The sequence below is a fragment of the Nocardia sp. CY41 genome, assembly GCF_009829325.1.
In the GTDB taxonomy this organism is placed as follows: domain Bacteria; phylum Actinomycetota; class Actinomycetes; order Mycobacteriales; family Mycobacteriaceae; genus Nocardia.
This window is the reverse complement of the sequence record NZ_VUOS01000015.1, coordinates 1-222,355: the sequence shown is the minus strand read 5'-3', so window position 1 is coordinate 222,355 and position 222,355 is coordinate 1. Positions and strand designations below refer to the sequence as shown.

204 protein-coding genes, 3 tRNA genes and 2 pseudogenes are annotated in these 222,355 nt (G+C 69.6%); 102 read left to right on the top strand and 107 right to left on the bottom strand.

Features of this window, described 5'->3' with window-relative positions; translation table 11 throughout:
* Positions 1-279: pseudogene (locus GVY64_RS37885) on the top strand (hypothetical protein); the annotation flags it as partial.
* Here the strand turns inward: GVY64_RS37885 and GVY64_RS18765 are convergent.
* The gene (locus GVY64_RS18765) at positions 276-2,330 is read right to left on the bottom strand and encodes a thioredoxin domain-containing protein (RefSeq protein ID WP_201298063.1); all 2,055 of its coding nucleotides are present in this window, start codon (positions 2,328-2,330) and stop codon (positions 276-278) included. The pseudogene GVY64_RS37885 and the gene GVY64_RS18765 overlap by 4 nt on opposite strands.
* Positions 2,331-2,431: 101 nt before the next feature.
* Positions 2,432-2,917 carry a MarR family transcriptional regulator gene (locus GVY64_RS18760; RefSeq protein ID WP_159843116.1) on the bottom strand — a complete coding sequence of 162 codons (486 nt, stop codon included), beginning with the start codon at positions 2,915-2,917 and terminating at the stop codon, positions 2,432-2,434.
* Between the two features lie 96 nt (positions 2,918-3,013).
* Here GVY64_RS18760 and GVY64_RS18755 point away from each other — a divergent pair.
* A pseudogene (locus GVY64_RS18755) lies at positions 3,014-3,856 on the top strand (NAD(P)H-binding protein).
* 439 nt (positions 3,857-4,295) lie between these two features.
* Here the strand turns inward: GVY64_RS18755 and GVY64_RS18750 are convergent.
* The gene (locus GVY64_RS18750) at positions 4,296-4,874 is read right to left on the bottom strand and encodes a TIGR03086 family metal-binding protein (protein WP_159843114.1); all 579 of its coding nucleotides are present in this window, start codon (positions 4,872-4,874) and stop codon (positions 4,296-4,298) included.
* A gap of 900 nt (positions 4,875-5,774) precedes the next feature.
* Between GVY64_RS18750 and GVY64_RS18745 the strand changes: the two genes are divergently transcribed.
* A complete protein-coding gene (locus GVY64_RS18745) occupies positions 5,775-7,379 on the top strand; it encodes a TROVE domain-containing protein (RefSeq protein WP_159843112.1) in 1,605 nt (534 codons plus the stop codon).
* A gap of 143 nt (positions 7,380-7,522) precedes the next feature.
* Here GVY64_RS18745 and GVY64_RS18740 read toward each other — a convergent pair whose 3' ends face one another.
* The 3 genes from GVY64_RS18740 to mca form a co-directional block, all read right to left on the bottom strand.
* Positions 7,523-8,833: an FAD-binding oxidoreductase gene (locus tag GVY64_RS18740; RefSeq protein WP_159843110.1), complete on the bottom strand. Its 1,311-nt coding sequence runs from the start codon at positions 8,831-8,833 to the stop codon at positions 7,523-7,525.
* 159 nt (positions 8,834-8,992) lie between these two features.
* The gene (locus tag GVY64_RS18735) at positions 8,993-9,271 is read right to left on the bottom strand and encodes a hypothetical protein (protein ID WP_159843108.1); all 279 of its coding nucleotides are present in this window, start codon (positions 9,269-9,271) and stop codon (positions 8,993-8,995) included.
* Complete coding sequence (gene mca / locus GVY64_RS18730; protein WP_236566950.1) at positions 9,268-10,152, bottom strand: mycothiol conjugate amidase Mca; 885 nt, start codon at positions 10,150-10,152, stop codon at positions 9,268-9,270. Before mca ends, GVY64_RS18735 begins: the two co-directional genes overlap by 4 nt.
* 102 nt (positions 10,153-10,254) lie before the next feature.
* On the opposite strand from mca, the gene GVY64_RS18725 reads away from it, so the two are divergent.
* Together GVY64_RS18725 and greA are read left to right on the top strand one after the other, a co-directional pair.
* Complete coding sequence (locus GVY64_RS18725) at positions 10,255-10,725, top strand: DUF4307 domain-containing protein (protein WP_159843106.1); 471 nt, start codon at positions 10,255-10,257, stop codon at positions 10,723-10,725.
* A 297-nt stretch (positions 10,726-11,022) separates the two neighbouring features.
* Positions 11,023-11,517 (top strand): transcription elongation factor GreA, encoded by a 495-nt coding sequence (gene greA / locus GVY64_RS18720; protein WP_043731660.1) that lies wholly within the window; start codon positions 11,023-11,025, stop codon positions 11,515-11,517.
* A gap of 97 nt (positions 11,518-11,614) precedes the next feature.
* Here greA and GVY64_RS18715 read toward each other — a convergent pair whose 3' ends face one another.
* Positions 11,615-12,757 (bottom strand): cystathionine gamma-synthase, encoded by a 1,143-nt coding sequence (locus GVY64_RS18715; protein ID WP_159843104.1) that lies wholly within the window; start codon positions 12,755-12,757, stop codon positions 11,615-11,617.
* Between the two features lie 228 nt (positions 12,758-12,985).
* Between GVY64_RS18715 and GVY64_RS18710 the strand changes: the two genes are divergently transcribed.
* From GVY64_RS18710 to GVY64_RS18700, 3 genes are all read left to right on the top strand, one after another.
* Complete coding sequence (locus GVY64_RS18710) at positions 12,986-14,161, top strand: acyl-CoA dehydrogenase family protein (RefSeq protein ID WP_159843102.1); 1,176 nt, start codon at positions 12,986-12,988, stop codon at positions 14,159-14,161.
* A 508-nt stretch (positions 14,162-14,669) separates the two neighbouring features.
* Entirely contained in the window at positions 14,670-16,292 is a 1,623-nt protein-coding gene (locus tag GVY64_RS18705; protein ID WP_159843099.1) for an HD domain-containing phosphohydrolase, read from the top strand.
* Positions 16,293-16,594: 302 nt separating this feature from the next.
* The gene (locus GVY64_RS18700) at positions 16,595-17,074 is read left to right on the top strand and encodes a DUF4254 domain-containing protein (protein ID WP_159843097.1); all 480 of its coding nucleotides are present in this window, start codon (positions 16,595-16,597) and stop codon (positions 17,072-17,074) included.
* Positions 17,075-17,135: 61 nt separating this feature from the next.
* On the opposite strand, the gene GVY64_RS18695 is transcribed toward GVY64_RS18700, so the two are convergent.
* Positions 17,136-18,524, bottom strand: coding sequence for a cystathionine beta-synthase (locus tag GVY64_RS18695; RefSeq protein ID WP_063021560.1), 1,389 nt, complete (start codon positions 18,522-18,524; stop codon positions 17,136-17,138).
* A gap of 103 nt (positions 18,525-18,627) precedes the next feature.
* Here GVY64_RS18695 and GVY64_RS18690 point away from each other — a divergent pair, with 103 nt between their 5' ends.
* The 3 genes from GVY64_RS18690 (at position 18,628) to GVY64_RS18680 (ending at position 21,654) form a co-directional block, all read left to right on the top strand.
* A complete protein-coding gene (locus GVY64_RS18690) occupies positions 18,628-19,089 on the top strand; it encodes a hypothetical protein (RefSeq protein WP_159843095.1) in 462 nt (153 codons plus the stop codon).
* A gap of 469 nt (positions 19,090-19,558) precedes the next feature.
* Complete coding sequence (locus GVY64_RS18685) at positions 19,559-20,392, top strand: SGNH/GDSL hydrolase family protein (protein ID WP_159843167.1); 834 nt, start codon at positions 19,559-19,561, stop codon at positions 20,390-20,392.
* Between the two features lie 41 nt (positions 20,393-20,433).
* Complete coding sequence (locus tag GVY64_RS18680; protein WP_159843093.1) at positions 20,434-21,654, top strand: acetyl-CoA C-acetyltransferase; 1,221 nt, start codon at positions 20,434-20,436, stop codon at positions 21,652-21,654.
* Positions 21,655-21,712: 58 nt separating this feature from the next.
* Here the strand turns inward: GVY64_RS18680 and GVY64_RS18675 are convergent, their stop codons facing one another.
* Positions 21,713-22,576 (bottom strand): Bax inhibitor-1/YccA family protein, encoded by an 864-nt coding sequence (locus GVY64_RS18675; protein WP_159843091.1) that lies wholly within the window; start codon positions 22,574-22,576, stop codon positions 21,713-21,715.
* A gap of 133 nt (positions 22,577-22,709) precedes the next feature.
* Entirely contained in the window at positions 22,710-23,861 is a 1,152-nt protein-coding gene (locus GVY64_RS18670; protein ID WP_159843089.1) for a class I SAM-dependent methyltransferase, read from the bottom strand.
* A gap of 295 nt (positions 23,862-24,156) precedes the next feature.
* Between GVY64_RS18670 and GVY64_RS18665 the strand changes: the two genes are divergently transcribed.
* The 5 genes from GVY64_RS18665 to GVY64_RS18645 all read left to right on the top strand — a co-directional run bounded on the left by GVY64_RS18665 (position 24,157) and on the right by GVY64_RS18645 (position 33,543).
* Entirely contained in the window at positions 24,157-24,732 is a 576-nt protein-coding gene (locus GVY64_RS18665) for an AMIN-like domain-containing (lipo)protein (protein ID WP_236566949.1), read from the top strand.
* A 55-nt stretch (positions 24,733-24,787) separates the two neighbouring features.
* Positions 24,788-25,528, top strand: a complete 741-nt coding sequence (locus GVY64_RS18660; RefSeq protein WP_159843087.1) for a hypothetical protein — start codon at positions 24,788-24,790, stop codon at positions 25,526-25,528.
* An 87-nt stretch (positions 25,529-25,615) separates the two neighbouring features.
* Complete coding sequence (locus GVY64_RS18655) at positions 25,616-26,236, top strand: DUF305 domain-containing protein (RefSeq protein ID WP_159843085.1); 621 nt, start codon at positions 25,616-25,618, stop codon at positions 26,234-26,236.
* Between the two features lie 138 nt (positions 26,237-26,374).
* A complete protein-coding gene (locus GVY64_RS18650) occupies positions 26,375-26,926 on the top strand; it encodes a hypothetical protein (RefSeq protein WP_159843083.1) in 552 nt (183 codons plus the stop codon).
* A gap of 449 nt (positions 26,927-27,375) precedes the next feature.
* Positions 27,376-33,543, top strand: a complete 6,168-nt coding sequence (locus GVY64_RS18645) for a non-ribosomal peptide synthetase (RefSeq protein ID WP_159843081.1) — start codon at positions 27,376-27,378, stop codon at positions 33,541-33,543.
* 15 nt (positions 33,544-33,558) lie between these two features.
* On the opposite strand, the gene GVY64_RS18640 is transcribed toward GVY64_RS18645, so the two are convergent.
* Complete coding sequence (locus GVY64_RS18640; protein ID WP_159843079.1) at positions 33,559-33,885, bottom strand: hypothetical protein; 327 nt, start codon at positions 33,883-33,885, stop codon at positions 33,559-33,561.
* A gap of 116 nt (positions 33,886-34,001) precedes the next feature.
* Positions 34,002-35,405: a three-helix bundle dimerization domain-containing protein gene (locus GVY64_RS18635; protein WP_236566947.1), complete on the bottom strand. Its 1,404-nt coding sequence runs from the start codon at positions 35,403-35,405 to the stop codon at positions 34,002-34,004.
* A 435-nt stretch (positions 35,406-35,840) separates the two neighbouring features.
* Here GVY64_RS18635 and GVY64_RS18630 point away from each other — a divergent pair, with 435 nt between their 5' ends.
* Positions 35,841-36,644: an SDR family oxidoreductase gene (locus GVY64_RS18630; RefSeq protein ID WP_159843075.1), complete on the top strand. Its 804-nt coding sequence runs from the start codon at positions 35,841-35,843 to the stop codon at positions 36,642-36,644.
* Positions 36,645-36,799: 155 nt separating this feature from the next.
* On the opposite strand, the gene GVY64_RS18625 is transcribed toward GVY64_RS18630, so the two are convergent.
* The 4 genes from GVY64_RS18625 to GVY64_RS18610 all read right to left on the bottom strand — a co-directional run bounded on the left by GVY64_RS18625 (position 36,800) and on the right by GVY64_RS18610 (position 40,238).
* Positions 36,800-37,297 (bottom strand): hypothetical protein, encoded by a 498-nt coding sequence (locus GVY64_RS18625; RefSeq protein ID WP_159843073.1) that lies wholly within the window; start codon positions 37,295-37,297, stop codon positions 36,800-36,802.
* A gap of 163 nt (positions 37,298-37,460) precedes the next feature.
* A tRNA-Leu gene (locus GVY64_RS18620) sits at positions 37,461-37,534 on the bottom strand.
* Positions 37,535-37,765: 231 nt separating this feature from the next.
* Positions 37,766-38,683 carry a ribonuclease Z gene (locus GVY64_RS18615; RefSeq protein ID WP_159843071.1) on the bottom strand — a complete coding sequence of 306 codons (918 nt, stop codon included), beginning with the start codon at positions 38,681-38,683 and terminating at the stop codon, positions 37,766-37,768.
* Between the two features lie 46 nt (positions 38,684-38,729).
* Positions 38,730-40,238 carry an amino acid permease gene (locus GVY64_RS18610; RefSeq protein WP_159843069.1) on the bottom strand — a complete coding sequence of 503 codons (1,509 nt, stop codon included), beginning with the start codon at positions 40,236-40,238 and terminating at the stop codon, positions 38,730-38,732.
* A gap of 422 nt (positions 40,239-40,660) precedes the next feature.
* Here GVY64_RS18610 and GVY64_RS18605 point away from each other — a divergent pair, with 422 nt between their 5' ends.
* Positions 40,661-41,185, top strand: coding sequence for an SRPBCC family protein (locus GVY64_RS18605; RefSeq protein ID WP_159843066.1), 525 nt, complete (start codon positions 40,661-40,663; stop codon positions 41,183-41,185).
* A 24-nt stretch (positions 41,186-41,209) separates the two neighbouring features.
* Here GVY64_RS18605 and GVY64_RS18600 read toward each other — a convergent pair whose 3' ends face one another.
* The 9 genes from GVY64_RS18600 to GVY64_RS18560 form a co-directional block, all read right to left on the bottom strand.
* On the bottom strand, positions 41,210-42,157 hold the full coding sequence (locus tag GVY64_RS18600; RefSeq protein WP_159843064.1) for a Ppx/GppA phosphatase family protein: 948 nt from the start codon (positions 42,155-42,157) through the stop codon (positions 41,210-41,212).
* On the bottom strand, positions 42,150-42,686 hold the full coding sequence (locus tag GVY64_RS18595) for a DUF501 domain-containing protein (RefSeq protein ID WP_159843062.1): 537 nt from the start codon (positions 42,684-42,686) through the stop codon (positions 42,150-42,152). Before GVY64_RS18595 ends, GVY64_RS18600 begins: the two co-directional genes overlap by 8 nt.
* Complete coding sequence (locus GVY64_RS18590; RefSeq protein WP_159843060.1) at positions 42,683-43,288, bottom strand: FtsB family cell division protein; 606 nt, start codon at positions 43,286-43,288, stop codon at positions 42,683-42,685. The genes GVY64_RS18595 and GVY64_RS18590 overlap by 4 nt, the downstream gene beginning before the upstream one ends.
* Positions 43,289-43,378: 90 nt before the next feature.
* Positions 43,379-44,665 (bottom strand): phosphopyruvate hydratase, encoded by a 1,287-nt coding sequence (gene eno / locus GVY64_RS18585; RefSeq protein ID WP_159843058.1) that lies wholly within the window; start codon positions 44,663-44,665, stop codon positions 43,379-43,381.
* A 114-nt stretch (positions 44,666-44,779) separates the two neighbouring features.
* Complete coding sequence (locus GVY64_RS18580) at positions 44,780-45,508, bottom strand: lytic transglycosylase domain-containing protein (protein ID WP_159843163.1); 729 nt, start codon at positions 45,506-45,508, stop codon at positions 44,780-44,782.
* A gap of 85 nt (positions 45,509-45,593) precedes the next feature.
* Complete coding sequence (locus GVY64_RS18575) at positions 45,594-47,270, bottom strand: ABC transporter ATP-binding protein (RefSeq protein ID WP_159843056.1); 1,677 nt, start codon at positions 47,268-47,270, stop codon at positions 45,594-45,596.
* Positions 47,267-48,088 carry an ABC transporter permease gene (locus tag GVY64_RS18570; RefSeq protein ID WP_159843054.1) on the bottom strand — a complete coding sequence of 274 codons (822 nt, stop codon included), beginning with the start codon at positions 48,086-48,088 and terminating at the stop codon, positions 47,267-47,269. Before GVY64_RS18570 ends, GVY64_RS18575 begins: the two co-directional genes overlap by 4 nt.
* Positions 48,085-49,014: an ABC transporter permease gene (locus GVY64_RS18565; RefSeq protein WP_236566946.1), complete on the bottom strand. Its 930-nt coding sequence runs from the start codon at positions 49,012-49,014 to the stop codon at positions 48,085-48,087. Before GVY64_RS18565 ends, GVY64_RS18570 begins: the two co-directional genes overlap by 4 nt.
* On the bottom strand, positions 49,011-50,528 hold the full coding sequence (locus tag GVY64_RS18560; protein ID WP_159843052.1) for an ABC transporter substrate-binding protein: 1,518 nt from the start codon (positions 50,526-50,528) through the stop codon (positions 49,011-49,013). The genes GVY64_RS18565 and GVY64_RS18560 overlap by 4 nt, the downstream gene beginning before the upstream one ends.
* Before the next feature lie 320 nt (positions 50,529-50,848).
* Here GVY64_RS18560 and GVY64_RS18555 point away from each other — a divergent pair, with 320 nt between their 5' ends.
* The 7 genes from GVY64_RS18555 (at position 50,849) to GVY64_RS18525 (ending at position 59,613) form a co-directional block, all read left to right on the top strand.
* Positions 50,849-52,006, top strand: coding sequence for a TauD/TfdA family dioxygenase (locus GVY64_RS18555; protein ID WP_159843050.1), 1,158 nt, complete (start codon positions 50,849-50,851; stop codon positions 52,004-52,006).
* Positions 51,978-52,988, top strand: coding sequence for an ornithine cyclodeaminase family protein (locus GVY64_RS18550; protein ID WP_195086108.1), 1,011 nt, complete (start codon positions 51,978-51,980; stop codon positions 52,986-52,988). Before GVY64_RS18555 ends, GVY64_RS18550 begins: the two co-directional genes overlap by 29 nt.
* A 16-nt stretch (positions 52,989-53,004) precedes the next feature.
* Entirely contained in the window at positions 53,005-54,381 is a 1,377-nt protein-coding gene (locus GVY64_RS18545) for an alanine racemase (protein WP_328820965.1), read from the top strand.
* Between the two features lie 33 nt (positions 54,382-54,414).
* Positions 54,415-55,446, top strand: a complete 1,032-nt coding sequence (locus GVY64_RS18540) for a PLP-dependent cysteine synthase family protein (protein ID WP_159843048.1) — start codon at positions 54,415-54,417, stop codon at positions 55,444-55,446.
* A gap of 52 nt (positions 55,447-55,498) precedes the next feature.
* Entirely contained in the window at positions 55,499-56,902 is a 1,404-nt protein-coding gene (locus GVY64_RS18535) for an MATE family efflux transporter (protein ID WP_159843046.1), read from the top strand.
* A gap of 506 nt (positions 56,903-57,408) precedes the next feature.
* The gene (locus GVY64_RS18530) at positions 57,409-58,497 is read left to right on the top strand and encodes a glycerol dehydrogenase (protein ID WP_159843044.1); all 1,089 of its coding nucleotides are present in this window, start codon (positions 57,409-57,411) and stop codon (positions 58,495-58,497) included.
* A 129-nt stretch (positions 58,498-58,626) separates the two neighbouring features.
* Positions 58,627-59,613 (top strand): phosphodiesterase, encoded by a 987-nt coding sequence (locus GVY64_RS18525; RefSeq protein ID WP_159843042.1) that lies wholly within the window; start codon positions 58,627-58,629, stop codon positions 59,611-59,613.
* On the opposite strand, the gene GVY64_RS18520 is transcribed toward GVY64_RS18525, so the two are convergent.
* The gene (locus GVY64_RS18520) at positions 59,561-61,024 is read right to left on the bottom strand and encodes a stealth family protein (protein ID WP_159843040.1); all 1,464 of its coding nucleotides are present in this window, start codon (positions 61,022-61,024) and stop codon (positions 59,561-59,563) included. The genes GVY64_RS18525 and GVY64_RS18520 overlap by 53 nt on opposite strands.
* 503 nt (positions 61,025-61,527) lie before the next feature.
* Between GVY64_RS18520 and GVY64_RS18515 the strand changes: the two genes are divergently transcribed.
* From GVY64_RS18515 to GVY64_RS18505, 3 genes are all read left to right on the top strand, one after another.
* Entirely contained in the window at positions 61,528-61,983 is a 456-nt protein-coding gene (locus GVY64_RS18515; RefSeq protein WP_159843038.1) for a flavodoxin domain-containing protein, read from the top strand.
* Positions 61,984-62,124: 141 nt separating this feature from the next.
* Positions 62,125-62,610, top strand: a complete 486-nt coding sequence (locus tag GVY64_RS18510; RefSeq protein ID WP_159843155.1) for a hypothetical protein — start codon at positions 62,125-62,127, stop codon at positions 62,608-62,610.
* 66 nt (positions 62,611-62,676) lie between these two features.
* The gene (locus tag GVY64_RS18505) at positions 62,677-63,252 is read left to right on the top strand and encodes a TerD family protein (RefSeq protein ID WP_159843036.1); all 576 of its coding nucleotides are present in this window, start codon (positions 62,677-62,679) and stop codon (positions 63,250-63,252) included.
* An 85-nt stretch (positions 63,253-63,337) separates the two neighbouring features.
* On the opposite strand, the gene GVY64_RS18500 is transcribed toward GVY64_RS18505, so the two are convergent.
* From GVY64_RS18500 to GVY64_RS18480, 5 genes are all read right to left on the bottom strand, one after another.
* Entirely contained in the window at positions 63,338-63,661 is a 324-nt protein-coding gene (locus tag GVY64_RS18500) for a hypothetical protein (RefSeq protein WP_159843033.1), read from the bottom strand.
* A 45-nt stretch (positions 63,662-63,706) separates the two neighbouring features.
* Positions 63,707-64,345: a MazG family protein gene (locus GVY64_RS18495; RefSeq protein WP_236566968.1), complete on the bottom strand. Its 639-nt coding sequence runs from the start codon at positions 64,343-64,345 to the stop codon at positions 63,707-63,709.
* A gap of 155 nt (positions 64,346-64,500) precedes the next feature.
* On the bottom strand, positions 64,501-68,112 hold the full coding sequence (gene mfd / locus GVY64_RS18490) for a transcription-repair coupling factor (RefSeq protein WP_159843029.1): 3,612 nt from the start codon (positions 68,110-68,112) through the stop codon (positions 64,501-64,503).
* A gap of 865 nt (positions 68,113-68,977) precedes the next feature.
* Complete coding sequence (locus tag GVY64_RS18485) at positions 68,978-69,625, bottom strand: TetR/AcrR family transcriptional regulator (RefSeq protein WP_159843027.1); 648 nt, start codon at positions 69,623-69,625, stop codon at positions 68,978-68,980.
* Positions 69,626-69,807: 182 nt separating this feature from the next.
* Positions 69,808-70,422, bottom strand: coding sequence for a TetR/AcrR family transcriptional regulator (locus GVY64_RS18480; RefSeq protein ID WP_159843152.1), 615 nt, complete (start codon positions 70,420-70,422; stop codon positions 69,808-69,810).
* 542 nt (positions 70,423-70,964) lie between these two features.
* On the opposite strand from GVY64_RS18480, the gene GVY64_RS18475 reads away from it, so the two are divergent.
* From GVY64_RS18475 to GVY64_RS18450, 6 genes are all read left to right on the top strand, one after another.
* Positions 70,965-71,035, top strand: a tRNA-Gln gene (locus tag GVY64_RS18475).
* 91 nt (positions 71,036-71,126) lie between these two features.
* The gene (gene glmU, locus GVY64_RS18470; protein ID WP_159843025.1) at positions 71,127-72,617 is read left to right on the top strand and encodes a bifunctional UDP-N-acetylglucosamine diphosphorylase/glucosamine-1-phosphate N-acetyltransferase GlmU; all 1,491 of its coding nucleotides are present in this window, start codon (positions 71,127-71,129) and stop codon (positions 72,615-72,617) included.
* Complete coding sequence (locus tag GVY64_RS18465; protein WP_159843023.1) at positions 72,614-73,594, top strand: ribose-phosphate diphosphokinase; 981 nt, start codon at positions 72,614-72,616, stop codon at positions 73,592-73,594. Before glmU ends, GVY64_RS18465 begins: the two co-directional genes overlap by 4 nt.
* Before the next feature lie 94 nt (positions 73,595-73,688).
* A complete protein-coding gene (locus GVY64_RS18460) occupies positions 73,689-73,949 on the top strand; it encodes a hypothetical protein (RefSeq protein WP_159843021.1) in 261 nt (86 codons plus the stop codon).
* 95 nt (positions 73,950-74,044) lie between these two features.
* Positions 74,045-74,890: a DUF4190 domain-containing protein gene (locus tag GVY64_RS18455; protein ID WP_159843019.1), complete on the top strand. Its 846-nt coding sequence runs from the start codon at positions 74,045-74,047 to the stop codon at positions 74,888-74,890.
* 50 nt (positions 74,891-74,940) lie between these two features.
* Positions 74,941-75,588, top strand: coding sequence for a DUF2461 domain-containing protein (locus GVY64_RS18450; RefSeq protein WP_159843017.1), 648 nt, complete (start codon positions 74,941-74,943; stop codon positions 75,586-75,588).
* Positions 75,589-75,606: 18 nt separating this feature from the next.
* On the opposite strand, the gene egtD is transcribed toward GVY64_RS18450, so the two are convergent.
* The 5 genes from egtD to egtA are packed head-to-tail and all read right to left on the bottom strand — an operon-like array spanning position 75,607 to position 80,270.
* The gene (egtD, locus tag GVY64_RS18445; protein WP_159843015.1) at positions 75,607-76,578 is read right to left on the bottom strand and encodes an L-histidine N(alpha)-methyltransferase; all 972 of its coding nucleotides are present in this window, start codon (positions 76,576-76,578) and stop codon (positions 75,607-75,609) included.
* Between the two features lie 16 nt (positions 76,579-76,594).
* Positions 76,595-77,404: an ergothioneine biosynthesis protein EgtC gene (egtC, locus tag GVY64_RS18440; RefSeq protein WP_159843013.1), complete on the bottom strand. Its 810-nt coding sequence runs from the start codon at positions 77,402-77,404 to the stop codon at positions 76,595-76,597.
* A gap of 60 nt (positions 77,405-77,464) precedes the next feature.
* Entirely contained in the window at positions 77,465-78,811 is a 1,347-nt protein-coding gene (gene egtB, locus GVY64_RS18435) for an ergothioneine biosynthesis protein EgtB (protein WP_159843011.1), read from the bottom strand.
* The gene (locus GVY64_RS38730; protein ID WP_268895643.1) at positions 78,808-78,933 is read right to left on the bottom strand and encodes a hypothetical protein; all 126 of its coding nucleotides are present in this window, start codon (positions 78,931-78,933) and stop codon (positions 78,808-78,810) included. The genes egtB and GVY64_RS38730 overlap by 4 nt, the downstream gene beginning before the upstream one ends.
* Positions 78,930-80,270: an ergothioneine biosynthesis glutamate--cysteine ligase EgtA gene (gene egtA / locus GVY64_RS18430; RefSeq protein ID WP_159843009.1), complete on the bottom strand. Its 1,341-nt coding sequence runs from the start codon at positions 80,268-80,270 to the stop codon at positions 78,930-78,932. The genes GVY64_RS38730 and egtA overlap by 4 nt, the downstream gene beginning before the upstream one ends.
* 176 nt (positions 80,271-80,446) lie before the next feature.
* Here egtA and GVY64_RS18425 point away from each other — a divergent pair, with 176 nt between their 5' ends.
* On the top strand, positions 80,447-81,637 hold the full coding sequence (locus tag GVY64_RS18425) for an aminotransferase class V-fold PLP-dependent enzyme (protein WP_159843007.1): 1,191 nt from the start codon (positions 80,447-80,449) through the stop codon (positions 81,635-81,637).
* A 26-nt stretch (positions 81,638-81,663) separates the two neighbouring features.
* Here the strand turns inward: GVY64_RS18425 and GVY64_RS18420 are convergent, their stop codons facing one another.
* Entirely contained in the window at positions 81,664-82,224 is a 561-nt protein-coding gene (locus GVY64_RS18420; protein ID WP_159843004.1) for a TetR/AcrR family transcriptional regulator, read from the bottom strand.
* A 106-nt stretch (positions 82,225-82,330) separates the two neighbouring features.
* Between GVY64_RS18420 and GVY64_RS18415 the strand changes: the two genes are divergently transcribed.
* Both GVY64_RS18415 and GVY64_RS18410 read left to right on the top strand, forming a co-directional pair.
* Entirely contained in the window at positions 82,331-83,002 is a 672-nt protein-coding gene (locus tag GVY64_RS18415; protein ID WP_159843002.1) for a lysophospholipid acyltransferase family protein, read from the top strand.
* A 98-nt stretch (positions 83,003-83,100) separates the two neighbouring features.
* Positions 83,101-84,753 (top strand): fatty acyl-AMP ligase, encoded by a 1,653-nt coding sequence (locus GVY64_RS18410; protein WP_159843000.1) that lies wholly within the window; start codon positions 83,101-83,103, stop codon positions 84,751-84,753.
* 30 nt (positions 84,754-84,783) lie between these two features.
* Here the strand turns inward: GVY64_RS18410 and pth are convergent, their stop codons facing one another.
* Positions 84,784-85,395, bottom strand: a complete 612-nt coding sequence (gene pth, locus GVY64_RS18405; protein ID WP_236566966.1) for an aminoacyl-tRNA hydrolase — start codon at positions 85,393-85,395, stop codon at positions 84,784-84,786.
* Positions 85,364-85,966, bottom strand: coding sequence for a 50S ribosomal protein L25/general stress protein Ctc (locus tag GVY64_RS18400; protein ID WP_159842998.1), 603 nt, complete (start codon positions 85,964-85,966; stop codon positions 85,364-85,366). The genes pth and GVY64_RS18400 overlap by 32 nt, the downstream gene beginning before the upstream one ends.
* 303 nt (positions 85,967-86,269) lie before the next feature.
* On the opposite strand from GVY64_RS18400, the gene GVY64_RS18395 reads away from it, so the two are divergent.
* Complete coding sequence (locus GVY64_RS18395; RefSeq protein WP_201298062.1) at positions 86,270-87,913, top strand: peptide chain release factor 3; 1,644 nt, start codon at positions 86,270-86,272, stop codon at positions 87,911-87,913.
* Position 87,914: 1 nt separating this feature from the next.
* Here GVY64_RS18395 and GVY64_RS18390 read toward each other — a convergent pair whose 3' ends face one another.
* Both GVY64_RS18390 and GVY64_RS37880 read right to left on the bottom strand, forming a co-directional pair.
* The gene (locus GVY64_RS18390; RefSeq protein ID WP_159843150.1) at positions 87,915-88,487 is read right to left on the bottom strand and encodes a nuclear transport factor 2 family protein; all 573 of its coding nucleotides are present in this window, start codon (positions 88,485-88,487) and stop codon (positions 87,915-87,917) included.
* 410 nt (positions 88,488-88,897) lie between these two features.
* Entirely contained in the window at positions 88,898-89,779 is an 882-nt protein-coding gene (locus tag GVY64_RS37880; protein WP_159842994.1) for an Abi-alpha family protein, read from the bottom strand.
* A gap of 240 nt (positions 89,780-90,019) precedes the next feature.
* Between GVY64_RS37880 and GVY64_RS18380 the strand changes: the two genes are divergently transcribed.
* Positions 90,020-91,294 (top strand): hypothetical protein, encoded by a 1,275-nt coding sequence (locus GVY64_RS18380; protein WP_236566945.1) that lies wholly within the window; start codon positions 90,020-90,022, stop codon positions 91,292-91,294.
* A complete protein-coding gene (locus GVY64_RS18375; protein ID WP_159842990.1) occupies positions 91,285-92,178 on the top strand; it encodes an Abi-alpha family protein in 894 nt (297 codons plus the stop codon). Before GVY64_RS18380 ends, GVY64_RS18375 begins: the two co-directional genes overlap by 10 nt.
* Here GVY64_RS18375 and GVY64_RS18370 read toward each other — a convergent pair.
* Positions 92,175-92,768 carry a TetR/AcrR family transcriptional regulator gene (locus GVY64_RS18370; protein WP_159842988.1) on the bottom strand — a complete coding sequence of 198 codons (594 nt, stop codon included), beginning with the start codon at positions 92,766-92,768 and terminating at the stop codon, positions 92,175-92,177. The two genes, GVY64_RS18375 and GVY64_RS18370, sit on opposite strands and share 4 nt — an antisense overlap.
* A 79-nt stretch (positions 92,769-92,847) precedes the next feature.
* Between GVY64_RS18370 and GVY64_RS18365 the strand changes: the two genes are divergently transcribed.
* Positions 92,848-93,600, top strand: a complete 753-nt coding sequence (locus tag GVY64_RS18365) for an SDR family oxidoreductase (RefSeq protein WP_159842986.1) — start codon at positions 92,848-92,850, stop codon at positions 93,598-93,600.
* A gap of 88 nt (positions 93,601-93,688) precedes the next feature.
* Positions 93,689-94,624, top strand: coding sequence for a 4-(cytidine 5'-diphospho)-2-C-methyl-D-erythritol kinase (locus GVY64_RS18360; protein WP_159843148.1), 936 nt, complete (start codon positions 93,689-93,691; stop codon positions 94,622-94,624).
* Positions 94,625-95,440: 816 nt separating this feature from the next.
* On the opposite strand, the gene GVY64_RS18355 is transcribed toward GVY64_RS18360, so the two are convergent.
* Positions 95,441-96,289: an LLM class flavin-dependent oxidoreductase gene (locus tag GVY64_RS18355; protein ID WP_159842984.1), complete on the bottom strand. Its 849-nt coding sequence runs from the start codon at positions 96,287-96,289 to the stop codon at positions 95,441-95,443.
* 268 nt (positions 96,290-96,557) lie between these two features.
* On the opposite strand from GVY64_RS18355, the gene GVY64_RS18350 reads away from it, so the two are divergent.
* Entirely contained in the window at positions 96,558-98,360 is a 1,803-nt protein-coding gene (locus GVY64_RS18350) for an ABC-F family ATP-binding cassette domain-containing protein (protein ID WP_159842982.1), read from the top strand.
* 222 nt (positions 98,361-98,582) lie between these two features.
* Positions 98,583-98,789 (top strand): heavy-metal-associated domain-containing protein, encoded by a 207-nt coding sequence (locus GVY64_RS18345; protein WP_063052594.1) that lies wholly within the window; start codon positions 98,583-98,585, stop codon positions 98,787-98,789.
* 68 nt (positions 98,790-98,857) lie between these two features.
* On the opposite strand, the gene rsmA is transcribed toward GVY64_RS18345, so the two are convergent.
* The 3 genes from rsmA to GVY64_RS18330 form a co-directional block, all read right to left on the bottom strand.
* The gene (gene rsmA / locus GVY64_RS18340; protein ID WP_159842980.1) at positions 98,858-99,739 is read right to left on the bottom strand and encodes a 16S rRNA (adenine(1518)-N(6)/adenine(1519)-N(6))-dimethyltransferase RsmA; all 882 of its coding nucleotides are present in this window, start codon (positions 99,737-99,739) and stop codon (positions 98,858-98,860) included.
* 49 nt (positions 99,740-99,788) lie between these two features.
* A complete protein-coding gene (locus GVY64_RS18335; protein WP_159842978.1) occupies positions 99,789-100,916 on the bottom strand; it encodes a resuscitation-promoting factor in 1,128 nt (375 codons plus the stop codon).
* A gap of 197 nt (positions 100,917-101,113) precedes the next feature.
* Positions 101,114-101,941 carry a TatD family hydrolase gene (locus GVY64_RS18330; RefSeq protein WP_159842976.1) on the bottom strand — a complete coding sequence of 276 codons (828 nt, stop codon included), beginning with the start codon at positions 101,939-101,941 and terminating at the stop codon, positions 101,114-101,116.
* Between the two features lie 59 nt (positions 101,942-102,000).
* Here GVY64_RS18330 and metG point away from each other — a divergent pair, with 59 nt between their 5' ends.
* Positions 102,001-103,587 carry a methionine--tRNA ligase gene (metG, locus tag GVY64_RS18325; RefSeq protein WP_268895642.1) on the top strand — a complete coding sequence of 529 codons (1,587 nt, stop codon included), beginning with the start codon at positions 102,001-102,003 and terminating at the stop codon, positions 103,585-103,587.
* A gap of 225 nt (positions 103,588-103,812) precedes the next feature.
* Positions 103,813-104,481, top strand: a complete 669-nt coding sequence (locus GVY64_RS18320) for a TetR/AcrR family transcriptional regulator (RefSeq protein WP_159842972.1) — start codon at positions 103,813-103,815, stop codon at positions 104,479-104,481.
* 99 nt (positions 104,482-104,580) lie between these two features.
* On the opposite strand, the gene GVY64_RS18315 is transcribed toward GVY64_RS18320, so the two are convergent.
* Complete coding sequence (locus tag GVY64_RS18315; RefSeq protein ID WP_159842970.1) at positions 104,581-105,333, bottom strand: isocitrate lyase/PEP mutase family protein; 753 nt, start codon at positions 105,331-105,333, stop codon at positions 104,581-104,583.
* A gap of 68 nt (positions 105,334-105,401) precedes the next feature.
* Entirely contained in the window at positions 105,402-106,250 is an 849-nt protein-coding gene (rsmI, locus tag GVY64_RS18310; protein ID WP_268895641.1) for a 16S rRNA (cytidine(1402)-2'-O)-methyltransferase, read from the bottom strand.
* Between the two features lie 300 nt (positions 106,251-106,550).
* On the opposite strand from rsmI, the gene GVY64_RS18305 reads away from it, so the two are divergent.
* Complete coding sequence (locus tag GVY64_RS18305; RefSeq protein ID WP_159842967.1) at positions 106,551-108,176, top strand: phospholipid carrier-dependent glycosyltransferase; 1,626 nt, start codon at positions 106,551-106,553, stop codon at positions 108,174-108,176.
* Position 108,177: 1 nt separating this feature from the next.
* Here GVY64_RS18305 and GVY64_RS18300 read toward each other — a convergent pair whose 3' ends face one another.
* On the bottom strand, positions 108,178-108,537 hold the full coding sequence (locus GVY64_RS18300; RefSeq protein WP_159842965.1) for a GntR family transcriptional regulator: 360 nt from the start codon (positions 108,535-108,537) through the stop codon (positions 108,178-108,180).
* 8 nt (positions 108,538-108,545) lie between these two features.
* A complete protein-coding gene (arcA, locus tag GVY64_RS18295) occupies positions 108,546-109,802 on the bottom strand; it encodes an arginine deiminase (protein WP_159842963.1) in 1,257 nt (418 codons plus the stop codon).
* 135 nt (positions 109,803-109,937) lie between these two features.
* On the opposite strand from arcA, the gene soxR reads away from it, so the two are divergent.
* Positions 109,938-110,426: a redox-sensitive transcriptional activator SoxR gene (gene soxR, locus GVY64_RS18290; protein ID WP_063021496.1), complete on the top strand. Its 489-nt coding sequence runs from the start codon at positions 109,938-109,940 to the stop codon at positions 110,424-110,426.
* On the opposite strand, the gene GVY64_RS18285 is transcribed toward soxR, so the two are convergent.
* From GVY64_RS18285 to GVY64_RS18255, 7 genes are all read right to left on the bottom strand, one after another.
* Positions 110,395-111,234: an SDR family oxidoreductase gene (locus tag GVY64_RS18285; RefSeq protein WP_159842960.1), complete on the bottom strand. Its 840-nt coding sequence runs from the start codon at positions 111,232-111,234 to the stop codon at positions 110,395-110,397. The genes soxR and GVY64_RS18285 overlap by 32 nt on opposite strands.
* A 106-nt stretch (positions 111,235-111,340) precedes the next feature.
* Entirely contained in the window at positions 111,341-112,468 is a 1,128-nt protein-coding gene (locus tag GVY64_RS18280; RefSeq protein ID WP_159842958.1) for a glycosyltransferase, read from the bottom strand.
* A gap of 93 nt (positions 112,469-112,561) precedes the next feature.
* The gene (locus GVY64_RS18275; RefSeq protein ID WP_328820970.1) at positions 112,562-114,403 is read right to left on the bottom strand and encodes a putative bifunctional diguanylate cyclase/phosphodiesterase; all 1,842 of its coding nucleotides are present in this window, start codon (positions 114,401-114,403) and stop codon (positions 112,562-112,564) included.
* Positions 114,404-114,446: 43 nt separating this feature from the next.
* Positions 114,447-116,585, bottom strand: a complete 2,139-nt coding sequence (locus GVY64_RS18270) for an Rv1355c family protein (RefSeq protein WP_159842956.1) — start codon at positions 116,583-116,585, stop codon at positions 114,447-114,449.
* Positions 116,575-117,348, bottom strand: a complete 774-nt coding sequence (locus GVY64_RS18265) for a hypothetical protein (RefSeq protein WP_201298061.1) — start codon at positions 117,346-117,348, stop codon at positions 116,575-116,577. The genes GVY64_RS18270 and GVY64_RS18265 overlap by 11 nt, the downstream gene beginning before the upstream one ends.
* 248 nt (positions 117,349-117,596) lie before the next feature.
* Positions 117,597-118,031, bottom strand: a complete 435-nt coding sequence (locus GVY64_RS18260; protein ID WP_063021492.1) for an effector binding domain-containing protein — start codon at positions 118,029-118,031, stop codon at positions 117,597-117,599.
* Complete coding sequence (locus GVY64_RS18255; protein ID WP_159842954.1) at positions 118,028-118,471, bottom strand: GyrI-like domain-containing protein; 444 nt, start codon at positions 118,469-118,471, stop codon at positions 118,028-118,030. Before GVY64_RS18255 ends, GVY64_RS18260 begins: the two co-directional genes overlap by 4 nt.
* A 140-nt stretch (positions 118,472-118,611) precedes the next feature.
* Here GVY64_RS18255 and GVY64_RS18250 point away from each other — a divergent pair, with 140 nt between their 5' ends.
* Both GVY64_RS18250 and GVY64_RS18245 read left to right on the top strand, forming a co-directional pair.
* Positions 118,612-118,815: a hypothetical protein gene (locus GVY64_RS18250; RefSeq protein WP_159842952.1), complete on the top strand. Its 204-nt coding sequence runs from the start codon at positions 118,612-118,614 to the stop codon at positions 118,813-118,815.
* A complete protein-coding gene (locus tag GVY64_RS18245) occupies positions 118,781-119,554 on the top strand; it encodes a uracil-DNA glycosylase (RefSeq protein ID WP_159842950.1) in 774 nt (257 codons plus the stop codon). The genes GVY64_RS18250 and GVY64_RS18245 overlap by 35 nt, the downstream gene beginning before the upstream one ends.
* 30 nt (positions 119,555-119,584) lie before the next feature.
* Here the strand turns inward: GVY64_RS18245 and GVY64_RS18240 are convergent, their stop codons facing one another.
* From GVY64_RS18240 to GVY64_RS18230, 3 genes are all read right to left on the bottom strand, one after another.
* Positions 119,585-119,818: a hypothetical protein gene (locus GVY64_RS18240; protein WP_159842948.1), complete on the bottom strand. Its 234-nt coding sequence runs from the start codon at positions 119,816-119,818 to the stop codon at positions 119,585-119,587.
* A gap of 91 nt (positions 119,819-119,909) precedes the next feature.
* Positions 119,910-120,095 (bottom strand): ferredoxin, encoded by a 186-nt coding sequence (locus tag GVY64_RS18235; RefSeq protein ID WP_159842946.1) that lies wholly within the window; start codon positions 120,093-120,095, stop codon positions 119,910-119,912.
* Positions 120,092-121,561 (bottom strand): cytochrome P450, encoded by a 1,470-nt coding sequence (locus GVY64_RS18230; RefSeq protein ID WP_159842944.1) that lies wholly within the window; start codon positions 121,559-121,561, stop codon positions 120,092-120,094. The genes GVY64_RS18235 and GVY64_RS18230 overlap by 4 nt, the downstream gene beginning before the upstream one ends.
* A gap of 101 nt (positions 121,562-121,662) precedes the next feature.
* On the opposite strand from GVY64_RS18230, the gene GVY64_RS18225 reads away from it, so the two are divergent.
* Complete coding sequence (locus GVY64_RS18225) at positions 121,663-122,328, top strand: TetR/AcrR family transcriptional regulator (protein WP_159842942.1); 666 nt, start codon at positions 121,663-121,665, stop codon at positions 122,326-122,328.
* Here the strand turns inward: GVY64_RS18225 and GVY64_RS18220 are convergent.
* Entirely contained in the window at positions 122,312-122,938 is a 627-nt protein-coding gene (locus GVY64_RS18220; protein WP_159842940.1) for a TetR/AcrR family transcriptional regulator, read from the bottom strand. The genes GVY64_RS18225 and GVY64_RS18220 overlap by 17 nt on opposite strands.
* Before the next feature lie 136 nt (positions 122,939-123,074).
* Here GVY64_RS18220 and GVY64_RS18215 point away from each other — a divergent pair, with 136 nt between their 5' ends.
* The 3 genes from GVY64_RS18215 to GVY64_RS18205 all read left to right on the top strand — a co-directional run bounded on the left by GVY64_RS18215 (position 123,075) and on the right by GVY64_RS18205 (position 125,958).
* Complete coding sequence (locus GVY64_RS18215) at positions 123,075-123,524, top strand: hypothetical protein (RefSeq protein WP_159842938.1); 450 nt, start codon at positions 123,075-123,077, stop codon at positions 123,522-123,524.
* 274 nt (positions 123,525-123,798) lie between these two features.
* The gene (locus GVY64_RS18210) at positions 123,799-124,335 is read left to right on the top strand and encodes a hypothetical protein (protein ID WP_159842936.1); all 537 of its coding nucleotides are present in this window, start codon (positions 123,799-123,801) and stop codon (positions 124,333-124,335) included.
* 978 nt (positions 124,336-125,313) lie between these two features.
* On the top strand, positions 125,314-125,958 hold the full coding sequence (locus GVY64_RS18205) for an HAD family hydrolase (protein ID WP_236566943.1): 645 nt from the start codon (positions 125,314-125,316) through the stop codon (positions 125,956-125,958).
* A gap of 235 nt (positions 125,959-126,193) precedes the next feature.
* Here the strand turns inward: GVY64_RS18205 and GVY64_RS18200 are convergent.
* The 5 genes from GVY64_RS18200 to GVY64_RS18180 form a co-directional block, all read right to left on the bottom strand.
* Positions 126,194-126,266 (bottom strand) — tRNA-Ala (locus GVY64_RS18200).
* Between the two features lie 91 nt (positions 126,267-126,357).
* Complete coding sequence (sepX, locus tag GVY64_RS18195; RefSeq protein WP_159842934.1) at positions 126,358-127,479, bottom strand: divisome protein SepX/GlpR; 1,122 nt, start codon at positions 127,477-127,479, stop codon at positions 126,358-126,360.
* Positions 127,480-127,741: 262 nt separating this feature from the next.
* Entirely contained in the window at positions 127,742-128,392 is a 651-nt protein-coding gene (locus GVY64_RS18190) for a GNAT family N-acetyltransferase (RefSeq protein WP_159842932.1), read from the bottom strand.
* A 12-nt stretch (positions 128,393-128,404) separates the two neighbouring features.
* Positions 128,405-129,661, bottom strand: coding sequence for a molybdotransferase-like divisome protein Glp (glp, locus tag GVY64_RS18185; RefSeq protein ID WP_159842930.1), 1,257 nt, complete (start codon positions 129,659-129,661; stop codon positions 128,405-128,407).
* Positions 129,662-129,813: 152 nt separating this feature from the next.
* Positions 129,814-130,770: a UTP--glucose-1-phosphate uridylyltransferase gene (locus tag GVY64_RS18180; protein ID WP_159842928.1), complete on the bottom strand. Its 957-nt coding sequence runs from the start codon at positions 130,768-130,770 to the stop codon at positions 129,814-129,816.
* A 68-nt stretch (positions 130,771-130,838) separates the two neighbouring features.
* Here GVY64_RS18180 and GVY64_RS18175 point away from each other — a divergent pair, with 68 nt between their 5' ends.
* The 3 genes from GVY64_RS18175 to GVY64_RS18165 all read left to right on the top strand — a co-directional run bounded on the left by GVY64_RS18175 (position 130,839) and on the right by GVY64_RS18165 (position 132,575).
* Entirely contained in the window at positions 130,839-131,447 is a 609-nt protein-coding gene (locus GVY64_RS18175) for a 5-formyltetrahydrofolate cyclo-ligase (RefSeq protein ID WP_159842926.1), read from the top strand.
* A 69-nt stretch (positions 131,448-131,516) separates the two neighbouring features.
* Positions 131,517-131,822, top strand: coding sequence for an FmdB family zinc ribbon protein (locus GVY64_RS18170; RefSeq protein ID WP_159842924.1), 306 nt, complete (start codon positions 131,517-131,519; stop codon positions 131,820-131,822).
* Between the two features lie 87 nt (positions 131,823-131,909).
* Positions 131,910-132,575 (top strand): SAF domain-containing protein, encoded by a 666-nt coding sequence (locus tag GVY64_RS18165; RefSeq protein ID WP_159842922.1) that lies wholly within the window; start codon positions 131,910-131,912, stop codon positions 132,573-132,575.
* A 414-nt stretch (positions 132,576-132,989) separates the two neighbouring features.
* On the opposite strand, the gene GVY64_RS18160 is transcribed toward GVY64_RS18165, so the two are convergent.
* The 9 genes from GVY64_RS18160 to GVY64_RS18120 form a co-directional block, all read right to left on the bottom strand.
* Positions 132,990-133,661, bottom strand: coding sequence for an MspA family porin (locus GVY64_RS18160; protein ID WP_159842920.1), 672 nt, complete (start codon positions 133,659-133,661; stop codon positions 132,990-132,992).
* Between the two features lie 66 nt (positions 133,662-133,727).
* Entirely contained in the window at positions 133,728-134,402 is a 675-nt protein-coding gene (locus GVY64_RS18155; protein WP_159842918.1) for an MspA family porin, read from the bottom strand.
* A gap of 323 nt (positions 134,403-134,725) precedes the next feature.
* Positions 134,726-135,397, bottom strand: coding sequence for an MspA family porin (locus GVY64_RS18150; RefSeq protein WP_159842916.1), 672 nt, complete (start codon positions 135,395-135,397; stop codon positions 134,726-134,728).
* Positions 135,398-135,462: 65 nt separating this feature from the next.
* Positions 135,463-136,137, bottom strand: coding sequence for an MspA family porin (locus GVY64_RS18145; RefSeq protein WP_159842914.1), 675 nt, complete (start codon positions 136,135-136,137; stop codon positions 135,463-135,465).
* A gap of 508 nt (positions 136,138-136,645) precedes the next feature.
* Positions 136,646-136,774 (bottom strand): hypothetical protein, encoded by a 129-nt coding sequence (locus GVY64_RS18140; RefSeq protein ID WP_442939603.1) that lies wholly within the window; start codon positions 136,772-136,774, stop codon positions 136,646-136,648.
* A 65-nt stretch (positions 136,775-136,839) separates the two neighbouring features.
* Positions 136,840-137,334: a MogA/MoaB family molybdenum cofactor biosynthesis protein gene (locus tag GVY64_RS18135; RefSeq protein ID WP_195044576.1), complete on the bottom strand. Its 495-nt coding sequence runs from the start codon at positions 137,332-137,334 to the stop codon at positions 136,840-136,842.
* A 101-nt stretch (positions 137,335-137,435) separates the two neighbouring features.
* Positions 137,436-138,809 (bottom strand): S1C family serine protease, encoded by a 1,374-nt coding sequence (locus tag GVY64_RS18130; protein WP_201298060.1) that lies wholly within the window; start codon positions 138,807-138,809, stop codon positions 137,436-137,438.
* 244 nt (positions 138,810-139,053) lie between these two features.
* Positions 139,054-140,508, bottom strand: a complete 1,455-nt coding sequence (locus GVY64_RS18125; RefSeq protein WP_159842910.1) for an ATP-binding protein — start codon at positions 140,506-140,508, stop codon at positions 139,054-139,056.
* 10 nt (positions 140,509-140,518) lie between these two features.
* Positions 140,519-141,205 (bottom strand): response regulator transcription factor, encoded by a 687-nt coding sequence (locus tag GVY64_RS18120; RefSeq protein WP_159842907.1) that lies wholly within the window; start codon positions 141,203-141,205, stop codon positions 140,519-140,521.
* Between the two features lie 356 nt (positions 141,206-141,561).
* On the opposite strand from GVY64_RS18120, the gene GVY64_RS18115 reads away from it, so the two are divergent.
* The 6 genes from GVY64_RS18115 to GVY64_RS18090 all read left to right on the top strand — a co-directional run bounded on the left by GVY64_RS18115 (position 141,562) and on the right by GVY64_RS18090 (position 147,767).
* Positions 141,562-144,327: a sensor histidine kinase gene (locus GVY64_RS18115; protein ID WP_159842905.1), complete on the top strand. Its 2,766-nt coding sequence runs from the start codon at positions 141,562-141,564 to the stop codon at positions 144,325-144,327.
* The gene (locus tag GVY64_RS18110) at positions 144,324-144,734 is read left to right on the top strand and encodes a roadblock/LC7 domain-containing protein (RefSeq protein ID WP_159842902.1); all 411 of its coding nucleotides are present in this window, start codon (positions 144,324-144,326) and stop codon (positions 144,732-144,734) included. Before GVY64_RS18115 ends, GVY64_RS18110 begins: the two co-directional genes overlap by 4 nt.
* A gap of 7 nt (positions 144,735-144,741) precedes the next feature.
* A complete protein-coding gene (locus GVY64_RS18105) occupies positions 144,742-145,113 on the top strand; it encodes a DUF742 domain-containing protein (protein ID WP_040782732.1) in 372 nt (123 codons plus the stop codon).
* A gap of 100 nt (positions 145,114-145,213) precedes the next feature.
* Entirely contained in the window at positions 145,214-145,771 is a 558-nt protein-coding gene (locus tag GVY64_RS18100; protein ID WP_039801302.1) for a GTP-binding protein, read from the top strand.
* The gene (locus GVY64_RS18095; RefSeq protein ID WP_159842900.1) at positions 145,764-146,564 is read left to right on the top strand and encodes an MHYT domain-containing protein; all 801 of its coding nucleotides are present in this window, start codon (positions 145,764-145,766) and stop codon (positions 146,562-146,564) included. Before GVY64_RS18100 ends, GVY64_RS18095 begins: the two co-directional genes overlap by 8 nt.
* Positions 146,565-146,717: 153 nt before the next feature.
* The gene (locus GVY64_RS18090; protein WP_159842897.1) at positions 146,718-147,767 is read left to right on the top strand and encodes a DUF1906 domain-containing protein; all 1,050 of its coding nucleotides are present in this window, start codon (positions 146,718-146,720) and stop codon (positions 147,765-147,767) included.
* A gap of 454 nt (positions 147,768-148,221) precedes the next feature.
* Here the strand turns inward: GVY64_RS18090 and rpmF are convergent, their stop codons facing one another.
* The 3 genes from rpmF to mrf are packed head-to-tail and all read right to left on the bottom strand — an operon-like array spanning position 148,222 to position 150,006.
* The gene (gene rpmF / locus GVY64_RS18085; protein WP_159842895.1) at positions 148,222-148,395 is read right to left on the bottom strand and encodes a 50S ribosomal protein L32; all 174 of its coding nucleotides are present in this window, start codon (positions 148,393-148,395) and stop codon (positions 148,222-148,224) included.
* A 1-nt stretch (position 148,396) separates the two neighbouring features.
* The gene (locus GVY64_RS18080; RefSeq protein ID WP_159842893.1) at positions 148,397-148,657 is read right to left on the bottom strand and encodes a type B 50S ribosomal protein L31; all 261 of its coding nucleotides are present in this window, start codon (positions 148,655-148,657) and stop codon (positions 148,397-148,399) included.
* Positions 148,654-150,006, bottom strand: coding sequence for a ribosome hibernation factor-recruiting GTPase MRF (gene mrf, locus GVY64_RS18075; protein ID WP_236566941.1), 1,353 nt, complete (start codon positions 150,004-150,006; stop codon positions 148,654-148,656). The genes GVY64_RS18080 and mrf overlap by 4 nt, the downstream gene beginning before the upstream one ends.
* A gap of 102 nt (positions 150,007-150,108) precedes the next feature.
* On the opposite strand from mrf, the gene rpmB reads away from it, so the two are divergent.
* From rpmB to rpsR, 4 genes are read left to right on the top strand one after another with little or no spacing between them, the layout of a single operon-like run.
* The gene (gene rpmB, locus GVY64_RS18070) at positions 150,109-150,345 is read left to right on the top strand and encodes a 50S ribosomal protein L28 (protein ID WP_043697994.1); all 237 of its coding nucleotides are present in this window, start codon (positions 150,109-150,111) and stop codon (positions 150,343-150,345) included.
* Between the two features lie 10 nt (positions 150,346-150,355).
* On the top strand, positions 150,356-150,526 hold the full coding sequence (gene rpmG, locus GVY64_RS18065; protein ID WP_019049259.1) for a 50S ribosomal protein L33: 171 nt from the start codon (positions 150,356-150,358) through the stop codon (positions 150,524-150,526).
* 1 nt (position 150,527) lies between these two features.
* Positions 150,528-150,833: a 30S ribosomal protein S14 gene (gene rpsN / locus GVY64_RS18060; RefSeq protein ID WP_159842890.1), complete on the top strand. Its 306-nt coding sequence runs from the start codon at positions 150,528-150,530 to the stop codon at positions 150,831-150,833.
* A gap of 34 nt (positions 150,834-150,867) precedes the next feature.
* The gene (gene rpsR, locus GVY64_RS18055) at positions 150,868-151,122 is read left to right on the top strand and encodes a 30S ribosomal protein S18 (protein ID WP_011211513.1); all 255 of its coding nucleotides are present in this window, start codon (positions 150,868-150,870) and stop codon (positions 151,120-151,122) included.
* Between the two features lie 82 nt (positions 151,123-151,204).
* On the opposite strand, the gene GVY64_RS18050 is transcribed toward rpsR, so the two are convergent.
* Positions 151,205-151,789: a LysM peptidoglycan-binding domain-containing protein gene (locus tag GVY64_RS18050; protein WP_159842888.1), complete on the bottom strand. Its 585-nt coding sequence runs from the start codon at positions 151,787-151,789 to the stop codon at positions 151,205-151,207.
* Between the two features lie 211 nt (positions 151,790-152,000).
* On the opposite strand from GVY64_RS18050, the gene GVY64_RS18045 reads away from it, so the two are divergent.
* Positions 152,001-152,462 (top strand): hypothetical protein, encoded by a 462-nt coding sequence (locus GVY64_RS18045; RefSeq protein WP_201298059.1) that lies wholly within the window; start codon positions 152,001-152,003, stop codon positions 152,460-152,462.
* Between the two features lie 227 nt (positions 152,463-152,689).
* On the opposite strand, the gene purH is transcribed toward GVY64_RS18045, so the two are convergent.
* From purH to sucC, 6 genes are all read right to left on the bottom strand, one after another.
* On the bottom strand, positions 152,690-154,261 hold the full coding sequence (gene purH / locus GVY64_RS18040) for a bifunctional phosphoribosylaminoimidazolecarboxamide formyltransferase/IMP cyclohydrolase (RefSeq protein WP_159842886.1): 1,572 nt from the start codon (positions 154,259-154,261) through the stop codon (positions 152,690-152,692).
* Complete coding sequence (gene purN, locus GVY64_RS18035) at positions 154,258-154,950, bottom strand: phosphoribosylglycinamide formyltransferase (protein ID WP_442939604.1); 693 nt, start codon at positions 154,948-154,950, stop codon at positions 154,258-154,260. Before purN ends, purH begins: the two co-directional genes overlap by 4 nt.
* 21 nt (positions 154,951-154,971) lie before the next feature.
* On the bottom strand, positions 154,972-156,504 hold the full coding sequence (locus GVY64_RS18030; protein WP_159842884.1) for a cell division protein PerM: 1,533 nt from the start codon (positions 156,502-156,504) through the stop codon (positions 154,972-154,974).
* 91 nt (positions 156,505-156,595) lie between these two features.
* Positions 156,596-157,660 carry a DUF5336 domain-containing protein gene (locus GVY64_RS18025; protein WP_159842882.1) on the bottom strand — a complete coding sequence of 355 codons (1,065 nt, stop codon included), beginning with the start codon at positions 157,658-157,660 and terminating at the stop codon, positions 156,596-156,598.
* 441 nt (positions 157,661-158,101) lie between these two features.
* A complete protein-coding gene (sucD, locus tag GVY64_RS18020) occupies positions 158,102-159,016 on the bottom strand; it encodes a succinate--CoA ligase subunit alpha (protein ID WP_159842880.1) in 915 nt (304 codons plus the stop codon).
* Between the two features lie 25 nt (positions 159,017-159,041).
* Complete coding sequence (gene sucC, locus GVY64_RS18015) at positions 159,042-160,208, bottom strand: ADP-forming succinate--CoA ligase subunit beta (RefSeq protein ID WP_159842878.1); 1,167 nt, start codon at positions 160,206-160,208, stop codon at positions 159,042-159,044.
* Positions 160,209-160,746: 538 nt separating this feature from the next.
* On the opposite strand from sucC, the gene GVY64_RS18010 reads away from it, so the two are divergent.
* From GVY64_RS18010 to GVY64_RS18000, 3 genes are all read left to right on the top strand, one after another.
* On the top strand, positions 160,747-162,003 hold the full coding sequence (locus tag GVY64_RS18010; RefSeq protein WP_159842876.1) for a M23 family metallopeptidase: 1,257 nt from the start codon (positions 160,747-160,749) through the stop codon (positions 162,001-162,003).
* A gap of 18 nt (positions 162,004-162,021) precedes the next feature.
* Positions 162,022-162,246, top strand: a complete 225-nt coding sequence (locus GVY64_RS37875; protein ID WP_236566940.1) for a DUF1731 domain-containing protein — start codon at positions 162,022-162,024, stop codon at positions 162,244-162,246.
* Between the two features lie 304 nt (positions 162,247-162,550).
* On the top strand, positions 162,551-162,745 hold the full coding sequence (locus GVY64_RS18000; RefSeq protein ID WP_159842873.1) for a hypothetical protein: 195 nt from the start codon (positions 162,551-162,553) through the stop codon (positions 162,743-162,745).
* A 182-nt stretch (positions 162,746-162,927) separates the two neighbouring features.
* On the opposite strand, the gene GVY64_RS17995 is transcribed toward GVY64_RS18000, so the two are convergent.
* Positions 162,928-164,172 (bottom strand): helix-turn-helix domain-containing protein, encoded by a 1,245-nt coding sequence (locus tag GVY64_RS17995; protein WP_159842871.1) that lies wholly within the window; start codon positions 164,170-164,172, stop codon positions 162,928-162,930.
* A gap of 216 nt (positions 164,173-164,388) precedes the next feature.
* Here GVY64_RS17995 and GVY64_RS17990 point away from each other — a divergent pair, with 216 nt between their 5' ends.
* Positions 164,389-164,703, top strand: coding sequence for a hypothetical protein (locus GVY64_RS17990; protein WP_159842869.1), 315 nt, complete (start codon positions 164,389-164,391; stop codon positions 164,701-164,703).
* A gap of 46 nt (positions 164,704-164,749) precedes the next feature.
* Here the strand turns inward: GVY64_RS17990 and GVY64_RS17985 are convergent, their stop codons facing one another.
* Genes GVY64_RS17985 through pcrA form a run of 3 tightly spaced genes read right to left on the bottom strand, consistent with a single transcriptional unit; the run spans position 164,750 to position 168,014 of the window.
* Entirely contained in the window at positions 164,750-164,917 is a 168-nt protein-coding gene (locus GVY64_RS17985) for a hypothetical protein (RefSeq protein WP_159842867.1), read from the bottom strand.
* Positions 164,918-164,945: 28 nt separating this feature from the next.
* Positions 164,946-165,371, bottom strand: coding sequence for a hypothetical protein (locus GVY64_RS17980; RefSeq protein ID WP_201298058.1), 426 nt, complete (start codon positions 165,369-165,371; stop codon positions 164,946-164,948).
* A 57-nt stretch (positions 165,372-165,428) separates the two neighbouring features.
* The gene (gene pcrA / locus GVY64_RS17975) at positions 165,429-168,014 is read right to left on the bottom strand and encodes a DNA helicase PcrA (RefSeq protein WP_159842865.1); all 2,586 of its coding nucleotides are present in this window, start codon (positions 168,012-168,014) and stop codon (positions 165,429-165,431) included.
* A 383-nt stretch (positions 168,015-168,397) separates the two neighbouring features.
* On the opposite strand from pcrA, the gene GVY64_RS17970 reads away from it, so the two are divergent.
* Complete coding sequence (locus GVY64_RS17970; RefSeq protein ID WP_159843126.1) at positions 168,398-168,691, top strand: chorismate mutase; 294 nt, start codon at positions 168,398-168,400, stop codon at positions 168,689-168,691.
* 161 nt (positions 168,692-168,852) lie between these two features.
* On the opposite strand, the gene GVY64_RS17965 is transcribed toward GVY64_RS17970, so the two are convergent.
* Together GVY64_RS17965 and GVY64_RS17960 are read right to left on the bottom strand one after the other, a co-directional pair.
* Complete coding sequence (locus GVY64_RS17965; RefSeq protein WP_159842863.1) at positions 168,853-170,049, bottom strand: hypothetical protein; 1,197 nt, start codon at positions 170,047-170,049, stop codon at positions 168,853-168,855.
* 312 nt (positions 170,050-170,361) lie between these two features.
* The gene (locus tag GVY64_RS17960) at positions 170,362-171,819 is read right to left on the bottom strand and encodes an NAD-dependent succinate-semialdehyde dehydrogenase (protein ID WP_159842861.1); all 1,458 of its coding nucleotides are present in this window, start codon (positions 171,817-171,819) and stop codon (positions 170,362-170,364) included.
* Between the two features lie 207 nt (positions 171,820-172,026).
* On the opposite strand from GVY64_RS17960, the gene pgi reads away from it, so the two are divergent.
* Positions 172,027-173,664, top strand: coding sequence for a glucose-6-phosphate isomerase (gene pgi / locus GVY64_RS17955; RefSeq protein ID WP_159842859.1), 1,638 nt, complete (start codon positions 172,027-172,029; stop codon positions 173,662-173,664).
* A gap of 21 nt (positions 173,665-173,685) precedes the next feature.
* On the opposite strand, the gene GVY64_RS17950 is transcribed toward pgi, so the two are convergent.
* Positions 173,686-174,234, bottom strand: coding sequence for a potassium channel family protein (locus GVY64_RS17950; protein ID WP_159842857.1), 549 nt, complete (start codon positions 174,232-174,234; stop codon positions 173,686-173,688).
* A 172-nt stretch (positions 174,235-174,406) separates the two neighbouring features.
* Between GVY64_RS17950 and GVY64_RS17945 the strand changes: the two genes are divergently transcribed.
* Both GVY64_RS17945 and GVY64_RS17940 read left to right on the top strand, forming a co-directional pair.
* Complete coding sequence (locus GVY64_RS17945; protein ID WP_159842855.1) at positions 174,407-175,594, top strand: NAD(P)/FAD-dependent oxidoreductase; 1,188 nt, start codon at positions 174,407-174,409, stop codon at positions 175,592-175,594.
* 165 nt (positions 175,595-175,759) lie between these two features.
* Positions 175,760-176,656 carry an RNA polymerase sigma-70 factor gene (locus GVY64_RS17940; RefSeq protein WP_159842853.1) on the top strand — a complete coding sequence of 299 codons (897 nt, stop codon included), beginning with the start codon at positions 175,760-175,762 and terminating at the stop codon, positions 176,654-176,656.
* On the opposite strand, the gene GVY64_RS17935 is transcribed toward GVY64_RS17940, so the two are convergent.
* Positions 176,643-177,344: a nucleoside/nucleotide kinase family protein gene (locus GVY64_RS17935; RefSeq protein ID WP_201298057.1), complete on the bottom strand. Its 702-nt coding sequence runs from the start codon at positions 177,342-177,344 to the stop codon at positions 176,643-176,645. The genes GVY64_RS17940 and GVY64_RS17935 overlap by 14 nt on opposite strands.
* A 276-nt stretch (positions 177,345-177,620) precedes the next feature.
* A complete protein-coding gene (locus GVY64_RS17930; protein WP_159842850.1) occupies positions 177,621-178,547 on the bottom strand; it encodes a LysR family transcriptional regulator in 927 nt (308 codons plus the stop codon).
* Between the two features lie 71 nt (positions 178,548-178,618).
* Here GVY64_RS17930 and GVY64_RS17925 point away from each other — a divergent pair, with 71 nt between their 5' ends.
* A complete protein-coding gene (locus GVY64_RS17925) occupies positions 178,619-179,020 on the top strand; it encodes a nuclear transport factor 2 family protein (protein WP_159842848.1) in 402 nt (133 codons plus the stop codon).
* 90 nt (positions 179,021-179,110) lie between these two features.
* On the opposite strand, the gene GVY64_RS17920 is transcribed toward GVY64_RS17925, so the two are convergent.
* Together GVY64_RS17920 and GVY64_RS17915 are read right to left on the bottom strand one after the other, a co-directional pair.
* Positions 179,111-180,730 (bottom strand): acyl-CoA dehydrogenase family protein, encoded by a 1,620-nt coding sequence (locus GVY64_RS17920; RefSeq protein WP_159842846.1) that lies wholly within the window; start codon positions 180,728-180,730, stop codon positions 179,111-179,113.
* A complete protein-coding gene (locus GVY64_RS17915) occupies positions 180,717-181,367 on the bottom strand; it encodes a TetR/AcrR family transcriptional regulator (RefSeq protein ID WP_159842843.1) in 651 nt (216 codons plus the stop codon). The genes GVY64_RS17920 and GVY64_RS17915 overlap by 14 nt, the downstream gene beginning before the upstream one ends.
* Positions 181,368-181,420: 53 nt before the next feature.
* Between GVY64_RS17915 and GVY64_RS17910 the strand changes: the two genes are divergently transcribed.
* From GVY64_RS17910 to GVY64_RS17900, 3 genes are all read left to right on the top strand, one after another.
* Positions 181,421-182,194 carry a crotonase/enoyl-CoA hydratase family protein gene (locus tag GVY64_RS17910; RefSeq protein ID WP_159842841.1) on the top strand — a complete coding sequence of 258 codons (774 nt, stop codon included), beginning with the start codon at positions 181,421-181,423 and terminating at the stop codon, positions 182,192-182,194.
* A gap of 5 nt (positions 182,195-182,199) precedes the next feature.
* Complete coding sequence (locus tag GVY64_RS17905) at positions 182,200-183,441, top strand: hypothetical protein (protein WP_159842839.1); 1,242 nt, start codon at positions 182,200-182,202, stop codon at positions 183,439-183,441.
* A 291-nt stretch (positions 183,442-183,732) separates the two neighbouring features.
* Positions 183,733-184,503, top strand: coding sequence for an MspA family porin (locus tag GVY64_RS17900; RefSeq protein WP_159842837.1), 771 nt, complete (start codon positions 183,733-183,735; stop codon positions 184,501-184,503).
* Positions 184,504-184,635: 132 nt separating this feature from the next.
* On the opposite strand, the gene GVY64_RS17895 is transcribed toward GVY64_RS17900, so the two are convergent.
* Positions 184,636-185,310, bottom strand: a complete 675-nt coding sequence (locus tag GVY64_RS17895; RefSeq protein WP_159842835.1) for a pyridoxamine 5'-phosphate oxidase family protein — start codon at positions 185,308-185,310, stop codon at positions 184,636-184,638.
* A gap of 81 nt (positions 185,311-185,391) precedes the next feature.
* Between GVY64_RS17895 and pdxR the strand changes: the two genes are divergently transcribed.
* The 4 genes from pdxR (at position 185,392) to GVY64_RS17875 (ending at position 190,065) form a co-directional block, all read left to right on the top strand.
* Positions 185,392-186,762 (top strand): MocR-like pyridoxine biosynthesis transcription factor PdxR, encoded by a 1,371-nt coding sequence (gene pdxR, locus GVY64_RS17890; RefSeq protein WP_159842833.1) that lies wholly within the window; start codon positions 185,392-185,394, stop codon positions 186,760-186,762.
* A 90-nt stretch (positions 186,763-186,852) separates the two neighbouring features.
* Positions 186,853-187,098 carry a DUF2630 family protein gene (locus tag GVY64_RS17885; protein ID WP_159842831.1) on the top strand — a complete coding sequence of 82 codons (246 nt, stop codon included), beginning with the start codon at positions 186,853-186,855 and terminating at the stop codon, positions 187,096-187,098.
* Positions 187,099-187,106: 8 nt separating this feature from the next.
* Positions 187,107-188,543 (top strand): dihydrolipoyl dehydrogenase family protein, encoded by a 1,437-nt coding sequence (locus GVY64_RS17880; RefSeq protein ID WP_159842829.1) that lies wholly within the window; start codon positions 187,107-187,109, stop codon positions 188,541-188,543.
* A gap of 13 nt (positions 188,544-188,556) precedes the next feature.
* Positions 188,557-190,065, top strand: coding sequence for a carboxylesterase/lipase family protein (locus GVY64_RS17875; protein WP_159842827.1), 1,509 nt, complete (start codon positions 188,557-188,559; stop codon positions 190,063-190,065).
* 4 nt (positions 190,066-190,069) lie between these two features.
* Here the strand turns inward: GVY64_RS17875 and GVY64_RS17870 are convergent, their stop codons facing one another.
* Both GVY64_RS17870 and cobF read right to left on the bottom strand, forming a co-directional pair.
* A complete protein-coding gene (locus GVY64_RS17870; protein WP_159842825.1) occupies positions 190,070-190,939 on the bottom strand; it encodes an Fpg/Nei family DNA glycosylase in 870 nt (289 codons plus the stop codon).
* 57 nt (positions 190,940-190,996) lie between these two features.
* Positions 190,997-191,740, bottom strand: coding sequence for a precorrin-6A synthase (deacetylating) (gene cobF / locus GVY64_RS17865; protein ID WP_159842823.1), 744 nt, complete (start codon positions 191,738-191,740; stop codon positions 190,997-190,999).
* A gap of 108 nt (positions 191,741-191,848) precedes the next feature.
* On the opposite strand from cobF, the gene GVY64_RS17860 reads away from it, so the two are divergent.
* From GVY64_RS17860 to GVY64_RS37870, 7 genes are all read left to right on the top strand, one after another.
* On the top strand, positions 191,849-192,676 hold the full coding sequence (locus GVY64_RS17860) for a thymidylate synthase (RefSeq protein WP_159842821.1): 828 nt from the start codon (positions 191,849-191,851) through the stop codon (positions 192,674-192,676).
* The gene (locus tag GVY64_RS17855) at positions 192,673-193,179 is read left to right on the top strand and encodes a dihydrofolate reductase (RefSeq protein WP_159842819.1); all 507 of its coding nucleotides are present in this window, start codon (positions 192,673-192,675) and stop codon (positions 193,177-193,179) included. The genes GVY64_RS17860 and GVY64_RS17855 overlap by 4 nt, the downstream gene beginning before the upstream one ends.
* A gap of 187 nt (positions 193,180-193,366) precedes the next feature.
* Positions 193,367-193,693, top strand: coding sequence for a cupin domain-containing protein (locus GVY64_RS17850; protein WP_159842817.1), 327 nt, complete (start codon positions 193,367-193,369; stop codon positions 193,691-193,693).
* Between the two features lie 57 nt (positions 193,694-193,750).
* Positions 193,751-194,809 (top strand): Dyp-type peroxidase, encoded by a 1,059-nt coding sequence (locus tag GVY64_RS17845; protein ID WP_159842815.1) that lies wholly within the window; start codon positions 193,751-193,753, stop codon positions 194,807-194,809.
* On the top strand, positions 194,806-195,606 hold the full coding sequence (locus GVY64_RS17840) for a family 1 encapsulin nanocompartment shell protein (protein WP_159842813.1): 801 nt from the start codon (positions 194,806-194,808) through the stop codon (positions 195,604-195,606). Before GVY64_RS17845 ends, GVY64_RS17840 begins: the two co-directional genes overlap by 4 nt.
* 93 nt (positions 195,607-195,699) lie before the next feature.
* Positions 195,700-196,230, top strand: a complete 531-nt coding sequence (locus tag GVY64_RS17835) for a hypothetical protein (RefSeq protein WP_159842811.1) — start codon at positions 195,700-195,702, stop codon at positions 196,228-196,230.
* A 73-nt stretch (positions 196,231-196,303) separates the two neighbouring features.
* A complete protein-coding gene (locus tag GVY64_RS37870; RefSeq protein ID WP_236566952.1) occupies positions 196,304-197,992 on the top strand; it encodes a TerD family protein in 1,689 nt (562 codons plus the stop codon).
* Between the two features lie 3 nt (positions 197,993-197,995).
* Here the strand turns inward: GVY64_RS37870 and GVY64_RS17825 are convergent, their stop codons facing one another.
* Positions 197,996-198,670, bottom strand: a complete 675-nt coding sequence (locus GVY64_RS17825) for a TetR/AcrR family transcriptional regulator (RefSeq protein ID WP_159842809.1) — start codon at positions 198,668-198,670, stop codon at positions 197,996-197,998.
* A gap of 220 nt (positions 198,671-198,890) precedes the next feature.
* Between GVY64_RS17825 and GVY64_RS17820 the strand changes: the two genes are divergently transcribed.
* From GVY64_RS17820 to GVY64_RS17805, 4 genes are all read left to right on the top strand, one after another.
* On the top strand, positions 198,891-200,426 hold the full coding sequence (locus tag GVY64_RS17820; protein ID WP_159842807.1) for an amino acid permease: 1,536 nt from the start codon (positions 198,891-198,893) through the stop codon (positions 200,424-200,426).
* Positions 200,427-200,496: 70 nt separating this feature from the next.
* Positions 200,497-201,249: a DUF1989 domain-containing protein gene (locus tag GVY64_RS17815; protein WP_236566937.1), complete on the top strand. Its 753-nt coding sequence runs from the start codon at positions 200,497-200,499 to the stop codon at positions 201,247-201,249.
* Complete coding sequence (locus GVY64_RS17810) at positions 201,246-201,860, top strand: urea amidolyase associated protein UAAP2 (protein ID WP_159842803.1); 615 nt, start codon at positions 201,246-201,248, stop codon at positions 201,858-201,860. The genes GVY64_RS17815 and GVY64_RS17810 overlap by 4 nt, the downstream gene beginning before the upstream one ends.
* Positions 201,857-203,914, top strand: coding sequence for a 5-oxoprolinase/urea amidolyase family protein (locus tag GVY64_RS17805; protein ID WP_159842801.1), 2,058 nt, complete (start codon positions 201,857-201,859; stop codon positions 203,912-203,914). Before GVY64_RS17810 ends, GVY64_RS17805 begins: the two co-directional genes overlap by 4 nt.
* Before the next feature lie 33 nt (positions 203,915-203,947).
* Here the strand turns inward: GVY64_RS17805 and GVY64_RS17800 are convergent, their stop codons facing one another.
* A complete protein-coding gene (locus GVY64_RS17800) occupies positions 203,948-204,346 on the bottom strand; it encodes a RidA family protein (RefSeq protein WP_159842799.1) in 399 nt (132 codons plus the stop codon).
* A gap of 30 nt (positions 204,347-204,376) precedes the next feature.
* Between GVY64_RS17800 and GVY64_RS17795 the strand changes: the two genes are divergently transcribed.
* A complete protein-coding gene (locus GVY64_RS17795) occupies positions 204,377-204,940 on the top strand; it encodes a CGNR zinc finger domain-containing protein (RefSeq protein ID WP_159842797.1) in 564 nt (187 codons plus the stop codon).
* A gap of 96 nt (positions 204,941-205,036) precedes the next feature.
* Positions 205,037-205,813 carry an SDR family oxidoreductase gene (locus GVY64_RS17790; protein ID WP_159842795.1) on the top strand — a complete coding sequence of 259 codons (777 nt, stop codon included), beginning with the start codon at positions 205,037-205,039 and terminating at the stop codon, positions 205,811-205,813.
* On the opposite strand, the gene GVY64_RS17785 is transcribed toward GVY64_RS17790, so the two are convergent.
* Positions 205,774-206,832, bottom strand: coding sequence for an NAD(P)-dependent alcohol dehydrogenase (locus tag GVY64_RS17785; protein WP_236566936.1), 1,059 nt, complete (start codon positions 206,830-206,832; stop codon positions 205,774-205,776). The genes GVY64_RS17790 and GVY64_RS17785 overlap by 40 nt on opposite strands.
* 90 nt (positions 206,833-206,922) lie before the next feature.
* Here GVY64_RS17785 and GVY64_RS17780 point away from each other — a divergent pair, with 90 nt between their 5' ends.
* Entirely contained in the window at positions 206,923-207,576 is a 654-nt protein-coding gene (locus GVY64_RS17780; RefSeq protein ID WP_159842793.1) for a TetR/AcrR family transcriptional regulator C-terminal domain-containing protein, read from the top strand.
* A gap of 3 nt (positions 207,577-207,579) precedes the next feature.
* On the opposite strand, the gene GVY64_RS17775 is transcribed toward GVY64_RS17780, so the two are convergent.
* On the bottom strand, positions 207,580-208,053 hold the full coding sequence (locus GVY64_RS17775) for a MarR family winged helix-turn-helix transcriptional regulator (protein WP_159842791.1): 474 nt from the start codon (positions 208,051-208,053) through the stop codon (positions 207,580-207,582).
* A 108-nt stretch (positions 208,054-208,161) separates the two neighbouring features.
* On the opposite strand from GVY64_RS17775, the gene GVY64_RS17770 reads away from it, so the two are divergent.
* Positions 208,162-209,334, top strand: a complete 1,173-nt coding sequence (locus GVY64_RS17770) for a GDSL-type esterase/lipase family protein (RefSeq protein WP_236566935.1) — start codon at positions 208,162-208,164, stop codon at positions 209,332-209,334.
* Here the strand turns inward: GVY64_RS17770 and GVY64_RS17765 are convergent.
* On the bottom strand, positions 209,309-209,920 hold the full coding sequence (locus GVY64_RS17765; protein ID WP_159842789.1) for a TetR/AcrR family transcriptional regulator C-terminal domain-containing protein: 612 nt from the start codon (positions 209,918-209,920) through the stop codon (positions 209,309-209,311). The genes GVY64_RS17770 and GVY64_RS17765 overlap by 26 nt on opposite strands.
* 72 nt (positions 209,921-209,992) lie before the next feature.
* Here GVY64_RS17765 and GVY64_RS17760 point away from each other — a divergent pair, with 72 nt between their 5' ends.
* Genes GVY64_RS17760 through GVY64_RS17750 form a run of 3 tightly spaced genes read left to right on the top strand, consistent with a single transcriptional unit; the run spans position 209,993 to position 211,640 of the window.
* Positions 209,993-210,550 (top strand): peroxiredoxin-like family protein, encoded by a 558-nt coding sequence (locus GVY64_RS17760; protein ID WP_159842787.1) that lies wholly within the window; start codon positions 209,993-209,995, stop codon positions 210,548-210,550.
* Positions 210,547-211,029 (top strand): DUF1772 domain-containing protein, encoded by a 483-nt coding sequence (locus tag GVY64_RS17755; protein ID WP_159842785.1) that lies wholly within the window; start codon positions 210,547-210,549, stop codon positions 211,027-211,029. Before GVY64_RS17760 ends, GVY64_RS17755 begins: the two co-directional genes overlap by 4 nt.
* Complete coding sequence (locus tag GVY64_RS17750; RefSeq protein WP_159842783.1) at positions 211,026-211,640, top strand: YHS domain-containing protein; 615 nt, start codon at positions 211,026-211,028, stop codon at positions 211,638-211,640. The genes GVY64_RS17755 and GVY64_RS17750 overlap by 4 nt, the downstream gene beginning before the upstream one ends.
* A 102-nt stretch (positions 211,641-211,742) precedes the next feature.
* On the opposite strand, the gene GVY64_RS17745 is transcribed toward GVY64_RS17750, so the two are convergent.
* The 3 genes from GVY64_RS17745 to GVY64_RS17735 all read right to left on the bottom strand — a co-directional run.
* Positions 211,743-213,359 carry an MFS transporter gene (locus GVY64_RS17745; RefSeq protein WP_159842781.1) on the bottom strand — a complete coding sequence of 539 codons (1,617 nt, stop codon included), beginning with the start codon at positions 213,357-213,359 and terminating at the stop codon, positions 211,743-211,745.
* A 259-nt stretch (positions 213,360-213,618) separates the two neighbouring features.
* Positions 213,619-214,218, bottom strand: a complete 600-nt coding sequence (locus GVY64_RS17740) for a Uma2 family endonuclease (RefSeq protein WP_159842779.1) — start codon at positions 214,216-214,218, stop codon at positions 213,619-213,621.
* Positions 214,219-214,355: 137 nt separating this feature from the next.
* On the bottom strand, positions 214,356-222,355 hold an 8,000-nt coding region (locus tag GVY64_RS17735; RefSeq protein ID WP_159842777.1), incomplete at its 5' end, for a non-ribosomal peptide synthetase.

Sequence of the window (222,355 nt, the reverse complement as noted above, 5' to 3'; positions counted from 1 at the left end):
CACGGCGGCACGGCGGCACGGCGGCACGGCGGCACGGCGGCACGGCGGCACGGCGGCACGGCGGCACGGCGGCACGGCGGCACGGCGGCACGGCGGCACGGCGGCACGGCGGCACGGCGGCACGGCGGCACGGCGGCACGGCGGCACGGACGGATGGTGGGGTGGGGCCTACCGCGGAGTTCGGCCGGGCCGCAGCACCATGCCCACCGCACCGACGACATTCCACGGGCCAATGGTGGGTGGGGAGCCCGTGGCGGCGGATCGCCCGGTGTCGGCTAGTTCTGTTGCAGTGCCGCCCGGAGCTGGTCCGGGGTGGAGACCGGAAGGTCGCAGACGGAGCCGCGGCAGACGTAGGCGGCGGCTGCGTCGCGAACAAGCGGCCGGTCGGCCAGCAGGGGGACGGCGTTCGGGGCGGCGGCGAGGACGACCGAACCACCCGGGGCGGCCGCCCGAGCCGCGGCGAGCAATTCGGTCGAGTGTGCGGCCGGCTCGGTGGTGGCGATGGCGACCTGCAGCGGACCGCGGAGTGCCGCCTCGGCGACGGTGAGCCACTGCCCCGCCGAACGAGGCGCACGGGCCAGCACGATCGCGCCGCGCTCGAGGGTGCGATCGGCGAGTTCGCGGTAGCGGACGGCCCGGGTGGGTTCGCTCGCGGCCGCGGCGGTGAGCAGCGCTTCGGCCAGGGCGGAGGCGCCCGCGGGTGTGGCGCCGTCGATCGGATCGCGGGGACGGGCGACGAGGGTTTCGGCGTCGTCGGCGGTGTCGAACCAGCCGCCCGGCTGGTCCGGGTCGGCGAAGTGCTCGATCGCGATGTCCAGCAAGCGTTGCGCGTCTTCCAGCCAGCCCAGTTCGCCGGTGGCCTGGTGCAGCGCGAGCAGCCCGGTGACCAGCCAGGCGTGGTCCTCCAGGATGCCGGGCGCGGCACCGGCGACGCCGCCGAGCGAGGCGCGTCGCAACCGCCCGTCCACAACGTGCTCGGTCAGCAGGAAGCGCGCGCACCGGACGGCGGCGGCGGTCCACTCCGGCGCGTCCAGCGCCGCCGCGGCCTCGGCGAGCGCGGTGATCGCCATGCCGTTCCAGGCGGTCACCACTTTGTCGTCCCGGTCCGGCTGTGGGCGGCGGTCGCGCGCGGCGATCAACCCCGCGCGGACACGGTCCAAACGCGCGGCGTCCTCCGCCGTGGCGGGCTCGGTGTACCTGGTCAGCACCGAGGTGCCCTGTTCGAAGTTCCCCGCCGTGGAGACGCCGAAGAATTCGGCCGCCCATGCCCCCTCGATCGGACCGAGCGCACCGGCCAGTTCGGCGGGCGTCCACACGTACGTCGCGCCTTCGACGCCGGGCTTGCCGGGCTCCAAGTGCGTGTCGGCGTCCAGCGCGGAGGCGAAGCCGCCCTCCACGGTGCCCAGGTCGTCGAGCAGGAACCGCACGACCTCCCGGGTGACCCGGTGCGACAACGACTCGGGAAGCACCGATGTGCTGCGCCGGGCCAAGTGGGCATAAGCGCGCAGCAGCTGTGCGTTGTCGTAGAGCATCTTCTCGAAATGCGGCACCAGCCACGCGGCGTCGACCGAATACCGCGCGAATCCGCCGCGCAGCTGGTCGTAGATGCCGCCGCGCGCCATCGCCTCCGCGGTGCGGGCCACCACCTCGAACACCGCCGGTTCACCGGTCCGCTCCCAGTGCCGCAGCAAGCCCTCCAGCAGCGCCGACGGCGGGAACTTCGGGGCGCCGCCGAAGCCGCCGTGCTCGGCGTCCTCGTCACGCAGCACGGCGGCGACGGCGTGGGCGAGCAACTCCGGGTTGATCGTCAGGTCCGCGTCGGGCAGTCCGCCGGCCTGGTCCCGCAGCGCCGCCGCCACCTGCGCGGATGCCTGGTTCACCTCGTCGCGCCGGGTGCGCCAGGTCTCGGTGATCGCGGTGAGCAGCTGGGTGAACGACGGCATGCCGCCGCGCGGCAGCTTCGGGTAGTAGGTGCCGCAGTAGAACGGTTCACCGTCTGGTGTCAAAAAGCAGGTCATCGGCCACCCGCCCTGCCCCGTCATGGCGACCGTGGCGTTCATGTAGACGGCGTCCAGGTCCGGTCGCTCCTCCCGATCGACCTTCACGCAGACGAAGTTGTCGTTCATCTGCTGGGCCGTCGCCGGGTCCTCGAACGACTCGTGCGCCATCACATGACACCAGTGACAGGACGCGTACCCGACCGAGAGCAGAATCGGCACGTCCCGGGCGGCCGCCTCCGCGAGCGCGTCGGCATCCCACTGCCGCCAATCGACCGGATTGTCGGCGTGCTGACGCAGATAAGGCGATGTCGCACCGACCAACTGGTTCATACCGCCAGCCTTCCACATCCGGCGAGCACACGACACGGCCCATGCGCTGCCCGGGTCGAGTCACACGACAACACGAACACCACATCAACGCCTCGACGAGTTCACCCCGCTACGAGGTCGTCGGTGGCCGCGCGGCCGGCAGTGGTGACCCGAGCGAGGAAATCGGCCAACAGTTCCAGTTGGTCGGGGGTGTAGTCGGCGCACAGGTCATCGACGGCCGCATTCATTCCGGACAGCAGGTCGTAAACCTCGCCGAGCCGCTCCGGGAGGGACCGGACGAGCACCGCGCGGCGGTCGCCGGTGGCGCGTTCGCGCACGATCCAGCCCGCACCTTCGAGTCGGTCCAGGATGCCGGTGAGCGTCGCGGGATGAAGACCGGCCTGTTTCGCCAAGGCGCTCGGGCTGATCGGGCCATGGCTGTTGATCAGGTCCAGGCAGTCGAAGTCGACGTCCCTGAGTTCGAGGCGGGTGCCGACCTGACGATTGAGCAGCGCCAATTGGCTGCGCACATCGCGCAGCGAACCCTTGATGCGGGTGGTCAGACGTCGCCGGTGGCGCACGTCACTCCCATTTTCTACGGAATCCATATCATCTCCGACTCAAACTAAATAATATGACTTACATATCTTACGGTGTTCAGCAGATCCGGATGGGCGCTCACCAGGGAAGAAGGAAGGTCGACTATGTACGTCATCATCGGAGCCACCGGTACGGTCGGCCGGGAAGTGATCGCGCAACTCCGTGCGACCGGCACGGCCGTCACCGCCGTGACCCGGGACGCCGGACGGGCGCAGATGCCGCCGGGAACCGTTGTGCTGCAGGCAGATCCCGCGATACCGAGGATTCCCGCCTAGATCTGGGACGGCGTCGAGGGGGTGCTGCTGAGTTCCCGTGCCGTCACCGCCTCGGCATCGGACATACTCTCCGCGGCATCCGATCACGGAGTGCGGCGCGTGGTGGTGATCTCGGCGTCGACGGTCGAATACCCCGCCGGGGAGCCACGGTTCATGGCCGGTTTCCTGGCGCTGGAGTCCGCCGCCGAAGCATCGGGCCTGGCGTGGACGTCGCTGCGCTGCGCAGACTTCGACGCCAACACGTTGGCCTGGGTACCGCAATTGCGGACCGGGGACGTGGTACGCGGCGCGTACGGCAAGGCCGCCACCTCGCCGATTCACGAGAGCGATATCGCCGCCGTCGCGGTCCGCGCACTGACCGAGGACGGCCACGAGGGCCGCCGCTACCTGCTCACCGGCCCGGAGTCGCTGACCCAATACGACAAGGTCCGCATTCTGGGCGAGGCCACCGGCCGCGACCTGTCGTTCCTCGAGCTCACTCCGGAACAGGTGCGCGCCGGGATGACGGCACAGGGCCTGCCCGAAGAGGTCCCGGACCGACTGCTCGGTTCACTGTCCGATTATGCCCGCGTCCCGGGTCCCACCACCGACACCGTCGGCGAACTACTCGGCCGCCCCGCCCTCGATTTCACCGCCTGGGCCGCCGAACACGCCGCCGCATTCACGCGCTGACAGTCCGGTCATATCCCTCCCGAGCATCCACGCCCGCTGGGCCGACGCGGAAGGAGGGTTTGCCACCGAGGGTCCAAAAGAATTGGCGGCCTTTCGATCAACGAGCTACAGTCCTATCCGCGTCCGGTGCGCAGGCAACGGTTACTTCTGTTTCAGTGGATGGGTTGCGGGTTCGAACCCCGTCCGGGTTGCGAGCGATCCGGTAGCTCAATTGGCAGAGCTATCCAAAGGCAGGGCCTTCGGGCCCGTTGGGCTCGATTCGTCGAGCCGGTATTCCGTCGCCGTCCTGATCTCGGACGCCCATCGTGCCGGGTGGGAGCGGCGACGCCTGTTCGGCCGCTCCCCCGCGCGTTCTCCGAATGCGGCGTTCGGCGGAATTCCCGGCAGCAGGGCGGATTACGCCGTCTCACCCCGCGCCGTTTTCGGCTGGTTCCGCCGACTATGCCGTCCGGGCCAGCACTTCGCGTCCGACATAGGCCAACAACCGGCGGTGTGCCGGTTCGTCGTCGGCGACGGCGATCTCGGGCCCGAAAATGCCGGGCGCGCGGAAAGAATCGATGCCGCCCATGGCGTGCATGGTGGCGAGCAGTTCGCCACACAGTTGGTCGTCGGCCAGATCCGGCCGATCGATGGCCACCGCGATGTCGACACCGTGCACGAGAACCTCGGTGAGATGGACCAGCGCCGCCGCGGGGCCGGGCAGGTCCCCGAGCGAGATACCCACCGTGCCGTCGAGCGCGTCGGGCCGATGCCAGGCGGCGCGGTCGACCTCCGCCGCCGCGGCGTAGGCGCCCTGCGGATCACCGCCGAGCCAGTCGGACTCGTGTTCGGCGCCCGCGTCCGTGCCGCTCAGGGCCGCCGCGAAGATGTGCATCCCACCCACGGTGTGGTTGAGCACGGTGCGGACATCCCAATCCCGGCACGGCGTGGGCGCTGCCAGACCCGCTCCTCCCACGGCGGCGACGATCGCTCCGGTCGCATCGAGTGCGCGGTCGATCTGTCCGATCACGTTGTCCATGAGCATCCTCCGGTCGAGCGGTTTGGCTGAATTGGTAACACAGGACACCGACAAGCGCGCGGCAATGCGAACTCCACCTTGCGCCGAAATAGTTGCCGGCGGTGTGCTTCTGGTGACCGCGGCGGAAAAAGGAGATGCGCGGGACCGGACGGCCTCGCTATCCTCGGTGCAGCACCCGGTGCGCAGGCAACGGATACTTCCACTTCTAATGGACAGGTTGCGGGTTCGAGTCCCGCCCGGACCCCCACGGTCCGGTAGCTCAACGGCAGAGCGGTACGTTCCGTGGCCGAATTCGATCTCGGGTGCACTACAACGCGACTCACGCACGCGAACCGGCCCAGTGCGCGAACCACGGTTACTTCGGACCCGAAAGATCCGGTTCGATTCCGGACCGCCCCCGTGGCGGTAGTGTAACGGCGAGCACGGAGGGCATTGTCCGTGGTCCATCCACGATCTCGGGCCGGTTCACACGCACGATGTCGCGGCGCGTCCGGTGCGCAGGCAACGGTTACTTCGGGTTCGATTCCTGCCGAATCCATTTCGGTCGCTCGATACGGCGAGCAGGCCGTCGCCGCATTTTCTCGGACGCCCGCGAAAATAAGGTGCGGCAGGCGGATTCTTCTCGCTACAGTTTCGGAGCACCCGGATGAAACCGGGTGCGCCACAATTCCATCGCACCTCCCGGTGCGAAGTCGACGGCTACTTCTCCACCACAAACCCCGGGGAATCGCCGTCGACGAACAACCATCTCGGGGGGCATCGCGCGCACCGGCCCGGTGCGCCTCCGCGGCGGCTTCCACACCCAGGCAGACCGTGCCTGCGTTGATCGGTGCGCGGCGCAGGATTTCGCTCGGGCCGCGCGGCGTCCGCGCTTGTCCCCGTGCACAACTGGGGGAATCCATGAGCAAGTTCAACCTGGCGCGCCCCGGCGCGACTTCACCGGTCACCAGCGAGACCCGTCCGACCGGCCGCACCTTCGAAGGCGGCGCCGGATACGCGCGCACGCCGCAGAGCGAGCTGTTCCTGCTGGCCGTCACGAACATGGTCGGCGAGCACACCTTCTACGAGTCCGCCGGTCAGCGCGACGATCGCTACGCCGCGCTGGTGCGCCGGACGACGCTTGCCGACCCGGAGTGGACCGCCCGCTTCCTGCGCTGGCTGCGCACCGAGGCGAACATGCGCAGTGCCGCGCTCGTCGGCGCGGCCGAGTTCGCCAAGGCGCGGCTGGAGGCGGACGCGCCGGGAATGTCGCGGCAGGTGATCGACTCGGTGCTGCAGCGCGCCGACGAGCCGGGGGAACTGCTCGCGTACTGGACCTCGGTGCACGGGCGCGCGGTGCCCAAGCCGGTCAAGCGCGGCATCGCCGACGCTGTACGCCGTCTGTACGACGAGCGCGCTGTGCTCAAGTGGGACAGCACGGCGCGCGCGTTCCGCTTCGCCGACGTGCTGCAGCTCACCCATCCCGCCCCCGCGGCCGACAAGCCCTGGCAGGGAGCGTTGTTCGCACACGCGCTGGATCGGCGATACGGACGCGAGACCGACCTGACCGCCACCTTGGCGGTGCTGCGTGCCCGTGCGGAGCTGATGGCACGTCCACTCGAGCACCGCCGCGCGCTGTTCGACGACCCCGAGCGAGCCCGTGCCACGCTGCGCGCGGCGGGCATGACCTGGGAGGCGGTCGCAGGCTGGCTGCAGGGTCCGATGGACGCGCCGGTCTGGGAGGCATTGATCCCGACCATGGGCTACATGGCCAAGCTGCGTAACCTGCGCAACTTCGACCAGGCCGGGGTGAGCGACGCCGTCGCCGCGGAGGTGGCCGCCGAGCTCGCCGACCCGCACCAGGTGGCGCGCTCGCGGCAGCTGCCGATGCGGTTCCTTTCGGCGTACCGGGCCGCGCCGTCGCTGCGCTGGGGTCACGCGCTCGAGCAGGCGCTCGGTCATTCGCTCGCGGCCGTGCCCGCGCTGCCCGGGCGCACGCTGGTGCTGGTGGACACCTCGGGCTCGATGCAGGCCGGGTTCGCCAAGGACGGCTCGCTGGCGCGCTGGGACGCCGCGGCACTGTTCGGCCTCGCGCTCGCCCGGCGCTGCGCGCAGGCGGACGTCGTGTCGTACTCCAGCCCCGGCGGCAGCTGGAAGGGCCAGGCTCGGCCCGCCAGCCTGGTCTTTCCGCAGCGGCGCGCCGAGCCGGTGCTCGCGGCGGTGCGGCGGTGGCGCGAGGAGGGTTACTTCCTCGGCTGGGGCACCGACACGGCGGGCGCGGTGCGTGAGCACTACGCGGGTCACGACCGGGTCGTCATCCTGACCGACGAGCAGGCGCACGACGGCGACGTCGGCCGCGCGCTGCCCGGCCGGGTACCGCTCTACACCTGGAACCTGGCGGGATACCGCTACGGGCACGCCCCCGGCGGCGCACCGTACCGGCACACCTTCGGCGGCCTGACCGACGCCGCGTTCCGGATGATCCCGCTGCTGGAGGCGGGCCGCGACGCCGACTGGCCGTTCTGAACGGCGGCGGAGCCGAGACCGTGCTCCGGTCTCGGCTCCATGGGTCTACCGGAGCACGGCGCCCGTCGGCGGCCTGACCGACGCGGCCCTCGTGAGCACGGCGCTGCGGGAAACGAGCCGCGTCGGCCGTTCCGTCTCATGGCCTACCCGAGTATCGGGTAGTTCGCCCGGATGACGCCGCGCGGGTCCCGGGCGCGCTTGATCTCACGCAGCCGGGCCAGCGTCGCGGAATCGAACGCGGCGGCGGCCGTCTCACCGGGCGTGAGGAAGGTGTACGGCTTTCCGCCGCTGATCTGCGCGCTCAACGCGTCGACGATGGCGGTGCGCCGCGCGTGGACCGCGTCGGCGAGGTGCGCCAACCCGAGCCCAAGGCAGTAGAGCAGGTACGGCTGCGTGATCGGGCCACGGGCGCCCCCGTCCGGCCTGGTCTCGGCCAGCGCGCCGCCCAGGTGGCGGATCTGCACGTTCGCCAGCGGCGCGACCGGTTCGTCGATCAGCGTCTTGACCACGGCATCGCCGAGTTCGGTCAGCTGTTCGGCGCGTGAGAGCGACGGGCTCGGCGTCGTGGGTTCGCCGGTGACGGCGCCGATATCGGCGGGCCCGAAAACGCCGCGCTTGTCGAGGATCGGCGCACCGATGGCATCCAGCCGCGCGAGCAGCGCGCGTCCTGAATCCGGGTCGCCGAGGTAGACGGCGTCGATGCCGACCATCGGCGGCGCGTCCGGGATCTGCAGGCGCTGGAACCATACGCTCAGCTCGTCGGGCGCATCGGCGGTGATCTCCTGGAAGACGTCGAACACCGCACGGATCCGGGTTTCGGGCCACAGCATGCGGCCGCCGAACAATTCCGGCGCGGGAAACAGATCGAACTCCAGCGCCGTCACCACGGCGAAATCGCCACCGCCGCCGCGCAGCGCCCAGAACAGATCCGGATCGTCCCCGGCCGTGACCCGGCGGCGGGCGCCCGCGGCGTCGACGACCTCGAACGCGCGCACCGCGTCGCCGGCCCAGCCGTGCTTGCGGCCGAACCAGCTCATGCCGCCGCCGAGGGTGTATCCGGCCACGCCGACGACCGGGTTGCTGCCCGCCAGGCCCGTCAACCCGTGCCGGGCAGCGGCGGCCTGCACCCGGCCCCACGCCACCCCGGCGCCGACGCGCGCCACTCGGCGCTCGGGATCGATCTCGATGCCGTCCAATCGGCCGGTGCGGAGCAGAATCGCGTCCGGCACCCCGCCGGAGGCGCCGTGCCCGGTCGGCTGGGTGACCACCGGTACGCCTGCGCCACCCGCGTACCGCACCACGATCGCGATGTCAGCCGCATCGCCGGCGTGCACCACGGCGGCCACCGGCTGCGCGACTGTCGTCGTCCACGGCCGGGCCGCATCGTCGAATCCCTCGTCACCGGCCACCAGCACACGGCCGGGCAGCGCAGCGCGCAGTTCGTCGAATGTCATCGCTCTTTCCTGACTGTCAGCGGTCGATAGGAGACGCGAGCAACGAGTCCGGGGCGGCTGTCCGGAAGGACGAGCCGTGGTCGTGCCGCGACTACCGCTTTGACGAAAGAGCGGGCGAAAAGGTAACAAAAAGCACGTCAGAAGGGCTTTCTCGCCCCGTCAGCCGGATTCGGCGCGCCCTTCGGGGTCGGCGCCTTTCGGCTCCTCGGCCCGGCGCGTGATGCCGTGCTCGGTCCCTTCGTCGGCCTCCTGGTCCGGCTCTGGATGTTCGGGCTCGAAGGTCGCGGGCAGCGCCTTGATGTGCCGGTTCATCGATCGAATCAGCAGGAACGTGCCCGCCAGCAGGAGCAGGACGATGACCAGACCGAGCGGCGACGCCTTGCCGAACTCGGGCCCGGTCGGCGTGCCGGGCGTCTGGGCGAGCAGGACCAGCGTCACGACCGCTCGTCCTCGATGCCCGCGAACAGGTCGGTCTCCGGCAGCTCCGTGCGCACCCGGGTCTTGGCCAGCTCGAACTCCTCGGTCGGCCACAACCGCTGCTGCATCTCCATCGGAATGGCGAAGAACGCGCCGTTCGGGTCGATCTGCGTCGCGTGGGCGCGCAAGGCGTCGTCGCGCTGCGGGAAGTACTTGGCGCAGTCGATCTGGGTGGTGATCCGGGCGAACATGTCACCGCGCTCGGCGGCGTACTTGCGCATCCGGTCCAGCCATTCCTGCAGCGGGAACGGTTCACCGAGACGCTCGTACTCCGCGGCGAAGATCTCCATCCGCTTCATGCTGAAGCCGTGGTCGTAATACAGCTTGAGCGGCGTCCACGGCTCGCCCGCGTCCGGGAAGCGCTCGGGGTCCCCCGCCGCCTCGAACGCCGCCATCGACACCTCGTGGCAGCGGATGTGGTCGGGGTGTGGGTAGCCGCCGGTCTCGTCGTAAGTGGTCATCACGTGCGGCTTGAACTCGCGCACCACGCGAACCAGGGCCTCGGTGGCCTCCTCCAGCGGCACCAGCGCGAAGCTGCCCTCCGGCAGCGGCGGCAGCGGGTCGCCCTCCGGCAGTCCCGAGTCGACGAAACCGAGCCAGTGCTGGCGCACGCCGAGCGCACGGGCCGCCGCGGCCATCTCCTCGCGGCGGATCTCGTGGATGCGCTCCAGGACGCCGGGGGTGTCCATGGCCGGGTTCAGGATGCTTCCGCGCTCTCCGCCGGTCAGCGTCACGACGAGGACGTCGTGTCCTTCGTCGGCGTAACGGGCGGTCGTCGCGGCACCCTTGCTGGATTCGTCGTCTGGGTGGGCGTGCACCGCCATGAGGCGAAGGCCACTCACGTCTCGTTCTCCGTCGCTCTCGGTCGCGGGTGTCGGGGCTTCGTTACCTATAGTTCCATTCGACCCACATTTGTTCCGACGTACCCCCCGGGAGCGACCACCATGAGCCAGCCCGCGCCGGAGAGCGGCGGCGACGCCGAAGCCGCGGCGGCGCCCTCGAGCGGTCCCCTGGCCGACCGGTACGGCACGCGGCCACGTAAGCCGCGCCGCTGGGTCGTGCCGGTGCTCGGTGTGTTGGTGGTGCTCGCCGGGCTCGGCGTGGCCTACCTCGGGTATCAGAAGTACGGCCCGGAGGACATCGAGGCAGAGCAGCTCGGCTACGTCGTCGTCGACGACTCGACCATGACGATCCGGCTCAAGGTGACCAGGGCCGATCCGGAGCGGCCCGTGGTGTGTTTCGTCCGCGCGATGGCGCGCGACGGCTCCGAACTCGGTCGTCGTGAGGTGCTCATCGAACCGTCGAGCAGCGGGACGGTCGAACTGACCACCGTCGTGCGCTCGTCAGCGCGGCCCGCGTCGGGCAGTGTGTACGCGTGCAGCGATCGGGTACCCGCCTACCTACGGGTTGGCTGATTTCCGCGCATCCACCGGCGACCTGCCCAGGAAATCAACTCCGACCAGCACATTTGTGAATCATGCTAAAATGGCGTGATACACGGTTCCGGGGCTCGGAGCCGTGTTTGCTGCATTGGCGGCCAGCGCTGACGGTTCGGGCTTGCGAGCTTGCCCGCGACCAGGGCCTGTCGGGGTTCGATGAACTTCCCAGGATCGCTCTAGCCGTCGACTGGTGCGTGCCCACCTCCGGGTGGGCGCACGCCGGTGCTCAGGGAATCCCGGCCTGCCGGGAACAACTACTAGGGAGTGATCGAGATGACTGAGACGCAAGTGACCTGGCTGACCCCGGAGTCGCACGACAGGCTCAAGAGCGAACTCGACGCGCTCATCGCCAATCGTCCGGTCATCGCCGCCGAGATCAACGAACGCCGGGAAGAGGGCGACCTCAAGGAGAACGGCGGATACCACGCCGCTCGCGAGGAGCAGGGTCAGCAGGAGGCGCGCATTCGCCAGCTGCAGGAGCTGCTGAACAACGCCAAGGTCGGCGTCGCACCGACCAAGTCCGGCGTCGCGCTTCCCGGGTCGGTCGTCAAGGTCTACTACGACGGCGACGAGACGGACACCGAGACCTTCCTGATCGCCACGCGCGAGGAGGGCCTCAACGATTCCAAGCTGGAGACCTACTCGCCGAACTCCCCGCTCGGTGGCGCGCTCATCGATGCCAAAGTGGGCGAGACCAGGGAGTACACACTGCCGAACGGCAATACGATGAAGGTCACGCTGATCAGCGCCGAGCCCTACCACAGCTGATGCTCCGGGCCGCGCCGCCAGGGCCGGCCGACACCCCCGCGGACACGAGCGGCCGCGCCCGATCATCGGGTGCGGCCGCTTCCTCATGTCCGTGAACCTAGCTCAACGCCTGCTCGATGTCCGCGAGCAGGTCGCTGACATCCTCGATCCCGACCGACAGCCGCACCAGATCCGCCGGCACCTCCAGCTCGGATCCCTCGGTGGAGGCGTGCGTCATCGCGGCCGGATGCTCGATCAGCGACTCGATACCGCCCAGGGATTCGGCGAGGGTGAACACCTCGGTCCGCGCGCAGAACTTGCGCGCCGCCTCCACGTCGCCGCCCAGGCGCACCGAGATCATCCCGCCGAAACGCCGCATCTGCTCGGCCGCGACCGCATGGCCCGGGTGCTCCGGCAGGCCGGGGTAGATCACCTGGGAGATCGAGGGGTGCCCGGACAGGAACTCCGCGACGGTCTCGGCGTTGTCGCAGTGCCGGTCCATCCGCAGGGCCAGGGTCTTTATGCCACGCAGCGTGAGGAACGCGTCGAACGGACCCGGCACCGCGCCCGCACCGTTCTGCAGGAACGCGAACGCCGCATCGAGTTCCGGATCGTTGGTGATCAGCGCGCCGCCGATGACGTCGGAGTGGCCGCCGAGGTACTTGGTGGTCGAGTGCACCACGATGTCCGCGCCGAGCCGCAGAGGCTGCTGCAGGTAGGGGGTCGCGAAGGTGTTGTCCACGACGAGCTTCGCGCCCGCCGCGTGCGCGACGTCGGCCAGCGCCGGGATGTCGCCGATGCTCAGCAACGGGTTGGTCGGGGTCTCGATCCAGACCAGCTTGGTGTTCGGCCGGATCGCGGCGCGCATCTCGTCCACGTTGAACACGTGCGCGGGCGAATGCTCGATACCCCACTGACTGAAGACCTTGTCGATCAGCCGGAAGGTGCCGCCGTAGGCGTCGTCGGGGATCACGATGTGGTCGCCCGGTCGCAGCGTGGCGCGCAGCGCACAGTCGGTCGCGGCCATGCCGGACGCGAACGCCCGGCCGTAGCGGCCCGATTCCAGCGCGGCGAGGTTCGCCTCCAGGACCGACCGCGTCGGGTTGCCGGTGCGCGCGTACTCGAAACCGCCGCGCAACCCGCCCACGCCGTCCTGGGCGAACGTCGAACTCGCGTAGATGGGCACATTCACCGCGCCGGTCTGCGGATCGGGTTCATACCCGGCGTGCACGGCCCGTGTGGAGAATCCCAGCTCGCTCATGAGGGCCAGCCTAATCGGGGCGATTCCAGGGCAACTTCCCGGTGCGGGCATATCGCGGCGGTGCGCGCAGGGGAATCGGGCAAATCTCCACAGCCGAGTCGGCACGGCGGGATCCCGGCTCCCGATTCGATCGATTTACGCGCATTTCGCGCCTCCCCCGGAAATTATGCGATCGCACCTCGTGCGTGAGTTCGCTCTCAGCCGAACCGGCCCCTCTAGGCTGAGCCCATGGTCACCGTGGAAGAACTGTTCGCCACCGATGCGTTGCTGTCCGAGGACGAGCGCGAGATCCGGGACACCGTCGCGGCCTTCGCGGCTCGGCGGTTGCGCCCGCACGTCGCCGAGTGGTTCGAGGCGGGCACCTTCCCGGCCCGCGAACTCGCCCCCGAACTCGGCGAGCTCGGGCTGCTCGGCATGCATCTGGAGGGCTACGGCTGCGCGGGCATGTCGGCGACCGCGTACGGCCTGGCCTGCCAGGAACTGGAGGCGGTGGACTCCGGCATCCGCAGCATGATCTCGGTCCAGGGTTCGCTCGCGATGACCGCGATCCACAAATTCGGCTCGGAGGACCAGAAGCAGCGCTGGCTGCCGGAACTCGCCGCTGGGCGCGCGATCGGCTGCTTCGGGTTGACCGAACCGGACTTCGGCTCGAACCCGGGCGGCATGCGCACCCGGGCGAAGCGCGACGGCGCCGATTGGGTGCTCAACGGCTCGAAGATGTGGATCACCAACGGGTCGGTGAGCGACGTGGCGGTGGTCTGGGCGCAGACCGAGGACGAGGGCAGGCAGGTGATCCGCGGGTTCCTGGTGCCCGCCGGGACCCCCGGGTTCACCGCGCGGGAGATGCACCGCAAGCTGTCGCTGCGCGCCTCGGTGACCGCGGAGCTGGGCTTCGACGACGTTCGCCTGCCCGCCGACGCGGTGCTGCCGGGTTCGCGGGGACTGGCCGCGCCACTGGCGTGCCTGAGCGAGGCGCGTTTCGGCATCGTCTTCGGCGCGCTGGGCGCGGCGCGCGAATGCCTGGCGGCCACCATCGAGTACGCCAGAACGCGCGAGGTGTTCGACAAGCCGCTGGCCGCCTACCAGCTCACCCAGGCCAAGCTGGCCGACATGGCGCTGGAATTCGGCAAAGGTCAACTGCTCGCGCTGCACATCGGACGGCTGAAGGACCGCGGCGTGGTCACACCGGAGCAGGTGAGCGCGGGGAAGCTGAACAGCACGCGAGAAGCCATCGCCATCGCCCGCGAGTGCCGAACGATTCTCGGCGCCAACGGCATCACGCTCGACTACCCGGTGCTGCGCCACGCGAACAATCTGGAGTCGGTGCTCACCTACGAAGGCACGGCGGAGGTGCACCAGCTGGTGCTCGGGCGGGCTTTGACCGACGCGAACGCTTTCCGCTGACCTAACCTTTCACCCCCAGGCCGGTCAGCCGTCGGGAGCACCGGAGGTTCGCTGCCCTTCTCGACGGGCAGGCGGTATTGATAAGCCCGTCGTAGCGACCTGCCGTGCGATGCCGTTCGTGGTCGGCGTCGCACCACCGGCATCGGCACCGCGCCCCTGCCTCAGCTCGGCTGATCGGCCTCGAGCCGGTCGGCTCGATCGCCTTGCGGCGGGCCGGGCGGCCCGTACCGGCAACCAGGCGCGGGCGGGACGATCGCCGACCGCCCTGGGACACGATCGTGGCGGCGATCCGACCGTCGACGGATGACGAGGAACCGGCTAGGGGCACAAACGGTGCTGAGGAATTGCCGAATCCCGGCCCCCGGCCGCATCCCGCCGAATATGCCCTGCCGGAGCCGGACGACTGCCCGGCAGCCGATCGGACGCTCGTCTGATCAGGGCGCGGATCCTGGTCGCGCAGAACCGATTCGGGCCTGCGCGAGCAACGGACGGACACTACTGTCGGTGCATGTCGTCGATCCGCGCCGCCGAAGTTTTCGCGGCACTGTCGCTGACCACCGATCTCGCCACGGGGATGCCGTTCGAGAAGGGGCTGGCCACCTGTCTGGTCGCCACCGGCCTCGCCGAGCGGATCGGGCTGCCGGACGCCGAGCGCCGCGCGGTCTTCCACGCCGCACTGCTCGCCGACCTCGGGTGTACCGCCCGTGCCTCGGAGAACGCGCAGTGGTACGCCGACGACATCGCTTTCCAGCGCGCGTGCCATGTGCTGGACCCGGGTGATCCCGCCGTCTTCACCGCCCAACTGCGCCGATTCGGCAGTTGGGCGCCTGCCGCCCAATCGGCGCTGCGCAATCGGTTCGTCGCGCAGTCGCAGACCGCGCCGCCGCAGGCGCTGCGGTCCTCGGGCGAGATCGTCCGGGCGCTCGGGCCGCGGCTGGGCCTGCCGCATGCCGCCGTTCGCGCGCTGACCGAAGTGGAGGAACGCTGGGACGGGCTCGGCGCGCCCAACCGACTGCGCGGGGAGGCCATCTCGCTCCCGGGCCGAATCCTGCACGTCGCCGAACAGGTGGTACTCGCGCTCGATACGGCCGGTATGGAACCCGCGACCGTCCCAGCGCAGAGCGCCCCGCGCGACAGCGAATCGATGGGCAAGGCCGCCGAGCACGGCCGGGCACGTCCCGCCGTTGGCCTCATGGCGAGGCGGCCGGACGTCGTCGAGGAGTTGCGGCGACGAGCCGGCGGGCACCTCGACCCCGACCTGGTGGCCGCCTGCGATGCCGACGCCATCCGGGCGATGCTCGACGTCCCCGACCTGCTCGCCGCCGTCCTCGCCGCGGAACCAGGAACGCCGTCGACACTTCCGGCCGCCGAACTCGAGCGCCCCGGCCTGGCGCTGGCGATGGTCGTCGACTTGAAAGGCCGCTACCTGCTGGGCCACTCGGCGCACATGGCCGGATTGGCCGACGCCGCGGCGGCCGGAATGGGCCTGCCCGCCGACGATCGGGCGGCACTGCGCGCCGCCGCCCTGCTGCACGACCTGGGCCGCGCCGCGGTGTCCAGCGCGGTCTGGGACCGCGGCGGCCCGCTCGGTCCGCAGGACTGGAAACGTGTTCGGTTGCGCAGCTACTGGACCGAGCGCATTCTGCGCCGCTGCCCCGGCCTGGCGAATCTGGCCGATCTCGCCGCAGCGAACCACGAACGCCTCGACGGCAGCGGCTATCCCCGAGGCATGCGGGATACCCCGCCCGGGGCGCGATTACTCGCGGCGGCGGACGTTTTCGCGGCCTGTACCGAAGCGCGGCCCTATCGTCCGGCCGCACGCCTCGCGGAAGCCGCCGCCCACCTCGGGGCCGAAGTCGCCGCGGGCCGACTCGACGGTGCGGCCTGCGCCGCCGTCATCGCGGCCGCCGAGGACCGCACCGGCCCCGTAGGCCACGACCTCTCGGAAATCGAGATCGCCGTGCTGCGCCGGTCGGCTCGTGGCCACTGCGGCCGGGAGATCGCCGCCGAACTGCTCCTGCCGGAACGCACTGTCGCACACCACCTCTCCGAACTGCGTGCCAAGACCGGCCAGCACACCCGGGCGGGCGCCGCAGTCTTCGCCATGTCGCACCGCCTGCTTCCCGGCTGAGCCGGTTCTCTCCCGAATCCGCCTGTTGTCCAGCGGGATTCGCGGGAGCCATGCGCGCGGGGTCGATCGACGGAAACCTCCTCACACGACTCGGCGCGGGGGCGGGTAGAGGATTGTTACCTCTTGTCATTCACATGCCATATGAGTGTCACCGCCAGGCCAAGGGGCACGCGGATGATATTGGGGGAACCGGGCATTGGGGCGATGCCTCCACCGTCACACCACTGGAGGTGCAAAGATGCACACGCCGACGATAGACCCTCGCGCGCTGCGTACGGTTCCGGATGCGCTGGGAGCCGGCCATGTTCGTGCGTGACAATCTGCCCCGCCGCTCGCACGGCGGCGCCCGGCCGCTGCCGGACCAGCGCGAACTGGTGGCCGCCTTCGGTGGTCATCGGGGCGAGCCGGAAGATGACCACCCGCTGCTCGGGTGGGCCGGGACCCTGGCGGCGCTGCACCGAAGGCGTCATCTGGACCCGCTGGCCGCAGCCGGAATAGATTGCCGCCGAGCCGAACTCGTGGCCGCTATCGACGCGTGGGTGATCGACCAGCTGCCCAGGAAACGGGCGACGGAGCACCTGCGCGCCGAATCCGTCGGCGCCACGGTCGACCGCATGGCCGCCGCCCACGTCCACGCCAGCCACCTGCTGCACACCGCCGACAAGGTGTCCGACGCCCGGGTGCACGCCGCCTGGTACCGGCTGGCCCTGCTGGCCGACGAATGGACCGACCTGGTCACCGGCGGCGTGCGCGAGACGGTGCGCGGCAGGCGCCCGGCATAGGCCACGCCGCACTCGCCGCTCGACACGGTGCGGCGAGCCGGCTCCGGAAATCGATGTCCGGCTACTTCCCGATGCTGCCCGTGCTGAGGAAGCCGAGCAGGTCGTGGCGGGTGATCACGCCGACGGGTTTGCCGTCCTCGACGACCATCAGCGCGTCGGTGTCCGACAGCGCCTTCGTCGCGGCGGAGATGGGCTCGCCCGAACCGATCAGCGGGAACGACGGGCTCATGTGCTGGGCCACCGAGTCGGTCAGGTGCGCCCGGCCCTCGAAGACCGCCGACAGCAGATCGCGTTCGGACACGCTGCCCGCGACCTCGCCCGCCATGACCGGCGGCTCGGCGCCGACCACGGGCATCTGCGACACGCCGTATTCGCGCAGGATCTCGATCGCGTCGCGCAGCGTCTCCGACGGGTGCGTGTGCACCAGGTCAGGCAGCTCGCCGGACTTGCCCCGCAGCACGTCGCCCACGAGCGGTTCGGCTGTGCCGTCCAGCCGCTCGCGCAAGAAGCCGTAGGAGCTCATCCACTCGTCGTTGAAGATCTTCGACAGGTAGCCGCGGCCGCCGTCGGGCAGCAGCACCACGACCACCGCGTCGGGATCGCGCCGCGCCACCTCGACGGCGGCGACGACGGCCATGCCGCAGGAACCGCCGACCAGCAGGCCCTCCTCGCGGGCCAGCCTGCGGGTCATATCGAAGGAATCCGCGTCGGAGACCGCGATGATCTCGTCCGGAACGGCGGGGTCGTAGGCGGACGGCCAGAAATCCTCGCCGACGCCCTCGACCAGGTAGGGCCGCCCGGTGCCGCCGGAGTACACCGATCCCTCCGGGTCGGCGCCGATGATCTGGACCTTCCCGCCGGAGACCTCCTTGAGGTATCGGCCGGTGCCGGTGATGGTGCCGCCGGTGCCGACGCCCGCCACGAAGTGGGTGACCTTGCCGTCGGTGTCGCGCCAGATCTCCGGGCCGGTGGTCTCGTAGTGGCTGGCCGGACCGCCGGGGTTGGAGTACTGGTCGGGCTTCCACGCGCCGTCGATCTCCCGCACCAGGCGGTCGGAAACGCTGTAGTAGCTGTCCGGGTGATCCGGCGGCACCGCGGTCGGGCAGACCACGACCTCGGCGCCGTAGGCGCGCAGCACGTTGCGCTTGTCCTCGCTGACCTTGTCGGGGCAGACGAACACGCAGTTGTAGCCGCGCTGCTGCGCGACCAGGGCGAGGCCGACGCCGGTGTTGCCCGAGGTGGGCTCGACGATGGTGCCGCCGGGGCGCAGCTTCCCGGACTGCTCGGCGGCATCGATCATCTTCACCGCGATCCGGTCCTTCGAGCTGCCGCCCGGGTTCAGGTATTCGACCTTGGCCGCGACCAGTCCCGCGTTCGGTCCGACGACCGAGTTCAACCGGACCAGCGGCGTGTTGCCGATGAGATCCACGACATGATCCGCGATGCGCATGGACCCCATAGTTGCAGACGCACTAACTGTGAGTTCGCGCACGCCACGTGCAGCGGGCGCGGACTACCGGCGAACCGCCGCCCGCGGCCTTAGGATCGCTGCCATGAGGCAGCCGAACATCGCCCGCGCCGCAACGATTCTGGCCGGATCCGCGGTGGCCCTGGTGGTCGGATCCGGCGCGCACGCGGAGGCGGCGACCGTCGAATTCCCGCAAGTGCCCACGCTCGCGCGCGGTGGTCTGTGCTGGACCAGCATCCGCACCTGGGCCGACACCGGTCCCGAATGGCCGGGGCGCGCCATCCTGAACGTCCGGGCGCTACCCGTCAGCGGCATCGGGCCCGGCATCTATCCCTTGGCGCCCCTGTGCGAGGTCCGCACCACCGTGGCGTGGCGCAACGTCAGCACCGGCGCGACGGGTAGCTACGACAACGTCGTGGTCACCGGCATCTACGGCAGCATCCAGTACGCGCTGTTCCAGGACACCGGCCCGGGGCTGGTGGAGGTCACCGTCTCCACCGACGCGGCGAGCATCCCCGCTCGCGGCAGCTTCGTGGTCCCTGGCTGAGGTCAGTCGGTCCACGGACTCGGCACCCACCGTGACAGCTGCACCGAGCGGGCACCCCGTGGTCCTGTGCTGACGTCGGCCCGGAGCCGGAGACTCGGTCACGCACGGGTGATAACTCCACGCCGCGCCGACGGCGGAGCCGGATCGGGACGACCCCTCCGGCGTCGGCGGCCGTGCTCCACCGCTAGGCGAACGGCTGCCAACTCACGCACCGACGCTCGGATACGGCCCGTTTCGCGCCTCGCGCCGTTCACAGTCCGATACCGGCCGACGCGCCGCTTCGCCCCACGCGGGCCACGACCGCTGACCTGTCCGGGGAACCCGAACCGCCCCACCGGCGAGCAGGGCCGCCGGGACGACGAGCGCCGATTCGTCGGCACTCGTCGTCCCGGCGGGATTTCGTAAAATCGCTGCCGTGAGCGCACCTCGATCTCGCCGGCGCGCCGCGGCGATCACCGGTGCGGCGGCCATGCTCGCCGGTTCCGGGGCGGGCACCGCGTGGTGGGCGACCTACCGCCTGCTCATGGCGCAGGCGGGCGTCGCGCGCGGAATGATCGGCCGGGACACCTCGAAGCCGCCGGAGGCCGACGGCATCTACACCGCGGGTTGCACGGAGCCCGAGCCCTGGCGCACCGGCAAGCACGCCGACCTGCACCTGATGATCTTCGGCGACTCCACCGCGGCCGGCCTCGGCTGCACGGTGGCCGACGAGGTGCCGGGCGTGCGCCTGGCGCGGGGCCTCGCCGAGGCGACCGGACAGCGGATCCGCCTGAGCACCAAAGCGATCTCCGGCGCCACGTCCAAGGGCCTGGCCGGCCAGGTCGACGCGATGTTCGTCGCGGGCCCGCCGCCGGATGCCGCGGTCATCCTCGTCGGCGCGAACGACGTCACCAAGAAGCACTCGATCCGCGCCTCGGCGCGCAGGCTGGCCGCCGCGGTAGCCCGGCTGCGCCGCGCCGACGCGGTGGTGGTGGTCGGCACCTGCCCGAATCTCGGCACGGTGGCGGCCATTCCCCAGCCGCTGCGGACCGTCGTGCAGAACTGGAGCGTGCGGTTGGCGAAGGCGCAGCACGTCGCGACGACGGTCGCGGGCGGGCACCCGGTGCGCATGGGCTACCTGCTCGCGCCCGAGTTCCGCGCCGCACCAGAGCTTCTGTTCTCCGCGGACGGATTCCACCCCTCGGCCGCCGGCTACGAACTGGCCGCCGCGCAGTTGCTCCCGGTGTTGCTGGGGGCACTGGGCGGGACAGGCGCTTCCGGTACTCGGCGGCGCGACGTAGATTCGGTACGAACCGGCGAGTAACAACTCCGGTTCGCCAGAACCGTCCGACCCAAGGAGTCCTCATGCCTGAGGCCGTCATCGTTTCGACCGCACGCTCTCCGATCGGCCGGGCCCGTAAGGGTTCGCTGGTCGATATGCGGCCCGACGATCTGACCACGCAGATTGTGCGGGCAGCGCTCGACAAGGTGCCTGCCCTGGACCCCGCCCAGATCGACGACCTGATCCTGGGCTGCGGCTCGCCGGGCGGTGAGCAGGGCTTCAACATCGCCCGCGTCGTCGCCGTCCAGCTGGGCTACGACTTCGTGCCCGGCACCACCGTGCATCGCTACTGCGCTTCGTCGCTGCAGTCCACCCGGATGGCCTTCCACGCGATCAAGGCCGGCGAGGGCGAGGTGTTCATCTCCGCGGGTGTGGAGACCGTGTCGCGGTATGTGAACGGCTCGGCCGACAGCTGGCCGAACACGCAGAACCCGCTGTTCGCCGAGGCGCAGGCGCGCACCGCGAAGACCGCCGAGGGCGGCGCGGGCATCTGGCACGACCCGCGCGAGGACGGCCTGATCCCGGATGTCTATATCGCGATGGGGCAGACCGCCGAGAACGTGGCGACCTCCACCGGCATCACCCGCGAGGACCAGGACCGCTGGGGCGTGCGCTCGCAGAACCGCGCCGAGGAGGCGATCTCCAGCGGCTTCTTCGAGCGGGAGATCACCCCGGTGACGCTGCCGGACGGCACCGTGGTCAGCAAGGACGACGGCCCCCGCGCCGGGGTCACCTACGAGGCGGTCTCGGCGCTGAAGCCGGTGTTCCGCCCGGACGGCACCGTCACCGCGGGCAACTGCTGCCCGCTCAACGACGGCGCGGCCGCGCTGGTGATCATGAGCGACACCAAGGCAAAAGAACTCGGGCTGACGCCGCTGGCGCGGATCGTGTCCACCGGTGTGTCCGGTCTGTCGCCGGAGATCATGGGCCTGGGCCCGATCGAGGCGTGTAAGCGCGCGCTGGCGCTGGCGGGCAAGACCATCGACGACATCGATCTGGTCGAGATCAACGAGGCGTTCGCGGTGCAGGTGCTCGGTTCGGCGCGGGAGCTGAAGATCGACGAGGACAAGCTGAACGTCTCCGGCGGCGCGATCGCGCTGGGCCACCCGTTCGGCATGACCGGCGCCCGGATCACCACCACTCTGATCAACAACCTGCAGACCCACGACAAGCAGTTCGGTCTGGAGACGATGTGCGTCGGCGGCGGCCAGGGCATGGCGATGGTCATCGAACGCCTGAGCTGATCCGTAGACGGAGACGGGCGGGCGCCGGATCATCCGGCGACCGCCCGTCTCGCTATGACTAGTCGTTCTGGAAGTAGCTCAGCAACCGCAGGATCTCGACGTACAGCCAGACCAGGGTGACGGTGAGACCGAGGGCGACGCCCCAGGCCGCCCGCTCCGGGGCCTGCGCCCGGATCAGCTGATCGGCGGCGTCGAAGTCGAGCAGGAAGCTGAACGCGGCGATGGCGATGACCACCAGACTGAACACGATCGCCAGCGGGCCGCCGTCGCGCAGGCCGAGGCCGCCGTCGATGAAGAAGCTCGCGACCAGGTTGCCCAGCATCAGCACCAGGATGCCGATCATGGCGCCGACGATGATCCTGGTGAAGCGCGGCGTCACCCGGATGGCGCCGGTCTTGTAGACCACCAGCATGCCCGCGAAGACACCGAAGGTGCCGAGCACCGCCTGGCCGATCAGCGCGCTACCGCCGACCCCGCCGAACTCGACGTTGGTGAACATGAACGACAGCGCACCGAGGAACAAGCCCTCTGCGACGGCGTAGGACAACACGAGCACCGGGTTGTCCATCTTGTTCGCGAAGGTCGCGATCAGCACCAGCACCAGGCCGACCAGGCCGCCGACGATCACGAACAGCGGCGCGAGCGAGGTGTTCGCGTTGGTGAGGCCGTAGGAGACGATCGCGGACAGAGCCAGCACCGCCAGGGTGATGCCCGTCTTGGTCACCACGTCGTCGATGGTCATCGACCGCGTGGTGGGAGGAGCCTGCTGGTAGGGCTGTGGGTACTGGCCGTGCTGCTGCGGGTACTGGCCGTACTGGTTGCCGAACTGTCCCGCGGAGGTCACGCCGGAACCGAAGTTGGCGTATCCACCGCCCTCCTGCCTGGGCAGGTTCCTGAAAACCGGATTGCTCGTGGTACGCATGAACGGCGTCCCTTTCTGGAGTCGTTGCCGCTGTTCATCGAGTTCGTTCCCTCGATATCCAACTGCCCTGTCCAACGTTTGTCATCCGTCCCGAGTTCCCGGGGGAGTCTCGCGGAGCCGGACAATTCGGACTCTACCGCTGCCGCGGGTCGTGCAAGCCACGCACCGAACGAGTCACGGTGAATTTCCGGTTGCGGCCCATGACCTCGGTCCGGCCCACCATCCGCTCGACCACGGCCCGATAGTTCAGATGTGAGTTGTACACCGTCCACAGCTCACCACCCGGGCGCAGCACCCGCCCGGTCTCGGCGAACATCTTGATCGCCGATCCCGTGTGCACGGCCGCGCCGACGTGGAAGGGCGGATTGCACAGCACGAGGTCGGCGCTGTTGTCCGCGGCCGACGACATGGCGTCGTCGCGTACTACGCACACCCGATCGGCGACCCCGTTCGCCTCGGTGGTGGCTCGCGCCGACGCGACCGCCGCGGCGGATTGATCGGTGGCGATCACCTTGATGCCCGGCCGCACCGTCGCCAACGCGACGGCCAGGATGCCGGTGCCGCAGCCGAGATCGATGGCATCGCGCGCGTCCGGCTTCATCAGTCGCAGGTGCTCGAGCAGGAACCTGGTGCCGATGTCCAGGCGCGCGCCGGAGAAGGCCGCCCCGTGCGCGACCACCTCGAAACCGAGCTCGTCCAGCCGCTCGCGGACCGGAAACGCCTGTTCGGCCACGGGTTTCGGACCGGTGACCAGCAGCGTCCGCGACTTCTGCCTGCCACGGCTGGCGCGCACCTCGGAGAACGACTGCGCGAGAACCTCGTTCATCGACTTGGTCAGATATTTGTCGCGCCCGCCCGCGTACACCTCGACCGCCGGATCCGCGTAGCGGGCGATGGCGTCGGCGACCTCGGCCAGCCCGGCGAGTACCCGGGGCAGGCGGAGCAGGACCACCCGGGCATCACGCAGCAACTCCGGACCGAGGGGATGCGCCGTGTAGCGATCCGACAGTCCCGCCGCACGAGCGTTGTTGGCGAGGGCGAGTTCGCCCGTGAGCAGGTCTTGATGCACCCTGACGTCGCGCAGATCATGCCCCGCGATGGCGCCGAGGGTCAGCGCACCATAGGCGTCGCCGATAACGGCTACTTTCCCGCTATCGGCGGTCGACAGGGCGTCGGCCGCGACGTCGAGGATCAGCCGATCGGCGGCGTCCACCGCGTAGAGGTTCAGCGCCTCCACGTCCGGATACCGCCGCAGCCGGCTCAGTACGTCCTCGACATCTCCCACACCTCAAGTGTGCTAGATCGTTGCCGCAAGACCGCGCCCACCCCGGCCAATTGATGCCGCCATGGTCCCGGCATCGCGGCTTGCGCGCTGAACCGCCGCGCGACAGGCCTTTTCGCCGGTGCTTCGAGCAACAGTCGCACGGGGACGAGTCGACCGCTTGCCGACCGCGTCCGAAAGGGCAAGCGCGTGCGCGGCGTACGTGCGCCCTCACGTCTCGGATGAAAGCGACGGGCGAATCAGCCGCAACGCGCTCCGGTTACGCCATCCCACGCGTTGCGCTGAGTAGCATCTGCCCATGCGCAACAGGATGGTGTTCCTGGCCGCGGCCGCGACGGCACTGCTCACGGGCTGCGGTGACGGCGGGGCGGGGCCGGGCCTCCCGGTCGCCTCGACGACCCGGACGTCGGCCGCGGCGGCGCAGGCCCCGGTCCCCGGCGATGCCGCGCCGAAGCAGGGCAAGCCCTCCGGTGACGCGGCGCTCACGGTGACCGACGTCCGCCTGGGGCGTCAGGCCGGTTTCGATCGCGTGGTCTACGAACTCGGCGGCGTCGGCACACCCGGCTGGGTCGTCCGGTACACCGACCGCGCCGTGCAGGACGCCAGCGGCAATCCCGTGGACGTGGCGGGCCGGTCGATCCTGGAAGTGCGGATCCTCGGCTCCGCCTATCCGTTCGACAGTGGCGTGACACCGTACGCGGGCCCCGACCCGGCGGTGAATCCGGAGGTCCCCGGCATCGCCGGTGTCTATCGGACCACGGTGTACGAGGGTGTCACGCAGTCGTTCATCGGCGTGCAGGCCGACCGGCCCGCCTTCACCGTCACGGCGCTGGCCGACCCGACCCGGCTGGTCGTGGACATCGCGAGCCCGTAGATACCGGTACCGCCAACGGGTATGACCCCGGTAATACCGGCTAGACTCGGTACCCGTGGTCGATCACCGCAGACTCCGCGCCGCCGGGCCGCCCCGGCTGGTCGGGCTGCTGACGCTCCTGCTCGGAGTCGTCGCCATGCATTCGGTGGTCTTCGGAGCCTCGGAACACGCCCACATCGCCGGTGCGCACGTCGCCGCGAAGCTCGCCTTCGCGGCAGCGCCCGACAGCCCTGGACGGACTGCCGCTCCTCGTCACGTCACCGGTCAGGAAGCGACCAGCTCGCACCATTCGACATCGCCACGCCCGGACAGCGCTGCGAGCGGCCACGATCGACTTCGGTCGCAGGACCCCGCCCGCGTCGCGGACGGTGATCTCCTCCGCTCGGCGCATACGCCGGTGACCGCGCCCGACGATTTCTTCGCCGGGCGAGCCATCGTAGACAAGGCAGCACACGCCGAAGTCGGGCGAGCGCTCGCCGCCACCGCATCGCGGACCGGAACCCCGCGAGCACTCGCAGCCCCCGCAGCACACAGCGGAACCGCACCAGCCCTCGTCACGACGAAGCTCGCCCATTGCGCAGGCGGCGGGTGCGACGGGGGCCACGGCACGCTGCACGGCTGTGTCTTCATCCTGGTCGCCTTGCTCGCGCTGGCCGCGTTGGTACTGCTGTACCGGATGGCGGTCGATCGCCCCGGCGCCGGTGCGGCACGGCCGCGGCACTGGCGGGCACGGCGGGAACGACCACCGCCCTGGACCGTGCTCACCTTGGCCGAACTGGCGATTCTGCGGATCTGACAGGTCCGCCGCGGCCGTGTGTCCGAACCACGGTCGCGGCCTCGTCGACTCCGTCCTTCCGAACTTCGCCCTTGACAAGGAGCACCCATGTTCATCACCCGTACCCGCTCGGTCCTCGTCCTCGCCGCGGTCGCCGCGGTGAGTCTCGCCGGATGCGGCGACGCCGAGACCGGGCACACCACCGAGCACGGCACCTCGACAACCACCTCGGCCGGCCCGAGCACGTCAGCGCGCACCGACTACAACGACGCCGACGTGACATTCCTGCAAATGATGTATCCGCATCACGCCCAGGCCGTCGAGATGGCGCAACTGGTGCCGAGCCACACCGACAACCAGCAGTTGCGGGCACTCGCGACGCAGGTCGAGCAAGCACAGGCCCCGGAGATGCAGCAGATCACCGCCCTGTTGCAGAGCTTCGGCAAACCCGCGCCCACCACGAGCGAGGGACACGGCGGCCACGGCATGCCCAGCATGCCGGGCATGATGTCCGCCGAACAGATGGCGGCGCTGCGGGCGGCATCCGGTCCGGATTTCGACCGTCAGTGGCTGACCATGATGATCGATCACCACCAGGGCGCGATCGCCATGGCCGAAACGGAGCTGGCCGACGGCCGGAACGCCGAGGCCAAGGGGCTCGCCCAGGCGATCATCGCCGCCCAGCGGGTCGAGATCGAGCAGATGCGGATCATGCTCGGCCAGAGCTGAGCCGGTCACCGCGCCGATATCGGTTGACCATCGATATCGGCGCGGGCGCGCGTGTCCCGTCCGCACAACGTACGGTCGGATCGTCCGGCTCCGTCCATCCGTCCCGGCCGGACGTCCGAGGGGAGTGAGGGACCGATCATGCGACGACTCGAACGCGCGGGCCTGCAGGCGACCGCGATGGCCATCACGGCGGGCGTGCTGCTCATCGGCGCCTGCGCACAGCAAGTCTCCGGTACGGCGGAGGTGAATCGGACCGACCTCGCGGCGTACGCCTCCGAGGTGACCTCCTCCTCGGCCGCCGCCTCGTCGTCCCGGGCCGCCGCCGTCGAACGCGCGACCGGCTCGGCCTGCGACGCCTTCCTGGCCGCGAACGGCAGCTCGGTACGGGCATTCAACGACTACATCGATGCCAGCAACACCAAAGGGCGCGCAGATCCGGAGACCAACGGCAAAGCGGACACCGCTGTCTCGACGCTGCGCAATAATGCGCGCTCGGTCGACCAGAACGTGACCAGAGACGTGCCGTCCGCGATCGCCACCCCGCTGCGCGCCTACCGCGACGACACCAACGCCCTGGCCGACACGCTGGCCCGCCGCGCCGACACCGACACGCTCAACGCGGCGATCGACCGGTTCAACGCCACCAAGAACAGCGCGCTGACGGCCTGCCAAGGTCACGGCACGCGCTGACCGGCACCCTGTTCCCGCCGGTAACCGGCACAAGACCGCACGCTGACGCTGCGGGCGCTCACCCGCGACATCACACTCGTCGCCGCGGTGGTGGGCACCTGCAGGCTTACGTCTCCGGTGCGGTAGTCCAGCAGTTGGCCGACGACCGGGCGCAGCGCCGGACCGGTCTCACCGAGGACGAATGGCGGCCATCGCCCTTACATCCGCGAGGTCATCGCGAATGGCGCGTACGCCCGATTCGCCCGGCAGGTGCGCGCCGCGGTGGACCAGGACGCGGACGACCGTTCCGCCTTCGGACTCACCTGCGTGCCGAACGGCATCGCCGCGCACGCCGGCGGGTCACCGAGCGCCGACGAAGCGGGCGGGCGGCTCCTTCTCATCGGTGAGGAATCCCCCTGTGCGGCTATAGCATCTGGCGCGTTTACTGCCACGCGGAACGGGACGAAGATATGACCAGCGGTATCCGGAATCCCCGCCCCTCCGCCCGGAACGGCCGGCGCCGCAGGTCGGCCGACTCGGCAGCACCGACGTTCGCCGCGCTGCTGGCCGCAGCGGCGGAGCACAATCCCGACGGCATCGCGGTGCGGTCCGACGACACCGAGATCACCTACCGTGACCTCGACGCCCAGTCCTCCCGCCTGGCCCGCACGCTGCTGGCGGCGGGTGCTGGGCCGGAACGGGCGGTAGCGGTGACACTGCCGCGTTCGCTCGATTCGGTGCTCGCGGTGTGGGCCATCGCGAAGACCGGCGCGGCCTTCGTCCCCATCGATCCGGCACTTCCGTTGTCTCGCATCCGATTTCAAGTTTCGGATAGCGGCGTCGTGCTGGGCTTGACGCGCACCGAGCATGCGACCGCGCTGCCCGCCGAGGTGCGCTGGCTCGCGTTGGACGATGCCGAGGTGGCCGCGCAGGTGGCGGCGAACCCCGCGAGCCCGATCGCGTATTTCGAACGCCCGGTTCGGCTTCGGCCCGCCCACGCGGCCTACGTGATCTACACGTCCGGATCGACCGGACGCCCGAAAGGCGTCACCGTCACCCACGCCGGGCTCGCCCCGCTGTGCGCCGAATTGGCCACCCGGCACGCGCTGGACAAAGACGCGCGCGTGCTGCACTTCGCGTCACCCAGTTTCGACGCCTCGATCCTGGAGTTGCTGCTCGCGATCTCCTCCGCCGCCACACTCGTGATCGCCCCGTCGACCCTGTACGGCGGCGCCGCCCTGGTGGAACTGCTCGCGCGGCAGGCCGTCACCCATGCTTTCCTCACCCCGTCCGCACTGGCCACCATCGAACCGGCCGGACTGCCCGCCCTGCGCTCGGTCATGGTCGGCGGCGAACCCTGCGCCCCGATGCTGCCACGGCACTGGGCGACCGGAGGGCGCCTGTTCCACAACGCCTACGGCCCGACCGAGTCCACCATCGTGGCGACGCTCAGCCCGGCGCTGTCACCGGACACACCGGTCACCATCGGGTCGGCCGTGCCCGGCATGCGCTGCCAGGTGCTCGATCACCGGCTGCGGCCGGTCGGCACCGGCGTCGTCGGCGAGCTGTACGTGTCGGGCCCAGGAGTGGCGAGGGGATACCACGGGCGACCCGATCTGACCGCGCAACAGTTCCTCGCCGACCCGTTCGGACCGCCCGGCTCCCGGATGTACCGCACCGGCGACCTCGTCCGCCGCACCACCGCCGGCGCTCTCGACTATTTCGGCCGGGCCGACGACCAAGTCAAGATTCGGGGCTTCCGGATCGAACTCGGCGAGATCGACGCGATCCTCTCGACCCAGCCGGGCGTGCGGCTGGCGGTGACCGTCGACCGCAAGACCGGCTCGGGCGAGACCACGCTGGCCGCGTTCGTCCAACCGGAACCGGGACACGCCCCCGACACCGCGGCCCTGGCCGACGCGCTGACCGCACTGCTGCCGAAATATATGGTGCCGAACACGATCACGGTCGTGGACCGGATCCCGCGCACCCCGACCGGTAAGGCCGACCGGCCCGCGCTGCGCGTGCGTGCCCTCGACGAGCCGGACCATCGGCCCGCCACCGACCTCGGCGAGGAAACGGTCGCCGAGGTGTTCGCACGCGTGCTGGGCCGCGAGCGGTTCAGCGCCGACGCCGACTTCTTCGCGGCGGGCGGCAATTCACTGCTGGCGACCCAGGTGGCCGCGCGCCTGAGCGAAACCTGGCGGCTGCGCATTCCGCCGCGGCTGGTGTTCGACCATCCGACGGTGCCCACCTTGGCGAAGGCCATTCGCTCGCAGCAGTTCGACACGGCCCGCCCGGTGCTGCGCGCGCAAGCGAGGCCGCAGCGCATCCCGCTGTCGCCCGCCCAGTTGCGGTTCTGGTTGCGCAACCAGTTCGACACGACGTCCTCGGTGGACAACATCGGCTTCGCGCTGCGGCTGTCGGAACTGGACGTCCCCGCCTTGCGCGCGGCGTTCGCCGATACCGTCGAACGGCACGAGGCGTTGCGCACGAAGTACCCGGCCGACGAGACCGGGCCGCGCCAGCTGATCCTCGACACCGACTGCGTGGTGGACGATTTCGTGGTGGAGGAACTGCCCGACGAGGCGGTGCCCGACCGGGTACGGGCGATCCTGCGGCACGGGTTCGACGTGTCTGCCGAAGTGCCGCTGCGCGTCCGGCTGCTGCACACCCCCACCGAATACGTCCTGGTCTGCGCCCTGCACCATATCTGTGCGGACGAGTCGTCGCTCGCGCCGCTGGCCCGCGACGTGGCGATGGCCTACGCCGCGCGCAGCGCGGGCGCCGCTGCGGCCTGGCAGCCGCCGGATGTCCAGTACGCCGACTACGCGCTGTGGCAGAAGGACTTACTCGGTTCCCGCGACGACCCGGAGTCTCTGCTGTCGCGACAACTGGCGTACTGGACCGGAGAGCTGGCCGGCCTGCCCGACGAACTCGATCTGCCCGCCGACCGGCCCCGCCCGCCGGTGGCCACACTGCGCGGCTCGGCCACTCAGCGGTCGGTGCCCGCGACCCTGCACCGTGACCTGCTCACGCTCGCCCGCGCCCACCGGGCGACGCTGTTCATGGTGATGCGCTCGGCGCTCGCCGTGCTGCTGGCCCGCCTGTCCGGCAGCGCCGACATCGCGATCGGCGTGCCGATGACCAATCGAGCCGAGCCCGCGCTCGCCGATGTCGTCGGCATGTTCGTCAATACGACCGTCTCCCGGACCAGGATCGAGCCCGCGGAGCGTTTCACCGCTCTGCTGCGCCGCACCAGGGAGCGGGACCTGCTCAACTTCGCGCACTCCGAGGTGCCCTTCGAGCACGTGGTCGACGCGGTCGATCCGACCCGCTCGCCCGGACGTCACCCGCTCTACCAGGTCGGCTTCGCGTTCCAGAACTTCACGCAGGCCACCCTCGAGCTGTCCGGGCCGAGCGTGTCGTTCCTCGACGTGGACGCCGACACGGCGAAGACCGATCTGCACATCGGAGTGGTGGACACCCGTGACGACGACGGCGAGCCCGGCGAGATCATCATCCGATTCGGTTACAGCACCGACTTGTTCGACGAGCACACCGTGCAGCGCTTCCTGGACGGCTACATCCGCATCTTGCGGCAGGTCGCGGCCGAGCCCGGCGCAGTCGTCGGGGATATCGACATCATGGACCCGGTCGAGCACAAGCGCATCCGGTCGTGGGGCGCCGGAGCCTGGCACGCCGTTCCGGCCGAGCCGCTCGCCGCGGCGACGGCGCGGCATGCCGCTGCGACGCCGGATGCGATCGCCGTGGTGTGCGGGCCCGAGACGCTCACCTACGCGCAACTGTGCGAGCGCTCCGCGCGCCTGGCCCGCTGGTTGATCGAGCGGGGCGTGGGGCCGGAGAGCGTGGTGGCGGTGGCGATGCGGCGGTCGATCCAGCAGGTCGTCACGCTGCAGGCGATCGTGGCGGCGGGCGCGGCCTGGGTGCCGATCGATCCCGGCCACCCGGCCGAACGCATCCGGTACGTGCTCGAGTCGGCGTCGCCACGGTGCGTGCTGACCACCGCCGCGGACGGCTTCACGGTCACCGAGGCGTACGACGTCGATGCCCTGGATCTCGATCGCTTCGGCTCCGCACCCGTGCTCGACGCCGAGCGCCGGGCGTCCTGGCACGCCGACCATCCCGCCTATCTCATCTACACCTCCGGCTCGACCGGTCGCCCCAAGGGAGTGGCGGTCAGCCATCGGGCGATCGTGCACCAGCTCGCCTGGATGCAGGCCGAATACGGCGTCGACGCCACCGACGTCTATCTGCACAAGACCCCCGCGACCTTCGACGTGTCCCTGTGGGGCTATTTCCTGCCCTTGCGCGCGGGGGCGCGGCTGGTACTGGCCGGCCCGGAGGAGCATCGCGACCCGGCGGCACTGGGCCGACTGATCGCCGAGCACCGGGTGACGCTCACCGATTTCGTTCCCGCGATGCTCACCGTCTTCGCCCAGCACGCGACGGATGCCGAATTGTCCTCGCTGCGCGCCGTTTTCGTCATCGGCGAGGCATTACCTCCGGAGACCGCGCGGGCCTTCGCAAGCGTGTGCGCGGCCGGATTGCACAACCTGTACGGACCCACCGAGGCCGCGGTGAGCATCACCCGGCACGCCGTCTCGGCCGCCGACCACACCTCTGCCACGGTCTCCATCGGCGTGCCGGAGTGGAATTCGCGATGCCAGGTCCTGGACGAACGGCTGCGGCCGGTTCCGGTGGGTGTGGCGGGCGAACTGTACCTGGGAGGCGTTCAGCTGGCCCGCGGTTATCACGGCGCATCCGGCCTGACCGCGGCCCGGTTCGTCGCCGATCCGTCGCATCCCGGCGAGCGGATGTACCGGACCGGCGACCTCGTGCGATGGAACCGCGGCGGCAACCTCGACTATCTGGGTCGCACCGACTTCCAGGTCAAGGTGCGCGGCCATCGCATCGAACTCGGCGAGATCGAAGCCGCCCTGCTGGCCGATCCGGCGGTGGGCCGCGCCGCGGTGGCGGTCAAGGGCTCCGATGCCGGAGACCGGCTGGTCGGCTACGTGGTCGCCGCGCCAGGAGCCACGGTCGATCCGGACGCGGTGCGGCACTCGGCCGCTCGGGTGCTGCCCGGCTACATGGTGCCGTCGGCGGTGCTGGCGCTGGACGCCTTCCCGGTGAACACCAGCGGGAAGCTCGACCGAGCCGCGCTACCTCAGCCGGTGTTCGCCGCACGCACCGAGGTACGCCCCGGCACCCCACTGGAGCGCGCCATCGCGGAAGTCTTCGCCGAGGTGCTCGCGGTGTCGCCGATCGGCGTCGGCGACGACTTCTTCGAACTCGGCGGTTCGTCGCTGCTCGCGTTCACGCTGCACCAGCGGCTGTCGGACCGGCTGCGGCGCGACGTGCCGATGTCGGCGATCCTCGCTGCCCCGACGGTGGGCGGCCTCGCGGCGCGGTTGGCCGGTGCGTGCGCCCCCACCGCTCCCACGCCGGAAGGCGACGCCGTGTTGGAGCCGGAGATCGGCATCGGTGGATGCCGGCCCGCGCACACCGGGCCGCCGCAGGAGGTGCTGCTGACCGGCGCGACCGGCTTCCTCGGCGCCCACCTGCTGCAAGAACTGCTGGACCGCACCGACGCGCGGGTGTGGTGCGTGGTGCGCGCCGACGACGCCGAGGAAGGCATCGACCGGATCCTGGCCGCCCTGAGCCACTACCGGCTCGCCGGGACGACCGCCGCGGAGCGGATCGTCGTCGTCGCGGGAGACCTCACCGCGCCGCGCCTCGGCCTGGGCCCCGCCGACTACGAGTGCTTGGCCGACAGCATCGACGCGATCTACCACAACGGCGCGCGCGTCAATCACGTCGACCCCTACGCCCGGCTCCGACAGGCCAACGTGGAAGGCACGCGAGAACTGCTGCGGTTGGCGACGACGCGGCGAGTCAAGCCGTTCCACTTGGTCTCCACCATGGGTGCGGCCGTCGCCGCGGCGCCGGCTTCGCCGGTGGTCAGCGAAGACGTGCGGCTGGGCGCCGATCAGGTGTCCGGCAACGGCTATCTCGCGTCCAAATGGGTCGCCGAGGAACTGGTCCGCCAGGCCGGCGAGCGCGGCGTGCCCATCGCCATCTACCGCCCGGGCACCATCTGCGGGTGCCCCGAGGTCGGCGTGAACAGCCCGCAGGATTCGCTGTGGAACATGGTGCGAGCCGCCGCGATGCTCGGCATGGCGCCCGACGTCGGCGACGCGACCGTCTCCTTGGTTCCGGTGAGCTACGTGGCGGGCGCGATTGTGGAGATCTCCGTCCGGCCGCGCTCGCGAACCGTCTATCACCTGGTCAACCGAGCCCCGGTGGCGGTCGGCGAGATCCTCGCGAGTCTGCGAGCGCACGGGCTCCCGCTGGCGACGATGCCGGAGGACACCGTGCGTGCGGGCCTGGAAAGGGAAGCGCGGCGGCGCGACGCTCTCGGCGACGATTCGCTGGTGCGTGCGGCACTACTGAGCCATGACTTCGCCCGGCTCGCCGGTCATCTCGACTGGGACGACGAACACGCCCGCGCCGCGCTGGCGGGCACCGGGGTGGATTGCCCTGAGGTGGACCGCACGGTGGTGGACACCTTTGTGCGGGAGTTCATCGACTCCGGTTTCCTGCCTGTGGATTGAGGGGATTGAGGATTCTCAGTACCCCGGCGGCGCGGCGGCGGGTTCTTCGGTGCGCCGGCGGGCCTGGGTTCGTGCGCGCACCTGCTCCAGCACGATCATGCCCACACCGGCCACCAGGAAGACGGCCGCGATGATCGCGGCGACGACGGACGAACGGGCCGCCCCCGAGGCCGCCAGCACCGCGGCGGCTATCGCACCCGCCGCCGCGAACAGCAGTAACCCGTACCCCGCCCAGTTCCTGGTGTCGGCCAGCGTCGATCCGGGCGGCGGCGCGGGGTCGCGCGCGATGTCCGGAGCGTCATCGATGGGAGGTATCTCCCATGGCCCGTCGTCCGCTGTCACTGGTATTTCCTCCCGCCGCGATACCGGCCGCTGTCGCGGTATCTGATGCGGGGAGGATGCCCGGATCGTCTCCACCGAAACGCGAGCGCGGACACACCCCGGGCGGGGACGTGGCTTCAGTTGTAGGTCTTGGTGACTCCGTCGAGCAGATGTTCCAGCGTGTCATAGGTCGGGGTGGCGACGACGTCCAGCAGTTCCGCGGGCACCGGGGCTTTGCGTTCGGCGGCGACCTTCGCGAACTGCGCGCCGTCGTTGGTGCGGAAGCCGTGCTCGGCGGCCAGCCGCTGCAACTCGGGATCCGTGGACAGCAGGCGGCCCAGCCGGTCGCCCGTCGCGCCGAACGGCACCAGCGTGTGCCGGGACAACACCGTCGGAGACGGGTACAGCAGCGTCATCTCGGGCTTCACCTGGCCGCGCACGATCGCCTCGACGTACTGCGCCTCGTAGATCCAAGCCATCGGCGTCGGGCCCATGCCCGTGGCGAGGTAGTTGTTGAACGGGCCCTCGGTGGTGTTCTCGGTGTACCCCTGGCCCACGAACAGCCGCGACACCGCGGGCAGGACGGCCTGTTCGGCGGCGGCTCCCTGCACGATCGTGTTGTTGTTCGCGACATAGCTCGCCGCGGCCAGATACATGGCGGCCGAATTCGAGCTGCGTGGATCGGTGGTGGAGATCAGGATGTTCTTGCGCACCGGATACGCGGCGTTGTCGGGCAGTTCGTCCCAGCGGGTACCGTTGCGGACGATTTCGAGGTAGCGGCGCAGGTCCAGCGTCGGCACCGGGCCGGGGCGCAGCGCGCCCGCCTTGGCGAGCAGTTCGGTGATCGGCGTGAACGTCGCGATGGCCATCGGCGAGGAGAACGGCGTGTATTTCGCGGTCACGTTGCGCTGCCGCTGAATTCGCTCGGCCGCCTGTTCACTGGACGGAAAGGCGAAATCGAATTCGGCGAGATCTATGGATGTGGCGATCTGGCGCGACCCGGCGGGCTCGACCTCCACCCGGACGCCGTTGCGCGCCAGTGCGTCGATCACCTTCTGGTCCTGGAAGAAACCCATCTTCTCGGACCCCACGACACCATGGACAACGGTGAGCGGCGCGGCCGGAGCCGGCGCGGCAGCGGGCGCTTCGGGAGTGGGTTGCCGCACCGCGAGGACGACGGCGATCACCGTCAGGATGACGACGGCGCCCACCGCATACGGTGCGAAACGCTTGCTCGACGACCACACCGCGCGCAACTGCGCGAGTTTTCCCGAAGAAGTCACCGAGGGCTCCTGCGCCTTGTCCATCGGGACCGTAGCGGGCTGGACTTCGGCTTCGGGGGACGTCTCCAATTCCCGGCGCACCACCCGCTCGACCAGAATGGGGACGAATTGCCGCACCGGGTGGCCCTCGAACTTCTTTCGCGCCGCGCCCACGGCGGTCTCGATATGCTCCGGAGAATAGGTCTCGGTGTAGTTTTCGACCAGCCGCTCCGTCATCTGACGGATCGCCTGTTCCTCTCGGACGGTATCGACAACCACCACAGTCTCCTCGGCGTCGGGGGGTAACGCGGCAGCGTCTCCGGCCTGCACCGCGCCGGCCAACACTAGCCCCATCGCGTTGCCGCCGACATTCGGGCAGACTTCCCGCCGGTGAACGATTTCGCCTGCGCCGGTGCGTATCTCACGCCGTCTCGCACCTCCGTCGGCCCAGCTCACAGGCCCGCGAACCGCGCAGGCGCCACGCACGCGACAGCCCGCCTACGCCAGGCCGGGGCCCGAACTCGCCATGCAGAATTCAATGGGCAATCGCCGACCCGCCACCACGTGTTGTATTCCCGTTTCCCACCGGCGCGGGGCTGCACGTGGCAGCCGTCGCGCTTTCACACCCGACACGGGCGGCCGGAAGTTACTTTCCGGTAGCGCAGACCTGGAGTTGACGATATCGTCAGCGTACTTGCTGTCGAAAGGAGCGTCATGTCTCGCGTCGCCGTGGTCACCGGTGCGTCGTCCGGAATCGGAAAGGCTACGGCCGCCGCACTGGCCGGACGGGGATACCGGGTGATCGGTACCAGCCGGAATCCCGGCGCCATCGGTTCGGACGCCGTGCTGCCGGGCGTCGAATACCGGGCGCTCGACCTCACCGATACAGCCTCGATCGATGCCTTCGCGGCCGACCTGGACCAGGTCGACGTATTGGTGAACAACGCGGGCGAAAGCCAGGCGGGCCCGCTCGCCGAACTGCCCACCGACGCCGTCGAGCGACTGTTCCAGCTCAACGTGCTCGGTCCGATCGCGTTGACCAAAGCGCTGCTGCCCGGCATGCGGGAACGCCGATACGGGCGCGTCGTCATGGTCGGCTCGATGCTCGCCAGCTTCCCGATGCCTTACCGCTCCTCCTACGTCGCCACCAAGGCGGCGTTGCGCGGCTTCGCGGTCGCCGCCCGCTTCGAGGAGTCCCCCTTCGGCGTCTGGATCACCGCGGTCGAGCCCGGCCAGATCGACACCGGCCTCCGCGAACGACGCACCAAATACCTCACCGATGGCTCCCCCCACACCGCCGACTTCACCACTTTCATGGCGAAGCTCGACGAGAACCAAGCCAAAGGCATCCCCCCCGAAAAGGTCGCCACCACGATTGTCAAAGCAATCGAAGCCGACCGCCCGCACCCCCTCTACGCCGTAGGCAGCAACGCCCCCGCCCTCTTCACCCTCCGCCGCCTCCTCCCCCGCACCGCCATGGAACGCATCATCGCCCGCGCCCACGGCCTTTCGCGTTGACGAAAGGGCTGGACGCGACGGCCTCACATACCGTCTCCCTCGAGCCCCTCAGCAGAGTGAGCTACCGCAGTCGAGCACGAACGCGGGCCCCGACCCAACCTCGTGAAACCCGAAGGTCGACAGCGACTGCCCCACCTCGTACGCGATCTTCCGACTCAGGATGGTGCCCTGTCGAGACCACCCGACTGCCCCCGCATGGATTCGCGCAGTTGCTTCAGCGCGGCCAAGAATGGCTCGTGAACCGCCCGCCACTCTGGTGAACCTGCACCGGCACGCTCGATCGTCACACTCTGAGTGATCAGCGTTTCTCGGATATCTTTCAGCCTGCCGTATGCCAGCCACGCGTTGTCGCAGACGGATTTCGGCGCGAATAATTCGAGTTCGTAGATCGCCGCGACCAGGTGATTCGACCGGAACGCCGCGGTGGCCTCGGCGCGGTCCAGCGGAGACGACCGTCCGATCGCGAGGGCTTGCATGGCGTTGTCGGTCTGGGTCAGGGCCGTCAGATATTTCACGTATGCCTGGCGTCGCGTGTCTTCCAGACGTACCGATCGTTCTCGCCGCGCCCGTATCGTCTCGACGAGCATCGTGGAACCCGCCCCGAGGACCGCGCCGCCCAAAGTCCCCACGACAGCTACCCATTCCAGAGCCACACCCTCACTCTATTACGCCACAACGACTTCGATGCCGCGCGTAGCCGGAGCGGACTATCCACGCGCCGCTCTCACGCTCCCGAGGTTCCGGCCGGGCTGGTGATGTCCGGTGCCGCTTCTTGCGCTGAGCCGCTGGCGGCGGAACCCGGACAGTCCACCTGAGTGCCCCCAGTCGGACTCGAACCGACACTTGGCGGATTTTAAGTCCGCTGCCTCTGCCAATTGGGCTATAGGGGCGTCCGGGACAGCGTACCGAGTCGTACGGCTGTACCGGAATTCCGGCAATTCGCCGGGGTGGCGGGGCGTCGGCCGTGGCCGGGTGCCGGACGGCGCGGTCGGATGACCGGCGCCGGTGACGGCGGTTTCCAGCCCGGGGCTGGCAGGCGTCCCAGAGAACTAGATCGGTGACGGCGGGCTGGTGTTAGCGTCCACCGATCATCTCGGCGTGTCGGATGTCCGGAGCGCGGGTCAGCGGCGCGGCGGCAGCGGGATTCGGGCCAGATCGGTGGCGATGTGGATCTCGCCCGTGAAGTACTTCGCCGCTTCCGCCAGGTGCTCGTCGAGGTCGCGGTAGCGCTGGGAGAAATGGGTGAGCACCAGGGTGCGAACGCCCGCGTCCGCGGCCACCCGCGCGGCTTGGCCCGCGGTGAGATGGCCGTACTCGACCGCCAGATGTTCGTCGGCGTCCAGGAATGTGGCTTCGATGACGAGCATGTCGACATCGGCGGCGAGTTCCCGGACGCCAGGGCACAGCCGGGTGTCCATCACGAAGGCGAAGCTCTGGCCGGATCGCGGTTCGCTGATCTCCGCCAAAGTGACTGTGCGGCCCTCCGACTCGACGCTGCCGCGCTCTTGCAGTTCGGAGATGATCGGGCCGCGCAATCCCAAGGCGCGCAACCGGTCCGGCAGGATGCGGCGACCGGGCGGCTCGCTGAGCCGATAGCCGAAGGTGTCCACCGGATGCGACAGCGGCACCGCCGTCACCGTGAACGGCGCCTCGGGCAGGTCGACGGGCCCTGGTCCGGCCACCGGACGCGGCCGCAGTTCGGCGCGGTGATAGTAGGACGTCGCGTTGACCAGCCGGTCGTAGTACACCGCGCCGGACGCGGGAAACCAGACGTCGACCGGATGCGGCACCCGATCGAGGTTGATCCGCTGCACCACCCCGGCCAGCCCGAGGCTGTGGTCGCCGTGGAAATGGGTGATGGCGATCCGGGTGAGCCCGGTGGCGGTCACACCGGCATAGGTCATCTGCCGCTGCGTTCCCTCACCGGGGTCGAACAGGATCGCCTCGTCGTCCCACCGGAGCAGGTACCCGTTGTGGTTCCGCTGTTTCGTCGGCACCTGACTCGCGGTTCCGAGCACAACCAACTCACGCTGCGACACGGCGTCAGGCTAGCCGCCCACCTCCGAGACGCCGAACACGGCCGCGTCACTCCAGGGCAGGAGCCTTCCGGAGCACGGAGTTGCGCCGGGAGTAGGCGAAGTAGACGACGAATCCGATCAGCATCCACACCAGGAACCGCAGCCAGGTCTCCACCGACAGGTTCAGCATCAGCCACAGGCACGCCAGCACCGCGAGGACGGGGACGACCGGCACGAGCGGAACCCGGAATCCGCGCGGCAGATCCGGGCGCGTGCGCCGCAGGATGAGCACGCCCACCGACACCAGCACGAACGCGAACAGCGTCCCGATGTTGACCATCTCCTCCAGCGTGCCGAAGTCCACGAACCCGGCCAGCAGTGCGCACGCCACGCCGACGATGACGGTGACGCGCACCGGTGTGCCGTTCGCGCCGGTGTGCGCGAGCTTGCGCGGCATCAGTCCGTCGCGCGACATCGCGAACAGCACCCGCGTCTGCCCGAGGTACATCACCATCACCACCGTGGTGAGCCCGGCGAGCGCGCCGATGGAGATGATGTTCTTCGCCCAGGTGACGCCGTGGATGCCGAACGCCGTCGCCAGGGTCGCGTCGTCACCGGCCAGCTCGGTGTAGGGCACCATGCCGGTGAGCACGAGTGACACCGCGACGTACAGGATCGTGACGATGAGCAGCGAGCCGAGGATGCCGCGCGGCACCGCCTTCTGCGGGTTGCGGGTCTCCTCGGCGGTCGTGGCGACCACGTCGAAGCCGATGAACGCGAAGAACACCAGGCTGGCCGCGGCGAGCAGGCCGTACCAGCCGAAGTTGCTGTCTCCGGCGCCGGTCAGATAGGAGAACAGCGACTGCCGCAGGCCCTCGCCGCGCTCACCAGCCTGTGACGGCGGAATATAGGGCGAGAGGTTCGAGGACTTGAAGTAGGTGGCGCCGACGACCAGCACCAGCGCGATCACGCCCAGCTTGATGGCGACCGCCACCGCCGACACCCGCGAGGACACCTTGGTGCCGGTCGCGAGCAGCACGCCGAGCACGGTGATCAGCAGCACCGCGCCCCAGTCGAAGGTCACCGGGCCCAGGTGCACGATCGGGGAGGTGGTGCCGAGTACCTCGCCGAGGTACTGCGACCAGCCCTTGGCCACCACCGCCGCGGCGAGAGCGAATTCCAGGATCAGGTCCCAGCCGATGATCCAGGCGACGAGCTCGCCGAAGGTGGCGTAGGAGTAGGTGTAGGCGCTGCCCGCCACCGGCACGGTGGAGGCGAACTCGGCGTAGCAGAGGGCGGTAAGCCCGCAGGCGATCGCGGCGAACACGAAGGCGAGCGAGACCGACGGGCCCGCGACATTGCCCGCGGTGCGCGCGGTGAGGGTGAAGATGCCCGCCCCGACCACGACGGCCACGCCGAAGACGGTGAGGTCCCAGGCGGTGAGGTCCTTGCGGAGTTTCGAGTCGGGTTCGTCGGTGTCGCGGATCGACTGTTCGATGGACTTGGTGCGGAACAGGCCGCCCCACCGAGACGAGACATCACCCGCCGGATCGGCTTGTGGCCCGGGGTTAGTCACGCGTTCTCCTTAATTCGTGCTGCTGTGCTTGGTGTTCTGTACCCATACGGCGAGTCGATGCACGTCGGCCATAAGTTTGCTGGTCATTAGCGCGTCGGCGGTGACGATCAGCCCCGCACGCACCACGACCTCCCGGTGATACCGGGGTACACGAACCCGTGACCTGGGTCATAGAACCGAGCCAAACTACCCGACACCGATGTCCCGGGACCAACCGGGAAGAAGATACCGGTGCCGAACTTGCCGCTTCGACCATCTCCCGAAGATGGCATCCGGGCGCGATGCCGCGGGGGATTCGTTTGTTCTGTTCACCCCGGCGGAGCAACTCGGACCAGGACACGTGGTTTGCCTGCCGGACGACCGGGCACCCCGCAAGCGACAGGCAAACCAGCCCCCGCCCACACCCAGGAAGCGTTGAGCTGATGGTCCACGTGGAAATCACCGTGCCGACGACACCGGAAGACGTCTTCGCCGTCCTGGCCGACGGATGGCTGTTCTGCGCGTGGGTGGTCGGCGCCACCCACATCCGCGACGTCGACGACGAGTGGCCCGGCGTCGGCGCCCAGCTGCACTACAGCGCAGGCGTATGGCCGTTCACAGTGAACGACACCACCAAGGTCGTGTCGGTGGATCCGCCGCACATGCTCGAACTGGAGGCCAAGCTCTCGCCGCTCGGCGCCGCGTGGATCCGTCTGGAACTCGTCGAGACCGTTCCCGGTGAAACCCAGATCCGGATGTACGAGCACGCCGAACGCGGGTTGGGCAGAATGGTGCCCAATGTGCTGCAAGAGCTCCTGTTGGTGCCGCGGAACATGGAGTCGCTCTCCCGCCTCGCCGACATCGCGGTCGGCAAATCTCGCCGCAGTCGCACCGAACTGGGAGTTCGGGCCGGAACAACCGAGACGCACGCCGAGGTGAAACTCGACGGACACCCGCTGCAGACCTGACCGGACGCGCGGGCCCGAGCGGAATCAGGCGATCGACAAGGCGATGCCGTCGAGGATGTCGTGCTCGCTGACGACCAGTTCGGCGATGCCCGCGCGCCGGGACAGTTCCTCGGCGAGCACCTCGGTGATGACCGCGCCGCCGCCGATCACGTCGACCCGGCCGGGATGCATGGGCCCGAGCGCGGCGCGCTGATCGTGATCCATGGCGATCAGGCGGTCGCAGACCTGGTGGACCTGATCCAGGGTCAAGCGGGTGAGGTGCACCCTTTCGGAGTCGTATTCCGGGAGGTCGAGCGCGACCGCGGCCAGAGTGGTCATCGTGCCCGCCACGCCGACCCAGGTGTGCGCGCCCTCAACGGGCACGTGCGTGAACGCTTCGGTCAACCGCTCGGCGGCGAAGGCGCGGGCGGCGGCGATCTCTTGCGCGGTGGGCGGGTTGCCGCCCAGGCACCGTTCGGTGATGCGGACGCAACCGATGTCGGCGGAGAACGCGGCTCGCACTCCCGCGCTGTCGCCGAACACCAGCTCGGTGGAGCCGCCGCCGAGGTCAACCACGACGAAAGGTCCTGACGCGCTGGACAGCTCGCCGATCGCGCCGGCGAACGACAGGCGCGCCTCCTCGTCACCGGTGATCACCTCGGCTTCCGCGCCCGCGACCACGGCGCCGAGTTCGGCCCGCGCCATGGCGAAGAAGTCCTCCCGATTGGCGGCGTCCCGGGTGGCGGACGTGGCCACCATCCGCACCCGGCCGACCCCCGCCTCGCGCATCAGCGCGGCGTAGTCGGCCAGGGCGACGCGGGTGCGTTCGATCGCCTCGGGCGCCAGCGAGCCGGCGGCGTCGACCCCTTGGCCCAGGCGGACGATGCGCATCTCGCGGTGCACGTCGGCCAGGCGTCCGTCGCCGAGCACGTCGGCGATCAACAGTCGGATGGAATTCGTGCCGCAATCCACGGCGGCTACCCGGTCACTCATCGCTGTGCTCCAGATTCTCGCGGGCGGTCGGATGCGCGGGCCAGTCGGCCGGAATCGCGGTGCCGCGCAAGCCGTGCTCGGCGGCCAGCGCCACGGCCTCGTCGCCGAGCGGATTCACGCCCGGCCCCTTGGCCAGAGCGTGGGCGATCAGTACGTGCAGGCACTTGACCCGTTCGGGCATACCGCCGCCGGTGAAATCGGTGCCCAGCGATTCGATTTCGTCGCGTTCGGCCAGATAGCTCTCGTGCGCGGCGCGATAAGCGGCGGCCAGCTCCTGGTCGGCGGCGAGCCGTTCGGTCATCTCCCGCATCACACCGGCGGATTCCTGCCTGCTCGCCTCGGCGGTGAGCCGGGGATCGGTGAGGTAGTAGAGCGTCGGGAAAGGGGTGCCGTCCGGCAGCCGGGGCGCGGTCTTCACAACGGCCGGGATCCCGTCGGGGGTGCGGTAGGCGATGGCGAGCACGCCGCGCGGTGCGCGGCCCAGCTGCTCGGCGATGATCGCGAGATCCTGGTCGGTGGGTGCGGTCACCTATGTCCTTCCGGTGCTTGCGGTAGTGGCGCGGCGGCCGCGGGCGTCGGCTGCGGCTCGGCGATGCTGCGCCACACTTCGGTGTACCAGGGTTCGGGTTCTCTGGCTCTGGTCGGCGCGGGCGGCGGCGCGGGCGCCTCGATGCCGGGCACCTGCACGATGTACGGCGTCTCGCCGGGCATCACCAGGCGCAGACGATCGCGCGCCTCGGTACGGATGTAGGCCGGATCCTGTTGCTGCGCACGGCGGTCGCGTAATCGGGCCAGATCCGCCTCGAGTTCCTCGCGTTGCTGCGCCAGTTGCGCGGCCTCCGCGCGCTGGGTGAAGTACGTGCGCATCGGCACGGCGAGGGTGAGCGCGAGCCCGCACACCACCATCGCGAGGATCACCGCCTTGCCGGTGGAGAGACCGAGGAAGGTGTGGTCGTGCTTGTCGCCTGCCGAACGGGACGCGGTCTTGCGCGGCTTCGGCTTCTCCGCGGTCTCCGATCGCCTGCGGCCGCGTTTGGCCGCGGCATCGGCCGGGCGTGATCCGGCGGCACGCGACGTGCGGCGGTCCCCGCGCCCGGCCGGACTGGTCCCACGCGCACGTCGCTCCGTCATCTCACGCCTCGGTCTCTACTTCGCGGTGCTCCCGGCGGCCCGCGGGGTCACGCTCGCCGCCCCCGCCGGGCCCGTCGCTCGCACCGCAGGTCAGCTTTCGAACGCGAACCGGGGGAACGCCACGTCGCCGGCGTAGCGCGCCGAATCGCCGAGCGCGTCCTCGATGCGCAGCAGCTGGTTGTACTTGGCGACGCGCTCGCTGCGGGCGGGGGCGCCGGTCTTGATCTGGCCGCTGCCCACCGCGACGGCGAGGTCGGCGATGGTGGTGTCCTCGGTCTCGCCGGACCGGTGCGACATCATCGTCTTGTAGCCGTTGCGGTGCGCCAGCTCCACCGCGTCCAGGGTCTCGGTGAGCGTGCCGATCTGGTTCACCTTCACCAGCAGCGCGTTGGCGGCGCCCTTGGCGATGCCCTCCTCCAGACGCTCCGGGTTGGTGACGAACAGGTCGTCGCCGACGAGCTGGATCTTCTCGCCGATCTGGTCGGTCAGGGTCACCCAGCCGTCCCAGTCGTCCTCCGAGAGCGGGTCCTCGATGGACACCAGCGGGTACGCGCCGATCAGGTCGGCGTAGAACTGCGCCATCTCCTCGGCGGAGCGCACGACGCCCTCGAACTTGTAGCCGCTGCCGGAGGTGTAGAACTCCGTGGCCGCGACGTCCAGCGCGAGCGCCACGTCGCTGCCCAGCGTCAGGCCGGTCTTGCCGATGGCCTCGCTGATCAGGTCGAGGGCGGCCTTGGTGCCCGCCACGTCGGGGGCGAAACCGCCTTCGTCGCCGAGACCGGTGGACAGGCCCTTGGCCTTCAGCACCGCCTTGAGGGCGTGGTAGACCTCCGCACCCCAGCGCAGCGACTCCTTGAACGTCGGCGCGCCGATCGGGGCGACCATGAATTCCTGCACGTCGACGCCGGTGTCGGCGTGCGCACCGCCGTTGAGGATGTTCATCATCGGGACGGGCAGCACGTGCGCGTTCGGACCGCCGAGGTAGCGGAACAGCTCGAGCCCCGAGGACTCGGCGGCGGCGCGGGCCACGGCCAGCGAGACGCCGAGCAGGGCGTTGGCGCCGAGCCGGGACTTGTCCTGAGTGCCGTCCAGGTCGAGCAGGACCTGATCGATCGTGCGCTGCTCCACGGCGTCGAGGCCGATGACGGCGGGCGCGATCTCGTCGAGCACACCCTCGACCGCCTTGCGCACGCCCTTGCCGCCGTAGCGCTCGCCACCGTCGCGCAGTTCCACGGCCTCGTGCTCGCCGGTGGACGCGCCGGAGGGCACGGCGGCCCGGGTCAGGGTGCCGTCGTCGAGAGCGATCTCGACCTCGACGGTGGGGTTACCGCGGGAATCCAGGATCTCGCGAGCTCCGACCTGTTCGATGATGGCCACGAAAACGACACTCCTTCGGCTGCTGACACGGTTGGTCTCACGGGATGGGCCGTGCGCTGCGAGCCTATCGTCCCGTCGGCGACGCGGGTAACCGGCACTCCGGGGATCGGAGGATCACACCCGGCGGCCGATGCTGTAGCTTGCGGCCCGATCGCGCACCGTCAGCAGGTAGGCGCGCGACTGGTTGTAGGTGAGCAGCGCCCGCTGCCAGCCGTGCTCGGAGGTGAGGTCGCCGCCGCTGGCGCACAGGTACCTGGCGGCGGTGAGCGCGGCGTCATCGATGTTCTGCGGATCGGCGACGCCGTCGCCGTTGGCGTCGACGCCCCAGCGCTTCCACGTCTCCGGGATGAACTGCAGCGGGCCGACGGCGCGATCGTGCACCGGATCGCCGTCGAGCGCGCCGCCGTCGGTGTCGTGCACCAGCGCGACGCCGGGCGAGCCGTCCAGCGGGACCCCGATGATCGGCGGGCGGACCGATCCGTCCGCATCCATCTTCGCCCCTCGATGGGTCCCGTGCCTGCTCTCCACGCTCGCGATGCCCGCGAGCGTCGTCCACGCGACGCCGCAGTCGGGACGCGCCCTGGTCATCACGGCCGCCGCGTAGCCGTACGCCTCCAGCGCGATCGACGGGATGCCCAGCCCGTCGGACTGATCGCCGGCCCATCCGCGCAGTTGGACGGCCGTGCGGCCAGGAGCGTCCAAGTCGATCACGGGCAGGGGTGTCCCTGGCCCGGGCGGAATGCCCTCCGGGATCGGGGTGCGGTCGACGCCGCAACCGGCGAGCCCGAGGAGCACCACGACGGCGGCCGACACGCCGGTCTTTCGCAACACCCTTTCCATCATCCAGATGACGGCGCGCACCCGCGGCGAGCCGGTGACGAAGCCCACTGCGTGTCGGGTGCGCACCCGGCTGCGCGCCGTTCGCGGTTCAGACGAGCAGTTCGCTGGTCGCGTTGTGCATCGGCGCGGCGAGAACCGTTTCGGTGTCACCTGTTTCGACGATGCGACCCTGATCGAGAACGAGCAGCGCAGGGCAGTATTCGGCTACCAAGGCCATGTCGTGGGTGATGATCAGCAGGGCGGTTCCGCGTTCGGTGCGAATCCGGTCCAGCAGCGCCATGATCGCCGCCGCGGTGTTGTGGTCCAGTGCCGAGGTGATCTCGTCGCACAGCAGCACGGCGGGTTCGGCGGCGAGGGCGCGGGCCAAGGCCACGCGCTGGCGCTGGCCGCCGGACAGCTCGTGCGGGTAGCGGGCGGCCAGGTCGGCGGACAGCTCGACAGCGGCGAGGAGTTCGGTGATCCGCGGCGCGAGATCCCGGCGCGCGACGCGCCCGATCCGCCGCAGCGGGCGGCCGACTGCCTGCGCCACTGTGCGGCGGGGGTTGAGCGCGGACCTCGGATTCTGGGTGACCAGTTGTATCCCGCCCGCGCCGTATCGGATTCGCCGGTCCGCACCCACGGTGATCGCGGTCCCGCCCAGTTCGAGTGCACCGGTCGCCGAACCGTGCAATCCCGCGATGACGCGCGCCAAGGTGGTCTTGCCCGCGCCAGACGCGCCGACCACCGCGAGCGCAGAGCCCGCTTCGAGCGCGAGGTCGATATCGGCGAGCACCCGGTGTCCGTCGATCGAGGCGCTGATTCCTCTGGCCCGCAGCACCACATCACCGCGCGGCCGGTCGTCTGCGGCCGGAACTCTGCCTGCCGAGCCGTTTCGCGCCCGGTCGGAGTCAGGGCGCGCCTGCCGGGCACCGCTCGCTGCCACCACAGGCTCGGCCGGTTCACCGGCTGCCGGGACATCGGCCGAGTCGGCGGTCGTCCCGCTCGCGGATGGGCCTGCAGAGGCCTTCCCCGACAGACCATTCACCGGAACCGGATGGACGGACGCCGGAAGGATCGCGCCGAGTTCGACGATGTCGTCGGCGATCGAGTGCACGAGGGCGGTGTCGTGCCCGGACAGCAGGATCGCCGCCGACCGCTCGCGGGCCAGCGCCGCGAGCTGCCCGGCGATATCGGTGCGCAGCGCGCCGTGCAGCCCGGCGAGCGGCTCGTCGAGCACCAGCACGCCGGTCCGGCGGATCAGCGCCCTGGCGAGGGCGACGCGGCGCTGCTGACCGCCGGACAGTTCACCGGGGCGGCGGCGCAGATAGTCCGGCGACAGACCGACCGACGCGAGCGTGTCGATCAGGGTGGACTCGGGCGCCCGCGGCGCGACCTCGCGCAGCAGTGCGCGCACGCGCAGCAGCGGGTTCAGCGCCGAACCCGGGTCCTGCCCGACGTAGGCGATGTGCCGACGCCGGAAGCGATGCAGCGCCGCACGATCGAGCGCGAAGACTTCGTGTCCGGCGACCGACACCGAACCCGTCGCGCGCGCCGCGGCCGACGGCAGCTGCCCGAGCAGGGCGCGCATGACCGTGGATTTGCCCGACCCGGACGGACCGGTGAGTGCCGTGACCGTGCCCGCCGGAATCCGGAATGTCACCGGTCCGGCCAATTCCCGTCCGTCCGGACTCAGTACGGTCAGACCCTCGACCGCGACGAGGTCGTGCCCGGCGCACGCAGCCGCCTCCCCCGTCCGGCTTTCCCATTTGACGACGTGCGCGTTCATTCTCGCTCCCCTCGCCCGAACGCCGACACCGCCAGGTTCACGCTCACCGCGACGATCGTGATCGCGAGGCTCGGAGCCAGCACCGCCCAGGGATTGAGCAGCATGCCGGAGGCGTTCTCGCGCACCATGACCGCCCAGTTGCTCGCGCCCAGTGTCGTCGGTAGTTGCAGGAACGACGCCGTGCTCACGAGGTACACCCCGGCCACGAAACGCAACCCGAGCTGAGTCGTCGTCACCGCGCGCAGATTCGGAATCACCTCACGGAACACGAGATGCCCGAGCGACTCACCCGCGGCTCGGGCGCTCTCGACATATCCGGAGGCCGCGACACCGGCGGCGGCGGCCGTGAAGATGCGCGCGCAATAGGGGACGCCGAACAGCAACGCCAGCACGATCAGCCCCGCGATGCCCGCGTCCGGCCAGGAGGTCAGCACGAGCAGGATCCCCAGCACCGCGGGCAGCAGGATGAACAGGTCGGTACCCAGTTCGATCCACGCGCCGATCCGCGGGCGCAGCGCCGCGACCGTGCCGAGGACACACGACAATCCGGTCACCAGCACGGCGATGATCGCGGCGACGAGCAGCAAACCCCACCCGCCGTAGAGCAGGTGGCTGAGCACGTCACGGCCGAGCCGGTCGGTGCCCAGCGGCGCGCCCGCGCCGGGAGCGCCGAACGGGATGCCGATCGCCTCCTCGGCCGGATGCGGGGCCAGCGTCGGCCCTGCCGCCGCCAGCAGTGTGACCAGCAGCGCGGGCGCGACCGTCAGCCGGCCGAGCCGTCGCCGCGCCCGCCTCGCGACCTGCGTGGCGGCGTTCATCGCCGCCCCCGCAGCGACCAGGTGCGGATACCGTCAGCGACCGCGAGCACGACCATGATGACCACCCCGGACAGCGCGACGACCGCGGCGACCACCGAAGTGTCGCGATCGGCCACCGAACCGGCCAGAACCGCACCGAGACCCGGGTAGTTGAAGACCGTCTCCACCACCAGCGCCCCGCCGAGCAGCATCCCCACCGTGGTGGCGAAGCTGGCGACGATCGTCGGCAACGCGAACGGCAGCACATGCCGCACCAGCACCGCGCCGCTCGAAAGACCGTCCAGCACGGCGCTTTCCACATGGGGAGCGAGCGCGGCGTCGGCCAGGGCCGCGCGCACCACCCTGGTGTTCCACCCGATCTGGGGCAACGCGAGCGCGAACACCGGCAGCACCAGCATTTCCGGTCCGGCGGGCATCCCCGAGCGGCCGGTGATGGTCACCGCGGGCAACCAGCCCAGCGCCAATGCGAACACCAGGATCAGCACGGTGGCGATCACGAATTCGGGAACGGCCACCGCGGTGGTCGTCGTCGGCTGCAACACGCGCGCGGCCACGCTGCCCGGTCGCGTAGCCCACCACGCGCCGAGCGCGAGCGAGGCCAGCACCGTCACCGCGAGCGCGAGCCCACCGAGCAGCAGCGTCGGCGGGAATTTGTCTACCAGCAGGTCGTTGACCGGCCGTCCGCGCGCGGTGCGCCCGAAATCGCCGGTGGCGACACCCGATATCCACTGCCAGAACCGAACCGCCAGCGGCCGGTCCAGGCCGAGTTCGTGTTCTTTGGCCGCGATCTGCTCCGGCGCGGCCTCCCGGCCGAGGACCGCGCGGGCGGTGCTGCCCGGCAGCAGGTCCACGGCGACGAAGACACAGGCCAGCAGCGTCACCAGCAGGATGACGCGCCGCAGCAGGAGTCGCGCGAACGAGATCACCCGGCCAGCCAGGCCTTCTCCAGCTGGACCCGGGCGAATCCGCCGAGCGTGGGCAGGTCGCGCACCCGGGCGGCGGCGATGTCGATGCCGTCGGCCATGCCCCAGACCAGGTAACCGCCGCGCTCGTACTGGATGCGCTGCAATTCCTGCGCGGCCTGCCGGTATTCCTCGTCGCTGTGCGCGGCGAGCGCCTTGGCCGTGGCCGCGTCGAACGCCGCGTCCTTGAAGCCGGTCTCGTTGCGGTTCGAACCGCTGGACAGCAGTTTGCTCGCGAAGAACAGCGTGGAATCGTTGGTGCCCCACGAGATCGTGTACAGCGGCGCCTTCAGCCAGGTCTGGTCGTAGAAGGCGTTCGGCTCCTGGGTGAGGACTTCCAGCCGGACGCCGATCTCGGCGAGCTGGGTGGCGATCACCTTGGCCGATTCGACCTCGCCGGGCGCCTCGGCCTTGGTGACGAGCGGGTAGCCGCGTCCGGTGTCGAAATTCGCCTCGCGCAGCAGCGCCTTCGCGCGGTCCACGTCGCGGGTGCGCTGAGCGAGGGAGGTGTCGTAGAGCGGATCGCCGGTGCCGAGGATGTCGTTGGCGATCGTTCCGTATCCGGAATGCACCTGGTTGACAAGGGCTTTGCGGTCGACACCGAGCCGAAGGGCAGTGCGCACCCGCGCGTCGGCGAACGGCCCGTCGGAGGTACGCATGGCGACGCCGACGACCGTGTCGTTCGGGCGGCGCACGACCGTCAGGTCGCCGCGCCCGTCGGCCGTGCGGCCCGCGATCGCGCCGACGTTCGAGGCCAGGTCGATCTGCCCGCCGAGCACCGCGTTGCCCAGCGCGGTCACGCTTTCGAACATGGTGACCTCGATGGCGTCCAGCGGCGGCGGCCCGCCGTGCCACCGCTCGTTGCGCACCAGCCGGGCGTTGCCGCCCTGATAGGACTCCAACCGGAACGGTCCGCTGCCGACCGCGCCGGTGAAGTCGGTGGTGTCCTTCTTGGCGGTGAAGGTCATCAACCGGACCAGCAGCGGCAGTTGGGTATTCGGCTCGGGCACGGCCAGGACCACCCGGTTCGGCCCATCGGCGGTGATGTCCTCCACTGCCACCGGCATCTTCGAGGCGCCGCCGACCGTGCGCAGCCTGCGCAGCGACCACACGACGTCCTCGGAGGTCACCGGTGACCCGTCGTGGAAGGTCGCGTTCTCGGCCAGGGTGAAGCTCCAGCGCCGTCGATCGGCATCGGGCTCCCAGCGAGTCGCCAGGCGCGGCAAGACATTCGGGTTTCCACCTGGCACCGTGAGCGCGTCGTAGACCAAGGACGTGATCAGGAAATCGCTGTCGTTGCTGAGGTTGGCGTGCGGGTCCCGTTCGATGCGTGCCGTGGTGCCCAGCGCGCCGACCCGCAGCGTGCCGCCACGCCGCGCCGGTCCGGACGTGTCGCCGCCGTCGGAACACGCGGCGGCCAGCAGCACCGCTCCCGCCCCGAGACTCGACCGCAGCAGTTGCCGTCGATTCATAACCATTGCGCTGCCCCTCTTCCTGAACCGAATCCATCGCGGTACCGCGCGCACAGTGCGATCAGGACAGGCTAGCCTAATCCGTCGCGCGACTCGCCGATACCAGCACCGAAACGGCAGCGTAAGGGCGCATTTCCCGCAAACTTGCCGACCGGCCTCGAGCTCGCCCGCGGACCGCCGCATTCACCCGATCCGAAGTTATGCGATTCTGCTATATTTTCTTCGACTCGCTTAGGTAAGGCTTGCTTCACTATGCCCGAAGGGTTACCTTCGCATGATAACTCGTGACCCCTGCTTTTCGAACCGATGCGAAGAAGGGATACCCGGTGAAAAGCGTTCTCTCCGAACGTAAGACGCTTCACCCCCAAGATCTCGAACGACGGGAGTTGTCCCCCGGAGCCGGCCGCGCCGTGCGCGCGCTCGCCAGGGAGATCTCCGCCACACTCGATCTCGCGCTCGCCGATCCCGCCGCCGCCGCGCGCACCCTCGCCGACCCGGCGCTCATCGAACGGATCGATGCCGGCGCCGCGGCGCTGCCCGCCGAGGTGCGCCACGCCATGCGTCCGCCCGCCACCCCGGCCGGCGCGACCGTCGTAGGCCGTCTTCCCCTGACCGACAACGAGTTCGGTCCCACGCCGCCGAGCTGGCGGGAAGCGGCGCGCTGGAGCGGCGATCCGGCGCGGCGCGCGCGCTCGTACGAACTCGACCTGGTCATGCTGCTGCTCGCGCGCAGTGCCGGTGAGCCGTTCGGCTGGCAGGGTCAACAGGACGGACGTCTGGTCAACAACATCGTCCCGGCAGCCGGTCACGAGCACGAACAGTCCGGCGCCAGCAGCGCGGTGCTGCTGAGCCCGCACACCGAGGACGCCTTTCATCCGCGGCGCGCCAACCTGCTGATGCTCGGGTGTCTGCGCAATCCGGATCTGGTCGGCACCACCGTGTCGTCGGTGCGGCGCATCGAGCTGTCCGGCGCGGAGCGTGAGCTGCTCAGCACACCGACACTTCCGATCCTGCCGGACGTCTCCTACGGCACCGGACACGAAAACTACACCGCCCCACCGATTCCGACGTTGTGGAGCGCCGACGGAACCGAGGGGCAGACCCTGCGCTACGACCCGGCGTACACCCCGCTCTCCGACGCCGATCCGGAATTCCGCGCGGCCTACGCGCATCTCGCCGCCGAACTCGAACGCGTAAGCGTGACCGCCGCGCTCTTCCCCGGCGAGCTGTTGCTGGTGGACAACGACGTCGCCGTGCACGGCCGGGTGCCGTTCACCGCGCGGTACGACGGCACCGACCGGTGGCTCAAGCGAGTGAACATCCGGCTTCCGGAACGTCGGCGGCGAGCCGAGGAAGCCGACGAGAATGGCTACGGGCAACGAACCGTGGCCCCGTTCCGAACGGCGGACACCCCGCCGGTCGAGAGCGGCACTCAGGAGCGGGATGCAGTACGACATGATCGAGGACCCCTTGAGCACGCGTGACCGAAGCACACCCCTGCGGGTGTTGAGCCGCAGCGACCTCGCCGACGTGCCGATCACACCGGCCGCGGTGGTGCGCGCGGTGGAAGAGGCATATCTGGCACTGGCGGCGGGTGATTCGGACAACCCGCGCAAGCTCAGCGTCGCGAATCCGGACGGCTGGTCGGTCGCCTACGCCATGCTCGGCCGGGACGGCCGCAGGCGCGTGGTGGCGATGAAGACCTCCTACAAGTTCGACCCAGGCCACGACCGCAGCACCAAGCGGTATTACACGACCATCACGCTCTACGACGACAGCACCGGTGCGCCGATCGCGATGATGGACTGCGCACGGGTCGGCGCGCTGCGCACGCCCGCCGTGTCGGCCCTGCTGGTGCGCGAGACGATCCGCCGCGGCGCGGAGAGCGTGCTGCTGATCGGTACCGGAACTCAGGGACGCAACGCCCTACCGCATCTGCTCGCCGCGAACCCGCAGCTGCGCAAACTGATGGTGTACGGCACTCATCCCGAGGGCCTGGAAGCCGTGCACCGCGGGCTGGCCGAGCACCACCCGCACGCGCTGCTCGAGACGGTCACCGATCCGCGCGCCGCGGCGGCGACGGCCGACGTCGTGCTGGCGACGGCGGGCCCGGCGACCGAGGTCGCGCTCGAATCCGACGACCTCGCGCCGGGTTCGGTGGCGGTGCTGGTCGGTTACGGGCTCGCGCCCTCCACGCTGCACGACGCCGACCGCGTGATCGCGACCAGCGCCGAGCAGATGGCGCTGACCGGCACCGACATGGCGGGCCCCGACGGCACGCTGCGCCCGGTGGACGCCGAACTGCCGCAGATCCTGAATCGCCGTGCGGTCGCGCGCCGCTCGGACGAGGAGCGCGTCTTCGTCTACAACAGTGGACTGGTGCTGACCGACATCGCGGTCGCTCACGCGCTGGCCGAGCGGGCGATCGCCGAAGGCCGCGGCACGGAGGTGCCGCTGTGGGATTAGCGCACGGAGGTACCCGGTGGGTCTAGAACAGGCGAGTGTCGTCGTGGAGCCGGGGGCCGAGGCGAACGAGTCGATCGGCGCGGCGCCGATGCCCGCGCATCTCGACCCGTGGGAGCGCCGCCTGCTCGCGGATCCGGACCTTCTCGCAGACCTGGCTTTCGCGATGGGCGGCCCGTTCCACGTCATGTATCCGGCGCGGGTCGGTCACAACATCCGAGCCTTCCGCGCCGCGTTCACGCAGGCCGGGGTGCAGGGCACGATCTACTACGGCAAGAAGGCGAACAAAGCCGGGTGCGTCGCGCGCGCGTGCGCGGAAAACGGTGCGGGTGTCGACGTCGCCAGCGTCGGCGAGCTGACCGCGGCGCTGGCGCAGGGCGTGCGCGGCGCCGAAGTCATGGTGACCGGCCCCGCCAAGGCGGACGAACTGCTGTGGCTGGCCGCGCGGCACGGAGCGCTGATCGCGGTGGACGACCGCGGGGAGATCGACCGGCTCGCCGCGCTGACCCCCGCGAGTGAGCCCGCGCGCGTGCTGATCCGCGTGCTGCCCACGGCCTCGGCCAGCCGGTTCGGCATGACGCCTGGCGAAATCGAGGACGCACTCGCGATCCTGGGCGGGCACGATTCGATCCGGCTGGAAGGCTTCAGTTTTCACCTCTCCGGCTACGACGCGGTGGCACGGGCGGAACTGGCGGGCGAGCTGATCGCCCGCTGCCTGCACGCGCGCACGCTGGGACATCCGGCCACCACGGTCTCGATCGGCGGGGGCTTCGGGGTCGACTACGTCGCGGCGGACGCCGCGCTGGAGTTCACCGCGGGTGTGAACAGACAGTGGTTCCACTCCGGGAAGTCCTTCGATTCGTACTATCCGTACCACTTTCCCGTGCCCGGAGCGGCCATGCTCGCCCAGATTCTCGACCACGACGATCTGGCCGGACGGCTGCGGGACAACGCCGTGCGCCTGGCGATCGAACCGGGCCGCGCGCTGCTCGCGCACGCGGGATGCACCGTCTTCCGCGTGCAGGGCAGCAAGACCAGGCATGCGCACGGCCGGCCCTACCGGTTGCTCACCGTCGACGGCACCAGCCTCAGCCTCTCGGAGCAGTGGTTCGACAGCGAGTACCTGCCCGATCCGGTGCTGTGGCCGGAGCGGCCCGGCGACCCGACACCGACCAGCGTCGGCGCGGCCACCTGTCTGGATTCCGACATGCTGAGCTGGCGGCGCGTACCGCTGCCCCGCGCCGCCGCGGTCGGCGACCTGCTGATCTACCCGAATACCGCTGGCTACCAGATGGATTCGAACGAGTCCGCCTTCCATGAACTGCCCATCCCACCGAAAGTCGTGCTGCACGACGCGCCCGGCGACCGCTTCCGCTGGACCCGCGACGGCAACTGACCCGACTTCCCCGACCCGAAACAGGAGACATCAATGCCGCTCGTCACGCGCGTGACGGATCTGATCGGCCGCACGCCGCTGTTCGAGCTCGCGGCCACCACGACCGGCACCCGCCTGCTGCTCAAACTGGAGCAGTTCAACCCGACCGGCGCGGCCAAGATCAGGATGGCGCGCGAAATGGTGCTCGACGCCGAGCGGCGCGGTTTGCTGCGCAGTGGCGGACATATCATCGAATCCACGTCCGGCAACACCGGGCTCGGCCTCGCGGTAGTTGCCGCCGAACGTGGGTATCGCTTCACCGCAGTGGTCGACCATCACGCATGTAAGGACAAACTGCGCGCGATGCGGGCAATGGGTGCGGAACTGGTGTACGTCGCCGACGAGGGCGACGACAACCTCGCCACCTCGGCACGGGAGGACCTGGCCGAGGCGATGGCGGCCGAGCGGGACGACGCGTTCTTCACCGAGCAGCACAACAACGACGCCAACGCGGTGGGCTACTACCCGGTGGCGGAAGAGTTGCTGGAAGACGTCGAGCGGGTCGACATCCTGCTGTCCGCCGTCGGCACCGGAGGTTCGCTGTTCGGCACCGCGACCCGGCTGCGGCAGCTGGGTTGCACTCCCTACGTGATCGGTGTGGAGCCGGTCGGCTCGATCGCCTTCGGCGGCCCGGGCGGCCCGTACTGGCAGTCGGGCACCGGCACCCCGCCGGGCGCCACCATCGGCACCGCCGTCGACTACTCCTTGCTGGACGAGGGCGTGAAGGTCACCGATGTGGCGGCCTTCGCGACCGCCCGCGCGGTGGCCGCCGAACTGGGCCTGATGATCGGCGGGTCGGCGGGCGGGTCGGTGTACGCCGCGCTCACCCGGCTCGAGGAGTTTCCGCCGGGCTCCACCGTGGTCACCATCGTGTGCGACGGCGGAGAGAAGTACCTGGACACGGTGTTCGACGACGACTGGATGACCGAGCGCGACCTGCTCGACCCCGGCACCGAACGCGAGGTCGCCGTGCTGCTGCGGCGCTACGCGCCCGCCGCCCGCAACGCACTGGTGCAGGCGCGGTGAGGTCCGGTCGCCCGCGTAAGACGACGCTCTCGCCCTCTGCGAAGGAGAACCGGTGATCGTGACGAGTTTCCGCGGCGACGGCGGGCGGCTCACCGCGCTCGCGACGCCGATCGCGTTGACCCAGCTGGCCCAGATAGCGGTCTCGACCACCAACATCGCGCTGATGGGCACGCTCGGCGTGCGCCAGGTGGCCGCGGGCGGGCTGGCGATCGTGCTGTTCAACCAGATCCGCACCATGTGCGTCGGACTGATCACCGCCAGCGGCAACCAGATCGCCACCGCGGTGAGCGCGGCGGGCAAGCGCGGTGACTCGCCGGATCCGGAGATCCGTGACCTGCTGCGCTCGAGCTTCGCGATCGCCACGGTCGCCGGTCTGCTCGGCGGCGCGATGCTGATCGGGCTCGGCTGGATGCTGCCCTGGCTCGGGCAGGACCCGGGCGTGCTCGCCGACGCCCGTCCGCTGATGGTGGCGCTCGCGCCCGGTCTGCTGCCCTGCCTGTGGTTCCAGGTCCTGCGCCAGTACACGGTCGGCATGCAGCGCCCGCAGGCGCTGTTGCTGGTCACGCTCGGCTCGGTGGTGCTCAACCTGGTCCTGGCGTTCGGCCTCATCCACGGCAAGGGCGGGCTGCCCGCGCTCGGGCTGACCGGCATCGGGGTCGCGACCTCGCTGGTCTTCCTGATCACCTTCGGCGTGTTCTGGGCGATGGTGTGGCACGACGACGAACTCGGCCGCATCCTGCCCAAGACCCCCCTGCCGGTACGGCTCACCACCGTGCGCGCCGAGTTGCGGCTCGGCACGCCGATCGCGCTCACCTACGGCTCCGAAGCCGGCATGTTCTCGGTGCTCGCGCTGGTCATGGGCAGCATCGGCCCGGCGGCGCTGGCGGCGCACAACGTCGTCTACCAGATCATCTACATCGTCTTCCAAGTGGCGATCGGTCTCTCGCACGGTGCGTCGATCCTGGTCAGCCACGCGGTCGCGCGGGACGAGCACGCGCACGCCCGCGCGCTGGCCTGGCTGGCGCTGCGGCACGCCGCGGTGATCGCGGCGGTGACGGGCACGATCTACGTGCTCGCGCCCGATCTGGTGCTGCGGCCTTTCCTGGATTCCTCGGATGCCGACACCATCCGCCTCGCGCACACTCTGCTGCTGATCGGCATCGTGTTGCAGTTCTTCGACGCCGCGCAGAACATCGGCACCGGCCTGTTGCGCGGGCTGAAGGCGACCAACGCCGGCTTCCGGCTCTCGCTGATCGGCTATTGGGGCGTCGGCCTGCCCGTCGCCCTGCTGCTGGCCTACCCGGCCGGGCTCGGCGCGGCCGGCGTCTGGTGGGGCCTGACCGCGGGCTTGGCCACCACCGCGATCCTCATGCTGCGCCGCTACTTCGCGTTGCTCGGCGAGCGGGATCGCGACCGGCCCCGCCTGCTCCCGGAGACCCTTACCACCCAGAGCTGATCGGGTCCCGATCGCGCGGTGCGGTGCTCGGGCCGGGGCACTCCCAATCGCCCCGGCCCCGGGCAACCGGCGGTAGGTCGAATCCCCTTCGGTGCGCGACGGGCGCTTTCCCGTCTCGAGACTGCCCCGGGCAACCGGCTGTAGGTCGAATCCCCTCCGTACGCGACGGGCGCTTTCCCGTCTCGAGACTGCCCTGGACACCGCCGCGAGAGGTCGGACGGCCGAGAGCGCATCGCACCATCCGATGGGAGGCTCGAAACCCTGGTAAGTCCGTGGCGGCGACGTTGCGCGGGAGTTCGCGATCGCACGTTCCGGCACCGGCGGTCCCGGACGCCGGAACTCAGTCGGAGTCCGCTCCAGCACTGCCGAACGACGCGACGCGCACGCAGCGGGGATGCGCGGCGAGTTCGTAGATCACCGCCGTGGAAAACGGGGCATCACGTAGCGTTGAAGGGTCGTCGGTCGGGCTGAGAGCGTGCGCGCGGCCCGGGATCGGGAGGTGCCGGATGCTCAGCGTGTTCTCCTCGCCAGGGCATTACGTGCAGGGCCGGGACGCCACAGCCGCGCTCGGCGCGGAGATGACGCGGCTCGGCATCGGGGGTCCGGTGCTCATCGTGGCCGGGTCCAGCGCCTTCCGGCTGCTCGCCGACACCTGGGAGCGCTCGCTGACCGACGCGAAGATCGCCTATTCGATCCATCTGTCCGGCGGCGAATGCAGCCGGGCGGAGATCGCGCGGATCGCCCACGCCGTCGAGGAGACCGGCAGCACGGTCGTGCTCGGCGCCGGCGGCGGCAAAGTGCTCGACGCGGCGCGCGCGGTCGCCGACGATCTCGACCTGCCGATGATCAGCTGCCCGAGCACCGCCTCCAGCGACGCGCCGTGCAGCGCGCTGTCGGTGATCTACACCGATGCGGGCGAGTTCGAGGCGTATCAGCTGGTCCGGCGGAATCCGGCGCTGGTGCTGGTGGACACCTCGGTGGTCGCGCGGGCGCCCGCCCGGCTGCTCGCCGCGGGGATGGGCGACGCGCTCGCCACCTGGTTCGAGGCGCGCACATGCAGCGCCGCGCAGGTGCGCAACATGCGCGGCGGGGCCTCCACGCGCAGCGCCACCGCGCTGGCCGAACTCTGTTACCGCACGCTGCTGGCCGACGGCGCGCAGGCGCTGAGCGCCGTCCGCACGCACAGCGTCACACCGGCGCTGGAGCGCGTCGTGGAGGCCAACACCCTGTTGTCCGGGCTCGGCTTCGAATCGTCGGGGCTGGCCGCGGCGCACGCCGTGCACAACGGTCTCACCGCCGCCGCGCGGACGCGCCCCTTCCTGCACGGCGAGAAGGTCGCCTTCGGCACCGTCACCCAACTGGTGCTCGAGGGCGCGCCCACGTCGGAGATCGCTACGGTGCTCGATTTCTGCGCCGCGGTGGGCTTGCCGACCACGCTCGCCGCGCTCGGGCTGCCCGATGCCGACGAGGAGACGCTGAGGGCCATCGCGACCCGGGCGACCGCCCCGGGCGAGACCATCCACAACGAACCCTTCGCGGTGGACGCCGTGATGGTCGTGGACGCCCTGCGCGCCGCCGATGCGCTCGGCCGGTGACGAATCCCACACCCGCTGCCGTTTCCCCAGCGTCCGACACCGAAACCTCACCTTCCCGCAAGCGTGTCTTCACCAACCGTCGGGAAACCTGTCCGTAACCGACGCTATCGTGGCGACGGAGTCAAGCCAATGGCGGCAACCCGCCAGGAGGGATTCGGTCCGGTGTCCATCACCAGAGTCGCGGAGTATCCGCGTCCGGATCACGTGTTGTTCCACTTCAGCGACACACATCTCATCGCGGGCGACGACCCCCTGTACGGCGATGTCGACGCCGACCTGCGGTTACGACAACTGCTCGAACAGGCTGCGGCGAGCCGGATCCAGCCGACCGCGATAGTGTTCACCGGCGACCTCACCGATCGCGGTGAGCCCGCCGCCTACGCCAAGCTGAAGTCGATCGTCGAACCATTCGCCAGAAGTTTGCGGGCCCCGATCGTGTGGGTCACCGGCAATCATGACGACCGCGCCGCTCTGCGCGCCCGCCTGCTCGGCGAGTACCCCACCGCTTCCCCGCTGGATCGGGTGCATCTGATCGACGGGCTGCGCATCGTCGCCCTGGACACCTCCGTCCCCGGCCACCACTACGGCGAGATCTCCGACGACCAGTTGGAGTGGCTGCGCTCGGTGCTGGCCGAACCCGCCCCGTTCGGCACCATCCTGGCCATGCACCACCCGCCGGTGCCGTGCGTGGTCGACCTCGCCGTCACCGTGGAGCTGCGCGATCAGCGCCGACTGGCCGACGTGCTGGACGGCAGCGACGTGCGCGCGATCCTCGCCGGGCATCTGCACTTCTCCACCAGCGCGACGTTCGCGGGCATCCCGGTCTCGGTGGCCTCGGCCACCTGCTACAGCCAGGATCTCGGCGTGGCGCAGGGCGGCCTGCGCGGTCGCGACGGCGCGCAGGCCTTCAATTACGTGCACATCTACCCGGACACCGTGGTGCACTCGGTGGTGCCCATCGAGCGTGGCAGCACGGTCGGCGCGCCCGCCACGCCGGAGGAGGCGCAGCGGCGGCTGACTCAGGAGGGCATCGTGATCCCGCCCGCCGCGCGCATCCCGCACGTCATGCGGCGCCCTGCGTCGACTCAGGAAGCGGACGGCGAGGCGGTGTGCTGAGCCGTTCCCACGGCGCCGCCTCGGGGTAGTACCCGGCGAGGAAATCCGATACGATCCGCACCCGTTCCGATTCGGCGACCTCCGGAAAACTGCCGTCGTTGAGGCAGAAGAAGTCGACGTCGCGATGGCGCGCCAGACCGTCCAGCAGGGACAGGCCGCTGTAGCTGGTGGTGTCCACGTACCGCACCTTCGCCGACTCCTGCGGCACGGCGCGCCCGGTCAGCATGGCGTAGTAGTGATACAGCGAGTTGGTGACCGAGATGTCGGTGGCCGCCCGGAACCGGCTCGCGCTCGTGCGCGCGAAGTCGGCGGCGAACTCCTCCTCCATCTCCAGCAGCACGCTGCGCCGCAGCGGCACGGGCGTGTGCTCCAGGTGCCGGGTGATGACGTAACCGAAACGATCGGCCAGCAACGCCCGATTGACCCGCGCCGCGTTCTCGAAACCGCTGCGCCGCTCGTTGTTGCCGCCCGGACCGATCCTGGTGTCCGCTTCGATGAACCGGCTCACGCCGCCCGAGGTGAAGAACATCGACGGACGCACCGGCCGCGCGAAGAACATGTCGTCGTTGGAGTACAGGAAGTGCTCGCTGAGCCCGTCGATGTGCTGTAACTGGCATTCCACCGCGTGCGAATTGAACACCGGCAGACCGCTGACGTCCCGGAAATGGTCCACCGCCCGCACCACGGTCACCTTCGGATGCGCGGTCAGCCAGTCCGGCGGCGTCGAGTCGGTCGCGATGAAGATCCTGCGGATCCACGGCGCGTTCTTGTGCACCGACCGCAGCGCGTACTTCAACTCGTCGATCTGCCGGATCCGGGCCTCCGCGTCGTCGCCCTCACCGACCACGACCTGGGCGAGCATCCCGGCGCGGCGGGCGCGGAATTCCGGGTCGGAGCCGTCCACCCAGGAGAACACCAGGTCGATGTCGAAGCCGACGTCGCCGGGCTGCGGCGCGAACATGTCGGCGAGGGTGGGCCAGGTCCGGTCGAACAGCCGCACTTGTGTCTGCTGGACGTCGGCGAGGTCGAAGACCGTCCGGGTCAGCGCGTTCGGGCGCGGACAGGTCACCGTGTCGCCGTGGTACTCCCACAGCTCCAGTTCGACATGATGCGCCGGATCGTGGTCGCGTCCGAGCCGGAAGACGTTGTGCCGCAATTCCGCACAGGAGAATCCGGCCGACATCGCCGCGGCGGTCACCCGGCGCACCATCGGCCGATGCGCCGCGTCGGCCGCCAGCACGAGCCGGTGCCCGCTGTCGCGCACGAGCAGGAACGGCACCTCCGCGGCCGCCAGCTCCGCGCGCAAGTAGCCGAGATCCTCGATCATCGCCGCGGACACGGCGAAGTTGCTCGCCATGGCCCGCGTCACCATTTCCACCGCCCCCGAATTCACTGCTCCCCTGTCCGTCATGACTGCCTCCACATCCGTCTGTTCACCGGTTTCCGACTGGTCCGGGGCACCGCGCCGAGCCGCGAGTCCGCCGATGCGAGACATCGGCGAGAGACGACCGCGCCCAGCGCGGTGACATTCAGACGTGGGGAAGGGAGCCGAAGCGGGCGTACGAATTGACCACCTGGCATGCAGACGACTGGTAGACCATTTCGTTTTCACCTCACTCACGGCCGGACGCGCGAAGCGTCATGGATGGAAGCGCTGCACTCGTGGCGAGAACTCGACGGCACGGGCGGCAGCCGCGGAGCCGGACAGTCATCGGCCGGCGGGAAGGTCGGCCCGGAAAACACCGGGCACCTCTAGGAATGATGCAACGCGCCGGAGATTCCGTCAATCGGCGCAGTTGAAACGGCTGCGCTCCGCTCTCTCCGCGGCGACCGAACATCCGACGACGCCACAGCACACCTGCCGCTATAGTTAGGGTAGGCTCACCATAATCGCGCGGAGAAAGGGTCGTATCGGTGCGTGTCGTCATTCTGTTCGGAACCGAGATGGGCACCGCGGAGTCCGCGGCGCACAGCATCGCCGAGGAGCTGCGCGGCGCCTACGACGTCTCGGTGCACGACATGACGGACTTCGACGTCGCGGAACTGGACGTCCGCGACTTCCACGTCGTCGTGTGCTCGACCTACGGCGACGGCGACCTGCCGACCGGCGCGGAGCCCTTCGCCGACGCGCTCGACCGCGACGCGCCGGACCTGAGTGGTCTGCGGTTCGCCGTCTTCGGACTCGGCGACACGGTGTACGGCGACACGTTCAACCGCGGCGGCGAGATCATCGCCGAGAAGCTCGCCGACCGCGGCGCCGTCCAGGTCGGCGAGCACGCGCGACATGACGCGTCGACCGAGGTCCGTGTCAAGGACATGGCGCGACAGTGGGCCGCCGGGCTCGACATCCCCGCGCTGGTCTCGGCCTGACCGGCAGCGGCCGCGGGCCGATGGTCCGCGGAGTGCGGTCCGGACAAAGCGCACAGCGCCAGCGCGCAAGGCGCACAGCACCTTAGACTGCTATCAAGCGCGGACAGCCCGCCGCGCTCGACGATCCATGAGGTGACGAAGATGGCAGCCGGAGCGAGCCCCGCCCAACGTCAGCACAACTCGACAGATCATCCCGAGCTGGACGTGCTCCCGGAGTGGCCGCTGGAGACGATCGGCGTGCTGGTGACGACCGATCCTGCGCCGCACGCGATCCCGGTGTCCTGGCCGGTGCGGGCCGGTGACCGGCGCATCCTGATCAGCCTGAAGTACGACCGCGGTTCGCTGGCCCGGCTGCGCGACCATCCCGAGGTGGCGCTGCTGATCCTGGGCGCTGGCAATGTGGCGATGTGCGCCCGGGGAACCGCGCATGTGGTCGCCGAGCAGATGCCCGGCGCCGACGACTACGTCGCCGTCCGCATCGACGTCGACGTGATCGATGATCATCGCCAGTCGGCCTTCGCGGTGGTGCAAGGCATCCAGCGCACGGTGCTCGACGACGAGAGCGAACTGCGCGCGCTGAAGGGCCGGGTCAGCACCCTGCAATCCTGGGCCGACCACCAGAACTGAAACCCGCCCGACGTTTTCCGGGCGCACGAAAGAGGCGGCACCGGTGGTGCCGCGCGGAAGGGGATCATGAGCGTCACTCTGGCCAAAGGCGGCAACGTCTCGCTGTCCAAGCAGGCGGCGAATCTCACCAAGGTGTCGGTGGGGCTCGGCTGGGACGTGCGCACCACCACCGGCGCCGACTACGACCTCGACGCCAGCGCGCTCGCCTGCGGACCGAACCTGAAAGTGCTGTCCGACCAGCACTTCATCTTCTACAACAACCTGCGCTCGCCCGAGGGCTCCATCGAGCACACCGGCGACAACCTCACCGGCGCGGGTGAAGGCGACGACGAGGTGATCAACGTCGACCTCACCGCCACGCCGCCGACCATCACCAACATCTTCTTCCCGGTGTCCATCCACGACGCCGACGCCCGCGGCCAGTCGTTCGGCCAGATCCGCAACGCCTTCATCCGCGTCGTCGACGCCGCCACCGGCGTCGAGCTGGCGCGCTACGACCTCACCGAGGACGCGTCCACCGAAACGGCCATGATCTTCGGCGAGTTGTACCGCCACAACAACGAGTGGAAGTTCCGCGCCATCGGCCAGGGCTACGCCTCCGGTCTGGCGGGCATCGCCCGGGATTACGGGGTCAACGTCTGAGGTTCTCCGGACCATCGCCGCGCGGGTCTTCCAAACGCAGAGATATCCCGGAAGACCCGCACGCAGGCTGTGCGTTTGCCCGACGTCAACCGCAGCAAACCGGGTCGTCGCACGGGTCGCCGACTTCACTGCCGTAGGCCATGAAGTGCCGCACCGGAGCCAGGACCTGCTCGACGCTGCCGGCATCCAGGGGCGGGGCGGAGCGGGGGCTCGGTCGATCCCAGCCGGGCGGCGTGTCATCGATGTCGAAACGTGGTGCGCCGTCGATGAACAAGGTCCACAGCGGGTGGTCGGGGAAACCGTTCATCCGTAGGACCCACCACTGGCCGTCGACGTGGGCGGCGACGGGGAATTTGCCGTTCCCGGTCGATTGCCAGCGCGGTCGTGCGTGCAACTCGGGATGCGGCATTCTCTCAGTGTGCCTGATCCGGGCTGCTTGTTCGGGGCACGGCCCCTACTCGTCGTCTGGCCAGAAGGCGCGCCAATCCGCCGCGGTGAGCGGAAGACGTTCGCCACGTTCCTTTTCCGCCGCGTCCTCGGCCGCGCGGATGGCGGCGGCGAAGGTGAGCGTCGCCTTGCGAAGACGTTCTTCGGCGCTGTCCGGGCCGCCCAGGTGCACCAGCAGGAGCGCCTCGGGGACGAGATCGGACGGGAGACCCGCTTTCGTGCTGCGGGAGACGATCTTCTCGGCGAGGGCCAGGGCGGGCTGGGCCATCGCGATGCCGTCCAGGCAGGAACGGCGGGACTTCTCGGCGGATTTACGCTCTTCCCAGGCGCGCTCCTGGGCGGCGATCTTCTCGGCCACCGAGGCGTGGGGATCGATCGCGGAGTCCACGAGGTGCGGGCTGCGGTTGACCAGCTTGGCGACCAGCGCTGCGGCCACGTCGTCGACGGTGAATTCGCCTGCCGCTTCGGCGATCCGGGAATGGAACAGCACTTGCAGTAGCAGATCGCCGAGTTCTTCCTTGATCGTCTCGACATCATCGTGCTGGATGGCGTCGAGCAGTTCGTAGGTTTCCTCGAGCAGATAGGGCCGCAGCGAGTCGTGGGTCTGGGTGACCTCCCACCCGCCGAAATGCCAGAGGCGATCCATGACCTCGACGGCTCCGGCCAGTCCCGCCGCGATTACCGCCGTGTCGGTGCGCGCGACCGCGGCACCGTCCGGCGCGGAACGATCCGCGCCGTCGGACGCGCGCTCGGCGGCGCGGTGCCGGGCGGCCCGCAGAACGGACTCGTCGCGAGTCGAACTCATCGCGGCGCCATCTCGGCGGCCACGGTGAGGTCGACCGCGCCCTGCGCCTTCCCGTCCAACGCCAGCAGCAGGTCGGCGACGAACTGCAGCAGCACCACGTCCCGGACGCGGTCGGACCCGACACTGTCTTCGACACGTGGCAACGGAAGTTGCACCACCCCGGACGCGGCCCGGTATCCGGCGCTCGGGTAGAGCCGCTTGAGGCGCAACTGCTTGGAATCGGGCAGGTGCAGCGGCGAGATCTTCAAGGTGGTCCCGGTGACGGCGATCTCGGTCACCTCGTACTCGCGGGCGAGCAACCGCAACTTGGCCACCGAGACCAGGCGCCCGACCTCGACGGGCAGCGGGCCGTAGCGGTCGACGAGTTCCTCCACGACCTGTGCCAGTGCCGAATCATCTTGCGCGGCGGCGAGTTTGCGGTACGCCTCCAACCGCAGCCGGTCGCTGGCGATGTAGTCGGGCGGGATGTGCGCGTCGACGGGCAGGTCGATGCGCACCTCCTTGACCTCCTCGGTGGTGATCGGCTTGCCGTCCGCGGCGGCGCGATACGCCTCGACGGCCTCGCCGACCAGCCGCACGTAGAGATCGAAGCCGACACCGGCGACGTGGCCGGACTGCTCGGCGCCGAGCACGTTGCCCGCGCCGCGAATCTCCAGGTCCTTCATCGCGACCGCCATGCCCGCGCCGAGGTCGGAGTTCTGCGAGATGGTGGCCAGCCGGTCATAGGCCGTCTCGGTGAGCGGTTTCTCCGGCGGATACAGGAAATAGGCGTACCCGCGTTCCCGGCTGCGCCCGACCCGCCCGCGCAACTGGTGCAACTGCGAGAGGCCCAGCGCGTCAGCGCGTTCCACGATCAACGTGTTGGCGTTGGAGATGTCCAGACCGGTCTCGATGATCGTGGTACACACCAGCACGTCGTATTCGCGCTGCCAGAAACCCTGCACGGTGGACTCGAGCGCGTCCTCGTTCATCTGGCCGTGCGTGACCACCACCCGCGCCTCGGGCACCAGATCGCGAATCCGCTTGGCCGCCTTGTCGATCGACGACACCCGGTTGTGCACGTAGAAGACCTGGCCGTCGCGCAGCAGTTCGCGCCGGATGGCGGCGGTGACCTGCTTGTCGTTGTAGGCGCCCACGTAGGTGAGCACCGGGTGGCGTTCCTCCGGCGGGGTCAGGATGGTCGACATCTCGCGGATCCCGGCCAGGCTCATCTCCAGGGTGCGCGGGATCGGGGTGGCCGACATCGTGAGCACGTCGACGTGCGTGCGCAGCGCCTTGATGTGCTCCTTGTGCTCCACGCCGAACCGCTGTTCCTCGTCGACCACGACCAGACCGAGGTCCTTCCAGCGCACGCCGGTCTGCAGGAGCCGATGGGTGCCGACCACGATGTCGACGCTGCCGTCGGCCATTCCCTCCAGCACGGCCCGGGCCTCGGCCGGATCGGTGAAGCGGGACAGGCCCTTCACGGTGATCGGGAAGCCCGCGACGCGCTCGGTGAACGTCTGCAGATGCTGTTGCGCCAGCAGCGTGGTCGGCACCAGTACGACGACCTGCTTGCCGTCCTGCACCGCCTTGAACGCCGCGCGCACCGCGATCTCGGTCTTGCCGTAGCCGACATCGCCGCAGACCACGCGGTCCATCGGGACCGGCTTCTCCATGTCCGACTTCACCTCGGCGATGGCGGTCATCTGGTCGACGGTCTCGGTGAACGCGAACGCGTCCTCCATCTCCTTCTGCCACGGCGTGTCCGGTCCGAAGGCGTGGCCGGGCGCCGCCTGACGGGCCGCGTACAACTGCACGAGCTCGCCCGCGATCTCGCGCACGGCCTTGCGCGCCTTGCGCTTGGTGTTGGCCCAATCCGAACCGCCGAGCTTGGACAGGCCGGGCATCTCGCCGCCGACGTAACGGGAGAGCTGGTCGAGCGACTCCATCGGGACGAACAGCCGGTCGCCGGGCTGGCCGCGCTTGCTCGGCGCGTACTCGATCACCAGGTACTCGCGGCGGGCGCCGCCGACGGTGCGCTCGATCATCTCCACGAACTTGCCGATGCCGTGCTGGTCGTGCACCACCATGTCGCCCGCGCTCAACGCGAGCGGGTCGACCTGGTTGCGGCGCTTGGCCGGCATCCGCTTGCCTTCGGCCGGCGCGGTGACCCGGTTGCCGGTGAGGTCGGATTCGGCGACGACCACCAGGCCGGCGTCCTCGAACACCAGACCGTCGTGCAGCGAGCCGCACAGCACGCCCACCACGCCCTCGTTCGGCTCGGCGCCCGTCGGCAGCACGGCGGCAGGCACGTCGGCATCCGCCAGCCGCTCCAGGATGCGCTGCGCCGTGCCGTGACCGGCGACCACCACCACGGCTCTGCCGCCGGTGGTGACGTGGGCGCGCAACGAGGCGAACAGGGTCGCCACCAGTTCGTCGGATCCGCGCGCGGCGGGGCCGGGCAGCACCCGCAGCACCACCTCGGACGAATTCCCGGAGGCCAGCGGGCTCAGCGTCCACCAGGGCAGGCCCTGCCGGTCGGCGCTGGCATGGATCTCCGACAGCGGGCGGTAGGCCGAGGCGGCCAGGTCGAGGCCGTGCCCGCCGAGCGGCGCGGCGCCGCCGAACGAGGCCGCCGTCCAGGAGGCCTCGAGGAATTCTTCGCCGGTGCGCACCAGGTCGGCGGCGCGGGTGCGAATCTTCTCCGGATCGCACAGCAGCACATGCGTTCCGTCCGGCAGCACCTCGGTGAGCAGGCACAATCGTCCCGGTTGCAGCACCGGCAACAGCGCTTCCATGCCCTCGACCGGGATGCCCTGCGACAGTTTCTCCAGCATCTCCACCAGCGCCGCGTCGGCCGCGTTGGCGACGGCGACCTCGGCGGCGCGCTCGCGCACCTCGGGGGTGAGCAGCAGTTCCCGGCACGGCGGCGCGACCACCACGTCCACCGCGACGTCCGGCAGCGAGCGCTGGTCGGCGACGGCGAACGGCCGTAGTTCGGTGACCTCGTCACCCCAGAACTCCACGCGTACCGGGTGGTCGGCCGTGGGCGGGAAGACGTCCAGGATGCCGCCGCGCACCGCGAACTCGCCGCGCTTGCCCACCATGTCGACCCGGGTGTAGGCGAACTCGACCAGCCGCACGAGCAGTTCGTCGAAGTCCAGCTCGGCGCCGACGCGCAGCACGATCGGCTCGATGTCGCCGAGCCCGCCCGCCATCGGCTGCATCAGCGACCGCACCGTGGTCACCACGACGCGCAGCGGCGCGGGGAAGTGCGGGTCGTCGGGATGGGCGATCCGGCGCAGCACCTCCAGCCTGCGCCCCACCGTGTCAGCACCGGGTGAGAGCCGTTCGTGCGGCAGCGTCTCCCAGGACGGGAACTGCGCGACCGCCGGGCCGAGTATCTCCGTCAGCTCGACGGTCAGATCGTCGGCCTCCCGCCCGGTGGCCGTGACCACCACCAGCGGCCGCTCGCCCGCCAACCGAGCCGCGACGAACGGCCGCACCGCCGACGGCGCGACCAACTCGACCGACGAGGTGCCGATCAGCTCCGTGACGGTCCGTAGGGAGGTATCGGCACCAGCCGCGGCGGCCAGTCCCGCCAGCGGCGGACGGTGGGTGGACATCGACAACTCCTGAGCGCAGGCGACACGTTTCGAGCGGCCCACCGAGTCTAGTGAAGCGAGCATCTCGTTTTCGCAGCGCCCGCACCGCGACGCGGCGGCGGTCCAGCGCCCGAGCGCCCGTCCGCACACCCCCGCCGTCGCACTTCGCGGGTGTCACCCCGCCGCGCGTTCCGGCTGACAGCGGCGGAACCAGGATCGAGCCGCACCGAGAAGCACCCGACCGGGGAAGCCTCGGCGATCCACGCCCACGCCGACCCGCACCGGGTTCCGAGGAACCGAGACAGCGCCAGCACCGTTTCGTGGCCCGACTACCGCTCATGCCCGTCAGGGAGCCGCAGTCGCCGCACGAGGAACCAGCACTTGGCGAGCACCCGGGGTAACCCACGCACGCGGCGAGCCCGAGCCCGCTCAGCCGTGCCACCGCGCGCGTCGTAGCGCGAGTTCGAACGCCAACGCGCCCGCGGCACCGCAACCACGCCGTCGGAGCGAAGCTGTTCAAGGGCGCTGCGCTCCGCCATGGGTGGGAAAGTTCTCTTTTCGTGTCAGCGGGACCGAGCACCCACCGGCCGCAGCCCGGCTCCCGTTCGACCGGCCACCACATACCCGCCGAAGAAGCAACCGGCCGCAGACCCCGACCGACAGCGAGCCACCACAACCCGCGCACCCCCTGTCAGCGAGCCACGGCACCGACGCGCCCGCCGCACCGCAACCACGACTACCGAGCGAAGCGAGACCGAGCATGCGCGTTCGCGGCCCGGCTCGCGTTCGAGCGGCCGACGCGTACGCGACGAAGGAGCAAGCGGCGGTCGCTCGAACGCGAGCCACCAGGGGCCGCGAACACGTCGCGACGTAGTCGCGACCGAAATTACGGCACGTAGCGCCGTAGCCGCCTGGCCGCGAACTCCCTGAAGTACGAGAGCTTTTCGGCCGGCACGATGGCCGGGAGCAGGAAGTACCAGGCGCGCTCCATCCGGACCGCCATCTGGTCGATGGACTCGGTGCCGACAGCGATGATGTGCACGCCCGCGGCCATCTCCTGCCACAGCAGCCCGATGACCTCCGCGTCCAGGTCGGCGATGAGGTCGCCCTGGGCGATGGCGCGCTCGGCGAGCAGCCGGTAGGTGTCGCCCCAGTTCTTGGCGATGTTGTCGCCCTGGGCGCCGCGGTAGTCGCCGATCTGGTGGGTCAGCTTCAGCATGGCGCCGACCATCGGATCGTTCATCGATAGATCGGCGACCACGTAGGTGATGCCGATGCACGCTTCCAACGCGGGCACCCTGGGATCGAAGAAGCCCTGACACGAGCTGGTCAGTCGCTCGTTGCCCTGGTCGACCACGGCGCGCGCCAGCTCTTCCTTCGAGCCGAAGTGAAAATACAAGGCGCCCTTGGTGACATTGGACTGCGCGATGATCTCGCTCAGGCTCGCATTCGCATATCCCAAGCGCAGAAAGACATCGGCAGCGCCTGCCAGGACGGAGTCGCGGGTGATCTCCGCGCGCGCTTGCCTAGCCATCAGATCCGCCTGTCATCCTAAAAACCAGCCATCCTGAAGTAGACCGACATCCCGAAGTTGACCGACTTACCGCCCGAACAGCACCCAAAGGATGGGTGAACCGTACCACCAGGCGCGCGCCCAGCAGCCAATTCGAGCATTCGACAAGACCAGTCGCGCAATTTGCTGGTTAACAATCCGGGTCACTCACCGGCGCCCGCGCGCCACTCCGAACTCAATTGCGGATCGGCCTCCAGATGGCTGAGCCCGTTCCAGCACAGGTTCACCAAGTGGGCCGCCACAACCTCTTTCGACGGTTTGCGCTCGTCCAGCCACCAGGTGGCGGCGGTGGCGACCTGGCCGACGAGCGCCTGCGCGTAGAGGGTGCTCAGGCTGGTGTCGAACCCGCGGCGTGCGAAATCTCCGGCCAGAATGTGCGCCACCTGATTGGTCGCCTCGTTGAGCAAACTGGAGTACCGGCCCTCGGCGGCGGCGGCGGGCTGATCGCGCACCAGAATTCGAAACCCGTCGGTTCGTTCTTCGATGTAGGTCAGCAGCGCCAGCGCGACCTGTTCGAGGCGGATCCGCGACCGGTTGCGGGTGAGCGAGGAGGTGATCATGTCCAGCAGCATCGACATCTCCCGGTCGACGACCACCGCGTACAGCCCCTCCTTGCCGCCGAAGTGTTCGTACACCACGGGTTTGGAGACCTGGGCGCGTTGCGCGATCTCCTCGATGGACGTCGCGTCGTAGCCGCGTTCGGCGAACAGCGCGCGCCCGATCTCGATCAGTTGCTGACGCCGCTGGGTGCCGGTCATTCGTGGCCGGGACACTCGATGCGACTCACCCGAAGACACCCCTGCTCCTCCGCCCTCTCCGCGTTGTGGCCGGTCGTGCGCGTGCCCCGACGGTTCCCTCCGAGCCGACGATCGCATGCCGTCGGCGCGTCGCGGGCGAGCCCGGCGAGTTGCCCGCGTGCGTGCCGAGCCGGCCGTCGCACCGAAGCTCCGGCGCGCGACACCGACATTCGGATACCACTGTCCCAGACCGGTCGGTGGTCCGCCCGACCGCCCCGGCGTTCCCCCACCGGAGGAATCATCACGGTCCTGGACCGGGCTCGAACACACGGTCGCATCGCCGTCGACGCGCCGGCCGACCTCCCGTCCACCTCGGAGCGGGACGCCCCGCCGGCACGGGGCGGCCCGCGCACATGTACGCGCATCACACGCTCCTCCGCTGGTCCGGCACGAATACCAGAAACGACCGACAGAACAATTCGCGGGGAGGCGGGCGAGTATGCGAGGATTCATCCCGTGCCGTGGCACAGCGGCGGGGGTTTCGCCAACCGCCGGTGTGGCAATCCGCCGTGGTGTAATGGCAGCACATCTGATTTTGGTTCAGAGAGTTCAGGTTCGAGTCCTGGCGGCGGAGCTCGAGAGCACGTTGACTTATCGTTGGCCCGCACATCGCTGACCAAGCACGACGACAGCCCCGCACGAGGACAGGCAGCCGAGGGAGATCCATGCCACAGCAGACCGCCGTCGTCGTTCTCGCAGCCGGTGCCGGGACACGAATGCGGTCGAAGACCCCCAAGGTACTGCATTCGCTGGCCGGTCGGAGCATGCTCGCGCACGCGCTGCATGCGGCGAACGAGATCGACCCCGCGTACCTCATCACCGTGGTGGGGCACGATCGTGAACAGGTCGGCGCGGCGGTGGCCGCGGTCGCCGACGATCTCGGCCGGGAGATCACCCCGGCGATCCAGGAACAGCAACTCGGCACCGGGCACGCGGTCCAGTGCGCGCTGGCCGCCCTGCCGGTCGGATTCACCGGCGACGTGCTGGTCACCTCCGCCGACGTGCCGCTGCTGGACGGGCACACCCTGTCCGCGCTGCTCGACGAGCACCGCAGCTACGCCGAACGCCCCGCGGTCACCGTGCTGACCTTCGTCCCGGAGGACCCCAACGGCTACGGCCGCATCGTGCGCGACGCGGACGGCCAGCTGGCCGAGATCGTCGAGCACGCCGACGCCACGCCGGAACAGGCCGCGATCACCGAGGTGAACTCCGGTGTGTACGCGTTCGACGCCGCGATCCTGCGCACCATGATCAGCCGCCTGTCCACCGCCAACGCCCAGCACGAGCTCTACCTGACCGATGTGCTGCGCTTGGCCCGCGAAGCCGGTCACCCGGTGCACGGCGCGCGGCTGGTCGACGCGGCCAAGGTCACCGGCGTCAACGACCGGGTGCAGCTGGCCTCGGCGGCGCAAACGCTCAACCGCTACATCCTGGAACGCCACATGCGGGCCGGCGTCACGATCTTGGATCCCGCGTCCACCTGGGTGGACGCCAGCGTGCGTATCGGAAGGGACGCGCTGCTGCGCCCCGGTGTGCAGTTGCTCGGCAACACGGTTGTCGGCGAGGACGCCGAGGTCGGCCCGGACAGCACGCTCACCGACGTGGTCGTCGGCGACGGTGCGAAGGTGATCCGCACGCACGGCGAGGGCGCCACCATCGGCCCGAAGGCCACCATCGGCCCGTTCGCCTACCTGCGTCCCGGCACCATCGTCGGTGACGCGGGCAAGCTCGGCGCGTTCGTCGAGACCAAGAACGCCTCGATCGGCGCGCATTCGAAGGTCCCGCACCTCACCTACGTCGGCGACGCCACCATCGGCGAGCACAGCAACATCGGTGCGTCCAGCGTGTTCGTCAACTACGACGGCGTGACCAAGCACCACACCGTCGTCGGGTCGCACGTGCGCACCGGCAGCGACACCATGTTCGTCGCGCCGGTGACGGTGGGTGACGGAGCCTATACGGCGGCGGGTACTGTACTGCGCAGAAACGTTCCGCCCGGAGCTCTCGCGGTGTCCGGTGGACCGCAGAAGAACATCGAGGGCTGGGTGCAGCGACACCGTCCAGGGACGGACGCGGCGCGCGCGGCGGCGGAAGCCATCGCGGCCAAGGAGATGTCGGGTCAGGCAATAGAGCAAAAGGATGGCAATCAGCAGTGACCGCGTCATGGATCGACAACCAGAAGAACCTGATGCTCTTCTCGGGACGCGCCCATCCTGAGCTGGCCGAGCAGGTCGCCAAGGAACTCGACGTCCACGTCACCCCGCAGGTCGCGCGGGACTTCGCCAACGGCGAGATCTTCGTCCGCTTCGAGGAGTCGGTCCGCGGCTCCGACGCTTTCGTCCTGCAGAGCTTCCCCGCACCGCTGAACCAGTGGCTGATGGAGCAGCTCATCATGATCGACGCGCTCAAGCGCGGCTCGGCCAAGCGGATCACCGCGGTGCTGCCCTTCTACCCGTACGCCCGCCAGGACAAGAAGCACCGCGGCCGCGAGCCGATCTCGGCTCGCCTGGTCGCCGACCTGCTGAAGACCGCGGGCGCCAACCGGATCATCACCGTCGACCTGCACACCGACCAGATCCAGGGCTTCTTCGACGGCCCGGTCGACCACATGCACGCGCAGGTGCAGCTGGCCGAGTACATCCGCACCAACTACAGCCTCGAGCACATCACCGTCGTCTCCCCCGACTCCGGCCGGGTGCGCGTCGCCGAGAAGTGGGCCGACTCGCTGGGCGGCTCGCCACTGGCCTTCATCCACAAGACCCGCGATCCGCTGGTGCCCAACCAGGTCAAGTCCAACCGTGTGGTCGGCGAGGTCGAGGGCCGCACCTGCATCCTGATCGACGACATGATCGACACCGGCGGCACCATCGCGGGCGCGGTCAAGGTGCTGAAGGACGCCGGAGCGGGTGACGTGGTCATCGCCGCGACCCACGGCGTGCTGAGCTCCCCCGCGGCGGAGCGCCTCGCGAACTGCGGAGCCAAGGAGGTCGTGGTGACCAACACCCTGCCGCTGACCGAGGACAAGAAGTTCCCGCAGCTCACAGTGCTGTCCATCGCGCCGCTGCTGGCGCGCACCATCCGCGAGGTCTTCGAAAACGGCTCGGTGACCGGCCTTTTCAACGGCAACGCTTAGCCCCCACACTGCTGGAACGGCGGTTCGGACTCCGGTCCGGGCCGCCGTTTTCGCGTTCGCGTTAGTCGCGGCGATCGGTGGGGATACTGGGAGTATGGACCGTGACCCGTTGGAAACCGAGATGGGGGACGACGACCAGGAGGACGAGATCCGCGAGTACCAGCGCAACATCGAGGATCCGCCCGAGGACCTGCGCATCCGCTACCACGAGGACGAGGACGACGGCAGGCTCGGCATCGGTGACGAGCTGGATCAGGAGTGGACTGCGAGCGACCGCCGCGTCGAGGACGAGGAGGACGACAACCGGTCCGCCGAAGTGGCCGCCATCGAGATCGTCGACGACGAGGACCTCTGAGACCCCGACGCGCCATGTGGTAGCAATCGGCTATCACGAGACGTCCGTCGTGGTAGGCATGGTGGCGTGACCCGGGACGATACGAGGAGGGTGCGATGAGCACGCCGAAGGAGCCGGACCACGACGAGCAGCCACCGGCGGAGTCGCCGTCGAAGCAGATCGGGGAGACCTCCGGTGACGAGCCCGCACCGCCGCTGACCGGCGCCGCTCCGGCCCAGACACCCGGCGGGCAACCCACCGAGCACGATCCCGCCGCCGCGCGGCCGCCGGAGGGCGAGCCGGGGCCCGCGGACCAATGGTGGCAGTCGAGCGGCACGCCGCCCGCGGAGCCGCTGGGCGGCCAATGGGGCGCCGAGCCCAGCGGCCAGCCCGCCGAACCCCGCCCTTGGGGCGCCAACGGCGGAGGCGACCAGCAGTCCTGGGGCGCCGAACCCGCCGCGCCGGGGATACCGTTTTCGGGCTCCGCGCCCCAGCCTCCCACCGACGAATCGACGCAGCGGTTCACACCCGACGAGCACGCGCAATACGGGGCAGGCGGGCAGCCGCCCTACCCGCAGGGGCAACCCGACGACGCTCAGCAGCCGTATCCGCCGAGCGGGCAACCGCAGTACCCGGCGGGCGGGATGTACGACTATCCGGCATCCGGACAGCAGCAGCCACAGTACGGCTACCCGTCCTATCCGCAGCAAGGGTACGAGCCGTACGCCACCCCGCCGCGGCAGCCGGGCAGTCAGGTGTACTCGATCATCGGGTTCGTCTGCGCGGTCACCGCCGTGCTGTTCTGCCCGATCCTCTTCGGCCCGGCCGGAATAATCCTCGGCATAATCGGACACAACAAGGGCGAATCGCTCGGCAAATGGGCAGCGATCGCAGCGGCCACCGGGATGGTGATCGGCTTCATCGTGGGATTCGCCGTGTTCGGCGGAGACTTCACCACGTAGATTTTCGGTATGCGTCTTTTCGGTGGCACCAGCGTGGCGGGTGCGCGAGCATGACCGGATTCGCGGGCTTCCCGCTGGCCGGGCTGGACTTCTACGAAGACCTGGAGGCCGACAACTCCAAGGCGTTCTGGACCGCGCACAAGAAGATCTACGACGAGTCGGTGCTCGCACCGATGAAGTCGCTCGTGGCCGAGTTGGAGCCCGACTTCGGGACGGCCAAGATCTTCCGGCCCTACCGGGACGTGCGGTTCGCCAAGGACAAGTCGCCGTACAAGACCGCGCAGGGCGCGGTGGTGCGCGCCGGGGCGGGTGTCGGCTGGTATGTGCAGATCAACGCCGCGGGCCTGTACGTCGGCGGTGGCTTCTATCAGGGCTCGCCCGACCAGCTCGCACAGCTGCGCGCCACCATCGATGACGAGGTCCGCGGCCCCGAACTCGCGGCGATCCTCGCCGAACTCGCCGACACGGGTTTCACCATCGGCGGTGAGAAGCTGAAGACCAAACCCAAGGGCTACGACGCCGACCACCCGCGCATCGACCTGCTGCGACACAAATCCATCACCTGCGGCCGCGAATTCGGCGCGCCCGCCTGGCTGGACACGCCCCGGACGGCGAAGGAAGTCCGCGCCGCGTGGGAGACGATGCGGCCGCTGGTCGAGTGGCTCGCGGCGGTGGTCGGCGGCGCACCGTCGTGGTGACCACCGACCGCCGCGTGGTCAACGTCGTCCGGCGAGGACCAGCGCGAAGCGGTCGTCCGGATCGGTCCACACGTGTCCGGTGGCGAAGCCCGCGGCCGCGAGTTCGGCGTCCAGCCCCGCGACCCGGAACTTCGCGGAGATCTCGGTGCGCATCTGTTCGCCGCGGCCGAAGCGCACGGTGAGGCCGAGGTCGCCGACCGTGACGGTCATGTCCTCGCGGGCCTCCAGCCGCATCTCGATCCACTCCCGCTCCGCGTCCCAGACCGCAATGTGCCGGAACTTGTCCGGCGCGAAGTCGGCGCGCAGGCGGGCGTTCAGCACGTGCAGAACGTTGCGGTTGAACTCGGCGGTGACGCCCGCCGCGTCGTCGTAGGCGGGGACGAGGACCGCCGGGTCGGTGACCAGTCCCGCCCCGAGCAGCAGTTGCTCACCGGGCTCGAGCACGTCGTGGATCCGGGTGAGGAATTCGGCGCGTTCCTCGGGAACGAGGTTGCCGATGGTGCCGCCGAGGAAAGCGATCATCCGGCGGCCGCCGCGCGGGAGGTTGTCCAGGGTGTCGGTGAAATCGCTGACCACGCCGTGCACGGCGAGACCAGGGAACTCGGCCGCGACCTCGTCGGCCGCCGCCCGCAGCGCTGAGGACGAAACATCCTGCGGCACATACTTCTTCAGTGGTCCGCGCGCGCCGAGCGCGGTGAGCAGCAGGCGGGTCTTGGCTGCCGACCCCGCGCCCAGTTCGACCAGCACCTCCGTCTGGGCGGCGTCGGCGATCTCGCCGACCACCTGCTCGAGCAGCGCGCGCTCGGTGCGCGTCGGGTAGTACTCGGGCAGCTCGGTGATCCGCTCGAACAGCTCGCTGCCCCTGGCGTCGTAGAACCATTTGGGCGGCAACCACTTCGGGTCCGCCGTGAGGCCGAGGCGGGCGTCCGAGCGGAGCGCCGCGTCGAGGTCGTCGTCGGTGAGGTGGATGTCCAGCGTGGCTGCGGTCATGACACGGCCTTTCGGGTCACAGGAGGGCGTCGACGGACAGCGCGCCGGGCCTGGCGCTCACCAGGCTGCGGTCCGGGATCGGCCGCCAGCGGGGGTCGTCGTCGAAGGGTTCGGAGGACACGAGCGCGAAATCGTCGGTGACCAGCACCGACAACGAGTGGTGGCAGGTGGTCGCCCACAGCTGCGCGCCATCGGAGAGCAGGAGATTCAGGCGTGCTTCCGGGGCCCGGTCGAGGATCGCGGAGACGAGCAGCCGCAGCGCCGCCGGAGCCGCCGACCATTCGCCGTCCGGTGAGCTGGTCGCCAGCAGATCGCACAGCAGCACCCACAGCGTGGCCGCGTCGGTGGCCGACTCGGCCTCCAGCAGTCGCGCCGGGGTGAACAGGTCTTCGGCGCCGAGTTCGGCCGCGCTCGAGGCGAACTCGGCGGCGACGCCGGTCAGGGTGCGCCGCCAGTCGGGCACCACGCCGTTGTGACTGAACGCCCAGCGGTCGCGGGTGAACGGCGCGCACGCGGACCGCTCGACGGGCATGCCGACCGTCGCCGACCGCACCGCCCCGAGCACCGCGACCGACTCGAGCTGCGGGAGGACTTCCTCCACGGCCGGGTCGGTCCAGATCGGCGCCGCGTTGCGGTAACGGCTGACGGTGACCATGTCGTCCACACCGACGTGCCACCAGGCGACGCCGAAACCGTCGGCGTTGATGGTGCCGCCGTGGCGCATATCGCGTGGCGCCCACGCCTGGGTGCGCAGCGAATGAGAGCCGAGGGTCAACATGTCGCCTACCCGCACCGGAGGGCCGACGTAACCCAAATGTCTACACATCCGCACCCGCCGGCTCCGCCTGACCGCGAGCACACCGCCGTCCGGACGGACGGGCGTGGCTCACTCCCCTTCTCCCGGGCGCAGATCCCGCGCCAGGCGGAACCCGGCGAAGATCTGGCGGCGGATGGGGTGGTCCCAGTTGCGGAAGGTGCCGCGGCAGGCCACCGGATCGGTGCCGAAGGAACCGCCGCGCAGCACGCGGTAGTCGCCGCCGAAGAACACCTCGGAATACTCCCGATAAGGAAACGCGCGGAATCCCGGATACGGGTCGAAACCCGAAGCGGTCCATTCCCATACGTCACCGATCAGTTGGTGCACGCCCGCGGGTGACGCGCCGGCCGGATACGCCCCTACCTCGGCGGGTTCCAGATAGCGCTGCCCGAGGTTCGCGGTCGAGGCGTCGGGATCGGCGTCGCCCCAGGGGAAACGGCGCGAGACGCCGGTGGCCGGATCGAACCTCGCCGCCTTCTCCCATTCCGCTTCGGTGGGCAGGCGCTTACCCGCCCAGTTGGCGTAGGCCTCGGCCTCGAACCAGCACACGTGCACGACCGGCTGGTGCGGGCGCAGCGGCGTCATCACCCCGAACACCCGTCGCCACCAGCGCCCGGACGGGTCGCGCTCCCAGAACTGCGGCGCGATCAGACCCGCCTCGACGCGACGCGCCCAGCCGCGTTCGGACCAGAGTTCGGACCGCTCGTAGCCGCCGTCGTCCACGAAGGCCAGGTACTGCTCGTTGGTCACCGGCGCCGCGTCGATCGCGAAACCCGGCACCCTGACCCGGTGGGCAGGACGCTCGTTGTCCAGCGCCCACGCGTCGCTGGAGGTGCCCATGGTGAACTCGCCCGCGGGGATGACGACTTCCCCGGTGACCGTCGCCGTCGCGGCCGGTGCGGCCGCCGCGGAGAGCACGGCCGCGCCGGCGCGCAACTGGTGGGTGGCCAGCATCGTCTCGTCGTGCTGCTGCTCGTGCTGAGCGATCATGCCGAAGGCGAACCCGTCGTCGACCAAGGGACGACCTCGTAGCTCGCTGCGCTCCAGCACATCCCAGACCTTGTCGCGCACGGTGCCGACGTAAGCGCGGGCTTGGCCGGGATCGAGCAGCGGCAGGCCGGGCCGGTTGGCGCGGGCGTGTTTGAAGGCGTCGTAGATCTCGTCGATGTCGGAGCGCACCGGGTCGCGTCCGCCGACGTCGCGTACGAGCCATAGTTCCTCCTGGTTGCCGATGTGCGCGAGGTCCCAGACCAGCGGACTCATCAGTCGCGAATGCTGGGCGACCAGTTCTGCCTCGTCGACGCAGTCGGTGAGGGTGTGGGTGCGCTGCCGGGCGCGCGTGAGTACCTCGGCGATCCGGTCGCGGAGCTGCTCGGCGCCGGAGTGATCGGTGAAGGCGGGATGGGAAGTGGTCACGAGAAACGTCTCCGAGATTCGGGCTGATCGGCGTCGGCGCGGCCGCGACTGTCGGCGATTCGGCGCACGCCGGTCCGGTCGACCTGGGCGCCGTCGGGAAAGTGCGGCTGGTTGCTGGTCACGGGGCGGCCTCCGGAGGCTCCGGGTCGAGGCCGTGCTCGGCGTCGTCCTCGGTCGGGGTGCGGCCGTGGCGACATCGTTCGGCGGCGGATTCCACGGCACGTGCCGCGTCATCGGTCGCGGTGTGCTCGGCCGCCAGGCGTAGCAGGGCGACCGCGCCGGCTCGGATGTCCGGATCGGCCAGTCCGTAGCGGGCGGCATCGACCCAGCGGGCGGCCAGGGGCGCGGCGATCGAAGTCGCCTCCGCGACCACCGACGGGCTGGACACGAGTGCGTCGATCACGTGCACCGGGACGGTCCACCCGTCACCCGGCTGGGCGTCGATGTAGCGCACCTCCAGGTGGCCCGAGGCGCGCACCGGCGGGAACAGCGTGGTCAGGTGATAGTCGAGGTCGCCGATCCCGGGGCGGCGGCCGACCTCATCGTCCAACGCGCCGGACAGCCAATCGGCGAAGGTCGCGCCTGGCGGCGCGGACCATCCCGCGCCGTCGCCACGTTCGGCGGACCCGTCCGGTCGACGCACGCACAGCAGCGGCACGTCCAGCGCCCATCTGCCGTACGCCGCGATCGGGTCGGCCCAGTCCAGCACCGGCGGGCGGGTGCGCGCGTTGTCCAGCCGCAGCCAGGCCCGCATACGCTGGGACGCCCACCCGCCGGGCGGCGCGCCGCGCAGGACGGGTGAACAGGCGAAGGCGGCCAGCAGCGCCGGGCCGACGGCGTACAGCGCGGTCCAACGGGCGGTGACCTCCGCGCGGTCGGCGCCCGCGTCGACGCTGACCTGGGTGGCCGCGGTATTGCACATCATCAGCTTGCCGAACGGACCGATGCCGCCGAAGGAGCGTTCCATCGCGCGATAGCGCGGGAGCTGGAGCAAGCGTTTGGGACGACGGTCCGCGTCCGCGGCGACGGAAACGGTGCGGATGGACCGGGATTCGAGAAGTTCCCGCAACAGGCGGGCATCGTCGCGCAGGTGATCACACAATTGCGCGGCAGCGCCGTAGGGAGCGCTGGAGAGTTCGATCTGACCACCGGGTTCGAGAGTGACCCGGCTGCCCCCCGGCAGTGCGAGTGCCGGCGAATCAGGGGCGATGGACCGTGGTGCGTACGGTCCGAGAGCGTCCGCGAAGGCGGACAGCTGGGGGCGCGGAGCCGCGGAAGGACCGGCCGCCGAACACTCACCCTGCACCGTGAGCCATTCGAGTTCGGCGCCGATCAGCGTGGGTGGTCCGAGTTTGAAGCACACCCCGCCGATGTATGCCTCCGCCGCCGCGCGGGAGGAAAGTTCTCCCTGCTCGGTGGCACAACCGGCCGACTCAGGACTCTCGAGCGTGACCGCCATGCCAACCTCCAGTGGGCTCCGGGACGTAGTCCGCTGCTCTTCGGTTATCGCCATTCTGCGCGGTGGTATTCCACTCCCCCGCCGGAATTCGCGTGCGGCGATCCATCCAGCGTAGCCACGCGGACCGACAAGAAATCGACACGCAGCCGAACAATCCACCCGATAAGGTCGGCTCCATGGTGGACGACGAGCGCGTACGAGCCGACACTCCCGGATGCGTGGACGGGCCCGGCCCCGGCCCCGTCTTCCTCGACAGCGCGGGGTCGTCGCTGCCGCCACGGGTCGTCACCGAGACCGTGATCGGGCATCTGCGGCGGGAGGCGGAGGTCGGTGGCTATCGCGCCGCGAACGAGCGGCTCGACGATCTCGCCGACGTCAAGACCGCGATCGGCGCGCTGATCAACGCCGAACCCGAGAGCATCGCGCTCAGCGACAGCGCCACGCGTTCCTGGGCGGACTTCTTCTATTCGGTCCCGCTCGCCGCGGGCGACCGCATCCTGGTCTCCGAGGCGGACTACGCCAGCAATGCCATCGCCGCCCTGCAGCGGGCCCGCGCCACCGGCGCCACGGTGGAGAAGATTCCCAGCGACGGCAGCGGGCAGATCGACCTCGACGCACTGGCGGCACTGGTGGACGAACGGGTCAAGCTGGTCTCGGTGCTGCACGCGCCGACCAACGGCGGGCTGGTGAACCCAGCCGCCGAGGCGACCCGGATCGCGCACTCGGTCGGCGCACTGGTGCTGCTCGACGCCTGCCAGTCCGCCGGACAGTTGCCCTTGGACGTCGCAGAACTCGGCGTCGACGCTTTGTCGGCCACCGGCCGTAAATGGCTGCGTGGCCCGCGCGGCACCGGTTTTCTCTACCTTCGGCCGGAGTTGGCACGCTCGATGGAACCCGGACGGCTCGATCTGCACAGCGCGGAATGGACCGGACCGCAGGACTACCGGCTCGCGCCAGGTGCGAGCCGCTTCGAGTTCTGGGAGTGCGACGTCGCGGCCCGGCTCGGCCTGGGCGCGGCCGTGCGATATCTGCTGGAACTCGGGCCGGAGGACGTCTACGCCGCGATCGCGGCCCGCGCGGAGCACCTGCGCAAGGCGCTGCCGGAGATCCCCGGCGTGACCGTGCGCGACCTCGGCATCCGGCACAGCGGCATCGTGTCGTTCACCGTCGACGGCGTCGACTCCGGCACGGTGCGCGACCGGCTGCTGGCGCAGGACATCACGGTCACGGTCAGCCACGCCGGTTCGACCCTGCTGGACATGACCGGCCGCGGCCTCGCTTCGGTCGTGCGCGCCTCGCCGCACTGCTTCGTCGGTTTCGACGAACTCGATCGTTTCGTCGCAGCGGTGGCAGCCCTGCGAGCCTGAACCGCCCGGGGAGCGCCTCGGAACAGTCAGGCCAAGTGCACGGTGAGCGCCCTGGCCACCAGAGCCGCCGCGTCGGTGCCGGGCCCGACCAGGCGCAGGCTGCGATTGGCCTGCGCCGTGGCGATACCGTGCAGGTTGGTCCACAGGGCGACAGCCCGGTCGCGCGGGTCGATCGCGTCCGAGGCCGCCGCCGCGCCGACCAACTCGGCGAACCGCGCGAACAGCGGCAGGCTGACCGACCGCAGATTCTCGCCGGAACCTTCCAGAAGGTCGTGCCGGAACATCAGGGTGAACATCTCCGGACGCCGCACGGCGAATTCGAGATATTCGGCGCTCATCCGCGCGAGACGGTCGCGTGCCGACTCGGCCTCCACCGCCGCGAACCGGTCTTCCAGGTCGGCGAACCCGCGCGCCGCGATGGCGGCGAGCAGTGCGCGGTGCGTCGGGAAGTATCGCCGCGGCGCGCCGTGGGAGACGCCCGCCGCCCGGGTGATCGCGCGCAGACCCAGATGGGCGGCCCTCACCTCTTCGAGCAGGTCGACGCCCACGTCGACCAGTCGATCCCGCAACGACTCGCTCCCGGCCATGCGGACATTGTCTACGCCTGCCCGCGACCGCGGGCGCACCCGGCCGTAGACAGTGTCTACAAGATCGGGTAGACAGTGTCTACGCACTCGGCTCCCGGAGGTCTTCATGTGGTACGCACTGTTCAAATATGTCTTGCTCGGCCCACTGCTGCGGCTGCTCGGCAGGCCCGACGTCACAGGGCTGGAGCACATTCCGCGGACCGGGCCGGTGATCATCGCGGCCAATCACCTCGCCATGATCGATTCGCTGTACCTCGCGCTGGTCGTGCCCCGGCGCGTCACGTTCCTCGCGAAACAGGAGTACTTCACCGGCAAAGGCGTGCGCGGACGGTTCAACCGCTGGTTCTACTCGGTGTCCGGACAGGTCCCCGTCGATCGGACCGGCGGGGAGGCGGCCGCCGCGGCGTTGGCCGCGGCCACCCGCATCCTCGAGGACGGCGGAGTCTGGGCGATCCATCCCGAAGGCACCCGTTCACCGGACGGGCGGATCTATCGCGGACGCACCGGCGCGGTGCGGGTCGCCATGGCCACGGGCGCGCCGGTGGTTCCGGTGACGCTCTCCGGCACCGACCGGGTGAATCCGCGCGGCAGCCGCCTGCTGCGGTTCGCCGAAGTGCGCATCGAGTTCGCCGCGCCGCGCCGCTACCCACCCGCCGAGCAACGACAGACGGTGCGCGCCGCGACCGACGAGCTCATGCGCGAACTCGCCGCACGATCGGGCAGGTGCTACGTCGATCGCTACGCCGCGACCTTTTCGGGCGTGATTTCACGCCGCTGACCTGCGCCCCTGGAAATGGGGTTAACGCTGAGTCACTATGGCGTGATAGTTGGGGGAGGCCGGATCCCGGCAACGGTTGGTGAAGAGGAGTTGGGACTTTGAGCAGGTTCACCGACGAGATGTACGCAACCGCACAGACCTCCGTACGCGGACTGGTGACCGGCGAGCCGGGCGCACCGCTGCGCCGCACCTGGGCCGAAATCCACCGGATCGCCCGGCGCATGGCGGGCGGGCTGGCCGAAGCGGGCATCGGGCACGGCGACGCGGTGGGCGTGCTCGCGGGCATGCCCGCCGACATCGCCCCGGCCTGCCAAGCCGTCTGGATGCGCGGCGGGTCGATCACCATGCTGCACCAGCCGACTCCGCGCACCGATCTGGTGGTGTGGGCGCGGGACACCGAGACCGTGCTGACCATGATCGAAGCGCGCGCGGTCGTGCTGGGCGCGCCGTTCGAGGCGGCCGAACCGCTGCTGCGCGAACGCGGCATCACCGTGGTGCGCATCGACCAGCTGCCCGACGGTCCCGACGTCGATCCGGTACCCACCGTCGAGAGCGATATCGCCCTGCAGCAGTTGACCTCCGGTTCGACCGGCTCGCCCAAGGCGGTACGGATCACGCACGAGAACTTCTACGTCAACGCCTACGCCATGTTCAACCGGGTGAAATTCCAGCTCGACGACGACGTGATGGTCAGCTGGCTGCCCCTGTTCCACGACATGGGCATGGTCGGGTTCCTCAGCGTCCCCATGCAATTCGGCGCGGAAGTGGTGTGCGTGACACCGCTGGACTTCCTCACCAGGCCGCTGCTGTGGGCCGAGCTGATCAGCAAGTACCGCGGGACCGTCACCGCCGCACCGAATTTCGCCTATTCCCTGCTGGCCCGGCGGCTGCGGCAGGCCGACGACGGCGCGTTCGACCTCAGCAGCGTCCGCTACATGTGGAACGGCGCCGAACCGGTGGATCCGGACACCATGGACGCCTTGGCCGAGGCGGGCAAACGGTTCGGGCTCAACCCGATGGCCCTCACTCCGGTCTACGGCATGGCCGAGACCACGCTGGCCGTGTCGATTCCCGATCCCGGGCACGGACAGGTGGTCGACGTGATCGATGCCGACCTGCTCGAGGCGATCGGCAAAGCGGTACCCGTGCCGGTAGAGCACGGCCAGCCCGCCCACATCCGCAGGTTGCCCACACTCGGCTATCTGGTCGACCAACTGGAGGGCCGGATCGTCGACAACGAGCGTCAACCGCTGCCCGCCCGCTCCGTGGGCGTGATCGAATTGCGCGGTCCCGCGGTCACTTCCGGCTATGTGACGGTGCACGGATTCCAATCGGCCCAGGACGCCGAGGGCTGGCTGGACACCGGCGACATCGGCTACTTCACCGACGAGGGGCTGATCGTGGTGTGCGGCCGGATCAAAGACGTGATCATCATGGGCGGCCGCAACATCTACCCCACCGACATCGAGCGCGCGGCGACGAGGGTGCGCGGCGTCCGGCCCGGCAACGCGGTGGCGGTGCGCCTGGACGCGGGTCATCAGCGGGAGAGTTTCGCCGTCGTGGTGGAGAGCGGCAGCCACCAGGACCCCGACGAGGTCAAACGGATCGAGCGCGAGATCGTGCACTCGGTATTCGCGGAGGTCGGCGCCCGGCCGCGCACCGTCACCGTGCTCGGCCCCGGCGCACTGCCGAAGACCTCCTCCGGCAAGCTGCGCAGGGCCGCGACAGCGATGCATCTGCCCCGCGGCTGACCGCCCGGCGCCTCGTGGCGACGAAGGCGCTCAGTGCAATTGGTTCTGCGCGGTCTCCAGACCCACGCGCAGCAGCAATTCCACCGCGTCGGCGGCCTGCTCGACGATCACCGGGACCTCTTTGCGCTCCGGCGCCGAGAACGGCTTCAGCACGTAGTCGGCCGGATCCTGGCGGCCCGGCGGGCGGCCGATGCCGATCCGGGTGCGCAGGTAGTCCTTGGTGGTCAGGGCGGAGGACACGGAGCGAAGACCGTTGTGCCCGCCCTCGCCGCCGCCGCGCTTGAGCCGGATCGCGCCGAACGGCAGGTCGAGTTCGTCGTGCACGACGATCACCTCGGTCGGCGGCACGGAGAAGAATTTCGCCAGCGCGGCCACCGGCCGCCCGGACAGGTTCATGAACGACCGCGGCTTGGCGATCAGCACCTGACGCCCGTCCAGCCGCGCCTGCAGCAGGTCGGCGCCGGATTTCTTGTGCACACCGAAACGGCCGCCGACGCGCTCGGCGAGCACGTCGGCGACCAGGAAACCGACATTGTGCCGGGTGCGCTCGTACTCGGGACCGGGATTGCCCAGTCCGACGACCAGCGCGGGCCCGGCGGACGATTCGGTACTACTCAGCGCTCTCGCCCTCGGCCTCGGCAGCGCCCTCACCCTCGACGGGCTCGGCGGCCGGGGCGGCGATCACGTTGACGATCAGGGTCTCCGCGTCGGCGGCCAGGTCGACGCCCTCGGGCAGCTGCAGCGCGCCCGCGGTGATCTGGGTGCCCGCCTCGACGCCATCGACGGAGACCTCGATGGCCTCGGGCAGCTTCAGCGCGTCGGCCTCGACGGAGACGGTGGTGGCCTCCTGGGTGACCAGGGTGCCGGGAGCGGCGTCGCCGGTGATGGTGACGTTCACGTCGGCGGTGACCTTCTCGCCGCGCTTGATGATCAGCAGGTCGGCGTGCTCGATGTAGCGGCGGATCGGGTGCACCACGACGGACTTGGTCAGCGCGAGCTGCTTCTTGCCGTCGATGACCAGGTTCAGCACCGCGTTGGTGCCGTGCTCGCGCAGGATGGCGGCGAAGGCCTGGGCGTTCACCGAGAGATGCTGCGGGTCGGCCTGGTGGCCGTACAGCACGGCCGGGACGTTGCCCGCACGCCGGGTGCGGCGGGCAGCGCCCTTGCCGAACTCGGTGCGTACGGATGCTTCGAGAAGGTTGACGTCGGACATGACTGGATCTACTCCTACGGCTCTTCCGGGCTGTCAGTTACACGTCAGGGGTTCCGCACACCTGACGGGAGGGTCTATTCGTCGGGGCGAAGACCGAACAGGGACGGCCGGAAGCCGCGCCGCGTCGATCACGGTGTCGCAAAACTGGTCTGCGGACACCCTCGCCGAGACAACCCGAACACCATACCCCAGCGCCGGGGCCGTCTTTGAATCGGGTGGTCACCGGCGGTTCGGCCGGCGCTCGCGCGCGTCGCGTACGCTGGCGTGGTTGCCGATCGGTCGTCTGCGAAAGGTTGTCTTGCGTTGAGCGCCTCCCCTGAGGGTGTTGTCGCGCCCGCATCCCGCGGGTTGCCCGCCGAGGTAGCCCGCCGGCGCACGTTCGCGGTGATCTCCCATCCCGACGCGGGCAAGTCCACGCTCACCGAGGCGCTGGCCCTGCACGCGAGGATGATCTCCGAGGCGGGCGCGATCCACGGCAAGGCCGGGCGCAAGTCCACCGTCTCGGACTGGATGGAGATGGAGAAGGCGCGCGGCATCTCGGTCAGCTCGACCGCGCTGCAGTTCAACTACCGGGCCGCGGGCTCGGACGTGGACAGCGTCATCAACCTGGTCGACACCCCCGGGCACTCCGACTTCTCCGAGGACACCTACCGGGTGCTCACCGCCGTCGACGCCGCGGTGATGCTGATCGACGCGGCCAAGGGCTTGGAGCCGCAGACACTGAAGCTGTTCCAGGTCTGCCGTCACCGGGGCATCCCGGTGATCACCGTGATCAACAAGTGGGACCGGCCGGGCCGGGCGCCCCTGGAACTGCTCGACGAGATCAACGAGCGGATCGGCCTCACCCCCACTCCGCTGTTCCTCCCGGTCGGCATCGCGGGAGACTTCCGCGGTCTGCTGCGCCGCGGCCCGGACGGCGCGGCGCTCGAATATATCCACTTCACCCGCACCGCGGGCGGCGCGACCATCGCGCCCGAGGAGTCGCTCACCCCCGAGGCCGCCGAGGCGCGCGAAGGCGAGCCGTGGACCACGGCCGCGGAGGAGAGCGAGCTGCTCTCGGCCACGGGCCAGGACCACGATCAGGAGTTGTTCCTCGCCGGGCAGACCTCGCCGGTCATCTACGCCTCCGCGATGCTGAACTTCGGCGTGCGGCAGTTGCTGGAGACCCTGGTCGCGCTCGCGCCCGCCCCCGGGCCGCGGCCCGACATCGAGGGCAAGCCGCGCGAGACCGGCGATCCGTTCAGCGCGGTGGTGTTCAAGGTGCAGGCGGGCATGGACGCCGCCCACCGCGACCGCCTCGCGTTCATGCGGATCGTGTCGGGCGAGTTCGAACGCGGCATGGTGGTCACCCACGCGCAGACCGGGCGGCCGTTCGCCACCAAGTACGCCCTCACCGTGTTCGGCCGTGAGCGCGCCACCGTCGACACCGCCTACCCCGGTGACGTGGTGGGCCTGGTGAACGCGACGGCGCTGGCTCCGGGACACACGCTGTTCGTGGACAAGAAGGTCGAGTTCCCGCCGATCCCGTCGTTCGCGCCGGAACATTTCGCCGTGCTGCGGGCCCGCACCGCGGGCAAATACAAGCAGTTCCGCAAGGCGGTGGATCAGCTCGACTCCGAGGGCGTCGTACAGGTGCTGCGCAACGACATCCGCGGCGACGCCTCGCCGGTGCTGGCGGCCGTCGGCCCGATGCAGTTCGAAGTAGTGACCGCGCGCATGCTCACGGAGTTCAACGTGGAGACCACGATGGAGCACCTCGGCTACACGCTGGCCCGGCGCACCGACGCCGCGTCGGCGGAGGAACTCGGGCGGCAGCGCGGGGTGGAGGTCTTCACCCGCTCAGACGGTGCGCTGCTGGCGCTGTTCAGCGACAAGTGGCGACTGCAATACATCGAGAAGGAGCACCCGGCGCTCACCTTGGAGCCCCTGGTGGCCACCGCCGACTGAGTCAGCCGGCCTCGGAGTCCGGCCGCAGCGGCGCGGTGCCGGGGTCGCGTTGGATGGCGGCGATCCCGTCTTCGCGCGCGATCAGGCCCCAGCGGCTGGAGGTCAAGCGCAGGCTGGGCAGATCGCTGAGGGAGAGCACCACCTCGTAGGTGCGTTCGTAGCCGGTGTGCGAGATCCGCCAGCGCCGGTCGTCGCAGCGGACGTAGCGGTCGGTGTAGAAGGCCGCGCCACGCAGCAGCATGTTGTGGCCCGGGATGAGGACCGTGTCGGCGAGGTACCAGGTGCCGGTGGCGGTGTCGCCGTCGACATCGATCTCCGGATGGTCACAGCGATGCTCGGTGATCACGTGCGGCCCGAGCGTGTTGCGCATGAACGCGATGAACGCCTCGCGCGATTCGAACTGCAGGTATTCGCTGTAGGTCGCGGTGGCCTCGGGGATCATGGTGTCGGCAAATTCATCCCATGATTTGGTGTCGAGGGTGCGCAGGTACCGGTACTTCAGCCGGGAGATCGCCGCGACGTCGTCAAGCTCGGGCTCCTCGCCGCGGCCGCGCGGCCGCGGATCGTCGCGCACCTGCCCGAAGTCGATCGGTCCCGCGTCGAACCGCAGTCGATCATCGGCGCGCAGGTCGTCCGGATCCCGCTCACCCGTGCCGGTCGCCCGCTGGCTGCGACTGCGTTCGGGGCCGACCGGGTCGATGTCACGCTCTCGCTCGTCCTGCTCCGATGCACCCGGATCGAGGTCGACGCCGCCGCGCTCGTCCGGGGGAAAGCCCGGGTCGTCGCGCCCCTGCCCACCTGAGCCCGTGTCCCATTCGTTACGCGCTTGCCCAGCGATGCCCACACCGGGGTCGCCGCGCCCCTGCCCGCCGTTTCGCTGATCCATACCCTCAACAATCCCATCCCGAGTGCCGGATTGGGAGAGATGTATCAGATTGCTATCACGGTGCGGCGAATCTTCCGACGAAGATCAACTCCGCGGCGTCAGCTGCCGATCGTGAAGCAGGTGCGGCAGAAGTCCTCGCCGAACTCGGTCAGCCGAAGACTCTTGCGGACGATCTTCGGCGCCCGGCCCGCCTTCTTCAGCGCCGCCTCCACCACCGGCTGCACCTCGAGCACCATGTACCGGCTCAGCACCACCGGATCGTCCGAGGTCAGCGTGAGCCCGAGGCGGTTGAGGTTGATCAGGTAGGACCGCGCGCGATCCGGATAGCGCACGCCGGCCTGCTCGGGCACCGAGGTGAGATCACCCTGCACCAGCTCCGAGCCGATCCCCAGTGGACGGTTGGTGCGCACGTCGACCGACGGCTGCGGCCCGTTGAGCGCCATGAAGCGCAGGATGCGCGCCTCGTCGGGCGCCAGCTCGTCGAGGATGCGGTCGTAGGCGGGGTGCACGTCCTCGGTGAAGTAGACGTCGGCGGACCTGGCCAGCAGCGCGTCGCCGCGGCGGCGCAGCTCCTCGGTGCTCGCCGAGCGCAGGTAGGGGCCGACGGTCAGCGCCTGCTGCGACGACGTCGGGCCGTTGGACGTCGGGACGTAGCTGACGATTTCCCGGACCGAGCCCTCGGTGACGCCGAGCGCGCTGCGGGCGATGGAGCGCAACGCGTTTCCGGTCCGCTCGGCGATCTCGGCCGAGGACTCCCCGTCCAGCGCCGCCTGGGTGATCTCCCTGGTGACCTCGTAGGTCGTGCCGACCGCCCACTGGCTTCCGCGCACAACGGTGCCCGCGGCCACGCCTGCCGCCCGGAACACGCCGCGGATCAGCCGTGCCTCGTTGCTGATCTGCCGCTGTTCGACATCCGAACTGCGCTCGACGGCGCGGGAACCTGGCCGGGCCACGTCCTGTCCGGTCCTGTCGTCTGCCACGTTTTCTCCGATATCGCCGGGGGAACGAATCCGCTCCACAGATTACTTCCCCTTGTGTCGCGGGTCATTCGCACCGCCTGACTCGGACAGTGCGACCGGCACGCGGCGCGCAATAGGGTTTCTTCGCCGAGGGGGTGCTAGTTTTGGGTGCCGGTGAGGCGGCGATCACCGGTGTATCGGCAGGAGGGTGTCGTGTTAGAGAGCGTATTCGGAATCCACCCCACGATCCTCCTCGAGCTCGTGACGATACCGCTTTTCACCGGGGTGATCGGCTACATCACCAACTGGACCGGCGTGCTCATGCTGTTCAAGCCGGTCGCCTTCCACGGCGTCCGAGTTCCCGGCCTGCGCGCGCTGTATCCCTTCCTTCCCAAGCGAATTCAAGTCCTCCCGTTGCTCAGTTACGACGGCCGCTTCGGTTGGCAGGGCATCGTCCCCTCGCGTGCGGACAAGATGGCCAGCATCGCGGTCGACAAGGGCCTGGCCAAACTCGGCAGCGTGGCCGACTTCTACCGGGAACTCGAGCCGGACAAACTGGCCGAGCACCTCGCCAGCATCGCCGACGCGCAGATCAAGGACATCGTCGAGGACATCCTGCGCCGCGAGCATCCGCAGCTCTGGTACAACCTGCCCGCCCAGGTACGCGACATGGTGCACGCGCGGGTGCGCCAGCAGCTGCCGGAGATCCTGCGCGAGCTGACCGAGGAATTGGGCGCGAATATCGATCAGCTGCTGGATGTGAAGCAGATGGTGATCCGCTACTTCCAGGCCCGCCCGCATCTGCTCAACACCCTGTTCCAAGTGCTCGGCGCGAAGGAACTGCGATTCATGCAGAACTTCGGTTTCTACTTCGGCGCGCCGATGGGCGTGCTGCTGGTCGTCGTCCTGCATGTGACCGGCTGGTCCAGCCTGGTCGTGCTGCCGATCGGCGGCGTGATCATCGGATGGGTGGTCAACTGGATCGGCATCAATATGATCTTCGCGCCCGCATATCCGAAGTGGTGGGTTCCGTGGCGACAGGGCCTGCTGATCAAACGCAAGTCCGAAATCACCGACGGATACGCGGAATTGGTTTCCAGCCAGGTGATCACCGTGGCGAATATCGGTGACGAGTTGCTCAACGGCCCCCGCTCGGATCGCACAATGCAGATGCTGGAGGACACGCTGCGCCCGGCCGCCGACCGCGCGCTCGGCCCGGCGCGTCCCGCCGTCAAGTTCGTGCTCGGCAGCCGCGAATACGACTCGCTGCAATCGACGTTCACCAGCGAAGCCATGGCCATCGCGCCGATCGCGTTCGCCGACCCGGAGTTCAACGTCCGCCAGGGCAGGCAGATCAACGAGTACATCGCCAGGCAGATGGCGATGTTGTCGCCGCCGGACTTCGTCGACATGCTCCGCGCGGCCATCAAACAAGACGAATGGCTTCTTTTCGTCCATGGCGGCGTGCTGGGGCTGTTCGCCGGATACGCTCATATCCTGATCTTCGGAACGGGAGTGGCGACATCATGGCTGTAGCGGGTCCGGACGACGGCGATATCGAGGCCGTCGAGCACCTCGACGCGACGGCGGCGAACGCCGAGCCCTCGCAAGAGATCGCCCGGCGGCCGGCATCGGACCTCACTCATCCCGACGAGTTATCCAGACGAGTAACGGTTCCCGTGGCCACCGTGCGTGCCGCGACGGGCGTCGCACGGGTCGCGTGGACCGCCGTCACCGGGGTGACATCGTGGGGCGTCGGCACCGCGGTCGGCGTCACCTCCACCGTGGTGCGGCGCAGCATCGAGGGAGCGCCGCCGCGAGAAGTATTGGCGGAGGCGGAATCCGAGGTCCGCGACGCGATGCGCAAAGCACTCGGCCTCCCGGCCGCCGCGCAGCCGCCCGCGCAGGAAGCCGTGCCCACGCTGCGTGAGCAGGGCGCCGCGCTGCTGCGGTTGTCGGCCAGCCCGCACGGCGAGGACGACAACCACCCGGCCTTCGCGGGCATGCTCGCCGAACTCACCCCGGACGAGGCGCGCATCCTGCGTTTCCTGCATCTGGACGGGCCGCAGCCCTCGATCGACATCCGCACCGGGCGCCCGCGCGCACTCGGTTCCGAGCGCCTCGGTTCGATGCTCACGCTGATCGGCGAGCACGCCGGATTGCGCTTTCCGAACCGCATCCAGCAGTACTTGACCAACCTGCGCAGGCTGGGTCTGATCGAGCACGCGCGTGAGCCGGTCGGCAACCCCAACCGGTACCAACTGCTGGAGGCGCAGTCACCGGTGCGGGAGATGCTGAAGCGCTCCGGCTTCGGCACCAAGGTGATCTACCGCAGCGTGGTGCTCACCGATTTCGGCGCGGACTTCGTGCGCACCTGCCTGCCGGTGGTGGTACAGGACGGACGCGCCTCCGGCCACTAGTCCCCCCAGCCGCGCAGCGCGAGTTCGGCCACCGCATCGAGTTCGGCCCGGCTCGCGCCGTCGCGCGCTGCCTGGGACATGCCTTGCATCACCGTGCCGACGTAGCGGGCCAGCGTGCGCGCGTCCAGGTGATCGGGTAGCAGGCCCGCGTCGATGTCGGCCTGGATGCGCGCGGCGAACGTGTCGATGTTCCGGTTGCGCATGTCGCGGAGGAGTTCGGCGACCTCGGCGCTGGTGGTGTTGACGCCGGCACTGATCACCAGGCATCCGTGCGGGCAGTCCGGCCGGGTGTATTCCGTCGCCGCCTCGCGCAGGATGCGCCGGACCGCCGCCTGCGCGGTGTCCTCCTCGGCGAGCGCCCGCGCGACGAATCCGCCGTAGCGCGCGCCGAAGGTCGCGACGACTTCGGCGAACAGCGTCTTCTTGTCCCCGAACGCCGCGTACAGGCTCGGCGCGCCGATCCCCATGGCCCCGGTCAGGTCGCCGATCGAGGTGGCCTCGTACCCGCGCGTCCAGAACAGCCGCATGGCCTGCTCGAGCGCCGCGTCCCGGTCGAAGGAGCGCGGCCTGCCCCGCGTCGTCGTAGCCATACCGACAATTCTATAGCGGTCACTAAACAATGTGCTACCGTACTTTCTGTAGCGACCGCTAGAGAAAAAGGATTTCGCGATGGGCGCACTGACGGGCAAGACGGCACTGGTAACCGGGAGCAGCAGGGGCATCGGCCGGGCGATCGCCGAACGACTCGGCCGCGACGGCGCACGCGTGGCGGTCCACTACCACGCCGACGAGCAGGCGGCGAAGACGACCGTGGCCGCGATCGAGGCGGCGGGCGGCGCGGCGTTCGCCATCCGGGCCGAACTCGGCGTGCCGGGTGACGCGCAGGCGCTGTGGACGGCGTTCGACGCGCACGCCGACGGGCTGGACATCCTGGTGAACAACGCGGGCGCCGACGTCATCCGGGAGCCCATCGCCGGGACCGACGAGGCGGCGTTCGACCGGGTCTTCGCGATCAACGCCAAGGCGCCCTTCTTCATCACCCGCCTCGGACTGGACCGGTTGCGCACCGGCGGCCGGATCGTCAACATCTCCACCGGTCTCACGCACGGCGCGCACATGCCGCAACTGATCGCCTACACCATGACCAAGGCCGCGATCGACAGCTTCACCAGCGTGCTCGCCAAGGAGGTCGGCGCACGCGGCATCACCGTGAACGCCGTGGCGCCGGGCATCATCGACACCGACATGAACGCCCACTGGCTGCGCGACGCCGAGACCAAGGCCGCGGTGGCGGCGATGTCCCCGCTCCATCGCGTGGGTCAGGCCGCCGACGTGGCCGATGTGGTCGGGTTCCTCGCCTCCGACGAGGCGCGGTGGGTGACCGGCCAGTGGATCGATGCCACCGGCGGCGCGCTGCTCTGACGCACCGGAAGGCCCGGCGTTCGGCTGCCCGCCTCCGCGCGAGCTACGGACCGTCGTCGCCCGGCCGCTCCCATTAGGCTTGAGCACCGTGCTGTCAGTTGTGCCTAGTCCCGTCACCGTGCGGGCGCCGTCGAAGGTGAACCTCCATCTCGGAGTGGGCGACCTGCGTGCCGACGGCTACCACGACCTGACCACGGTGTTCCAAGCACTGTCCCTGAGCGACGATCTGGAGATCTCGCCGTCGGGATCGCTGACCGTCCGGGTCACCGGAGAGGGCGCCGCGGAAGTGCCGACCGACCGGACGAACCTGGTCTGGAAGGCGGCCGTCCGGCTCGCGCACCTCGGCGGCCGCGCTCCCCTGGTGGAAATCGCCATCGCCAAAGGCATTCCGGTGGCGGGGGGCATGGCGGGCGGCAGCGCCGACGCCGCCGCCGCGCTGGTCGGCCTGAACGAGCTGTGGGACCTGGGGTTGTCCAGGGAGGAACTGGGCGCGGTGGCGGCCGAACTCGGCAGCGACGTGCCGTTCGCCCTGCACGGCGGCACCGCGCTGGGCACCGGCCGCGGCGAGCGCCTGCTGCCGGTACTGTCCCGCAACACCTTTCACTGGGTGCTCGCCTTCGCGAAGGGCGGCCTGTCCACCCCCGCGGTGTTCGCCGAGCTGGACCGGTTGCGCGAGCACGGCGAACCGCCCCGGCTCGGCGAGCCGCAAGAGTTGATGCAAGCGCTGGCCTCCGGTGACCCACGGCAGCTCGCGCCGCTGCTCGGCAACGATCTCCAGGCGGCCGCGGTGTCGCTGAAACCGGAACTGCGCCGCACGTTGCGCGCGGGCGTCACCGCGGGCGCGCTGGCCGGGCTGGTGTCCGGCTCCGGACCCACCTGCGCGTTCCTGTGCGAGAGCGAGGAATCGGCGATCTCGGTGGCCGCCGAACTCGCGGGCGCGGGCGTCTGCCGCAGCGTGCGGACGGCCAGCGGACCGGTGCCGGGCGCGCGCATCCTCAGCGCCGACCCGTCGAGCAAACACTGACCGGCCGCATATCGCCGAGAGCTCGGAACAAGCCACCGCATCCGCCAGGCTCGGGCGTCACCGCCGCGTGCGGACGGCCGGCGAACCCCCGCCGCATGCGTATCCTCGGCTTCGACCGTCGGGCAAGCACTGACCGACCGCATATCCCCGTTAGCCCGGAACAATTCGCAAACACCGCATCCACCAAGCGCGGCCGTCCACCGCAGCGTGCGGATGGCTGGCGAACCCCCGCCGCATGCGCATCCTCGGCTTCGACCGTCGGGCAAGCACTGACCGGCCGCATATCCCCGTTAGCCCGGAACAATTCGCAGACACCGCATCCACCAAGCGCGGACGTCCACCGCAGCGTGCGGACGGCCATCCGACCGGTGCCGGGTGTGCGTATCCTCAGCACCGCCCCGTCGGCCAAGCACCGACCGTCACACGGCCGACGCCGGGCGACCTCACGGCCACCGCCAGGACGCGAACCCGACGATCCCGTGCCCGCGTTCGCAGCGCCGACTCATCAGAAGCGACGCCGACCGCTCGACACCCGAAACGGGTAGTCGCCGACGACACAGCAGTCGCAGGCGAGCCGTGCGGCGCGGCCGTGGAAGGTCGAAACACCCCGGTCTACCCCGGTTGCGGCTACCCCGCGCTTATCCGGCCGAACGTCGAAGGGGCGAGCGCTTCATGGCGGCAGGTGCGTCCTGCCCGCGTGGCACCGGGACGAACGCGCGAATGCGCACGTTGGCGCACATCGGAATACGCGACCGGTCCCGGCTGCGACCGGATCCCCGCTCACCGCCCGTTCTCCGGGACCGTGGACAGCGGCGCTCAGGGCAGGGCGTCGGCGAGGCGATCGACCTGGTCGGCGTCGCGCCCGTAGCAGTAGAACATCACCTCGTCCGCGCCGAGGTCGCCGAATTCGGCGATGGTGGTGCGGATCTGCGCGGGCGTGGTGAGCAGGCCCGCGAGGATGCCTTCGGTGTAGTCGCTGAACCCGTAGTAGGCGCCCATCGACGCGCGGGCGTCCTCGATCACGTGATCGGGACCGAAGGCGACGTTGACCTGGGCGACGATCCTCGGTTCACCCGCTCGGCCATGGTCGGTCCAGGAACGGCGCGCGGTGTCGAAGAGTTTGCCCGCCCAGGAGGGTGGAACAGCGGCGAGGAATCCACCACCCCACCGACCGATGCGGTCGAGCGCGGCGGGCTGGAAACCGCCGAACAGGATCTCGGGCCCTTCCGGGCGCAGCGGGACGGGGCCGATCGGTCCGCACTCCGCGTCGTACGGCTCGCCCGCCCACAGGCGGCGCATGAGCGCGAGCTGCTCATCGAGGCGGCGGCCGCGGGTGCGCAGCTCGGTGCCCGAGGCTCGGTGATCGTCGGCGCGACCGCCGACACCGAGACCGAGCACCAGGCGTCCCCCGGACATCCGGTCGAGGGTGGCAACCTGCTTGGCGAGCAGCACGGGGTCGCGCAGCGGCGCGAGCAGCACTTCGGTCTGCACCCGGACGCGACTGGTCGCACCGGCGAGCGTGGCCAGCGCGATCAACGGTTCGGGGTTGTCGTAGACCAGCCGGTCGAGCAGGCCGAGGGTGCGGAACGGGCCCGCATCGGCGCGCCGAGCCCAGTCGAGCAGCGCGACGGGATCGGAAATGGGCAGGCCGAGGCCGACGTGCATGGCAATCCTCCAGAGGTAGAGCGGAAGGGAAGGGGTGCCGCCCGCCGACGCCTCGAGTCGAGGCGGGCGTCCCACTCTGCGGCTGTACTTCTGGGGAGCGCCGATTCGGTTGCAGTGAACGAACACTGTTCGTTCACGCTCAATCTAAACGAACATTGTTCGTGACGCAAGCGCGCCGCCGTTCGCCGGGCCGACGGGCCACCGGCGCAGGTCGGTACGCTGGCCCGGGGCGATCATCGGCCCGCCCGCGCAAGACACGGAAGGATCCATGTCCAACCTGATCAACCTCGAACAGGTCCACAAGAGCTTCGGGATCAAGCCGCTGCTGGACAACGTCTCGCTCGGCGTGCACGCGGGCGAACGGATCGGCGTCGTCGGCCTCAACGGCGGCGGCAAGACCACCCTGCTCGAGGTGCTCACCGGCATCGAGGAACCCGACAGCGGCCGGGTCAGCCGGCTCGGCGGCCTGCGCATGGCCGTGGTGACACAGCGCGGCGTTCTGCCCGCGGGCGCGACGGTCGGTTCGGTGGTGCTGGCCGGTCTGGCGGACGATGCCTCGACAGACGAGGTCGCCGAACACGAATGGGCGGCCGACTCGCGCATCCGCTCGGTGATGGAAGGTATCGGCATCGCCGATCTCGGCATGGACACCCCGGTGGACAATCTCTCCGGCGGCGAACGCCGCCGGGTCGCGCTCGCCGCCGCGCTGGTGCGCGAACTCGACCTGCTGGTGCTCGACGAGCCGACCAACCACTTGGACGTCGAGGGCGTGCAGTGGCTGGCCGCGCATCTACTCGGCCGACGCAGCGCGTTGGTCGTCGTGACCCACGACCGCTGGTTCCTCGACACCGTGGCCACCAGCACCTGGGAAGTGGTCGGCGGCAAGGTCGAGAGCTACGAGGGCGGCTACGGCGACTGGATCTTCGCCCGCGCCGAGCGCGCTCGCCAGGCGGACGCGTCCGAGGCCCGGCGGCGCAATCTGGCCCGCAAGGAACTGGCGTGGCTGCGGCGCGGCCCGCAGGCGCGCACCTCCAAGCCGCGCTATCGGGTCGAGGCCGCCGAATCCCTGATCGCCGACGTGCCGCCGCCGCGCGACAGCGTCTCGCTGGCGGCTTTCGCGCGCAAACGCCTCGGCCGCGTCGTCGTCGAGTTGGAGGACGCCACGCTCACCACGCCGGACGGCCGGGAGTTGGTCCGGGATCTGACCTGGCGGCTGGCTCCGGGCGAGCGCGTCGGCCTGGTCGGCGTCAACGGCTCGGGCAAGACGACGCTGCTGCGCGCCCTGGCGGGCGACAGCGACGCGACCTTGGCCGCGGGCAAGCGCGTCCAAGGCCAGACCGTGCAGATCGGCTGGCTGCGCCAGGAGCTCGACGACCTGCCGACCGACCTGCGCGTGCTGGAGGCGGTACAGCAGGTCGCGCAGCGAATCATGCTGGGCGACAAGGAGATCTCGGCGGGCCAACTGGCCGAGCGGCTCGGCTTCAGCCCCGCCCGCCAGCGCACGCCGGTCGGCGACCTGTCCGGCGGCGAGCGGCGGCGCCTGCAACTGACCCGCATCCTGATGTCCGAACCGAACGTGCTGCTGCTCGATGAGCCGACCAACGACCTGGACATCGACACCCTGCAGCAGCTGGAGGACCTGCTCGACAACTGGGCCGGCACGCTGGTGGTGATCAGCCACGACCGGTACCTCATCGAGCGGATCTGCGACTCCACCTGGGCGCTGTTCGGCGACGGCAAGCTGACGAACCTGCCCGGGGGCATCGAGGAGTATCTCGCCAAGCGCGCGACCCTCGCCGCGAGCCGGACCCGCGCCGGCACGCCGGAGACCAAGCCCGCCGACGCGCCTGCCACCGACTCCGCCGCCTACCGCGCGGCCCGCAAGGAGCTGACCCGGCTGGAACGCGCCATCGACAAACTGTCCGAACGCGAGCAGCGCCTGCACTCCGCGCTGGCCGACGCCGCCACCGAGCCGGACAAGCTGGTCACCTTGGGCGCGGAGCTCAAGCAAGTACTGACGGAGAAGGAGACGGCCGAAGAGCGCTGGCTGGAACTGGCCGAGGGTGTGTAGTCCCCCGGCCGAACCGCGCCAACCGACTCGGCCGAGCCGATCAGTCAAGGGTGTGCGGTCCGCGGTGTTCGCCCGCGAGAACGCCGACCGTGTCGAATTCCGCACTCCGCGGGGGACACTCAGTGCGAAACCACCCTTGCGTGACCATACCCGCAGGGGGTATGTTTCAGGAGTCGGGGTACCCCCCGCCCGTATGAGAATCTGAATGCGAAGGAGTCGGACATGCCCACCACCACCTACACCGTCACGGGGATGACCTGCGGGCACTGCGTCAGCTCCGTCAAGACCGAGATCGGCAAGATCGATGGCGTGACGAGCGTGGATGTGGACCTCGCCAGCGGTGCCGTCCGTGTCGACAGCACCGCGCCGATCGCCGACGCCGACATCGTCGCCGCCGTGGACGAAGCGGGTTACGAAGTCGCCGTCTGATCCGGACATTCGCGTGGCTCCTCGCGCCGGCCGACGCCGGTACGAGGAGCCACCGGCTCGTCCGAGCCCTACGCCTGAGCGGCCAGCCGGACGAAGGCCGCGGTGTCGAGGGTTTCGCCGCGGGCCGTAGGGGCGATGCCCGCGGCGACCAGACGACGCTCCGCTTCGGCGGGCGAACCCGCCCAGGCGGCGAGCGCGGCGCGCAGGGTCTTGCGCCGTTGCGCGAAAGCGGCGTCGACGACCTCGAAGACACGGCGGCGGTGCTCGGCGTCCATCGGCCACGGCGGCTCGGCGAAGCGATCGATCCGCACCAGACCCGACTCGACTCGCGGAACCGGCCAGAACACTTGGGTTCCCACCGCTCCGGCACGCCGGACCGTCCCGAAGAAACCCGCCTTCACGCTGGGCACGCCGTAGGTGCGGTTGCCGGGCTCGGCGGCCAGCCGATCGGCCACTTCGGCCTGCACCATCACCAAAGCGACCGCGAGGGTCGGCAATTCGGCCAGCAGATGCAGCAGCACCGGCACCGCCACGTTGTACGGGAGATTGGCCACCAGCGCGGTCGGCGCGGCGGGCAGGTCCGCGGCCGTGACGCGCAGCGCGTCCGCCTCGACCACCGACAGCTGCGCCGCCAGCTCCGGCGCCCGGTCGGCGACAGTCCTGGGAAGGTGACGCGCCAGCACGGGATCGATCTCGACCGCGACCACCGAGTCCACCACGTCCAGCAGCGCGAGGGTCAGCGAACCGAGACCGGGGCCGACCTCGAGCACAACGTCCCCGCGCCCTACCCCCGCGGCCGCGACGATCCGCCGCACCGTGTTCGCGTCGTGCACGAAGTTCTGCCCGAGTTGCTTGGTCGGCCGCACCCCGAACCGTTCGGCGAGCACCCGCACTTCGGCGGGCCCGAGCAGCGCCGCACTCCCACGAGCGGAAATTTCAGGTTCGGACACCTCGAGAATCTATCAACCGCGCCGCGGCGTCCCCTGGGTCCGGTGCAGGTCAGCTGATGCCGAGCCGGCCGGTGCACGCGGGCCAGGCGCCCCAGCCCTGCCGCTGCCTGGTGATCTCGGCGATGGCGATCTGCTCTTCCCTGGTGGCCAGATCGGCGCGCGGGGCGTACCGCAGCCCGCCCTGCCGCTCCCAGGTGCCCTGGTCGAACTGCACGCCGCCGTAGTAACCGTTGCCGGTGTTGATCGACCAGTTGCCGGTGGACTCGCAACGAGCCAACGCGTCCCAGATCGCGCCGTCGCGCACCGGGGGCACCTCGGTGCCCGGCTTGGCGCCCTTGCGGACGGTCTTGGGCTGCGCCGCGACGGTGACGGTCGACGCGACCGGCTTACGGTCGACTTCCTGGCCGTTGACCATGGTGACCGCGAACGTGACGTTCTGCACCCCGGGAGCGCCTGCGGACTCCACCACGGTGCGACTCATGTTCATGGTCGGGTCTTCGATGACGTTCTCCGGCGGATCCAGCGGCAACGTCTCGGTCTGCTGTTCGACCCGCTTGCGCGTCACGGTGACGCGCAGGCCGTTCGTCAGGGGGGTGGACGCGGCCGGCTCGACGGAGTCCTGCTCGATCAGCGGGATCCCGGCCACTTCGAGGAACTTGCCGACGGTGGGCGCGGCGGCGCGCACGTCCACCGGATTGCCGATCCCGTCCACCAGCGACACCATGCGCGGAGTCGCGATCATGAGCGTGGCGCCCTGCAGCGGGAGCCGCTCGTCGCGAGCGGGCGAGACGTACACCTCTTTCGGGATCTTCAGCTGCTCGAGCGCTTCCCCGGCGGTCACTCCGGTGGTCCAGACCTTCTGCGTCATGCCGTCGACGGACAGATCGACCTCCCGGGCACGGTTGAGCGTGATGGTCGCACCGTCGCCGATGTGCGCGGCCAGGGCGGGAGCCACCTTGTCCCGGTCGGTCACGATGAAGCCCGCCGCCTTCAGCACGCCGCGCACGTCCCGCGACATGGTGGTCTGGAAAAGCTTCTCGCCGTCCACGACAACGGTCACCGTCTTGCGATTCACGATCGCGAGCCCGGCGCCGACGATCAGCGTCAGCAGCAGCGCGCCGACCGCGAGGTGCAGTAGCGGCGAACGCGACTGGTTGATCCGCGTGAAGGGGGACATGGTCACAGCACGATAACGAGGGGGTCGGGCGCCGACAACAGCAAGCTCCGGAACAGCGCCTTTTCAATATCACGATCGAATATCGACCCCGCAGGTAAATCACAAAACGGAACGCCGAAAGTGACATAGGACACATTTCGCATACACCGATGCATTCCGGGCATCCGTGACGCCCCACGGGTACGCGGTCGCGCCGGTCAGATCCGGTAGACGCGGCGTGCGTTGTCGGTGGTGATCTTCGCCAGTTCGACCGGATCCTGTTCGCGTAACTCGGCCAGCGCTCGCACGGTGTACGGCAGGCAGTACGGCTCGTTCGGCGCTCCCCGGAACGGGTGCGGGGTGAGATACGGCGCGTCCGTCTCCACCAGGATCTGGTCGTCGGGCACCACCTTGGCCGCCTCCCGCAACTCGTGCGCGTTCTTGAAGCTCACCGTCCCGGAGAAACTCAGGATGTAGCCCTCGGCCACGCAGGACAGCGCCATGTTGGTGTCGGAGGAGAAGCAGTGGAAGATCACACGCTCGGGCGGCCCCTCGTCCAGCAGCACGGTCAGCAGGTCGTGATCGGCCTCGCGGTTGTGGATCATCAGCGGTTTGCGCACCCGTTTGGCCAGGTCGATGTGCCAGCGGAAACCCTCGATCTGCGTCTCGATGTCGGCGCAGCCGTCCAGCTTGCCCGGCCAGTAGTAGTCGAGACCGGTCTCGCCCACGGCGACCACCCGCGGGTCGTCGGCCAGGCGCTCCAGCTCCGCCTTCGCGTCGTCGTCGAGCGCGTTCGCCCTGGTCGGGTGCAGCGCGACGGCGGCGAACACGCGATCGTCCCAGTGCGCGGCCCGCACCGCCCACTGCGCGGCGGCCAGGTCGTCGGCGACGGTGACCACCCGGCCGACGCCGACGGATGCGGCTCGGTCGAGGATCGCCGCGGTGGACGCCGCGTCGGTCGCGCCGCAGGCGTCCAGATGGGTGTGCGCGTCCACGATCGGCGACAGCGGCTCGGGCGGCTCCGGCGCGGGCCGAGCGGCGCTCATCGGCGTCCCCGGTCCGACGCGGACGCATCGACCAGGGGCATATTCACGCGAGCGAAAGAATGCACGCGCATTACAGTAGACACACCATGAGCGAAGCTGACCGCCCCGCCTTCTACATCACCACGGCCATCGCCTATCCGAACGGCGCGCCGCACATCGGGCATGCCTACGAGTACATCTCGGCCGACGCCATCGCCCGCTTCAAGCGCCTCGACGGCTACGACGTGTTCTTCATGACCGGCACCGACGAGCACGGCCAGAAGATGCAGCAAGCCGCGGTCGCCGAGGGCATCCCGGTGGAAGAGCTCGCCGCGCGCAACTCCGACGTGTTCGAGGCGCTGGACAAGACGCTGGACATCTCCTTCGACCGGTTCATCCGCACCACCGACGAGGACCACCGCGCGGCCTGCGCCGCCATCTGGGAGCGGATGCTGGCCAACGGCGATATCTACCTGGGCAACTACTCGGGCTGGTACTCGGTGCGGGACGAGGCGTTCTACACCGACGAGGAGACCACGGTGCTGGAGGACGGCACCCGCATCTCCACCGAGTCCAAGACGCCGGTCACCTGGACCGAGGAGTCGAACTACTTCTTCCGGCTGTCGGCCTACCAGGACAAGCTGCTGGCGCTCTACGAAGAGCACCCGGAATTCATCGCCCCCGCCACCCGGCGCAACGAGATCGTCAGCTACGTCAAGGCGGGTCTGAAGGACCTGTCCATCTCGCGCACCACCTTCGACTGGGGCGTGCCGGTGCCCGGTCATCCCGACCACGTCATGTACGTGTGGGTGGACGCGCTCACCAACTACATCACCGGCGTCGGCTTCCCGGACACCGAGTCGGCCGCGTTCGGCAAGTTCTGGCCCGCCGACGTGCACATCATCGGCAAGGACATCACGCGGTTCCACACGGTGTACTGGCCCGCGTTCCTCATGTCGGTCGGCGTGGAGCTGCCGAAACGCGTCTTCGTGCACGGGTTCCTGTACAACAAGGGCGAGAAGATGTCCAAGTCGGTCGGCAACGTGGTCGACCCGCTGGAGCTGGTCGAGAGCTACGGCCTGGACGCGGTGCGCTTCTTCCTGCTGCGCGAGATCTCCTACGGCCAGGACGGCAGCTACAGCCACGACGCCATCGTGAGCCGGATCAACAGCGACCTGGCCAACGAGTTCGGCAATCTGGTGCAGCGCAGCACCAAGCTGGTGGCCAGGGACTGCGGCGGCGTGGTTCCGACGCCCGGCGAGTTCACCGCCGACGACCGCGCCCTGCTGGATCTGGCGGGCGGACTGCTGGAGCGCTGCCGCGCCGAATTCGACGCGCAGCAGATGCATCTGGCGCTGGAGGCGATCTGGCTGACCCTCGGCGAGACTAACCGGTACTTCTCCGCGCAGGCGCCGTGGGCGCTGGCGAAGTCCGGCACGCCGGAGGATCTCGCCCGCGAGGCCACCGTGCTTTACGTGACGCTGGAAGTGCTGCGCATCGTCGCGATTTTGGTGCAGCCGGTGCTGCCGGGATCGGCGGGCCGCATCCTCGACCAGCTGGGCCAGCAGAACCGGACGTTCGCCGACATCGCGACGCCGATCGAACCCGGGTTGGCATTGCCCGCGCCGGAACCTGTGTTCCCCAAGTACGTGGAACCGAAGGACTGACCCGGTTCCGGGCCGCCTCGACACGGGCCGGAAAGGCAAGGCGCACAACACTTTCGCCGCATCACACGGTGGTCTGCCCACGGGTGGATCCACCTGCCTTCCCGGGGTGGAATGCGTTGTCGGATAATGAAACACCGGTTCGCGGCCTGGTGACGCCCCCGGACCGTGTGCGATCGGTACGACAACGTTCCGTTCGGAATCGGTTCCGGCACAGAGAGGGCACCCATGGGCCAGCAGCATGCGACGGCATCCGTTCACCGGTCCGGTTTCGCCGAGCGGCATCGGGCGGCACGCGAAGCCGTGCTCACGTCGCAACGCGGCAGGCTGGTCGAGGCGATGGTGGAGTCCGTGGACAGCAAGGGCTATCCGGCCACCACGCTCACCGACATCGTCGCCAGGGCCAGGGTCTCGCGCACCACCTTCTACGACCATTTCGCCAACAAAGAGGAATGCTTCGCCGAGGCGGTGCACACCGGCGTGGACATCATGGCGACCCGCATCGCGGACGAACTCGCCCAGTTGCCGCCGGACGCCGACGCCTACGCGAAGATCGAATCCATCGTGGTCACCTTCTGCCGGACCGTCGCCACCGAGCCGGATTTCGCCCGGCTGGTGCTCGTGGAGTCGTTCAAGGTGAACCAGGAGGCCGTCGGGTACCGCGACCTGGCCGTGGACCGCTTCGCCCAGCTGTACCGCGTGTTCTACGACCAGGCTCGCGCGGCGGACCCGACGCTGCCGGAACTCTCCGACGGGCTGATCGCCCTGATCCCGGACGCGATCGGCGAGCGCACGCGGCGGGTCATCGTCTCCGACGGACCCGCGCGCGTGCCGGAGATGGCGCCGATGTTCGTGCAGTTCGTCATGAGCGCCCTGGGACTACCCGTCTCCTCCTGAAGCATCGGCCGACGTGTTCGCCGGGGCGCGACCACCCCACCGGTCACCCGGTGGGGCTCGGTCGGCCCGGCGACCGAATGCCGCGCACGCCGAACCAAGTCACTTCCAGCGGTCGAGCAGCGTGTCGATCTCCCTGGTCAGCGCGGCCTGCAGGAACGGACCGAAGGTGATCCGCGCGACGCCTTGGTCGGCGAGGGCGGCCTTGTCGGCCTGATCCGGGAGGACCGTCGCGCTGATCGGCAGCGGCAGTTCACCGGTCAGGCGGCGCATGTCGGCGTCGGCGTGGCGACCCACCGGGAACAGCACGTCCGCGCCCGCCTCGGCGGCCAGCTTCAGCCGCTCGATGGCGCGGTCCACCCGGTCGGCCTCGTCGCCGTCCTGGCGCAGGAGGAGGTCGGTGCGCGCGTTGATCACCAGGTGCACGCCCGTCGCGTCGGCGGCTTTGCGGAGGCCGTGCACGAGATCGGCGTGTTCCTGCGCCGTACGCAGGCGCTTGCCTTCGCTGTGCACGGTGTCCTCGATGTTCAGTCCGATCGCCCCCGCCTCGAGCAGGCCCTCGACCAGCCGCGCGGGATCCTCCCCGTAGCCCGACTCGATGTCCACCGACACCGGAACGTCCACCGCCGCGGTGATCTGCCGGACCCGGGTCAGCGACTCGTCGAACGTCATCCCCTCGCCGTCCGCGCGTCCGATCGAGTCGGCCAGTGGATGACTACCCACCGTCAGCGCCGGAAAGCCAGCCGCCACAGCGACTTTCGCGGACCAGGCATCCCACACCGTCGGGAAGACCCCCGGATCCCCCGGCACGTGCAACCCGAGAAACGTCGTGGCCTTGCTCTCCAGAGAAGTCATACCGATGATCATGCCCGCCGCCGCACCCCGGGTCGACCACCCGCGCGGAGCGACACCTCACAGCGGGGCTAGGAGCCGCGGCGCGCGGTGAGAACCGCGTCGTAGAGTTCGCGGCGGGAGACGGCGTGGGCGGCGGCGACCTCGCCGCAAGCGTCCTTGAGGCGGACGCCGGTGGCGGTCAGGGTTTCGACGGCGGCGACCAGGTCCGCGGGGTCGGCGGAGGCAGGCCGGGCGCCCGCGAGCACCACGGTGATCTCGCCGCGCGCGCCCTCGACCGCCCACTCGGCCAATTCGGCCAAGGTGCCGCGAACCACTTCCTCGTAGGTCTTGGTCAGCTCCCGGCAGACGGCGGCGCGACGGTCCGGGCCGAGGATCTCGACCGCGTCGGCCAGGCAGTCGGCGAGCCGATGCGGCGCCTCGAAGAACACGCAGGCACGCGATTCCGCCGCCAAAGTGCGCAACCATTCCCGGCGCTGGCCGGATTTCCGCGGCGCGAATCCGTCGAAGCAGAACCGTTCCACCGGCACGGCCGACAGCGCGAGCGCCGTGGTCACCGCTGACGGACCCGGCAGGCACGTCACCGGCAGGTCGCGCTCCACGCACGCCGCCACCATGCGGTAGCCGGGATCGCTCACCGACGGCATGCCCGCATCGGTCACCAGCAGCACCGTGCGGCCGTCGGCGATGTCGTCGAGCAGCGCCGGAATCCGGGCGGTCTCGACGTGATCGTAGAAACTGACCACCCGGCCGGAGATCTCGACGCCGAGCGCCTTGGCCAGCGCCCTGGTGCGGCGCGTGTCCTCGGCGGCGACGACATCGGCCGTCGCCAGCGCTTCGCGCAGCCGCTGCGAGGCGTCACCGACGTCACCCATCGGCGTCGCCGCGAGCACCAGCCCGCCCGCCGTCTCGTAAGCCACCGCACTCCTGTCCGCATAACGTACCCGGCGACAACCGCCCACCCGCAGCCTATCCAGCGGCGCCACCGACCCCAGCAGATACCGGCGGCAACGAGGTTCGACAGCCTTCACGCCTTCGAGACAAGTCTCGCTCACGCCCGCAGCCGACCACGAAATCTGTCGGGCCCGATCCATGGGTAACTCCTCGGGTACGCCCAAAACTACGGCGGCACCCCACGTAAAACCCTGAACGCGAATCCCGAACCACCCAACTGGTACGGCCTGAAGACCCGGGCAGGCGGCGCAGCATACGATCGGGGCGTGACCCAGGTGACCGACCAGCGCGCGACCGCACGGTTCACAACCGTGCCCTCCTGGTCGAGCCCGGGACCGCTGCGGCCGCCGCTGGACTCCGGGCCGACCGACCGCCTGCGCGGCTGGCTGGTGACGGCCTTCCTCACCGCGATCGCCGCGGTGACGCGCTTCACGATGCTCAACTACCCGACCGACGCGGGCACGCCCGTGTTCGACGAGAAGCACTATGCCCCGCAGGCCTGGCAGATGCTCACCGGCGGCTGGGTGGAGGACAATCCCGGCTACGGGCTGGTGGTGCATCCGCCGGTCGGCAAGCAGTTCATCGCGATCGGCGAGGCGATGTTCGGCTACAACGGCTGGGGCTGGCGGTTCACCGCCGCGCTCGCCGGAACCGCGCTGGTGCTGCTGGTGATCCGGATCGTGCGCCGGCTGGCGCGCTCCACCTTGATCGGCGCGATCGCGGGCATCCTGTTGATCGCCGACGGCCTCACGTTCGTCTCCTCGCGCATCGGCATGCTCGACATCTTCATGGCGCTGTTCGTCACCGCCGCCTTCGGCTGCCTGATCGTCGACCGCGACGAGGTCCTCGCCCGGTTCGCGCGCGCGGACGCGCAGGGCCGGATCGGCGTGACGGATCATGGACCGCGCCTCGGGGTGCGCTGGTGGCGCTTCGGCGCGGGCGTGCTGCTCGGCCTGGCTTGCGGAACCAAATGGTCCGGGATCTATTTCATCGCCGCCTTCGGCCTGATGAGCGTCTACTTCGACCTCTCGGCCCGGCGGATCTACGGGGTGCGCCGCCCTTGGCTCGGCGTCGCGCTGCGCGATGTCGGACCCGCGCTCTACGCGCTGGTTCTGGTGCCCCTCGGCGTCTACCTGGCGAGCTACTGGGCCTGGTTCGCGAGCGAGACAGGCGTGTACCGGTATATGCCGGGCAATCCTTCGGCGCCGACCGACCCGATCGGTACCGGCGGCTTCTGGTCGCATGTGGTGCCGGGTGCGTTGCGCTCGCTGTGGTACTTCAACGCCAGATCACTGGAGTTCCACACCGAGCTGACCAATTCGGCGGGCAATCATCACCCCTGGGAGTCCAAGCCGTGGACCTGGCCCATGGGCTTGCGGCCGATGCTGTACTACTACGCCGACAACGGCGTCTCCGGTTGCGGCCAGGCCCAGTGCGTGAAGGCCGTGATGCTGATCGGGACGCCCGCCATCTGGTGGGTCGCGTTCCCGGTCCTGGCCTGGATGCTGTGGCGCGCGGTGGTCCGTCGCGACTGGCGCTACGGCGTGGTACTGGTCGGCTACGGCGCCGCCCTGCTGCCCTGGTTCGCCACGCTCGATCGGCAGATGTACTACTTCTACGCCGTCCCGATGGCCCCGTTCCTGGTGATGGGCGTGGCGCTGGTGCTGGGCGACGTGCTGGGCCCGGCGCGCCCGAGCACCATTCCGCGCAGCCCCGCCGGGACCTACCTGCCCGCCCCGCCGAACGAACGGCGCAGTCTCGGACTGCTCGCGGTCTGCCTCTACCTGGGCCTGGTGATCGCCAACTTCATCTGGCTGTGGCCGATTCTCACCGCCCTGCCGATCACGCCGGGCAACTGGCACGACCATCTCTGGCTGCCCAGCTGGAGGTAGCTCAACCTTCCAGTGCCGCCTGCACGTAGCGCAGGGCGGTAGCGTCGTCCAGGCCCAGCCTGCGCACCGTGGCGACGTAGGCGGTGGCCGCGCGGCCCGCCACGTCCCGGGTCGGGTCACCGGACGACGCGATGAACGAGCCTTGCCTGCCGCGGGTTTCCACCACGCCGTCGGCCTCCAGCTCGCGGTAGGCGCGGGCCACCGTGTTGGGGGCGAGACCCAGTTGCGCGGCCAGAGCGCGGACGGTCGGGATCTTGGTTCCGGCCGTGAGTTCGCCGGAACGCACCTGGGCGATGATGCCGAGGCGGAGCTGCTCGTAAGGCGGCACTGCGGATTCGTGCGAGACCGTGACAGTGAACATGCCCGCGCTCACAAGTCGTCGCGGGAGAGCGGACACGACAGGCACCGTGGGCCGCCGCGGCCGGAGCCCAATTCGGAACCGGGAATGCGCAGCACCTCGATACCCGCGTCCTCCAGCCTGGCGTTCGTCATCTCATTGCGCTCATAGGCGACCACCACACCGGGCGCGAGGGCGAGCGTGTTGTTGCCGTCGTCCCACTGCTCGCGTTCGGCGGTGACCCCGTCCAGCCCGGTGTCGATCACCCGCAGCTTGCCGATGCCCATGGCCTCGGCCGCCGCGGGCAGGAACGGGTCGGGGCCGCTGATGCCGACCCGTCCGCTGCCGAGCCGTCCGCCGTAGTCGTCCTCCTTGCGGATCGTGAAGGCGCACAATGATTCGCGCACCGCCGGATACATCACGACGGCATCCGCGTCGACCATGGTGCACACCGTGTCCAGGTGCATGGTCGCGCGAGTCTGCGCGATCGGCACCACGAGCACGGTGTGTGCGAGGTCGTCGTCGAACAGGCTGCGCGCCAAGGCTTCCGCGCCCGCGGGCGAGGTGCGCTCGCCGACGCCCACCGCGACCACGCCCTCCGACAGCAGCAGGACGTCACCCCCTTCGATGGGAGCGGTATGCGATTCGTAGGCGCGGCGCACCCCGAGGAATCGGGGATGGAAGGCGTAGATGAGATCGGTCAGCGAGGTCTCCCTGCCGCGGGCGGGCAGCGCGAGGGAGGTGATCGCGACGCGCGGACCGACCCAGAACGAGGAGTCCCTGGTGAACAGCAGATTCGGCAGCGGGTCGATGACGAAGTCGCCGCCGTGGTGCATGCGGCGGACCAGCGAGGTGTGGTCGGGCCCGAAGGGCAATTCGTCGAAGGTCATCCCGGCCATCAGGATCTCGGCCAGCTCCCTGGCCGGCACGCCGCGCAGGAAGCCGGCGAGTTCGTCGGCCAGGGTGTGGCCGAGCCTGCGCGCGTCCACCGCGGCGGAGATGCCCTGGATGCGGGCCGCGCCGCTGACCGCGATGGTCTCCGCGAGCAGGTCCGACAACAACAGCACCTCGGTGCCTCGGCTGCGCAGCACCTCGGCGAACGTGTCGTGCTCCTGCTGCGCGCGCTCCACCCATGGGATGCCGTCGAACAGCAGCTGATCGTTGTTGCGCGGGGTCAGCCTGCGCAGCTCGTTGCCCGGCCGGTGCAGCAGCACCGTACGTAGCGCGCCCACCTCGGACGTCACGGCCAAACGCGCACCCTCCCGCGCGGACACAGCATCTGCTCCCATGATCGAACCGTAGTGCGCCGCGGCCCGGAGAGCACGGAAATCCCGGCTTCGGATGCCGATCGGCGCGCGATCGGCGAATCCGGTCCCGGCACCCCCTAACCTCAAGTATTGTTGAGGTGATTGGGAGGAGCGTGCATGTCGACAGCAGCCGATTGGCGGGCGAAGGAGCTGACCCCGGGGCAGCTCTCCGAGCGTAGTGGAGTCGCGGTCTCCGCGTTGCACTTCTACGAACGCGAAGGACTCATCACGAGCAGGCGCACCAGCGGGAACCAGCGCAGATACGCCCGCGAGACCTTGCGCCGCGTAGCCTTCATCCGCATTTCCCAGCGCGTCGGCATACCGCTGAGCGAGATCCGCGCCGCCCTCGATCAATTGCCCGAAGGGCGCACCCCCACCCGGCGCGACTGGGAGACGTTGTCCACCACTTGGCGCGCCGATCTCGACGACCGGATCACCCAGCTGATCCGGTTGCGCGACAGCCTCACCGGCTGCATCGGCTGCGGCTGCCTGTCGCTGGGCACCTGCCGCCTGGTCAACGAGCACGACCGGCTCGGCGCCGACGGTCCCGGCGCCCGCGTGCTCGACGTGCAGCTCAATTGCCCGTCGAAGCCAGCAGCCTGCTGAACCGCGCGCTGGCGCGCCGCATCACGAACTCGTAGGGAAAGGCGAACTTGCGCTTCCACCAGTATCCGAAGCGGATGTCGAACGAGCTGTAGACCAGGAAGCGGTTGCGCTCGATGCCGCGCAGAATCGCCGTGGCCACCCGTTCCGGCGGCACCGCATGCTCGGCGAAGGCCGCGGTGAGCCGCTTGATCTTGGGATGCTCTTTGTTCACCCCGGCCAGCTCGACACTGCGCACCAGCGGCGTGTTCACCGCGCCGGGCGCCACCAGATGCACGGTGATCCCGTGTTGCGCCAAGTCGAAGCGCAGTACTTCCGACACGCCGCGAATGCCGTATTTCGCCGCGCTGTAGGCGGCGTGCCAGGGCAGCGCGAGCAGGCCCGCCGCCGACGACACGTTGACCAGCGCACCGCCCTTGCCCGCGCGCACCATGGGCGGGACGAAGGTCTCGATGACGTGGATCGGCCCCATCAGGTTGACCTCGACCATGCGCCGCCAGTGCTTGTGCTCCAGGTTCTCCACGGTCCCCCAGACCGAGGTGCCCGCGATGTTCATGACGACGTCCAGACTGCCCAGTTCGGCGTGCACGCGGTCGGCGAAGGCGCGCACCGCGTCGTAGTCGGTGATGTCCAGCGCTTCTGCCAGGGCGACGCGACCGCCCGCGGCGCGGATGTCGGCCACCGCGGTGTCCAGGCCCTCGGCATTGATGTCGGTGAGCACCAGTTCGGCGCCGTCCGCGGCGGAGGCGAGCGCGGTGGCCCGGCCGATGCCGCTCGCTGCTCCCGTGATCAGAACCTTCGCCTCGCGCATCGTCGTGCGACCCGCTCGCCCGCGACCTCTACCCAGCACTGCGCATCCCATCTCGAATCGCCGAATCGGTTCCCCGCAGGGTAATCCAGCCGACGGTCGCAGGCCGCTAACGACCGAGCACCGCCAGCATGCCCGCTACGGCCCGCGGCCAGGTGAACTGCTCGGCGCGGTTGCGCGCGGCCCTGCGGCGACCGGCCTGCGGCATGGCCAGCACATCGCTGACCGCCCGCGCGAAGGCGGAGTGATGATCGGCGGCCACCGCGCCGCAGTCGGCGGTCACGATGTCGGCCAGCGCGGAGGAGCGGCTGGCCACTACGGGCGTGCCCGCCGCGAGCGCTTCCAGTGCCGCCAGGCCGAAGGTCTCGTGCGGCCCCGGCGCCAGCGAGACGTCCGCGGTGGCGAGCAGTGTGGCCACCATCGCGCGTTCGGAGATGAATCCGGTGAAGTGCACGGCGGGCACGCCGCCGGGCAGCGGGGCCAGCGCACGGGCCCGCCGTTGCAGCGCGTCACGGCGCGGACCGTCCCCGGCGACGATCAGCCGCGCTTCGATCCCCGCCGCGCGCAACGCCCCGACCGCTTCGATGCTGCGATCCACCCGCTTCTCGACCGACAACCGGCCGCAGTGCACCAGCAGCGGATGACCGGGCACGCCGAGATCGGCGCGCAGCCCGCGATCGCGCCGGTGCGGGTTGAACAGGTCGAGGTCCACCCCGAGCGGGACCAGCTCCACGTTCCGCGCGCCGATGCGCAGGAACTCCTCGCGCGCGAACCTGGTGGTGCACACGATCACGTCGTAGTCGGTGGCGGTGTGCCGGTTGGCCACGTCGGCGCAGCGCCGCGCCACCGGACCGGGAAGCACCTGGCCCAGCAGACGGTCGAGCCGCTCGTGCGAGATCATCACGCCGGTCACGTCGCGCCGTCGCGCCCAGCGCCCGAAACCGCGCAGTGTCAGCCGATCCGACACCTCGAGCACGTCGGGCCGCAATCCGTCCAGGACGTCGGCCACCCGGCGGGGATCGGCGGCGCGGTAACCCCCGGTCCATGGAATGGCCAAGGCAGGCAGCGTGATGCGTGCGACCCCGGTGGGCAGGATCTCCTCCGACCGGCGCGGACCCGGCACGATCAGCACCACCTCGTGCCCGGCGGCGACGTACCCTTCGCCCAGATGGTGCAGCGCCGTGCGCAGCCCACCCGAACGCGGGCCGTAGAAGTTCGCCAGCTGAACTATGCGCACTCGGCCGATCGTGCAGCGGACGGGGTTACCCGGGCCCAACGACGCGTGAACGGCCGTGAAAGAACCGGATAACCGGCGGCTGCGGCAGTGCGCTCAGTGCGCGGGCAGCCCGCGCCCCGTCCGGGGCAGATCGAGGTCGAGCGGAATCCGCCCCGCGGCGAGGTGCGCTTCGACCTGCTCGGCGGGCATCGGCTTCGCGATCAGGAAGCCCTGCGCGCGGTAGCACCCGAGGCCGACCAGGGTGCGCGCGGCGACCGCCGTCTCCACGCCCTCGCCGACCACGCCCAGCCCGAACGAGCCCGCCAGGCCGATGATGGACTTCACGATGGCCAGATCGTCGGTGCTGGCCCCGAGCCGTTGCACGAAGCCCCGGTCGATCTTCACCGCGTCCACCGGCAGCGCCTTCAGATGCGACAGCGAGCTGTAGCCGGTGCCGAAGTCGTCGATGGCGATCTGCACGCCCATCCGCTTCAGCCCGCGCAGCGTCACCTGGGTCCGGGCCAGGTCCTGCACGACGACGTGCTCGGTGATCTCCAGGCACACCGAGCTGCCGTCGATGCCGAACAGGCGCAGGATGTCCTCGATGCGCTCGACGAAATCGAGGCTGACCAGCTGCACCGGCGACACGTTGATCCGCATCACCACATTGCCCGCCAGGCCGCGCCTGCGCCACTCGGCGAACTGCGCGCACGCCGACCGGATCACCCAGCGCCCCAGCTCACCGGCCAGGTTCGTGGCCTCGGCGACGGTGACGAACGCGGCGGGCGGCAGCAGCCCTCTGGTCGGGTGCAGCCAGCGGACCAGCGCCTCCAACGCGACGATGCGGCCCGTGCGCAGGTCGACCTCGGGCTGGTAGTGCAGCAGCAGCGAGCCGTCGGAGACCGCGCCGCGCAGGTTGAGCTCCACGTCGTCCTGGAGTTCGAATTGCGCGCGCATGGTGTCGGTGAACACCGCAACGCCGTTGCCACCGCCCGATTTCGCCGACAGCAGCGCGTGATCGGCGCGTCGCAGCACGTCGGCGACGGTCGTCTCACCCGGGAAGCCGAGCGCCACGCCGACGCTGGCGCCCCGGCTGACCGACTCGCCGCCGACGGTGACGCGCCGGGCGATCAGCTGCTGGATCCGGTTCGCCTCGTATTCGGCGGCCACCGCGTCCATCGGCTTGGCGGGCACGATGACGAATTCGTCGCCGCCCAGGCGGGCGATCATGTCGTTCGGGTCCAGGTTCTCCCGCAACCGCGTCGACAACGTGCGGATGAAGTTGTCCCCGGCGGTGTGGCCGAGGAAATCGTTGAGTGCTTTCAAGCGATCCAAGTCGAGGAAGAAGGCGGCCACCGGGCCGGGACTGCCCGCGCGTAATCGCTCTTCCATGTGCTCGAGCAGCGCGCGTCGATTCGCGAGCCCGGTCAGGTCGTCGTGCAGCGCGATATATCGGAGACGTTCCTCGGCGACCACCCTGGCCTGCAGTTGGGCGAACAGCGCGGCGATGGCTTTGAGCACGTTGAGTTCGCGATTGCTCCACTCTCGATCGCCTGACTTGACGAATCCGAGCACGCCGGTCGGCTCGCCCCGCGACAGCAGCGGCACGGCAGCCGAGGTCACCCCCACGATGCCGGACCCGCGGCGGACGGTTTCCTGATAGTCGGCGAACTCCGGGGTCGGGCGCGCGACCATCGGTTCGGTCGCGTTCTCCAGGGCACGGAACACAGGGTCGGCGCCGTCGAAGTAGATCACGCCGAGCGGGTCGGGATCCGGGATGTTCTGCCGGTGCGGCCACTCCGCGATGAGCACGGTCGCGCGCCGCTCCCGGTCGGTGTGCCGCACGTAGCTGAAATCCACGTCGAAGTACTCGACCAGCTGCGAGAGCACCCGCTCGGTGGCGGCGACCATGGTCGTGGCGTCCACACCCATGAGCTCAGAGGCGACCTGGGTCACCAACGAGTCGAGTGTCCGCCGTGGCACATTGTCTCCGATCGCGCTAACTACTGGTGTCCACACCGAGCACCGGACGCCGCCTGCTGCGTACGGTGGCGGCGGAGGCGTAGCTCAGGCGAAGCACCAACGCCATGGTCTCATGCTCAGGCACTTCCAGCAGGTCCAGGAAACGGCCCTGAAGTGACGCTAGTGTATCCGCGAAGTCGGGGGAAATCGCAGCAAGTTCGCCGCGGCGTCGGGCGTAGAGGTATACGGGGGAAATCGGTTGGACACACAATCCGAGGCGTTCGGCCCGTACCCAAACCCGCGCGACCGCGGCCCCCGCCTCCGCGTAACCGGTCAATCGAGGGTCGGCCGCGTCGAATGTCACCGCCAGAATGGCGGAGCTGGAGCGCACCCGGTCACCGGTGTATTTCCCCAGCGCCGCGCCGCCCGACCAGGACCGCACCTGCGCCATGACGTCGGCGCGAGTGGTTATCTGAAATGCCGCCCACTCGTCGTCGGTCAGTTCGAGGCTGCGCGCGTCGATTCCGGTATCCGGATCGTCGTCCTCCGCCCACCGGACTTCGCCGAGCATTTCCTCGTATAACCGGGGCGTGAGATATCGGATGCGGTCGGAATCACCCAGCAAACGTGCGGCTTCTTCGATCCCCTGCCGATCCACGACCGCACGCACATGGGCTCCGGCCGATTCGGCGACCGCCGTGAGCGTGTCGAGGACGCCGCCGGCCAGCCCGGACCCGCTGCCGATGCTGCGGTTGGTCTCGCGGCGCAGGACGGCGGGATAGTCGGCGGCCAACTCGTCGCTGCGCTCGTTCCCCAGCCGCAGGCGCGCGACGAGACGACCGGACCCAGGCGCACCCTCGACGAACTCATGCGGTCCGAGTACCCCGTGCGCGGCCGCGGCGACTCGCGCGTTGTACACGGCGGCGCCGAGCGCGACGGCGCTGCCGCGATAGCCGATGTCCATCGCCGCGCTGTGCTGCGGCGCCAGCTCGACGACGATGTCATCTGCCTCGGCGCGCAGCGACCACGGTTGCATGTTGCCCCCGGACGGCGCTCGTTGTGCACAGGTCAGGATGCTTTCCACGGGTCCGGCGACGGACTCCGGCGGCGCCTCGGCCCACGCCGGCTCGTCGCGCGGCGGCGGGTCGGCGAGTTCGTCCAGATGCCGTTCCACGTCGATCCGGACGCGACCGGAGGCCAGCTTCATTCCCAGACCGATGCGCCGGACGGCGGCCACCACGCTCGCGGCGCCCAGCGCGACGTCACCGGCCAGCTGCGGCCAGCTGGTCACCGTCTCGCCGACTTCGATCAGGCTCGCGCCCAGCCGCGGCGACAACCCGGCGGCGCCGAGCAGCTGAACCACGAACGGCGCCTTCTCCCGGGAGGTCAGCCCGCGCAGATCCGCCGCGCGAACCGCACCGAGCAACCCGTGAAACACCGGGCGCTGCGGTTCGAGATCGAAACGCTCGACGTCCAGCAAACCGCGGTCACTGGTTTCCATCAGCACCGGAATACGACGGCGTGCCGCCGCCTCACGGATCGCCAGCTTCATATCGAGCGAATCGCATTCCTCGATGACGATCGCGAGGCCGTCCAAGAACTCGTCCACCGAATTCTCGTCGATCCCGGCTTCGAAGATCCGCACCGGCAGGTAAGGATCCAATTCGGCGATACGGCGTGCGGTTACCACCGCTTTGTTGACGCCGACGTCGAAGAGAGTTCCCGCCACCCGGTTGAGATTCGAGAATTCGATTTCGTCCAGATCGGCCAGGCGCAGTTCTCCGCAAACGCCTTCCATGGCGAGCAGATGCGCGATCGCGTTCCCTGCACTTTGCCCGACGACCCCTATCGCGAGCTCGGCCAGCCGGTCCTGTTCGGCTCTGGTCAATTTGTTCCGATTACGATCCAGCCGGATCAGCCGGAAAGTCCGCGGGCCCGGCAATCCGATCACCGCCGCGCGCCACGGGTAGTAGATCCAGCGGTCCGCTTCCGGGCCCTCCGGAATATCCGGCGCAGCCACCATTTTGCCGAGTTCGGCGCGCAACGCCGAACGCAGGTCGAGGATTTCCAAGCGCGGGTCGTCGCGCAACGTGGCGAGCATCCGCGCGTGCTCCGGATCGGCGGGGTCGAGGATCAGCGGCCGGTGGTCGGCCGCACGCGGCCGGTCATCGCCCATGGCCGCGCCGGCCCTCTGTCGCCCGGCCGATTCCGCACCGCATGTCGGACGGACGCGCGACGGGCAGCCCCAGTGCGTCCTGCTCGCCCTGCGTCAGGGTCCGTTGCAATTCGTCGGCGAACGCGGCGTAGCTCCGGGTGTCCCACCACAACGGCACGGTGCGGTAGCGCTCGTCCGGATACGGCACCGCGGGGATGCCCTCGGCTGCCACGGCACCGCACGCCTCGTGCCGGGGCACGGTGAAGGAGGCCACCGTCGCGAATCCGTAACGCGCGCCGAGCAGGCGCGCGCCGTGCAGCACGGTGCGCGAGATCGCCGCGCCGAGTTCGGCCCGATTGGCCGCATCGCGCGCGACCCACGCGCCCTTGGCCTCGACCACGCCCTGCGGTATCCGATCGGCAATCATCCGCCGCAAGTCGTCCGCGCCGGGGTGACCAGACCATTCGACCAGCGCGTGCGCCTGCCGCGCCTCGCGGTAGGGCCCTTGCATCCGGGCCCCGGCGACCACCTCGCCGTCGGCGTCGAGCGCGGCGAAGAACAGCGACGTCGAACCGCCGTCGGCGACCGCGTCGTATTCCAGTGCGTGTTCCACTCCGAAGCGCCGATAGACATCGCGCGCTCCGCGCAGATACCGGTGCCAGAGTTCCGGCTGCGCATCCGGTTCGGAGACAAAGAACGCACACCCGGATTGCGCGTCGTAATACCGCCGTACTCCCCGCCCACGGGAGTTCCTCGGCACGACTGCAATCAGATCCACAGTCATGTTGTTCCTACTCCATCGCCGCGCTGCCCTGCGCGATAGTCCAGCCCGATGCATCCCCCCACGGCCCCGAGCCGAGACGAAGTTGCCCAGGGCAGTATCCGTCATCGGACAGGAATTGACCAGCCGTCCGGCTAATCTTCCGAAAACTCTGCGGTACATGCGATATTTTCGCAGGTCAGCCTAGCTGAAATCGATATCGGAAATAAGATGGAGACCAGTCGGTTCTGGGGTAGTTACTATTGAGCAAGCTAAACCAGGATAGAAATGAACAACTCGACCGACTCCGGGCCGTGCCAGATCTCGATTTCTTCACGGTAGGCCCGGGTGATCTCCGCCGACGCCGTCGCGTCGTCGACCTGCGCCCAGACGTCCTCCACCGGATCGTGATAGTCGCCGTTCGGCGCGAAACGGGCGTAGACGCCTTTCGGCACCCGCACCAAGACGTCGCCCACCGGCACGGCGTCCGGGGACGGGTACTCGAAGCAGACCACGGCGTTGTAGTTCCCGGCCGGATCCGGCACGTACACCGTGTACATCGGCCCCTCGCCACCCTGGCGGTCGCGCAGCCGATCCTTGAGGAACTCGATCAGGTCGCTGTTGCTGACCTTGAAGCTCGGGCGCACGCGCGGGACGACCAGCCCGCCGTAGACCGCTTCGGCACGCACCACGATCGCATAGCTCATCGCGCGTCGACCGCCAGATACAGATCGATCTTGTAGGCGTGCGGATAGCACTCGAAGTCGCCGGTGTAGGTCCGTTTGATCTGGTTGTGTTCCTCGGCGTAGGCGATCTGCGTCCACAGGTCGGTCATCACCTGGGGGAAGTTGCCGACCGAGGAGAACCGGGCGTAGGCGCCACGCGGCAGGCGCGCGACCAAGTGACCGCGGGTGACGTCGTCGAAGGACGCGCACTGATAGCCGACGATCTGGGTGTTGTACGTGCCCAGCTCACCGGCGTAATCGGTGTAGGCGCTGGCCAGCGGGCCGCCGAGTTCCTGGTGCAAAACCGCCGCCCAGGCGGCCTCCAGATCGCGGTCACGCAGTTCCCCGAGCGCACGTTTGGGGCTGCGTACCGGCAGCCCGGCAACCCACGTCTCGTCCCGCTCGACGATCTCAAACTGCATGGAAAGACTCTTTCGAAGGAAGCCGGAGGTGAACCACCGCATCCGGTCGGTCGGAATCGCCATGCTACCAACCCGGACCGGGTGGTACCGATCACACAGCGCGGCGGGTAGCCGCACGATCACCACGCTGAACTGGACAGATGACCGAAGCGGCGCCGTCCGGCGCGCCCCCGTCGGCGGGCGGCGACGGCCGGTCGCGCTGCGGCATAGTGGACATGATCGTCCGGTTCGCCCCTGCCGCGGCACCACCGAACGGAGGCCTGATGAACGAGACCGATCGACACCACACGCCCGCGTCGGCCGCACCCGATGACCACGCGGCCGACCCCGGCACCGGGACCTGACGTGTGCCGGTCCATCGCCGACCTGGACGCGGCGGTCGCCGACTGCTTCGCCTGCCCGCGCCTGGTCGCATGGCGCGAACTCGTCGCGCGGCAGAAACGCGCCGCCTTCCGCGACCAGACATATTGGGGCCGTCCGGTGCCCGGATTCGGCCCGGCGGACGCCCGGATGCTGATCGTGGGACTCGCGCCGGCCGCGCACGGCGGCAACCGCACCGGCCGCATGTTCACCGGCGACCGCAGCGGGGACGTGCTCTACGCGGCGCTGTACGCGGTCGGCCTCGCCAACCAGCCGACCGCGGTCGGCCGCGACGACGGCCTGCGGCTCGACGGCGTGCGGGTCACCGCCCCGGTGCACTGCGCGCCGCCGGACAACAAGCCGACACCCGAGGAACGGGATCGCTGCGGCCACTGGCTGGACACCGAGCTGCGCCTGCTGACGCCCACCGTCCGCTCGGTGGTGGTACTCGGCGCGTTCGGCTGGCAGGCCTTGCTCCCGGTGCTCTCGGGTGCGGGTTGGGTGGTGCCGCGCCCGCGACCGCGGTTCGGCCACGGCGCGCACGTGGAACTGGCCGCCACCGATCCCGGCCGGAGCCCGCTGCATCTGTTCGGCTGTTATCACGTCAGCCAGCAGAACACCTTCACCGGGCGACTCACTCCGGCCATGCTGGAGGCGGTCCTGGCCGACGCGGCGGAAAGCGCCGGGATCCAGGTGCGGCGAAGTCACGCACCGCGCGGGTGATCGCTCGCGCATCGCCGCTCGGTAGCGGGTTCAGACGTGGTCGACCAAGGCCGGGTGACCTGCTTCGTGGGCGCAGTGCGCGCAGCAGAAGTAGTCCCCACGCGCCTCGACGCCGTGGCCGAGGATCCGGCAGGAACAGTGCGTGCAGGTCGGGGCCATGGCGTTGATCGCGCATTCGAAACTGTCGAAGGTGGCCGACGTGCCGTCGCGGGTGATGGTGAACGTCTTGTCGTACTCGTTTCCGCAGGTGTCGCAGGTGGCCATTGAGGTGTCACCGGTCCTCTCGCGTCGATGGACTAGAGCGTCGCAGTTCGCGGTACCCAGCCCCGGTCGACGCAAAACGGAGCGGCGGACCTCAGGCCAGGCGCAGCGCCTGGACCGGGCAGCTGTCCACGACGAGCTCGAGCAGATCCCGCTCGGACGAGATGCCCGTGTCGACCGGCGCGACGATCCCGTCCGCGCCGACCCGGAACAGATCGGGCGCCAGTGCTTCGCACATGCCGTGCCCCGCGCACACGGTGCGGTCGGCGACGATTCTCATCGGCCGATCCGCTCCAGCCGGATGGGCAGCCCGTCGGCGGGCACCGGCCCGGTCCCCGCGACCAATGGCACCTGGTAGCCGTCCGGCACGCTCCAGCGGTACCGCAACAGCATCTGATGCACGACGGCTTTCACCGTCATGCCGCCGAAGTAGAGCCCTATGCACTTGTGCGCCCCGCCGCCGAAGGGCGCCCACGCGAAGCGGTGCGATCGGTCCTCGCGGCGGTGCTCGGCGAAGCGCTCCGGGTCGAACGTGTCGGGGTCGTGCCAGTACTCCGCGTTGCGCATCAGCCCGTACGTGCCGCACAGGATGAACGTCCCCTTCGGCAGGTAGTAACCCAGGATGTCGGTGTCGGCGATGGTTTCGCGAACCTGCTGCGCCACCGGCGAGTAGACCCGCAGCGCCTCCTTGAACGCGAGGTCGAGCGAGGGCAGGCGGTCGAGATCGTCGTAGTCCAGCGCGGGCTTGCCCAGCGCGACGGATTCCGCCCGCAGCCGCTCCTGCCATTCCGGATGCCTGCCGAGTTCGTAGACGAGCATGGACGCGGCGATGGTGCTGGTGTCGTGGGCGGCCATCATCACGAAGATCATGTGCTCGACCACTTCCGCGTCGGTGAAGGTCTCGCCGTCGGCGGTGCTCGCCCGGCACAGCACACTGAACAGATCGTTGCCGTCGCCCGCGCGCTTCGCCGGCAATTCGCGGCGGAAGTGCTCCTCGAGCACCCGTCGCCCGCGCACGCCACGGGCCCACACCCCACCCGGCACGTTCGCCCGGATCAGTGCGGCCCCACCGCGCACCGCGTCCTCGAAGGCACGCTCCAGCCGTGCCGCGCCGGCGCTGGGTTCGGCCCCCGCGAAGACTTCGGTGGCCTGCTGGAGCAGCAGCTTCTTGATCGCGCGGTAGACGCGGAAGTCGTCGGCGGGCTCCCACTGCGCGAGGCCACGGGTGATCCGCGGCGTGGTCATATCGAGGTAGCCGATCAATCGCGGCCGGGTGAAGGCCTGCTGCATGACGCGCCGATGGAACAGGTGGTCGTCGAAATCCCGCAGCAGCAACCCGCCGCGGAAGAACGGGCCGATCAGCCACTCCCAGCCACGCTGCGCCGACAGCACCTTGTTCCGGTCCAGCATCACCGCCTCGTACCCCTCGGGGCTGCCGAAAGTGACCATCCGCCGTCCCAGCATGCCGAACCACTGCACGGGGCCGAAGCGATCGAATCGCGCTCGCGCGAACCCGATCGGGTCGGCCAGCGCGTGCACGCTGTACCCGATCCCGGGGAGCCCGAAGTCCCCGAGCACGGGCTTCAGCCCGCTACCCGGCGGCGGATCGGCCAGCGGCCGCACCGGCGCCGGGTAATGCGCGACCGCCCGCGCGGCCGCGCGCTGCGCGTGCCACGCCCAAGTGGTCCGCGCCTGGCGGATCGTGCCGGAGACCTCGTCGAACGACTGGGGCACAAGCAGACTCATGACCGTCTTCCCTTCGCGACGCTGCGATAGTCCGACGATAGAGGAAACCACCGTTTCCGTAAACATTTGTTTCCCAATTTTGGCTGTGTCAAGCTGGCCTGGTGACCCGTACCGTCAGCGGCACCTACCGCGGAGCCTCCACGGCCGAGCGCCGCGAGGACCGCCGCAGGCGGTTGCTCGACGCCGCCCTCGACATCATGGGCACCCAGGGATTGTCGGCATTGACCGTGCGCGGGGTGTGCGAGCAGGCCAAGGTCGGTCCACGGTTCTTCTACGAAGCGTTCCCCGACCGTGACGCGCTCGCCTCCGGCGTGCTGGCGGAAATCCAGCAGGCGGCGCTCGACCGGGCGAAGGCGGCGATCGCCGAGACCACGGGCAAGCCCGCCGACCGAATCCGCGCCGGGGTCGCGGCCCTCATCGTCGAACTCACCGACGACCCGCGGCGCGCGAAGGTGGCGTTCGCCCAGACCTACGGCGACGAGGCGCTCATGCGCAGTCGTTTCGCGGGCATGCGCCAGGTCGCCGACGTCATCATCGAGCAGACGCGCCTGGTGCTGGAATTGCCCGAAGGACAGGACACCGCGATCGCCGCGACCTCCCAGCTGATCACCGGCGGCGCGGCCGAGCTGGTCCTGGTCTGGCTGGACGGCGGCCTCGACGTCGACCGGGACGGGCTCATCGCCCTGCTCGCCGATTTCACCGTGGCCATGCTCGACCGGCTGCCCGCGGTTGCCGGACGACTGTCCGGCCTCACACCAGATTCTTGATCAGCGACGACATCAGCGGCTCGCGCAGCGCGGGCAGGGCGGCGAAGTCCCCCGCGACGACGCGGCTGGTCGCCAGCGAGACGACCGCGCCGATCACCGCCTCCCCCGCCAGCCGCTGATGCGGGCGGGTCGCACCGAGGGTCGCGGCGAATGCGTCCACCAACACGGCCTGGGTCGCCAGCCGTCGCTCCAGCACCGGCCTCCCCGCCGCGTACGCCTCTACCAGGAAGACCTTCGCGACCTGCGGTTCCTGGGCCAGTGTGGAGAAGTACGCGTCGAGTGCGCGGTCTATCCGTTCGAGCGGCGTGCCGTCGGCCGCGAGCGCTGTCGCGATCCGGGTCATCACGATCTCCACGGCCATGTCGTAGGCGGCGAGGAAACACGCCTCCTTGTTCGCGAAGTGCTGGTAGAAGGTCATCCGCGACACCTCGGCCCGCTTCAGCACGTCCGCCACCGTCGCCGCCGCGTAGCCCCGGTCCGCGGCCGCCTCGATCATCGCCACCAGCATGCGGGCCCGCTGCGCGGCCACCACCTCCTCCGGCGCGATGCCGTGATTGCCGCCGTGCAGTTTGCCGCCCGCCCGCGCCTTCAGCAACGATCCTCGCTCCACGTTCCGATGCTAAGTTCACCCGCCCGTCGCGCGTCCGCGAATACGACTCTGGGCACGAATCGGACCGCGAAGGTGCGAAACGGGGCACAATGGCCGTCCGAGAGTGCTCGATTCGAAAGAAGGAGCGTGATCGACAGTGGAAGGCAGGCAGCCGGCGAGACGAAGCGTCCTGGTCGCGACACTGTGCGCCGGCGCGTTCATGGTGGCGGCCCCGGCGAAGGCGGGCGAACCCGCGTTCGTGAACATCGGCGTCATCCACACCTTCGGTGACACCTGCTACGGCGAAGGGCATGCGGGCGTCTCCTCACCCACCGGGACTCCCGGCGCGGCCCGCTTCGGCATCAGCTTCGTCAACCAGACCCCCACTGACGCGCCGTGCACTTTCACCGCGTTCGCCAACTGGCGCAACCTCGACACCGGCGCCACGGGCACGGTGCCCGTCCTCGTCACCGGCAAGACGGCTTCGAACCAGCCGTCCGCAACCGTCTTCGCCGCCTTGCCCACCGGCTCCGGACGCGTGCAAGTCGACGTGACCACCGACTATCCGCACGTGGCGGCCCCGCCGGTCGAGATACGGATCAGCTGAGCGTCTGCGGGTCCGGCCTCGAGCCATCGCGTAGTTCGGCCGCCGAGCCGCCCGTCATCTTCCACACCGTTACAGCGAATTTGTGCGGGCGCTCGGCAGATCGCGGATATCGGCGGGTGATGGCAATGCGCGCGCCGCGCCCGGCTCCTAGACTGGGGAACTGCGGCACGGTCGACCGTCGAAGCGCCGCGGCGCGTTCGCGGTCGGCAAAACCAGAAGTCCCGATCCAGCAAGGGCCGCTCGGTGGCGGCCCGTTCCCGTGCAGGAGGGCCGCATGCCCGACCCGTTCCATCTGCGAGTCTGCCTGGTCGGCCGAGGTTGCCTCTGCCCCACTGTCACCCTCTTCCTCGCCCCAGAACCGCTGATCCCCGGCGGCAATATGCTGCACGTGGTCGAACAGGATCCCCTCACCGCCGACACCGGCACGCCGACCCCCGACGCCGAAGTGATCGACATGATCGAGGGCAGCCCGGCCGCCGCAGGCCCGAAACTACGGCCCGAGCTACAGGAGTTCCGGCCCGGACGCCCCGACCCGCATCAGCTCCACGACATCCTGCACGACCACCACATCACCGACGCCGCCCCGATCGGCCTGGACGTCAGCGACCCCGCCGAACTCACCCGCCTGGCCCTACTCCCCGAACACCCCATCGGCTACCGCCGCATCGACGACTTCCAGCAGGAAGCCACCGCCCGCGCGATGCTAGCGGTCTACCGCCTCTTCGAAGTCGACCAGCGAGTCCGCCTCATGTACCACGGCTTCGCCGATCCGGAAACGGGCTGGTTCGCGCTACGGACCGCGACCGCCTGAGCGAATGGGGCTTTGCCCCACCTATCGGCGCCTCCGCGCCAACTCGGCCCAATGGGAGCCTCGGCGGCCGACGAGTGAGCAAGTTCGCTCGCGCGCGGCGGTGGACACCTGCTCCGGATCGGCGCTGACCAACTGTCGAAAGCCGGGCGCCGTCGGTAACTTGTCGTCGGGCGAGCCAGCGATCCTCGTCTCACTCTCGGCCGTCGACCGGCAGGCCGGACGATTCCCGGCGCCGCGGCGGTTTTCCTTCGCGCCGCGCATAGCCACCGCCAAACGATCCACCTCAAAGCCATTCGGCCACGAATCTTCTCGATCCACAGAATTTCCGATGTCCACTATTCAGCCGAGGCCTTACCTATCGGCTACGGGTCGGCGGAAGAAGAACGAATGCTTCAGCGTGCAGAGTTCTGGATCCGGAGCCACATTCACGCAACAACCGTTCGAGACTCGGCCAAATGGCGGTGTTTGCAGCAAGATTCGACATGCTGGGTACCACTCGCTACACCCGACTACATCGAGGTCGTCATGGTGGCACCGATCTCACCGCCGGACTCCTCCATTGGCGCGGCTAGCCCTGAAACCTGCACGTCCGGAATAGGTTTCCTGATGCGCTGCGTCGGCGAGCGACACGCGTCCGGCCTCTGGGCAAGCGGACTCGACTGCGGCACCGGTGAGACCTTGGAACGGCAGTTTGTGGAGCGGATCACCAAGGCCGCGTTCCGAGTGGTACCCCGCCGTACCCCTTGGTAGGTTTCGGCTTGTTCGCGCAGCGTCGCGCATCACCATCAGCCTTTCGACTCGCGGAACATCCCTTCGATCCACAGTTCGTGCGCCTCTTTCGTCTGAACGAGGCGGGAATCGTCATACCCACACAGCCGCTTTCGCCGTTCTCGACGGCCGAATCGGCGGTGGCGCGCTGCACGCCCCCGATCGCTGCGGGCGTGGCTGTTCTATCTCATCGAGCCTTCTGGAGTACCGGTGGTAACTGCACTATCTCACCAGCCCGCGGAACTCGACGCGGTCATCTTCGACTACAACGGCGTCATCGGCCTGCAACCCACTGTTCCGATGTGGAGCGAGCTCGCCGAACTCGCCGGATGGCACGCGGACCAGCTCGCTCTCTTCCAGAACGCATTCTGGAGCGCCCGCGAACCCTACGATGCCGGTGAATTCGACGACGCGGCCTTCTGGACCGCCGTGCTCGGCCGCCGCCCGGACTCGGAACTGCTCACCCGGTTGCGTGCCGTCGACACCGAGCTGTGGACCCGGACCGACGACCGCGTCGTCGCGCTCCTCCACCACGCCCGGCAGGCAGATCTTCCGATGGTATTGCTCTCCAACGCACCCCATCCGGTCAGCGATGCCCTCGACGCCTCCGACTGGCGCACGGTGCTGACCGACGCGCTCTACTCGGCCCGGCTCGGCATGAACAAACCCCACCCCGACACCTACCGAAACGCACTCGCCGCGACCGGAGTCCGCGACCCCGGCCGCGTCCTGTTCGTCGACGACCGCGCCGACAACTGCCAAGCCGCCGCCCGCCTCGGTCTGCGCACCCTCCACTACACCGGCTCACCCGCCGATATCGAGATCTACCTCCCGCCCACCACCGTCGCCGCGTAGGTCACCGCGCGTCGCCACAGGATCTCCGGATCGTCGGCAACACCCCCCGCTCGATGCCGGACACGAGCCGGGCCGGACGCTCGGCTGGGTTAGGCCAGCCGAGCAATCGCGTTGCGCCGCTTCGGGCGCCATGACCGGGCGTACCCTCCATGAAAACTGCACCGACCGGGGGATACGTGGGCAGACGCGGAACGCAAAAGGCTCATGCTCTCCATGAGCACGAGCCTTCGATGCGTGGAGCTAAGGGGAATCGAACCCCTGACCTTCTCGATGCGAACGAGACGCGCTACCAACTGCGCTATAGCCCCGTGCGGTTCTGGGGAACCGCGCTGTGACACTGTATCAGGCCAGCCCCCCAGACTCCGAATCGGCACCCTGACCTGCGGAAATAAGTGCGGCCTACGCGCCGGCCGCGCGGCGCATGTCACCGCCGGTGCGGGTGCGTAGGGCGCGGGCGGTGGCCGGGTCGAAGGGGTCGAGGTGGGCGAACGCGGGGTCTTCGTCGTCGGGCTCGATCAGGGTGGAGCGGCGGCGTAGGGCGCGGGCGGTGTCGCGGTCCATGGTGCCGCGTGGGGCACGCGCGCGGCGGCCCCGCGGATCGGCTTCGCTCTGGTGGCCGCGGTTGAGGCGGGCGGCGCGCCTGCGGCGGATCTCCTCCTCCATCCGCACCTGCTTGCGCAGGTACGCCAGGTAGGTCACCAGCACGGTGACGGCGAGCCCGCAAGCCCACCACAGCAAGGGGGTGAGCACGAGCGCGAGGGCGCCGGACAGGATGGCGGTGAGCAGCAAACCGAGCACGGCCCGCTGCCGGAAGGTGTAGCGGGCCGCGCGGGCGATGGCGTCGGCCTCGGGGTCGAAGCCGCCGCGGCCACGGCGGTTGGGGACGAAATCCGGTTCGGCCGAGTCCGTCTCGTCGTAGTCGTCGTACTCGTCGTATTCGACACGTGCGGGCACGGTGGAGCGCGCAGGCGGAATTCTGGCCGCGATCGGCTCGGGGTGGTGTGCGCCCACGCCGTCATCATCGGTCTCCGCATCGATCTTCGCAGCGACTTCGCAGGCTTCGTCGTCGTCCGTCTCGTCCTCGTCGGATGCTGCGGGCGCGTAGTCGTCGCCCACGGCGTCGTCCGGTTCGGCGTCAGCGATGTCGTCCGGTTCGGCGTCAGCGATGTCGTCCGGTTCGGCGTCAGCGATGTCGGATGCCGCGGCGTCGTCGGCCGCGGGCATGTTCTTCTCGTCGGTCTCGGTGACGGGCTCGTCGGCCGGTGTCGTCATCCGGTCCTCCGCATCATCGCTGTGGGGATACTTTCTCGGTACGCGGCGTGGCCGCCAGTTCGGATCGGTTTCGTGCCCGGCGGCCGGGCCTTTCCTGAGACGTCGTTTGCCGCCGCCGCGGTGCAGGACCCTGGTCGCCAGCGCGGCGTCGGTGGTCCGGCGGATTCTCGGATGGCGGTCGGCGAGGATGGGGAAAAGGACGAAGACCCAGAGCACGACCAGCCCGATCCACAGGATCGAATTCGGCATCGCGTCAGCACCTCCGTCCCGCCTGGATTTTGTCCGGCTCGGCCCGCGAGCGGTGCGTGACACGCCCCGCGCTCGGCCGGCCCCCGTCCGACGCAGCGGCGCGGACGCCGGTCCCCTCGCAGGCTCTGTGCCGATGACGCAAGACGCACCATCGACGTCCGTAGGCTAATTCCGGGTAGCACCAAGTTCCGGCAGGCGCGCCGTGCACATCCGCCACACCTGTCACATTTCTACCAATGTCAGCGCGGCTCGGCGGCCGGTTCTACTGGAGGGTGACGCGCCCCTCTCGCACCAGCCGGTCCAGGACCGTTCCGGCCAGTTCCTCGATGGTGATGCCGACCAGCAGGTGATCCCGCCAGGCGCCGTCCACGTCGAGGTAGCGCCGCAGCAGCCCCTCCTCCCGGAAACCGACATTTCGCAGCACCGCTTGACTGGCCAGATTTTCCGGCCGCACGGTCGCCTCGACCCGATGCAGACCCACCGGCCCGAAGCAGTGGTCCAGCCCCAGCGCCAACGCCGCCGTCGCGACGCCTTGCCCGCTGAGATCCTTGGCCACCCAATAACCGATCCAGGCCGAACGCAGTGCGCCCCGCACGATATTGCCGACGGTCAACTGCCCGCTGAACGCACCGTCGACCTCGATCACCAACGGGATCATCGCGCCGCGCCTGGCCTCCGCCTTCAGACTCGACCACAGCGAGGGCCAGTTGGAGGCGTGGTTGCGCGCCTCCCACGATCCGCGGCCGGTCGGCTCCCACGGCTCGAGGTGGGCTCTGTCGCGCAACCGGATCCGGCTCCAGGCCGCCGCGTCGCGCAGCCGCACCGGACGCAAGGTCACCTGGCCCGCGGCCACCCGCACCGGGCCCAGTCGCGCGGGCCACCCCGGATGCTGGGTGGCCCGGAAGACATTCATGGCGTCCACGTCTCAGCCGCGCTGCGCGAGAAAGGCGACCTGGACTTCGTCACCGGTGCGGATCTCGGTGTCGTCCGGGTCGATCACGATCAAGCTGTTCGCCTCGGCCAGCGTGGCGAGCAGGTGGGAAGAGGAGTTTCCGTTGCCGAGGGGCTGCACGAGGTATTCGCCGGTCGCTTCGTCCCGCATGAGCTGCGCGCGCAGGTAACCCCTGCGACCTTCCATGGAGCTGATCGGCGTGATGGTCCGGGCGCTGATGATCCGGCGCATGGGATGCCTGCGGCCCAACGCGATTCGGATCAAGGGCCGCACCATCACCTCGAATACCACCAGCGCGCTCACCGGGTTGGAGGGCAGCAGGAACGTCGGCACCTCGTCGCGCCCGAGCCGGCCGAAGCCCTGCACGGAGCCGGGATGCATGGCTACCCGGGTGATTTCGAGCTCACCGAGCCCTTCCAGCGCCTCCTGGACCTGTTCGGAGGCCCAGCCACCGACCGCGCCCGCGATGACGACGACCTCCGCGCGCACCAGCTGTCCCTCCACCGCGTCGCGCAACCGGCGCGGATCGGAACTGACGATGCCGACGCGGTTGACGTCCGCGCCGGCATCCCGCGCGGCCGCGGCCAGCGCGTAGGAGTTCACGTCGTAGACCTGGCCGGGGCCGGGTGTGCGATCGATATCGATCAGCTCACCGCCCACCGAGAGCACCGATAGTCGCGGGCGCGGGTGCACCAGCACCTTGTCCTGACCGACGGCGGCGAGCAGACCTACTTGGGCCGCGCCGATGATGGTTCCCGCGCGCACCGCGACATCGCCCGGCTGGACGTCGTCCCCGATCCGCCGCACGTAGTCGCCGGAGCGCACCGGCTCGTACACCTTGATCCTGGCCCGCCCACCGTCGGTGAAATCCAGCGGGAGCACCGCGTCGGCGAGCGTCGGCATCGGCGCGCCGGTGTCCACCCGGACGGTCTGGCGCGGCTGCAAGCGGATCGGCTGACGCGAACCGGCGACCACCTCGCCGACCACCGGGAGGGTCAGATCGACGAGATCGCCCTCTTCGTCGCGAATGTCGGCCCCGGCCGAGGCCACGTCGACGCTGCGCACGGCGTAGCCATCGATGGCGGCCTGGTCGAAGCCGGGCAACGGCCGCTCGGTGACGACGTCCTCGGCACACAGCAGGCCCTGGGCCTCGGAGATCGCGACCCGAACCGGCCGGGGCGCGACCGCCGCGGCGGTCACCTTGATCTGCTGATCCTCAACCGAGCGCATCCAGCCCTTCCTGATCCTCTCCGCACTCCATCCGATCTCGCCTGCACGGGCGCGCGATCCCGCCGCGGCGCAGGCGCATTCGCGCACGCACCGCGGTGAACCATCATTCGTACCCGACGCTCCACTCTCGGCGAAACCCCCGGCCGGGTCCGTCAGTCGTCGGTCGTCAGCTGCGGATCCCAGTCCGGACCGAGGCGGTGCTGCAGCCACTCCCGCAGGGCGGGGCCGTATTCCTCTCGTTCCAGTGCGAAATCGACCGCAGCACGAAGATAACCGCCCGGGTTGCCCAAGTCGTGGCGCGACCCACGGTGCACCACGACATGAACCGGATGTCCCTCGGCGATCAGCAGCGCGACCGCGTCCGTGAGTTGCAGCTCGCCGCCCGCGCCGGGCTCGATGCGGCGCAGCGCGTCGAAGATCGCGCGGTCCAGCAGGTACCGGCCCGCCGCCGCGAACGTCGACGGCGCGTCGGCGAGCGCGGGCTTCTCCACCATCCCCTTGACGCGCAGCACATTCGGGTTCACGGCGTCCGGCACCGGCGCGACGTCGAACACGCCGTAGGCGCTGACCTCGTCCTTGGGGACGTCGATGGCGCACAGCACCGTTCCGCCGCGCTTGCGGCGCACGCGGCACATCACGTCGAGCACACCGCGGGGCAGCACGAGGTCATCGGGGAGCAGGACGGCGATGACGTCCTCGTCGTCGTCGAGGGCCTGCTCGGCCTGGGCCACGGCGTGCCCGAGCCCGAGCGGCTCCTCCTGCACCACCGAGGTGACATCGAGCAGCCCCGGCGCCTTGCGCACCTTCTCGAGCAGCTTGAACTTGCCGCGCTCGGCCAGCGTGCTCTCCAGCACCAAGTCTTCGACGAAGTGCGCGACCACGCCGTCCTTACCCGGGGACGTGACGATCACCAGCCGCTCGGCGCCCGATCCGGCCGCCTCTGCGGCGACCAGCTCGATGCCGGGGGTGTCCACCACCGGAAGAAGCTCCTTGGGCACCGTCTTGGTCGCGGGCAGGAACCGTGTCCCGAGCCCGGCCGCGGGGACCACGGCCGTGCGGAAGCACGACTCCGCCGCCGCGGCACCGGGCTGTCCGGCCTTTGCTGTCATACGCATACCCTATCCATCCATCACGCCGCCGGGTCGGCGTCGCGCCGACCCGGCCCCGGGGTGAGCCTATGGTGATCACTGTGGAGATGCCCGGCGAGCGCGATAAACATGCATGGCGCATCGAACTGCTCGCCCGCCGGGCTGTGATGCCTGCCACGGAGCGGGAAAAAGAGGCGTTCGCTCTGGCCACAGCGGCCGCCGCGCTGGGTGCTCAGGGGTGGGTCTGCGCGTATGTGCCGGTGGCAGGTGAGCCGGGATCACCGGCGATGCTGGACGCGCTGCGGGCCGGCGGCGCGCGGGTGTTGTTGCCGGTCACCGGGCCGCCGGGGCCGCTGAGCTGGGCCGAGTACACCGGCGCGAACGGTCTGCGCCCAGCCCGCTACGGATTGCTGGAACCCACCGGCGCCGTGCTGCCGCCGAGCGCGGTCGCCCGAGCCGACCTGATCCTGGTTCCAGCCCTCGCGGTGGACCTGCGCGGTGTGCGGCTCGGCCGCGGCGCCGGCTACTACGACCGCACGCTGCCCGCCGCGCGGCCGGACGCACGGCTGGTCGCGGTCGTCCGGGACGACGAGCTGGTCGACCGGCTCCCCGAGGAACCGCACGACCTGCGCATGGGCTGGGCGCTCACGCCGCGCGCCGGACTGCGCCGGCTCGGCGACGATTACCCTGGGGAATGAAACACCGATTGGCGGTGTTGGCACTGTCGGCTGTAGAGTGCCAGATCGACGAACACCGCGGAGGATCCTGTGCCTACTTACTCGTATGCGTGCACCCAGTGTGACAACCGCTTCGACATCGTTCAGTCCTTCACGGACGAGGCGCTGACCGTGTGCTCGGAGTGCTCGGGGAAGCTGCGCAAGCTGTTCAACTCGGTCGGCATCGTGTTCAAGGGCAGCGGCTTCTACCGCACCGACAGCCGTGGCGGCTCCACCACCGCCAGCGAGCCCGCCAAGTCCGACAGCGGCAAGTCCGAGAGCAGCTCGAGTTCGTCATCGGATTCCGGCTCGTCGAGCGGCTCCACCGCCGCCGCCAGCACGGCCGTCGCCGGCTGATCCGACGGTTTTCCCCAGCCGATCATCTGTCCACAGCCCACCGTGATCCGGGCCGGAGGAGTGCACGCCCGGCCATAGGATCCGGCCATGACGCGCGCACTCGCCGACCTCGGCCGCGGCGGCTGGAATCCCTCGGGCTGGCAACGACCGCGTTGGGCGGACGCCGTGCTCGCTCGACGGCTACTGGCCGCCGCTCTCGCCGCGCTCGCGGCGCTCCTGTTCCTCCGTGGCGACCCGGATACCGAACGCACGACGGTCGTCGTGGCCGAACGGGATCTGGCGCCTGGACGCCTCCTCGAAGCGGGTGACCTGCGCGCCGCGCCACGCGAAGCGGGCACGCTGCCCGCGGGCGCGGTCGCCGATCCCGCCGCGCTCGTCGGCGCGACGCTGACCGGCGCCATGCGGCGGGGCGAAGTCTTCACCGATCTGCGCGTGGTCGGTCCGCGCTTGGCCGCGGCGGCGACCGGTGCGCGCGAGGCGCGCATCGTGCCCATCCGCCTCGCCGACACAGCGGTCGCCGACATCCTGCGCGCGGGCGATCGCGTCGACGTCATCGGTGCGGAGGACGCGAACGGAGCCGGTACCCGGCCTGCCCGCACCCTGGCCACCGACGCCGCTGTCATCCTGGTCGCCCGTGCCGGTGACGGACGCCAAGCCGCCGAACGCGTGGTCTTGGTCGCGATGGACGCCGAGCACGCCACCGCCGTGGCCGGGGCGTCCTTGCGCACCGCGCTCACGGTTGTCTTCCACTGACCCGCCGAACATGATCGCCGATTATCGGCCGACGGCTCGTCAGCATCGAGGGCCTACCGGCGCGCGGATACCGCCGAGCACGACTGCCCAGTGTGTTGAGCGGCCCCGGCGACATCGGCCAGAGTTTCCGCTTGGTCGCCGACAAACCGGCGACGTTCGTCCATGTCGGGTCCCATCATCACGGCCGCGATCAACTTCCTGATCATCGCCGCGGTGCTGTTCTTCGTGGTCGTGCTGCCTGCCACGCGGCTGAAGAAGCGATTCCGTGCTCATCCAGATCCGCGACTTGCTCACCGAAGGCCAGACCAGCGCGTGCGGTCGGCACGAGTTCTGAGTCCGTGCCGCACGCGAAACGGGCCCGTCATCAGACGCCATCAGACGGGCCCGTTCGCGTTGTGCGAGTGTCGATCCGGCTCAGCCGAGGCTGAAAGGCTGTCCCCACAACGTCACCCAGGTGATGACATTGTCCGTCTCGACCTCGACACTCACGAACGCGCGCGCCTGGGCGTAGCCCCCGCAACCGTTCAGACCGATGGTCTCATCGGCCCACGTCACCGAACCACTCGTACCCCGGAAAGCGTTGCGGGTCTTGTGCGTTTCGTTTCCGAAGTCGTCGGCCTGCTCCAAGTCCAGTACATAGAACGACTTCGCCTGGCCCGGCCCCAACGAGAGGTTGCCGCCGGAGTTCGCGCCCACACCACCGGTGACGTTCTGGCCGTCACTCCAGTCCACATTGCCGTCCACACCACCAGTGGCACCGCCACCGGCGATGTTCACCTGGCAACCGACGGTATAGCCCGGGAAGATCTTGCCCCCGGCCGTACCCGACAACTCCACTTGCGCACTACCGGACACCCAGGCGTTGCGGTGCAGCGGCGTCGAACCCATGGACGGGCTGATGTTGGCCGACTCGCCGACCAGACGAATGGTCACGACGGTGCCATCCGACAACGTCTTGGTGAGCTCGCCACCCGGCAGCGGAACGAACGTGTCCGCGTTCGCCGCACCGGTCGAGAACAGGCCCATGGCGATGGCCGCGGACGCGCACAGCCCGGCCGCGCGCGCCAGTTTTTTACGATCGAACATGATGGTAATTCCCCTAAAGAATCGAGTTCGCCTCGGCGAAAAGAGATTTGACAGATCCGACCCGCGTCAGCCGATGCTGAACGGCATCCCGTAGAGAGTGGTCTTCGAGTAGTGATCGCCGATGATCTCGACAACCGTGTACGAACGCGCCTGCGCGTAACCCGCGCAGCCCTGGATCTGAATCTCGGCATCCTGATATTCCACCGAGTACACACCCGGCTTCAGGATGTCCTTGTAATCGATCTGAACGAACTTGACCTCACCGGGACCGAGGTTGACACCGATCGAACCGCCCGCGCTCGCGCCGCTGAGGTTGACGCTGCCCGACACACCCGCGGAAATGGCGTCGTCGGCGATGCTGACCTGGCAGCCGACGATGTAACCGGTGCTCAACTGCGACGCACCGTGGGTGGACGAGTTGTTGGTTCCGGGGTTTCCGGTCGGACCGTTGTTCGGGCCGATCTCGCCATCCGGCGTCACGGCCACATCGGCGATGGCGTTCCCCGATACCCACACGACACGGCCGGCACCGTTCGCGGCAAGGGATGGGGAGATCAGGGCGCGCTCACCGGTACGGGCGATGTGCACGCCGGGGCCTGCCTTGTGACCGTCCGGCAACGGTACGAAGACATCGGCATTGGCGGCACCGGTCGACAACAAACCGGTGGCTACGGCCGCCGCGGCGGCGGCGCCCGCGACGCGGACGCCTCGAGACAGACCGTTGATGCGGTACTTGCTCATGTTTTTCCTCATCAGGTTGCATCCGCCCGCCCCAGGGTGTCGAGGCGGGACGTGTCCCTCCAAAGCCGACGGGCGCGTGATGGAATGTGCTGTCCATCAAACGATCCGCCGACCATCGCGTCATCGAGCGATCTCGGACGAAACAATGCTATTCGGTATCAACCAGACTTTTCCGGAAATTCGGGCAATTCGTCTCGCAAAGCAAGGAATCCGACTAGGATCCCCTATCTCTCGAGGGCCAACAGAATTCATGACGAAATGGACCCGCCGCGATGCGAGGGGTCCATTTCATCAGCAGCTACGGGTTTTCACCCGCAGTTCACTCAGCCGAGGCTGAAAGGCTGTCCCCACAACGTCACCCAGGTGATGACATTGTCCGTCTCGACCTCGACACTGACAAAGGCGCGCGCCTGGGCGTAGCCCGCGCAACCGTTCAGACCGATGGTCTCATCGGCCCACGTCACCGAACCACTCGTACCCCGGAAAGCGTTGCGGGTCTTGTGCGTTTCGTTTCCGAAGTCGTCGGCCTGCTCCAAGTCCAGTACATAGAACGACTTCGCCTGGCCCGGCCCCAACGAGAGGTTGCCGCCGGAGTTCGCGCCCACACCACCGGTGACGTTCTGGCCGTCACTCCAGTCCACATTGCCGTCCACACCACCAGTGGCACCGCCACCGGCGATGTTCACCTGGCAACCGACGGTATAGCCCGGGAAGATCTTGCCCCCGGCCGTACCCGACAACTCCACTTGCGCACTACCGGACACCCAGGCGTTGCGGTGCAGCGGCGTCGAACCCATGGACGGGCTGATGTTGGCCGACTCGCCGACCAGACGAATGGTCACGACGGTGCCATCCGACAACGTCTTGGTGAGCTCGCCACCCGGCAGCGGAACGAACGTGTCCGCGTTCGCCGCACCGGTCGAGAACAGGCCCATGGCGATGGTGGCAGCGGCGCCGACGCCGGCCATCCGCGCCAGGTTCTTACGGTTGATCATGGTTGATATCCCTCGAGGGTTGAGTCCGCTTCAGCGGGAAGATGGTTCGTTGGTTTCGACAGACGTCAGCCGATGCTGAACGGCATCCCGTAGAGGGTGGTCTTCGAGTAGTGATCGCCGATGATCTCGACGACCGTGTACGAACGCGCCTGCGCGTAACCCGCGCAGCCCTGGATCTGAATCTCGGCATCCTGGTACTCGACGGAGTACACACCCGGCTTGAGGATGTCCTTGTAATCGATCTGAACGAACTTGACCTCACCGGGACCGAGGTTGACACCGATCGAACCGCCCGCGCTCGCGCCGCTGAGGTTCACGCTGCCCGACACACCCGCGGAGATCGCGTCGTCGGCGATGCTGACCTGGCAGCCGACGATGTAACCGGTGCTCAACTGCGACGCACCGTGCGTCGAGGAATTGTTGGTTCCGGGGTTTCCGGTCGGACCGTTGTTCGGGCCGATCTCGCCATCCGGCGTCACGGTGACGTCGGCGACCGCGTTGCCCGATACCCAGACCACGCGACCGGCGCCGTTGGCAGCCAGCGACGGCGAGATCAGGGCCCGCTCTCCGTTCCGGGTGATCGTCACGCCGGGTCCTACCTTCTGGCCGTCCGGCAACGGCACGAAGGTATCGGCATTGGCGGCACCCGTCGAAAGCAGGCCCAAGGCAACAGCCGCGGCAGCGCCGACGCCTGCGACGCGGGCACCGCGGCGCAGACCATTGGTGCGGTTCTCGCTCATACTTCCCCTCATCAGGTTCAAACAGTCAACCTCGACCATCGAGGCTGGACAGTGGTCCTCTCAGGCCCAGCTCAGTGTGTCGCCTCTTTGTTGCCGACGTGTAACCGGCCGTTATTTCGGCGCAACGAACCAGCTGGCGGCGAAACCGAGCCGAGTTCCACCGTCCGGGTTTGGTGCGGGCCGGTACCCACGACTGCGGGCCCGATTGCGAGTGGCTCGATGGGGAGATTAAACGTTCGATAACGACGCCCGCAACGTAACGTTTCGTAAAGTTCAAGGTGAGCTGCATCACAGTTGCGCACATTTGAATATGGCTTGACGTGCATAAATACCGGATCGCTACAGCCGATCGAATGCGATCGGCCGAGATGGCGGCACAGGAGCGCCAGTAGCCGGATACGAGACAGACCCGTAGGGAATTGTCCCCGGTTAGTTCCGAGAGGAAACGATCACGGGTGGATTACCGACGCGGTGAGAATGATTACGTAGCTACTACGTAGATAACGGTCTAGCCGTGATGCGGGGGGATCTGAGCGCGCAGCCAATCGTCCGAAGACCGAACGTGGTCGCGATCGTCGCGATCGTCGCGCTCGTCGGCGGTGGTGTCGGGCAACGTGTCGCCGAAGATCTTCGCCAAGCGCGCGGCATCCCTCGCCCGGCGCACAGCCGGGCGAGGGTGCTCAGCAGGTGTGGGCACGGGGATTATTCGACCAATCCGGAGAGCTCACCGATCACCCGGCTGGCGAGCGGGCCGAGCGTCGCCATGCCGTCCCGGATGGCGGAGCGGGTGCCGGGCAGATTCACCACCAGGGTGCTGCCGGACACGCCTGCCACACCGCGGGACAGCCCCGCGTCCAGCGAGCCTGCCACCCGGCCGGAGGAACGAAGGGCTTCGCTGATTCCGGGCAATTCGCGGTCGAGCACCTGCGAGGTGGCCTCCGGTGTCACGTCGCGCGGCGACATGCCCGTGCCGCCGACGGAGATCACCAGATCGACGCCGCCGATCACCGCCGTGTTGAGCGCGTTGCGGATCTCCACCTCGTCGGCCTGCACCGACACCGACGCGTCCACGAGGAAACCCGCCTCGGTGAGCAGCTCGGTGACCAGCGGGCCGAGCGAGTCAACACCTCCATGCGCCGTTCGATCGTCGACGACCACCACCAGAGCACGCCCCGCCACAGGAGCATCGATTTCCATGCTGCTCACCGTAGCGCCTGCGTCCAGCAACTCGGCGGCCGCGCCGAGAACGTCGGCGTCGAGATCCATCACCGGGATCCGTCCGCCGGGCACCGCGCGCATCATCGGCCACCGTCCGCGGGCGCGCCGGAGAGGGTCACCTCGACGGTCTTGGGGTTGTTGCCTTGATCGTCGGTGTAGGTGATCTTCACCTTGTCTCCTGGTTGATGGGAGCGGACTGCGGCGACGAGCGCGTTGCCGGAGTCGATCGGACGGTCGTCGAGCTTCGTCACCACCGCCCCCGGCGGCACGCCCGCGCGCGCGGCGGGACCGTCCGGCGTGACGTCGCGGACCTTGGCGCCGGAAACCTGCTGTGCCGGGTCCTGCTGACGCGACACCGTGATCCCGACCTGCGCGTAGGTGGCCTTGCCGGTCTTGATCAGTTCGTCGGCCACCCGGCGCGCCTGGTCGACGGGGATCGCGAAGCCGAGCCCGATCGACCCGGTCTGACCACCCGTCGTCTCGGTGGGCCCGAGCGTCGCGATGGCGGTGTTGATCCCGATGAGCTTGCCGCTGCCGTCCACCAGCGCGCCACCCGAGTTCCCGGGGTTGATCGCGGCATCGGTCTGGATGGCGTCGATGACCGGACTGACCGCGGCGCCGGCCTCGCTTCCTTCGCCACTGGTCACGACGGGACGGTTCAGCGCCGACACGATGCCCGTGGTGACCGTCCCCGCCAGTCCCAGCGGCGAGCCGATCGCGACCACCGGCTGGCCGACCTGCAGGTTCGCCGAAGTGCCCAGCTCGATGGGGGTCAGGCCGCTCTTTCCGGAGACCTTGATGACGGCCAGGTCGGAGACCGGATCGGCGCCGACCAGCGTCGCGGGCGCGCTGCTGCCGTCGGAGAACACGACCTCCATCTTGGCGCTGGGCCCGCCGCCCGCGGCCACGTGATTGTTGGTCAGGATCAGGCCGTCCGACGACAGCACCACGCCGGAGCCCTCCCCTTCGGCCTTGCTGCTGGCCACTTTGATCATCACCACGCTGGGCAACACCTTCTGCGCGACCGCCTGGGTGGAGCCGGCCGGAGCGTTCACGGCGTTGCTCACGTTCGGCTTCGGCGCGTCCAGGGCATTGGTCACCGGGGCTCGACCGTCGTCGCCGTGCGTGACCAGCGCGCCGACCGCACCGCCGACACCACCGCTGACCAACGCGAGCACGACGGCGCCCGCTGCCAGGCCCGCGCGGAACGGACGGGGTGCCGATGCGGGCGCAGCGCCGAAGGCCGGGCCGTGCGGTTGTGTGGCGTCGTTCGGGGGAGCGAAGGACGGCGGATATCCCGGGAAGGGCGCAGCCGGATGGTGCTGCGGCGGGAACTGTGCGGTGGGATGCTGCGCTTCCCGCGGACCGTAACCGGGAGCGTGCGCCTCTCCTGGCTCGAACGCGCCCGCGTCCGGCGGACCCGGCTCCCGGCGATCCTTCGAATCCTCGGTCATGGACTCCTCGTTTCTGCTCACGTCTCGACCAGGGTGGCCACGGCGACTGAGAGCGGACTGAGACCGTGCTTTCAGTTTTCCGAGAGCTGCGCAGCCGGTGCACAAAAGAACCACCGACAACTTGATGTCTCAAATCCTGCGGCAAACCACTCGGAGCATTGTGCGAAATACCCCTCCGACGATGAATATTCCGCACAGAACTCGACATTGTGTCGGAAATGCAGTTCCGTCGCCCGGTATTGCCTCAATCCGACACCGGCGCGCCCGGCTCGCCGGGCAGCACGATGCGGACCACGGTACCGCCGCGCTGCGAGGTATCGATGGCGATGGTGCCACCGTGTTTCGTCACCACCTGCTTGACGATCGCCAGCCCGAGACCCGAGCCCGGCATCGACCGCGACGACATCACCCGGTAGAAACGCTCGAACACCAACTCCCGCTCCGCCGGCAGGATACCGGGACCGGCGTCATCGATGGACAACTCCAGCAGGCCCGGGCCGCTCTCCCGCATGAGGATGCGCACCTGCGCACCTGCCGGGCTCCATTTGGCCGCGTTGTCCAGCACGTTCAGCACCGCCCTGGCCAAGCCCGCCTCGTGCCCGTAGACGAACCACGGGCGCAGATCGGCGACGAATTCGATGCCGGCACGGCGGCGGCGGGCGCGCTCGAGGGCGCGCTCCACGACCTCCCCCAGATCCACCCGCTCGTAGACGGTTTCCGGCGCGTCCTCCCTGGCGAGATCGACCAGATCGCCCACCAGCGTCGACAACTCCTCGATCTGGGCCATCACGTCGGCGCGCAGTCCGGCCATGTCCTCGTCCGGTATGCGCGGAGCCCCCGGGCGGCTGGACGCGATGAGCAACTCCATATTTGTCCGCAGCGAGGTCAGCGGCGTGCGCAATTCGTGCCCGGCGTCGGCGACGAGCCTGCGCTGGCGATCGCGCGACTCGGTCAGCGCGCGCAACATCGTGTTGAAACTCTCTGTGAGCCTGGCCAGTTCGTCGTCACCGGTGACCGGGATCGGAGTCAGGTCGTCGGTGCGGGCGACCCGCTCGGTGGCCGCCGTCAGCCGCGCGATGGGGCGCAGCCCGGTCCGGCCGACCGCCGTGCCCGCCGCGGCGGCCAGCACGACGCCGCAGCCGCCGACGACGAACAACAGCCAGGCGAGCCGGTCGAGCACCTCCCGGGTCCGATCCAGCCGCTGCGAGATGACCAGCGTCGCACCCGAATTGGTGTAGACCGCAAGCACGCGCTGATTGCCGTCGGTGCGCAGCGACGAACTGCGCTCGCCGCGCGCCACGGCCAACTCCTGGGGGCCGACCGGCGGATCGGTGGATTGCGGCGGCAGCCAGCGCCGGAGATCGGGATAGATCAGCGCGATGCCGGTGTCGTCGTAGAACGCGGCGGCGACCATCAGGTTCAGGTTGTTGAAGCCGTACGGGTTGCTGGCGATCACCGCCGTGGACCGGCTGCGCAACTGGGCGTCCACATCGTCGTACAACGCGCGCGCCACCAGCGCGTAGGCCGCGATCGAGGTGACCGCCACCGCGATCGCCACGACGGACGCGGCCAGCAGCGTCACCCGCCACCGCAGCGAGACCGACCGCGTCAGCGGCATGGGCGGGCGCATGTCCGAGGGCTCGGGCGGGCCCTGACCGAGTGCGGCGACGACGGGGCGCCTGGGAGGTGTTCGTGCCATGACCGCGGACCTACGGCGGCGTTTCACGCAGCACATAGCCCACGCCGCGCACCGTGTGGATCAGCCGGGGCTCGCCCTCGGCCTCGGTTTTGCGGCGCAGATAACCGATGTAGACCTCGAGCGCGTTTCCCGAAGTCGGGAAATCGTAGCCCCAGACCTCCTCGAGAATGCGGCTGCGGGTGAGCACCCGGCGCGGGTTGGCCATCAGCATTTCCAGCAGTGAGAACTCGGTGCGGGTGAGACTGATCTGGCGGGCGCCGCGAGACACCTCGCGAGTTACCGGGTCCAGCGACAAGTCGGCGAACTGCATTGCCTCCGACGCGTCGCCCGGGCCCGCGGACGTGCGGCGCAGCAGCGCGCGCAACCTGGCCAGCAGTTCCTCGAGAGCGAAAGGCTTCGGCAAATAGTCGTCCGCCCCGGCGTCGAGGCCCGCGACCCGCTCCGATACCGAATCCCGCGCGGTGAGAACCAGAATCGGCAAATCATCGCCGGTGCTCCGGAGCCGACGGCAGACCTCGAGCCCGTCGAGCCGGGGCATCATGACGTCCAACACGAGCGCGTCGGGTCGCTGGACGGTTGCCTTCTCCAGCGCGTCCACACCGTCCACCGCGAGGTCGACGGAGTAGCCGTTGAAGGTGAGCGACCGGCGAAGCGATTCCCGGACCGCCCGGTCGTCGTCGACCACCAGAATGCGCATGCCACCAGTTTGACCGCACCGACTGAGAGGTAACTGAGAGGGCGCTCTCGACACGCCGAGGCGCGGACCCGCGACAACCCTCGGCGCGTCGCACCTGTCAACCCCGGGTGACCAGCGCCTTCCACGGCCCTGCCGAGAAGTTGACGCGTCCCTTACGCATTCCACCGCGAAACACGTTCTCTATAGCCATATTCGGTAAATTGCGCAGCGGCTCCCCCGGATTGCCGATGCCCCCTCTGCACGGTATGTTCCGTGCGGTAAAAAGAAGACCTCTAGTTGGTTCTTTGCGGGTTGAATCAATACCGAACAGCCACGCGCGCCCGAGGTCACTGGTGAAGCGGAGGCGACGGAAGCGGATGGAAGCTGCACCGCAGTCCTGGCAATTCAGCCTGTCGAACTGGTCGGTCACCCGCAAGGTTGGCGTGGTGCTGGTGCTTCCGGTGCTGCTGGCCACCGTCTTCGCCGTGCTCCGCATCAACAACGAACTGCGCACCATGGCGCAGTTGGACGCGGCGACCGAACAAGCCATCATCATCCGGCCGATCGTCAAGTTCGGTTCGGCCACCGAGCAACTGGGCGTCACCGCGACCGCCACCTGGGGCAACACCGCGGACCCGCAGACCGACGCCGCGCTGACGAAGTTCGACCAGGCGCTGGCCGAGTTGGAAGCCGCCCTGCAGACCACCAAGGTCAGCGGCCGGGTCACCTCCGAACTCGCCTCGGCCATCGCCACCGGCACCACGATGCGCAACAGCCTGCGCAACGGCTCGCCCGCCATGGTCGGCGAACAGTCCGACGAGATCATGGTCCGCATCGGCAACGCGCTCGCGCTGTCGCCGTCGGTGGACGACCTGGTCATCCAGCGGTACTTCCTGCAGCTCGCGTCTGTGCAGACCGCCCGGCGCGTGCTCACCCAGCAGCGCATGCTGATCGGTTCGCCGGACGCGAGCCGCAACCCGAGCGTGCGGCCCCGCGTGCTGGTCGCCGCGGGCGCCGAGATCACGATGATCTACCAGTACGCGCAGATCCTGCCGGACTACGCGGGCAATATGCGCCCGCTGCTGGACGCGGTGCAGACCCGTCTGGGCACCTTCAGCCAGAACGTGGCCGACCCGGCGTCGAATCCGGCCGTCATCGACTCGCTGCTGGTCAGCTCGGACACCTACGAGAAGACCACCGCGCAGCTGATCGACACCATCGACGGCGCCCTCGCCGCCCGCACCACCGAAGCGCAGGCCGGTGCGCTGCGAGAGACGACGATCGTCATCGGCATGCTGCTCGCGGGCCTGGCCTTGGCCTTGTCGGTGGCGCGCACCCTGGTCGTCCCGGTACGCCGCCTGCGGCGGGACGCGCTGGAAGTGGCGCACATCAAGCTGCCCGACGAACTCGCCGTGGTGCGCGCGGGCGGCACCACCCCGGAGATCACCCCGGTCGCGGTGCACAGCACCGACGAGATCGGCCAGCTGGCGCGCGCCGTGGACGAGATCCACGAACAGGCGCTCAACCTCGCCGCCGACCAGGCCCGCCTGCGCCTGCAGATCGGAAACATGTTCGAGACGCTGTCGCGCCGCAGCCAATCGCTGGTCGAACAGCAGCTGGCGCTGATCGAGGACCTCGAACACGACGAGGACGACACCGACCGGCTGCAGAGCCTGTTCCGCCTCGACCACCTGGCCACCCGCATGCGCCGCAACGGCGACAACCTGCTGGTGCTCGCCGGTACCGCGCTGCGCCGCGGACAACTGCACCCCGTGCCGCTGTCGGACATGCTGTGGAGCGCGGTCTCCCAGGTCGAGGACTACCAGCGCGTCGAGATCGGCGCGGTGCCCGACGGCATCGTCGCGGGCGAGCCCGCCGTCGACATCGAGCACCTGCTCGCCGAGTTGATCGACAACGCGCTGCGTTACTCGCCGCCGACCACGCCGGTCACCGTGATGGTGTCGCGCGCCGTCGACGGCGGCTACCTGATCGAGATCACCGACCGCGGTCTCGGCATGTCCCTGGAAGACCTGCAGACCACCAACGACCGGCTGGCCTCCGGTGGTGAGGTCACCGTCGAGACCGCGCGCCGCATGGGCCTGTTCGTCGTCGGCCGCCTGGCCAAGCGCCACACCATCACGGTGAGCCTGCGCCGCACGTCGACGATGGCGCAGCAGCCGGGCATCACCGCCAGCGTGCACCTGCCCGGTGCGCTGGTCGCGCCGCCGATGGACGCCACCGACCCGGCGGGCAAGCCGCTCGACCTCACCGCCGAGCACCAGCTACCCTCGCTCGCCACCCCGCCCACCGGTACACAGCCGCGCAACCTGGTTCCGGTCCCGAGCCTGCCGCAGCGCGACACCGCGCGTTTCGGCGTGACGAGTTCCGGCCTGCCGCAGCGCCGTCCGGCCATCCGTGTCGCCGACGCCCCGGACCAGCCCTCGGTCTCCACGCCGGTCGGCCGGTCGGTCAGCCCGGCGGACCAGCCTGCCACCCAGCCGTGGCCGGTGCTCACCCCGCGCGCGGACGACCGCACCCCGACCGGCCCGTTCGCCCCGGTGCCGCCCGCCGCCGGCGAGCAGGCCGTCGAGCGGGAGCAGCAGCCCGCGCGCGCCGATCTGTGGACCGAGGTTAAGGACGACGAGCCGACCACCGGTCCCACGCCTGCCGTGCCGAGCCAGGCGCCCGCGCCGCAGACCACCGCGCGATCCGGTCTTCCGATCCGGAAGCCGGCCGCCCCCGCCGAACCACCGCAGGAGGCGGCGCCGGATCCCGCGACGGTGACCTCCTCCCGGCTGCAGCCGGTCGCCGGTTCCTCCCCCACCCCCATCTATCAGCGCATGGTCTCGGAATGGCTGGTCGAGCCCTCGACCTCGCAATCGCCGGAAAGCTCGTGGTCCTCGCCTGGTGACGCGGGCTGGCTGGCCGCCGAAGACGCCAGCCATCCGACCACCACCGCGCGCACCGTCGGCGGGCTGCCGATTCGCAGGCCGGGCGCCCAGCTGGTGCCCGGCGGCCTGGCGCCGGCGGAGGACGCGGGCGCGCGCGATCCGGAAGAAATTCGCAACAATCTGACCAGGCATCTCAGTGGGGTCCGCAGCGGGCGGGCCAATGCGCAGTACAACGACGGAGGGCTTGCATGACCAACGCGAAAAACAGCACCACGGACGAGAATCTGAACTGGCTGGTCGCCCGCTTCACCCGAGATGTGCCCGGCGTGTCGCACGCGGTGCTGGTGTCGGCGGACGGCTTGTTGCAGGCCACCAGTCCGCATCTGCCCAGCGACCGCGCCGAACAGCTCTCCGCCGTCACCGCCGGACTCGCCAGTCTGTCCATGGGCGCGGCCTCGCTGTTCGACGGCGGCAAGGTGATGCAATCGGTCGTGGAGATGCAACGCGGCTACCTGCTGGTGATGAGCGTCGGCAACGGCTCGCATCTGGCCGTGCTGGCGAACAAGTCGCACGATATCGGCCGCATCGGTTACGAGATGGCGCTGCTGGTCGATCGGGTGGGTTCGGTGGTCACCGCGACCGCGCGCACCGCTGTCTGAGTGTGAGATGTCCAACCCATACGGCCCCGGACCACGGCCGACGACGCGTGTCCGGCCCTACGCCCTGACCTCGGGGCGCACCGAACCCGCGATCGACCTGCCGTTGGAGGCGGTCATCGAAACCTTGTCGTACACTGCACATCTCGACTGGCCGACCGGTGACATCCGCACCGAGATACTGCGACTCGGCACGCATCGGCTGTCGGTCGCGGAGATCGCGGCACATCTGGACCGGCCGCTCGGCATGGTCCGAGTGGTGATCGGCGACCTGGTCGTCGACGGCACCATGCGCGTGCATTCGACTTTGACCGAAGAGGCGAGCTATGACGAGCGACGTTCGTTGATGGAGAGGACATTGCGTGGACTCCGCGCCCTATAGGAATCTGGGGCCCAGTGGACATCCCGGGCCAAGTGGGAATCTCGGACCGGGAAACGCCCCCGGGCCGGACGGCTTCGAGAATCGGGTCGCTTCGACGAAGATCGTCGTCGCGGGCGGCTTCGGCGCGGGCAAGACCACGTTCGTCGGCGCGGTATCGGAGATCGTTCCGCTGCGCACCGAGGCGATGGTGACCCGCTACTCCGACGGCATCGACGATCTCGCCGAGACGCCGGAGAAGGAGACCACCACGGTCGCCATGGACTTCGGCCGGATCATCCTGCCGGGCAACCTGGTGCTCTATCTGTTCGGCACACCGGGTCAGCGCCGGTTCTGGTTCATGTGGGACGACCTGATCCGCGGCGCGATCGGCGCGGTCGTGCTGATCGACACCCGGCGGCTGGAGGACAGCTTCGCCGCGGTCGACTTCTTCGAGGCGCGCAAGCTGCCGTTCCTGATCGCGGTCAACCGCTTCCCGGACGCGCCGCGCTTCCCCATCGCGGAGCTGCGCGAAGCGCTCTCGGTGCGCGAGGGCGTGCCGATCGTGGACATCGACGCGCGCAACGCGATCGAGGTGCGCCAGGCGCTGGCCGCGGTCACCGAGTACGCGATCGCCCAGCTGAAGGCCAGTGAGCTGGAAGGAACCGCCCGCCATGCGTGAGGTCGCGGTGCTGGCCGCAGGCGGTGCGTCCGTCGACCAGTTCGCCCTCGGCTATTGGCTGGTCGCGCTGTCGCTGGGCATCTCGGTGCTCGGTGCGGTGGTCGGCCTCGCCTGCATCGTGCACGGCGCGCGCTCGGTCCAGTTCCGGCTCGTGTGGCTGGTCTCGGCGGCGATCTCGCTCGGCGGTGTCGGGGTATGGCTGGCCACGTCGGTGGCCATGCTCGGCCTGAAGGTGCCGGGTAGCGCGATGCGCTACGACCCGGGCCGGCTGGTCGCGGCCCTGGTGGTGTCCATCGTGGCCGTCTTCGCGGCGCTGCTGATCATCGGGCGCACACCGCGGCTCGCGCTGCTGTTGCCCGGCGGCGCGGTGCTGGGCCTCGGCATCGGCATCACGCATTACCTCGGCATCGGCTCGCTCGAGATCCAGGGATCGGTCGGCGTGACGGCCTGGCTGGCCGTCGTCTCCGCCGTGATCGGGGTGATCACCGCGACCGCGACGCTGTGGCTGTTCCAGACGATGCGCTTCCCGCTGGCCCGCGCGGCGACGGTGCTGCTGTTCGGCGTCGGCGTGTCCGCCACCTACTACTTGGCGCTGGCCGCGTTGCATTTCGACGTCGACCGGACGGCGAAGGTGCCCGGCGGCATGGAGTTGTTCGACTTCGTGTTCCCGATGTTCGTCATCGGGCTGCTGGCCCTGACCGTGCCGATCTCCGCGGTGCTGATCGCGCCGGATCGCCGCGAACTGGCCGCCCCGCCGAAGCCGCGACGGCCGAAGCTGGAGCCCGCTCGCTGATCCGAGCGCGCGGACTCCTTTCGCGGCTTCCCGTCCTGATTCGCGGCACGCTACCGGGCTGTTCGGCCGTTTCTCGCTGATCCCTCCCCGGTCGACGGTCCGGATTCGGCGATGCCACGGATTCACCCGCCCGGCCCACTTACAGTGGAAGCCATGCGTTTCGGTCTCGACTACGCCGCAGGACGTCCAGGGGGCGCGGCGATTCGGGCGGCGGGGTACGACTTCGTGGTGCGGTATCTGTCCGACGGCGGCCCGAGCTTGCCCGGCAAGCTGCTCACCCCGGCCGAGGCGAACGATCTGCGGACGCACGGTGTCTCGATCGTCTCCAATTGGGAGACCACGGCGGCGCGGATGCTCGACGGCTACGGCGCCGGCATCGTGGACGCGCGCGCGGCCCTGGCCCAGGTGCTGCGCTGCGGCGGCCGGGTGGACCGGCCCATCTATTTCTCCGCGGACTTCGACGTCACCGAGCAGGATCAGTTGCGCATCAACGCCTATCTGGACGGTGCGGCGACCGTGCTCGGCCGCGCGAATGTCGGTATCTACGGCGGGTACTGGGTGGTCAGCCGCGCGCTGGACGCCGGATACGCGACGTGGGCTTGGCAGACCGATGCCTGGTCCGGCACGAATGTGGAGCGCAGGCGGGCCATTCATCAGACGCGGCGTCAGGTGATCGTCGGCGGCGTGCGCTGTGACGTGAACGAGGCCGAGACGATCGATTTCGGCCAATGGGATTTCGTCGAACGGGAGGATCCGGACGTGACGCCGGAACAAGAGGCAGTGCTGCGCGACATCCAGATCCAGTTGCGTGGGCCCGAGTTGGCGGGCTGGCCGCAGCTGGGCGCCGATGCCGACGGCCGGAATCGGACGCTGGTGGACGGATTGGCCGCGGCGCTGGCCCGAATTGCCGCACTCGAGCACGAATCCGCCGAGTTGCGAACGCAAGTCGGCGAATTGCGTACCGAGATCAGCGAACTGGAGGCGACGACCGCCGAGCTGACCGAACAGGTGCAGCGCTGGAACGGGCGGCACTGGCCGTGGCCGCTGTCGCTGATCGAGGGCCCCGCGGCGCTGGTCGGCGAACAACTGGCGCGGCTCGAGGCGCTGCTGCCGGACCTTCCCGGACTGTCGGGACACGACGGTGACGCGCGCCGGACACCGGGCGGCGAGGACGGGCCTGCGGCGCTGACCTCGAAGAACTGAGACGCGCACCGGCACAACGACCGGCTCCGCGCGGTGGCGGCGGAAGCGCCTCGGAGAGAGTGGAAGCCGACGAGAAAGCGCCCGAAATTGGCGATGGACGGGTTCTCTTGGAAACCAAGAGAACCCGCCCTCGACGACGAGGGTACCGGTATCCGGCCGCGAGCGCACCATTTTCGGCGAACTTTTCGTCGGCCAAAAACCTACCGCCCATCCGGATTTCACCGCCTGGCTACCCGATCGCAATCGACCAACACGCAATAGTGCGACGTGATGCAGGACACAGCGGTAGCTGATAAATTGCTGACACGTCTCCTGTGTGCCTGAAAAATTTTCACCAGAAGACGCCGAAGTGCCCTTTTCCGGGCGATCGACCAGCATCCGAATCGCCCGGAGCCCCGGTAGCACCACCCGAGCAATCACGGAGTCGGCACGACTCTGCTCGTGACCTCGGCGCTCAGAGTTTCTCGAGGTCGATCAGACCGCGTCGCACGGCCGCCACCAATCGGCGCGGCACCTGATGCACGACGCCCCCGACGGTCACCGGCACCAAGTCCACCGGCGCCGCCTTCCAATTCGACCGGCGGCTGCGGGTATTGGACCGCGACATCTTCCGCTTCGGTACCGCCATCTCAGGATTCCTTTCGCGCGCGCTTGCCGTACTTGCGTTCGAACTTCTCCACGCGGCCCTGGGTGTCCAGCACGCGTTGCGCGCCGGTCCAGAACGGGTGCGAGTCCGCGGTGACATCCACCGTCAACAACGGGTAGGTGTTGCCGTCGCTCCACTCCACCGTGCGGGCGCTGGTGGCCGTGGACCGGGTGAGGAACCGCTTGCCGGTGTTCACGTCCTCGAAGACCACCGGGTGGTACTCCGGATGAATACCCTTCTTCACTTCGTCTCTCCTCTCGGGCTTTTCGCTTCCTGCGCGGGTTGTCCCGCCTCCTCGTCGGCCGCGCACGGGTCGGCGTGCCATTCGCCGAACGGGTCCTCCCAGAGGGCGACCCGCTCGGGGGCGCGTTCGACCAAGCGCAACTCGTCGTCCTCCACCAGCGCCCAGTGCAGCGCCTCGCGGATCTCCGCCGGATCGGCGTCGTGCACCAGGATCGACAGCGAGATATCCCGGTCCCCGAACCGCTCGTCCCAGCGCAGGGCGGCCATCGCGCGCCGCTCCGGGTCCGCGGCGGACAGTTCCGCTTCCGGCATCGCGGCCAGCCAGCGCCCCGCGCCGCCCACCCGCAGGCCACCACCGGCGGATTCGAGCCACACCACTTCGTCGGGCTGGGTGGCCAGCCACACCCGGCCGCGCGCGGTCACGACGCCGTCCAGCAACACGTCGAGCGCCTCGTGCAGGCGGGCGGGATGGAACGGCCGCGCCGCGGCGAACTCCACGAGTTCCACGCCGTAATCACTGGTCAAGGGCGGCCGACCGCGCAGCAGCGGTGCGTGCGCGTCGAACACGCGGCCGCGTCGCGAATCCGTGGGCACGCGGGTGATCAGCGTTTCCACCAGGGCGGGTGTGATCGAGTTCGGTTCCGCCACCCAGACGACGGGCGCGCCGGGGACCAGCCTGGCCAGTACCGCCGCGAGCTTGCCGCGCTCGGCCGCCACGTCGCCGAGTAGCGCGGTGTGCGCGGTAGCAGCGCCGAGGGCGATCACGGCGTCGGCGAAATCGACCTGCCCCACCGCGACCTGCGCCACCGTGCGGTCGTCGGCGGCGGCGGCGAGGCCCCGTTCGGCGAGCGTCTCGTCCCCGGTCGCGTCGGCGAGCCAGGCGTCGGCGTCCAGGCAGGTCAGCACCGCCTCCACCCGCACGTCGCGCCCAGCGGGGCCGTCCACGCGGCCGTGCACACCGGCGACCACGACCTGCTCGACGGCTTGGCACACCGCTTCTGCCTCGAACGCCGGGTCCAGCGCGAGCACGATGCGGTCCACCGAGTCCCGCCGGGAGAGGGTGCACAGCAGCGGAAGCAGATCCGTCCGCAGGGTGCAGGAGACGCAGCCGTGTGCGAGCTCCAGCACGGCCGAAGTCTCCCGGGTGGCGGTGCGCACCGTGCGGTGCACGATGCCTTCCCGCAGCTGGGTCAGATCGTGGCGGACCACGACGGTACCCGGCGCCATGCCCAGCACCGCGGCCGCGCGATCCACGCCCGCCGCGGCGAGTCCGGCGAAACCGGTGAGCACCACCACGGGCGTTCTACGGTCGGACTCGGGTGGGACCAGGGTGGAATCTGCCGCAGCCACCGGCAACCCCTTTCGGTAACGATTTTCATTTGCTGTCACGTCACGGTACATTGCCGGGCAAGCATTGTCGAAAACGATTGTCATCTACTGGAGGGAGTCCGGATGTCGGCCCATTGCCAGGTCACCGGGCGCAAGCCCGGATTCGGCAAGTCCGTGTCGCACTCGCACAAGCGGACCAGCCGCCGCTGGAACCCGAACGTCCAGCGCAAGACCTACTACCTGCCCAGCGAAGGCCGGCGCGTCACGCTGACCGTCTCCGCCAAGGGCATCAAGACCATCGACCGGGACGGGATCGAGGCCGTGGTGGCCCGGATCCGGGCACGCGGCGACAAGATCTGAGGAGCGACCCATGGCGTCGAAATCGACCGACATCCGCCCGATCGTGAAGCTGAAGTCCACGGCGGGCACCGGGTACACCTACGTGACCCGCAAGAATCGCCGCAACGATCCGGACCGGCTCGTGCTGCGCAAGTACGATCCGGTGGTGCGCAAGCACGTCGACTTCCGCGAGGAGCGCTGACATGGCCAAGAAGTCGAAGATCGCCCGCGATCAGCAGCGCAGGGTGATCGTGGCGCGCTACGCCGAACGCCGCGCCGAGCTGAAGGAGATCATCCGGAAGCCGGGCACGCCGGAGTCCGAACGCGCGGCCGCCGAGGCCGAACTGCGGCGGCAGCCGCGCGACGCCAGTCCGGTACGATTGCGCAATCGGGACGCCGCCGACGGACGACCGCGCGGTCATCTCCGGAAGTTCGGACTTTCCCGTGTGCGTGTGCGCGAGATGGCCCACCGGGGCGAGTTGCCCGGTGTGCACAAATCGAGCTGGTAGACAACCACTGATCTCGTGAGAAGGAACTCGTCATATGGCAGTCAAGCGAGCACCGTCGAAGAAGGTTCGCGCCGAGCAGGCCCGCCGTCCGAAGAAGAACCCGCTCATCGCCGCCGGCATCGAGACGGTCGACTACAAAGACGTGAACCTGCTGCGTACGTTCATCTCCGATCGCGGCAAGATCCGCAGCCGCCGGGTCACCGGGCTCACCCCGCAGCAGCAGCGTCAGGTCGCTGTCGCGGTGAAGAACGCCCGTGAGATGGCGCTGCTGCCGTTCACCAGCCGGTAGGCGCACTCCGCCCACGAGCGAGCCGAAAAAGACCCCCGATGCGCCCGCACCGGGGGTCTTCGTCGTCGCTACGGAATCCGGCTCACGGGATGGTCAGCACCTGGCCGGGGTTGATCGCGTCCGGGTCGGGAATGCCGCTGGCGTCCGCGATCTCCTGGTAGCGGTTGCCGTCGCCGTAGAAGCGCTCGGCAATCGCCCACAGGGTGTCACCCGGCTCGACGGTGTAGGTGCGCGGTTCGGGGGCGGGCGGCGGAGGCGGCACCTCCTCCGCGGCCGGGGCCGCGACCTGCTCGTGCACCGGTTCCGCCGCCGGCTCCGGGGCGGGCAGCGGAGTGTCGGTGTCGGTGCCCGAGGCCCACAGCGCGCCGCCGTCGGCGCCGTACAGCACCACATTGCGATCGGCCTGTACGACCAGCCGCTCGGCCGCCTGACCGTTGGTCTCGGTCGCCCAGGCGGCGCCGTCGCTCTTGTAGAGCACGAAGTTGCCGTCGTCCTGCAGCACGGCTCGCTCCACACCCTGATCGTGCGTCTGGGTGGCCCACACTACATTTCCCCCCGGCTCGGACAGCACTAGATTGCCGTCGTCCTGCAGGGTGAGGGTGTAAGCCCCGCCCTGGAGGGATTGACCCCGCCCGAGTTCTTCCCCTACGCGCAGCGTGTCGGCCACGATACTTCCTTTCCGGAAAAGCTGGTAGAGCATCCGACATGATGAGCGCCGCAACAGCTCTGGCGCGCATCCCCGCAGAACTTACTGCCCGCGAACGCTTTTGGGAGCCATTACGCGCACGGTTCGCGGAACGTTCACTGTGTGGTTCGTCCCATGCGCGACGCTCCCGCCGTGGCGATACCCGAACCAGCGCCCGGACTAGGGTGTCGGTATGGATCGGATCCAGGCCGGACGCGCCGCCACAGCTGTCGCCGTAGTGCTCGCCTGTCTCGCCACCGCGGGCTGCGGCGGCTCGGACGACGAGGCGAACCCGCCGAGCACGAGCGCGACCCCGAGCGCGGCGCCGCACACGCCGATCGAGGACCCGCGCGGGAACCAGGGCAACGAGTTCACCGCCGATCCGACCATCGTGGGTGCGCATCCGATCCCGTTCCAATCGTGGACTCGATTGGGAGACAACAAGATCGCGGTGAACTTCGAGACCGGCTCGCCGGAGTGCTACGGCGTGGACGCCACGGTCACCGAGACCGCGTCGACGGTCACCGTCGAACTGCGCTCGGGCAGCCGCGCCGAGGCGGTCGGCCGGATGTGCACCATGATCGCCGTCTTCGGCACCTTGGCGGTGCCGCTGAGAGAACCGCTCGGCAACCGCACCGTGCGCAGCGCCGTCTAGGATGCCGGAGGGCTCCGTACCGGCACGGATCCGCTTTCGCCGTCCTCGCACCGCCGCTGGTAGCTACCCGGTTACCACACTGCACCACAACGTGGTTCACGTTCCGGAGCCGGGCATCCGCGACAAAGTTCTCGTTCCACTGGGCAATACGCGTCCCCACTGTGTCCGCAGGAACGGAAACGCCGCGCCGGACTTCGATCCGACGCAGCGTTGCGGCACTACCGATCTCAGTGGGCGAAGTGACGGGCCCCGGTGAGATAGAGGGTGACGCCTGCCTCCCGAGCGACGTCGATCGTCTCCCGGTCGCGAACCGAGCCGCCGGGCTGGACGATCGCGCGCACACCGGCCTGGATCAAGGTTTGCGGACCGTCCGGGAAGGGGAAGTAGGCGTCGGAGGCCGCCACCGAACCCTTGGCGCGGTCTCCCGCCCGCTGGACCGCCAGGCCGACCGCGTCCACGCGGTTGACCTGCCCCATGCCGACCCCGACCGAAGCGCCGTCGTGCGCGAGCAGAATCGCGTTGGACTTCACGGCCCGGCAAGCGCGCCAGGCGAAGGCCAGATCGGCGAGCGTCTCCGCGTCGGCGGGCTCGCCCGCGGCCAGCGTCCAGTGCGCCGGGTCGTCGCCCGGCGCGTCCAGCACGTCACGCTGTTGCAGCAGCGCCCCGCCGCTGATCGGGCGCAGTTCAGCGCCCGATCGCACCGGCGCCTCGGCGACGAGGATGCGCACGTTCTTCTTGCGCTGCAACACCTCCACCGCGCCGTCGGCGTAGGACGGCGCGACGATCACCTCGGTGAAGATCTCGGCGACCTGTTCGGCCAGCTCCACGGTGACCTCGCGATTCGCCGCGATCACCCCGCCGTACGCGCTCACCGGGTCGCAGGCGTGCGCCTTGCGGTGCGCCTCGGCGATATCGCCCCCGAGCGCGATGCCGCACGGGTTGGCGTGCTTGATGATCGCGACGGCCGGAGCCTCGTGGTCATAGGCGGCGCGCCAGGCCGCGTCGGCGTCGACGTAGTTGTTGTACGACATCTCCTTGCCGTGCAATTGCCGCGCCTGCGCCAGACCCGGGTTGCCGTCGGCGTTGACGTACAGGGCGGCGGACTGATGCGGGTTCTCGCCGTAGCGCAGCACCGCCGACCGCTCCCAGGTGCCGCCGAGCCATCCGGGGAACCGGGTCTCCGTGTCCTCCGCCGCGTCACCGGCGCCGAGCACGTTGGTCATCCAGCTCGCGACCGCCACGTCGTAACTCGCGGTGTGCTGGAACGCCTTGGCCGCCAACGCCGTACGCTCGGCCAGCGTGAAGCCGCCGGACTTCACCGCGGCAAGCACGTCGTCGTAGTCGCCGCTGTCGACGACCACCGCCACCGACGGGTGGTTCTTCGCCGCGGCGCGCACCATGGACGGCCCGCCGATATCGATCTGCTCCACGCACTCGTCGGGGGTCGCCCCGCTCGCCACGGTCTGCGTGAACGGGTAGAGGTTGACCACCACCAGCTGGAACGCCTCGACGCCGAGCTCGACGAGCTGGTCGACGTGCTCCTGCTTGCGCGAGTCCGCCAGGATTCCCGCGTGCACCCGGGGATGCAGCGTCTTGACCCGGCCGTCGAGGGTCTCCGGGAACCCGGTCAGGTCCTCGACCTTGGTCACCGGGATGCCCGCGTCCGCGATCCGGCCCGCGGTCGACCCGGTCGAGACCAGCTCGATGCCCGCGGCGTGCAGACCGGTCGCGAGCTCCACCAGACCCGTCTTGTCGTAGACGCTCACCAGCGCCCTGCTGATCGGCTTGCGTTCACTCACCGGAGAACTCGCTCATCTGGGATAACTGCCTTTCGTCCGTCGGAGACAATGCCTCGCGTCGCGACGGCGGCGACGACCTCCGCCAGCAACCGTCGCTCGACAACCTTGATGCGCTCGTGCAGGGCGGCCTCGTCGTCACCCGGCAACACCGTCACCGCCTCCTGCGCGAGGATCGGCCCGGTGTCCACGCCCTCGTCGACCAGGTGCACGGTGCAGCCGGTGACCCGCGCGCCATAGGCGAGCGCGTCACGCACACCGTGCGCGCCGGGGAAGGCGGGGAGCAGGGCGGGATGGGTGTTGATGATGCGCCCGCCGAAACGGTCCAGGAAAGCGGGGCCGAGCAATCGCATGAAACCCGCCGACACCACCAGATCCGGGTTGTGCGCGCCGACCGCTTCGGTGAGCTCGGCGTCCCAGGCGGCGCGGTCCGGGAAGTCCTTCACCGCCACCCGGAAATGCGGCACGCCCGCGGCGTCGGCGTGTGTGGTGGCCGCGCAGAGCCGGTCGACGCCCACGGCGACGACCTTCGCCGGGTAACCGGGCGCGGCCGTGGCGTCCAGCAGGGCGCGCAGCAGCGAGCCGGTGCCCGACGCCAGCACGACGACGGTGGCCGGCGTAGCTGCGGGCTTCCACGAGGCGTGCGAGGACGTCAGCGCTCTACTCCCTGATCGTTCGGATGGCGGACTGATGCGGCACCGCCGAGTTAGAGCCTAACGACCGTCCACCCGGTCACTGTCCGGCAGGTCCGCCTCGACCACCTCGGCGTCCACGATGTCGGCCCCGGCGTGGTCGTGGTACCGGACGCGGGTCTCGATCGCGGGCGGCTCGTCGACGAGTTCGGCGTCCAGCGGGCCCTCCAGCTCCGGCTGGTCGTAGTCGTAAAGGTCGTCGTCGTGGTCGTCGTCGTGGTGGTCGTCGTCGTAGTAGTACTCGTCGTCCTCGTAGTAGTCGCGGTCGTCGTCGTAGTAGTCGTCGTCCGCGTCCTCCGCGTCGGAGTAGTCGTCGTACGGATCGGCGTAGTCGCCCGGCGGGACGCCGACCGGCACGAGGAACCAGCGCGCGAAAGCCAGCCCCGCGTAGCCGGGAATCGCCAGCCAGGCAAACGCGACGAGGGTGAAGATCGGCAGGTCCAGGCCGACCCGGCCGACCTCGCCGAGTTCGCCGCCCGCGACCATCCCGGCCACCGTCAGCGCCAGCGCGGCGAGCGCGGCGGAGGTGAGCGTGGCCCACGGTGCGGTGATCCGGTCGGTGGAGGTGCGCGCGAGGTCGAGCCCGCCGAGCACGCCGACTGCCGCGGGGATGAGCAGCAATACCGGCCACCATCCCGCGGCGGGACCGGTCGGCACCGCGGCGAGCAACGGAAACGCCGGGATCGGGCCGCCGACCACCGAGAACACCCCGAAGGACGCCGCGCCGATCTGCGCGCTGGAACCGACCAGCACGCCGACGGTCTGGACGACCAAGTTCGGCAGGTAGGCCAGCGAAAGCAGGGTCAACCCCACGATACCACCGAAATCGCCCGCCGGTCGGTACATCTCGCCGAGGCGTGGAATGTGCGCGAGGAACGAGATCACCGCCACCGCCGTCGCGCACACCAGCAGCCGCACCGCGGAGCGGCCGGCGCCGTAGAGGCCGGAGAGCGCCCAGTCGGGCAGGCGCAGCAGTGCGAACAGCCGCTGCCGCAGGCGGACCGCGATACCGATGGCGGCGGCCAGGAGATACAGCGCCGCCACCCACGCGAACGCGGCGAGGGTGTTCGGCGGTTGCAGCGCGACGACCCCGGAGGCGTCTTCGGTGACCGCGAGGCAGACGGAGGTGACCAGCAGCGGACCGCCCACCGCGGCGCCCACGATCCACCCGAGATCAGCTCGGGTGCATTCGGGTTCGACGGCGCGTGCGGATTCCCGCGCGGCCAGCCAGACCAGCAGGGCGGTCGGCAACAGTGGAAGCAGCCCGAGCGAGGTCTTGCCGATCACCAACGGCACCTGATGCACGGCCAACCAGGACGCGGCGACCGCGCCGGACGCGCCGTCCAGATCGCTGCCCGCCGCCAGCAGCGTGCCGAGCACGAGCACGACGAGCGTGGTCAGCCCGAAGGCGGACGGGCGGCCCGCGACGGCGATGAGCACCCTGGAGCGCTCCGGGGTGAGCGACAGAAACCCGGCTTCCTCCGCGTCGGGGTCCGACTGCGACGCGCGCGACCCGCCGATCCGGCGGGTCGAGGAGTTTCTGGAGGAGCTCATGGCATTTCAGCGTGGCATCCTCCCCGGCGTGAGCGGGTCAGGCGCGCCGCGGGCACGCGACTGCCGCCCCGGGGAGGACGCCGCTGAATTCCTACTTGTTGTTGTCTTCCGAGGGGCGGAACGCCTGGGTGGCGTCCGACGAGGGGTCACCGCTCTGCTCGCCGCCGAACGGCTTGTTCTGCTGGCTCGGCTGGGCCTGCTGCTGACCGTAGCCCGGCGAACCATAGGGCGACTGCTGGCCGGACTGCTGCTGGCCGCCGAAGTGCTGGGTCACGCTCTCGTCCGGACGCGGCTGAGCGCCGTACGGCGAACCCGGCTGCTGGGACGCGCCGTAAGCCGTGGTCGGCTGGCTCTGGCCGTACGGGGACTGCTGCTGGCCGTAGGACTGGCCCGGCTGCGCCTGACCGTAGCCGGGCTGGCTCTGCCCGTAGGGCGACGGCTGCCCCGCCTGGGACGGGAACTGCGGCGGCGCGGCCTGGGCACCGTAGCCGGACTGGCCGTACGGGCTCGCACCGTAACCGGGCTGCCCTTGGCCGTAGGACTGCTGCTGGCCCGGTCCGTACGACGGCTGCTGCTGGCCGTAGCCACCCTGGCCGAAACCGCTCGGCGCGGTGGCCGGGCGCGGCGCGGGCGCCTTGAGGATGCCCGTCTCGAACAGCGTCGCGGCGATCGCCACGGCGGCCTGCACGAAGGCCAGCACGAGCAGGACGAACGCTCCCGCCTTCAGCTCGCTGCCCTCGCCGAAGTTGAACGACTGGAACAGCAGCGCGATGAAACCGGCGGTCGAAGCCGCGGCGGCCGCGCCGATCCAGTTCTGCTTCGGCAGCAACGACAGTCCGGCGAGCAGACCGCCGAGCAGCAGTATGCCGAGCAGCGGCGTACCGGAGGCCACCTCGAAGAGGTTGGCCGTCTCCTGCGCGCTGACCCGGCGGCCACCGATATCGACTGGCTTGCTGCCGAGGAACGGCAGGAAGCCGAGCAGGAAGTTGATCACGCCGAGCGCCGCTACGCCGACCACCAGGAAGAACGGCAGACCCTTGGCATCGGAACCGGTAGCGCTCGAACCTGAGGTGGCACCACCCGTGGCCGGGCTCTGGCTGGATGGTGCTGAGGGCGAGGGTGCGTTGTACCCGGAGCCCCCGGTCGGGTAGGACATGTCGTCGTCTCCTAAATCGAGTCGTACATGGTCTTCACGGCTGGATTACTTCTGACGCTACTGCACTCCCTCGCCCAGGTCATCCCGCCGCGACGGCCGGGACGAGCGGATTCACCCATATCCCGGCAGGTCGCGGCAGGCGTCCGGCGCGGAGTCCGCAACGAGACCACCTACCGCTCTCAGAAACTGTTGCCCGCGATGGCACTTTTCACACCAGGCGGATTCTCAATGGCGGGGAATTCCCGGTGACGAGTCGATGAACCATCCGCCCGGCTCTCTCGTGTAATGAACGAAGGGGAGCACGGAACCCCTGGCAGATCGACAATTCCGCGCGTGGTCGGTCCGGACGCTCGGCTGCTGCCCAAGCCTGAGCCCACCGCCACACATGACGAAGGCCGCCCCCCGAATTCGGAGGCGGCCTTCGTGCGCACAGCAGAGTGATCAGGCGCTGATGCTGGCCTTCTCGAGGATCTCGCGAGCCAGCGCGGCGGTCTCGGACGGCGTCTTGCCGACCTTCACGCCCGCGGCCTCCAGCGCGTCCTTCTTCGCCTGGGCGGTGCCCGACGAACCGGACACGATGGCGCCCGCGTGGCCCATCGTCTTGCCCTCGGGGGCGGTGAAGCCCGCCACGTAGCCGACGACCGGCTTGGTGACGTTGGCCTTGATGTAGGCCGCGGCCCGCTCCTCGGCGTCGCCGCCGATCTCGCCGATCATCACGATCAGCTTGGTCTCCGGGTCCTTCTCGAACGCCTCGATGGCGTCGATGTGGGTGGTGCCGATGACCGGGTCCCCGCCGATGCCGATGGAGGTCGAGAAGCCGAAGTCGCGCAGCTCGTACATCATCTGGTAGGTCAGCGTGCCGGACTTGGAGACCAGGCCGATCGGGCCCTTGCCGGTGATGTTGGCCGGGGTGATACCGACCAGCGACTCGCCCGGGGTGATGATGCCGGGGCAGTTCGGGCCGATGATCCGGGTCTTGTTGCCCTTCTCCACGTTGTAGGCCCACGCGTACGCGGTGTCCTGCACCGGGATGCCCTCGGTGATGACCACCAGCAGCGGGATCTCCGCGTCGATGGCCTCGATGATGGCGTCCTTGGCGAACTTCGGCGGCACGAACGCGATGGACACGTCGGCGCCGGTCTCCTTGATGGCCTCGGCGACGGTGCCGAACACCGGCAGCTCGACCGCGTTGCCTTCGGAGTCGGTGTGCGCGACGGTGGTGCCCGCCTTGCGCGCGTTCACACCGCCCACGATCCGGGTGCCCGCCTTCAGCATCAGCGCGGTGTGCTTGGTGCCCTCGCCGCCGGTGATGCCCTGGACGATGACCTTGGAGTCCTTGTTCAGGAAGATAGACATTCTTTTCGTCCTTACTCGGCCGTCGTTATCGGGCGGCTGCCAGTTCGGCGGCCTTGTCGGCGCCTTCGTCCATTGTCTGCGCCAGCGTCACCAGCGGGTGCGCGGCGTCGGCCAGAATCTTGCGGCCCTCGTCGACGCGGTTGCCGTCCAGGCGGACGACCAGCGGCTTGTTGGCCTCGTCCCCGAGGATCTCCAGCGCCTTCACGATGCCGTTGGCGACCGCGTCACACGCGGTGATGCCGCCGAACACGTTCACGAACACGCTCTTGACCTGGCTGTCGTTCAGGATGACGTCCAGACCGGCGGCCATCACCTCGGCCGAGGCGCCGCCACCGATGTCCAGGAAGTTGGCCGGCTTCACGCCGCCGTGGCCCTCGCCCGCGTAGGCGACGACGTCCAGGGTGGACATGACCAGACCGGCGCCGTTGCCGATGATGCCGACCTCGCCGTCGAGCTTGACGTAGTTGAGGTCGTTCTCCTTGGCCTTGAGCTCCAGCGGGTCGGTCGCGTCCTTGTCCGCGAACGCCTCGTGCTCCGGGTGCCGGAATCCGGCGTTCTCGTCGAGGGTGACCTTGCCGTCCAGGGCGAGGATCTCGTCCTGCGGGGTGCGCACCAGCGGGTTGACCTCCACCAGGGTGGCGTCCTCGGCGACGAACACCTCCCACAGCTTCTGGATGGTCACGGCGGCGGCGTCCAGCACGTCGGCGGGCAGGTGGCCCTGCTCGGCGATCGAGCGCGCGAACGCCAGATCGACGCCCTTGACCGCGTCGACCGGGACCTTCGCCAGCCGCTCCGGCTTGGTCGCGGCGACCTCTTCGATCTCCATGCCGCCCTCGACCGAGCACATGGCCAGGTAGGTGCGGTTGGCCCGGTCCAGCAGGAAGGAGATGTAGTACTCCTCCGCGATGTCCTTGGCCTCGGCGACAAGGATCTTCTTGGTGATGTGGCCCTTGATGTCCAGGCCGATGATGTTCTGCGCGTGCGTGAGCGCGTCGTCCGGGGTGGCGGCGTACTTGACGCCACCGGCCTTACCGCGGCCACCGGCCTTCACCTGGGCCTTGATCATCACCGGCTTGCCGATTTCCGCCGCGATGGCGCGGGCGTCCTCGGCCGTGTCCGTGACGCGGCCCTCGGACGAAGGCACTCCGTGCTTAACGAAGAGCTCCTTCGCCTGATATTCGAAGAGATCCATGTACTCACCGTCTCGTCTGCGTTGCGATGACAACGTCTTTGTTGGCGGCCCGACGTCGGAAGCGGGTCGGGTCGGACTCTAACCAGTCACATGGAGGGCCAATCGGCCACGTTCATCCTAAGTGGCGCAGGTCACCCGGCTGCGCTCGGACCGGCAAAACCGCTGGCCAACGCTACTGGCGAGTAGGTTGCTGGCACCGCGCCAGGTAGAGCGGGCGAACCCGGGAGCGGGCCCCGATCTACTACGAATTGTCGTTGGACAACCTCTCCGGGGTGCCCATACAACAGTGAGTTATTCCGCGGGCTAAGCATGATCAATCTCACATGTTTGTTACGGACCAGGCGCACCGCTTGTCGCCGCTCAATCATTTCGTTACCGTCAATGCGGTCGATGTCACAACACGGTCACGACTAGGAGGACGGCAAGCTTTGACGCAGCACAGCGCTCCGCAGATGGAGAGCCGCTCCGCATTCGACCGATCGACGCCGCTGGTCAGGCGGCTTCCGAGATCCACCAGCTTCACGATGTGGCACCGCCGATGAACCACAGCTCGACCTTCGCTCTCACTGATCGCTCACGGACGGGACATCGTTACCGCCCCGACGACGAGCCCTTCGCTCCGAGCGGACACGCCGAACCCTCGTTCGACCAGCACCACGCCGGGTACGAAGCCGCGCCGCACGCGCAGTACGACTACTTCCAGGCCACCGGCGCCGGCTACGGCTACGACGCCGAACAGCCCGTCCACGACGCGGGCTACGAGCAGCCGGCCTATCAGGGCGAGGCATCCGACGAGTCCTGGGCCGCGAACAACGCGTGGGCGCAACAGAATTGGGCGCAGCAGGAGACCTGGTCCGACGGCGGCGCCTGGAATGCCGGCGAAGCGTGGGCCGAACAGGAGGCCTGGGCGCCCGACGAGCAGTCCTGGGTGTCCGACACCGGCTGCTGGGCCCCCGAGGAGTCCTGGGCGACCGAGACCGCCGAGCCCGAGGCTCACGAGGAGCCGCGCACCCCCGCTCTCCCGACCGTCATCCCCGGGCGCCGTGCCGCGAACAAACGTGGCGGCGCGCATCGGGTCGCGGCGCCGCCCGCCGCGCTGAAGGGGCGCGCGGCAGTCGCCGCTGTCGCCGCGGGTGCGGTCGTCGCGGCCGGGCAGGCCGCGTTCGCCTCGCCCGAGCAGCCGTCGCAGGCGGTGGACTACGAAGCCGCGGGCCAGATCCACGAGATCGCCGCGCAGTCGATGAACGTGGCCGATCCGACGGCGGCGCCGGACTCCCCCCAGGTGCTGAACGTCTCCTCGCCCGCGCACCTCGATCAGTTCAACGACATGCTGCAGAAGGGCCAGAAGTACGCCGACGATCTCGCCGCCCAGGAGGCTGCGAAGCTTCGCCCGCTCTTCCACAAGTTCTTCGCCGCGGGCACCTTCACCTCGGGATTCGGCGCCCGCTGGGGCGTGCAGCATCTCGGCATCGACATCGCGGGCCCGATCGGCACCCCGATCTACGCCGTCGCCGACGGCACCGTGATCGAGGCCGGTCCCGCCTCGGGCTTCGGCATGTGGGTCCGCCTGTTGCACGACGACGGCACCGTCACCATCTACGGCCACATCGACACCGCCACGGTGTCCCAGGGCCAGCGCGTGCTCGCCGGTGACCAGATCGCCACGATCGGCAACCGCGGATTTTCCACCGGCCCGCACTGCCACTTCGAGGTCTGGCTGAACGGCAGCGACAAGGTCGACCCGCTGCCCTGGCTGGCCACCCGCGGCATCAGCCTCGGCCCGCAGCGCGACTGAACGGCGACACGTCCGCACGTGGCTGACGTGCGTCCATCGTCGGCCGATCGGGTTACGGCGGGCCTGGCCTCGAGCTGGGGTGGACGCGCGTGCTCCCCCTACTGGCCCTCGGCGCCATCCTCCTCCGATTCGGCCCTCGGCCTCACCGGCCGCCACGCCACCTCGGAGGTATTGCCGGAGGCGGGCTTCACCTTCCGCCATCCCACCCTCGACAAGGCGTTGGGGGACCTGCTGCCCCACTAACCCGAAGTTCCAGGTGCGGAGAAGAGCCTGCCACGCGGAGCATGATCGGGTCATGACAGTTTCGCAGCCCCCTTTGGAACCGATGCGGCCCGTAGAGCAGTTGCGGCGCCCGAAGGAAGCCAGGTCCCGAAGACGCATACTCAGTTGGCCGTTCGCGTGGGGACTCGCGCTCGGTCTCAGTGCGGGCGCGCTCGTGACAGTCGTGGCGGCCGTCAGCCTATTCATGCATCACACTGACACGGTCCGCATATATCCGACATGGGGCGGCACGTATGCCGCCGCCGTAAAGCGGACACACAGCCGGATGGACATCGACGCGTACGAGGTATGGCTCGGACCGCTGTTCGAAAGCGGGGTGTCACGCGGTCACGTCATCACGATCCCGCTCGGCTGGAGTACCGAGCCACGGATCGACTGGAACCGGGACATGGTTGTCCTGCGTTTCGACCCGGGTGGGGAGATCCGCGTTCCCACCGCGATGGTGCTGGATACTCGCTAGCGGCCTAACGCGTCGCTGAGATCTGCCGACTTCATGCCATCGAACCCGTCGAGGGTTGCCCGATGCTGATCAAACTGAATCCGATCTACACATCGGCGGGCATGCCATTCTGCCGACGAAAAATCTGGCGCGACATTTTGCACCTTCGCGTATCTGACGTGGCCCACTGGGCGGACACCACTTCACAGGGAGGGGATGTCGGTGGCGGCAGTGTCCTCGAAAAGTTCGGGGGCGGCGCGGCGAATCTTGCTTAGCGCAGCGGTAGTACGCGCGGAGTTGACGGAGCGCAGCGCAGGTAAGGCAGCCCGCCACATGTTGAGGGCGTCAGTGTGCTTGCCGAGTCTCCAGCGCAATAGGCCGGTTTCGGCGGCGCTGAGGGCCCACACACGGGCATGGGTCTGGGGATTCCAGATACTTGTGCCCAGTTCGTAATAGCGTTCGGTGTTGGCGAGGTCACCCAGAGCAAGGAAGGTCTTCGCCGCCTGGTCCACGACCGTGCCCTTGTTCGGGCACCACATCGACACCCAGCGGGGTTGTTCGGTGTGCAGATCCGGAGTCAGGTGTGGTTCGGCGGTTCGCAGGGCCGCCAGTGCCCCCGCATGGTCGCCGGTTTCGGCATGACAGCGAGCCACGACGACAGTGAGCAACGCCGTGGTATCCGATCCGAGTTTGCCTCGGCCGCGCGCCACGGCTGCTTCAGCGAGGACAGGACTGAATTTCGGTTGGCCGATGTCTGCTCCCTGCATGGCGAGAATGCGCAGCACCCAAGCGTCTTGGCCGGGCGACTGGCTTTCCTCCGCAAGCCGCAGCGCCGCGAGGAAGTACCGCTGGGCGATGCCGTCCTCCCCGGCATCGTGCGCTTTGAAACCCGCCAGGTAGGCCAGTTCTGCCGCAGAGCTGAACGCGGCGGAGCGGACTGTCGAATCGGCGAAGCGCGACCGAAGCAGTGAGGCCACATCCGTGCTCAGGAACTCGGCGACGGCGGTCCGGCCGATACCGCCACCCTTGACCTCGTCCAGACCGAGGAACGCGTCTGTGATCCTCTGCACAGCACGCACTTCCGGCATGCCGACACGCGCCGATTCATCGACTCGGGCCAACCGGGCCATATCCGACTGCGACACCAGCGCTGTCGCGGAAAGCGCGGCGCTGTAGACGGACGTGCGCAGGAACGAGCGGCGATCGACATCGGCTCGGCCCAACATACTGACCAGTGTGACAGGGTCGCAGGTCACTTCACCGCATGCGCGAGCATAGGCCGCGACCACGTCGGGCGAGGCGGCGCGCGCCCCCATCTCGACATGGCCCAAGTAGCTGCGCGAAAACGGGATGCGCGCCGCTAGCTCGGCGAGTGAGAGTCCCGCCGCCTGCCTCGCGGCTCGCAGACGTTCCCCGATGTCAGGAGGAAACCCCCCGTCCGTCCCCATGCGTGCATGGTAGGCGGATCAGTAGACGCGTTGTAGCCGTTTTCCCAGTCCAGCGTGCATATTTCCGCGCGACGCTTGCAGCCGCACCCACCCGGCGGGCGCGTCCCTCCCGCCCGGAGCGGACGCATCGCAAGCCGTGAGCGGCTCGCGGTGACCCTCACCCCGCTGGGTGGCGTGCAGCCAAACGACAAGCGAGCACAGCAGGGGTGAAACGCGATGGGGTTCGACTGGTGGCGAGACGGCGAGCAAGACGACATGTCGGCGCAAGCGATCATCGATCGAGTGGCGGCCGAGTGGCGTGCCGCACGGGAACGCGAACGCAGTCTCGCCGAGCAACCCGTCGCCGGAATGTGGCCTACCGGGTGGCCGCACGAAGCTCCCGAAATTCCATTGAGCGTTACCGAAGCGCACCTGACCATGCAGCGGCACAGGGCATGCCGAACCGATCAGTGCCCACGCAAGTCGGCGGCCCGGCAGACGCTCATCGACGCCGGGCGGATGAAGCCGGACACTTCGCGTGAGCCACGCTGAACGGCTGGGAGCGGCAGCGGCAGGTGACCGCCGACGGGATGAGTACTCAGCCCGACCGGGCGACCGCCGACGCGATCTTGTGATCGACGATCGGGGTTGTCGCGCCGGACACTCCGAGCGCACCGAGCAGGACTCCGCCGCCGTGCGGCACGAACGGCTCGCCCGAGGACACCGCCCCAAGCAGCAGGTGACCCGGGTCGTTGAGCGGGGCCATCTGAATGGTGTCGAAACCGAGTGGGCGCTTAGGGTGCCGCGGCGATCGCGAGGCCGACCAACGCGACGACCTTGGCGACCTCCAGGCCGATGTACCAGTAGTGCGCGTGCGAGCGCGGCAGGTCCTCGCCCGCCAGGACGCGGTCGGACCGGCGGGTCAGCGGTGGGCGCACCACCACGATCTGAACGGCGAGCACCACCGCGGCGACGCCCAACCACACCCAGGTCGCCGTGCCGGGGCCGACGATCAGTGCCGCGAGTATCAGCAGCGCGGCGAGCACGGCCTCGGCGATGTTCAGCGCGCGGAACACCAAGCGGCCGATGCCGAGACCCAGCGGCAGCGTGACCCCGGGGGCGCGGAACTTCAATGGCGCCTCCAGGAACGAGATTGCCAGCACCATGCCGAGCCAGAGCATGGGCAGGAACCACAGGAGATGCTGGGCGATCGTATCCACGTCGCGGACCCTACCGGCGCGAGGCGAACGCGGGCAGGGTCCAAAGGCCCGCACGGGTCAGAGCTTGACCAAGGTCCGGCTGTACTGCGGGATCAATCGGATCTTGCCCGCGGTGCCGAAATCGATGGTCACCGTGGCCAGGGGGCCGAAGCCCTCCGCGGCGATCACGCGGCCGAGACCGTACTTGTCGTCGCTGACCCGATCGCCCACCGCGAGCACGAGGTTCGTGTTGTTGCGGGTCGCGCCGCCGGGAGCCGGCCTGCGCGGCCCGCGGTCCCGCAGGCCGGGCCGCGGCTCCGACCATCCGTCGCCGCGCGTCCAGTCCCGCTCCAACCCGTCGTCGTCCCCGCCACGCCGCCGGATGCCGCGCGTCCCGGGCGAGCCGGCGGGCTCGAGCCGGCGCCAATCGATGAGATGCCCCGGAATTTCCTGCAAAAATCGCGATTCCGGGTTCGACACCGGCTGGCCCCAGCCGGAACGCACCACCGCACGCGTCAGATACAGACGCTGCCGCGCCCTGGTGATGCCGACGTAGGCGAGGCGGCGTTCCTCGGCCAGCTCGGTCGGATCGCCGAGCGCCCGCATGTGCGGGAACTGCCCGTCCTCCCAGCCCGTCACGAACACCACGGGGAATTCCAGGCCCTTGGCGGTGTGCAACGTCATCATCGTGACCACGCCGGAGCCCTCGTCCGGAATCTGATCGGTATCCGCGACCAGCGAGACTCGCTCCAGGAACGCGGCGAGCGAACCGGGCTCCGGCTCTCCTTCGCCGACCTCGGGCAGCAGCCCCTCCTGCCGGGCCGCTTCCGCGTTGTTGTGCGCCTCGGAGCTGAACTCCCGCGCGACGCTGACCAACTCGTTGAGGTTGTCCAGCCGCGCGCCGTCCTGCGGGTCGTCGGACGCTTCCAGTTCGGCGCGATAACCGGTGCGCTCGAGCACCGCCTCCACGACGTTGCCCACGTCGGGGAAGTCGGAGTCGTCTCGCTCACCCGCCGCCCGGATGTCGTCGAGCAGATCGAGGAAGCCCGCGATGGCTCGCTGCGCGCGCGTGTTCAGCAGCGCCACCTTGCCTTCGGCGGCGTCGCGCAGCGCGGCGGCGAAACCGATCCCGCGCTGCTCGGCATGGACCGCCACACAGGCTTCGGCACGGTCGCCGATGCCGCGGCGCGGCGTGTTCAGGATGCGGCGCATGCTCACCGCGTCCTCCGGGTTCTCCAGCACCCGCAGGTAGGCGACGATGTCGCGCACTTCTTTGCGCTCGTAGAAGCGGACACCGCCGACCACCTTGTAGGGCAGGCCCATCCGGATGAAGATCTCTTCCAGCGCGCGGGAGTTGTTGTTGGTGCGATAGAACACCGCGACGTCGCCGTAGTTGGCCTCGCCCAGGTCGACCAGCCGGTCGATCTCGCGGGCGACGAACGACGCCTCGTCGTGCTCGTTGTCGGCGACGTAGCCGGTGATCAGATCGCCCTCGCCGGAATCGGTCCACAGCTTCTTGTCGCGCCGGTTCTCGTTGCGCGAGATCACCGCGTTGGCGGCGGAGAGAATGTGCTGGGTGGAGCGGTAGTTCTGCTCCAGCAGGATGGTTTCGGCGTCGGGGAAGTCGCGCTCGAACTCCTCGATATTGCGGATGGTCGCGCCGCGGAAGGCGTAGATGGACTGGTCGGCGTCGCCCACCACGCACAGTTCGCTCGGCGAGACCCGGTCCTCGGCCCCCTCTTCCACGTGGTGGCCGACCAGCTCGCGAACCAGGACGTACTGCGCGTGGTTGGTGTCCTGGTACTCGTCCACCAGCACGTGCCGGAACCGGCGGCGGTAGTACTCGGCGACCTGCGGGTGGTTCTGCAGCAGCGCCACCGTCTCGCCGATGAGGTCGTCGAAGTCGAGCGCGTTCGCCGAGCGCAGCCTGCGCTGATACTCGGTGTAGACCTTTGCCACCAGGCCGGGCAGCTCCGTGTCGTCCGATTCCGCGTCCGCGGTGGCCCGGGCCGGATCGATGAGTTCGTTCTTCAGGTTCGAGATCGCGGTCGCGAGCAGGCGTGCCGAGTACTTCTTGGTGTCGATGTCCAGGTCGCGGCTGATCATGGTGAGCAGGCGCCGCGAATCGTCCGCGTCGTAGATCGAGAAGTTGGAGTTCAGCCCGGGCAGCAGCGCGGCCTGGGTGCGCAGGATGCGCACGCAACTGGAGTGGAAGGTGGACACCCACATGCTGTTCGCGCGCGGACCCACCAGCCCGGTCACCCGCTCTCGCATCTCCGCGGCGGCTTTGTTGGTGAACGTGATGGCGAGCACCTGGCCCGGGGTGACGCCGCGTGCGGCCAGCAGATAGGCGATGCGGCGGGTGAGCACGGCCGTCTTGCCCGAGCCCGCGCCCGCCACGATGAGCAGCGGAGACCCCGTGTGCACGACCGCCGCGCGCTGCTGCGGATTCAGGCCGTCGAGCAGCCGTTCGGCCTCCTCGGCCCGACGCTGCGCACGCTCGGCGCGCTGCCGCTCGCGCTCGACGTCCGTCGGCGGCGCCTCCGGAATGGCGGCAGGCTGCGACCCCTCCGCTGCGTTACCGCCGGCGAACTGCGGTTTCGATGTCGGATCCGGGTGCACGACCCGACCGGCCTGCGTCTTGGGAGCCACCGTGATGTCCATCGCCCATCCACGCTACCGGCGGCCACCGACAGAGATGAAGCCCCGGGTGACATCGGTATCGGTTCGGCGCCGGCGGACTGAACGGCGGATGAACTCCCCCTGGTGGGAAGCACCGGCGAAACGACCTGCGTTTCTCGCGCGATTCCCAAACGTATACGTTTTGCATACCCCCCAGCCCGTGGCACACTGGCGACATGCTCAGCGTTTTCGCAAGACATCCGATTCGGCTGCCAGCCGGACGCCGGGATCGCGGAGCCTGTACCTGAGCGCACCTTCTGGGGGGACAATCAAGGCCCCACCAGGTCTGTTTCACGGTGAAAGAACTGGTCGGTAACGAGCCGCGAGCACGCGCCGATCGATGTTCTGACACGAGGAGATGAATGATGAGCACCCCTGCCACGACGACCGGATCCGAATCCGCGCTGCCGCAGACCGAGGCCGAGATCGACAAGCTCCGCAAGGAGATCGACCGCCTCGACGCGGAGATCCTGGCCGCGATCAAGCGTCGGACGGAAGTCTCCCGGATCATCGGCCGGACGCGCATGGCGTCAGGCGGGCCGCGCCTGGTGCACAGTCGCGAGATGAAGGTGCTGGAGCGTTTCAGCGAGCTCGGCCAGGAAGGCCACACTCTCGCCATGCTGCTGCTTCGCCTCGGCCGCGGCCGGCTCGGCCACTGAACTGAGAGCCACGCGGCGCGCTCGCGAGACCGTCGCTTCCGAATAGGCCGCCCCGGGTGTAATTCACCCCGGGGCGGTCACTTCATGTCCGCCCAGGCCGCCGACCACCCGGGGCGGAAGGTTTCCAGACCGTCGGCTCGGTGGATGGTGCCCCACCGACGCTATCCGGGATCCACGGCCGGTCCATCACCCGCGGCGGAATCGTTCAGTACCCGCAGGTCGGCCCTCAGCTCGGCTTCGAGCGGTTCGGCATACGAGCGCATAACGGGATGCACATGGCGAAGATGCTCCAGGTCTTGACTCGTCCGTTCGATCGCGGCCGCTCGTTCCGCGGGGCTGCCCTCCGCCGCGATCGTGCGATTGTCCAGCACACGCCAATCTATTCCGGATCGGTCCAACGCCTCTCGCACGGCTGCATCGGGTGGCTGGTGCAACCCGATGAAATCTATGTCTGCGGTCGTCAGATCGAACATCTGGGCTTCGATGAAATGGTTGGCGCGAAAATCCGCTCCGAGATAGTCGCGGCCGATCGGAGCGAGGTTGTGCACTCCGGCGCCATAGGAGTATTCCGACGGGTTGTCTATGGGGGAGGGTATCGCCAGCTCCCGCTCCACCATCGAGTCACCGAACGTGATGGTCGTTCGTGACCGGACCTCCGGCTTCAAATAGATCTGATTGTCGCCGTAGTTCAGCTCCGACAACGCATCTATCATGCCGTCTTGTGATGGGCGCACTCCATCCACGGCGACGTAGCCGTAGACGGGTGGGTTGTCGTGGACGTCCGGGCCGAACCACTCGGCTTCGGCATGGGCGCGATCGCCCACGGGATTGCGGATGCCCCTGATTCGCCCTTCCTCGAGGATCGCCAGGAGTTTGTCGTCGCGGACACGAATAGCCAGCGGTTTCCCGTCGAGCGCGTCCTTCAGCTCTCGCCGCATCTGCTCACGTAACTCGGCGCTGTCCCGGCCGAGGGAAGCCGCTGTTTCGTCGATTCTCCTATCGATGATGGCGCATTGCTCGAGCCGGGAAAGCCCTCGGTCGGCAATGAAGTCGGCCAATTGCTCGTCGGTCGGTCCACTTTCGCCGAAATGTCGATGCAATTCGGCTTCGAGTTTTTGTCTGGCCCGATCCAGCGACGCTCGGTCCGGCGGCGGGGGGCACAGATCCCGCCCGGGACCGGCATCGCCGCCTGCCGCACGTCGGATCGCGAGCTCACCGTCGGCGTCGCCGTGCGTGTGCGCATCGATGACTTGGCGGGAAGCGTGGGCCGCGCCCGTTTTCATGCCCGCGACGCCCTCGGCTTCCCTCTTGGTCAGCCGTTTCAAAGCGTCCACGACCTGCAATGCGGCTCTGACCACGCCGTTGCTCAATCGAGCATCACCAGCACCTGCGCCCTCTCGCAATCAGCCCACTCGGCGGAACCAAGGCCGAGGCTAGTGTCGATGATGCATCAAGTCGCCCCCCGAAAGTACGGGGCACAGACGGTTGGGTTCAGAGCAGACCCGCCCAGAGCATGCTGAACCCCACCTGGGCGGTCCGGTCGGCACCGGACCGATCGACGCCGATCTCGGGTCGGCCGAACTCCACGCGCGAACTCCGCCGACAGGCACGATTCGACCCTCAGGTGCGCGACCGATCGCCTACGGTAGCGCGGAGCCCGCGGCACTCTCTCACGTGAGCGCGATGTACTTCGTCGACAGGTACTCCTCGATCCCCTCCGTGCCGCCCTCCCGGCCGAAGCCGGACTCCTTGACGCCGCCGAAGGGGGCGGCGGGGTCGGAGATGACGCCGCGGTTGACGCCGACCATGCCGGATTCCAGGCCCTCGGCGATCCGCAGGGCGCGGTCGAGGTCGCGGGTGTAGACGTAGCTGACCAGTCCGAATTCGGTGTCGTTGGCGGCGGCGAGCCCTTGCTCCTCGGTGTCGAAGCCGACGATCGGGGCGACCGGGCCGAACACCTCCTCGCGCAGAATCCTGGCCTGCGGCGGGACATCGCTCAGGACCGTCGCCGGGTAGAACCAGCCCGGGCCTCCGGGCGCCTTGCCGCCGATCAGCACCCGTGCGCCCTTCGCCACGGCGTCGTCGACCAACTCACCGACCGTACGCAGCTGCTCCTCGTTGATCAGCGGGCCCAGCGTGGTGTCCGGATCGGCGCCCGGCCCGAGCCGCACGCTGTTCTCCATCGCCTCGACCAACTTGGTGGTGAACTCCTCGAGCACGCTGTTGTGCACGTGGAAACGGTTGGCAGCGGTGCACGCCTCCCCGCCGTTGCGCAGTTTGGCCAGCATCGCGCCCTGCACGGCGGCGTCGACGTCGGCGTCGCCGAACACCACGAACGGCGCGTTGCCGCCGAGTTCCATCGAGGTGCGCAGCAATCGGTTCGCGGATTTCTCCACCAGTTTCTTGCCCACCTCGGTGGAGCCGGTGAAAGTGAGCTTGCGCAGCCGGGAATCATCGAGCAGCGGTTGGGTCACCGCGCCGGAGTGGCTGGAGGTGAGCACCGACAGCACCCCGTCGGGCAATCCCGCCTCACTGCACAGCCGGGCCAGCAGCAGCATGGTCAGCGGCGTCGCCGAAGCGGGCTTGACGATCATCGTGCAGCCCGCGGCCAGCGCCGGGCCGATCTTGCGCGTGCCCATGGCGAGCGGGAAGTTCCACGGCGTGATCGCCAGACACGGGCCGACCGGCTGCTTGTGCACCATGATCCGGCCGGTGCCCGAGGGCGCGTGCAGGTAGCGCCCGTGCACCCGGGCGGCCTCCTCGCTGAACCAGCGGAAGAACTCCGCGCCGTAGCGCACCTCGTTACGGCTCTCCGGCAGCGCTTTGCCCATCTCCAGGGTCATCAGCAGGGCGAACTCCTCCGCGCGGGCGGTGATCCGCTCGAACACCGCGCGCAGGATCTCGCCGCGCTCCCTGGCGGGCGTGGCCGCCCAGGAGTCCTGCGCCGCGACGGCCGCGTCGAGCGCGCGCAGCGCGTCTTCGGGCGTCGCGTCCGCGACATTCGTCAGCACTTCGCCGGTCGCGGGATTGTGCACCGGGAAGGTACCCGCCCCGGTGGCGTCGACCGGCCGCCCGTCGATCCACAACTGCGTCGGCACGGATTCGAGAAGTTCACGTTCGGACACCATGACGCCAGCCTATGCCTCCCCGCCGCCGGCGCAGCGGGAACGCGCGCCACCGCGACCCGCGGCAGGCACGGCGTGTCGCGGGCGCTCGCCACCCGGCGAGTCCGGTGTGGCCCAGGCGATTTTCACCTCGGCATCGACGCAGGTCCGGCCGACTGTCCGCGCACGCGCCCGTGCGCGCGGCGGTGCCTGCTTGTACTCTCGGCGAACGTGAGCAGCGACATCACCGCGACGGCGGCATGGCGGAAACTGCACGATCACCACGGCACCGTCGCGGGACGACACCTCAGGGAGTTCTTCGCCGACGATCCGGCTCGAGGCGGCGAGCTGACCGTCCAGGTGGCGGACCTGCACATCGACTACAGCAAGCACCGCGTGAACCGGGAAACCCTGCATCTGCTCGCGGAATTGGCCCGCGAGGCGGGCGTGCCCGAGCGGCGCGACGCGATGTTCCGGGGCGAGCACATCAACACCTCCGAGGACCGCGCGGTCGGCCACGTCGCGCTGCGGCTGCCCGAAGGCTCGACCATGATCATCGACGGCGTCGACGCGGGCGCCGAGGTGCACCGGGTGCTGCGGCGGATGGGTGAGTTCACCGACGCGCTGCGCTCCGGGGCGTGGCGCGGGGCGACCGGCGAGCGCATCACGACGGTGGTCAACATCGGCATCGGCGGATCGGACCTGGGTCCGGTCATGGTGCACCAGGCGCTGCGGCACTACGAGGACGCGGGCATCGGCGCGCGGTTCGTCTCCAACGTCGATCCCGCCGACCTGGTCGCGAAACTGGACGGGCTCGATCCGGCCACCACGCTGTTCATCGTCGCGTCCAAGACCTTCTCCACTCTGGAGACGCTCACCAACGCGACCGCGGCCCGGCGCTGGCTGGTCGCCGCGCTCGGCGAGGACGCCGTGGCCAAGCACTTCGTCGCGGTGTCCACCAACGCCGAGCGGGTCGCGAAGTTCGGGATCGACACCGACAACATGTTCGGCTTCTGGGATTGGGTCGGCGGCCGGTATTCGGTGGCCTCGGCGATCGGCTTGTCGGTGATGGCGACCATCGGCAAGGAGCGCTTCGCCGAGTTCCTCGCGGGCATGCACGCGGTGGACCGGCATTTCGCCGAGGCGCCGCTGGAGGCCAACGCCCCGGTGCTGCTCGGGCTGCTCGGCGTCTGGTATTCGAATTTCTTCGGCGCGGAATCGCACGCCGTGCTGCCGTATTCGAACGATCTCGCTCGTTTCCCCGCCTACCTGCAGCAGTTGACCATGGAGTCCAACGGGAAGTCGGTCCGCGCCGACGGCACCCCGGTCACCACCGCCACGGGTGAGATCTTCTGGGGTGAGCCGGGCACCAACGGTCAGCACGCCTTCTACCAGTTGCTGCACCAGGGCACCCGGCTCGTCCCGGCGGACTTCATCGGATTCGCGCAGCCCACCGACGATCTGGCGACCAGCGACGGCACCGGCAGCATGCACGACATCCTGATGAGCAACCTGTTCGCGCAGACCAAGGTGCTCGCGTTCGGCAAGACCGCCGAGGAGATCGCCGCGGAGGGCACCGATCCGGCGATCGTGCCGCACAAGGTGATGCCGGGCAACCGTCCGTCCACCACCATCCTCGCGCCGCGGCTCACCCCTTCCGTCGTCGGCCAGCTCATCGCGCTCTACGAGCACCAAGTCTTCGTGGAGGGCACGATCTGGGGCATCGACAGCTTCGATCAGTGGGGTGTCGAACTGGGCAAGCAGCAGGCGCTCGCCCTGGCCCCGCTGCTCACTGCGGCGGAAGAGCCGCAGGCACAGGACGATTCGTCGACCGACTCATTGATTCGCTGGTACCGCGCGCACCGCTGAGCCCGTCCCGCGTCGGCGGCGTCAGTCGGCGCCGCCGGCCGGGCGGTTGCGCTGAGCTTCGTCCAACTGCTGAATGATGTGCGATGTCGAGATCGCGATCAGGATGCCGATGACGCCGAGGTCGAATGCGACCTGCACCATGGTGGCCACCTTCGCGGCGGTACCGACCGCGTGCACGTCGCCGTAGCCGACCGTGCCCAGCGTGACCATCGTGTAGTAGAGCGCGTCGGTCCGCGTGTGCAGGTTCTCGAACTGGCCGGGCGCGCGCTGTTCCAGCACGTAGTAGTAGAGGGCGAAGAACGTCACGACGACGCAGACCACGAGCAGCACGTCGTTGATCCGCCCGACGGTCGCGCGGGGATCCCGGATGTACCGCCGGATGCGCCACCGGGCCAGCCAGATGAGCCCGGCGACGCCGACGACGAACGCGACCAACGCCGGCACGCCGGACAATCGGCCGACCGGCACCGTCTCCAGCGGCAGGAAGTAGTAGAAGAGCAGAGCGCACACCACGGCCAGCAAATTGTGCAGGGCCCGCGAAAATCTGCCGACTGCGCGATTCTCCGTCATACCTCCATCATCAGCCCAGGTAGAGCACCTGCGCGGGGGCACGCGCCGGAGGACGAGAGGTCGCCTTCGAATGCGCGGATGGGACGCCTGCTATGTGATCCGCACCACACGACGTCACGCCGATCGTTCGCCCAGTGTCCTGTGCTCGAACCCTCGAAGCGAAGGAGACACCATGATTGGCAACACCGAGGTGGTCGTGGTCGGCGGCGGATATGCCGGCGTCATGGCAGCCAATCGCCTGACGCAGCGGGACGACGTGACAGTCACCCTGGTCAACCCACGGCCGCGTTTCGTCGAGCGGATCCGCCTGCATCAGCTGGTGGGCGGGACGCACGAGGCGATGGTCGACTACCGGGAGGTCTTGGCCGAGAGCGTCCGGCTGGTGGTCGACACCGCGATCCGGATCGACGCGGAGGAGCGTCGCCTGTGGTTGTCGTCCGGCGGCCCGGTCGGCTACGACTTCCTGATCTACGCGGTGGGCAGCGGCAGCGCCGACCCGAGTGTGCCCGGAGCGGCCGAGTACGCCTACCCGATCGCCACCATGGAGGACGCGCAGCGGCTGCGGCCGGTGCTCGACGCCGTGCCCGCGACCGCCTCGCTGACAATCGTGGGAGCCGGCGCCACGGGCATCGAGACAGCCGCAGAGCTGGCGGAGCAAGGCCGCCGGGTGACGTTGCTGTGCGGCGGCGCGCTCGGCCCGTATCTGCACCCCCGGGGTCGGCGCTCGGTGGCCAAGCGGCTGGACAGACTCGGCGTGACCGTGCTCGAAGGCGCCGAGTCGAGGGTGACGTCGGTGACCCGTGCGGCCGTGCGGCTCAGCGGCGGCCACACCCTGTCGAGCGCGGTGACCATCTGGACCGCCGGATTCGGTGTTCCGGATCTTGCCGCGCGCAGCGGACTGAGCACCGACGCCGTGGGCCGTCTGCGCACCGACGAGACGTTGACCAGCGTGGACGACGAGCGCATCGTCGCCGCCGGGGATTCGGCGGCGCCGTCGGACCTGCCGTTGCGGATGAGCTGCCAGACCGCGCGCCCGCTGGGCGCGCACGCTGCCGACACGGTGCTGGCCCGGATCGCGGGAGACCGGCCCTCGGCCATCGACGTGGGCTACTTCGGCCAGTGCATCGGCTTGGGCCGGCGCGCCGCCACCGTACAGTTCGCCTCCCGGGACGACATCGCGAACCGGTTCTACATCGGCGGCCGGCTCGCGGCGAAGATCAAAGAGCTCGCCTGTCGGAACGTCGTCAAGGAATTGGCGGACGAGGCGCGTGAACCGGGTGCCTTCACTTGGGGGTTCGAGAACGACAAGCGCGGGCGGCTGCTGGAAGCCGAGCGCGGCAACGCGTTGGCCGCCACCTGAACGGCTCGTGCACCACCGTCGTGCGCCGGGCGGTGTCCTACGCTCGACCGCACCGACCGGTGGATCGGATCGGAATGACTCGCAACGAAAGGGACCTTGCCGGTGGATGCGACGCGTGCAGGCGGACGGCAACCCGTGCCCGGCCGTACCGGAGAGGGTCGAACGATGAGCGGCCATGCCAGCGACCCGGCGACCGAGGCTTTCGTCGCCCACCGCAACCTGCTGTTCACCGTGGCCTACGAGATGCTGGGGTCCGCGGCCGACGCCGAGGACGTCCTGCAGGAGACCTGGCTGCGGTGGGTCGAGGTCGACTCCGAACAGGTGCGCGACGAGCGCGCGTATCTGGTCCGGATCACGACCAGGCAGTCACTCAACCGGTTACGCACGATGCGGCGGCGCAAGGAGGCGTACGTCGGCCCCTGGTTGCCCGAGCCGCTGCTCACCACGCCGGACGTGGCCGAGGACGTGGAACTCGCCGAGAGCATGTCGATGGCGCTGATGCTCGTGCTCGAGACACTGTCGCCGACCGAGCGCGCCGTCTTCGTGCTGCGCGAGGCGTTCGGCATCGGCTACGAGGAGATCGCGACCGCCGTCGACAAGACCCCGGCGGCGGTGCGCCAGATCGCCCACCGCGCCCGCAAGCACGTGGACGCCCGGCGCCCGCGGTCGGTGGTCTCCGTGCAGGAGACCCGGGCGGTCCTGGAGTCGTTCCAGCGGGCGCTGGAGACCAGGGACCTGCAGGGCCTGCTGGACGTGCTCGCTCCCGACGTGGTCGTCGTCAGCGACGGCGGTGGGATCAAGCAGGCGGCGCTGCGGCCGATCGTCGGCGCGAACAGGGTGGTTCGCTTCGTCACGGGCGGTCTGGGCAGGACCGCGGCCACGCTCACCATCGGTCCCAGCGTGGTCAACGGCAATCCCGCACTCCTGTTCAGCCTGGACGGTGAACTCGACGGTGTGATGGCGGCCCGTGTCGAGAACGGCCGCATCGCCGGTCTCTACTACGTCCGCAACCCGGAGAAGCTGACTCGCGTCGAATCCGAGACCGCCCTCACTCTGCGCTGAATAGCGGTGGAACGGCTACCGCGTAGCCTCCCGGACGCCCCTGCAACACCAGATCGGCGCGATCACTGGTGGCAGCGACGAGATCCGCGTTGCGCAAGTCGCTGCCGTGCACTTTGTCGCGCGCCGCCGCGCTCGTGCGCCCGCCGCGAAGGTGCCTGCGCAGCAGGCGATCCTCGATCACCTCGCGCGCGGCGTCCAGGTACCAGCACTCGTCCAGGAGCGTGCGGACCGCCGACCATCGCCGCGTCCCGAAGTCGTCGAGCAGCAGATAGTTGCCCTCGGTGAGGACGATGGACTGACGGTCGAACACCACCCCGCCGGGCACCGGGGCATCGATGGACCGGTCGAACGTGGGCCACGGCACCGGCTCGCCCACCGGCGTGGTCCGCAGGCGGCGCAGCCCCGAAATGTAGCCGTCGACGTCGAAGGTGTCTGGCTCCCCCTTGCGCGCAAAGCTTTCCGTCGCACGCAGGACGTCGTTGTCCAGGTGATATCCGTCCATGGGCGCGATCTCGGCGAGCATGCCGCCCGCCTCGGCGTTGATCGCGTCGCGCAACGTGACCGACAACGTGGATTTGCCCGCGCCCGGCGGCCCCGCGATGCCCAGCAGATACCGTCCCCGCGAGGCCCGGTCCCGCACTCGCCGGACCAGCCAGCTCAACGGTCTGTCGACGAACTCCCCTGCCACCGCCGCCACACTACCGGCGCTTCCCCGCCGCCACCGATGCCCGCGAAGGTATCCACACTCGTCCACAGGATGACAACTCCCGCGCGTACGGAGAAGGCTTCGTGCCACGCGACAGCGCGGCCACGGAGATCCCGCTGCGCGGTTGGTTCGAGACGGCCGTTTCCCCAGCTGTCCGCACCCGGCGCGCGGCGAACAGGAGCACCCGGGACGATCATCATGAGGCCGGGCGGGAAGCGCTGCCCGGACCACGGGCGGCTGGTCATCGCCGCGGCGCTGTTATGGACCAGCCCGAAGGTGCTGACGCACGTAGGCGGACAGTTCGGCCGCTTGGTCGCGCAGCGCTTCGGCGAACACGGCGCGCGCTTCGGCGGTGCCGTGGTCGCCGCGATGGGCGATGACCGTTCGCCGGACCGCGGCGGGGTGATCTACCCGCAGCAGCGCGATGGTCGGCGGCAGGACCGGGACGGCGATGCCGGGCACCACCGTGCTGCCCTGTCCGGCCGCGACGAGGCCGAGTTTGGCGAACCAGTCGCGTGCGACGAACGCGATGTCCGGCTCCCGGCCGGGGTCGCGCCACGCGCCGAGGAGGGTGGCGGACGCGTCCTGGCTGCCCGCGATCCATCGTTCGTCGCGCAGCTGCTCCGGCGTCGCGCTGGTGGCACCCGCAAGCGGATGTGCGGCGGCGACCGCAACGAGCAACGAGTCGTCGACCAGCGGCTCGAGCTGGACACCGGAGGGCGGGGTGTCCGGCGCGGTCACCACCGCGAGGTCGAGACGTCCTCGTGCGACGGCGGTGAGCAGTCTGGGACTGAGGCCCTCCCGCAGCGAGATCCGCACCTGCCGGTCGCGGGCGGCGGTCGCGGCGATGGCTCGGGGCACCAAGGCGGCCATGGCGGTCGAGAACGCGCCGACGCGCAAGCGGCCCGGCGGGCGCGCCGCGAGCTGATGGATGTCCTGCCTGGCCTGGTCCAGTTCGCCGAGGATCACCTCCGCGTGGCGCAGCACGACGCGTCCCGCCTCGGTGGGCTGCACGCCGCGGGCGTGCCGCTCGAACAAAGCGCGCCCCGCAGCCCGTTCCATGAGCGCGATCTGCCTGGACACCGCGGACTGGGTGTAGCCGAGGTGCTCCGCCGCGGCGGAGAACGAGCCGCAGGCGGCGGCCTCCCGTACCACGCGCAGACCGGCCACGGTGAATTCGTCCATGCGTATTGCTCATACCAGATATGCGAGACAGTCGCTTGTCGCATATCTACGGCGACCCTAGCGTCGTCGTCATGACCGCGATGGAGAACAAGAAGCTGCTCACCGACGTCTTCGAGCAGATGTCGCTCGGCAACACCCGCGCGCTGAGCGACGCCATGGCCGACGATTTCCGCTGGATCTTCCCCGGCGACTGGTCCTGGAGCGGCACCTGGGAGCCGAAAGCTGTTGTGTTGGAACAACTGTTGCGGCCGTTGATGCAGCAGTTCACCGAATACCGCAGCGCCGCGGAGACGATCGTCGCCGCGGACGACCACGTCGTCGTGCAGGCCCGCGCGGAGGCCGTGACCACACGCGGGGAGGCCTACGACCAGACGTACTGCTTCGTCTTCCGCGTCGCCGACGGGAAGTTGCGCGAAGTGGTCGAGTACTGCGATACGGCGTTGGTCGAACGCGTCCTCACCCGGCCCGCCTGACGCCGGATACGCGAGCGGGCGCGAACTCACAGGAACGCCCGGAGTCTCGGCCCCTGTGCACCCGAACGGGTCCACAGGGGCGCAACGCACTCAGACGAACGCGCGCTCGATGATCGCGCCGGTGTCGACGCCGGTGGGCAGCGTGCCGAACGCGATGCCCCAGTCGTCGCCGAGCCGCGTGGCGCAGAAGGCGTCGGCGACGGCGGGATGGCCGTGGCGGACCAGCTGCGCGCCTTGCAGCACGAGCGCCATCAGCTCGACGACCCGCCGTGCGCGGTATTCGATGTCGTTCAGATCGGACAATTCCTTGCCGACCCGGGCGATCGCGTCGTCCAGCCGGGGGTTCGCACCCTTCGCGAGCGACACTTCGCTGAAGTACGCCTCGACCGTCTCCGGCTGACGCCCCATGGCCCGCAACGCGTCCAGCGCGGCGACGTTGCCGGATCCCTCCCAGATCGACATCAACGGCGCCTCCCGGTACAGCCGCGGCATGCCGGATTCCTCCGCATATCCGTTGCCGCCCAGGCATTCCAGCGCCTCGGCCGCGTGCGCGGGCGCCCGCTTGCACACCCAGTACTTGGTGACCGCCAAGGCGATGCGCCGCAGCGCGGCCTCGGCCGGATCCTGACCGGCCCGGTCGGTGGCCCCGGCCAGCCGCATCATCACCGTGGTCGCGGCGTCGGACTCGATCACCAGGTCGGCCAGCACATTGCGCATGGCGGGCTGGTCGATGAGCGTGGCGCCGAACGCTTTCCGGTGCCGCGCGTGGTGCACCGCGTACACGGCGCCCGCCCGGATGCCCGTGGCGGAGCCGATCACGCAATCCAACCTGGTCATGTTCACCATCTCGATGATGGTCTTGACGCCCGCGCCCTCCGCGCCTACCAGCCAGCCCGTGGCGTTCTCGTACTCGATCTCCGACGAGGCGTTGGACTTGTTGCCCAGTTTGTCCTTGAGTCGCTGGATGCGGATCGGGTTGCGGGCGCCGTCGGGCAGCACCCGCGGCAACAGGAAGCAGGACAGGCCGCCGGGCGCCTGCGCCAGGGTGAGGAACATGTCCGACATCGGCGCGGAGGTGAACCATTTGTGCCCGACGATCCGGTAGGAGCCGTCCGGCTGCGGCGTCGCGGTGGTGGTGTTGGCGCGCACGTCCGAGCCGCCCTGCTTCTCGGTCATCGACATGCCCGCGATGAGCCCGGCCTTCGTGGACGGCTCGCGCAACCCGTAGTCGTAGACCCGGGAACCGAGCAGGGGTTCGTATCTCGCCGCGAGTTCCCTGTTGTGCCGCAGCGCGGGGACCACCGCGTAGGTCATCGAGATCGGGCACATGTGGCCCGCGTCGGCGACGCCCCAGGTGTAGAACTTCGCCGCGCGCGCCACGTGCGCGCCGGGGCGGTCGTCCAGCCACGGCGCGCCGTGCAGGCCGTGCTCGACGGCGACGCGCATCAGATCGTGCCAGTGCGGGTGGAACTCGACCTCATCGATGCGGTGGCCGTAGCGGTCGTGCGTGCGCAGCACCGGCGGGTACTCGTTGGCCAGCCGCCCCCATTCCTGCGCCTGCGCGCCGCCCGCGAGCGCGCCGAGCTCCCGCACCTCGGCTTCGGCCCAGCCCGCGCCCTCGCGGCGCAAGCCGTCGAGCAGCGCCGGATTGCGCGAGACGTCGAAGGGCACGATGTCGGGCACCTGGTTGAAGACTTCATGCGTCTGCATCTGACACTCCTGGTTCCAGCCGGGCGCGAGCCGCGCCCGGGTCGCCGCGCACGCCCAGCGCGCGGATCGCGAAAGCGGTGATCTCGGGGACGACGGACTCGCCGTGCGGCGCGTCCGCGAGCGGGCCGACCAGCACCTCGCCGATCGCGCCGACCAGCGCGGCCGCGCTGATCCTCGGGTCCTGCGGTGGGAGTTCGCCCCGCGCGACGCCTTCGGCCACCGCCGATTCGAAGGTTTCGGCGAACGCCCGCCGGAAGCGCAGGCGTTCGCTGTCCACAGCCGCGTCGACCGGTTCGGCGAGCAGCACGTAGGCCAGGTTCGGGTTCTTCAGCGCGCGGCCCGCGAAGGTCTCCACCGCCGCGGTGACCCGTTCGACGGCCGTGCCGCGCGCGCCCGCCGCCGCCACGGCCGCGACCTCACGGGCGACCACTTTCCGGAACACCGCGCGGACCAGCGCGGACTTTCCGTCGAAGCTCTTGTAGACGGTGCCGGTGGCCACGCCCGCCTCGGCCGCGACCGCCGCCATGGACAGCGCCGCGTACCCGCCACGGGACAGCACCTTGGTGGCGGCCTGCACGATCAGCCCCGCCTGAGCATCCAGGCGGGCCTGCACTGCCGGGGTTCTGCGGTAGGCCACCCAAGAAGTGAAGCATGAATTCATTTCTTCACACAAGGGTGCTTTTACGGCGTATGTTCAAGCGCGTGACCGTACTGATCGAACGCAGCGGCCCCGTGACCACCGTGATCCTGCACCGGCCCGAAGCGCGCAACGCGGTGGACGGACCGACCGCTGCCGCGCTCGCCGACGCCTTCCGCGAGTTCGACGCCGACCCCGAGGCGGCGGTCGCGGTGCTGTGGGGCGACGGCGGAACGTTCTGCGCTGGCGCCGACCTGAAGGCGCTCGGCACCGAGCGCTCCAACCGGGCGGCCGAGGACGGCGACGGCCCGATGGGACCGACCCGGATGCGGCTGTCCAAGCCGGTGATCGCGGCGGTCTCCGGCTTCGCGGTGGCGGGCGGGCTCGAGCTCGCGCTGTGGTGCGATCTGCGGGTCGCCGAGCAGGACAGCACCTTCGGCGTCTTCTGCCGCCGCTGGGGCGTGCCGCTGATCGACGGCGGCACCATCCGGCTGCCGCGGATCGTGGGCACCGGCCGCGCCATGGATCTGGTGCTCACCGGTCGCGCGGTCGGCGCCGACGAGGCGTTGCAGATGGGGTTGGTCAATCGCGTGGTGCCCACCGGCGAAGCCCGCCGTGCCGCCGAGGCGCTGGCCGCGGAACTGGCCGCGCTGCCGCAGACCTGCTTGCGCTCGGACCGGATGTCGCTGCTCGAGCAGGAGGGGATGACCGAGGAGTCCGCGCTGCGCAACGAGTTCCGCCACGGGCTGACCGCGCTGGCCGACGGCGCGCTGGACGGCGCTCAGCGTTTCGCGGCGGGTGCGGGCCGGCACGGCGCGAGTTCCTGAGTCCGATGGGCCGCCTGAGCGTCGTCGACGAGATCTTTCTGCGCAGCCACCGCGGGCTCGGCACACCGATAGCGCTGCAAGGGCTGTGGCGCACAGCCGATCGAGTGGACCACACGCTGCTGGTACGAGTGCACGCCGCCTTGCAATCGGGACCACTGGGACGCAGGGTGATTCGCTCGCGCGTGCCGGGGGCTCGCCGGGCTTGGCGGCCGAATGTCCGCGCGTATCCGATCGATCGCGCCGAAGTCGTGCTCCCGGTCGCGGAAATGCTCGACTGGGCCGACGCGCAAGGCGCCGGACTCGATCCGGAATACGGTCCAGGCTGGCGGCTTTCGACGGCGGCCCTGGACGACGGTGGTTCGGTCGTCTCCCTCACGTGCTCGCATGCGCTGGCCGACGGGCGCGCGCTGGTGCTCGCGGTGGACGACGCACTGGGCGGCGCACGGGTGTGCCCGCCGGAGGCCGCCGCGCGCGACTCGGACTGGTCCGACGCCCGGCGCCAATGGTCGATCGTGCTGCGCGGCACGGCGGCGGCGCTGCGCCACGGGGTGCCGCGGCAGCCCGCCGGTTCGTGCCGCGACGAGCGGCCGCGCGCAGCGGGCGACGCGACGCGCAGTGCGATCCTGCAATGCCCGGCCGCCGAGTGGGACCGCGTCGCCGCGCTCGACGGCGGCACGGCCAACAGCCTGTTCATCCATCTGGTCGCGACGGTGCTGTGGGACAGCGGGTTTCCCGGCGAGACGATCGAAGCCAGCCTGCCCGTCGACACCCGCGACGAACCTCGCGTCGACAACGACCTCGCCATGACCCGCATCGCGGTCACCCGCGCCGACACCCCGGCGACGATCCGCACCCTGGCCCGTTCCGCTTACGAGCACCGCATGTCGGCGCCGAACGGAATGCCCGAAGAACTGCTCCAAGTGATTCCGGACCGCTGGGCCTACGCGTTGTCCGAAGGCGCGGGCGAACTCGACATCCTGTGCTCGAGCATCGGCACGCTGCCCGTTTCGCTGCGCGCGCTCGGCCCGCACCGCTGCACCGGCGTCGCCGCCCGCGCGATACATCCCGGCCTGACCCCCGCGCGGTTGCCACGCACCAGGCTCTCGGGCTATCTGTGCCGCATCGGCGAGGACTATGTGCTCAGCTTGGTCAGCCTCGATCCGGCGCGGATCGAGTCGGCCGATGCGTTGCGTGAGCTGGCGGTGCGCGCGACGGGTTCCGCGGGCCTGAGCGCCCACGCGTGGTGAATCCGCACTGCCGCAACCGACACGTGACCGCGTCGCCTCGGACCCTTTCGCCTCGCATCTGATAAAAGTCAGTGGTCCACTCGCCTGATCCGACAATTCGGAGGATGCCGACGAGACCGGCTCCCCGGTCACGTCGGCCGACTCGCCGTGTCGGCGCGATCACCGATATGCGCAGCGCCGCCCGATACAGTTTTCCTGCCGCGCGCGCCCGGGTGGCGTCCGCGATGAACGATTTGCTGTGCGAGTCAGTCCGCGTACGAAGTTCCGATTCGATCGATACTCGACTGGAGCATGATGAACCGCAAGCATTCGCGAATCTTTGCCGCGATCATCGCGGTAGTAGTGGCCGCTACCGGCTCCTTCGCTGTTTCCGACAGCACGGCGGGAGCCGAACCAGGCGAGGCAGGCACCCGCGGGCTGCATGTGATCGCGTCGGTGGACTACAACAATGTCGTACCCGGGGGCGACGTCACCTTGGGAGTTCCGTTCGCGCACGCGGTCAAGGTGTCCGGAGACTTCTCGGTCGTGTCGGACGGCCCCGCGGCACTGCGTCGCGGGCAGATCGTCGCCGGATATCTGATCGGCTGCGCGGTGGATATTTCCGACGGCATCCAGGTGTCCATCGCCGGGGCCGTCGGAGCCGAGGTCGGCTTCACGCCCGGGATCGTCATCGAGTTCGGCGGCATCGATTTCGGTGAATTCGGTTTCGGCGCACCCGATGAGAACGGGCACGGGCACGTGCCCGGTCTGCAAGCGCAATTGCCGGTCATCGTCGCTCCCACCATCGCCATCGGCGCGGACACCACCTTCGGCGTCAACGGCGAAGTCGGCGGCGAGATCACCGTCAATCTCGCCCCGGGCAGTGTGACCGCGGCGGTGATCGCGCAGGGAGAACTGGACCGAGAATCGACCTTCCCGTTCACCTTCGCGCACACGAATACCCCGCTGAATGTCAACGGATGCCTTTCCCCCGCTTCCGCGATGCCATTCGTCACCGTCCGAGCCGAAGCAACCAACGGCATCGCGCAAACGACCGGCTACGGTCCCCAATTCGTGTTCTGATTCGCTCCGGCAACGTAACCCGATCTCGCGGACGTAGTACGTTCCCGCGCCTGGTGGTTCGTCCTTCGCACCGCCGATCTGCCTCTCACGCCTGGCTGAGGACAGTCGGCGGTGCGAAGTGCGTATGGGCGCTCAGGAACCGGCGCGCTGCAGAACATCGGCGGGGACGGGGGTGCGAGGAGCCAGATCCGGGGAGTCGACGGGGGCGTCCCACACCTGACGCAGCGGGAGGACGCCCGCCCAGGCTCCGCCCGCCTCGATGTCGGCCTCGTCGTCCTTGGGGCCGCCCGCACGGATCTTCACCGACGCCTCGGTGAGCTCGAGGGCGAGCACTTTGGTCGCGGCGAGTTCCTTCTTGTTCGGCGGGCGTACGCGCGACCACGAGCCGGGCGCGGCGTGTTCGACGATGACCCACAGCGCGTGCAGGCGTTCTTCGGGGTCGGTCACCTCGCGGGCGCGGCCGAGCACGACCGCGGAACGGTAGTTCATCGAGAAGTGCATGGCCGACCGCGCGTACACCACGCCGTCCACCAGGGTCACCGCCACCGAGATGTCACTTGTGAGCGCCGCGCGCAGGTTGCCCGCGCCGGTCGAGCCGTGCAGGTAGAGCGTGTCGCCGGCACGCCCGTAGGCGGTGGGCAGCACGACCGGCGTGCCGCCGAGCAGCACCCCGAGGTGGCAGATCAGTCCGGCGTCGAGCACCGCGTCCAAGTCGGCGCGGTCGGTCCTGGCCCGGTCGGTCAACCGGGTCGGCGTGCTGCGCGGCGTGGGCGAAAGCGGAGTGCGTGGGCTGGCGGTTTCGGTCATGCACCCAGCATCCGGCCGGGAGTGGCACTATCAAAGCGCCAATTCAGATGATTTTCAGCAGTCCATTTTGCGAGGGAGACCATGCTCGAGGACTTGCCCCTCGACCTCGATCGCGACCTGGGGCAGCCGTTGTCGGTGCAGATCGCCGACCAGCTGCGCCACGCCGCGACCGGCGGACCGCTGCGCGGCGGCGACCGGCTGCCCTCCACCCGCGCGCTGGCCGCGCGGCTCGGCGTGAGTCGCACCGTGGTCGCGGCCGCCTACGACCAGCTGCACGCGGAAGGCTGGATCAGCGGCAGACGCGGGTCCGGCACCTACCTGACGACCGCACCGGCCGCCGCGCCCGCGCGCACCGACTCCGTGCCCGGCACGGATGCCACACCGCAGCTGTTCGACCTGGCGCCGGGGGCGCCGTGCACCGACGCCATCGACCCGGCCGCGTGGCGCCGCGCCTGGCGCGCCGCGGCGGATCACTCCCCGCTCGTGCGCAAGGACCGCGCGGGCGAACCGGAGTTCCGCACGGCCGTCACCGAACACCTGCTGCGCCACCGAGGGATCGGCTCGGGTAGCGACACCGTGCTGCTCGCCACCGCCGGAACCAGTTCCGCCGTGAGCGAGCTGGCCGCGGCGCTGCTGCGGCCGGGCGACGCCGTCGCCATGGAGGACCCGGGCTATCCGCGCGCCGCCGGGGCCTTCGCGGCGGCAGGCCTCGAACTCGTACCGGTGCCCGTGGACGCGCACGGCCTACGCGTCGATCTGCTGCCGTCCCGGATCAAAGCGGTGTATTGCACTCCGGCACACCAGTTCCCGCTGGGTGCGCGGATGCCAGCGGCGCGACGGGTCGAACTCGTCGAGCATGCGCGCCGGGCCGGGATCTTCGTCATCGAAGACGACTACGACGGTGAATTGCGCTACGACACCGCGCCGCTGCCGCTGCTGGCCACCATGGCTCCCGACGTGGTCGTCCACTTGGGCACGACGAGCAAGATCCTGTCCCCCAGCCTCGGCGTCGGCTGGTTGCTCGCCGCGCCGGAGATCGCCGCCGCGGTGCTTGCCCACCGGGAACGCACCGGCACCGGCCCGAGCCAGGCGGGCCAGCGCGTGCTGGTCGCTTTCGCCGCGCACGGTGATCTGGCCAGGCACCTGCGCAGGCTGCGCCGCGCGCTGCCGCCACGCCGGGCGCTGGTGGTGACCGAATTGCGCCGCCGCGGACTCGGGGTGCTCGGCGACGACGCGGGTTCGCACGTCGTCGTGCCGGTGGCATCGGCCGAGGCCGAGCGGCGCGTGGTGGCGGCGGGAGCCGTGCGTGGCATCGCGCTCGACGGGCTGGCCAGGTATCACCTCGGAGCGCGCCGGGAGCACTTCGGCGTCGCGCTGGGCTACACGGCGCTGCCCTGGCCGCAGCTCGCCGCGGCCGTACCGAGGGCCGCCGAGTGCCTCACCCGGCCGTAGCATGGTCGGGACAGCGCATCAGCGGTCGGGCCGGCAGACGGCAGCGCAGCGTGACCAGGCAGGTCCCGCGCACGCCGGAAAGGATGGAGCATGAGCGAACAGGACATCTTGGCGCGCATCAAGGAACTGGTCGACCAGGAGCACCAGCTGCGCTCGCAAGCCACCCACGGCGAGCTGGATCCGAAGACCGAGCGCCAGCGCCTCGCCGAACTCGAAGTCATGCTGGACCAGGCCTGGGACCTGCTCCGCCATCGGCGGGCGCGGATCGACCAGGGTGAGTCGCCGGACACCGTCCGGGCGAACACCGTTTCGCAGGTCGAGGGATACCTGCAGTAGGCCCGGCGATGTCGAGCACAGCAGCCGACTACGACGTCATCGTGATCGGTGGCGGCCCCGCGGGCGAGAACGCCGCCGCCTACGCCGTCGCGGGCAGCGACCGCACGGCCGCCATCGTCGAGCGCGAACTCGTCGGCGGCGAATGCTCCTATTGGGCGTGCATTCCCAGCAAAGCGCTGTTGCGGCCCGGTCACGTCCTCGCGGCCGCGCGGGCGATGCCGGGTGTCTCGGCCACCGGTCTCGACGTCGAGGCGGTGCTGCGGCGGCGCGACGCCTTCGTGCACGATCACGACGACTCGTCGCAGGCCGAGTGGGCACGGAACAACCGCATCGACGTGGTGCGCGGCAGCGGCCGCCTGACCGGTGTGCGTTCGGTCGAGGTCGGCGGGCGGCAGTTGCGCGCCCGGCATGCCGTGGTGCTGGCCACCGGTACCACCGCGAACGTCCCCGACGTGCCCGGCCTGCGCGCCGCGCTGCCGTGGACCTCGCGCGACGCCACCAATCTGCACGAGGTGCCGCGGCGGGTCGCCGTCGTCGGCGGCGGCGTGGTGGCGAGCGAGGCCGCGACCTGGCTGGCCACGCTCGGGGCCGAGGTGACCCTGCTGGTGCGCGGCGCGGCGCTGCTGGCCGCGGCCGAGCCGTTCGCGGGCGAGCGGGTGGCGGCGGCGTTGACCGAGGCGGGGGTGCGGGTGCGCTGCCGTACCGAGCCCACCGCCGTCGAGCGTCCGGCCGCGAAGGACACCGGTGAAGGCCGCATCCACGGCGGGCCGGTGACGGTCCGGTTGCGCGGTCCCGACGGTGAATCGGCGCTCGAGGTGGACGAGATCGTGGTGGCGGCCGGCCGCGCACCCGCCACCGAGGGGCTCGGCCTGGACGCCGTCGGGCTGCCCGGCGGATACGTCGCGGTGGACGACCACCTCACCGCGCGCGACGTCGAGGGGGACTGGCTGTACGTGGTCGGCGACCTCAACCGGCGCGCCGCGCTCACGCACATGGGCAAGTACCAGGGCCGGGTGTGCGGCGACGTGATCGCCGCACGGGCCGAGGGCAGGCCGCTGGACGACCCGCGCTTCGTCGCGAGCTCCGATCACGGCAAGGTGCCGCAGGTGGTTTTCACTTCGCCCGAGGTCGCCTCGGTGGGGCTGACCGAAGCGGCGGCCAGGGACGCGGGTCACACGGTCGAGATCGTCGAACTGGACATCGCCGTGGCCGGATCGGCGCTGTCGCGCGATGACTACGCGGGTCACGCGAAGTTGGTCGTCGACAGCGCCACCGACACGCTGCTCGGGGCCACGTTCGTCGGCCCCGAGGTGGGCGAGCAACTGCACGCGGCGACCATCGCGGTGGTCGGCCGGGTGCCGCTGTCCACCCTCTGGCACGCTGTGCCAGCCTTCCCGGCGGTCAGCGAGTTCTGGCTGCGCCTGTTGGAGGCGCGGCGCCCATAGCTACCATTTGAAAATGGTGGCAACAACGGATATCGCGACCGCCGACGGAGTCGTCCGCGGTCGCCGGGGCCGCCGCGTGCTGCGCTGGCGGTCCATTCCCTACGCGGCTCCTCCGCTCGGGGACCTGCGATTTCGTGCTCCACAGCCGGTCCGGCCGTGGTCGGGCGTGCGAACCGCGACGGAATTCACCTCCGCGGCGATGCAGCACCGCTCCGGAGCGCGGATCGGACCGCGCGCCTACCAGCCGACCAGCGAGGACGCGTTGACACTGAATGTCACCGCGCCCGCGACGGCGGCGGCGAGCCCGCGGCCCGTGCTGGTCTTCGTGCACGGCGGCGGTTACCTCATCGGCACCTCCGCACTCGGGATGTATTCCGGCGCGCGGCTGGCGGTACGCGGCGACGTGGTGGTGGTTTCGCTGAACTACCGGCTCGGCGCGTTCGGCTACGTCGACTTCAGCGAATTCGGCACCGCCGAGCATCCCTTCGATTCGAACCTCGGATTGCGTGATCAGCTCGCCGCGCTGGAGTGGGTGCGCACCAATATCGCGGCCTTCGGCGGCGACCCCGACAACGTGACGATCTTCGGCGAGTCGGCAGGCGCGCACGCCGTGCTCGGCTTGCTGGCCACCCCAGCGGCCAGAGGCCTGTTCCATCGGGCCATTTCGCAGAGCCCGCCGGCCGACTGGGCGATCAGCACCGAGGAAGCCCGCGGCTTCGCGCGCCGCTGTGTCGCCGCGCTCGGCGCCACACCCGACACCGCGCACGACGCGCTGCGCACCGCGGGCGCCAACGACATCCGCCGTGCCGTCGATCGCACCATCGGACAGGTGGTGCGCGAACAACCGGGCGCCTTCCCGGTCTGTCCGGTCGTGGACGGCGATTTCCTGCCGCTCTCCCCGGTCGACGCGATCACCGAGGGCTCCGCGCACCGGGTGCCGCTGATCATCGGGACGAACCGGGACGAGGGCACGCTGTTCGCCAGGTTCGCCGACGAACTGCCCACCACCGCGGGCCGGCTGCGTTCGGCGCTCGGGCACTCCGCCGAGGCCGAATCCCGGATCGCCGCGGCCTATCCCGGCTACCCCCAGCCGAAGGCCGCGGTGCGGGCGGGCGGCGACTACACGTTCTGGCGTCCTTCGGTCGCCGTCATGGAAGGACACAGCAGGCACGCGCCGACCTACGCCTACCGCTACGACTTCGCCCCGCGCGCCCTGCAGCTGGCCGGGCTCGGCGCGACCCACGCGACGGATCTCATCCCGGTCTTCGGCATCGGCGACTCTCCGGTCGGGCGGGCCTTCACCGCGGCGGGCGGCAGGCGCGGACTGCGGGCGGTGACCGACCAGTTCCAGGACAACTGGCTGGCCTTCGCCCGCACCGGAGCTCCGCTGCCCTCCTGGCCCGCCTATACCGAGGCCAGGAGGTCCACGCTGATCATCGACTACCCCACGCGCGTGGAACACGACCCGGACCGGGCGAAACGACTCGCGTGGCAGGGCGTGCGGGTGCCCACGCTGACCTGAGCCGCTATTTCAGCAAACGCGACATCCGCCGATCCGCGAGGACCTTGCCGCCGGTCTGACAGGTGGGGCAGTACTGGAAGGACCGCTCGGCGTAGGCCACCTCGCGGACCATGTCGCCGCAGACCGGACACGGCTGCCCGGTCCGGGCGTGCACCCGCATGCCGGAGCGCTTCTCGCCTTTGAGGCGGGCGGCGTCCTGGCCGACCGAGCGGCGCACCGCGTCGGTGAGCACCGTGCGCAGGGCGGTGTACAGCTCGGCCAGCTTGTCGGCCGGAAGGGTCTTCGTGTTCGCGAACGGCGAGATCCGCGCGGTGTGCAGGATCTCGTCGGAGTAGGCGTTGCCGACGCCGGCCAGCAGCGCCTGATCCACCAGCGCGGTCTTGATCCGCTGCGAGGTGCCCTGCAGGATGTCGGCGAACTGCGCCTCGGTCAGCTCCAGCGCGTCGGGGCCGAGCCGGGCGATGCCGGGCACCGCCTTGGGATCTGCCACGACGTACACCGCGAGCCGCTTCTTGGTGCCCGCCTCGGTCAGGTCGAACGCGGGCGTCGCCCCTTCGGGGGTGAAGAAATGCACGCGCAGCGCGAGCGGGCTCTTGCCGCCCGGCTTCGGCGGCGTCGGGCTCGGCTCGTCGATCCAGCGCAGCCATCCGCCGCGCGACAGATGCGTGACCAGCCATAGGCCGTCACATTCCAGGCCGAGGAATTTGCCCCAGCGGCCCGCGCCGGTGACATCTCGACCGGACAGCGCGGTGACCGGGGGTTCGAACGTCTTGACGGCGCTCAGCGCGGCCACGTCGACGCGACCGACCACGGCGCCGACCGCATGCTCCCGGAGGAACTGAGCCAACGCCTCCACTTCCGGTAGCTCTGGCACGCGGTCCAGACTACCCAGCGCCACCGACAACCGGCCGGTTCGCGCGCGGCGGACGGCTCACGCGCCGCGGCGCAGCAGGTAGATGTCCATGATCCAGCCCTTGCGGTCGCGCAACTCGGCGCGGCGGCGGACGATCTCCTCCCGCACCGCGGCCAGCGGTCCCTCGATCAGCGTCTCGTCCGGCATGCCGAGGTAGGCGCCCCACCAGATGTGCACGTCCTGCTCCTGAACGGCGGTGAACGAGCAGTCGCCGTCCAGCATCACCAGCGTGTTCTCCGCGCCGAGGCCCTCCTCGCGCAGGCGGCGGCCGGTGGTGATGCGCACCGGCTCACCGATCCCGTGCAACACCACGCGATGCCGTGCGGCCAGCGCCTGCGCGCTGGTGATGCCGGGCACGACTTCGTACTCGAAGCTCACCACGCCGCGGGCGAGCACCCGATCGATCATCCGCAGCGTGCTGTCGTACAGCGCGGGATCACCCCAGACCAGGATGCCGCCGACGCCGTCGGCCGCGGCGAACGCCGATTCCAGCAGCGCCGAGCGGCGATCGTGCCAGTCGTCGACCACGTCCAGGTAGTCGGCGGGCGTCCGGTCCCGGGGCGGATCGGCGATCGGGACGATCCGGTACGGCCGGTCCAGGTGGGCCTCCAGGATCGCCGTGCGCACGTCGACCAGCTCCCGTTTCGCCTCGCCCTTGCCGATGACGAAGAACGTCTCGACCTGACGCATGGCTTTGACCGCCTGCACGGTGACCTGGTCGGGATCACCGGCGCCGATGCCGATCACGAAGAGCTTGCGCATGCGCTCGAGCTTGCCAGGCCCGCACACGACCACGGCGGCCAGGCGGCGCCCAGGACGCGCCCGATCGGCTCACCGAGCGCGGATGGACGACGACTAGAGTTGCCAGACGTGGCTCATGACGCGCTCGATCCGGCATCGGCTCCCGACACGCAGTACGAGGACTTGCTCCGGCTGGTGCTTAGGTCCGGCACGAAGAAAGCCGATCGCACCGGCACCGGGACGCGCAGCATCTTCGGCCACCAGTTGCGCTACGACCTCTCGGCCGGGTTTCCGCTGGTCACCACGAAGAAAGTGCATCTGAAGTCGATCGTGTACGAGTTGCTGTGGTTCCTGCGCGGCGACTCCAACATCGGCTGGCTGCGCGAACACGGCGTCTCCATCTGGGACGAGTGGGCCGACGCCGACGGCGAGCTCGGCCCGGTCTACGGCGTGCAGTGGCGGTCGTGGCCCACGCCCGACGGCACCCACATCGATCAGATCTCCCAGGTGTTGCAGACCCTGCGCACCGACCCGGATTCCCGGCGCATCATCGTCTCGGCGTGGAACGTCGCCGAGTTGGACAAGATGGCGCTGGCACCCTGCCACGCGTTCTTCCAGTTCTACGTGGCCGACGGCAAATTGTCCTGCCAGCTCTACCAGCGCAGCGCCGACCTGTTCCTGGGCGTGCCGTTCAACCTCGCCAGCTACGCCCTCCTGACGCACATGGTCGCCCAGCAGACCGAACTGCTGCCGGGCGAGTTCATCTGGACCGGCGGCGACTGCCACATCTACGACAACCACCTCGAGCAGGTCGCCGAGCAACTCCGGCGCGACCCCTACCCGTTCCCCACGCTGCGGCTGCACCCGGCGCCGACGCTGTTCGACTACCGCTACGAGGACGTGGAAATAGTCGGCTACCGGCACCATCCGGCCATCAAGGCCCCGGTGGCGGTGTGAACGAAGGCCGCACGATCGGGCTGATCTGGGCGCAGACTCTCGACGGGGTGATCGGATACCGCAACACCATCCCCTGGCGACTGCCCGAGGACATGGCGCAGTTCAAGGACGTCACCTGGGGACATCCCGTGATCATGGGCCGACGGACCTGGGATTCGCTGCCGCCGCGGTTCCGGCCTCTGGCCGGGCGGCGCAACATCGTGGTGACCAGGCAGCCGGATTGGTCGGCCGACGGCGCCGAGCGCGCGTCCTCGGTGCCGGAGGCGCTGGCCGCCTGCGCCCCGGACGCGGTCTGGGTCGCCGGGGGCGGCGAGATCTATCGCGCCGCGCTCGAGTTCGCGACCGACCTGCGCGTCACCGAGATAGATACCGCGGTCGAGGGCGACGCCTTCGCGCCGTCGATCGGACCGGAGTGGCGGCCCGACGACCCGGAGCCCTGGCGCACCTCGACCACCGGTCTGCGCTTCCGAATCCGGCACTACACCCGGCAGCCGATGGCCTAGCGGAAAGCCACACCGCGCGAGCCCCGGAACGCCGTCCCGACGCGCGGGCCGGTGAAACCCGGCCCGCGCCGCAGCCGACTCGGGCATACTCCTCGATATGCGGCGGCCGGACCCCGCGTCCGGCCGAACGCCTCGAGCCGTTGCCACCAGCCCGGCATCGGCTGTGGTGATCTGCGAAAGGCGGTCCATGGAAAAGAAATCGCTGACTGCGGTAGCGCGCCAGCAACTGAAGCTGGCGACCCTCGCCACGAGCGGACGCAGTTCCCAGACAATCTATGGCGGCCACACGCATACGCTGCGGCAGACGGTGGTCGGCCTGACGGCCGGGCACAGCCTCGCCGAGCACGACAACACCGGTGAGGCCACCTTGCTGGTGCTCAGCGGCACACTGATCCTGCTCAGCGGCGCCAACGAATGGAAAGGCTCGGAAGGCGACCTGATCGTGGTGCCCAAGGCGCGCCACAGCGTCAAGGCCATCGACGACGTCGCGTTCCTGCTGACCGTAGCGATGTAGCCGCCGCCACGCGGGTCCACGCCGCGGCCGACCCGGCCGGGCGTTAGGGTGTCGATCATGGGTGAGCCGCAGCCGATCCTCGAACCGCTCACGCCGTCGGCGATCTTCTTGGTCGCCACGATCGACGAGGGCGGCGAAGCGGCAGTCCGCGACCTGCTCGCCGACATCACCGGTTTGCGCCGCTCGGTGGGCTTCCGCCTGCCCGGTGCGAACCTGACCTGTGTCGCCTCGATCGGCTCCGACGCCTGGGACCGGCTCTTCGCCGGGCCGAAACCCGCTGAGTTGCATCCTTTTCCCGGGTACGTCGGCGCCCGCCACACCGCGCCCGCGACACCGGGCGACCTACTGTTCCACATCAAGTCCGAAGTCCAGGACGCCTGCTTCGAACTGGCCATGGCCATCGCCGACCGGCTGGCGGGCGCGGGGAAGATCGTGGACGAGACCGTCGGCTTCCGCTACTTCGAACAGCGCGACCTGCTCGGTTTCGTGGACGGCACCGAGAACCCGGAGGGCCGCGCGGCCGCCGCGGCCGCGCTGGTGGGCGACGAGGATCCCGATTTCACCGGCGGCAGCTACGTGATCGTGCAGAAGTACACCCACCCGCTGGCGGACTGGCGGGCGCTGTCGGTCGAGGAGCAGGAGCGCGTGATCGGCCGCACCAAGCTGGACGACTTCGAGCTCCCCGACGAGATCAAGCCCGCCGACTCGCACGTCGAGATGAACACGCTGATCGATCCGGACGGCACCGAACGCCAGATCCTGCGCGGCAACATGCCCTTCGGCAGCGTGCGCGACGGCGTGTTCGGCACCTACTACATCGCCTACGCCGCCACGCCGAGCGTCACCGAACGCATGCTCACCCGCATGTTCCTCGGCACCGGCGAGGCCGCCTACGACCGCATCCTCGACTTCTCCGTCGCACACACCGGCACGTCGTTCTTCGCACCCACCGTCGATTTCCTCGACGACCTGCCGCCCGCACCGTGGGAGGCGACGGACGTCGCGGTGTCCGTGGACACCGACGGCGCCGGCCTCGCAAGTCCGCCCGGCACCGGCGCGCCCTCCGGCGACGGCGTCCTCGGTATCGGCTCGTTGAAAAGGAGCATCCGGTCATGAACAACCTCCATCGCGAACTCGCGCCGATCACCGCCGAGGCGTGGGCGGCCATCGAGGAGGAGGCGACGCGCACGTTCAAGCGGCACATCGCGGGCCGTCGCGTCGTCGACCTGTCCGGGCCGCACGGCGTCGACTACTCCGCGGTGGGCACGGGGCGCACCACACCGATCGACTCGCCCGATGCCGGGGTCTTCGCCCGTCAGCGGGTGGTCGCGCCGCTGGTCGAACTGCGCGTGCCGTTCACGCTCTCCCGCGAGGAACTCGACAACGTGGAGCGCGGCGCGCAGGACACCGACCTGGACCCGGTGAAGGACGCCGCGAAGAAGATCGCGTTCGCCGAGGACCGGGCGATCTTCGAGGGGTACCCGGCCGCGCACATCACCGGCATCCGGGCCGCCTCGTCCAACGAGCCGATCACGCTGCCCAGCGACACCCGGCTGGTGCCCGAGGCGATCGCGCAGGCGTTGAGCGCCCTGCGGCTGGCCGGCGTCGACGGACCGTATTCGGTGCTGCTCAGCGCCGATCTGTACACGGCGGTCAGCGAGACCTCCGACCACGGGCACATGATCCGCACGCACATCGAGCGCCTGATCCCGGAAGGGGAGATCATCTGGGCGCCCGCCATCGACGGCGCGATCGTGCTCACCACCCGTGGCGGCGACTTCGATCTGCGCATCGGCCAGGACCTGTCCATCGGCTACCTGTCGCACGACAGCACGTCGGTGCAGCTGTACTTCCAGCAGAGTCTGACGTTCCTGGTGTACACCGCCGAGGCCGCGGTCCCGCTGACCCTGTGACCGCCCCGGCCACATCTGGGAAACGGCCAGGTGTGCGCAGGTGCGCGGAGGCGGTAGCGTGAGCCGGAAATGCGGCACGGACAGGCAGGTGAGATGACAACGGTGCGGGCAGGTGTCGTCCCGACGCAGCGCGCAGCCCTCTACAGCGTGCTCGGCATCGTGGCGACCGTCGCCATCTGCGGCTCGTTCGTCGTCGCGTTCGGCGTGAATCGGGTGTTCACCGGCCTGCTGGCCGGCGCCGTCGTCGGCATCGCCGTGCTGGCCGCGCTGTTCACCAGGGACGCCGTCGTGCTCACCGATCACGCCATCTACCGGCGCAAGCCGTGGACGGTGTCCAGCATTCCGTGGGACCGGGTGGTGGCCGGGCGATTCACCCTCGACGAGCGCGCCCGCTGGTCGCTGGCGCTGGATCTGTCCGGTGGCGACGAACCGCACGGCGAGCTGGTCCTGTTGTCCATCCCGCCGGTGGTCCGTCCGGTCGCGGGCGCTTACGACCTGCGTAAACGCGATCAGGTCATGGAGATCCGGGCGGTTCTGCGGCACAAGCGCGTTCCGGTGACCGTGCTTCCGCAGATCGCGGGGGCGTTGCAGGAACACTGGCAGATCGCGCCGCCGACGCACTGAGATCCCGGCCGCTCGGGAGCACGCGGATGCGGGACGCCGTGCGCCGGTATCGGTTACGTTGACAGACGTGTCCATGCCGAAGGGCGCCAACGTGCCCGTGCCGAGTTCCGCCGTCCGGATCGAAGTGGGGTGGCGGGGCGCGCCGGACGCCGACGCTTCCGCACTGCTCGTGGCGTCCGGGAAAGTGCGATCCGACAGCGATTTCGTCTTCTACAACCAACCAGCCCACCCTTCCGGCGCCGTCCGGTACGAGGGCAAACGGCCCGGTTCGACGGTGCTGGATGTGCTGGTCGCGGACTTGACGCGGATCGAGCCGCAGATCGACGGCATCGTCGTCGCCGCATCGACCGAGGGCGGCGCCGTCGGGCTGCTGGACGGGCTGTTCGTGCGAGTCGTCGAGGTGGGCAGCGAATCCGAGGTGGCCCGCTTCGACAGCATCGGCGCGACGAGCGAGACCGCGGTGGTGCTCGGCGAGCTGTACCGGCGCGACGGTGGGTGGAGGTTCCGCGCGGTGGGCCAGGGGTACACCTCCGGTCTGGCCGGGCTGGCCACCGACTACGGGATCTCGGTGGACGAGGCGCCCGCCCCGCCCCACGAATACGCGCCGCCCCCACCACCGCCTGCGCCATCGCACGAGTTCACCCCGCCACCGCCGCCGACCGGAGCGGTGCCGCCGGAGCCCGGCCGCGGTCGGTCCGCGCTGCCACCGCTCACCCCCACGGCGGAATCGAACCTGCGCACTTCGCCGGAGGTTCCGCGTGCGGGCGGATTCGTCCCGCCTGAGGCAGGATCGGCCGATTCCGCACCGAGTCCCTCCGATTCTTCCGGCGCGTCCTGGCGAAGCCACGCGGCACCGCCGCACGGTCAGCACGCCCCGGCGGGCGGGTACTCGGCTCCCTCCGACCGGCCCGCGGCTCCGCAGTATCCGACGCCGGGCGGCTCCGCGGCACCGCCGGACCACCCCGCGCCACCGCCGGGCCAGTACACACCGTCGGCGGGTCGGTATGGGGCACCCCACATAAGCCCGCCTCCACCAGTCCATTACGCGCCGCCCAGCCAGTACCCGGCGTCGGGGCAGTACCCGCCGGCTCGCATGCCCGCGCCTGCGGCGGGACAGCCGGTTCCGCCGATTGGCAACGCTTCCGGGGCGCAACCTTCCGGCCGACTCGCGCTGACGATGGCGTCCCCCTCGGTGTCGCTGACCGCGCACGGCGCGAACTCCGGCATCATGCGAATCAATCTGGACTGGACCGCATCCGGCATATCGGGCCCGGCCGCGCTGGATCTCGACCTGTGCTGTTTCTGGGAACTGGCGGATGGGCGTAAGGGGGATATCCGTCCGGTCGGCGATTTCGGGTCGCTGGAGCGGCCGCCGTTCATCCGATTGGACGCGGACGACCGTTCCGGGGCGAGCGCCGGTGGGGAGAACCTGGAGGTCGATCTCGGTCACGCGGCAGCGCTCCGCCGAATACTGGTCTTCGCCACGCTGTACGACGGCGCGGCCGACCTGCGCGGCATCCGGGTGACCGCGACGCTGTACCCGGCGAGCGCCCCACCGATCGAACTGAGCGTCGACGGTTGCGCGGACGGATCCCGGGACGTGGTGCTGGCGCTCGTCGAGAACACCGGCGCGGAACTGGTGGTGCGCCGGGAGGGCCGCTTCGTCCCACCGCCGCCGAACCGGCCGCGCTGGGGCGTGACCGAGGTCGACAAGGCATACGGCTGGGGGCTGGACTGGGTCCGGGGCACCGGCAAGTCCTGAGCTTCAGGACGCGGGCGCCGCGATCCGGTCCAGCAGCACGACCGCCTCGGCTCGCAGGGCGTCGAGATCGCCGGGCCAGCCGAGCGTGCGCAGCACCGCGGCCGGGATGGTCCGCTCCGCGTGCTTCGGCGCGGCGCCCTCGTCCGAGCGGATGCCGATCACCGTCTCCACCAACCGGAACGGCAGCGATTCGGTGCCCGGCACGCTCGCCGCACTCCCCTCGGCCAGCACCTGCGCGGCCAACGTCTCGTAATGTCCGCGCAATTCGTCGCGGCGCAGGCGGAACGCGGCGAAGCGCTCGGTCCGCAGTTCCGGGAGCAGGTACAGCGCACCCAGATTCCAGCGCGACGCGCACAACTGCCGCACGTCGAAAAGCGCCAGCGCGTACAGCCGGACCGGCGCGGGCTCGCGCTGCGCGCGCAGCCGTTCGGCCAGCTCGATCGGCGCGGCCACGGTTTCGGCGAGCAAGGCGTCGAGGATGTCGTCCTTGGCCGCGAAGTGGTGATACAGCGAGGCCTGGCGGATGCCGACCGCGTCGGCGATCGCGCGGGTGGAGGTATTGGCGTACCCGTTGGTGGTGAACAGTTCGCCTGCGGCGTCGAGGATTTCGGCGCGCGGCGTGGATCCGCGTCGGCGTCGCTGCTCGACGCGCGGCCGTCCTGGACCGAGGTTTGCCACGGGCCCATTCTGGCAGGTCGGCGCGCGGACGCTCCGGTGCGGTCGGCGTCCGCTCGAGCACGGCGCTCGGCCCGGTGCGTTTTCTGTCACTTGATAGAAATAACGGCAACACAGAAGTTACCGGGGGACGCAGAAGCGATACACACAGGTCACCGGAAGCGCGATCAGGACCGCAAAACTGTCGTCTGATAGTTATTGGTCGCACGCCGAAGGACCGCCCATGGCAACCACGCTCGCCCCGACCCCACCGCCCGATCTCACCGGCGACGGCGCCGACCTCGCCCGGTTCGGCTACCAGCCCGTTCTGCACCGCAAGCTCGGCCGCTACGCCTCCTTCGCGGCCGGCTTCTCCTTCGTCTCCATCCTGACTACGATCTTCCAGTTCTTCGGCTTCGGCTATTCGTTCGGCGGAGCCGCCTTCTTCTGGACCTGGCCGATCGTGTTCGCCGGACAGTTCCTCGTGGCGCTCAACTTCGCCGAACTGGCCGCGCGCTACCCGATCTCGGGGTGCATCTACCAATGGTCACGGCGGCTGGGCGGTGAACTCGTCGGCTGGTTCGCGGGCTGGATGATGATCATCGCGCAGATCGTCACGGCCGCCGCGGCGGCGATCGCGCTTCAGGTGGTGCTGCCCTCGATCTGGAGCGGATTCCAGTTCGTCGGCACGGACACCGCGCTCACCTCGCCGTCCGGCGCGACCAACGCCGTGCTGCTGGGCAGCATCCTGCTCGTGGTCACCACGCTGATCAACGTCCTCGGCATCGACCTGATGGCGCGGATCAATTCGATCGGCGTCACCGTGGAGATCGTCGGCGTGCTCGCGATCATCGCGCTGTTCTTCACCACCGCCGAGCGCGGACCCGGCGTGGTGCTGCAGACCGATCAGGCCGCGCCGGGTCCCTATTGGGCCGCGTTCCTGGTGTCCGGGCTCATGGCGGCCTATGTCATGGTCGGATTCGATTCCGCGGGCGAGCTTTCCGAGGAGACCAAGAACCCGCGCCGGGTCGCGCCCCGCACCATTCTCACCGCGCTGTCGGTCTCGGCGCTGGGCGGCGGGCTGATGCTGCTGGGCGCGCTGATGGCCGCGCCGAGTCTGTCCGACGGCGCGCTGGCCTCCGACGGCCTCGCCTACGTGCTCACCGCGAAGCTGGACAGCCCGGCGGGCAAGGTGCTGCTCGGCTGCGTGGCGGTCGCGATCACCGTGTGCACCTTGGCGATCCAGACCGCGGGCTCGCGGCTGATGTTCTCCATGGCGCGCGACGGCAAGCTGCCGTTCGCCGCCCGGCTCGCCGCGGTGCACCCGCGGTACGGCACTCCGGTGCTGCCCGCCGTCGTGATCGGCGCGCTCGGCATCGGCCTGCTGGTGCTCAATCTCGGCAACGCCGCGATCTTCGCGACGCTGGCGAGCGTCTGCATCGTGACGCTGTATCTGGCCTACCTGCTGGTGACGGTGCCGCTGCTGGTCCGCCGGATCACCGGTCTGCCCGACGCGGGCACCGACGCGCGGCTGTTCGGCCTGGGGCGGTTCGGTATTCCGGTCAACGCGCTCGCCGTGATCTGGGGCGTCGCGATGGTGGTGAACCTGGCCTGGCCGCGGGCCGAGGTCTACACCCCGGACGGCGGCGGTTGGTGGATGCTCTGGGCCGCACCGCTTTTCGTGGTGCTGGTGCTCGCCATCGGTGTCCTGGTGCACCGGTTCGTGGTCGGCTGGTCGCGTCCGGTCGCGAACGCCGAACCCGCACCGCAACCGGCCTGAACGCCCGATGCGGCGGTGCCTGCCCGCACCGCCGCCCACGCCGACGAACCGGCATCCGAAAGGACACACCGTGACAAGCACTGCGGACACCTCCGGCGCGCGAGCGCACGCACGGGCGCAGGCCGCGGCGGCGGCGATCGCGACGCCCACGCTGCCCGCCGAGATCGACTCCGCGCGCATCACCTTCGCGCAGCGGATCCCAGCGGGCGGATACGCGAACATCGCGCTCGGGCGCGGCACCCGCGTCCGCCTGTCCGATCCCGCCGGCGCGGCGTGCGCGCACCTGCTCCTGGTGCGCACCGACGCGCCATGGGAGCGCCTTAATGTCGCCGACACGGTCAAGGTGCCGTGGCAGGCGTACCTGGGCAGCGGTCATCCGTTGCTGTCGGACCAGGGCCGGGTGCTGGCCACCGTGCTCACCGACACCTCTGGCCACCACGACGCGCTCTGCGGGCCGACCGGCCGGGCTCGCCATTCGCTGCGCCTAGCGGGCGCCAAGCACGGCCTGGAACCCCGAGACATCGGGCCGACGGTCTCGTTCTTCCGCGGCGTGCGCGTGGAGCGCGACGGCGCCCTCGTCCCGATCGGAAGCGCCGCCGCGGGCTCGTCCGTCGATCTGCTCGTGCACCTGCCGGTCACCGTGCTGGTCGCCAACTCCGCGCACCCGCTCGACGACCGGCCCGCGACGGACCTCGACGTCGTCGCGTGGGCCGCGCCGGAAGACCTCGCAGTACCCGGCAACGACGACCCGGAATATCGGCGGGCCGTGCAGAACACCGAACAAGCCTGGGCGGCCGCCCTGACCCTGGAGGCAATCGCATGACCACGGCCCGCGCCATCGTGCTCGACGAGACCGTCCCCGCCCGCTCGCCGTGGTCGGCGGTGGTCCGGGCGGGTGAGTACCTGGAGATCATCGATCTGCACGGCAACCAGGCGGTGGACTGCCTGCTGTACTCGGCGGCCGACCACTCCGACCGCTACAGCGCGCAGGCCACGATCGCCGCACAGCGCAACATCTTCCTCACCACCGGCAGCGTGCTGCTGACCGACGCGGGAACGGCGCTGATGACCGTGGTGGCCGACGAGGTCGGCAACCACGACACCATCGCGGGCGCCTGCTCGCAGGAGTCCAACACGTTGCGCTACGGACACCACACCCGCCACCAGCACGCCTGCGTGGAGAACTTCCTCACCGAAGCCCTGCGCTGGGGCCTGGGCAAACGCGACCTGGTGTCCAACATCAACTGGTTCATGAACGTTCCGGTGGAGGCGGACGGCACGCTGGGCATCGTGGACGGATTGTCCGCGCCGGGCAAGCGGGTCACGCTGCGGGCCGAGATCGACACGCTGGTGCTGGTCTCGAACTGCCCGCAGATCAACAACCCGTGCAACGGCTTCGAACCGACGCCGGTGCGCATGGTGGTGTCGCGATGACCGTCGCCGCACTACCGCTCGCCGCGACGGCGCAGCCCGAACCGGCGCGATCCGGTCGAGTCGAGGTGGTCCGCCCAGGCATGCTCACCACCGTGCAGGACTGGCCGGGGCGGGTCGGGTACTGGCATATCGGCGTGCCGCCATCGGGACCGATGGACGATCTGTCCTTCCGTCTGGGCAATCGCGCGCTCGGCAACGAGGAGGGCGCCGCCGGACTGGAATGCACCCTCGGGGGTCCCGCGCTCCGGTTCACGGCGGCCACCTGGGTCTGTGTCACCGGAGCACCGGCGGAGGTGACCGTCGACGGTGTCGCGGCGGCGCAGTGGCGAACCGTGCTTGTGCCCGCGGGCGGCGTGCTGGACGTCGGCGCGGTGCGCGGGCCGGGCATGCGCTGCTACGTGCTGATCGCGGGCGGCATCGACGTGCCCGAATACCTCGGCAGCGCCGCCGTCTTCACCCTCGGCCGATTCGGCGGCGGCACCGGCGGCGCGCTGCGCACCGGCGCGTCGCTGGCGCTGGGCGTGCCCCGCGGCCGGGTCGCCACCGCCGTGCCGATGGACGAACAACCCGTGCTCACCCGTCGCTGGGAACTCGCGGTCACCGAGGGTCCGCACGGCGCGCCGGAGTTCTTCACGCGCGCCGACTTCGAGACCGTCCTCGGCACCGATTACGAAGTGCACTTCAACTCCGACCGCACCGGCGTCCGGCTGATCGGGCCGAAGCCGGAATGGGCGCGCACCGACGGCGGCGAGGCGGGACTGCACCCGTCCAACATCCATGACACCCCGTATTCGGTCGGCGCGCTGGACTTCACCGGCGACACGCCCATCCTGCTGGGTCCGGACGGGCCGAGCCTCGGCGGCTTCGTCTGCCCGGTCACCGTTGTCGCGGCCGACCGCTGGAAGCTCGGTCAGCTGTCCCCCGGTGACCGCGTGCGGTTCGTCCCGGTGCGCGGCGACCGCGCCGCCTCGATCCGGGAACTCGGTCCGGCACGGCGCGCCGCGTGGCCGACAGTGCTGTCCACGGGCGGCGACGGCGACGACGGGGTGTTGCGCCGCGCCGAGGCCGATGACGAGACCGCGGTGACCTACCGGCGCGCGGGCGACGACGGCGTGCTCGTCGAATACGGCGCCATGACGTTGGACCTCGGCCTGCGCGCCCGTGTGCACGCTCTGCACCAGCACCTGCTCGCGGCCGGGGTGCGCGGCGTGACCGAGCTGACCCCCGGCATCCGGTCGTTGCAGATCCGGGTCGACCCGCACGTGCTGTCCGTGCCCGTACTGCTGGACCTGCTCGCCGAGTCGGAGGCGCAGCTGCCCGCCTCCGATCGGCTCGTGGTGCCCAGCCGGGTGGTCCATCTGCCGCTGTCCTGGGACGACCCGTCCACCCGCGAGGCGATCACCCGCTACATGCACGGTGTGCGCGCCGACGCGCCGTGGTGCCCGTGGAACATCGAGTTCATCCGCCGCATGAACGGTTTGGCTTCCGTCTCCGACGTCTACGACACCGTCTTCGGGGCCGAGTACCTGGTTCTCGGCCTCGGCGATGTCTACCTCGGCGCGCCGGTCGCCACCCCCACCGATCCGCGGCACCGGCTGGTGACCACGAAGTACAACCCCGCCCGCACCTGGACGCCGGAGAACGCGGTCGGCATCGGCGGCGCGTATCTGTGCATCTACGGAATGGAGGGGCCGGGCGGCTATCAATTCGTCGGGCGCACCACCCAGGTGTGGAATCACCGGGCCGGTGCGGCGCCGGGAGTCTCCCCTGGAGCGGACCGTGCCACGTCAGGAGCCGAAACACCCTGGCTGTTGCGTTATTTCGACCGCATCCGCTGGTATCCCGTCGAGTCGGAGGAACTCCTCGACCTGCGCGCCGATTTCGCGGCGGGCGACGTGCGGGTGCGGGCCGAGGACGGCGAATTCCGCCTGGCGGACTACCGGGCCTTTCTCGCCGAGAACGCCTCGTCCATCGAGTCGTTCCGCGCGAAACAAGCCGAAGCCTTCACCGCCGAACGGAATTCCTGGCGCTCGGCGGGTGAGTTGTCGGGTTGAGGTCCGAGCGCAGGTCGCGGTCGTTCACCTGGTTCAGGCCGGAACAGCGGCGACGGCTTCGATCTCGCACACGGCGCCCGGCACCGCGAACCCCGCGACCTGCACGACGGTGATCGCCGGCGGGTTCGGGCGGCCGCCCCACACCTCGCTGAACGCGGCGAATCCCTCCTGCATCGATTCGCCTTCGCGGACCAGGATGGTCCACTTCACCACGTGCTCGATCGACGCGCCCGCGGCGGCCAGGCAGGTCTGCAGATTGGCCAGGGCTCGGCGGGTCTGTTCGGCCACGCCGGGACCGACCACGCGACCGGTGGCGTCGACGCCGTTCTGTCCGCCCACGTAGATCGTGTCCGCCGCGGCCGACACCCGGACGACCTGGGTGAAAGCCGGGCTGCTGTGCAGGGTTTCGGGATTGATGTGCGTGATCGTCATGCCAGCACTGTAACCAGTTAAACTAGTGTCATGCAATCCCGCGCCAGCCTGCCACCCGACCTGCGCCGCCGCTTCCGCACCGGACGCGCCGCCCTCGACCTCGTGCACACCGGAGGCGAGGGCGAGCTCGCGGCGTGGGAAATCGTGCACACCGTCGCGGACCTGCGCCACTACCTGGCGGTGATCCTCGAACTGGACGAGCCGGCCGCCGCCGAATCGGATCTGGCGACGATGCGGACCCTGCGGGCCGCGATCACCAGCGCGGCGTACGGCCTGGCCGCCGGAACAGCGTTGCGCCCGGCGGACGTCGCGGCGATCAACGCCGTAGCCGCGCAGCCCCCGCTGATCCCGGAACTGCGGACCGACCGCAGCGCGGGCTATGCGCGACCGACGGCGGCCGCGGCGTTGTCCACGCTCGCCCGGGACGCCGTCGACCTGTTCTCCGGCCCGCTGTCCGGCCGCATCCGCGTCTGCGCCGCCGACGACTGCGGCCTGCTGTTCGTCGACGCGTCGCGTCCCGGCCGCCGCCGCTGGTGCTCGATGGACCGCTGCGGCAACCTCAGCAAGGTCCGCCGCTACCGCGGGCAGGACTGACCCACGCCACGAGTGTCACAGTCCGTGCCCGCACGTCGTCGTCTCGATGAAAGCGATGGGAACGCCCCATCGGCACCGACGAGATCGGAGACAGTCATGACCGCGAAGGTTCTGGTCACCGGCGGCACCGGCACCCTGGGCCGCGAGGTGCTGCCCCTGCTGCGCGAAGCGGGCGCCGACGTGCGCGTGCTGAGCCGCACCGAACGCCCCGCGCACGACGGCGTCGAATTCGTCGCGGGAGACCTGCTGCAGGACAAGGGCATCGATGCGGCGGTGGCCGGCGCGGGCACCATCTTGCATCTGGCGGGCGACGCGAAAGGCGACGACGTGGCCACCGCGAATCTGCTGCGGGCGGCGTCGGCCGCCGGTGTCGGGCACATCGTCTACATCTCGGTGACCGCCGCGGAGTTGCTTCCGCTGACCTACTTCCGCGCGAAGTTCGCCGCCGAGCAGGCCGTGGCCGCGTCGGGCATTCCCTACACCACGCTGCGCGCGGCGCAGTTCCACGACTTCGTGCCGAAGCTGGTGGACACGATGCTGAAATCGCCGGTGCTGCCGATTCTGGGCGGGGTGCGCCTGCAGCCGGTGCATGTGCGCGAGGTGGCGGCGCGGCTGGCCGAGCTGACGGTGGGCGCGCCCGCCGGGCGGGTGGCGGATCTGGTCGGACCCGAGATCATCGGCATGCGTGAGCTGGTCCGCGACTACCTGGCCACGCTGGGCAAGAAGCGCGCGCTGCTGACCATGCCATTGCCGGGCAAGGCCGGCCGGGTGTACCGCGCGGGCGAGAACCTGATCACCGACGGAGCCGACGTCGGCAAGCTGACCTGGGCTGATTACCTCGCCGAGCGAGCAGGCGCGGTCCGGGCAGGATGATCGTGGACAACGATCACCGTCTTTCCCTGGGCGTGTCCGTCGGCGACGTGGCCCACCGCCGCGGAGGCCGCGACCAGGGGATGGCGGCGTTCGATCACCGGGCGCAGCTTTCCCTCGGCGGCCAGCCCGGCCAGGAACTCGAGGTCCGCCCGGCGCGGCCGCATGAGCAGAGGCCGCATGGTCTGGCTCACCACCAGGCCGGTCAACATCACCTTGGCGACCCACACCAGTGGTCCGACCCAGTCTCCGCCGGGCACCCCCGCCGAGGAGACGAAGACGCCTTCCGGCGCGAGCACCCGGCGGCAGGCGGTCAGCGCTCGGTTGCCCACCAGATCGAGTAGCACGTCGTAGCGGCCCGGCTCGCGCGTGAAATCCGCGGTGGTGTAGTCGATCACCCGATCTGCGCCCAGCGAGCGCACCACCTCGACGTGGCGCGTGCTGCAGACCGCCGTCACCTCGGCGCCGAGCGCCTTGGCGACTTGGACCGCGGTCGTTCCGACGCCGCCGGAGGCGCCGTTGATCAATACCGCCTGCCCGGCGCGCAACCCGCCGACGTCCCGCAAGCCCTGCAGCGCGGTCATTCCCGCGTCCGGCAGGGCGGCGGCCTCCGCCATGGTCAGCCCGGCGGGCACCCGGGCGAGTCGCTCGATCGGGACGCGCACGTATTCGGCGAACGCGCCCGCGTCCACCGCACCGAACACCGCGTCGCCGGCGGTGAATTCGCCTGCTTCCGGCCCGGCCTCCACCACGTCACCTGCGAAATCATGGCCGATGACGGGGTCTTTCGGCCTGCGCAGCCCGAAACCGAGCCGGATGGCGTACGGCTTGCCGGTGAGCAGGTGCACGTCGCCGCTGCACACCGCCGCCGCGCGCACCCGAACGAGCACCTCACCCGCGCCCACGGCGGGTCGCGGCACCTGCTGCGTTCGCAGAACTTCGCTGGAGCCGTAGCGCGGGGCGACGATCGCGGTCATCGTCGCGCACTCGGGGGTGGATTGCGGGCGGTCTGCCTCGGACATGACGTTCCTCGTCTGCGCAGGGCACTTACAGCGTAAGTGCGAGAGCGCCGACGGTACGCTTACACCGTAAGTGCGTCAAGAGAGGAATCCATGCCCGAGGCTCGCGCGCCGCTCACCAGGGACGCGGTGCTGCGCGCCGCCGTCCGGCTCGCCGACGAGCACGGACTGGCAGCGCTGTCCATGCGACGGCTGGCGCAGACGCTCGGCGTCGAGGCGATGTCGCTGTACAACCACGTGCGCAACAAGGACGACCTGCTCGACGGCATCGCCGATCTGGTGATCGCGGAGATGGCCCCGCCCGCCGTCGGCGGCGACTGGAAGGCCGCCTTGCGCGCCAGGTCGATATCGGCCCACGAGGTGCTGCTGCGTCATCCGTGGGCAACCGGGCTGATCGGCACCAGGATCAACGTCGGCCCGGCCATGCTGCGCTACATCGACGCCACCGTCGGCTGCCTGCGCGAGGCCGGTTTCTCGTTGCCCGAAGCAGACCGTGCCTGGAACGCGCTGGACAGTCACCTCTACGGCTTCACCTTGCAGGAGCTGAACTTTCCGCTACAACCGGCCGAATACTCCTCCGCCGCACAACAGTTCTTAACGCTCATCCCCGCCGAGGAGTATCCACACATGAACGCGCTCGCTCAGCTGGTGATCGACGGAAAGCACTCGGGTATCGCCGATTTCGGGTTCGGCCTGGAACTGATCCTGGACGGCCTGGAACGACTGCTCACCGAGAAACCGGACTGACACTCAGTCCACCCGGAACGTCGCCTCCGGGTTGGAGGCGTCCCGGACGATGCGCAACGCCTCGGACAACGCCGCGAGTTGCTCTGGCGTGAGCAACCCGACGAGCCAGCGGTCGACGGCGGCGAGATAGTCCGGCAGCACCTGCGCGAGCCGCGCCGCACCCGCTTCGGTGAGCACCGCGTAGGCGCCACGCCGGTCCCCGGGATCCAGCTCGCGCACCACCAGCTCGCCGCGCGCCAGACGATCGACCAGCCGGGTGACGCCGCTGGTGGACAGCGCGGTCTGCACCGCCAGCTCCGACATGCGCAGCCGCCGCCCCGCCGAACGGCTCAGCCGCATCAGGGCGTTCACATCCAGCCCGGACAGGCCGTGCGCCTTCCACACCGGCTCCAGCTTGGTGACCACGCCGGCGTACGCCTCGAAGAACAGGCCCATCGTCGTCAGACGCGGATCGTCGAACAGCTCGTTCATGTCCATGAGGTGAACCTACCCGGATTGTTGCCGTGCGGATAGTTGACACGAGGAAGACTTTGGCGTAGAAATATGCATACGCATTATTCCTCGAAGCAACTAATGGAGGTTCTCATGTCGTCGACCGCCTGGATCGCCGGATTCCGCACCGCCGTGATCCGCCCGGACGAGCAGATCAAGTTCGCCGAGTCGCGCGCCTTCCGCGACCAGACAGTGCGCCAGGTCCTGCACCTGGCGGGCGGCGGTTCGCACGTGCGGATCGGGCTGACCAACCGCTATGGGACGGCGCCGTTGACGGTCGGCGCGGCACGAGTCGCCTTGCGCAAGACCGGCAGCGAGATCGTCGCCGAGACCGACACCACCCTCCGGTTCGGCGGCGCCGAGCAGGTCGTTGTCCCGGCAGGCGGCGAAGTGTTCAGCGACCCGGTGGAGCTGGCCGTCTCCGCGGGAACGGATCTGGCGTTGAGCCTCTACCTCCCCGGACCCACCGAGGTGGCGACCTTCTCGCACCAGCCCGCCGAAACCGCGTACATCGCGGACGGCGACGTCGCCTCCGAGGCCGCGCTCGGCACCGTCGAGGAGGTTCCCGTCCGGTTCTACGTGGCCGGCGTCGACGTGCTCGCACCCGCGGGAACCCCGGTGGCCGTGGCATTCGGCGATTCCTGGTTCGAAGGCGTCGGCACCACGCTCGGCGCCAACCGGCGGTCGGTGGACGTCCTCAACGCGCGACTGGACCGCGGCTGGGTGGTCAACCAGGGCATCGCCGGCAACCGGCTGCTGACCGACCAGGTGGGCGAGTCCGGCCTGGCGCGCTTCGACCGCGACGTGCTCGACGTTCCCGGTGTCACCAGCGTGCTGATCAATTTCGGCATCAACGATCTGAGCCTGGGCGGCATGCTCGGGCAACCGCCGGCGACCGCCGAGGAACTGATCGCGGGCTTCACGGCCCTCGCGCGGCGGGCCCACGCGGCGGGGCTCACCGTCCACGCCGCCACGATCGGCCCCTACGCCGGCGTCATCTACGAAGGTCTGCACGTCGACGTGGCGCAGCCCGCCCGTCGGCGGGTGAACGAGTGGCTACGCGGCACCGATGTCTTCGACTCGGTGTTCGACGTGGCGCGGGCGGTGGAGGACCCACAGCGTCCCGGCTTCATCCGTCCCGAGTTCGACAGCGGCGACGGCATGCACCTCAACGACGCCGGGGCTCGGGCGATGGCCGAAACCATCGACCTGGCAGCGCTTTCGGCCGACGACCGCGCCGCTAGGGCCGGAGCCCGCGCAGCATGATCTCGACGCCGCCGCGGAATTCCTCGTCGGCCGACATGGTCTTGGCCTGACCCGCGGTCTGCGCCAGATGCGGGTACCGCTCCGCGGGCAGGTCGGCCAGCACGATCGTCCCCTGCCCGCGCAGCGGCGCGTAGTGCTTGTTCTGGAGGTAGCCGATCAGGAAGGCGACCAGCGTGCGCTGGGCGATGACGCGGGCACTGCCGGTGAAACCTCCCTCGGTGAGCACCGCGAGCATCGCTTCCATCACGCGCAGCGATTCGACCGACGACTGCCGACGCCGCAGCACGATCGGCACGGCGGCCGGGTGGGCCGAGAATCCGTCCCGGATGTTCGCCATCAGGACCGTCGCCCGCTCCCGCCAGTCGCTTCCCTCCGGCAGCGACGTGTCGATCGCGGCGAACACCTGATCCGCCACCAGGACCTCCAATTCGTCGCGGTCGCGGACGTAGCGGTACAGGGCCATGGTGGCCATGCCCAGTTCCTTGGCCACCGCGCGCATGGTCAGAGCGGACAACCCTTCGCGATCGAGCACGGCGAGGGCCGCCGCGGCGAGATCGGCGGTGGTCAGCGAACGGGGGCGGGGCACGGATTGACAGCGTACGCGTTACGCGCATACTGGTCGTAGGCGTACAAGGTACACCTACGAAAGGAGCCCCCGATGTCGCTGCCGAGCGCTGTCTCGGACCGAATGCTGATCACCGTCTCCGGTGCGCAGATCCCGGTGCCGGACCCGGATCGTCTGATCCACCTGCAATTCCGGCGGTTCGCCGGATGCCCCGTATGCAACCTGCACCTGCGCTCGATCGTCACGCGTCACGCGGAGATCACCGCCGCGGGCATCCGCGAAGTCGTCGTGTTCCATTCCAGCGCGGCGGAATTGCGCAAGTACACCGCCGAACTGCCGCTGGACGTGATCGCCGATCCGGAGCGGAAGCTCTACCGCGAATTCGGCGTCGAGACCTCGCCCCGCGCGTTGCTCGACCCGCGCGGCTGGCCCGCCATCCTGCGCGGCGTGGCCCACGATGCCTACGCGGCGCTGCGCCGCAAACAGGCTGCACCGCCGACCGCGCCCGAGGGCGGCAGTCTCGGATTGCCCGCGGATTTCCTGATCTCCCCCGACGGACGCGTGCTCGCCGCGAAATACGGCACGCATGTGTACGACCAGTGGTCGGTCGACGAACTCCTCGCGCTCGTTCCGGCGGAGCGGCACGCATGAGGATTGCCGAAAGACCGCTTCTCGCCCGGGCGTTCGCGCTGCTTCCCGCTGGATTGCTCGCCGGAGCGTTCGGCTATGGGGCGGTCAACGTGGTCTACGCTTTCCGCAGAGTCCCGCTGGACGTGCGCTTCACCTTCCACACCGCGCTGATGAGCGTGAACGGTGTGGTCATGCAATCCCTGATGGGCCTGACCATTCTCAGCACACTCGTGCTCGCCATCCGCTCCACCGGCCGATTGCGCGTGCTCGCTGCCACAGCGAGCGCGCTCGCCGTAGCGGCCTTCCTCATCACCCGCCTCGGCAATGTCCCGATCAATCAGAAGATCAAGGTATGGGCCATCAGTGGCCCCCCGGCCGACTACGCCGACATCCTCGGCCGCTGGGAGGCCTTCCACTTCGCGCGCACCGCGTGCGCGCTGGTCGCCTTCCTCCTCGTCGTGGCGACGACGCTGCTCCCCGCGAAAGAAGCCCGCCCATGATGACAGTGGAACTGTTCGTTTCCGACCGCACTTGGACCGCCGACCGCAAACGCGCCCTCGCCGAACGCGTCTTGCGCGACCTCACCACCGAACCGGCCGCACCGGACGCGGTGCTGGCCAAAGCCCGTGAACTGACCCATGTGCTGGTGCGCGACGCCGAGGTGTGGGCGACCGGCGGCCCCGCCCTGGACGACGCGCCACGCTACCTGGCGCGCATCACGGTGCCCGGATCCTGGGCCAACAACAGCGAGTTCGGCCGCCACGTCATCCCGCTCGTCACCCATGCCATCGCCGAATGCGAGGCGGACCCCGCCCGCATGACCCGCGCGCCGCACTGTGTGGTCCAGATCGTCGGCCTGCGCGAGAACAACTTCGGCGCTTTCGGCCACCCGCTCACCACCACCGAGATCACCAAACTGATGACGGAGGACTTCCGCGCCTCCGGCGACCGGCCCGAAGCCCCGGAAGGTCATGCCGTCGACCCCGTCTGCGGCATGACCGTCGACCTCGCCACCGCCCGCTTCACTCTCACCCACGACGGCACCGACTACGCCTTCTGTGCCCCGGCCTGCCGCAAAGTATTCGCCGAAGACCACGCCGTCCCGCGCTGAGCAGGACAACCGCGAGTGGCACATGGTGGAGAGCTCTCTCGCACTCTGTCTCGACCATGTGCCATTCGCGAATCCCGTTTACGCCGGTGCGAGGCTGACGGGTCAGGCCCCTTCCGTGCGCCGCGCGGGCTCGGCCGGAGTTCTCGTGCCGCGCAGATGATCCACGCCGAAGGCGAGCGCGGAGGCGAGGACCGCGACGGCGCCGATCACAGCGGCCAGGCCGATCATGGAGTTGAGCCCGTCGATCGAGGCGGAGGCCGCGATGTGCGACAGGTCCGACGCGATCGGCTGGAACTGCGCGGGCAGCCCGTCGGCCACCGAGCGCCCCGCGCCGGAGCCCGCCGCCTCCAGGAACTGCTCACGCGGTCCCGGCGGGACAGCGCCGGGTAGCGCATCGAGCCCGTCGGCCGCGGAACCGCGGGCCGCGTGGTTGAACATCGCGCCCAGCCCGGCCACCCCGACCGCGAGACCGACTTGCCGGAGGGTGCCGAAGGTCGCGCTGGCCATGCCCGCGTTCTCGTCGGAGGCGAAGGTGAGCGAGGCCGCCTGGTTGACGGCCGTGATCGCGCCGAGGCCGAGGCCGCCGATCACCAGTCCCGGCAGGAAATGCGTCCAGGAATCGCCCGCATCGAAATCGCCGATCAGCCAGGTGCCCAGCGCGACGAAGGCCATCGTGACCGGCAGCGAGACCGCGAACGGAATCCGCTTCGCGAACACCATCGCCAGCGGCGCGCTGATCAGGGCGGCCCCGCTCACCGGCAGCAACCGCAGTCCCATCTGCAGCGGCGTGTAGCCGAGCGTGTTGATCATGAACACCGCCAGGTAGTTGCTCGCGGCCATCAGCGTCGCCATATGGCCGATCGAGACGACGGCCGTGCCGGTGAAGCCGCGTTTGCGCACCATCGACACGTCGAGCAGCGGGTGCTCGGCCTTGAACTGCCAGGCCACGAACCCCGTCAGCAGCACCGCGGCCCCAGCGGCGAGCCCGAGCACCGTGCCCGAGGTCCAGCCCAGCGCGTTGCCGCGGGTCAGCCCGAAGACACCCGTCACCAAGCCACCGGTGAGCAACAGCGAACCCGGCCAGTCGGCCTTGCGCCCGGCCATCCGCGCCGACTCGGGCATCCGGAGCAGGGCGAGCACGCCGAGGACGATGCCGATCGGGACGTTGACGGTGAAGATCGAGCGCCAGCCGAACTGGGTGACCAGCGCGCCGCCGAGCACCGGCCCCGCCACGGTCGCGCTCGCCATGACGGCGCCGTAGACGCCGATGGCCTTCGCGCGCTTGGCCGGGTCGGGGTAGGCCACCGCGAGCAGCGGCAACGCCGTCGCGAAGATCATCGCCGCGCCGACGCTCTGCACGGCCCGCAGGATGTTCAGCTGCAGGATGGTGCCGGCCAGCGCCAACGCCAGCGACGACGCCGTGAACACCGTCATGCCCGCCAGGAACAGCCGCTTCCGGCCGAACCGGTCGCCGAGCGTGGCGAAGGTCAGCAGCAGCCCCGCCATCGGAATGGCGTACGCGTCGATGACCCACTGCAGTCCGTCGATGGAGGTGTCGAAGTCTCGGCGGATGTCGGCCAGCGCGGCGGAGACCACGGTCAGGTCGAGCATCATCATGAAGATGGCCCCGCTGACCAGGAACAGCACCAGCCGCGCGCGCGGCGGACTTGCAGAAGAGCCGTCCGGCTTGCCGCCGGACGAGGTTGCGATCGTCGACATGTCTTCCTTGTGAAGTTCGCGCACCGCCCGCGTAATGCGCTGCGAGCGAGTCCATTGCGGACGGAGAGAGACCGCGACCGAGGCCGCGTCCCCGACCCTATCGATGGCCGCGAACGGCGTAAATGACATATCAAGCCAGACAATCGCGCGCGGCGGACAACTCGAGCTCGCTCGCTACCGTGGTAGCGCACACCGGACGGCGGTTGCCCGGTTCAGCGGGTGAGGCGGGCTGCTCCGAGCTATTCCGCGAGTGGGATCGTCAGGGCTGTTCCAGTACGTCGAATGGGATGGTCGCCTCGACCGGGTCGTCGAGCAGCAAGACACGTCGATGAACCGTGTGGGCACGGTAGCGTCGACCGGACCAGTCGAGACGGTATTCCTCGATCTCTTCGATGCGCTCTTCCTTCTGGTCCAGCCGGACGATCAGGTATCGAGGAATACCCGCGGCCGCGTACTGGATTCGCTTGTCGGTGATATCGGCATCGATGGTCGATTCAGAAGTGACCTCGACCACCAGCAGAATGTGCTCGCGCACAGTGTTGACGTCGTAGGGTTCGCAGTCCCGGATCCAGATATCGGGATAACGGACGTTCAACCGTCGATCCGCCGCGGTGGATTCCGTGTCGGCGAATCGTGCGGCGACATCGGAGTCCACGACCATACACGGCCCTCCATCGCGCCGGGCCGACTCCAGCATCCCGGCCAGCCGCCGGACCACACGGCTGTGCACGGGGCTCTGGGCCATCAGTCGCACCACGCGCCCGTCGACGATCTCGATGTCACCGAGTTCGGCAGTCACCCCTTCGGCGAACTGCTCGGCCGTCACACGCAGCACCTGTTGCTCGTCGGGAGCGCTCATAGCGGACATCATTGCAGTTGGGGCTGGACCCGACCACGGACCCGGCTGAGGATCACCCGTGGCGGCGCTCGGTATCGGTGCGTCGCCGCTACAGAAGAGGCCCCCTCCCGTGCCGGGAGGGGGCTCGTCTGTTCCGATCAGCCGACGATCGTGATGTCCTCGCCCGCCGCGTCGGTCGCTTCGCCCGGCGCCGCGAACCAGTGGGTGACCTCGCCCTCGGTGAGGTCGGTTTCGAGGTCGCCGGTCGGGAGGACGGACAGGGCTCCGGAGGTGGCGGACACCAGGAACTCCAGGACGGCGGGGCGGCCGGAGGTCGCGGTGGCGTACGTGGCCGACTCGTAGTCGATCTCGTGTTCCTCGCGCACCCGTTCGGCCTCGTCGAGCGCCTCGGACTGGGTGATCGAGACGATCCCGTCCGCCATGACGACGACGAACGCCGGGTGTTCCTCACCGAGCGGGCGGACCCGATCGGCGTAGGAGACCGGATGCGCGGCGGCCGCGGCGATGTCCTGCTGCACCTGGGCGTCGTCGAGCGCCACCCAGGGCAGTTCGCTGCCGGCCACCGGTTGCGAGCTGATGCCGTATGCGGCGCCGGCGGAGGTCATCTGCTCGGCGGTGAGGTCGCCCGCGAACAGGCACGCCGCACCGGCCTTCTGCACCGCCCAGGCCGCGACCACCGCGTCCACCGAACGCGGCAGCGTCACCGCGACCACGTCGCCCGGTCCGGCGCCGCGGTCGATCAGCACCCGGGCCAGCTGGGAGGAACGCCGGTCCAGCAGATGGAAGGCGACCTCGTCCGCACCGGCCAGCAGCGCGGGCGCTTCCGGGTCCTCTTCGACGACCTCGGCGAGCACCTTGGCCACCGTGCGCGCCCCGACCCGGCTCACCGGCTCCGGCGTGGAAGCCGCGGCCGTGACACCGGATTCGGCCAGCAGCCGGGCCCGTTCGCCTTCGTCGAGGATGTCGATGTCGCCGACCAGGCCGTCCGGATCGCCGAGCAGCGCATCGAGCACCCGCACCAGCCGCTCGGCGAGGGTCTCGACCTCTTCGGCGGTGAACCGGCTGCCCAGGTACTTCAGGGTCAGCTCGATGGTGGCCTCCGACATGACCAGCAGCGTCATCGGGTAGTGCGTGGCGTCGTTGACGCCGACACCGGTCACCGACATGCCATCGATCGAGCTGGCGGCCGAGATCGCCTCCTTGTCCATCGGATAGGACTCGAACACCAGCAGCGTGTCGAACAGCGAGCCGGTACCCGCCACCCGCTGGATGTCGGTGAGCCCCACGTAGTGGTGCTCGAGCAGACCGGCCTGATCGCCCTGCAACCGGCCCAGCAGCTCGCCGATGGTCTGGCGGTCATCGATGCGCAGCCGCACCGGCAGCGTGTTGATGAACAGACCCACCATCGACTCGACGCCGGGCAGCTCGGCCGGGCGGCCGGACACCGTCGCGCCGAACACCACGTCGCCGCGCCCGGTCAGACGCCCGAGCAGGATGCCCCAGGCGGCCTGCACCAGTGTGTTCACCGTGACGCCGAGTTCGGCGGCGTGCTTGCCGATCCGGCGGGTGCGGTCGGCGTCGAGTTCGGTGACGACCTTGCCGATCTCGTAGTTCTCCGCGGCGCGCGGCTGTGGCGCGAGCTGGGTGGGTTCGTTGACGCCCTCCAGCGCCGCCGCCCAGGCGCGCAGCGAGGCGTCCCGGTCGCGCCCGGCCAGCCAGCCGAGGAAGTTGCGGTAGGAGGCCACCCGCGGCAGCGCGGTCTGATCGCCGCGCACCGCGTACAGCACCAGCAGGTCCCGCATGAGCAGCGGCATCGACCAGCCGTCCAGCAGGATGTGGTGGGTGGTGATGGCCAGATGCCATTGCGCCTCGGCACTGCGGAACAGCGTGAACCGGATCAGCGGCGGGGTGGCCATATCGAAGTGCGTCGCCTGATCGGCCGCGACCTGCCTGCGCAGTTCCGCGGTCCGCTCGTCGGCGGGCAGCTCGGTGAGATCCACCTCGCGCCACGGCGCGTCGACCCGATCCAGCACCACCTGCACGGCCTGCCCGTCGGCGTCGGTGACGAACGCGGTGCGCAGGTTCGGGTACCGGTCGACGATGCCCTGGGCCGCCGCCCGCAGCCGCGCCACGTCCAGCGTGCCGCCCAGGTCCACCACGGCCTGCATGGTGTACACGTCCACGGTGGACTGGGTCATCATCGCGTGGAACAGCAGACCCGACTGCAGCGGCGACAGCGGCCACACCTCCGACAGCGCCGGGTATGCCTGTTCCCACTGCTCGATGTCCTGCTGCCCCACCCGGACCAACGGCATGTCCGACGGCGTGAAACCGCCCGCGTCCGGCCGCCGCGCGTGCGTGGCCAGCGCGGTGAGCGCCTCGACCCAGAGCTCGGCGAACTCCTGCACCCGTTCCCGGGTCAGCAGGCCGGTCGGGAAGGCGAAGGACGCGCCGAGGCGCGGACCCTCGTCGGAGTCGGTGACGATCGCGTTGATGTCGATCGTCGCGTTCGCGGGCATGTCGAGGTCCATGTCGACATCCAGCTGCCCCAGGTCGGCCACCGGCACCCAGCCGATCTCGGCGAGCTGTTCCGGGATCTCCCCGGCCGACATCCGGCCCAGGTAGTTGAAGCTGATCTGACCGGACGAGCCCAGGCTCGGGCCCGTCTCCGGATTCAGCTGCCGCAGCAGGCCGTAGCCGAGGCCCTTGTCCGGCACCGCGAGCAACTGCTCCTTGATCGACTTGACGATCTCACCCAGCGCGGCGCCACCGGCGAACGCGTCGGTGAGGTCGGCGCCGGCCAGATCCAACCGGACCGGGTAAGCCGCGGTGAACCAGCCGACCGTGCGCGAGAGGTCCGCGCCCGGCACGACGTCCTCTTCACGACCGTGGCCTTCCAGCTTGATCAGTGCCGCGTCCGAACCGTCGCCGCGCCAGCGGGCGACCGCCATGGCCAGCGCCGAGAGCAGGCCGTCGTTCACGCCGCCCCGGTACAGGCCCGGGATCGCGGTGAGCACCGCGTCGGTGACCTCGGCGGGCACGGTGACCTCGACCCGTTCCACGGTGGCGAACGTGTCCACCGCCGGATCGAACGCGCGCTCGCCGAGCAGCGGGTCCGGCGTATCCGAAACCTGCTGCCAGAACGGCAGTTCCGCGACGCGGTCCGGCGAGCTCGCCGCCTCGACCAGGCTGTGCGCCCAGCGCCGCATGGAGGTGCCGTTGGCGGGCAGCGCCACCGGCTGACCGGCGACCAACTGCGACCAGGCGACCGCCAGATCCGGGATCAGGATGCGCCAGGACACGCCGTCGACCACGAAGTGGTGCGCGACGATCAAAAGCACATCCCGCCGCTCGCCTTCGAACGCGAACCAGACGAACTGCGCCATCGCGGCATTCGCCGGATCGAGCCCGCCCATCGCCCCGTCGAGCGCTTCGGTGGCGACCCGGGCCAGCTCCGCCTCGTCGGTGTCGGCGGCCAGGTCGACCCGCCGCACCAGGGCGTCGACGTCCACCGCGCCGTGCGGCAGCGCCTCGAACGTCCAATCCGTGCCGGTGCGGCGCAGCCGCGACCGCAGCACGTCGTGATGGTCGAACACCGCCGCGATGGTGGCGACCAGGGTCTCCCGGTCGATGCCGTCAGGCAGCCGCAGCGCCATGGTCTGCGAGAACCGCTGATACGACGAGCCGCTCGCGAGGATCTGCCGCATGATCGGGGTCAGCGGGATCTCGCCGACACCGCCGCCCGGCAGTTCCTCCAGCCGCGCCTGCTCGGCGCCGGTGCCGAGCGCCGCGATCTCGGCCAGCGAGGCCACGCTGCGCCGCTCGAAGACGTCACGCGGAGTGAACAGCACGCCGCGCGCCTTGGCCCGCGAGACCAGCTGGATGGACAGGATGCTGTCGCCGCCGAGCGCGAAGAACGAGTCGTCCAAACCGATCTGCTCGACGCCGAGCACCTCGGCGAACACCTCGGCGATGACGGCTTCGACCTCGCTGGCCGGCGCGCGGAACTCGCGCGGGGCCAGCTCGGGCTCGGGCAGCGCCTTGCGGTCCAGCTTGCCGACCGGGGTCAGCGGGATCCCGTCGATCACCACGATCGCCGTCGGCACCATGTGCGGCGGCAGGCTGCGCGAGGCGTACTCGGTCAGCCGCGCGGTGTCGATCTCCCGGCCCGGCGCGGCCAGCACGTAGGACACCAGGATCGTCGCGCCCGCCTCGGTCTTGCGGCCGATCGTGATCGCGTACTCGACGTCGGAGTGGCTCGCCAGCACGGTGTCGATCTCGCCGAGCTCGATGCGGAAGCCGCGGATCTTCACCTGGAAGTCCGAGCGGCCCACGTAGTCCAGCTGCCACGGCACCGACGGCAGCGCCGCGTTGCCCGCCCGCTCACCGGGTTCGGCGAACCAGCGCACCACGTCGCCCGTGCGGTACATCCGCGCGCCCTCGTCGCTCCACGGGTTGGCGATGAACCGTTCCGCGGTGAGGTCGGGGCGGTTGTGGTAGCCGCGCGCCAGCGCGCCACCGGCCAGGTACAGCTCGCCCGCGACGCCCGGCGGCACCGGGTTGAGCCGGTTGTCCAGCACCAGCGCGGACATGCCGCGCACCGGACGGCCGATCGTGATGTGCCTGCCCGGGGTGAGCTGGGCGTAGGAGGAGATGATCGTCGTCTCGGTCGGGCCGTAGGCGTTGAAGTACTTGCGGCCCGGCCACCACTTGGCCAGCAGCTCCGGCGTGGTGATGTCACCGCCGACCGACGCCACCTCGAGCGCCTCCATCCCTTCCGGATCGACCGTGCCCAGCACCGCGGGGGTGATGATGGTGTGGCTCACCCGCTCGGTGCGCAGCAGCTCCGCCAGATCCGGGCCGCCGATGATGGTCGACGGCACGACCACCAGCGTCGCGCCGGTGTAGGCGGCGCACAGCCACTCCAGCACCGACGGGTCGAAGCTGGGCGAGCAGATGTGCAGGAACCGGTGGTGCGATTCCAGCTGGTACAGATCCGCCGCGACGCCGACCAGGCCGCCCATGCCCGCGTGGGTCACGGTGACGCCCTTGGGCATACCGGTCGAGCCGGAGGTGTAGATGACGTACGCCGGGTGGCGCATCGCCAGCGCCGAGATCCGGTCGGCGTCGGTGACCTGCTCGGCGGACTGGCTTTCGACCAGTTCACCCAGCTCCGGATCGTCGATCCGCAGCCACTCCACGTCGCGCGGCAGCCGGTCGACGTACTCGCTCGCGGTGATGCCGATGACCGCGCCGGAGTCGTTGACCATGTGCCGCATGCGGTCTTCGGGGTAGGTCGGGTCGACCGGCACGTGCGCGCCGCCGGCCTTGGCCACCGCCCAGAACGCGGCGACCATCTCGTAGGACCGCGGGAACGACAGCGCCACGATGCGCTCCGGGCCCACCCCGCGCGAGATGAGCACCCGCGCCAGGCGCGAGGAGTACTCGTCCAGTTCGCGGTAGGTGATCGAGCGGCCCTGGTAGCGCACCGCGATCTGCTCCGGGTCCAGCCGCGCGCCGTGCTGCAGCAGGTCCGGCAGCAGGCCGGTGGCCATGACGTCCTCGCCCGCCACGTGCGTGAGCAGGTGGTACTCGGCCGCGTCCAGCAGCGGCAGGTCACCGATGGGGGTTTCGCGGTCGGTGGTGATGGCGGTGAGCAGCCTGGTGAAGCGCTCGGCGAACACCCGCACCGTCTCGTCGTCGAACAGGTCGCGCGCGAAGGAGAACTCCGCGTACATACCCGCGTCGTCGGGGTTGTCCCCGGCCTCGCGGATGGTCAGCGACAGGTCGAACTTGGCGGTGTCGACGTCGAAATCGACCGCGCCCACGTGCAGTCCGGGCAGCTCGAAGCTGCTCTCGGGCAGGTTCTCGAACGACAGCGCCACCTGGAACAGCGGGTGCCGCGCGGTGGAGCGCTCCGGGTTGAGCAGTTCCACCAGCCGCTCGAACGGCAGGTCCGCGTGCGCGAACGCCTGCAGGTCGGCGTCTTTGGTGCGGGCCAGGAACTGGCCGAAGGTCAGGTCGCCGTCCACGTGCGAGCGCAGCACCAGGGTGTTGACGAACATGCCGATCACGTCGTCGAGTTCGGCTTCGCCGCGGCCCGCGATGGGCGTGCCGACGGCGATGTCGTCGGTGCCGGACATGCGCGCCAGGAACAGCGCGAGCGCGGCGTGCACGACCATGAACAGCGTCGCGTTCTGCTCCCTGGCGATCTCGGTGAGCCTGCCGTGCAGCTCGCCGGAGATCGGGAACACCACGCGCCCGCCGGCGAACGACTGCGTCGTCGGACGCGCCCGGTCGGCGGGCAGGTTGAGCTCGTCGGGCAGCCCGGCCAGCGCGGTGCGCCAGTACTGGGCCTGCTGCGAGATCAGGCTCTCCGGGTCGTCCTCGGAGCCGAGCACGTCGCGCTGCCACAGGCTGAAGTCGGCGTACTGCACCGGCAGCGGCGCCCAGCCCGGCTCCACCCCCGCCGAACGGGCCGCGTAGGCCAGCATCACGTCACGCGTCAGCGGGCCCATCGACCAACCGTCCGCGCTGATGTGGTGCGCGACGAACACGAGCACATACGACGTGTCCGCTGCCCCGTCCGTCACCCGGAACAGCTTGGCCCGCAGCGGAACCTCGGTGGTCACGTCGAATCCGGCCGAGATCACCTCGATGATCCGGTGGCGGATGTCCTCGGGCGCGACCGCTTCCGGCCGCAGGTCGGGCAGGGCCCGCTCGACGGGCACGATGACCTGGTGCGCCGCGCCGCCCTGTTCGGGGTAGACGGTGCGCAGGGTCTCGTGCCTGGCGATGACGTCCCCGACCGCCGCTTGCAGCGCTTCGACATCCAGCTCGCCGGTGAGCCGCACGGCCACCGGAATGTTGTTCACCGCCGAGCCGGTGTCGAACTGGTTGAGGAACCACATGCGCTGCTGCGCCAGCGACAACGGAATGTGGTCCGGACGCGGCCCGGCCACCAGCTCGCGACGGCCGCCGTCGCCCGCGTGCTGCTCGACCTTCACGGCCAATCCGGCGACGGTGGATGCCTCGAACAGCACACGCACCGGCACACGAGCATCCAGCGCCGCGCCGATCCGCGCCGCGACCTGCGTCGCCAACAGCGAATTACCGCCGAGGGCGAAGAAGTCGTCGTCCGCGCCGACCCGCTCGACCCCGAGCACCTCGGCGAACACCGTCGCCACGATCTCCTCGATCGGCGTCGACGGCGCACGGAACGCCTGGACCTCGAACTCCGGTTCGGGCAACGCCTTCCGATCCAGCTTGCCGTTGACGTTCAACGGCAAGGCATCCAGGACCACGAACGCCGCGGGCACCATGTACGACGGCAATCCGGCGGTGAGCTCGGACTTCACCTGTGCCACATCGATACCGGCTTCGGTATCGATGGGCACCAGGTAGGCGACCAGTCGGTCTCCGGTCTTGGGATCCGACTTCGCGATCACCGCCGCCTGCGCGACATCCGGCAACGCCAGCAGCGCGGCCTCGATCTCACCCAGCTCGATACGGAAACCACGGATCTTCACCTGGAAATCGGTACGACCCCGGTACTCCAGCTCACCCGAACTGGTCCACGCGACCAGGTCACCGGTGCGGTACATCCGGGCACCCGGCTGGAAGGGGTTGGCCACGAATCGGTCTGCCGTGAGGTCGGCGCGACCGAAGTAGCCACGCGCCAACTGCGCACCGGCAAGGTACAGCTCACCGGAGACGCCGTCCGGCACGGGCCGCAACCGGGCGTCGAGGACGTAGACCTGGCTGTTCCATTCGGGCGCACCGATCGACACTGACGTCTCGTCGGCCAGGGTGACCCGGTGGCTGGTGATCGACACCGCCGCCTCGGTCGGACCATAAAGGTTGAACAACTCCGTGCGCGGGTTCTCCCGCAGGAACCGCTGCGCCACCGAACCCGGCAACGCCTCACCGATCGCCAACACCCGCCACAGCGAGTTCGGCATACCGGCGGTCAACAATGCGTCCAGCATCGACGGCACCACATGCAGCGTGGTGACCCACTCCCGAGCCATCAACTCGTTGAGGTACGCCGGATCCCGATGACCATCCGGCGAAGCGATCACCAGACGACCACCACACACCGCGGCCGACCAGAACTCCCACACCGAGAGATCGAACG

Bases quoted from the DNA above. Each gene is read 5' to 3' on its own strand.
- GVY64_RS18765 (WP_201298063.1), bottom strand. From the start codon at position 2,330: ATGAACCAGTTGGTCGGTGCGACATCGCCTTATCTGCGTCAGCACGCC.
- GVY64_RS18760 (WP_159843116.1), bottom strand. From the start codon at position 2,917: ATGGATTCCGTAGAAAATGGGAGTGACGTGCGCCACCGGCGACGTCTG.
- GVY64_RS18750 (WP_159843114.1), bottom strand. From the start codon at position 4,874: ATGGACAACGTGATCGGACAGATCGACCGCGCACTCGATGCGACCGGA.
- GVY64_RS18745 (WP_159843112.1), top strand. From the start codon at position 5,775: ATGAGCAAGTTCAACCTGGCGCGCCCCGGCGCGACTTCACCGGTCACC.
- GVY64_RS18740 (WP_159843110.1), bottom strand. From the start codon at position 8,833: ATGACATTCGACGAACTGCGCGCTGCGCTGCCCGGCCGTGTGCTGGTG.
- GVY64_RS18725 (WP_159843106.1), top strand. From the start codon at position 10,255: ATGAGCCAGCCCGCGCCGGAGAGCGGCGGCGACGCCGAAGCCGCGGCG.
- greA (WP_043731660.1), top strand. From the start codon at position 11,023: ATGACTGAGACGCAAGTGACCTGGCTGACCCCGGAGTCGCACGACAGG.
- GVY64_RS18715 (WP_159843104.1), bottom strand. From the start codon at position 12,757: ATGAGCGAGCTGGGATTCTCCACACGGGCCGTGCACGCCGGGTATGAA.
- GVY64_RS18710 (WP_159843102.1), top strand. From the start codon at position 12,986: ATGGTCACCGTGGAAGAACTGTTCGCCACCGATGCGTTGCTGTCCGAG.
- GVY64_RS18705 (WP_159843099.1), top strand. From the start codon at position 14,670: ATGTCGTCGATCCGCGCCGCCGAAGTTTTCGCGGCACTGTCGCTGACC.
- GVY64_RS18700 (WP_159843097.1), top strand. From the start codon at position 16,595: ATGTTCGTGCGTGACAATCTGCCCCGCCGCTCGCACGGCGGCGCCCGG.
- GVY64_RS18695 (WP_063021560.1), bottom strand. From the start codon at position 18,524: ATGCGCATCGCGGATCATGTCGTGGATCTCATCGGCAACACGCCGCTG.
- GVY64_RS18690 (WP_159843095.1), top strand. From the start codon at position 18,628: ATGAGGCAGCCGAACATCGCCCGCGCCGCAACGATTCTGGCCGGATCC.
- GVY64_RS18685 (WP_159843167.1), top strand. From the start codon at position 19,559: ATGCTCGCCGGTTCCGGGGCGGGCACCGCGTGGTGGGCGACCTACCGC.
- GVY64_RS18680 (WP_159843093.1), top strand. From the start codon at position 20,434: ATGCCTGAGGCCGTCATCGTTTCGACCGCACGCTCTCCGATCGGCCGG.
- GVY64_RS18675 (WP_159843091.1), bottom strand. From the start codon at position 22,576: ATGCGTACCACGAGCAATCCGGTTTTCAGGAACCTGCCCAGGCAGGAG.
- GVY64_RS18665 (WP_236566949.1), top strand. From the start codon at position 24,157: ATGCGCAACAGGATGGTGTTCCTGGCCGCGGCCGCGACGGCACTGCTC.
- GVY64_RS18655 (WP_159843085.1), top strand. From the start codon at position 25,616: ATGTTCATCACCCGTACCCGCTCGGTCCTCGTCCTCGCCGCGGTCGCC.
- GVY64_RS18650 (WP_159843083.1), top strand. From the start codon at position 26,375: ATGCGACGACTCGAACGCGCGGGCCTGCAGGCGACCGCGATGGCCATC.
- GVY64_RS18645 (WP_159843081.1), top strand. From the start codon at position 27,376: ATGACCAGCGGTATCCGGAATCCCCGCCCCTCCGCCCGGAACGGCCGG.
- GVY64_RS18630 (WP_159843075.1), top strand. From the start codon at position 35,841: ATGTCTCGCGTCGCCGTGGTCACCGGTGCGTCGTCCGGAATCGGAAAG.
- GVY64_RS18605 (WP_159843066.1), top strand. From the start codon at position 40,661: ATGGTCCACGTGGAAATCACCGTGCCGACGACACCGGAAGACGTCTTC.
- GVY64_RS18600 (WP_159843064.1), bottom strand. From the start codon at position 42,157: ATGAGTGACCGGGTAGCCGCCGTGGATTGCGGCACGAATTCCATCCGA.
- GVY64_RS18590 (WP_159843060.1), bottom strand. From the start codon at position 43,288: ATGACGGAGCGACGTGCGCGTGGGACCAGTCCGGCCGGGCGCGGGGAC.
- GVY64_RS18580 (WP_159843163.1), bottom strand. From the start codon at position 45,508: ATGATGGAAAGGGTGTTGCGAAAGACCGGCGTGTCGGCCGCCGTCGTG.
- GVY64_RS18575 (WP_159843056.1), bottom strand. From the start codon at position 47,270: ATGAACGCGCACGTCGTCAAATGGGAAAGCCGGACGGGGGAGGCGGCT.
- GVY64_RS18570 (WP_159843054.1), bottom strand. From the start codon at position 48,088: ATGAACGCCGCCACGCAGGTCGCGAGGCGGGCGCGGCGACGGCTCGGC.
- GVY64_RS18560 (WP_159843052.1), bottom strand. From the start codon at position 50,528: ATGGTTATGAATCGACGGCAACTGCTGCGGTCGAGTCTCGGGGCGGGA.
- GVY64_RS18550 (WP_195086108.1), top strand. From the start codon at position 51,978: ATGATCGAGGACCCCTTGAGCACGCGTGACCGAAGCACACCCCTGCGG.
- GVY64_RS18540 (WP_159843048.1), top strand. From the start codon at position 54,415: ATGCCGCTCGTCACGCGCGTGACGGATCTGATCGGCCGCACGCCGCTG.
- GVY64_RS18530 (WP_159843044.1), top strand. From the start codon at position 57,409: ATGCTCAGCGTGTTCTCCTCGCCAGGGCATTACGTGCAGGGCCGGGAC.
- GVY64_RS18525 (WP_159843042.1), top strand. From the start codon at position 58,627: ATGGCGGCAACCCGCCAGGAGGGATTCGGTCCGGTGTCCATCACCAGA.
- GVY64_RS18520 (WP_159843040.1), bottom strand. From the start codon at position 61,024: ATGACGGACAGGGGAGCAGTGAATTCGGGGGCGGTGGAAATGGTGACG.
- GVY64_RS18510 (WP_159843155.1), top strand. From the start codon at position 62,125: ATGGCAGCCGGAGCGAGCCCCGCCCAACGTCAGCACAACTCGACAGAT.
- GVY64_RS18505 (WP_159843036.1), top strand. From the start codon at position 62,677: ATGAGCGTCACTCTGGCCAAAGGCGGCAACGTCTCGCTGTCCAAGCAG.
- GVY64_RS18500 (WP_159843033.1), bottom strand. From the start codon at position 63,661: ATGCCGCATCCCGAGTTGCACGCACGACCGCGCTGGCAATCGACCGGG.
- GVY64_RS18495 (WP_236566968.1), bottom strand. From the start codon at position 64,345: ATGGATCGCCTCTGGCATTTCGGCGGGTGGGAGGTCACCCAGACCCAC.
- mfd (WP_159843029.1), bottom strand. From the start codon at position 68,112: ATGTCCACCCACCGTCCGCCGCTGGCGGGACTGGCCGCCGCGGCTGGT.
- GVY64_RS18485 (WP_159843027.1), bottom strand. From the start codon at position 69,625: ATGGCTAGGCAAGCGCGCGCGGAGATCACCCGCGACTCCGTCCTGGCA.
- GVY64_RS18480 (WP_159843152.1), bottom strand. From the start codon at position 70,422: ATGACCGGCACCCAGCGGCGTCAGCAACTGATCGAGATCGGGCGCGCG.
- glmU (WP_159843025.1), top strand. From the start codon at position 71,127: ATGCCACAGCAGACCGCCGTCGTCGTTCTCGCAGCCGGTGCCGGGACA.
- GVY64_RS18460 (WP_159843021.1), top strand. From the start codon at position 73,689: ATGGACCGTGACCCGTTGGAAACCGAGATGGGGGACGACGACCAGGAG.
- GVY64_RS18455 (WP_159843019.1), top strand. From the start codon at position 74,045: ATGAGCACGCCGAAGGAGCCGGACCACGACGAGCAGCCACCGGCGGAG.
- GVY64_RS18450 (WP_159843017.1), top strand. From the start codon at position 74,941: ATGACCGGATTCGCGGGCTTCCCGCTGGCCGGGCTGGACTTCTACGAA.
- egtD (WP_159843015.1), bottom strand. From the start codon at position 76,578: ATGACCGCAGCCACGCTGGACATCCACCTCACCGACGACGACCTCGAC.
- egtC (WP_159843013.1), bottom strand. From the start codon at position 77,404: ATGTGTAGACATTTGGGTTACGTCGGCCCTCCGGTGCGGGTAGGCGAC.
- egtA (WP_159843009.1), bottom strand. From the start codon at position 80,270: ATGGCGGTCACGCTCGAGAGTCCTGAGTCGGCCGGTTGTGCCACCGAG.
- GVY64_RS18425 (WP_159843007.1), top strand. From the start codon at position 80,447: ATGGTGGACGACGAGCGCGTACGAGCCGACACTCCCGGATGCGTGGAC.
- GVY64_RS18420 (WP_159843004.1), bottom strand. From the start codon at position 82,224: ATGGCCGGGAGCGAGTCGTTGCGGGATCGACTGGTCGACGTGGGCGTC.
- GVY64_RS18415 (WP_159843002.1), top strand. From the start codon at position 82,331: ATGTGGTACGCACTGTTCAAATATGTCTTGCTCGGCCCACTGCTGCGG.
- GVY64_RS18400 (WP_159842998.1), bottom strand. From the start codon at position 85,966: ATGTCCGACGTCAACCTTCTCGAAGCATCCGTACGCACCGAGTTCGGC.
- GVY64_RS18375 (WP_159842990.1), top strand. From the start codon at position 91,285: ATGGCTGTAGCGGGTCCGGACGACGGCGATATCGAGGCCGTCGAGCAC.
- GVY64_RS18370 (WP_159842988.1), bottom strand. From the start codon at position 92,768: ATGGCTACGACGACGCGGGGCAGGCCGCGCTCCTTCGACCGGGACGCG.
- GVY64_RS18365 (WP_159842986.1), top strand. From the start codon at position 92,848: ATGGGCGCACTGACGGGCAAGACGGCACTGGTAACCGGGAGCAGCAGG.
- GVY64_RS18355 (WP_159842984.1), bottom strand. From the start codon at position 96,289: ATGCACGTCGGCCTCGGCCTGCCCATTTCCGATCCCGTCGCGCTGCTC.
- GVY64_RS18350 (WP_159842982.1), top strand. From the start codon at position 96,558: ATGTCCAACCTGATCAACCTCGAACAGGTCCACAAGAGCTTCGGGATC.
- GVY64_RS18345 (WP_063052594.1), top strand. From the start codon at position 98,583: ATGCCCACCACCACCTACACCGTCACGGGGATGACCTGCGGGCACTGC.
- GVY64_RS18335 (WP_159842978.1), bottom strand. From the start codon at position 100,916: ATGTCCCCCTTCACGCGGATCAACCAGTCGCGTTCGCCGCTACTGCAC.
- GVY64_RS18330 (WP_159842976.1), bottom strand. From the start codon at position 101,941: ATGAGCGCCGCTCGGCCCGCGCCGGAGCCGCCCGAGCCGCTGTCGCCG.
- metG (WP_268895642.1), top strand. From the start codon at position 102,001: ATGCACGCGCATTACAGTAGACACACCATGAGCGAAGCTGACCGCCCC.
- GVY64_RS18320 (WP_159842972.1), top strand. From the start codon at position 103,813: ATGGGCCAGCAGCATGCGACGGCATCCGTTCACCGGTCCGGTTTCGCC.
- GVY64_RS18315 (WP_159842970.1), bottom strand. From the start codon at position 105,333: ATGACTTCTCTGGAGAGCAAGGCCACGACGTTTCTCGGGTTGCACGTG.
- GVY64_RS18300 (WP_159842965.1), bottom strand. From the start codon at position 108,537: ATGTTCACTGTCACGGTCTCGCACGAATCCGCAGTGCCGCCTTACGAG.
- arcA (WP_159842963.1), bottom strand. From the start codon at position 109,802: ATGGGAGCAGATGCTGTGTCCGCGCGGGAGGGTGCGCGTTTGGCCGTG.
- soxR (WP_063021496.1), top strand. From the start codon at position 109,938: ATGTCGACAGCAGCCGATTGGCGGGCGAAGGAGCTGACCCCGGGGCAG.
- GVY64_RS18285 (WP_159842960.1), bottom strand. From the start codon at position 111,234: ATGCGCGAGGCGAAGGTTCTGATCACGGGAGCAGCGAGCGGCATCGGC.
- GVY64_RS18270 (WP_159842956.1), bottom strand. From the start codon at position 116,585: ATGGGCGATGACCGGCCGCGTGCGGCCGACCACCGGCCGCTGATCCTC.
- GVY64_RS18265 (WP_201298061.1), bottom strand. From the start codon at position 117,348: ATGACTGTGGATCTGATTGCAGTCGTGCCGAGGAACTCCCGTGGGCGG.
- GVY64_RS18260 (WP_063021492.1), bottom strand. From the start codon at position 118,031: ATGAGCTATGCGATCGTGGTGCGTGCCGAAGCGGTCTACGGCGGGCTG.
- GVY64_RS18255 (WP_159842954.1), bottom strand. From the start codon at position 118,471: ATGCAGTTTGAGATCGTCGAGCGGGACGAGACGTGGGTTGCCGGGCTG.
- GVY64_RS18250 (WP_159842952.1), top strand. From the start codon at position 118,612: ATGACCGAAGCGGCGCCGTCCGGCGCGCCCCCGTCGGCGGGCGGCGAC.
- GVY64_RS18245 (WP_159842950.1), top strand. From the start codon at position 118,781: ATGACCACGCGGCCGACCCCGGCACCGGGACCTGACGTGTGCCGGTCC.
- GVY64_RS18240 (WP_159842948.1), bottom strand. From the start codon at position 119,818: ATGGCCACCTGCGACACCTGCGGAAACGAGTACGACAAGACGTTCACC.
- GVY64_RS18235 (WP_159842946.1), bottom strand. From the start codon at position 120,095: ATGAGAATCGTCGCCGACCGCACCGTGTGCGCGGGGCACGGCATGTGC.
- GVY64_RS18230 (WP_159842944.1), bottom strand. From the start codon at position 121,561: ATGAGTCTGCTTGTGCCCCAGTCGTTCGACGAGGTCTCCGGCACGATC.
- GVY64_RS18210 (WP_159842936.1), top strand. From the start codon at position 123,799: ATGCCCGACCCGTTCCATCTGCGAGTCTGCCTGGTCGGCCGAGGTTGC.
- sepX (WP_159842934.1), bottom strand. From the start codon at position 127,479: ATGCCGAATTCGATCCTGTGGATCGGGCTGGTCGTGCTCTGGGTCTTC.
- GVY64_RS18190 (WP_159842932.1), bottom strand. From the start codon at position 128,392: ATGAATGTCTTCCGGGCCACCCAGCATCCGGGGTGGCCCGCGCGACTG.
- glp (WP_159842930.1), bottom strand. From the start codon at position 129,661: ATGCGCTCGGTTGAGGATCAGCAGATCAAGGTGACCGCCGCGGCGGTC.
- GVY64_RS18180 (WP_159842928.1), bottom strand. From the start codon at position 130,770: ATGACAGCAAAGGCCGGACAGCCCGGTGCCGCGGCGGCGGAGTCGTGC.
- GVY64_RS18175 (WP_159842926.1), top strand. From the start codon at position 130,839: ATGGTGATCACTGTGGAGATGCCCGGCGAGCGCGATAAACATGCATGG.
- GVY64_RS18165 (WP_159842922.1), top strand. From the start codon at position 131,910: ATGACGCGCGCACTCGCCGACCTCGGCCGCGGCGGCTGGAATCCCTCG.
- GVY64_RS18160 (WP_159842920.1), bottom strand. From the start codon at position 133,661: ATGTTCGATCGTAAAAAACTGGCGCGCGCGGCCGGGCTGTGCGCGTCC.
- GVY64_RS18155 (WP_159842918.1), bottom strand. From the start codon at position 134,402: ATGAGCAAGTACCGCATCAACGGTCTGTCTCGAGGCGTCCGCGTCGCG.
- GVY64_RS18150 (WP_159842916.1), bottom strand. From the start codon at position 135,397: ATGATCAACCGTAAGAACCTGGCGCGGATGGCCGGCGTCGGCGCCGCT.
- GVY64_RS18145 (WP_159842914.1), bottom strand. From the start codon at position 136,137: ATGAGCGAGAACCGCACCAATGGTCTGCGCCGCGGTGCCCGCGTCGCA.
- GVY64_RS18135 (WP_195044576.1), bottom strand. From the start codon at position 137,334: ATGGAAATCGATGCTCCTGTGGCGGGGCGTGCTCTGGTGGTGGTCGTC.
- GVY64_RS18130 (WP_201298060.1), bottom strand. From the start codon at position 138,809: ATGACCGAGGATTCGAAGGATCGCCGGGAGCCGGGTCCGCCGGACGCG.
- GVY64_RS18125 (WP_159842910.1), bottom strand. From the start codon at position 140,508: ATGGCACGAACACCTCCCAGGCGCCCCGTCGTCGCCGCACTCGGTCAG.
- GVY64_RS18120 (WP_159842907.1), bottom strand. From the start codon at position 141,205: ATGCGCATTCTGGTGGTCGACGACGACCGGGCGGTCCGGGAATCGCTT.
- GVY64_RS18115 (WP_159842905.1), top strand. From the start codon at position 141,562: ATGGAAGCTGCACCGCAGTCCTGGCAATTCAGCCTGTCGAACTGGTCG.
- GVY64_RS18110 (WP_159842902.1), top strand. From the start codon at position 144,324: ATGACCAACGCGAAAAACAGCACCACGGACGAGAATCTGAACTGGCTG.
- GVY64_RS18105 (WP_040782732.1), top strand. From the start codon at position 144,742: ATGTCCAACCCATACGGCCCCGGACCACGGCCGACGACGCGTGTCCGG.
- GVY64_RS18095 (WP_159842900.1), top strand. From the start codon at position 145,764: ATGCGTGAGGTCGCGGTGCTGGCCGCAGGCGGTGCGTCCGTCGACCAG.
- GVY64_RS18090 (WP_159842897.1), top strand. From the start codon at position 146,718: ATGCGTTTCGGTCTCGACTACGCCGCAGGACGTCCAGGGGGCGCGGCG.
- rpmF (WP_159842895.1), bottom strand. From the start codon at position 148,395: ATGGCGGTACCGAAGCGGAAGATGTCGCGGTCCAATACCCGCAGCCGC.
- rpmB (WP_043697994.1), top strand. From the start codon at position 150,109: ATGTCGGCCCATTGCCAGGTCACCGGGCGCAAGCCCGGATTCGGCAAG.
- rpmG (WP_019049259.1), top strand. From the start codon at position 150,356: ATGGCGTCGAAATCGACCGACATCCGCCCGATCGTGAAGCTGAAGTCC.
- rpsN (WP_159842890.1), top strand. From the start codon at position 150,528: ATGGCCAAGAAGTCGAAGATCGCCCGCGATCAGCAGCGCAGGGTGATC.
- rpsR (WP_011211513.1), top strand. From the start codon at position 150,868: ATGGCAGTCAAGCGAGCACCGTCGAAGAAGGTTCGCGCCGAGCAGGCC.
- GVY64_RS18045 (WP_201298059.1), top strand. From the start codon at position 152,001: ATGGATCGGATCCAGGCCGGACGCGCCGCCACAGCTGTCGCCGTAGTG.
- GVY64_RS18030 (WP_159842884.1), bottom strand. From the start codon at position 156,504: ATGAGCTCCTCCAGAAACTCCTCGACCCGCCGGATCGGCGGGTCGCGC.
- GVY64_RS18025 (WP_159842882.1), bottom strand. From the start codon at position 157,660: ATGTCCTACCCGACCGGGGGCTCCGGGTACAACGCACCCTCGCCCTCA.
- sucD (WP_159842880.1), bottom strand. From the start codon at position 159,016: ATGTCTATCTTCCTGAACAAGGACTCCAAGGTCATCGTCCAGGGCATC.
- sucC (WP_159842878.1), bottom strand. From the start codon at position 160,208: ATGGATCTCTTCGAATATCAGGCGAAGGAGCTCTTCGTTAAGCACGGA.
- GVY64_RS18010 (WP_159842876.1), top strand. From the start codon at position 160,747: ATGAACCACAGCTCGACCTTCGCTCTCACTGATCGCTCACGGACGGGA.
- GVY64_RS18000 (WP_159842873.1), top strand. From the start codon at position 162,551: ATGGACATCGACGCGTACGAGGTATGGCTCGGACCGCTGTTCGAAAGC.
- GVY64_RS17995 (WP_159842871.1), bottom strand. From the start codon at position 164,172: ATGGGGACGGACGGGGGGTTTCCTCCTGACATCGGGGAACGTCTGCGA.
- GVY64_RS17990 (WP_159842869.1), top strand. From the start codon at position 164,389: ATGGGGTTCGACTGGTGGCGAGACGGCGAGCAAGACGACATGTCGGCG.
- GVY64_RS17985 (WP_159842867.1), bottom strand. From the start codon at position 164,917: ATGGCCCCGCTCAACGACCCGGGTCACCTGCTGCTTGGGGCGGTGTCC.
- pcrA (WP_159842865.1), bottom strand. From the start codon at position 168,014: ATGGACATCACGGTGGCTCCCAAGACGCAGGCCGGTCGGGTCGTGCAC.
- GVY64_RS17970 (WP_159843126.1), top strand. From the start codon at position 168,398: ATGAGCACCCCTGCCACGACGACCGGATCCGAATCCGCGCTGCCGCAG.
- GVY64_RS17960 (WP_159842861.1), bottom strand. From the start codon at position 171,819: ATGGTGTCCGAACGTGAACTTCTCGAATCCGTGCCGACGCAGTTGTGG.
- GVY64_RS17950 (WP_159842857.1), bottom strand. From the start codon at position 174,234: ATGACGGAGAATCGCGCAGTCGGCAGATTTTCGCGGGCCCTGCACAAT.
- GVY64_RS17945 (WP_159842855.1), top strand. From the start codon at position 174,407: ATGATTGGCAACACCGAGGTGGTCGTGGTCGGCGGCGGATATGCCGGC.
- GVY64_RS17940 (WP_159842853.1), top strand. From the start codon at position 175,760: ATGAGCGGCCATGCCAGCGACCCGGCGACCGAGGCTTTCGTCGCCCAC.
- GVY64_RS17930 (WP_159842850.1), bottom strand. From the start codon at position 178,547: ATGGACGAATTCACCGTGGCCGGTCTGCGCGTGGTACGGGAGGCCGCC.
- GVY64_RS17925 (WP_159842848.1), top strand. From the start codon at position 178,619: ATGACCGCGATGGAGAACAAGAAGCTGCTCACCGACGTCTTCGAGCAG.
- GVY64_RS17920 (WP_159842846.1), bottom strand. From the start codon at position 180,730: ATGCAGACGCATGAAGTCTTCAACCAGGTGCCCGACATCGTGCCCTTC.
- GVY64_RS17910 (WP_159842841.1), top strand. From the start codon at position 181,421: ATGTTCAAGCGCGTGACCGTACTGATCGAACGCAGCGGCCCCGTGACC.
- GVY64_RS17905 (WP_159842839.1), top strand. From the start codon at position 182,200: ATGGGCCGCCTGAGCGTCGTCGACGAGATCTTTCTGCGCAGCCACCGC.
- GVY64_RS17900 (WP_159842837.1), top strand. From the start codon at position 183,733: ATGATGAACCGCAAGCATTCGCGAATCTTTGCCGCGATCATCGCGGTA.
- GVY64_RS17895 (WP_159842835.1), bottom strand. From the start codon at position 185,310: ATGACCGAAACCGCCAGCCCACGCACTCCGCTTTCGCCCACGCCGCGC.
- pdxR (WP_159842833.1), top strand. From the start codon at position 185,392: ATGCTCGAGGACTTGCCCCTCGACCTCGATCGCGACCTGGGGCAGCCG.
- GVY64_RS17885 (WP_159842831.1), top strand. From the start codon at position 186,853: ATGAGCGAACAGGACATCTTGGCGCGCATCAAGGAACTGGTCGACCAG.
- GVY64_RS17880 (WP_159842829.1), top strand. From the start codon at position 187,107: ATGTCGAGCACAGCAGCCGACTACGACGTCATCGTGATCGGTGGCGGC.
- GVY64_RS17875 (WP_159842827.1), top strand. From the start codon at position 188,557: ATGGTGGCAACAACGGATATCGCGACCGCCGACGGAGTCGTCCGCGGT.
- cobF (WP_159842823.1), bottom strand. From the start codon at position 191,740: ATGCGCAAGCTCTTCGTGATCGGCATCGGCGCCGGTGATCCCGACCAG.
- GVY64_RS17850 (WP_159842817.1), top strand. From the start codon at position 193,367: ATGGAAAAGAAATCGCTGACTGCGGTAGCGCGCCAGCAACTGAAGCTG.
- GVY64_RS17845 (WP_159842815.1), top strand. From the start codon at position 193,751: ATGGGTGAGCCGCAGCCGATCCTCGAACCGCTCACGCCGTCGGCGATC.
- GVY64_RS17840 (WP_159842813.1), top strand. From the start codon at position 194,806: ATGAACAACCTCCATCGCGAACTCGCGCCGATCACCGCCGAGGCGTGG.
- GVY64_RS17835 (WP_159842811.1), top strand. From the start codon at position 195,700: ATGACAACGGTGCGGGCAGGTGTCGTCCCGACGCAGCGCGCAGCCCTC.
- GVY64_RS37870 (WP_236566952.1), top strand. From the start codon at position 196,304: ATGCCGAAGGGCGCCAACGTGCCCGTGCCGAGTTCCGCCGTCCGGATC.
- GVY64_RS17820 (WP_159842807.1), top strand. From the start codon at position 198,891: ATGGCAACCACGCTCGCCCCGACCCCACCGCCCGATCTCACCGGCGAC.
- GVY64_RS17810 (WP_159842803.1), top strand. From the start codon at position 201,246: ATGACCACGGCCCGCGCCATCGTGCTCGACGAGACCGTCCCCGCCCGC.
- GVY64_RS17805 (WP_159842801.1), top strand. From the start codon at position 201,857: ATGACCGTCGCCGCACTACCGCTCGCCGCGACGGCGCAGCCCGAACCG.
- GVY64_RS17800 (WP_159842799.1), bottom strand. From the start codon at position 204,346: ATGACGATCACGCACATCAATCCCGAAACCCTGCACAGCAGCCCGGCT.
- GVY64_RS17795 (WP_159842797.1), top strand. From the start codon at position 204,377: ATGCAATCCCGCGCCAGCCTGCCACCCGACCTGCGCCGCCGCTTCCGC.
- GVY64_RS17790 (WP_159842795.1), top strand. From the start codon at position 205,037: ATGACCGCGAAGGTTCTGGTCACCGGCGGCACCGGCACCCTGGGCCGC.
- GVY64_RS17785 (WP_236566936.1), bottom strand. From the start codon at position 206,832: ATGTCCGAGGCAGACCGCCCGCAATCCACCCCCGAGTGCGCGACGATG.
- GVY64_RS17780 (WP_159842793.1), top strand. From the start codon at position 206,923: ATGCCCGAGGCTCGCGCGCCGCTCACCAGGGACGCGGTGCTGCGCGCC.
- GVY64_RS17775 (WP_159842791.1), bottom strand. From the start codon at position 208,053: ATGGACATGAACGAGCTGTTCGACGATCCGCGTCTGACGACGATGGGC.
- GVY64_RS17770 (WP_236566935.1), top strand. From the start codon at position 208,162: ATGTCGTCGACCGCCTGGATCGCCGGATTCCGCACCGCCGTGATCCGC.
- GVY64_RS17760 (WP_159842787.1), top strand. From the start codon at position 209,993: ATGTCGCTGCCGAGCGCTGTCTCGGACCGAATGCTGATCACCGTCTCC.
- GVY64_RS17755 (WP_159842785.1), top strand. From the start codon at position 210,547: ATGAGGATTGCCGAAAGACCGCTTCTCGCCCGGGCGTTCGCGCTGCTT.
- GVY64_RS17750 (WP_159842783.1), top strand. From the start codon at position 211,026: ATGATGACAGTGGAACTGTTCGTTTCCGACCGCACTTGGACCGCCGAC.
- GVY64_RS17745 (WP_159842781.1), bottom strand. From the start codon at position 213,359: ATGTCGACGATCGCAACCTCGTCCGGCGGCAAGCCGGACGGCTCTTCT.
- GVY64_RS17740 (WP_159842779.1), bottom strand. From the start codon at position 214,218: ATGAGCGCTCCCGACGAGCAACAGGTGCTGCGTGTGACGGCCGAGCAG.